The organism is Actinokineospora sp. PR83 (assembly GCF_021056305.1).
GTDB lineage: Bacteria > Actinomycetota > Actinomycetes > Mycobacteriales > Pseudonocardiaceae > Actinokineospora > Actinokineospora spheciospongiae.
In genome coordinates, this window is the sequence record NZ_JAJCXD010000024.1 from 1 (window position 1) to 226751 (window position 226751).

General features: G+C 73.3%; 211 protein-coding genes, 1 tRNA gene, 1 CRISPR repeat array and 1 riboswitch (1 of these 214 running past the window's edge). Of the genes, 120 read left to right on the forward strand and 92 right to left on the reverse strand.

The window, feature by feature from the left end:
* A partial coding sequence (locus L6E12_RS07475) for a cation-translocating P-type ATPase (protein WP_236227142.1) occupies positions 1-2370 on the forward strand: 2370 nt, incomplete at its 5' end.
* Positions 2371-2416: 46 nt separating this feature from the next.
* On the opposite strand, the gene L6E12_RS07480 is transcribed toward L6E12_RS07475, so the two are convergent.
* On the reverse strand, positions 2417-3205 hold the full coding sequence (locus tag L6E12_RS07480; protein ID WP_236227143.1) for an AraC family transcriptional regulator: 789 nt from the start codon (positions 3203-3205) through the stop codon (positions 2417-2419).
* 48 nt (positions 3206-3253) lie between these two features.
* Here L6E12_RS07480 and L6E12_RS07485 point away from each other — a divergent pair, with 48 nt between their 5' ends.
* Complete coding sequence (locus L6E12_RS07485; protein WP_236227144.1) at positions 3254-3685, forward strand: DUF2000 family protein; 432 nt, start codon at positions 3254-3256, stop codon at positions 3683-3685.
* Between the two features lie 251 nt (positions 3686-3936).
* Entirely contained in the window at positions 3937-4323 is a 387-nt protein-coding gene (locus L6E12_RS07490; RefSeq protein ID WP_236227145.1) for a bacteriophage spanin2 family protein, read from the forward strand.
* Positions 4324-4414: 91 nt separating this feature from the next.
* On the opposite strand, the gene L6E12_RS07495 is transcribed toward L6E12_RS07490, so the two are convergent.
* A complete protein-coding gene (locus L6E12_RS07495; RefSeq protein ID WP_236227146.1) occupies positions 4415-5041 on the reverse strand; it encodes a DUF6518 family protein in 627 nt (208 codons plus the stop codon).
* A gap of 169 nt (positions 5042-5210) precedes the next feature.
* The gene (locus tag L6E12_RS07500) at positions 5211-5990 is read right to left on the reverse strand and encodes a GNAT family N-acetyltransferase (RefSeq protein WP_236227147.1); all 780 of its coding nucleotides are present in this window, start codon (positions 5988-5990) and stop codon (positions 5211-5213) included.
* 204 nt (positions 5991-6194) lie between these two features.
* Between L6E12_RS07500 and shbA the strand changes: the two genes are divergently transcribed.
* The 4 genes from shbA (at position 6195) to L6E12_RS07520 (ending at position 9524) form a co-directional block, all read left to right on the forward strand.
* Positions 6195-6797: an RNA polymerase sigma factor ShbA gene (gene shbA / locus L6E12_RS07505; protein ID WP_236227148.1), complete on the forward strand. Its 603-nt coding sequence runs from the start codon at positions 6195-6197 to the stop codon at positions 6795-6797.
* Positions 6798-6953: 156 nt separating this feature from the next.
* The gene (locus L6E12_RS07510) at positions 6954-7382 is read left to right on the forward strand and encodes a hypothetical protein (RefSeq protein WP_236227149.1); all 429 of its coding nucleotides are present in this window, start codon (positions 6954-6956) and stop codon (positions 7380-7382) included.
* 111 nt (positions 7383-7493) lie between these two features.
* Complete coding sequence (locus L6E12_RS07515; protein WP_236227150.1) at positions 7494-8771, forward strand: carboxylesterase family protein; 1278 nt, start codon at positions 7494-7496, stop codon at positions 8769-8771.
* A gap of 237 nt (positions 8772-9008) precedes the next feature.
* Positions 9009-9524 carry an OsmC family protein gene (locus L6E12_RS07520; protein ID WP_236227151.1) on the forward strand — a complete coding sequence of 172 codons (516 nt, stop codon included), beginning with the start codon at positions 9009-9011 and terminating at the stop codon, positions 9522-9524.
* Positions 9525-9536: 12 nt separating this feature from the next.
* Here the strand turns inward: L6E12_RS07520 and L6E12_RS07525 are convergent, their stop codons facing one another.
* Positions 9537-10460: an SDR family oxidoreductase gene (locus tag L6E12_RS07525; RefSeq protein WP_236227152.1), complete on the reverse strand. Its 924-nt coding sequence runs from the start codon at positions 10458-10460 to the stop codon at positions 9537-9539.
* 95 nt (positions 10461-10555) lie between these two features.
* Between L6E12_RS07525 and L6E12_RS07530 the strand changes: the two genes are divergently transcribed.
* The 8 genes from L6E12_RS07530 (at position 10556) to L6E12_RS07565 (ending at position 18322) form a co-directional block, all read left to right on the forward strand.
* Entirely contained in the window at positions 10556-11227 is a 672-nt protein-coding gene (locus L6E12_RS07530; RefSeq protein ID WP_236227153.1) for a TetR/AcrR family transcriptional regulator, read from the forward strand.
* Between the two features lie 82 nt (positions 11228-11309).
* Positions 11310-12413 (forward strand): hypothetical protein, encoded by a 1104-nt coding sequence (locus tag L6E12_RS07535; RefSeq protein WP_236227154.1) that lies wholly within the window; start codon positions 11310-11312, stop codon positions 12411-12413.
* A gap of 153 nt (positions 12414-12566) precedes the next feature.
* On the forward strand, positions 12567-12806 hold the full coding sequence (locus L6E12_RS07540; protein ID WP_236227155.1) for a hypothetical protein: 240 nt from the start codon (positions 12567-12569) through the stop codon (positions 12804-12806).
* A complete protein-coding gene (locus L6E12_RS07545) occupies positions 12799-13302 on the forward strand; it encodes a hypothetical protein (protein ID WP_236227156.1) in 504 nt (167 codons plus the stop codon). Before L6E12_RS07540 ends, L6E12_RS07545 begins: the two co-directional genes overlap by 8 nt.
* A complete protein-coding gene (locus L6E12_RS07550) occupies positions 13299-13856 on the forward strand; it encodes a hypothetical protein (RefSeq protein WP_236227157.1) in 558 nt (185 codons plus the stop codon). Before L6E12_RS07545 ends, L6E12_RS07550 begins: the two co-directional genes overlap by 4 nt.
* A 91-nt stretch (positions 13857-13947) precedes the next feature.
* Positions 13948-15492: a bifunctional 3-(3-hydroxy-phenyl)propionate/3-hydroxycinnamic acid hydroxylase gene (locus tag L6E12_RS07555; RefSeq protein WP_236227158.1), complete on the forward strand. Its 1545-nt coding sequence runs from the start codon at positions 13948-13950 to the stop codon at positions 15490-15492.
* A gap of 110 nt (positions 15493-15602) precedes the next feature.
* Positions 15603-17114, forward strand: a complete 1512-nt coding sequence (locus L6E12_RS07560) for an alkaline phosphatase (protein ID WP_236227159.1) — start codon at positions 15603-15605, stop codon at positions 17112-17114.
* A complete protein-coding gene (locus tag L6E12_RS07565) occupies positions 17111-18322 on the forward strand; it encodes a hypothetical protein (RefSeq protein WP_236227160.1) in 1212 nt (403 codons plus the stop codon). The genes L6E12_RS07560 and L6E12_RS07565 overlap by 4 nt, the downstream gene beginning before the upstream one ends.
* Before the next feature lie 198 nt (positions 18323-18520).
* Here L6E12_RS07565 and L6E12_RS07570 read toward each other — a convergent pair whose 3' ends face one another.
* Positions 18521-19219 carry a GNAT family N-acetyltransferase gene (locus tag L6E12_RS07570; protein WP_236227161.1) on the reverse strand — a complete coding sequence of 233 codons (699 nt, stop codon included), beginning with the start codon at positions 19217-19219 and terminating at the stop codon, positions 18521-18523.
* A 106-nt stretch (positions 19220-19325) separates the two neighbouring features.
* The gene (locus tag L6E12_RS07575) at positions 19326-20201 is read right to left on the reverse strand and encodes an NAD-dependent protein deacetylase (protein ID WP_236227162.1); all 876 of its coding nucleotides are present in this window, start codon (positions 20199-20201) and stop codon (positions 19326-19328) included.
* A 137-nt stretch (positions 20202-20338) separates the two neighbouring features.
* On the opposite strand from L6E12_RS07575, the gene L6E12_RS07580 reads away from it, so the two are divergent.
* Positions 20339-21355, forward strand: a complete 1017-nt coding sequence (locus L6E12_RS07580) for an LLM class flavin-dependent oxidoreductase (protein WP_236227163.1) — start codon at positions 20339-20341, stop codon at positions 21353-21355.
* A 1-nt stretch (position 21356) separates the two neighbouring features.
* Here the strand turns inward: L6E12_RS07580 and L6E12_RS07585 are convergent, their stop codons facing one another.
* Entirely contained in the window at positions 21357-21998 is a 642-nt protein-coding gene (locus L6E12_RS07585) for a TetR/AcrR family transcriptional regulator (protein WP_236227164.1), read from the reverse strand.
* Between the two features lie 124 nt (positions 21999-22122).
* Here L6E12_RS07585 and L6E12_RS07590 point away from each other — a divergent pair, with 124 nt between their 5' ends.
* Positions 22123-22536 carry a DUF1707 domain-containing protein gene (locus L6E12_RS07590; RefSeq protein ID WP_236227165.1) on the forward strand — a complete coding sequence of 138 codons (414 nt, stop codon included), beginning with the start codon at positions 22123-22125 and terminating at the stop codon, positions 22534-22536.
* Positions 22537-22634: 98 nt separating this feature from the next.
* A complete protein-coding gene (locus tag L6E12_RS07595) occupies positions 22635-23810 on the forward strand; it encodes an LLM class flavin-dependent oxidoreductase (RefSeq protein WP_236227166.1) in 1176 nt (391 codons plus the stop codon).
* Positions 23811-23883: 73 nt separating this feature from the next.
* On the opposite strand, the gene L6E12_RS07600 is transcribed toward L6E12_RS07595, so the two are convergent.
* Positions 23884-24879 carry an aldo/keto reductase gene (locus L6E12_RS07600; RefSeq protein WP_236227167.1) on the reverse strand — a complete coding sequence of 332 codons (996 nt, stop codon included), beginning with the start codon at positions 24877-24879 and terminating at the stop codon, positions 23884-23886.
* A gap of 128 nt (positions 24880-25007) precedes the next feature.
* On the opposite strand from L6E12_RS07600, the gene L6E12_RS07605 reads away from it, so the two are divergent.
* Entirely contained in the window at positions 25008-25892 is an 885-nt protein-coding gene (locus tag L6E12_RS07605) for a helix-turn-helix transcriptional regulator (RefSeq protein ID WP_236227168.1), read from the forward strand.
* A gap of 45 nt (positions 25893-25937) precedes the next feature.
* On the opposite strand, the gene L6E12_RS07610 is transcribed toward L6E12_RS07605, so the two are convergent.
* Genes L6E12_RS07610 through L6E12_RS07630 form a run of 5 tightly spaced genes read right to left on the reverse strand, consistent with a single transcriptional unit; the run spans position 25938 to position 30349 of the window.
* On the reverse strand, positions 25938-26474 hold the full coding sequence (locus L6E12_RS07610) for a hypothetical protein (protein WP_236227169.1): 537 nt from the start codon (positions 26472-26474) through the stop codon (positions 25938-25940).
* Positions 26471-27508, reverse strand: coding sequence for a GNAT family N-acetyltransferase (locus L6E12_RS07615; protein WP_236227170.1), 1038 nt, complete (start codon positions 27506-27508; stop codon positions 26471-26473). The genes L6E12_RS07610 and L6E12_RS07615 overlap by 4 nt, the downstream gene beginning before the upstream one ends.
* On the reverse strand, positions 27505-28530 hold the full coding sequence (locus L6E12_RS07620; RefSeq protein WP_236227171.1) for a GNAT family N-acetyltransferase: 1026 nt from the start codon (positions 28528-28530) through the stop codon (positions 27505-27507). Before L6E12_RS07620 ends, L6E12_RS07615 begins: the two co-directional genes overlap by 4 nt.
* Positions 28527-29585 (reverse strand): hypothetical protein, encoded by a 1059-nt coding sequence (locus L6E12_RS07625; protein WP_236227172.1) that lies wholly within the window; start codon positions 29583-29585, stop codon positions 28527-28529. The genes L6E12_RS07620 and L6E12_RS07625 overlap by 4 nt, the downstream gene beginning before the upstream one ends.
* Positions 29582-30349, reverse strand: coding sequence for a hypothetical protein (locus L6E12_RS07630; RefSeq protein ID WP_236227173.1), 768 nt, complete (start codon positions 30347-30349; stop codon positions 29582-29584). Before L6E12_RS07630 ends, L6E12_RS07625 begins: the two co-directional genes overlap by 4 nt.
* 200 nt (positions 30350-30549) lie before the next feature.
* Between L6E12_RS07630 and L6E12_RS07635 the strand changes: the two genes are divergently transcribed.
* Genes L6E12_RS07635 through L6E12_RS07650 form a run of 4 tightly spaced genes read left to right on the forward strand, consistent with a single transcriptional unit; the run spans position 30550 to position 35307 of the window.
* A complete protein-coding gene (locus L6E12_RS07635; protein ID WP_236227174.1) occupies positions 30550-31557 on the forward strand; it encodes a glycosyltransferase family 2 protein in 1008 nt (335 codons plus the stop codon).
* Positions 31554-32771, forward strand: coding sequence for an ATP-grasp domain-containing protein (locus tag L6E12_RS07640; RefSeq protein ID WP_236227175.1), 1218 nt, complete (start codon positions 31554-31556; stop codon positions 32769-32771). The genes L6E12_RS07635 and L6E12_RS07640 overlap by 4 nt, the downstream gene beginning before the upstream one ends.
* Positions 32772-32797: 26 nt before the next feature.
* Positions 32798-34606: a carbamoyltransferase C-terminal domain-containing protein gene (locus L6E12_RS07645; RefSeq protein WP_236227425.1), complete on the forward strand. Its 1809-nt coding sequence runs from the start codon at positions 32798-32800 to the stop codon at positions 34604-34606.
* Entirely contained in the window at positions 34603-35307 is a 705-nt protein-coding gene (locus L6E12_RS07650) for a hypothetical protein (RefSeq protein WP_236227176.1), read from the forward strand. Before L6E12_RS07645 ends, L6E12_RS07650 begins: the two co-directional genes overlap by 4 nt.
* Here the strand turns inward: L6E12_RS07650 and L6E12_RS07655 are convergent, their stop codons facing one another.
* Complete coding sequence (locus tag L6E12_RS07655; RefSeq protein ID WP_236227177.1) at positions 35308-39009, reverse strand: M48 family metalloprotease; 3702 nt, start codon at positions 39007-39009, stop codon at positions 35308-35310.
* Positions 38990-39433, reverse strand: a complete 444-nt coding sequence (locus tag L6E12_RS07660) for a hypothetical protein (RefSeq protein ID WP_236227178.1) — start codon at positions 39431-39433, stop codon at positions 38990-38992. Before L6E12_RS07660 ends, L6E12_RS07655 begins: the two co-directional genes overlap by 20 nt.
* 188 nt (positions 39434-39621) lie before the next feature.
* Between L6E12_RS07660 and L6E12_RS07665 the strand changes: the two genes are divergently transcribed.
* Complete coding sequence (locus L6E12_RS07665; protein WP_236227179.1) at positions 39622-41100, forward strand: NAD(P)/FAD-dependent oxidoreductase; 1479 nt, start codon at positions 39622-39624, stop codon at positions 41098-41100.
* 19 nt (positions 41101-41119) lie between these two features.
* Here L6E12_RS07665 and L6E12_RS07670 read toward each other — a convergent pair whose 3' ends face one another.
* Positions 41120-41485, reverse strand: a complete 366-nt coding sequence (locus tag L6E12_RS07670; protein WP_236227180.1) for a hypothetical protein — start codon at positions 41483-41485, stop codon at positions 41120-41122.
* Positions 41457-42068, reverse strand: a complete 612-nt coding sequence (locus tag L6E12_RS35325) for a hypothetical protein (protein WP_236227181.1) — start codon at positions 42066-42068, stop codon at positions 41457-41459. Before L6E12_RS35325 ends, L6E12_RS07670 begins: the two co-directional genes overlap by 29 nt.
* Before the next feature lie 225 nt (positions 42069-42293).
* Between L6E12_RS35325 and L6E12_RS35330 the strand changes: the two genes are divergently transcribed.
* The gene (locus tag L6E12_RS35330; RefSeq protein WP_236227182.1) at positions 42294-42785 is read left to right on the forward strand and encodes a DUF4231 domain-containing protein; all 492 of its coding nucleotides are present in this window, start codon (positions 42294-42296) and stop codon (positions 42783-42785) included.
* Here the strand turns inward: L6E12_RS35330 and L6E12_RS07685 are convergent.
* Positions 42767-43513, reverse strand: a complete 747-nt coding sequence (locus L6E12_RS07685) for a glycerophosphodiester phosphodiesterase family protein (RefSeq protein ID WP_236227183.1) — start codon at positions 43511-43513, stop codon at positions 42767-42769. The genes L6E12_RS35330 and L6E12_RS07685 overlap by 19 nt on opposite strands.
* Before the next feature lie 76 nt (positions 43514-43589).
* Between L6E12_RS07685 and L6E12_RS07690 the strand changes: the two genes are divergently transcribed.
* Together L6E12_RS07690 and L6E12_RS07695 are read left to right on the forward strand one after the other, a co-directional pair.
* Positions 43590-44378 (forward strand): CoA ester lyase, encoded by a 789-nt coding sequence (locus L6E12_RS07690; protein WP_236227184.1) that lies wholly within the window; start codon positions 43590-43592, stop codon positions 44376-44378.
* 203 nt (positions 44379-44581) lie between these two features.
* The gene (locus L6E12_RS07695) at positions 44582-46183 is read left to right on the forward strand and encodes an ABC-F family ATP-binding cassette domain-containing protein (RefSeq protein ID WP_236227185.1); all 1602 of its coding nucleotides are present in this window, start codon (positions 44582-44584) and stop codon (positions 46181-46183) included.
* A gap of 78 nt (positions 46184-46261) precedes the next feature.
* Here the strand turns inward: L6E12_RS07695 and L6E12_RS07700 are convergent, their stop codons facing one another.
* The 3 genes from L6E12_RS07700 to L6E12_RS07710 all read right to left on the reverse strand — a co-directional run bounded on the left by L6E12_RS07700 (position 46262) and on the right by L6E12_RS07710 (position 48869).
* On the reverse strand, positions 46262-46579 hold the full coding sequence (locus L6E12_RS07700) for a hypothetical protein (protein WP_236227186.1): 318 nt from the start codon (positions 46577-46579) through the stop codon (positions 46262-46264).
* Between the two features lie 69 nt (positions 46580-46648).
* On the reverse strand, positions 46649-47446 hold the full coding sequence (locus tag L6E12_RS07705) for an LLM class flavin-dependent oxidoreductase (RefSeq protein ID WP_236227187.1): 798 nt from the start codon (positions 47444-47446) through the stop codon (positions 46649-46651).
* A 226-nt stretch (positions 47447-47672) separates the two neighbouring features.
* Entirely contained in the window at positions 47673-48869 is a 1197-nt protein-coding gene (locus L6E12_RS07710) for an FAD-dependent oxidoreductase (RefSeq protein WP_236227188.1), read from the reverse strand.
* A 105-nt stretch (positions 48870-48974) separates the two neighbouring features.
* Here L6E12_RS07710 and L6E12_RS07715 point away from each other — a divergent pair, with 105 nt between their 5' ends.
* Positions 48975-49526 (forward strand): hypothetical protein, encoded by a 552-nt coding sequence (locus tag L6E12_RS07715; RefSeq protein WP_236227189.1) that lies wholly within the window; start codon positions 48975-48977, stop codon positions 49524-49526.
* 9 nt (positions 49527-49535) lie between these two features.
* Here L6E12_RS07715 and L6E12_RS07720 read toward each other — a convergent pair whose 3' ends face one another.
* From L6E12_RS07720 to L6E12_RS07730, 3 genes are all read right to left on the reverse strand, one after another.
* Positions 49536-49835, reverse strand: a complete 300-nt coding sequence (locus tag L6E12_RS07720; RefSeq protein ID WP_236227190.1) for a transcriptional regulator — start codon at positions 49833-49835, stop codon at positions 49536-49538.
* Positions 49835-50395: a hypothetical protein gene (locus tag L6E12_RS07725; RefSeq protein WP_236227191.1), complete on the reverse strand. Its 561-nt coding sequence runs from the start codon at positions 50393-50395 to the stop codon at positions 49835-49837. The genes L6E12_RS07720 and L6E12_RS07725 overlap by 1 nt, the downstream gene beginning before the upstream one ends.
* A gap of 255 nt (positions 50396-50650) precedes the next feature.
* Positions 50651-51304 carry a fasciclin domain-containing protein gene (locus tag L6E12_RS07730; protein ID WP_236227192.1) on the reverse strand — a complete coding sequence of 218 codons (654 nt, stop codon included), beginning with the start codon at positions 51302-51304 and terminating at the stop codon, positions 50651-50653.
* A 372-nt stretch (positions 51305-51676) separates the two neighbouring features.
* On the opposite strand from L6E12_RS07730, the gene L6E12_RS07735 reads away from it, so the two are divergent.
* From L6E12_RS07735 to L6E12_RS07770, 8 genes are all read left to right on the forward strand, one after another.
* On the forward strand, positions 51677-53161 hold the full coding sequence (locus L6E12_RS07735; RefSeq protein WP_236227193.1) for a glycosyltransferase family 39 protein: 1485 nt from the start codon (positions 51677-51679) through the stop codon (positions 53159-53161).
* A gap of 142 nt (positions 53162-53303) precedes the next feature.
* Positions 53304-53744 (forward strand): SRPBCC family protein, encoded by a 441-nt coding sequence (locus tag L6E12_RS07740; RefSeq protein ID WP_035289198.1) that lies wholly within the window; start codon positions 53304-53306, stop codon positions 53742-53744.
* A 1-nt stretch (position 53745) separates the two neighbouring features.
* Positions 53746-54654, forward strand: coding sequence for an acyl-CoA dehydrogenase (locus tag L6E12_RS07745; protein WP_236227194.1), 909 nt, complete (start codon positions 53746-53748; stop codon positions 54652-54654).
* Positions 54651-55355, forward strand: coding sequence for a PIG-L deacetylase family protein (locus tag L6E12_RS07750; protein ID WP_236227195.1), 705 nt, complete (start codon positions 54651-54653; stop codon positions 55353-55355). The genes L6E12_RS07745 and L6E12_RS07750 overlap by 4 nt, the downstream gene beginning before the upstream one ends.
* Positions 55352-55945 (forward strand): SAM-dependent methyltransferase, encoded by a 594-nt coding sequence (locus L6E12_RS07755; protein WP_236227196.1) that lies wholly within the window; start codon positions 55352-55354, stop codon positions 55943-55945. Before L6E12_RS07750 ends, L6E12_RS07755 begins: the two co-directional genes overlap by 4 nt.
* Positions 55939-56607, forward strand: a complete 669-nt coding sequence (locus L6E12_RS07760; protein WP_236227197.1) for a glycosyltransferase family 2 protein — start codon at positions 55939-55941, stop codon at positions 56605-56607. Before L6E12_RS07755 ends, L6E12_RS07760 begins: the two co-directional genes overlap by 7 nt.
* Positions 56608-56729: 122 nt before the next feature.
* Positions 56730-57716 (forward strand): class 1 isoprenoid biosynthesis enzyme, encoded by a 987-nt coding sequence (locus L6E12_RS07765; RefSeq protein WP_236227198.1) that lies wholly within the window; start codon positions 56730-56732, stop codon positions 57714-57716.
* Positions 57717-57772: 56 nt separating this feature from the next.
* On the forward strand, positions 57773-58450 hold the full coding sequence (locus tag L6E12_RS07770) for a hypothetical protein (protein ID WP_236227199.1): 678 nt from the start codon (positions 57773-57775) through the stop codon (positions 58448-58450).
* On the opposite strand, the gene L6E12_RS07775 is transcribed toward L6E12_RS07770, so the two are convergent.
* Positions 58341-60302, reverse strand: a complete 1962-nt coding sequence (locus tag L6E12_RS07775) for an NACHT domain-containing protein (RefSeq protein ID WP_236227200.1) — start codon at positions 60300-60302, stop codon at positions 58341-58343. The genes L6E12_RS07770 and L6E12_RS07775 overlap by 110 nt on opposite strands.
* A gap of 133 nt (positions 60303-60435) precedes the next feature.
* Positions 60436-61500 (reverse strand): DUF3103 family protein, encoded by a 1065-nt coding sequence (locus tag L6E12_RS07780; RefSeq protein ID WP_236227201.1) that lies wholly within the window; start codon positions 61498-61500, stop codon positions 60436-60438.
* A 206-nt stretch (positions 61501-61706) separates the two neighbouring features.
* Between L6E12_RS07780 and L6E12_RS07785 the strand changes: the two genes are divergently transcribed.
* Together L6E12_RS07785 and tpx are read left to right on the forward strand one after the other, a co-directional pair.
* On the forward strand, positions 61707-62588 hold the full coding sequence (locus tag L6E12_RS07785; RefSeq protein WP_236227202.1) for a transglutaminase family protein: 882 nt from the start codon (positions 61707-61709) through the stop codon (positions 62586-62588).
* Positions 62589-62686: 98 nt separating this feature from the next.
* On the forward strand, positions 62687-63178 hold the full coding sequence (gene tpx / locus L6E12_RS07790; protein WP_236227203.1) for a thiol peroxidase: 492 nt from the start codon (positions 62687-62689) through the stop codon (positions 63176-63178).
* Between the two features lie 7 nt (positions 63179-63185).
* Here tpx and L6E12_RS07795 read toward each other — a convergent pair whose 3' ends face one another.
* A complete protein-coding gene (locus L6E12_RS07795) occupies positions 63186-64124 on the reverse strand; it encodes a DMT family transporter (protein WP_236227204.1) in 939 nt (312 codons plus the stop codon).
* 35 nt (positions 64125-64159) lie between these two features.
* On the opposite strand from L6E12_RS07795, the gene L6E12_RS07800 reads away from it, so the two are divergent.
* Positions 64160-64828: a TetR/AcrR family transcriptional regulator gene (locus tag L6E12_RS07800; protein ID WP_236227205.1), complete on the forward strand. Its 669-nt coding sequence runs from the start codon at positions 64160-64162 to the stop codon at positions 64826-64828.
* A 12-nt stretch (positions 64829-64840) separates the two neighbouring features.
* Here the strand turns inward: L6E12_RS07800 and L6E12_RS07805 are convergent, their stop codons facing one another.
* Positions 64841-67573, reverse strand: a complete 2733-nt coding sequence (locus L6E12_RS07805; RefSeq protein ID WP_236227206.1) for a DEAD/DEAH box helicase — start codon at positions 67571-67573, stop codon at positions 64841-64843.
* An 85-nt stretch (positions 67574-67658) separates the two neighbouring features.
* On the opposite strand from L6E12_RS07805, the gene L6E12_RS07810 reads away from it, so the two are divergent.
* Complete coding sequence (locus tag L6E12_RS07810; protein WP_236227207.1) at positions 67659-69896, forward strand: ATP-dependent RecD-like DNA helicase; 2238 nt, start codon at positions 67659-67661, stop codon at positions 69894-69896.
* A 4-nt stretch (positions 69897-69900) separates the two neighbouring features.
* On the opposite strand, the gene L6E12_RS07815 is transcribed toward L6E12_RS07810, so the two are convergent.
* Positions 69901-70545 (reverse strand): DUF6000 family protein, encoded by a 645-nt coding sequence (locus tag L6E12_RS07815; RefSeq protein WP_236227208.1) that lies wholly within the window; start codon positions 70543-70545, stop codon positions 69901-69903.
* A 377-nt stretch (positions 70546-70922) separates the two neighbouring features.
* Between L6E12_RS07815 and L6E12_RS07820 the strand changes: the two genes are divergently transcribed.
* The 4 genes from L6E12_RS07820 (at position 70923) to L6E12_RS07835 (ending at position 76700) form a co-directional block, all read left to right on the forward strand.
* On the forward strand, positions 70923-72167 hold the full coding sequence (locus L6E12_RS07820; protein ID WP_236227209.1) for an MFS transporter: 1245 nt from the start codon (positions 70923-70925) through the stop codon (positions 72165-72167).
* Between the two features lie 5 nt (positions 72168-72172).
* The gene (locus L6E12_RS07825; protein WP_236227210.1) at positions 72173-73942 is read left to right on the forward strand and encodes an alpha/beta fold hydrolase; all 1770 of its coding nucleotides are present in this window, start codon (positions 72173-72175) and stop codon (positions 73940-73942) included.
* A gap of 197 nt (positions 73943-74139) precedes the next feature.
* Entirely contained in the window at positions 74140-76038 is a 1899-nt protein-coding gene (locus tag L6E12_RS07830) for a RiPP maturation radical SAM C-methyltransferase (RefSeq protein ID WP_236227211.1), read from the forward strand.
* The gene (locus L6E12_RS07835) at positions 76035-76700 is read left to right on the forward strand and encodes a DUF5825 family protein (protein ID WP_236227212.1); all 666 of its coding nucleotides are present in this window, start codon (positions 76035-76037) and stop codon (positions 76698-76700) included. The genes L6E12_RS07830 and L6E12_RS07835 overlap by 4 nt, the downstream gene beginning before the upstream one ends.
* 66 nt (positions 76701-76766) lie before the next feature.
* Here L6E12_RS07835 and L6E12_RS07840 read toward each other — a convergent pair whose 3' ends face one another.
* Entirely contained in the window at positions 76767-77618 is an 852-nt protein-coding gene (locus L6E12_RS07840; protein ID WP_236227213.1) for an endo alpha-1,4 polygalactosaminidase, read from the reverse strand.
* 232 nt (positions 77619-77850) lie between these two features.
* On the opposite strand from L6E12_RS07840, the gene L6E12_RS07845 reads away from it, so the two are divergent.
* Entirely contained in the window at positions 77851-78216 is a 366-nt protein-coding gene (locus tag L6E12_RS07845; protein ID WP_236227214.1) for an RNA-binding S4 domain-containing protein, read from the forward strand.
* On the opposite strand, the gene L6E12_RS07850 is transcribed toward L6E12_RS07845, so the two are convergent.
* From L6E12_RS07850 to L6E12_RS07885, 8 genes are all read right to left on the reverse strand, one after another.
* Complete coding sequence (locus tag L6E12_RS07850; protein ID WP_236227215.1) at positions 78210-79124, reverse strand: polyprenol monophosphomannose synthase; 915 nt, start codon at positions 79122-79124, stop codon at positions 78210-78212. The two genes, L6E12_RS07845 and L6E12_RS07850, sit on opposite strands and share 7 nt — an antisense overlap.
* A gap of 163 nt (positions 79125-79287) precedes the next feature.
* Positions 79288-80535: an ABC transporter substrate-binding protein gene (locus L6E12_RS07855; protein WP_236227216.1), complete on the reverse strand. Its 1248-nt coding sequence runs from the start codon at positions 80533-80535 to the stop codon at positions 79288-79290.
* Positions 80532-81584 carry a hypothetical protein gene (locus L6E12_RS07860; protein WP_236227217.1) on the reverse strand — a complete coding sequence of 351 codons (1053 nt, stop codon included), beginning with the start codon at positions 81582-81584 and terminating at the stop codon, positions 80532-80534. The genes L6E12_RS07855 and L6E12_RS07860 overlap by 4 nt, the downstream gene beginning before the upstream one ends.
* Positions 81581-82999 (reverse strand): VWA domain-containing protein, encoded by a 1419-nt coding sequence (locus L6E12_RS07865; RefSeq protein ID WP_236227218.1) that lies wholly within the window; start codon positions 82997-82999, stop codon positions 81581-81583. The genes L6E12_RS07860 and L6E12_RS07865 overlap by 4 nt, the downstream gene beginning before the upstream one ends.
* Before the next feature lie 10 nt (positions 83000-83009).
* Positions 83010-85082 carry a tetratricopeptide repeat protein gene (locus L6E12_RS07870; RefSeq protein ID WP_236227219.1) on the reverse strand — a complete coding sequence of 691 codons (2073 nt, stop codon included), beginning with the start codon at positions 85080-85082 and terminating at the stop codon, positions 83010-83012.
* Positions 85079-87007 (reverse strand): trypsin-like peptidase domain-containing protein, encoded by a 1929-nt coding sequence (locus L6E12_RS07875; protein WP_236227220.1) that lies wholly within the window; start codon positions 87005-87007, stop codon positions 85079-85081. The genes L6E12_RS07870 and L6E12_RS07875 overlap by 4 nt, the downstream gene beginning before the upstream one ends.
* Before the next feature lie 584 nt (positions 87008-87591).
* The gene (locus L6E12_RS07880; protein ID WP_236227221.1) at positions 87592-88902 is read right to left on the reverse strand and encodes a hypothetical protein; all 1311 of its coding nucleotides are present in this window, start codon (positions 88900-88902) and stop codon (positions 87592-87594) included.
* A gap of 122 nt (positions 88903-89024) precedes the next feature.
* Complete coding sequence (locus L6E12_RS07885; RefSeq protein WP_236227222.1) at positions 89025-90149, reverse strand: DUF4185 domain-containing protein; 1125 nt, start codon at positions 90147-90149, stop codon at positions 89025-89027.
* Between the two features lie 333 nt (positions 90150-90482).
* On the opposite strand from L6E12_RS07885, the gene L6E12_RS07890 reads away from it, so the two are divergent.
* Complete coding sequence (locus tag L6E12_RS07890; RefSeq protein WP_236227223.1) at positions 90483-91046, forward strand: VanZ family protein; 564 nt, start codon at positions 90483-90485, stop codon at positions 91044-91046.
* Between the two features lie 43 nt (positions 91047-91089).
* Here the strand turns inward: L6E12_RS07890 and L6E12_RS07895 are convergent, their stop codons facing one another.
* Complete coding sequence (locus L6E12_RS07895) at positions 91090-92148, reverse strand: aldo/keto reductase (protein WP_236227224.1); 1059 nt, start codon at positions 92146-92148, stop codon at positions 91090-91092.
* Positions 92149-92264: 116 nt separating this feature from the next.
* On the opposite strand from L6E12_RS07895, the gene L6E12_RS07900 reads away from it, so the two are divergent.
* The 9 genes from L6E12_RS07900 to L6E12_RS07940 all read left to right on the forward strand — a co-directional run bounded on the left by L6E12_RS07900 (position 92265) and on the right by L6E12_RS07940 (position 99847).
* Positions 92265-93125, forward strand: coding sequence for a helix-turn-helix transcriptional regulator (locus L6E12_RS07900; protein ID WP_236227225.1), 861 nt, complete (start codon positions 92265-92267; stop codon positions 93123-93125).
* A 158-nt stretch (positions 93126-93283) separates the two neighbouring features.
* Complete coding sequence (locus L6E12_RS07905) at positions 93284-94471, forward strand: Bcr/CflA family efflux MFS transporter (protein ID WP_236227226.1); 1188 nt, start codon at positions 93284-93286, stop codon at positions 94469-94471.
* 65 nt (positions 94472-94536) lie between these two features.
* The gene (locus L6E12_RS07910) at positions 94537-94890 is read left to right on the forward strand and encodes a helix-turn-helix transcriptional regulator (protein WP_236227227.1); all 354 of its coding nucleotides are present in this window, start codon (positions 94537-94539) and stop codon (positions 94888-94890) included.
* On the forward strand, positions 94887-95582 hold the full coding sequence (locus tag L6E12_RS07915) for a cation transporter (protein WP_374201847.1): 696 nt from the start codon (positions 94887-94889) through the stop codon (positions 95580-95582). Before L6E12_RS07910 ends, L6E12_RS07915 begins: the two co-directional genes overlap by 4 nt.
* A gap of 101 nt (positions 95583-95683) precedes the next feature.
* Positions 95684-96187: an RNA polymerase sigma factor gene (locus L6E12_RS07920; RefSeq protein WP_236227228.1), complete on the forward strand. Its 504-nt coding sequence runs from the start codon at positions 95684-95686 to the stop codon at positions 96185-96187.
* On the forward strand, positions 96184-97095 hold the full coding sequence (locus L6E12_RS07925; protein WP_236227229.1) for a zf-HC2 domain-containing protein: 912 nt from the start codon (positions 96184-96186) through the stop codon (positions 97093-97095). The genes L6E12_RS07920 and L6E12_RS07925 overlap by 4 nt, the downstream gene beginning before the upstream one ends.
* 24 nt (positions 97096-97119) lie before the next feature.
* Positions 97120-97905, forward strand: a complete 786-nt coding sequence (locus L6E12_RS07930) for an ABC transporter ATP-binding protein (RefSeq protein ID WP_308074411.1) — start codon at positions 97120-97122, stop codon at positions 97903-97905.
* On the forward strand, positions 97902-99236 hold the full coding sequence (locus L6E12_RS07935) for a hypothetical protein (protein ID WP_236227230.1): 1335 nt from the start codon (positions 97902-97904) through the stop codon (positions 99234-99236). The genes L6E12_RS07930 and L6E12_RS07935 overlap by 4 nt, the downstream gene beginning before the upstream one ends.
* Positions 99237-99295: 59 nt before the next feature.
* The gene (locus tag L6E12_RS07940) at positions 99296-99847 is read left to right on the forward strand and encodes a hypothetical protein (RefSeq protein WP_236227231.1); all 552 of its coding nucleotides are present in this window, start codon (positions 99296-99298) and stop codon (positions 99845-99847) included.
* 5 nt (positions 99848-99852) lie between these two features.
* Here the strand turns inward: L6E12_RS07940 and L6E12_RS07945 are convergent, their stop codons facing one another.
* Entirely contained in the window at positions 99853-100572 is a 720-nt protein-coding gene (locus L6E12_RS07945; RefSeq protein ID WP_236227232.1) for an NUDIX domain-containing protein, read from the reverse strand.
* A gap of 203 nt (positions 100573-100775) precedes the next feature.
* Between L6E12_RS07945 and L6E12_RS07950 the strand changes: the two genes are divergently transcribed.
* The 6 genes from L6E12_RS07950 (at position 100776) to L6E12_RS07975 (ending at position 107286) form a co-directional block, all read left to right on the forward strand.
* On the forward strand, positions 100776-101654 hold the full coding sequence (locus L6E12_RS07950) for a 5'-methylthioadenosine/S-adenosylhomocysteine nucleosidase (RefSeq protein WP_236227233.1): 879 nt from the start codon (positions 100776-100778) through the stop codon (positions 101652-101654).
* Positions 101651-103798 (forward strand): hypothetical protein, encoded by a 2148-nt coding sequence (locus tag L6E12_RS07955; RefSeq protein ID WP_236227234.1) that lies wholly within the window; start codon positions 101651-101653, stop codon positions 103796-103798. Before L6E12_RS07950 ends, L6E12_RS07955 begins: the two co-directional genes overlap by 4 nt.
* A 114-nt stretch (positions 103799-103912) precedes the next feature.
* Positions 103913-104698, forward strand: coding sequence for a hypothetical protein (locus L6E12_RS07960; RefSeq protein WP_236227428.1), 786 nt, complete (start codon positions 103913-103915; stop codon positions 104696-104698).
* Positions 104676-106139, forward strand: a complete 1464-nt coding sequence (locus L6E12_RS07965) for a B12-binding domain-containing radical SAM protein (protein ID WP_236227235.1) — start codon at positions 104676-104678, stop codon at positions 106137-106139. The genes L6E12_RS07960 and L6E12_RS07965 overlap by 23 nt, the downstream gene beginning before the upstream one ends.
* On the forward strand, positions 106136-106777 hold the full coding sequence (gene tmk / locus L6E12_RS07970) for a dTMP kinase (RefSeq protein ID WP_236227236.1): 642 nt from the start codon (positions 106136-106138) through the stop codon (positions 106775-106777). The genes L6E12_RS07965 and tmk overlap by 4 nt, the downstream gene beginning before the upstream one ends.
* A 44-nt stretch (positions 106778-106821) precedes the next feature.
* A complete protein-coding gene (locus tag L6E12_RS07975) occupies positions 106822-107286 on the forward strand; it encodes an NUDIX domain-containing protein (RefSeq protein ID WP_236227237.1) in 465 nt (154 codons plus the stop codon).
* Positions 107287-107339: 53 nt separating this feature from the next.
* On the opposite strand, the gene L6E12_RS07980 is transcribed toward L6E12_RS07975, so the two are convergent.
* Positions 107340-107546: a DUF397 domain-containing protein gene (locus L6E12_RS07980; protein ID WP_236227238.1), complete on the reverse strand. Its 207-nt coding sequence runs from the start codon at positions 107544-107546 to the stop codon at positions 107340-107342.
* 13 nt (positions 107547-107559) lie between these two features.
* Entirely contained in the window at positions 107560-108444 is an 885-nt protein-coding gene (locus L6E12_RS07985; RefSeq protein ID WP_236227239.1) for a helix-turn-helix transcriptional regulator, read from the reverse strand.
* Positions 108445-108674: 230 nt separating this feature from the next.
* Between L6E12_RS07985 and L6E12_RS07990 the strand changes: the two genes are divergently transcribed.
* Entirely contained in the window at positions 108675-109490 is an 816-nt protein-coding gene (locus L6E12_RS07990; RefSeq protein ID WP_236227240.1) for a Scr1 family TA system antitoxin-like transcriptional regulator, read from the forward strand.
* Between the two features lie 124 nt (positions 109491-109614).
* Positions 109615-113148, forward strand: coding sequence for a DNA polymerase III subunit alpha (gene dnaE / locus L6E12_RS07995; protein ID WP_236227241.1), 3534 nt, complete (start codon positions 109615-109617; stop codon positions 113146-113148).
* 90 nt (positions 113149-113238) lie between these two features.
* Here the strand turns inward: dnaE and L6E12_RS08000 are convergent, their stop codons facing one another.
* From L6E12_RS08000 to L6E12_RS08010, 3 genes are all read right to left on the reverse strand, one after another.
* The gene (locus tag L6E12_RS08000) at positions 113239-114165 is read right to left on the reverse strand and encodes a LysR family transcriptional regulator (protein ID WP_236227242.1); all 927 of its coding nucleotides are present in this window, start codon (positions 114163-114165) and stop codon (positions 113239-113241) included.
* Positions 114166-114180: 15 nt separating this feature from the next.
* Complete coding sequence (locus L6E12_RS08005) at positions 114181-114537, reverse strand: DUF6300 family protein (protein WP_236227243.1); 357 nt, start codon at positions 114535-114537, stop codon at positions 114181-114183.
* A gap of 65 nt (positions 114538-114602) precedes the next feature.
* Positions 114603-116021: an MFS transporter gene (locus L6E12_RS08010; protein ID WP_236227429.1), complete on the reverse strand. Its 1419-nt coding sequence runs from the start codon at positions 116019-116021 to the stop codon at positions 114603-114605.
* Between the two features lie 185 nt (positions 116022-116206).
* On the opposite strand from L6E12_RS08010, the gene L6E12_RS08015 reads away from it, so the two are divergent.
* The 5 genes from L6E12_RS08015 (at position 116207) to L6E12_RS08035 (ending at position 119708) form a co-directional block, all read left to right on the forward strand.
* Positions 116207-116419, forward strand: coding sequence for a hypothetical protein (locus tag L6E12_RS08015; protein ID WP_236227439.1), 213 nt, complete (start codon positions 116207-116209; stop codon positions 116417-116419).
* 2 nt (positions 116420-116421) lie between these two features.
* Positions 116422-117063 (forward strand): TetR/AcrR family transcriptional regulator, encoded by a 642-nt coding sequence (locus L6E12_RS08020; RefSeq protein WP_236227244.1) that lies wholly within the window; start codon positions 116422-116424, stop codon positions 117061-117063.
* 44 nt (positions 117064-117107) lie between these two features.
* The gene (locus L6E12_RS08025; protein WP_236227245.1) at positions 117108-117308 is read left to right on the forward strand and encodes a ferredoxin; all 201 of its coding nucleotides are present in this window, start codon (positions 117108-117110) and stop codon (positions 117306-117308) included.
* A gap of 17 nt (positions 117309-117325) precedes the next feature.
* Entirely contained in the window at positions 117326-118498 is a 1173-nt protein-coding gene (locus tag L6E12_RS08030; RefSeq protein WP_236227430.1) for a cytochrome P450, read from the forward strand.
* Positions 118499-118631: 133 nt separating this feature from the next.
* A complete protein-coding gene (locus L6E12_RS08035; protein ID WP_236227246.1) occupies positions 118632-119708 on the forward strand; it encodes a branched-chain amino acid aminotransferase in 1077 nt (358 codons plus the stop codon).
* 23 nt (positions 119709-119731) lie between these two features.
* On the opposite strand, the gene L6E12_RS08040 is transcribed toward L6E12_RS08035, so the two are convergent.
* Entirely contained in the window at positions 119732-120205 is a 474-nt protein-coding gene (locus L6E12_RS08040) for an SUKH-3 domain-containing protein (RefSeq protein ID WP_236227247.1), read from the reverse strand.
* A 132-nt stretch (positions 120206-120337) separates the two neighbouring features.
* On the opposite strand from L6E12_RS08040, the gene L6E12_RS08045 reads away from it, so the two are divergent.
* A complete protein-coding gene (locus L6E12_RS08045) occupies positions 120338-120598 on the forward strand; it encodes a hypothetical protein (RefSeq protein WP_236227248.1) in 261 nt (86 codons plus the stop codon).
* A 139-nt stretch (positions 120599-120737) separates the two neighbouring features.
* Here L6E12_RS08045 and L6E12_RS08050 read toward each other — a convergent pair whose 3' ends face one another.
* Complete coding sequence (locus L6E12_RS08050) at positions 120738-121583, reverse strand: SGNH/GDSL hydrolase family protein (protein ID WP_236227249.1); 846 nt, start codon at positions 121581-121583, stop codon at positions 120738-120740.
* A gap of 100 nt (positions 121584-121683) precedes the next feature.
* Between L6E12_RS08050 and L6E12_RS35335 the strand changes: the two genes are divergently transcribed.
* The 3 genes from L6E12_RS35335 to L6E12_RS08065 all read left to right on the forward strand — a co-directional run bounded on the left by L6E12_RS35335 (position 121684) and on the right by L6E12_RS08065 (position 124463).
* Complete coding sequence (locus L6E12_RS35335; RefSeq protein WP_236227250.1) at positions 121684-122895, forward strand: CdaR family transcriptional regulator; 1212 nt, start codon at positions 121684-121686, stop codon at positions 122893-122895.
* 394 nt (positions 122896-123289) lie between these two features.
* Entirely contained in the window at positions 123290-123856 is a 567-nt protein-coding gene (locus L6E12_RS08060; protein WP_236227251.1) for a hypothetical protein, read from the forward strand.
* A gap of 31 nt (positions 123857-123887) precedes the next feature.
* Positions 123888-124463, forward strand: coding sequence for a hypothetical protein (locus L6E12_RS08065; RefSeq protein ID WP_236227252.1), 576 nt, complete (start codon positions 123888-123890; stop codon positions 124461-124463).
* Between the two features lie 51 nt (positions 124464-124514).
* Here the strand turns inward: L6E12_RS08065 and L6E12_RS08070 are convergent, their stop codons facing one another.
* Positions 124515-127268, reverse strand: a complete 2754-nt coding sequence (locus L6E12_RS08070; RefSeq protein WP_236227253.1) for a BTAD domain-containing putative transcriptional regulator — start codon at positions 127266-127268, stop codon at positions 124515-124517.
* Positions 127269-127435: 167 nt separating this feature from the next.
* On the opposite strand from L6E12_RS08070, the gene L6E12_RS08075 reads away from it, so the two are divergent.
* Positions 127436-128068 (forward strand): hypothetical protein, encoded by a 633-nt coding sequence (locus L6E12_RS08075; protein WP_236227254.1) that lies wholly within the window; start codon positions 127436-127438, stop codon positions 128066-128068.
* Positions 128069-128229: 161 nt separating this feature from the next.
* Here L6E12_RS08075 and L6E12_RS08080 read toward each other — a convergent pair whose 3' ends face one another.
* Together L6E12_RS08080 and L6E12_RS08085 are read right to left on the reverse strand one after the other, a co-directional pair.
* Complete coding sequence (locus tag L6E12_RS08080; protein ID WP_236227255.1) at positions 128230-129957, reverse strand: ABC transporter ATP-binding protein; 1728 nt, start codon at positions 129955-129957, stop codon at positions 128230-128232.
* Positions 129954-131675 carry an ABC transporter ATP-binding protein gene (locus L6E12_RS08085; RefSeq protein ID WP_236227256.1) on the reverse strand — a complete coding sequence of 574 codons (1722 nt, stop codon included), beginning with the start codon at positions 131673-131675 and terminating at the stop codon, positions 129954-129956. The genes L6E12_RS08080 and L6E12_RS08085 overlap by 4 nt, the downstream gene beginning before the upstream one ends.
* Before the next feature lie 321 nt (positions 131676-131996).
* Between L6E12_RS08085 and L6E12_RS08090 the strand changes: the two genes are divergently transcribed.
* On the forward strand, positions 131997-132716 hold the full coding sequence (locus L6E12_RS08090; RefSeq protein WP_236227257.1) for a class I SAM-dependent methyltransferase: 720 nt from the start codon (positions 131997-131999) through the stop codon (positions 132714-132716).
* Between the two features lie 56 nt (positions 132717-132772).
* Here the strand turns inward: L6E12_RS08090 and L6E12_RS08095 are convergent, their stop codons facing one another.
* The gene (locus tag L6E12_RS08095; RefSeq protein WP_236227258.1) at positions 132773-134362 is read right to left on the reverse strand and encodes an FAD-dependent oxidoreductase; all 1590 of its coding nucleotides are present in this window, start codon (positions 134360-134362) and stop codon (positions 132773-132775) included.
* A 558-nt stretch (positions 134363-134920) separates the two neighbouring features.
* Here L6E12_RS08095 and L6E12_RS08100 point away from each other — a divergent pair.
* The gene (locus tag L6E12_RS08100) at positions 134921-135562 is read left to right on the forward strand and encodes an LmbU family transcriptional regulator (RefSeq protein ID WP_255683102.1); all 642 of its coding nucleotides are present in this window, start codon (positions 134921-134923) and stop codon (positions 135560-135562) included.
* Positions 135562-136338, forward strand: coding sequence for an SDR family NAD(P)-dependent oxidoreductase (locus L6E12_RS08105; protein WP_236227260.1), 777 nt, complete (start codon positions 135562-135564; stop codon positions 136336-136338). Before L6E12_RS08100 ends, L6E12_RS08105 begins: the two co-directional genes overlap by 1 nt.
* Before the next feature lie 43 nt (positions 136339-136381).
* On the opposite strand, the gene L6E12_RS08110 is transcribed toward L6E12_RS08105, so the two are convergent.
* Entirely contained in the window at positions 136382-137848 is a 1467-nt protein-coding gene (locus tag L6E12_RS08110; RefSeq protein ID WP_236227261.1) for an NAD(P)/FAD-dependent oxidoreductase, read from the reverse strand.
* A gap of 352 nt (positions 137849-138200) precedes the next feature.
* On the opposite strand from L6E12_RS08110, the gene L6E12_RS08115 reads away from it, so the two are divergent.
* The 15 genes from L6E12_RS08115 to L6E12_RS08185 all read left to right on the forward strand — a co-directional run bounded on the left by L6E12_RS08115 (position 138201) and on the right by L6E12_RS08185 (position 150912).
* Positions 138201-139343, forward strand: coding sequence for a 3-deoxy-7-phosphoheptulonate synthase (locus tag L6E12_RS08115; protein ID WP_374201849.1), 1143 nt, complete (start codon positions 138201-138203; stop codon positions 139341-139343).
* A 161-nt stretch (positions 139344-139504) separates the two neighbouring features.
* The gene (locus L6E12_RS08120) at positions 139505-140851 is read left to right on the forward strand and encodes a salicylate synthase (RefSeq protein ID WP_236227262.1); all 1347 of its coding nucleotides are present in this window, start codon (positions 139505-139507) and stop codon (positions 140849-140851) included.
* The gene (locus L6E12_RS08125) at positions 140848-141885 is read left to right on the forward strand and encodes a ketoacyl-ACP synthase III family protein (RefSeq protein ID WP_236227263.1); all 1038 of its coding nucleotides are present in this window, start codon (positions 140848-140850) and stop codon (positions 141883-141885) included. The genes L6E12_RS08120 and L6E12_RS08125 overlap by 4 nt, the downstream gene beginning before the upstream one ends.
* Positions 141886-141919: 34 nt before the next feature.
* A complete protein-coding gene (locus L6E12_RS08130; protein WP_236227264.1) occupies positions 141920-143491 on the forward strand; it encodes a (2,3-dihydroxybenzoyl)adenylate synthase in 1572 nt (523 codons plus the stop codon).
* Position 143492: 1 nt separating this feature from the next.
* A complete protein-coding gene (locus L6E12_RS08135; protein ID WP_236227265.1) occupies positions 143493-143762 on the forward strand; it encodes a phosphopantetheine-binding protein in 270 nt (89 codons plus the stop codon).
* Positions 143759-144169: a cupin domain-containing protein gene (locus L6E12_RS35340; RefSeq protein ID WP_236227266.1), complete on the forward strand. Its 411-nt coding sequence runs from the start codon at positions 143759-143761 to the stop codon at positions 144167-144169. The genes L6E12_RS08135 and L6E12_RS35340 overlap by 4 nt, the downstream gene beginning before the upstream one ends.
* Complete coding sequence (locus L6E12_RS08145) at positions 144166-144492, forward strand: hypothetical protein (protein WP_236227267.1); 327 nt, start codon at positions 144166-144168, stop codon at positions 144490-144492. Before L6E12_RS35340 ends, L6E12_RS08145 begins: the two co-directional genes overlap by 4 nt.
* Positions 144489-144872 (forward strand): cupin domain-containing protein, encoded by a 384-nt coding sequence (locus tag L6E12_RS08150; RefSeq protein WP_236227268.1) that lies wholly within the window; start codon positions 144489-144491, stop codon positions 144870-144872. The genes L6E12_RS08145 and L6E12_RS08150 overlap by 4 nt, the downstream gene beginning before the upstream one ends.
* Complete coding sequence (locus tag L6E12_RS08155) at positions 144865-145572, forward strand: cupin domain-containing protein (protein WP_236227269.1); 708 nt, start codon at positions 144865-144867, stop codon at positions 145570-145572. Before L6E12_RS08150 ends, L6E12_RS08155 begins: the two co-directional genes overlap by 8 nt.
* A gap of 2 nt (positions 145573-145574) precedes the next feature.
* Positions 145575-145940, forward strand: coding sequence for a cupin domain-containing protein (locus L6E12_RS08160; protein WP_236227270.1), 366 nt, complete (start codon positions 145575-145577; stop codon positions 145938-145940).
* A gap of 22 nt (positions 145941-145962) precedes the next feature.
* Positions 145963-147465 (forward strand): GMC oxidoreductase, encoded by a 1503-nt coding sequence (locus L6E12_RS08165; RefSeq protein WP_236227271.1) that lies wholly within the window; start codon positions 145963-145965, stop codon positions 147463-147465.
* The gene (locus L6E12_RS08170; RefSeq protein WP_236227272.1) at positions 147434-148669 is read left to right on the forward strand and encodes a DegT/DnrJ/EryC1/StrS aminotransferase family protein; all 1236 of its coding nucleotides are present in this window, start codon (positions 147434-147436) and stop codon (positions 148667-148669) included. Before L6E12_RS08165 ends, L6E12_RS08170 begins: the two co-directional genes overlap by 32 nt.
* Positions 148666-149886 carry a sedoheptulose 7-phosphate cyclase gene (locus L6E12_RS08175; protein WP_236227273.1) on the forward strand — a complete coding sequence of 407 codons (1221 nt, stop codon included), beginning with the start codon at positions 148666-148668 and terminating at the stop codon, positions 149884-149886. The genes L6E12_RS08170 and L6E12_RS08175 overlap by 4 nt, the downstream gene beginning before the upstream one ends.
* The gene (locus L6E12_RS08180; protein WP_236227274.1) at positions 149883-150416 is read left to right on the forward strand and encodes a VOC family protein; all 534 of its coding nucleotides are present in this window, start codon (positions 149883-149885) and stop codon (positions 150414-150416) included. Before L6E12_RS08175 ends, L6E12_RS08180 begins: the two co-directional genes overlap by 4 nt.
* Before the next feature lie 10 nt (positions 150417-150426).
* The gene (locus L6E12_RS08185; protein ID WP_236227275.1) at positions 150427-150912 is read left to right on the forward strand and encodes a quercetin 2,3-dioxygenase; all 486 of its coding nucleotides are present in this window, start codon (positions 150427-150429) and stop codon (positions 150910-150912) included.
* Positions 150913-151080: 168 nt separating this feature from the next.
* On the opposite strand, the gene L6E12_RS08190 is transcribed toward L6E12_RS08185, so the two are convergent.
* Positions 151081-151911 carry a helix-turn-helix transcriptional regulator gene (locus L6E12_RS08190; RefSeq protein ID WP_236227276.1) on the reverse strand — a complete coding sequence of 277 codons (831 nt, stop codon included), beginning with the start codon at positions 151909-151911 and terminating at the stop codon, positions 151081-151083.
* Positions 151912-152012: 101 nt separating this feature from the next.
* Between L6E12_RS08190 and L6E12_RS08195 the strand changes: the two genes are divergently transcribed.
* On the forward strand, positions 152013-152744 hold the full coding sequence (locus tag L6E12_RS08195; RefSeq protein ID WP_236227277.1) for an SDR family oxidoreductase: 732 nt from the start codon (positions 152013-152015) through the stop codon (positions 152742-152744).
* 26 nt (positions 152745-152770) lie between these two features.
* Here the strand turns inward: L6E12_RS08195 and L6E12_RS08200 are convergent, their stop codons facing one another.
* The 9 genes from L6E12_RS08200 to L6E12_RS08240 form a co-directional block, all read right to left on the reverse strand.
* Complete coding sequence (locus L6E12_RS08200; RefSeq protein ID WP_236227278.1) at positions 152771-153964, reverse strand: hypothetical protein; 1194 nt, start codon at positions 153962-153964, stop codon at positions 152771-152773.
* Positions 153955-154956, reverse strand: a complete 1002-nt coding sequence (locus tag L6E12_RS08205) for a hypothetical protein (RefSeq protein ID WP_236227279.1) — start codon at positions 154954-154956, stop codon at positions 153955-153957. The genes L6E12_RS08200 and L6E12_RS08205 overlap by 10 nt, the downstream gene beginning before the upstream one ends.
* A 107-nt stretch (positions 154957-155063) precedes the next feature.
* Positions 155064-156254, reverse strand: a complete 1191-nt coding sequence (locus L6E12_RS08210) for a cytochrome P450 (protein ID WP_236227280.1) — start codon at positions 156252-156254, stop codon at positions 155064-155066.
* Positions 156251-157705 (reverse strand): acyl-CoA reductase, encoded by a 1455-nt coding sequence (locus tag L6E12_RS08215; protein WP_236227281.1) that lies wholly within the window; start codon positions 157703-157705, stop codon positions 156251-156253. Before L6E12_RS08215 ends, L6E12_RS08210 begins: the two co-directional genes overlap by 4 nt.
* A complete protein-coding gene (locus L6E12_RS08220; RefSeq protein ID WP_236227282.1) occupies positions 157702-159084 on the reverse strand; it encodes a hypothetical protein in 1383 nt (460 codons plus the stop codon). Before L6E12_RS08220 ends, L6E12_RS08215 begins: the two co-directional genes overlap by 4 nt.
* On the reverse strand, positions 159081-164027 hold the full coding sequence (locus tag L6E12_RS08225; RefSeq protein ID WP_236227283.1) for a type I polyketide synthase: 4947 nt from the start codon (positions 164025-164027) through the stop codon (positions 159081-159083). Before L6E12_RS08225 ends, L6E12_RS08220 begins: the two co-directional genes overlap by 4 nt.
* Positions 164028-164093: 66 nt before the next feature.
* Positions 164094-164693 (reverse strand): EF-hand domain-containing protein, encoded by a 600-nt coding sequence (locus L6E12_RS08230; protein ID WP_236227284.1) that lies wholly within the window; start codon positions 164691-164693, stop codon positions 164094-164096.
* 748 nt (positions 164694-165441) lie between these two features.
* The gene (locus tag L6E12_RS08235) at positions 165442-166125 is read right to left on the reverse strand and encodes a TetR/AcrR family transcriptional regulator (protein WP_236227285.1); all 684 of its coding nucleotides are present in this window, start codon (positions 166123-166125) and stop codon (positions 165442-165444) included.
* A gap of 26 nt (positions 166126-166151) precedes the next feature.
* A complete protein-coding gene (locus L6E12_RS08240) occupies positions 166152-166673 on the reverse strand; it encodes a TetR/AcrR family transcriptional regulator (protein WP_236227432.1) in 522 nt (173 codons plus the stop codon).
* 173 nt (positions 166674-166846) lie between these two features.
* Here L6E12_RS08240 and L6E12_RS08245 point away from each other — a divergent pair, with 173 nt between their 5' ends.
* The 8 genes from L6E12_RS08245 (at position 166847) to L6E12_RS08280 (ending at position 174050) form a co-directional block, all read left to right on the forward strand.
* Positions 166847-167692 carry a 3-hydroxybutyryl-CoA dehydrogenase gene (locus L6E12_RS08245; RefSeq protein WP_236227286.1) on the forward strand — a complete coding sequence of 282 codons (846 nt, stop codon included), beginning with the start codon at positions 166847-166849 and terminating at the stop codon, positions 167690-167692.
* 13 nt (positions 167693-167705) lie between these two features.
* Positions 167706-168860, forward strand: coding sequence for an acyl-CoA dehydrogenase family protein (locus L6E12_RS08250; RefSeq protein ID WP_236227287.1), 1155 nt, complete (start codon positions 167706-167708; stop codon positions 168858-168860).
* A 150-nt stretch (positions 168861-169010) separates the two neighbouring features.
* The gene (locus L6E12_RS08255; protein ID WP_236227288.1) at positions 169011-169628 is read left to right on the forward strand and encodes a TetR/AcrR family transcriptional regulator; all 618 of its coding nucleotides are present in this window, start codon (positions 169011-169013) and stop codon (positions 169626-169628) included.
* Between the two features lie 97 nt (positions 169629-169725).
* Positions 169726-171945 carry an MMPL family transporter gene (locus L6E12_RS08260; protein ID WP_236227289.1) on the forward strand — a complete coding sequence of 740 codons (2220 nt, stop codon included), beginning with the start codon at positions 169726-169728 and terminating at the stop codon, positions 171943-171945.
* The gene (locus L6E12_RS08265; protein ID WP_236227290.1) at positions 171942-172712 is read left to right on the forward strand and encodes an SDR family NAD(P)-dependent oxidoreductase; all 771 of its coding nucleotides are present in this window, start codon (positions 171942-171944) and stop codon (positions 172710-172712) included. Before L6E12_RS08260 ends, L6E12_RS08265 begins: the two co-directional genes overlap by 4 nt.
* 123 nt (positions 172713-172835) lie before the next feature.
* Positions 172836-173159, forward strand: coding sequence for a helix-turn-helix domain-containing protein (locus L6E12_RS08270; RefSeq protein ID WP_236227291.1), 324 nt, complete (start codon positions 172836-172838; stop codon positions 173157-173159).
* Positions 173156-173644: an SRPBCC domain-containing protein gene (locus tag L6E12_RS08275; protein ID WP_236227292.1), complete on the forward strand. Its 489-nt coding sequence runs from the start codon at positions 173156-173158 to the stop codon at positions 173642-173644. The genes L6E12_RS08270 and L6E12_RS08275 overlap by 4 nt, the downstream gene beginning before the upstream one ends.
* Before the next feature lie 73 nt (positions 173645-173717).
* Positions 173718-174050 carry an EF-hand domain-containing protein gene (locus tag L6E12_RS08280; protein ID WP_236227293.1) on the forward strand — a complete coding sequence of 111 codons (333 nt, stop codon included), beginning with the start codon at positions 173718-173720 and terminating at the stop codon, positions 174048-174050.
* Positions 174051-174103: 53 nt separating this feature from the next.
* On the opposite strand, the gene L6E12_RS08285 is transcribed toward L6E12_RS08280, so the two are convergent.
* The 3 genes from L6E12_RS08285 to L6E12_RS08295 all read right to left on the reverse strand — a co-directional run bounded on the left by L6E12_RS08285 (position 174104) and on the right by L6E12_RS08295 (position 178422).
* Complete coding sequence (locus tag L6E12_RS08285; protein ID WP_236227294.1) at positions 174104-175687, reverse strand: hypothetical protein; 1584 nt, start codon at positions 175685-175687, stop codon at positions 174104-174106.
* Positions 175684-177498 (reverse strand): NAD(P)/FAD-dependent oxidoreductase, encoded by a 1815-nt coding sequence (locus L6E12_RS08290; protein WP_236227295.1) that lies wholly within the window; start codon positions 177496-177498, stop codon positions 175684-175686. The genes L6E12_RS08285 and L6E12_RS08290 overlap by 4 nt, the downstream gene beginning before the upstream one ends.
* Positions 177499-177663: 165 nt before the next feature.
* The gene (locus L6E12_RS08295) at positions 177664-178422 is read right to left on the reverse strand and encodes a dienelactone hydrolase family protein (protein ID WP_236227296.1); all 759 of its coding nucleotides are present in this window, start codon (positions 178420-178422) and stop codon (positions 177664-177666) included.
* A gap of 52 nt (positions 178423-178474) precedes the next feature.
* Between L6E12_RS08295 and L6E12_RS08300 the strand changes: the two genes are divergently transcribed.
* A complete protein-coding gene (locus L6E12_RS08300; RefSeq protein ID WP_236227297.1) occupies positions 178475-178975 on the forward strand; it encodes a DUF1990 family protein in 501 nt (166 codons plus the stop codon).
* A 5-nt stretch (positions 178976-178980) separates the two neighbouring features.
* On the opposite strand, the gene L6E12_RS08305 is transcribed toward L6E12_RS08300, so the two are convergent.
* Entirely contained in the window at positions 178981-179871 is an 891-nt protein-coding gene (locus L6E12_RS08305) for an NUDIX domain-containing protein (RefSeq protein ID WP_236227298.1), read from the reverse strand.
* Between the two features lie 115 nt (positions 179872-179986).
* Here L6E12_RS08305 and L6E12_RS08310 point away from each other — a divergent pair, with 115 nt between their 5' ends.
* Both L6E12_RS08310 and L6E12_RS08315 read left to right on the forward strand, forming a co-directional pair.
* Positions 179987-181225 carry a D-arabinono-1,4-lactone oxidase gene (locus L6E12_RS08310; protein WP_236227299.1) on the forward strand — a complete coding sequence of 413 codons (1239 nt, stop codon included), beginning with the start codon at positions 179987-179989 and terminating at the stop codon, positions 181223-181225.
* 212 nt (positions 181226-181437) lie between these two features.
* The gene (locus L6E12_RS08315) at positions 181438-182154 is read left to right on the forward strand and encodes an ankyrin repeat domain-containing protein (RefSeq protein WP_236227300.1); all 717 of its coding nucleotides are present in this window, start codon (positions 181438-181440) and stop codon (positions 182152-182154) included.
* 86 nt (positions 182155-182240) lie between these two features.
* Here the strand turns inward: L6E12_RS08315 and L6E12_RS08320 are convergent, their stop codons facing one another.
* The 5 genes from L6E12_RS08320 to L6E12_RS08340 all read right to left on the reverse strand — a co-directional run bounded on the left by L6E12_RS08320 (position 182241) and on the right by L6E12_RS08340 (position 186737).
* Positions 182241-183524, reverse strand: coding sequence for an MFS transporter (locus tag L6E12_RS08320; protein WP_236227301.1), 1284 nt, complete (start codon positions 183522-183524; stop codon positions 182241-182243).
* A 31-nt stretch (positions 183525-183555) separates the two neighbouring features.
* Positions 183556-184392: a GNAT family N-acetyltransferase gene (locus L6E12_RS08325; RefSeq protein WP_236227302.1), complete on the reverse strand. Its 837-nt coding sequence runs from the start codon at positions 184390-184392 to the stop codon at positions 183556-183558.
* A gap of 133 nt (positions 184393-184525) precedes the next feature.
* The gene (locus tag L6E12_RS08330; protein ID WP_236227303.1) at positions 184526-185206 is read right to left on the reverse strand and encodes a DUF4166 domain-containing protein; all 681 of its coding nucleotides are present in this window, start codon (positions 185204-185206) and stop codon (positions 184526-184528) included.
* Complete coding sequence (locus L6E12_RS08335; protein ID WP_236227304.1) at positions 185203-185880, reverse strand: hypothetical protein; 678 nt, start codon at positions 185878-185880, stop codon at positions 185203-185205. The genes L6E12_RS08330 and L6E12_RS08335 overlap by 4 nt, the downstream gene beginning before the upstream one ends.
* Before the next feature lie 119 nt (positions 185881-185999).
* A complete protein-coding gene (locus L6E12_RS08340; protein WP_236227305.1) occupies positions 186000-186737 on the reverse strand; it encodes a hypothetical protein in 738 nt (245 codons plus the stop codon).
* Positions 186738-186915: 178 nt separating this feature from the next.
* Here L6E12_RS08340 and L6E12_RS08345 point away from each other — a divergent pair, with 178 nt between their 5' ends.
* Together L6E12_RS08345 and L6E12_RS08350 are read left to right on the forward strand one after the other, a co-directional pair.
* Positions 186916-187950 (forward strand): zinc-dependent alcohol dehydrogenase family protein, encoded by a 1035-nt coding sequence (locus tag L6E12_RS08345; RefSeq protein WP_236227306.1) that lies wholly within the window; start codon positions 186916-186918, stop codon positions 187948-187950.
* A gap of 98 nt (positions 187951-188048) precedes the next feature.
* Complete coding sequence (locus L6E12_RS08350) at positions 188049-188540, forward strand: maleylpyruvate isomerase family mycothiol-dependent enzyme (RefSeq protein WP_236227433.1); 492 nt, start codon at positions 188049-188051, stop codon at positions 188538-188540.
* Positions 188541-188622: 82 nt separating this feature from the next.
* Here the strand turns inward: L6E12_RS08350 and L6E12_RS08355 are convergent, their stop codons facing one another.
* Positions 188623-189297, reverse strand: coding sequence for a TetR/AcrR family transcriptional regulator (locus tag L6E12_RS08355; RefSeq protein WP_236227307.1), 675 nt, complete (start codon positions 189295-189297; stop codon positions 188623-188625).
* 171 nt (positions 189298-189468) lie between these two features.
* On the opposite strand from L6E12_RS08355, the gene L6E12_RS08360 reads away from it, so the two are divergent.
* On the forward strand, positions 189469-190665 hold the full coding sequence (locus L6E12_RS08360) for a cytochrome P450 (RefSeq protein ID WP_236227308.1): 1197 nt from the start codon (positions 189469-189471) through the stop codon (positions 190663-190665).
* Between the two features lie 153 nt (positions 190666-190818).
* Here the strand turns inward: L6E12_RS08360 and L6E12_RS08365 are convergent, their stop codons facing one another.
* Positions 190819-191835, reverse strand: coding sequence for an alpha/beta hydrolase (locus tag L6E12_RS08365; RefSeq protein WP_236227309.1), 1017 nt, complete (start codon positions 191833-191835; stop codon positions 190819-190821).
* 314 nt (positions 191836-192149) lie between these two features.
* A CRISPR array of direct repeats spans positions 192150-192769; the repeat unit is 29 nt; unit sequence GTCTTCCCCGCGCGAGCGGGGCTGTTCCC.
* A gap of 49 nt (positions 192770-192818) precedes the next feature.
* Between L6E12_RS08365 and L6E12_RS34705 the strand changes: the two genes are divergently transcribed.
* Together L6E12_RS34705 and L6E12_RS08370 are read left to right on the forward strand one after the other, a co-directional pair.
* A complete protein-coding gene (locus tag L6E12_RS34705; RefSeq protein WP_255683097.1) occupies positions 192819-192953 on the forward strand; it encodes a hypothetical protein in 135 nt (44 codons plus the stop codon).
* Positions 192929-193351: a DUF1524 domain-containing protein gene (locus tag L6E12_RS08370; protein WP_236227310.1), complete on the forward strand. Its 423-nt coding sequence runs from the start codon at positions 192929-192931 to the stop codon at positions 193349-193351. Before L6E12_RS34705 ends, L6E12_RS08370 begins: the two co-directional genes overlap by 25 nt.
* 5 nt (positions 193352-193356) lie before the next feature.
* On the opposite strand, the gene L6E12_RS08375 is transcribed toward L6E12_RS08370, so the two are convergent.
* From L6E12_RS08375 to L6E12_RS08395, 5 genes are all read right to left on the reverse strand, one after another.
* A complete protein-coding gene (locus L6E12_RS08375) occupies positions 193357-194841 on the reverse strand; it encodes an ABC transporter ATP-binding protein (protein ID WP_236227311.1) in 1485 nt (494 codons plus the stop codon).
* Entirely contained in the window at positions 194838-195620 is a 783-nt protein-coding gene (locus tag L6E12_RS08380) for an ABC transporter permease (protein ID WP_236227312.1), read from the reverse strand. Before L6E12_RS08380 ends, L6E12_RS08375 begins: the two co-directional genes overlap by 4 nt.
* Positions 195617-196558 (reverse strand): ABC transporter permease, encoded by a 942-nt coding sequence (locus tag L6E12_RS08385; RefSeq protein ID WP_236227313.1) that lies wholly within the window; start codon positions 196556-196558, stop codon positions 195617-195619. The genes L6E12_RS08380 and L6E12_RS08385 overlap by 4 nt, the downstream gene beginning before the upstream one ends.
* Before the next feature lies 1 nt (position 196559).
* The gene (locus L6E12_RS08390) at positions 196560-198077 is read right to left on the reverse strand and encodes an ABC transporter substrate-binding protein (protein ID WP_236227314.1); all 1518 of its coding nucleotides are present in this window, start codon (positions 198075-198077) and stop codon (positions 196560-196562) included.
* Between the two features lie 106 nt (positions 198078-198183).
* A riboswitch (cobalamin riboswitch) is annotated at positions 198184-198253 on the reverse strand.
* 100 nt (positions 198254-198353) lie between these two features.
* On the reverse strand, positions 198354-198905 hold the full coding sequence (locus L6E12_RS08395) for a cysteine hydrolase family protein (RefSeq protein ID WP_236227315.1): 552 nt from the start codon (positions 198903-198905) through the stop codon (positions 198354-198356).
* Positions 198906-199063: 158 nt separating this feature from the next.
* Here L6E12_RS08395 and L6E12_RS08400 point away from each other — a divergent pair, with 158 nt between their 5' ends.
* Both L6E12_RS08400 and L6E12_RS08405 read left to right on the forward strand, forming a co-directional pair.
* The gene (locus L6E12_RS08400) at positions 199064-200302 is read left to right on the forward strand and encodes a hypothetical protein (RefSeq protein ID WP_236227316.1); all 1239 of its coding nucleotides are present in this window, start codon (positions 199064-199066) and stop codon (positions 200300-200302) included.
* A complete protein-coding gene (locus L6E12_RS08405) occupies positions 200299-200970 on the forward strand; it encodes a DUF998 domain-containing protein (RefSeq protein WP_236227317.1) in 672 nt (223 codons plus the stop codon). The genes L6E12_RS08400 and L6E12_RS08405 overlap by 4 nt, the downstream gene beginning before the upstream one ends.
* A gap of 413 nt (positions 200971-201383) precedes the next feature.
* Here the strand turns inward: L6E12_RS08405 and L6E12_RS35670 are convergent, their stop codons facing one another.
* Complete coding sequence (locus tag L6E12_RS35670) at positions 201384-201641, reverse strand: transposase (protein ID WP_374201851.1); 258 nt, start codon at positions 201639-201641, stop codon at positions 201384-201386.
* A gap of 18 nt (positions 201642-201659) precedes the next feature.
* Positions 201660-202259, reverse strand: a complete 600-nt coding sequence (locus tag L6E12_RS08410; RefSeq protein ID WP_236227318.1) for a TetR/AcrR family transcriptional regulator — start codon at positions 202257-202259, stop codon at positions 201660-201662.
* A 64-nt stretch (positions 202260-202323) separates the two neighbouring features.
* On the opposite strand from L6E12_RS08410, the gene L6E12_RS08415 reads away from it, so the two are divergent.
* Entirely contained in the window at positions 202324-203778 is a 1455-nt protein-coding gene (locus L6E12_RS08415) for an FAD-dependent monooxygenase (protein WP_236227319.1), read from the forward strand.
* A gap of 84 nt (positions 203779-203862) precedes the next feature.
* On the opposite strand, the gene L6E12_RS08420 is transcribed toward L6E12_RS08415, so the two are convergent.
* From L6E12_RS08420 to L6E12_RS08430, 3 genes are all read right to left on the reverse strand, one after another.
* Positions 203863-207297 carry a DeoR/GlpR family transcriptional regulator gene (locus L6E12_RS08420; RefSeq protein WP_236227320.1) on the reverse strand — a complete coding sequence of 1145 codons (3435 nt, stop codon included), beginning with the start codon at positions 207295-207297 and terminating at the stop codon, positions 203863-203865.
* Positions 207298-207442: 145 nt separating this feature from the next.
* Complete coding sequence (locus L6E12_RS08425; RefSeq protein ID WP_236227321.1) at positions 207443-208018, reverse strand: DinB family protein; 576 nt, start codon at positions 208016-208018, stop codon at positions 207443-207445.
* Between the two features lie 33 nt (positions 208019-208051).
* Positions 208052-208783 carry a LysR family substrate-binding domain-containing protein gene (locus L6E12_RS08430; RefSeq protein ID WP_236227322.1) on the reverse strand — a complete coding sequence of 244 codons (732 nt, stop codon included), beginning with the start codon at positions 208781-208783 and terminating at the stop codon, positions 208052-208054.
* Between the two features lie 57 nt (positions 208784-208840).
* Here L6E12_RS08430 and L6E12_RS08435 point away from each other — a divergent pair, with 57 nt between their 5' ends.
* Positions 208841-209272: a DUF5997 family protein gene (locus L6E12_RS08435; RefSeq protein ID WP_236227323.1), complete on the forward strand. Its 432-nt coding sequence runs from the start codon at positions 208841-208843 to the stop codon at positions 209270-209272.
* Between the two features lie 73 nt (positions 209273-209345).
* Here L6E12_RS08435 and L6E12_RS08440 read toward each other — a convergent pair whose 3' ends face one another.
* On the reverse strand, positions 209346-212501 hold the full coding sequence (locus tag L6E12_RS08440; protein WP_236227324.1) for a discoidin domain-containing protein: 3156 nt from the start codon (positions 212499-212501) through the stop codon (positions 209346-209348).
* A 306-nt stretch (positions 212502-212807) separates the two neighbouring features.
* Positions 212808-214010 carry an alpha/beta hydrolase gene (locus tag L6E12_RS34320; RefSeq protein ID WP_236227325.1) on the reverse strand — a complete coding sequence of 401 codons (1203 nt, stop codon included), beginning with the start codon at positions 214008-214010 and terminating at the stop codon, positions 212808-212810.
* A 145-nt stretch (positions 214011-214155) separates the two neighbouring features.
* Between L6E12_RS34320 and L6E12_RS08450 the strand changes: the two genes are divergently transcribed.
* Positions 214156-214332 carry a CsbD family protein gene (locus L6E12_RS08450; RefSeq protein WP_035281581.1) on the forward strand — a complete coding sequence of 59 codons (177 nt, stop codon included), beginning with the start codon at positions 214156-214158 and terminating at the stop codon, positions 214330-214332.
* 54 nt (positions 214333-214386) lie between these two features.
* Here the strand turns inward: L6E12_RS08450 and L6E12_RS34325 are convergent, their stop codons facing one another.
* Together L6E12_RS34325 and L6E12_RS08460 are read right to left on the reverse strand one after the other, a co-directional pair.
* Positions 214387-215550, reverse strand: a complete 1164-nt coding sequence (locus L6E12_RS34325; RefSeq protein WP_236227326.1) for an alpha/beta hydrolase — start codon at positions 215548-215550, stop codon at positions 214387-214389.
* 40 nt (positions 215551-215590) lie between these two features.
* Complete coding sequence (locus L6E12_RS08460) at positions 215591-216187, reverse strand: TetR/AcrR family transcriptional regulator (protein ID WP_236227327.1); 597 nt, start codon at positions 216185-216187, stop codon at positions 215591-215593.
* A gap of 91 nt (positions 216188-216278) precedes the next feature.
* On the opposite strand from L6E12_RS08460, the gene L6E12_RS08465 reads away from it, so the two are divergent.
* Positions 216279-217292: a hypothetical protein gene (locus tag L6E12_RS08465; protein WP_236227328.1), complete on the forward strand. Its 1014-nt coding sequence runs from the start codon at positions 216279-216281 to the stop codon at positions 217290-217292.
* Positions 217293-217317: 25 nt separating this feature from the next.
* Here L6E12_RS08465 and L6E12_RS08470 read toward each other — a convergent pair whose 3' ends face one another.
* From L6E12_RS08470 to L6E12_RS08480, 3 genes are all read right to left on the reverse strand, one after another.
* Positions 217318-217734, reverse strand: coding sequence for a hypothetical protein (locus L6E12_RS08470; protein WP_236227329.1), 417 nt, complete (start codon positions 217732-217734; stop codon positions 217318-217320).
* A 107-nt stretch (positions 217735-217841) separates the two neighbouring features.
* Positions 217842-217915, reverse strand: a tRNA-Cys gene (locus tag L6E12_RS08475).
* Between the two features lie 342 nt (positions 217916-218257).
* Positions 218258-218767 carry a metallophosphoesterase family protein gene (locus tag L6E12_RS08480; protein ID WP_236227330.1) on the reverse strand — a complete coding sequence of 170 codons (510 nt, stop codon included), beginning with the start codon at positions 218765-218767 and terminating at the stop codon, positions 218258-218260.
* Between the two features lie 477 nt (positions 218768-219244).
* Here L6E12_RS08480 and L6E12_RS08485 point away from each other — a divergent pair, with 477 nt between their 5' ends.
* The 5 genes from L6E12_RS08485 to L6E12_RS08505 are packed head-to-tail and all read left to right on the forward strand — an operon-like array spanning position 219245 to position 225063.
* Positions 219245-220474 carry an MFS transporter gene (locus L6E12_RS08485; protein ID WP_236227331.1) on the forward strand — a complete coding sequence of 410 codons (1230 nt, stop codon included), beginning with the start codon at positions 219245-219247 and terminating at the stop codon, positions 220472-220474.
* Positions 220452-221849, forward strand: a complete 1398-nt coding sequence (locus L6E12_RS08490) for a glycosyltransferase (protein ID WP_236227332.1) — start codon at positions 220452-220454, stop codon at positions 221847-221849. The genes L6E12_RS08485 and L6E12_RS08490 overlap by 23 nt, the downstream gene beginning before the upstream one ends.
* Positions 221846-222589, forward strand: a complete 744-nt coding sequence (locus tag L6E12_RS08495) for a PIG-L deacetylase family protein (RefSeq protein ID WP_236227333.1) — start codon at positions 221846-221848, stop codon at positions 222587-222589. Before L6E12_RS08490 ends, L6E12_RS08495 begins: the two co-directional genes overlap by 4 nt.
* A 3-nt stretch (positions 222590-222592) precedes the next feature.
* On the forward strand, positions 222593-224386 hold the full coding sequence (gene glmS / locus L6E12_RS08500; RefSeq protein ID WP_236227334.1) for a glutamine--fructose-6-phosphate transaminase (isomerizing): 1794 nt from the start codon (positions 222593-222595) through the stop codon (positions 224384-224386).
* Entirely contained in the window at positions 224383-225063 is a 681-nt protein-coding gene (locus tag L6E12_RS08505) for an HAD family phosphatase (protein WP_236227335.1), read from the forward strand. Before glmS ends, L6E12_RS08505 begins: the two co-directional genes overlap by 4 nt.
* Before the next feature lie 2 nt (positions 225064-225065).
* On the opposite strand, the gene L6E12_RS08510 is transcribed toward L6E12_RS08505, so the two are convergent.
* Complete coding sequence (locus tag L6E12_RS08510; protein WP_236227336.1) at positions 225066-225431, reverse strand: VOC family protein; 366 nt, start codon at positions 225429-225431, stop codon at positions 225066-225068.
* An 83-nt stretch (positions 225432-225514) separates the two neighbouring features.
* On the opposite strand from L6E12_RS08510, the gene L6E12_RS08515 reads away from it, so the two are divergent.
* On the forward strand, positions 225515-225958 hold the full coding sequence (locus L6E12_RS08515; protein ID WP_236227337.1) for a MarR family winged helix-turn-helix transcriptional regulator: 444 nt from the start codon (positions 225515-225517) through the stop codon (positions 225956-225958).
* A 58-nt stretch (positions 225959-226016) separates the two neighbouring features.
* Here the strand turns inward: L6E12_RS08515 and L6E12_RS08520 are convergent, their stop codons facing one another.
* A protein-coding gene (locus tag L6E12_RS08520) for an SDR family oxidoreductase (protein WP_240012538.1) crosses the window boundary here: on the reverse strand, positions 226017-226751 show its 3' portion. 324 nt of this gene lie beyond the right edge of the window; only the last 735 of its 1059 coding nucleotides appear in the window; its start codon lies beyond the right edge, outside the window; it ends in the stop codon at positions 226017-226019.

The following is a 226751-nucleotide window of genomic DNA, read 5'->3' on the forward strand; positions in this document are numbered from 1 at the left end:
ACCCCCGTGCTCGCCGTCGGCGCGGTCGCCTCGGCGGTGCTGGGCTCCACCGTGGACGCCCTGCTGGTCGTCGGCGTCATGGGCGTCAACGCCCTGGTGGGCGGCGGTCAGCGGTTGCGCGCCGAGCGGGCGCTGGCCGCGCTGGCCGTCACCCAGCGGCAGCGGGCGCGGGTGGTCGGCGAGCGCCGGACCGAGGTGGTCGACGCGGACGGGCTGGCACCCGGGCACGTGATCGAACTCAGGGGCGGTGACGTGGTGCCCGCCGACGCCCGGTTGCTGGAGGTCGACAGCCTGGAGGTGGACGAGTCCGCGCTCACCGGGGAGTCGCTGCCGGTGGCCAAGGAGCCGACCGCCACACCCGCCGCGGCCATCGCCGACCGCCGGTGCATGGTCTTCGAGGGCACGACGGTGGTCGCCGGGTGGGCCAGGGCCGTGGTGGTCGGCACCGGCGCCGACACCGAAGCCGGGCGCGCGGTGTCGCTGGCCTCGCGGACCGCGCCGCCCGCCGGGGTGCAGGCGCGGCTGCGCGAGCTGACCGGCAAGGCGCTGCCGATGACGCTGGTCGGCGGCGCCGCGGTGACCGGGTTCGCGCTGCTGCGCGGTCGCCCGGTCCGCGAGGCCATCGGCGGCGGTGTCGCCGTCGCGGTGGCGGCGGTCCCGGAGGGACTGCCGCTGGTGGCCACCGTCGCCCAGACGGCGGCGGCGCGGCGGCTGGGCAAGCACGGCATCCTCGTCCGCACGGCCCGCACGCTGGAGGCGCTGGGCCGGGTGGACACGGTGTGCTTCGACAAGACCGGCACGCTGACCGAGAACCGGCTCCGGGTGGTCGAGGTGGCCACCGCCGACGGGGTCTTCCCGGTGGCCGCGCCCGAGGCCACCGCCGTCCTGGAGGTCGCCGCCAGGGCCTGCCCGCGGCAGCCGACCGAGACGGGCGCGCACGAGCACGCCACCGACGAGGCCGTGCTGTCGGCGCGGCCCGAGGACAGCGGCTGGGAGCAGCTTGCGGGCCTGCCCTTCGAGGCCAGCCGCGGGTACGCGGCGGCCGTCGGGCGCACCGGGGACGACACGCTGCTGGTGGTCAAGGGCGCCCCCGAGGTCGTGCTGCCGGGGTGCGCCGCGGTGCCCGCCGACACCGGCGAGCTGGTCGAGACCCTGGCCTCGGCGGGACTGCGCGTGCTCGCGGTCGCCCGCCGCCCGGTCGCCGCCGACGACGCCGACGAGGTGCTGGACAAGCCGCTGGCCGAGCTGGAGTTCCAGGGCCTGCTCGCCCTCGCCGACACCCCGCGCGACAGCGCCGAACCGCTGGTCCGGAGCCTGCGCGAGGCGGGCGTGGCCCCCGTCGTGCTCACCGGCGACCACCCGAGGACCGCGCGCGCCATCGCGGTCGGCCTCGGCTGGCCCGAGGACACCAAGGTCGTCACCGGCGGCGAACTCGCCGCCCTCGACCGCGAGGGCGGCGCCCGGCTGCTGCGCGACGCCGGGGTGGTGGCCAGGGTCGCCCCCGAGCAGAAGCTGCAGGTCGTGGAGGCGCTGCGGGCCGCGGGCCGGGTGGTGGCGATGGTCGGCGACGGCGCCAACGACGCCGCCGCCATCCGCGCCGCCGACGTGGGCATCGGCATCGCCGCCCGCGGCTCCGCCGCCGCCCGCAACGCCGCCGACCTCGTCCTCACCGACGACGACCTGGGGGCGCTGGTCGGCGCGGTGGCCGAGGGCCGCGCGCTGTGGCGCAGCGTCGCCGACGCCATCGGCATCCTGATCGGCGGCAACGCGGGCGAGGTCGGCTTCACCGTCCTGGGCACGCTGCTGTCGGGCACCTGCCCGCTGTCCACCCGCCAACTGCTCCTGGTCAACCTGCTCACCGACATGTTCCCGGCGATGGCCGTGGCGGTGACCCCGGCCAGGGACGAGGCGGGCGACGGCGAGGAGGCCCCGGTCGGCGCGGCGGTGCTCGGCGGTCCGCTGATCACCCAGATCCGGCACCGGGGCATCATCACCGGCCTCGGCGCCACCACCGGCTGGCTGATCGGCAAGTGGACCCCGGGGACCGCGCGGCGCACCAGCACGATGGCCCTGTGCGGCCTGGTCGGCTCGCAGCTCGTGCAGACCCTGTCCGGCAGGCGGCACAGCCCGCTGGTCCTGGCCACCACCCTGGGGTCGGCGGCGGCGCTGGTCGCGGTGGTGCAGACCCCGGGGGTGAGCCACTTCTTCGGCTGCACCCCGCTGGGCCCGGTCGCGTGGGCGGGCGTCGGCGCGGCGATGGGCGCCGCGGCCGTCGGCCCGGTGCTGGTGCCACCGCTGGAAGCGGTCGTGAGCCGGGCGGCCTCCCGCCTCCCGGCCGTCCGGTTCACCTCGGGAGCCGAACCGCGCTGACCCGGGTGATCAGCCGATCGCCGCGCGGGCGGACCCCGCGCGGCGATCACCCCCGGAACCGGGACGGCGGCACGCCGAGCATCCGCTTGAAGTGCCTGCCCAGGTGCGACTGGTCGTGGAACCCGGCCGCCGCGGCCACCTGCCCCGGCGCCATCCCGTCGAGCAGCAGCCGCCGCGCCAGGTCGACCCGGCGGCCGACGAGGTAGCGGTGCGGCGGCAGCCCGAACTCACCGCTGAAGGCGCGCACCAGGTGCGCCGGGTGCGCGTGCAACCGGGCCGCGGCCTCGTCGAGGGTGACGCCCTCGACGGTGTGCGCGTCGAGCAGGTCGCGCAGCCGCCGGGCCAGGCCGGGGGCGCGGGCGGCGGGGGCGGCGGTCTCACCGCCGGTCAGGTGCAGGCCGAGGCGCTCGCAGATCAGGGCCAGCCTGCTCTGCGCCTCCAGGTCCTCGTGGTGCGGGGCGAGCGCCCGGTGCAGCCGGTCCACCTGGTCGCGCAGCACCGGGTCCCGGATGCCGGGGGAGTCCACGGCGGCACCGGTCAGGCCGGGGTCGAGCAGCTCGGGGCCGAGGTAGAGGACCCGCTTGCGGAACCCGTCCGGGGTGGCGTTGCGCCCGTCGTGCGGGACGTGCGGGGGCAGCACCGTCACCTGGGAGGTCAGCGCCCCGTGCTCGTGCCGGTCCAGGTCGTACCGGACGACACCCGAGTCGATGATCAGCACGGTCCAGGCGTCGTGGGTGTGCGCGGGGTAGGCGTGCTCGGCGAACCGCGCGTGCAGCACCTCGCGGACGCCGCCCAGCGACGGCCGCCACGCGGTGACCTCGGTGCGGACCGGCACGCTAAGAACGTACAAGACGCCGGGCACCGGCACACCGAGACTGGGGCGGTGGAACACGACACCGAACCGATCCGCTTCGACACCAAGATCGCTGTCCTGCTGCGCGACGACCTGCTGGGCTGGCAGGCGCTCAACGTCACCGCCTTCCTGGTCAGCGGCCTGACCGCGGCCAACCCCGACCGGGTCGGGGAGCCGTACCTCGACGCCGACGGCACCGAGTACCTGCCGATGCTCGGTCAGCCCGTGCTGGTGCTCCAGGGCGCCAAGGAGGTCGTCACGGCCGCGCACACCCGGGCCCTCGGCCGCGGCCTGCGGCTGTCGGTCTTCACCGCCGACCTGTTCGCCACCGGCAACGACCGCGACAACCGCGCCGCCGTCCGCGCGGTGCCCCGCGACCACCTCGACCTCGTCGGGCTCGGCGTGCACGGCCCCCGCAACGCCGTCGACAAGATCCTCAAGGGCGCCCGGATGCACCCGTGACCGGTGGTCGAACAGCCGTCACCATCAACCGTCCCTGACCCGACCGCCCTTGAACCCCCAACCGCCCGTGAACCGGTGGGCGGCAGGTCACCTTGACAGGGCGCGCGCGGGTGCGGATGCTGGAGGTGCGAAGGGGAGTACCCCTCCGGCCGCAGGTCGTCAGTACGGTGGGTCAGTGCCCGCCCGGCCTCGGCGCCGCCCGGCTCGTCCGGCGGTGGGGAGACCTTCGGTCACGGACCGGAGGCACCACCATGCGCACTTCCCTCATCGCCGTCGCCGTCGCGGGCAGTCTCGCCCTGCTCACCGGGTGCAGTGGCCTCCAGGACGCCGCCGACACCGCTGCCGCGGCCAGTCAAACCCTGTCCAGCGCCCAGGTCTGCCTCGACGCCGTGGGCGCCGTCGACTTCGTCCCGGACGTGCTGAACCCGCAGAACACCGTGGAGCAGAGCCGAACCGCCGCCGAGACCCTGAACGACCTGGCGGGCAAAGCCGCCGACACCACGGTGAACGACGCCATCCGGGACCTGTCCGACACGCTCGCCGCGGTGACCCTGGACGACCTCGCCTCGCCCGTGGTCTGGGTGCAGCGCAAGACCGACCAGGCCGCTGCCCTGCTCCAGGCGTGCTCGATGCAGTGACCCCGCGCGGATCGCCCCCCGCACCGGCCCGCCGGTCGGTGCGGGCGGGGCGCACGGCGGACCCGGTGGTCGGTCCGCGACGGCGAGAGCGTCAGAGGGCGCCGGAGGACTCGATCAGGTCCAGCAACAGCACTCCGCCACCGATCCCCAGCGCGATGAGCGGCACCGCCATCCCGGCGGCCCGCAGCCGCTCCCGCGCCGTGCGCCCCAACGCGAGCAGCAGCACCACGGCGGTGACCAGGTCGACCGTCCCCCAACCGAAGTAGCCGAGCGCGCCGTAGCGGTAGAGCGCCGACCAGGCGTGGACCGACGCGATGAGCGCGATGCCCGCCTCCGAAGCGGTCGTCCCCGGCCGATTCCGCCACCACGTGCCCGCCACGCCGAAGACCGTGCCCGCGACCAGTGCCGCCGCCCCCCAGACGAGCGCCCGCGGCCCGCCTGCCGACCAGGTGAACTGCCCGATCGACCAGGTGATGCCGTACCAGGTCACGAGTCCGACCAGTTGCACCGACGCCGCGGTTGTGATCGCCCACCGGACACCGTCGACCAGCGCCCCGGCGGCGAAGGCCCACAACGCCCAGAAGGCGAGCGAATTCGCGGCCAACCCGATGGGGGTCAACTGGAGCAGGAACGTCACCGCGCCCAGCGGCACCCCCAATCCCAGGGCCACGACCAGGGGCCGGTGCCCGGGCCGGGTCGCCGTCGCCACAGTGCTCACGTTTCCTCCACCGAATTGAGTATGCACCGAGTGTACACATGGAGGGTATAGCGGGATTCCGACAACCGTCAGCGGTGTGCGGTCGGCCAACCGCGCCGCCGTCCGCGCGGTACCCCGTGCCCACCTGGGCACCACGATCCCGGGTTGGGAACACGGCAGCCCGAATCCGCTACGCCAAGCCCACCCCACCCGCAGGCACGGTGTACTCCGTGAACCGTCCACACTCGACAAACCCCAACCGCCGGTACACCGACTTCCCCTCATCCGAAGCCTGGAGCACCGCGACCGACTCCCGCGCGCACCGCAGAGCAGCCTCCGTGATCGCCCCCGCGTACCCCTTCCGCCGGTGCGCGACCAACGTCGCGACGTTGTAGATCCCGGCGACGTCGGCGTGCCGGAACACCTCAGCCGTGCACACCGGCACGCCGTCGACGTACCCCACCAGGTACGACGACGCCGAGTCGAGGGCGTGCGCCGCGGCGTCGGCGAAGAACCGCTCCACGGTCGCGGCGGGCGGTTCCCAGTTGGCGGCGAGCACGCGGGCGAAGTCCGCCAGCTCGGCGGCGGTGCCCACCACCCGGATGTCCAGCCCGGACGGCTCCCGGTCCGGCCGCGACCGGCGCAGGTCCAGCCACATCCCGGCCTCGGACTCCGCGGCGGACAGCCCGGCGTCCACCAGGAGCTGGTCGAGTTCGGGCGAGCCCGGTCCCACCCACCAGGAGAACGGCCGCCCGGTCGCGGTCACCCGGTCCACCGTCTGCCGCACCCGCCGCCGGGGCGCCCCGGACTCGAACCGCGCCCTGGCGACGATGTTGAAGGTGTCGTCGGCGATCCCGCTGTCGGCGATGAGCAGGTCGGCGCTGTCCACCACCACCGCCCCGGGCAGCCGCCGGTGCAGGTGGGCGGCGTGTTCGGCGAGGTTGCGCTCCATGCTGTCCAGTAGGTCCACCGCCCCATCGAACCGCCCCCCGCGCCGCGGGGTCCCGGCGCACCCCGTTCGACCGGGCAGCGGCGGGCCCGGCATGACAACTGCTTGACAAAGTCGCCCGGGGTGGTGACGCGCCCGGCGGGAGGGGTCAGGATCGGGGGCGTTGGTCCGAACGCGACGACCCGGGTGGCCCGGGCGGCGGGCGGGGGCGGGAGGAGGAGTCGCATGGTCGACACCGGTGCGGCGGTGTGCGAGGACGGGGAGCCCGGTGGGGACCGGACCGACCGGGTGTTGCTCGGCCTGGTCGCGCGGGTGCACGCGGGGGAGCGGGCGGCGCTGGCCGAGGTGCTCGCGGTGGTGCGGCCCCTGGTGCTGCGGTACGCGCGGAACCGGCTGCGGCCCGCCCGGGACGCGTTCGTCTCCGTCGAGGACGTGGTGCAGGAGACCTGCCTGGCCCTGGTGAAGGCGATCCCCGCCTACCGGTCGGACGGGCGGCCGTTCATGGCCTTCGTCTACGCCATCGCGTCCAAGAAGGTCGCCGACGTGTACCGGACCGGTTCGCGGGACCGGTCCAGCCCGGTGTGGGAGTTCGCCGACCGGCCCGACGGCCAGGCCGACCCGGAGCAGCGGCTCCTCGACCGCGAGCGCGGCGACCGGGCCGCGGCGCTCGTGGCCACCCTGCCGGTCGCGCAGCGGGAGGTTCTGTTCCTGCGGGTCATGGTGGGGCTCTCCGCCGCGGAGACCGCGCAGGCCCTCGGGACGACACCCGGCGCGGTGCGGGTGGCCCAGCACCGGGCGCTCACCGCGTTGCGGCGGAAGCTGCGGTAGTCCCCACGCCCCGCGCTGACAGGCACGCAGGCCGGTGGACGGGCCACCGGGCGGGCGTCCGTAGGGTACGACGATCAGGATGTGTGTCGGCCACGGAAAGGGCGTCTTGGACACGGGTGTGTGTCACTGGGCGGCTTGCCGGAAGGTGGTTGGTTGATGATCTACCCGGACTTGTCCGCCTACGAGTACGGCGACCTGGCACCGCCGTGGACCCACGCGTTCAACGTCGGCTGGCTCGGGCCCGACGACGAGGTCGGCTCCGATGTGGCGCCGGAGTTCGCCGACGCGCTGCACCGGATCGTCTACGCGTATGAGGTCAACGTGACGCGTGGCCTGCACATGTGCCCGTTCTGCGGGGACGACGACGGCTTCTGGATCCAGCCGGTGCCGGGAATCCCCGGGTCGAAGCATTTCCTCGGCCATGCCGAGGCGCACTTCGAAGGTCCCGACGGGACGGTCTACGCAGCCCCCTCCTTGATAGCGCACTACGTCGGGGAACACGGGTACCTGCCGCCGCAGCGGTTCGTCGACGCCGTGCTGTGGTTGGACGCCCGGACCGACTACACCGCCGCGGTGTCGAGGTGAGGTTCTCGCTCATCCGTCGGCACCCCGATGAGCCCGGTATGACCGCCGCCTCCGAGGTGGGGCGGCGGCTTCGGACTCGGGGCCGAGGTCCTCGGTTGTAGGGTGCCCCCCATGTCGCAGCGTCAGCTCCGGACCCGGATGGGGACCCTGCTCGTCACCGACGACGGCGCGGTGGTGCTGGCGCGCGGCGTCCGGTACGCGACGGCGGGCCGGTTCGAGCGGCCCGAGGCGGTGCGGCCCTGGTCGGGGGTCGTGGACGCCACCCGGCGCGGACCGGTCTGCCCGCAACCGCCCTCCCGGCTGGGCTTCGCCACCGGCGAGTTCACCGGCGGCATGGTCCACAGCGAGGACTGCCTGGTCGTGACCGTCGCCGCGCCCTCGGGTGCCGACGGGCTGCCGGTCATGGTGTGGATCCACGGCGGCGCCTACGTCGAGGGCACCGGGGAGTGCGCCAAGTACGACCCGGTGGCGCTGGCGGCCGAGGCCGGGGTCGTGGTGGTGAACGTCAGCTACCGCGTCGGCATCCTCGGCTACCTCGCCCCCAGCCAGGCGGGCGGCGCGGACAACCTCGGCCTGCTCGACCAGGTGCTCGCCCTGCGCTGGATGCGCGACAACATCGCCGACTTCGGCGGCGACCCGGCCGACGTCACCGCCTTCGGCCAGTCGGCGGGCGCGGACTCGGTGCTGGCCCTCCTGCTGTCGCAGGAGGCCGACGGCCTGTTCCACCGGGCGATCATGCAGAGCGCGCCGCTGAGCATCTCGCAGGAGCGGGCATCGCTGTTCGCGGCCGTGCGAGCCCGGCTCACCCACCTCGCCCGCGAGGCGAGCACGGCGGAGATCCTCGCCGCCCAGCAGGAGGCGGTCGCGGTGGCGCGCCGCTTCGGCGCGTTCGCGGGCATGCCCTACGGGCCGGTCCTGGGCAGCGACCCGCTGCCCACCGCAGCGGAGGTGCCCGCCCGCCTCGCGGACGCGGCGTCCCGGGTGGAACTCCTGATCGGCTACACCAAGCACGACGCCAGCCCGTTCGTGGTCATGTCCCCAGCGGGCCGCCGCCTCACCCGGCTGGGCAGGTCGGTGACCCGAATCGTCTCGGCGGGCGCTACGAAGCAGGTCTTCGCCGACCCGGCGAACAGACTCGCCGACACGTGGGCGTCGAACGGCGGATCGGTGGCGCGGTACCGGTTCGACCGGGCCCCCGGCTTCCTGGGCGCGGGGCACTGCGTCGAACTCCCGTACCTCCTGGGCACGCCGGACTCCTGGTCGGACTCCCCGATGATGGGCGGCAAACCCCTCGACCGCGCCCTCGCCACCAGGCTCCGCCGCACCTGGGGCGATTTCGCCCGCGGCGGTGTCGCGGCCCTGGATTCCACCAACCTGCGGTTCGGTTGACCGCCAGACCTCCGGCCCGCACCGCGACGAGATCCAGGACCCGGCTCCACATCGACCCCGCCGAGACCCGCCACCGGATCACCCGCACCCTGCCGCCCCGTCCGGGCCCCGTGTTGACACGTGGTGACGTCTTCGTGAACGCCTCGACCGCTCCCGCGATGTGGGAGTCCGCTGTGGACCGCCGAAGCGGTGGGATCGTGGAGGCACAGCACTCCCCGACGATTCCCGGAGGAACGCGTGACGACTCAGGTGCGGCTCAACCAGGTGGACATCGAGGCGGTGGGCGGCCTGGTCGCCGCCGTCCAGGCCGACAGCGCCAAGGCCAAGACCACGTGGGCGGCCCACGTGACCTGGACCGGCGGTTTCCAGTCGGAGGCCAAGGTCCGCCAGTTCCCGGCGGCCAAGTCGGACGAGCCCCCCGCCCTCGGCGGCGGCGACACCGCGGCGAACCCGGTCGAGCAGCTTCTCAGCGCCCTGGGCAACTGCCTCGCCGTGGGCTACGCCGCCAACGCCACGGTCGCGGGCATCCAGCTCGACAAGCTGACCGTCGACGTCAAGGGCGACGTGGACCTGCACGTCTTCCTGGGCCTGGCCGAGGGGCACGCGGGCTTCGACGGCATCACCGCCACCGTGCGGATCGACTCGCCCGCCGACCGCGCCGACCTGGAAGCCCTGCACACCAAGGTGATCGCCAGCTCCCCGGTGGGCCACACGCTCACCGCCGCGGTCCCGGTCGACGTCCGCCTGGCCTGACGGCGGGGCGGGTCAGACCGCCTGCGCGGACAGGGTGACGCCGGTCAGGCGCTCGGACTCGGCCCACAGGCGCGCGTTGGCCGCGGCGTCCCGCGCCCGGCGGGTGGGCCGGACGGTGGTCGTGGGGCCGACCAGCCCGAACCGGCCACCGGGCCCGTAGTAGCCGCCCGCCGTCGCGTCCGGGCTGGTGGCGGCGTGCAGCAGCGGCTCGGCGGCGGCCTCCACCCCGTGCGAGGGCATCAGGCTGACGCGGGTGAACCAGCTCTCGGTGGGCTTGTCGCGGCCGAGGCTGGCGCCCGCGGTCTGCAGGTTCGTGCGGGCAAAACCGGGGTGGGCGCCGGTGCTGAGCAGGTCCCACCCGCGCTCGGCGGCCAGGGCGGCGAGGTGCTGGGTGAACATCTGGTTCGCCAGCTTCGACCGCCCGTAGGCCGCTATCGGCCGGTAGCGGCGCTCTGAGTGCAGGTCGTCGTAGTTGATCCGGCCCGCGGCGGCCAGGCCGCTGCTCATGGTGGCCACCCGAGGAGCGTCGGCGGCGAGCAGCAGCGGCAGCAGGCGCACGGTCAGGGCGAAGTGGCCGAGGTGGTTGCCGCCGAATTGGAGCTCGAACCCGTCGGCGGTGGTCATCCGCTTCGGCGGGGCCATCACACCCGCGTTGTTGACCAGCAGGTCCAGCGGGGTGCCGTCGGCCAGCAGGCCGTCGGCGAACTCCCGCACGGAGGCCAGGTCGGCCAGGTCCACCCGGCGCACCTCCACCCGCGCCGCCGGGTGCGCGGCCAGGATCTCCGCCTTCGCCTCCTCACCCTTGGCCGGTGTGCGCACGGCCAGCACGACCCGCGCCCCCACCTCGGCCAACCTGCGCGCGGCCTCCTTGCCAAGCCCGCTGTTCGCACCGGTCACGACGACGAGCCTGCCGGTCTGATCGGGGACGACGTACATCGGAACTCCTTAAAGACTGGTGGTCTGTTACGACGCCGACGCTAACAGACCGCTGGTCTGCTGACAAGAGACCATCGGTCTTCTAGGCTGGGCGCATGACGTCCTTCAAGCGCGCCCGCAGCGAGGAGCAGCGCGCGAAGCGCAGGCGGACCATCCTCGACACCGCCGCCGCGATGCTGACCGAGATGCCGGTCGCCCAGCTCAGCCTGAACGAGCTGAGCAGGCGCGTCTGCCTGGCCAAGTCCAACGTCCTGCGCTACTTCGAGTCCCGCGAGGAAATCCTCCTCGAACTCCTCGACACCGCCACCCGCCAGTGGCTCACCGACCTCGACGCCGCCCTCACCACCCCCGCCGACGCCGCGCTGCCCGACCGCCTCGACGCGCTCACCACGACCACCGCGTCCTCGCTGGCGGCCCGCCCCACCCTGTGCGACCTGCTCGGCAACCAGGCCGCTGTGCTGGAGCACAACGTCTCCCCGCAGATCGCCGCCGACTACAAGCGCGCCACCCTCGCCCACATCGCCACCCTGGCGGGGGTGGCCCGCCGGTGCGTCCCGGAACTGGGGGGAGCCGACTCCACCAACTTCGCGGGCGCCACGGTCGTGCTGGCCGGTGCCCTGTGGGCGCACAGCCGCCCGTCCAAGGCCATGCTCGCCGCCTACGCCGCCAACCCCGACCTCGCGGCGCTCCGGCTCGACTTCACCGCCACGCTCACCGAGGCGCTGGGGGTGTTCCTGGCGGGCCTCCTGGCCCGCCGGCCCCGTTGACCGATTCTGGTTCTGCTCGCCCGGTGGCGTTTTTGTCGGTGGGCCGCGTGAAGATGGTGCCATGGGGGATGTCTGGACTGTCATGAGCGGATCTGCACACGTGTCCTACTCGCAGATCTACGTCCACAGCGGGGACGACGCGCCGGAGTTCACCGAGTGCTTGTACGGCCAGCGCAACGGGCTGTGCGGTGCGCGGATGCCCGGCGTGCTGTTCCTGACCACCGGTCTGCACACCGGGACGGTCGAGTTCGCCGTGGAGGTGCACGAGGACGAGCCGCCGGTGGGGGAGGAGTGGGAGGAGGTCGTCGAAGTCCCCTTCCGGCCTCGTGGGGAGGCCGTGCTGAGCGAGTGGGGCGGTGGCCGGGTCTGGCCGCTGCACCTGGAGGAGATCGACTACCGGGTGCGCTACTGCGGTGTGCGCATGGAGGAGGGGAACGCCAAGGACGTCCGGTTCGCGGAGGAACCGGAGGTGGACCGCTACCTCCTCCAGTTCTGGCCCGCGCCGCCCGCGCCGGACCGGGTGGTGCGGCAGACGAGCGCCTACGCCGCCTACTTCCACCGCACCGCCCGCGAAATGGCACCACCGCCCACACCCGAGCACCGAGCGGAGGTCGAGCGGGTGCGCCAAGCCGAGGCGCGGCGGACCGCCGAAGAACGAGAGGCCCGGCAAGAAGCCGAGACCTGGGGCGGGCGGGCGCCGAGCGAGCGGCTGCGGGACGTGACCGGCAACGCGGTGGCCGTGGCCAGGCTGGACCGCGACCTGGTGGACGCGGTCGTGGCGACCGACACCGACACGCAGTGGCGGCTCGCCCGCTGGGTCGCCCGCCGCGCCTTGGCGGAGGCGGGGCTGGCCGGTGTCGACTGGATCGCCGAGGCGCTGGCGGCGGTCGAGCGCGGTGATCCCCTGCCACCCGCCTTCGGCGACCCCCGGGTGGTGTGGGACCGGCTGCTCGGCGACGAGCGCGTGCCGCGCTCCACTGTGACCTCAGTGGACGGTTCCACCGAGAACTGCCTCCAGCAGGCGATGGCCTTCCCCGTGCTCCTCGCCTTCCACGAGGACGACCCCCTGCGCGTGGCCCTGGACGCGCTGGCGTCCGGGGCCGGGGCCTTCGGCTTCGGCCGGACCGCGGTGCTCTTCGCCGAAGTCCGCCGGGCGTTCCCGGAGATCGGCGGGGCCGGTCCGTGATGAGCACTCGGGTGGTGGTGATGGCGCACAACGGGAAGAACGGACCCGACCGAGGGGCGAGCCGCAAGCAGGCAGCGCTCAAGCGGGCGTCGGTAGGGTGACCGCGCACAGGACACCAGCGGTCGGCGACGGCCGGTGGAGTGGGACGGAACCATGAGCATCGGCATGGTCACCATCGGCGTCGTCCTCGACGCCACCGACCCGGCCGAGGGGGACTGGTTCTTCCGCAACCTCCGCCAAGGGCAAGATCGCCTCGCGCGTGTTCGGCCGCTCGTACTACCGGCGCTACTCGGCCAGGCTCGGCACCGCGGCGGTCTGAGCGCGGACCGGGCCGGTGTTGCGGAAAACGGCGGACGACCCCCGCCGCTGCTGGTACTACTTCCGCATGGGTGACAGAAGGCTCCCCGGGGTGGGGATCGTGCTCGCGCTGGTGCTCGACGCTCTTGCGCTGACCGTCCTGGGCGCGGATGCGGCGCGGCAGCCGGACAACCGGGCGCACGTCGACCACGCGGAGACCGCCCAGGCGCAGGCCAGGGCGGTGGCGATCGCCGAGGCGCTGTTCTCCTACTCGGGCGCGGACATGCCCGCGCAGCGCGCCGAGGCCGCCGACCTCATCACCGGCGACCTGGTCACCCAGTACGCCGAACTGCTCGGCCAGGCGGAGAAGACCGTGCGGGAACAGCAGGTGACGTCGAAGGTCACGCACTCCGGGGTCCGCCTCCTCGACCCGGGGAAGGCCGAGGTCCTGCTGTTCCTGACCCAGTCCAGCGCACGGCCGGGTGAGGCCCCGAACTCCGGGGGCACGCAGTTCGTCCTGACCCTGGTCCGCGGCGGCAGTGGTTGGCAGCAGGCCAAGGGGTCCGCCATCGACCTGCTGGGTGCCCGGTGAACGCCCACCCGGCGGCACCCGCCGCGGGCCGCAGGGCACTGGTCGTCGCCGTGGTCGCCCTCGCCCTGGTGGTGGTGGCCGTCGTGGTCGCGGTCCTGCTCGGAGGCCGGACCACCGCGGGAACCGCCGTCCCCGTGCAGTCCACCGGGTCCCCCGCCGACCGCGAGGCCGCCACCACCCGCGACGACGTGGTCCGGGTGGGCGGCGACGGCGCGCGCATCTTCAACACGCTGCGGGCCGACACCTTCGACGCCGACTACGACGCCTGGGAGGCGGTCGCCACCGGCGAACTACTCGACTCGCTGCGCACCGAGCGGACCTCGAACCGGGAGAGGTTCCTCGCGGCCGGGGCGTCCAGCACCGGCCGCGTCCTCGTCGCCGCGGCGGAACGCGTCGACGCGGACCGCGGCACCGCGACCGTCCTCGTCGCCCTCCGCGTCACGGTGGAGTCCGCCACCGCCTCGTCGGAGAAGCTGGTGCGCATGGTCGCCACCGTGACCCGCACCGCCGACGGCTGGCGCCTCTCGGGGATCACCCAGGCTCCGATCCAGTGACGCCCGTCCCGCCGCCCGGCCGGGGGAACCCCCAGTCGTTCGGAGTCGTCCACCGGCGGGTCCAGCGGTGGCATTCCGTACCGTGGCCGCCATGACCGTGCCTCCCGCCGAAGCGCTGCCGGTGGTCGTCGTCGGCGCCGGACCGACCGGGCTGACCTCGGCCATCCTGCTGGCCCGGCACGGGGTCCGCAGCGTCGTCCTGGAGCGGCACCGCGAGGTCTACCCGCTGCCGCGTGCGGTGCACCTCGACGACGAGGTGGTGCGCATCCTGCAACAGGTGGGCGTGGCGGAGGGGTTCCGCGCCATCAGCCGACCGGTGGCCGGGCTGCGCCTGGTCGACGGCGGGCTGCGCACGATCGTCGAGTTCCGCCGGGACAGCCTGGAGGGCGCGCACGGCTGGCCGCAGGCGAACCTGTTCGACCAACCCGACCTGGAGCGGCTGCTGCGCGCCGCGGCGGCCGAGCACCCCGAGATCGACCTGCGCGGCGGCCACGAGGTCGTCCGCACGGAACTCCCGGCGGGCCCCCGCGACCCGGTGCGGGTGCACGTCCGCGACCTCGCCACCGGGGCGGTCGGCCACCTCGACGCCCGCGCCCTCCTCGGTTGCGACGGCGCGAACAGCCCCACCCGGGCGGCCCTCGGCGTCGGGGTGCGCGACCTGCGCTTCGAGGAGCGGTGGCTGGTCGTCGACGTGCTCTGCCCGACGCAGTTGGACGTCTGGAACGGGGTCTACCAGGTCTGCGACCCGCACCGCGCCGCCACCTTCATGCAGGTCGGCGCCGAGCGCTACCGCTGGGAGTTCCGCCTGCGCCAGGGTGAGACCAGCGCCGACGTGGACCTCGACGCCCTCCTGCACCCGTGGACCGGCGGCGCCGAGGTCGAGGTGCTGCGCCGAGCCGAGTACACCTTCCGCGCCCAGGTCGCCGACCGCTGGCGCCGGGGCCGCACCTTCCTCCTCGGCGACGCCGCCCACCTGACACCCCCGTTCATCGGCCAGGGCCTGGGTTCCGGCCTCCGCGACGCCGCGAACCTCACCTGGAAGCTGGCCGCCGTGCTCACCGGCACCGCCGACGAGTGCCTCCTGGACACCTACGAGCCCGAACGCCGCCCCCACGCCACGACGATGATCCGCACCGCCGTGGGCGTCGGCTGGGCCATGACCGGCGGCGGCCCGCTCGGCGCCGCCCTCCGCAGGCGGGCGATCGCGGGCGCGGGCCGGATCCCCGGCTTCACCGACCTGGTCCTCAAGACCACCTCCCCCCGCCTGTCCAGGGGACCCCTGGTCCGCTCCGGCCCCCGCGACCGCCTCGCCGGAACCCTGTGCCCCCAACCGCACATCACCACCGACACCGGCCCCCGCCGCCTCGACGACGTGCTGGGCAACGCCTTCGGCATCATCCACAGAGGACCATTGGAACCCGCCCCGGCCACCACCGCCCGCAGGCTCGGCGCGGTGGTCGTGTGCGCGGACGGCTGCCCCGAACTCCTCCGCTGGCTCGGGCGCTCCCGCGCCGCCCTCGTCCGCCCGGACCGCGTCGTCGTCACCGGATTCCCGACCCGGGAAGTGCCCACCTGCGTGGAACTGTTCTCACCCGGGGGCCCGGCCGGGCACCACAGCGGGAAGACCGGGCGCTGAACAGGGCCACACCCGGCTCGCCTGCACCCCCCCGGGTTCCGGCCGCGTTCGGCCGGAGGCCACCTCGACGACCGCTGTGGATCACCTGGACCCCGTACTTGTAAACCCCCGTGACCTCATTGCGGAGACGTACTTTCATCCTCGGCGGTCTGACCGGGGTGGGGACGGTGCTCCTGGCGCCCCACGCCGCCAACGCGATCAGCTACCCGTTCACCCTGGGCGTGGCCTCGGGTGATCCGGCGGCGGACGGGTTCGTCCTGTGGACCCGGCTGGCGCCGAGCCCGCTCAACGCCGACGGCCTGGGCGGGATGCCCGACACGGCGGTGCCGGTGGAGTGGCAGGTGGCTGCGGACGAGCGGTTCACCCAGGTGGTGCGGTCCGGGACCGCCACCGCCGCGCGGACCTGGGCGCACAGCGTGCACGTCGAGGTCACCGGCCTGCAACCGGGCCGCGAGTACTGGTACCGCTTCCGCGCCTCCGGGTTCATCTCCCAGGTGGGGCGGGCCAGGACGGCTCCTGCGGTGGGCACCAGCCCGGAGCTGACCATGCTGTTCACCTCGTGCTCGCACTACGAGGCGGGCTACTTCACCGCGTACCGGCGGATGGCCGAGGAGCGCCCCGACCTGATCCTGCACCTGGGCGACTACATCTACGAGGGCGCGGCGAGCAGCACCGCCGTGCGCAAGCACGCGCCCACCGTGGAGATCGACGACTTGGCCGACTACCGCATCCGCCACGCCCAGTACAAGACCGACCCGGATCTTCAGGCCGCGCACGCGATCGCGCCCTGGGTGCCGGTCTGGGACGACCACGAGGTGGAGAACAACTACGCCGGGCTCATCCGCAACGACAGTTCGCCCGCCGGTGACTTCCGCGCCCGCCGCACCGCCGCCTACAAGGCGTACTACGAGCACATGCCGCTGCGCGCCGCGCAGGTGCCCGCCGGGGCGGACATGCAGCTCTACCGGCGCATCCGGTGGGGGAGCCTGGCCACCTTCCACATGCTCGACACCCGCCAGTACCGCGACGACCAGGCCTGCGGCGACGGCAGCAAGGTGTGCCCGGAGGCCGACGCGCCGACCCGCACGCTGACCGGGGCGGCGCAGGAGGCGTGGCTGCTGGACGGGATGCGGCAGAAGCTGGGCACCTGGGACTTCCTGGGCCAGCAGGTGTTCTTCGCGCAGAAGCTCGCCTCCGCCGACGGCGCGCGCAGCATGGACGCCTGGGACGGCTACACCGCCAACCGCGACCGGCTCCAGCGCGGGTGGGACGCCCAGGGAAACCGGGGCACCGTGGTCCTGACCGGTGACGTGCACCGCTCGTGGGCGTCGAACCTGATGCGGGACTACACCGCGCAGGACCGGGTCGTCGGCACCGAGCTGGTGACCACCTCGGTCACCTCCGGCGGTGACGGGAACGCCTCGGACAACGGGCTCTCCTCGCTGAACCCGCACGTGAAGTTCCACAAGAACCTGCGCGGCTACGTCCGCACCGTCACCAGTTCGACCCGGATGGCGGTGGACTTCCGGGCGGTCGACCGGGTCACCGTGCGCGACTACCCGGTGAAGACCGTGGGCAGCTACGTCATCGAGGCCGACAACCCCGGATTGCAGGCGCCGTGAACAAGACGATCCCCGTGCTGGCGGCGGCGCTGCTGAGCGCCGCCCTCACCACCCACACCGCCGCCGCGGCGGGCACCACCCCCGCGGACATCACCTGGACCACGGCCAATTCCGTCTCCACCGGCAACCAGCACAACGCCGCGGTCTCCGCGGTCCGCAACGGGTGGACCGCCGTGGCCTGGGAGGACGACCGCGACGCCGGGGACGCGCTGCACAGCGAGGTCTTCCTCCGCCTGTTCAAGGACGGCGTGTCCCGCTACGAGACCAAGCTGTCCGCGGGCGGCACCGGAAACTGGACCCACCTGCACCCGGACGTGGCGCTGCACGACGACGGCACCGCCGTCGTGGTGTGGGCCGCGGACGGCGACGGCAACGGCTACTACAACATCGCCGTCCGCGCGGTCCGCACCGACGGCACCGTCTCCGGTTCCGCGACCGCCAACGCCTCCTCCGACGGCCAGCAGCTCGACCCGGCCGTGGCCGCCGACCCGGACAGCCCGGGTTTCGCGGTGGTGTGGGAGGACAAGCAGGACACGACCGCGCCCACGGTCCGCGTCGCGGGCTTCGCGTCGGTGACGTCGAAGACCTACGAGGCCCAGGTCCACGCCGCGGGCGGCACCCACCAGCGCCCGGACGTGGCCGTGGGGGCGGCGGGCAACGCCGCGGTGGTGTGGGACGAGGACGGTGACGCCAACGGCTCGTTCAACGTCGGCCTCAAGGTGCTGACCCCGGCCGGTGGGGTCAAGCGGGCGCAGGTGGTCGCCAACGCGACCACCGCGGGCCAGCAGCGGCACCCGTCGGTCGCGGCGAACTTCGCCGGTGACTTCGCCGTGGCCTGGGAGACCGACCACACCGGGACCGCCGCGACCGCCGTCCGCTCCTTCACCGCCGCGGGCACCGCCGCGGCGGGCGCGGACACCGTCCTGGCGGGTGCGGACCCCCAGGTGGGCATCGACGACCAGCGCGGCGTCGCCGTCGCGTGGACCGCGGGCCAGGACGTGTTCGCCCAGGGCCTCAACGCCGACGGCACCGCCACCGGCAGGCTGCCCCGCCTCGCCGCGGTCAAGACCGCCACCGGCCGCCAGGAGCAGCCCGCCCTCGGCGTCGACGCGTGGGGTCAGCTCACCGTCGCCTACACCGACGACAACGACGGCAACGGGGCGGATCAGGTCTATCTGGGCACCGGGTTGCTGAACAGCACCTGGTGAGTCGACCGTGTCGGCGGCGCCCGCACCGGTGGTCAAGGCGGCCGAGGCACCCCAGGGTCCCGATGGCGACGCGTTCCACACCCCGTCGAACCCGCTGCCCGCCGGGGTGGCGGGGGCAGAGGTGTTCCAGGAGTCCAGCGGCGTTCGAGCAACATCACGTCGACGCCTGCTGCCCTGCCTGTTCTCTCAAGGACGAGGTCACCCCGTGCTGTGCGTGGCGGCGGGTTGGGGCACGCGGACCGAGGTGAAGGAAACCTCGCGGCGCAGGCGGAAGCCGAGTGCCTCGTAGAGGCGGATGGCGTTGGTGTTGGTTGCGGGCGTGTGCAGGAACGGGCGTTCGCCGCGTTCGCGGATGCCCGCGACGAGGGCGCGGACCAGTCGGGTTGCCAGCCCCTGGCCGCGCTGGGACTCGTCGGTGCAGACGGCGCTGATCTCGGTCCAGCCGGGTGGGTGCAGGCGTTCTCCGGCCATGGCGACCAGTTCGCCGCCTCGGCGGATGCCCAGGTAGGTGCCGAGCTCGATGGTGCGGGGCAGGAACGGGCCGGGTTGGGTGCGCTGCGCCAGGGCCAGCATCTCCGGGACGTCCGCGACCGTCAGCCGCACGGCCTCGGGGTCCGCTGCTCCCTCGACCCCGGCGTCCACCAGTTGCACACCGGGGATGGACAGCGTTGCCTCCCAGCCCTCGGGTGGGGTGTCCAGGCCGGGGAAGAAGATCTCGTTCCCCGCGCCCGCCAGTTCCGCGACCTCGTCCCACGCCGACACCCCGGGCTGCACGGCCGCGAACGGGGAGACGTCCACCGGGTAGCGGGCCACCCGGCCGTGCCGTTCGGCGAGCCGGGCGTGCGCCCCGGTCAGCGACGCCCACGTCGCGTTGTCCAGCACCTGCTCGGCCGTCATGCCCGCCCCTCCGGTCCATCCCGCTCCGACACCGGGGGTGAACCCGCGCGCGCCGGCCGGTATTCCGCGTCGCGGGTGATCCCACTGCTCGGGAGCCGGGGCGGGGTCAGCCCGCCAGCCTGTTCGACAGCTCCGTCAGCGCGTGGCCCAGGGGCAGGTCGACCCGGTGGGTGGCGTGCGGGTCGCCGCGGGTTTCGCCTCGGTTGATGATGGCGACGGGGGTGGCGGTGGTGGCGGCCCGGCGGACGAAGCGGAGGCCGGACATCACCGTCAGCGAGGAGCCCAGGACCAGCACCGAGGCCGCCGCGTCGACCAGGGTGTTGCACAGGTCCACCCGGGGGCGGGGGACGTTCTCGCCGAAGAAGACCACGTCGGGTTTGAGGACGCCGTCGCAGGTGCGGCAGGCGACCACCCGGAAGTCGGCCACCGCGGTGTCGTCGAGGTCGACGTCGCCGTCGGGGTTGATCGGGGCGGCTTCGGCGTGGAAGTCGGGGTTGGCCTCGCCGAGGCGGCGGTCCAGGTCCTCGCGCGGGGTGAGTTCGCGGCAGGACAGGCAGACGACCCGGTCCAGGCCGCCGTGCAGTTCGACCACGTCGGGGGTGCCCGCGGCCTGGTGCAGGCCGTCGACGTTCTGGGTGATGACGCCGGTCAGGTGGCCGCGGGCGTGCAGGGCGGTGACGGCGCGGTGGCCCGCGTTCGGGGCGGCGCGGGCGATGGTGCGCCAGCCGACGTGGCTGCGCGCCCAGTAGCGGCGGCGGGCGTCGGGGTCGGCGACGAACTCGCCGTAGGTCATGGGGGTGTGCTTGCGCAGGCTGCCCGCCGCGCCCCGGTAGTCCGGGATGCCCGATTCGGTGGACAGGCCCGCGCCGCTGAGCACCAGCACGCCGCCGCGGTCCACCAGTTCGACGACCTCGTCCAGGCGGGTGGTCCTGGGCAGCGGCGGTCCGCTGGCCGTCCAGCTCAGGGTCGGCCGGGTGCGCATGCGTCCATCCTACGTCCGCCCGGACAGTGCTCGCCCGCTCCGGCGGACCCGCCCACCAGGGGTTTCCCAGTCGGTGGATCGCGGGCGCCTGCGGGGGAGACTGGCGGCAGCGGACCGTGGACGGCGGAGGTGGCGTGGTGGGTGCGGAACCCTTGCGGAGGCTGGGCTTCCTGACGATCGGGCTGTTCGACCCGGACGACCCCCGGCCGGGGCACGAGTCCACGTTGGAGGTCATCGAGCTGGGGGAGCGGCTCGGGTTCGACAGCGCGTGGGTGCGCCACCGGCACCTTCAGCACGGCATCTCCTCCCCGGTGGCGCTGCTGGCCGCAGCCACCCAGCGCACCAGCCGGATCGCGCTGGGCACCGCCGTGATCCCGCTGGGCTGGGAGAACCCGATCCGGCTGGCGGAGGACCTGGCGACGGTCGACGTGCTCTCCGGCGGGCGGCTCAACCCGGGCATCAGCGTCGGCCCGCCGATGCACTACGACCGGCTCAAGGATGCGCTCTACCCGGACACCGCCGACGTCGAGGACTTCAGCTACCGCCGCGTGGAGCGGTTGCTGTCGGCGGTGCGCGGGGAGAAGGTGACCGGGTTCAGCGGCACCGAGGGCATCGAGGTGTTCTCCGACCGGGTGGAGCCGCACGCGGCGGGGCTGGCCGAGCGCCTCTGGTACGGCGGCGGCAGCCTGCGCTCGGCGCAGTGGGCCGGTGAGCAGGGGTTGAACTTCCTGACCAGCAACGTGGTCCGCGCGGGGGACACCGAACAGGACTTCGACAGCATCCAGCTCGCGCAGATCCTGCGGTTCCGCGAACACCACCCCCTGGGTGACAGGGCGCGTGTCTCCCAGGGCCTGGTGGTCATCCCGACCGACTCCGCGACCCCGGCGCAGCGGGCGAAGTACGAGGAGTACGTGGCAGGCCGCACCCCGCGCACCGCCGAACCGCAGGGCCCGGCCCGGGTGGTGTTCGCCCCCGACCTGGTCGGCACGTCCGCGCAGATCGCCGAGCGGCTGTCCGAGAACGCGGCGTTCCAGCAGGTCACGGAGGTGGCGTTCGCGCTGCCGTTCACCTTCGAGCACGAGGACTACGTGCAGATCCTCACCGACGTCGCCACCCACCTCGGACCCGCGCTGGGGTGGGAACCGACCGCGTGAGCTACCTCGACCGGGTGCCCAGCGCCCGGAGGCCGCCCATGAACAGGGCCGTGATGATGTCCACCAGCTCCGGGGTGGTGGCCGAGCGGTAGCCGAGGGTCTGGTCCACCAGCACCTCGTTGACCCCGCCGACGAGCACCATCACCCCGGTCTCCAACTGGTGCGGCGCGGGCGTCTCGGCCTCCTCGGGCACCAGGGCGGCGATGTAGCGGACGAACGCGTGCAGCACCTCGCGGCGGCGGGCCTCCAGTTCCGGGCTGACGCCGACGATCTCGATGACCATCACCCTGGCCCGGCGCCGGTCGGCGGACATGGTGTCGATCAGCGCGGTGAGCCCGGCCCGGATCCGGCTCTCGACCTGTTCGCCCGCGGCGGCCACGGCGGTCTCCACGGCCGCCCGCACCAGGGCGGCCTGCTCGTCGAAGACGGCGCGGAGCAACTGCTCGCGCTCGGTGAACGACTCGTAGAAGTAGCGCTGGGTCAGGCCCGCCTCGGCGCACACCTGCTTCACCGAGGAGGCGGCGTAGCCCTCGGTGCCGAACAGCTCCAGGCCCGCGGCCAGCAGCCGGGCCCGCCGCTCGGCCTGGCGCTGGCCCGCGTCCTGGCCGCCGTACCGACGACCGTCGGTGGTGACCCCGGTCACAGGTGTTGCCGTTGCTTGACCATGACCGGAGCTTACTGACATCGTTTCGTGTCAGATGTTGTGACACGAAGGCGTGTCAGATCAGGTGAGGGGACGTGCGGGCATGGCGCAGCAACAACGGAACATGCGGATCTCGGACGAGGACCGGCGCGGCGCGGCCGAGGAACTGCGGGCCGCGCACGCCCAGGGCAGGCTCAGCCTGGCCGAGTACGACACCAGGCTCGACGGCGTGAACCGCGCGACGACCTACGGCGAACTGGCCAAGATCTTCGCCGACCTGCCCGCGGTGTCCCACGCCCGCCCCGAGCGGCGGTCGTCGGTGCCCAAGTGGGTCCGCATCGTCTGGCTGTGGTGGACCGTCACCCTGGTGATCAACCTGGGCGTCTGGGCACTGGTCCGCTTCCAGATGGACGACGACGTCTACTTCTGGCCGGTCTGGCTGCTGATCCCCACCATCGCCATCGCCGCGGTCACCTACCGCGCCACCACCGCGCACGCCGCCAAGCAGGCCCGCCGCACCCCCGCCTGGCGGGGCTGATACCAGGTTTGTGACGACTCGTCGGCTGCCCCTAACGCGCGGCCGTCGTGCGCTGACTCCTCCTGGACACCGCCGTCCGGTGAGGAAGAGGCACGCCAGTGAAGATCGACATTTTCAACGAGATCCAGAACCCCCGCCCCTGGGGCCCGGACCAGGAACAGCGCCGGTTCCGCCAGGCCCTGGCCCAGGCCGAGCTGGCCGACGAGCTGGGCTACGGCTGCTGGTGGCAGGTCGAGCACCACGGGGCCGAGGAGTTCAGCCTGTCGTCGGCGCCGGAGATGGTGCTGGCCGCGATTTCGCAGCGCACCAGCCGGATCCGGCTCGGGCACTCCGCGGTGCTGGCGCCGAGCCGGTTCAACCACCCGATCCGGGTCGCCGAGCGGGCGGCCACGCTCGACCACCTCAGCGGCGGCCGGGTCGAGCTGGGGTTGACCCGGTCCACGGTGCCCGAGTGGCGGCTGTTCAACATCGACTCCGACGACGTGCGCCCGCAGACGCAGGCCGCGTTCGAGATGATCCCGAAGATGTGGACCAGCGACCGCTTCTCCCACGACGGCGACGGTTTCACCATCGAGGACGTGCCGATCCTGCCCAAGCCGTACCAGACCCCGCACCCCCCGCTGTGGCAGGCGGCGGCCAACCCGGCGTCGTTCGAGGAAGCGGGCAGGCGCGGGGTCGGCGTGCTCGGCACGACGATGTGGGAGTCGCTGGAGCGCGCCGAGCGGATGATCGGCCTGTACCGGGCCGCGGCCGAGGCGTGCACCGAGCCCGTTGGCGCGTTCGTCAACAACCAGGTCGGCTTCTTCACCTTCGTGCACTGCGCGGAGACCGACGAGCAGGCCATGCGCAACGGCGCCGCCGCGGCCGCCGCCTGGTACAGCACCCGCGCGCTGACCTTCTTCGAGGCGGCCACCGACTTCCGCCTCGCCATGGAGCGCAACGAGAAGCTGCTCGCCTCCCCCGACGGCGGCGGCGCCGCAGGCGAGTTCCTGCGCGCCGAGGCGGGCGACGCCCCCACCCCCGCGGCCATGCTCATCGGCCGCATCCTCGGCGGCGAGGACGTGCCGGAGGACGAGCTGTTCGAGATCCTCAGCGCGCAGAACTCGCTCATCGTCGGCAGCCCCGAGACCTGCCGCAAGAAGCTGCGCGCCTACGCCGACCTGGGCATCGACCGCCTGCTGTGCCTGCACCAGATGGGCGGCCTCGGCGACGAGGAGGTCACCACCAGCATCCGCCTCACCGGCGAGCTGATCAGCGAGTTCGACACCGACTGAGGCCCTCGGCGGCCTGTCGATCGATCCGAGCCCGGCGCCGAGGCGGGACCCGTGTCCCGCCGGGGCGCCGGGCTCAGTTCCCCACGCCGAGGCCGGACATGAACGCGGTGGGGTAGCGGTCGCCGCGGGCCGCGCCCGGCGGCACCGCCCGCTCGACCTCGGCGAGGTCGTCCGCGGTCAGGTGCAACTCCACCGCGGGCAGTGCCTCGGCCAGGCGTTCGCGGGTGCGGGCGCCGACCAGCGGCACGATGTCCGCGCCCTGGGCGGCCACCCAGGCGATGGCCAACTGCGCGACGGTGCACCCCTTCGCCTCGGCGACCCGGCGCAGCGCCTCCACGAGACCGAGGTTGTGCTCCACGTTCCCCCTGACGAACCGGGGGCCTGCGCTGCGGCTGTCGCCCGGCTCCGCGGAGCGGTCCGCGGTCCAGTGCCCGGAGATGAGACCGCGGCCGAGGACGCCGTAGGCGGTCAGGCCGATGCCGAGTTCCCGCAGCGTGGGCAGGACGTCCGCCTCCACCGCGCGGGACAGCAGCGAGTACTCGATCTGCAGGTCCGCGACCGGGTGCACGGCGTGGGCCCGGCGGATCGTGGTGGCGTCGACCTCGGAGAGGCCGAGGTGCCGCACGTGCCCGGCGTCGATCATCTCCTTGATCGCGCCCACCGTCTCCTCGATCGGCACCGCCGGGTCCAGCCGGGCCGGGCGGTAGGTGTCGACGTGGTCGGTGCCCAGCCGGGTCAGCGAGTGGGCCAGGAAGTTCTTCACCGCCTCGGGGCGGTTGTCCTGCCCGCCGAACTCGGGGCCGGGCCCGCGCAGCGCGCCGAACTTGACGCTCAGCACGTAGCTGTCCCGGTCCCGCCCGCGCAGCGCCTCGGCGAGCAGCAACTCGTTGTGCCCCATGGCGTAGAAGTCGGCGGTGTCGACCAGCGTGACGCCCGCCTCCAGCGCGGCGTGCACGGTGGCGACGGCCTCCGCGCGGTCGGCCGCGCCGTACGCGCCCGACATGGCCATCGCGCCCAGGCCCAGCGCTGAAACGGCGGGCCCGGTCCGGCCCAGGGTTCGTGTCCGCATCGCGTTCTCCTCCGTCGTCGATCTGCCGGTCCCACCCTGCGCCCGCCCGGCGACCCGCACGAGCGGAGCGTTCATCGTGGGAGAGCCGCTCCCTGGCTCGGCCCGCCACCGCGGGGGAGCATGGGGAGGTGCACCGCGACCAGCTCGCCGACTTCCTGCGCCGCCGCCGCGAGGCGATCCGCCCGGCCGAGGTCGGCATCGCCCGCGGGCCCCGCCGCCGCACCACCGGGTTGCGCCGCGAGGAGGTGGCCATGCTCGCGGGCATGTCGGTGGACTACGTGGTGCGCATCGAGCAGGGCCGCAGCAGTCAGCCCTCGCCCCAGCTCCTCGGTGCGCTGGCCCGGGCGCTGCGCCTGTCCGACGACGAACGCGACCACCTGTTCCACCTGGCGGGTCACCGGCCCCCGCCCGCCGACGGGGTGGCCCGCCAGGCCCGCGCGGGTCTGGTGCGCCTGCTCGACCTGCTCGGCGACACCCCGGCCCTGGTGCTGTCCGACCTGGGCGAGGTCCTCGCCCAGAACCGGGCCGCCGTCCTGCTCACCGGCGACCACACCGACCTGACCGGCGACCGGCGCTACGCGGTGTACCGCTGGTTCACCGAGCCCGCCGCCCGCGCGGTCAGCCCGCCCGAGGAGCGGGAGCACCACACCCGCAGGCTCGTGGCCGACCTGCGCGCGGTCGCGGGCCGCCGTTCCGGTGACCCCGTGGTCGCCGGGCTCGTCGACCGGCTGCGGGCGGCGAGCGCCGACTTCCGCGCGCTCTGGGCCGAGCACGAGGTGGCGGTCCGGCGCTCCGACCGCAAGACCCTGCTGCACCCGCGGGTGGGCCGCCTGCTGATGGACTGCGAAACCCTGGTGACCCCCGACCAGGGTCAGGAGCTTCTGGTGCTCACCCCGGCCGACACCGCGACCAGGGAGCGGCTGGACCTGCTGCGGGTGCTCGGCGTCGAGGAGTTCCCCACCGGGGCGGTCGGGCGCGGGTCACCTCCCGACCCGGCTCCGGGCAACTCCTGATCCGCCTGCGCACGCCTCGGGCGCCGTACCCCGGCCGGGTGCGCGTCAGCCCTTGGTCCACACCTCGGCCGTGGTGGCGAAGGCCGAGGAGGTCGGGCGGTCGTCGGGGCCGGTGTGGGTGACGCGGCCGGGGACCGGGGTGCCGCCGATGGTGACCGCCGCCGTGCGCATCGGGGCCAGCAGCAGGGTCAGGCCGTGCGGGACGCCGTCGAGGGGGAAGGCGTCGGTGGTGAACGGGCGGTGGTGCATCGGGTCGGACATGGTGAGGGTGACGTCGGCGGCGTGGGCGGTGACGCCGGTGGCCAGGTCGATGTGGCAGGTGACCGGGGCGGCCTCGACGGTGGGGGTGGGCCAGGGGAGGTGTTCGGTCTCCGGGAAGTGGCGGACGAAGGTGCGCTCCAGCCAGGTCCCCAGGGTCGGGGTGGTGGTCAGGACGCGCACGGCCCCCCTGTGCCACACGACGAGCGCGGTGCCCCGGCCCGCCACCGACCAGTCGACTGACCACAGGGACGCGAAGACCGTCGGTTCCCCGTCCTCGGACAGGGTGACCGCCGGGTTGGCCCCGGCCAGCAGCACGGTCACGACAGGCCCGGCAGCGCCGAGCCAAGCAACGGCACGGCGGCGGCGTACTGCTCGACGAACTCCGCGCCCATGGAGCGCTTGAGGTCGACCATCTTCTTGCCGAGGGACACCCGGGGCCTGCCCGTGTCGTGGAGCCAGCGCATGAGCTCACCGTAGAAGTGGAAGTACAGCCCCGGTCGGCCGCCCTCGTCCTCCGGCAGCGCCGACCAGTGCCGGGCCAGCGGCAGCTCCGGGTGATCAAGCAGCACGCCCAGCGCCAGCAGGGTGTCGTCGCGGGGGTCGGTGTAGGCGATGGTGGACACGTCCGGGCGCGCGAGCAGCGCGGTGAGCTGGCCGACGAACTGCGGCAGCGGGACGATCGGCACGTCCCGGTGGCTCTCCAGGTTGACCCGCAGCAGTTCCGCCGCCCGGGTCGGGTCGACCTCGCCGCCGGTGCGGACGGTGATCGTCGGGTCGTCGTCGATCGTGTCGAACAGCCTGCGCAGGTGTTGGCGGCGCTTGCGCGGCAGGGTGGCCAGCCACGCTTCGCGGTCGCCGACCGCGCGCAGGTGGGCCAGCGGTTCGGTCTTGCGCACGAGCCTGCCGCGCTTCTCCACCAGCGGCAGCGCCTCCTCCGGCACCTGCCGCAGCAGCGCCGCGCACACGCCCGCGCCGAGTTCGCGGCGGATGCCGGGCAGGAACTCCGTGAGCAGCCGGTGCACGCCGCCGTGGCCGTCGTCGGTGTCGAACCACCAGCCGGGCACGGCGCTGGTGCCCGGCGCGCGCACGTCCAGCCCACCCAGCCCACCCGCCCGGCGCGGTCCGACGAACCGGTGGCGGCGGGTGGTCGGCCCGACGAACCCCGACGCCACCACCCCGGTCGGACCGTCGGACCCGTGCAGGACCGTCACCAGTTGCGGCACCCGCGCGGCCCACGCCTGGGCGGTCAGCACCGGCCACGACCAGTCCGCGCGCAGCCCGGCGCGGGCCGTCAGCTCCGGCCAGTAGTCCGGTTCGGCGTCGAACCGGGCGTCGAGGACCTCCACCGCGCTCACCGGCACACCGGCCTGGGCGCGGCGACGGTGTGCAGCGGCCGGTAGGTGAAACCGAGCTGCGCCTTGACCTCCGCCATCCCGCGCCCGGCGGTCACCGCCGGTCGGCCGCGTTCGAGGGCGTAGCGGACCACGCGGGTGAAGCCCTCGTAGTAGAGGTGCTTGCGGCCGCCCTCCTCCGGGGGCAGCGCGGCCCAGTGCTGGTGGAACACCAGGCTCGGGCTGTCGAGTGCGGTGGCGAAGGCGAGCAGGGTGCCCGCGGTGTCGTGGTAGGTCGTGGTGGCCACGTCCGACCGGCGCACCAGTTCGTGCAGGTAAGCCCCGGAAACCCCGCCGCGCCAGTCGAAGCGGGGTTCGCCCAGCCGGGCTCGGTGCCTGCGCAGCAGGTCCGCCAAGACCTCCCCGTCGAGGTCGTCGCGCTCGCCCTCGGTGCGCGCGACGAGGTCCGGGTCGGCGGCGACCTTCTTGATCTGACCGCGCACGCTGCTGCGCCTGCTCTTGGTCAGGCCCCGCAGCCAGCCCTCGAAGTCGGGGAAGGTGTTGTCCAGCACCGAGGTCCCGAGCGTCTCCTTGGCCAGCCGCCCGCGCCCGGCGAGCAGCCCCACCCCGTCCGGTGCGACGTTGCGGTAGACCACGCCCGCGCAGAACGCGCCGAGCCGCCGGGTGATCGCGCGCTCGTAGACGCGCCGGGCGGCGAGCCGGTCGGCCGCGTCCAGCCCGTCGTCGAACACCCAGCTCGGCACGCCGGACAGCCAGGGGAACTGGGTGTCGGCGAGCGTCGGGCCGAGGCGGACCGGGCGCACGACCATGCATCCGAACGCGGCGACGAGCTCGCCCCCGCTGTGCAGCAGGGTCAGCAGGATCGGGCTGGGGGAGTGCGCCGACTCGATGCCGAGCAGGCGGTAGTCCCAGGGCGCGGGCAGGCCGTGGCGCACCCGGAACCCCTCCCACCCCGGCGGTTCCGGGTCGCGGCGGGGGTCGAGCACGGTGGCGGTCAGCGCCCTCGTCGGCGCGGTTGTCGTCATCTGCTCGGACCTCGTCTGCCCAGGAACGGTCGGGGAACGGCGACCGACACCAGCGGTCGGGTGCCGAAGCCCAGCGCGGCCTTGCGGTCGAGCAGGGTGCGGCCCGCGGTCAGCAGCGGGCGGCCCCGGTCGGCGGTGTGCCGCACGGCCCTGGCGCAGGCGTCGACCCACAGGCCGCTGCCGGGGCGGGCGGCGAAGTGCTGCAACGCGGCGCCCTCCTCGTGGTCGAGCAGCACCGAGAACGCGGCCAGCTCGTCGTCTGCGGTGCGGTAGGTGGTGGTGACGACGTCCGGGCGGCGGACCAGCGCGTCCAAGTAGGACGGTGCGATCCGGCTGCGGGTGTCCAGGTGCAGCCCGCCGACCCGCGACCGCTGCCCCTCCCGCCAGGCCCGCGCGTCCTGCCGGGCCCGGTGCTCGTTGAGCAGCGTGGCCAGTTCCCTGGCGTCGAGGTCCGCCCGCGCCGCCGCGGACTCGACCCGCAGGGAGCCCGCGCCCAGCCGGTCGCGCACCGCGTCCGGCAGCCGCCGCTCCCACGCCTCGGCGCTGTCGATGCCGGACAGCACCGCCACCGGGTCGATCTCCCGCGCGACCCGGCCGCGCCCGGACAGCACCGGACCCAGGTCGTGGTCCACCGCGCGGTAGACGACCCCGAGCAGGCCGGGGCCGAGCCGGTCGACCACGGCCCGCTCGAACGCCCGCACCGCCGCCCGCTTGCGCTCGTCGTCCACACCGGGCAGGAACACGCACGCGGAGTGGCCGCTCAGGGCGGGCAGGTAGACCTCCACCCAGCGCGGGGCCAGCCCGCGGTGCGGGGTGTCGGGCGGCGGGGCGTAGGCGCGCTCGCGCACGGTCCGGCACACCATGGCCACGAACGCGCCGACGGTCTCCTCGCCCTCGCGCGCCACGGCCAGGACCGGCGGGTTGCGCGCCAGCCACGCCTCGACGCCCAGCAGCCGGTAGTCCCACACCGGCAGCAGCCGCGCCTTCTTCTGGAACCGCCGCCACCCGGTCGGTTCCGGGTCCGACCGCGGGTCGTGCACCTCGACCGTGGTCACCCTGCGACCGTCCGGACCACCGGGGTCCCGTGCCGCGGGCACCACTCGACGCGGCCGGGCACACCACCGCCGACCAGCGCGTCGACCAGCCGGGGCGACCGCTGTCGGAGCAGGGTGAACGCCAGGCCCGCCCGGGTGCGGCGGGCGTACACGCGGGTCCAGTCCAGGTGCCACAAGCCGCAGTCGCGCAGCACGCCGAGGTAGCCCAGCACCGGGTCGTGCAGGACGCCGTACGGGCCGTTGTCGAGCCGGTCGAGCGCGCGCCGGGGCACCCGGTGGACCCGGTCGCCGCCCGGCACGCGGTCGGTGAACCCGTCGAGCGCCTTGTCCGGTCCGACGGCGACCACCGGGCGCCCGGCGCCGAGCGCCGCGCCGACCTCCGGCAGGGCCGGGTCGTCCGCCTCGGCGTCGACCAGGCAGCCGCGCCAGCCGCGCGGCAGGTCCCAGACCGGGCGGGCGCCGGGGTGCTCCAGCGCGACCAGGAGGCCGTCACCCCCGGTCGGCCGGGCCAGCGGCAGCAGCCCGCCGAGCCCGCGCACCGGGTCGAACCCGGTCGGTCCACCGGCGAGCGGGGCCAGGTCGACCGCCGCGCGCACCAGGTCCTCGGTGGACACCGCGCCCTCGGCCGACCCGCTGCCCAGCCGCGGTTCGGTGCGGCCCCCCAGCGCCCAGCGCTCCCGGTAGAACGGGACCGTGGCGAAAGCCGACCGCACCACTCGCCGGTATGCTGTACGCCAGAGCGCGTCGACACCGGTTTTGACCATGCCGCGCAAGTTATCCCGAGCGATGCCGGTTTTCAAACCCGCCCCCGGAGCAAGGCGATCGTCGTAACGCCGATGCGCTGAATGGCGGCTTTCTCCGCAAAAGCCTACCCCCGTCCAGGACTTGCGGCTTATATCCACACCGCTCCGCCAACGAGTTTCGCCCGCGTTCACCGGGGCGTCGTCCCCGTCCTAGGAACGAGATGCCTGCACCCTCGGCCGTCGCCGCCCTCAGCGTGGTCATCCCCTGTTTCAACGAAGCGGACAACGTCGACCCCTGCTACCGGGAGATCGTCGCCGAACTGGGCGAACACGACCTCGAACTGCTCTTCGTCGACGACGGCAGCACCGACGCCACGCTGGAGCGGGTGCGCGCCCTCGCCGCCGCCGACCCCCGGGTGGGCTACCTGTCGTTCACCCGCAATTTCGGGTTCGAGGCCGCCTTCTCCGCCGGTTACCGGTACGCGGGCAAGCCCTGGGTGCTGCACATCGACGCCGATCAGCAGTTCCCCGCCGCCGAGGCGCGGAAATTGATCGCGGCCGCCGAAGCGGGCAACGACGCCGTGTTCGGCGTCCGGACGAATCGGCAGGACCCGCTGGTCCGCCGCTGGGGTACCGCCCTGTTCCACTTCCTCGGCAGGCGGGTCCTGCGGATGGAACTGCCGCGGGGGGCGACCGCTTTCCGGCTGGTGCGCGCCGACCTCGCCCGCACCATCGTCGACCTCCGGCTGGGCACCCCGCACTTCTTCGCCACGGTCCCGCGGCTGACCGACCGCTACACCGTGGTCCAGGTGGAACACCGGCCGCGGGTGCGCGGGGTGTCCAAGGTGAACCTGGGCTTCCTCACCGGGCACGCCATCGAGCTGTTCGTCGGGCACACCCGCAGGCTGCTGACCATCGCGGCCACCGCGGCCGTGCTCGGCGGGATCGCCGCGGTGGCGCTGACCGTCGCCGTCCTCGCCGGTGCGGTCCCGGGTTCCGGCGCGCTGGCCGGTCTGACCGCCCTGATGGCCTGCGCGCTGCCGGTGCTCGCCCTGGTCGTGCGCTACCTCGGTGTGATCGGCGCGGCCCAGCCGCGCCCGCGCCTGTACTACGTCCGCGAGTCCAGCCTGGCGGTCGACCCCGCCGAGCTGCTCTGCGCCCCGCCCGCGGTGCCGCCCTCGACCAGGGGGGAACCGCGGTCCGACCCCGCACTGGAGGCCACCCGATGAAGTCCCTGGTGATCCTGGGCGGCGCCGACGGCGCCGTCGGCACCTACCACCGCGCCCGCGAGCTGGGCTACCGCACGATCTGCGTCGACTTCCGCGCCGCCGCGCCCGCTGTCGCCGTCGCCGACGAGTTCGTCCAGGTCAGCGTGCGCGCCCCGGAGCAGATCACGGCTGCCCTGGCCGGGCGCGAGGACATCGTGGGCGTGCTGTGCCCGGCCAGCGACGTCGGCTTGGCCACCCAGGCGGCGCTGATCGAGCACTGGGACCTGGCCCGCCGATTACCCGACGCCGCGGTGTCCGCGTCGATGGACAAGTCGGTCTTCCGCTTCCTCTGCGACTCCCTCGACCTGCCCAGCTACGCCAGCGTGGCGGGCTCCCCCGGGCCCGAACTGGCCACCGCCGCCCGCAGGCTGCGGTTCCCGGCGCTGGTCAAGCCGGTCGACTCCTCGGGCAGCCGCGGCGTCGTCGCCTGCGCCACCCCCGGTCGGCTCGCCGAGGCGTTCACCGAGGCCATCGCGTTCTCCCCGTCCGGGCGGGTGGTCGTGGAGGAGTTCCTCGACGGCACCCACCTGACCGTCGAGGCGCTGGTCGTCGACGGGGAGATCGCCTTCCACGCCGTCACCTCGCGCACCGTGACCCCGCCGCCGTTCTTCGTCACCACCGCGCACGTGATGCCCGCCGACCTGCCCGAGCACACCGACGCGCACCTGGTCGACATGCTCACCCGGATCAGCGCCGAACTCGGCTACACCCACGGCCCGCTGACCCTCGACGCCGTCCTCGGCCGCGACGGCGAGCTGTACCTGATCGAGATGGCCGCCCGCCTCGGCGGCAACGGCCTGTCCGAGCTGGTGCAGGCCGCCACCGGGGTCGACCTGGTCGGCGCGATGATCGACCTGGCCACCGGCGGCACCCCGGTGCTCACCCCGGCGCCGATCCGCCCCAGCCTGGTGCACATGCTGGCCTCCGACCGGGCGGGCCACCTCGTCCGCGTCGAGGGCGTCGCCGCCGTCGCCGAGATGCCCGAGGTCGTGCGGCTCTACCTGTTCGCCGAGGAGGGCACGCACGTGCACGCCTACGAGCAGGCCGGGTACAAGCTCGGCTACCTGGTGCTCAGCGCCGACACCCCGTGGGAGCTGTGGCAGGCCGAGGGCGCAGCGCGGGCCGGTCTGCGCTTCGTCCTCGACGCCCCCGACATGGCCGTCCCCCTTCCGTGACCCACACTTCCCGCTTGGAGCAAGGCATGTACGTCCTGGGCATCAGCCGGGTGCACGACTCGGCGGCGGCGCTCGTCCGCGACGGCGAGATCATCGCCTTCGCCGAGGAGGAGCGCTTCACCCGCGTCAAGCACGACGGCGGCTTCCCCACCGAGGCCATCCGGTTCTGCCTGGACCGCGCGGGCATCACCCTCGGCGACGTCGACCACGTCGCCTACTACTGGCAGCGCTGGAAGGAGCCCATCCACGCCGCCAAGGTCTTCGCCCGCTACTTCCCCGGCACCCTGGCCGTGTTCCGCAACGAGACCGGCGACGCGCACAAGGCCGCGAGCATGGTCGACACCCTGCGCACCGGCGGCGGCAAGGGCCCCGACGACTACCACGTGGGCGGCGCCGTCCTGGCCCACGTCAAGCGCTCCTACACCCTCGGCCGCGACGTCCGCGAGGCCCTGGGGTACACCGGCGAGACCAAGTTCAAGGTCCACCTGATCGACCACCACCGCTCGCACGCGGCCAGCGCCTACTACATCAGCCCGTTCGACGAGTCGGCCGTGCTCACCTTCGACGGCATCGGCAGCGACGGCACCAGCACCCTGTTCGCCCACGGCCGCGGCGACCGCATGGTCGACCTGCGCCGGATCAAGTTCCCGCACTCCCTCGGCGCCATGTACGCGGGCGTCACCGGCTACCTGGGCTTCTACCCGACCATGGACGAGGGCAAGGTCATGGGCCTGGCCCCCTTCGGCCGCGACACCTACGTGGAGCAGTTCAAGGACCTGGTGCACCTCGACCCCGACGGCGGGTTCGAGCTGAACCTGGAGTGGTTCCGCCACCACACCACCGGCAAGCACCTGATGTCGCAGAAGTTCACCGACACCTTCGGCCCCGCCCGCGAGCGCACCAAGGTCTCCGCGGCCAACCCGGTGCCGCAGCACTACATGGACATCGCCTACGCCCTCCAGGTCACCCTGGAGGAGGCGGGCCTGCACATCGCCCGCTGGCTGCAACGCGAAACCGGCTCCACGCGCCTGTGCGTCGCGGGCGGTGTCGCCCTCAACAGCGTCATGAACGGCCGCCTGCTGCTGGAGACCGACTTCGAGGAGTTCTTCGCCCAGCCCGCCGCCGCCGACGACGGCTGCGCGGTCGGCGCGGCCCTGGAGGTCACCGTCGGCAAGCACCGCCTGCCCCGCCCGCGCACCGGCTACACCTACACCGGCCCGGACTACACCGAGGCCGAGATGGAACAGGCCCTGCAGGACGCGGGCGTGGAGTACACCCGGGTCGACGACATCGCCGCGCACACCGCCGCCCGCATCGCCGACGGCATGATCGTCGGCTGGGTCCAGGGCCGGATGGAGTGCGGCCCGCGCGCCCTGGGCAACCGCTCCCTGGTCGCCGACCCGCGCCTGGCGGAGTCCAAGGAGCGGATGAACGAGAAGGTCAAGCACCGCGAGCCGTTCCGCCCCTTCGCCCCGAGCTGCCTGGCGGAGAAGGCGGGGGAGTGGTTCGCCAGCGGTTATCCTTCCCCGGTGATGCTGCTGGTCTTCGACGTGCTGGAGCACCAGCGCGCCGCCGTCCCGGCCATCACCCACGTGGACGGCACCGCCAGGGTGCAGACGGTCAGCGAGACCGACAACCCGCTGTACTGGCGCATGATCAGCGAGTTCGAGAAGCTCACCGGCGTCCCGATGGTCGTCAACACCTCGTTCAACGACAACAACGAACCCATCGTCGCCAGCCCCGCCGACGCCATCGCCTGCTACCTCAAGACCGATGTCGACGCGCTGGCGCTGGGCCCGTTCTGGGTGGAGAAGCAGCGCATGGAGACCGAGTGACCGCCGTCCGACCCGCAGCCCCGCCCGAGACCCGGCCCAACTGGGTGCGCGCGCTGTACGAGCGCAGGCGCTGGCTGTGGGTCGTCCCGGTGGTGCCCGCCGCCGTGGTCGCGCTGCTGGTGATGGTCGTCCTGCCGCCGGACCAGACCCTGGACAACCTGGGCGAGTTCGTGCTCAAGCTGGTCCCGTTCGGCTGCGCGGTGGCGGCGGTGGCGCTGATGCCGCGCTGGAAGGCCGCCCCCTGGCTGTTCCTGCTCGCCGTGTTCGTCTACATGGGATACCTGGACACGGAACTGGTGCTGCGCATCCAGGAGTACGGCCGCACAGCGCTGACCGACGAGGGCACCTTCGCCCCCATCTACCAGTTCGAGCTGTTCATCACCACGTTCATCGTCCTGTTCGCCCTGATGGCCTACCGGCTCGGCGGCGCCCGCACGGCGAACGTGCTCAAGACGGGCCTGGCGGCCATCCTGGTCGTCATCTCCGGCCTCAACGACCTCACCTTCTGGGCGGTCAACGACGTCTGGGCGGCGGGGGAGAAGCCCGAGGCGCTGCACTGGGCCTCGCACATGATCGTCTTCACCGGCGGCCCGCCCAGCGTGCCGACGGCGGTGGTGTTCATGGTCATCCACCTGGTCCTGGCCGGGGTGGTCGCCGCGCTGCCGCTCGGGAAGTGGGTCGACCGCAAGCTGGCCGCCTGATCAGCCGCCCAGCTTCGCCGCCATGGCCGCGACGAGGCGATCGGTGTCCGCCGCTGTGGTGGGGCGCCTGCCGTGGAACGAGACGACGGAGAGGACGTCGCCGCGCACCACGAAGACCTCGCGGGAGTACAGGGTCAGGTAGGCGCCGCCGTAGGTGACCTCAGCCGCCCACGGGGTGCCGCCGAGGACCCGGACCCCGATGTCGAGGGTGATGTCCCCGGCGGAGACCGAGTAGCGGGCGCAGCGGGCGTAGAGGTCGGCGATGGCGGCCAGCGACCGGTCGGCGGCGGCCGGGTAGCGGAAGACCCACTGGCTGATCGTGGTGTTGCCCGGGCCACCGAACTGCACCTCGGCCCGGGCGACGGGACGCTGGGGGCCGACGTCGGCGTTGTCCTGGGTGCACTCCGGCCTGGCCGTGGTCAGCTCGCTCTTCGGCGCGGGCGGCGCCGCGGTGAAGCCCGGGGGCAGGTCCGCGGCGGTGAGCAGCAGCGTCGCCAGGTCCACCGGGGGTGCCGTTGTCGTCGGGGCGGGCGGGGTGCTCGGCGTGGCGGCCCGCACCGCGGCCTCCCCGAACGGCAGGAGCCGCAGCAGCGAGAGGAACTCGGTGGTGGCGGCGGTGAACTGCTCGGTGACCGGGTTGGGGTCGCCCGAGGGTGCGGCGAAGACGCGCGTGCACTCCCGCGCACCCCGCAGGGAGGCGTCGAGCCCGGTGTCCCAGTGCTCCCGCGCCACGGGCACCGGCGGCCCGGGGAACCGCCGGGCGTCGGCGATCCGGTCGCCCAACTCCGCGCACCGCGCCACCTGGGCGGGCCGGTCACCCGCCGCCATGCCCAGGAACGCCCGCCCCTGGGCCTGCACGACGTCGTTGAGCAGGACCTGGCCACCGCCCTGCGCCCACAGGGCCATCGCGGCGACCGGGTCGAGCTGCCGGGGGGCCGGGGGCTCGGTCGGCAGCAGCGCCACCGCCGACGGCGCGGGTGGCTGCGGCACCAGCACCGCTACCGTGAGCACCACCACGGGCACCAGCGCGACCCGCGTCACCGGCCGGGCGGGCGCTCCCCGCGGCGGCACCGCCCGCCGGGCGGGCGTTCGTCGCCGCAGCAGCACTGCGAGCCGGGCAAGTACCCGCCGCATCGGTGCCTCCTGCTGGGTGTGCGCTCCCCGTGGCGGCTCAGCCTGCTGGGCAGGTGCTTCCCGCTGCGGCGGCCCTGCTGGCCGAGCGGGCGCTCCTCGCCGCAGCAGCACCGCGAGCCGGGCAAGCACCCGCCACATCGATCCCTCCTGCTGGGCGGTCGTCCCCTGCCACGGCTCAGCCTGCTGGGCGGACGTTTCCCGTCGCGGCGGCTCTGCTGGCTGGGCGGGCGTTCGTCGCCGCAGCAGCACCGCGAGCCGGGCAAGCACCCGCCGCACCGATCCCTCCTGCTGGGCGGTCGTCCCCTGCCACGGCTCAGCCTGCTGGGCGGTCACTTGCCGCCGCGGCAGCGCCGCCGCGAGCACCGCCGCGACGACGGCGGTGAACGGCAGCACGTGCCACGGCTGCCTGGCCACGACCGCGTCCACGCCACCCCCGGACCAGTGCGCCACCCAGATCGCCACGCCCCCGGCCACCCCGGTCAGCCACGCCGCCACCAGCGCCGCGACCACCCCGGCCCGCCGCGCCGCACCGGCCACCACCACCTGCACCGCCACCACGGCCACGACCTGCCACGCGGTGCGCACCAGCGCACCCTCCGGCGTCCCCAAGCCACCCAGCCCGGCGAGGACGACCGCGACCACCGCCCCGACCGCCCCGACTCCACCCGCGGTGAAGGCGGCCCGCGGCGGCCGGGCCAGCAGCGCCGGGACCAGCCACACCAGCGCCAGCGCGGCGGTCGCCGAGAACCGGTCACCGGGCCCGGTGTACGCCAGGAACACCAGCCGCACCACGACCGAATCCGCGCCGCCGCCCGCCAGCCCGTCGAGCCGGTCGAGCGCGGGGGAGAACACGGTGCTCCAGGCACCCGCGTACCCGTGCGCGGTGAGCAGCCACCCCAGGCAGCTCCAGCACACGACCAGCACGGCCGCCGCCACCCCCGCCACACCCCACCCGCCGCTCGGCCGCCCACTTCCCAGCCACCCGCCGCCCGGCCTGCCACCGCCCACTCGCCCGCCGCGCAACCGTTCGTCGAGCAGCCGGTCGCCGAGCAGCACCGCGCACCACCCGGCCCACCCGCACACCAGGGCCGCCACCACCGCGCCCACTGCCAGCAGCCCCCAGGTGATCGGGGACAACTGCGGGCCCCGCTCGTCCAGCACGACGGTCGGCACCAGCAGCGTGCCCAGCGCCAGCCCGAGCCCGAGACCAGCCCCCGGCCGCAGGAACACCCCGGACCGGCCCCCGCCCGCCCGCCGGTACGCCGCACCGCGCCACGCGGCCAGGCAGACGAGCACCGCCACCCCCACCGACCAGCACACCCGCACGACGTGCGGCCCGGCCGTGTCCGAGCGCACCCACAGCCCGGACAGGCCGAACTCGGCGGTACCCGTCAGCACCTGCCAGGTCACCGCGCCCAGGAAGAACGGCCAGAACCCCGGGCGCAGCAGCACCCGCGGATCACCGGTCGCGGCGAGCCGGGCCGCGCGGCTCGGGTGGGCGGTCAACCGCGGCGCCCGCACCTCCGGCAGCGTCCGGTACGGGTCGGCGTCCCCGGTCCAGCGCACCACCAGCGCGTCGGCGTGGAACTCGCGGGCGCGCAGCACCGAGGTCCGGGCCGCGTAGGCGAGCGCCAGCAACACCGGGAACCACAGCACCAACGTCACGGTCGACGCGACCCAGCCCAGCCCGCCGTACACCGCCCTGCCCACGCCCCACAGGTACGGCAGGACCGCCACCACCAGCACGGCCCGCCACACGGCGATGGTCGCGTAGGTCATCGGCACGTCGCGGTGCCGCAGGTGGGCGAGCTCGTGCAGCACCACCGCGTCGAACGCGGGCCGGTCCCGACCGTGCAGCAGCACCAACCCCACGTCCAGGGCCACCACCGGCCGCCGGTGGGTGCCGAACGCGACCCCACCCGCCCTCGGACTGCCCGGGTCCAGCCGGAACTCCGGCACCGCCCCCAACCCGGCCCGCCGGGTCAACTCCACCAGCGACGGCTCCACCCGCGCCCACAGCGCGGGCACCGCCCGCAACTCCACCAGCCTCCCGCGCCGAATCCGCCACCACGGCTGCACCTGGTAGATCACCCAGGAGACGAGGGCGAGCAGCACCAGGCCACCCGCCAGCCACAGCAGTTGCCCACCACGCAGGGCATTGAGGCAGTCGTAGTAGCCCTGCCACTTGCGCCCGTCCGGGTCCGGCGCCCCCGAGGTAGCGGGGTAGAGGTCGTGCAACACCAGGCACCGGGCCCTGGCCAGCCCGCGCCCCGCGAACACGGTCTCGGACAGGGAATCCGCGACGAACAGGGTGATCGCCACGGCAACGCCGATCAACGTCACGAACCGGAAGGCGGTCCCCGCGGGCACCGCACCCGCCGGGCTGCCCGCCCCCACCGCACCCGCCGGCCTGCTTGCCCGCGCCGCGCCTGCCGCACCCGGCGGTTCCGCCGGGCTGCCCACACCCGCCGCACCTGCCGAACTGACCTCGCCCGCCGCAGGCGCCGTGTCGGCGCTGACCGTGTCGGCGGGGCGGTCCGCGGGCGGGTCAGGCGGGGTCGGGGTCACGGCTCAGTTCGGCGATCACCGCGTCGGCGATTCTCGACGCTTCCTCGGGGGAGCGGCCCAGCTCCAGGGCCCGGGCCTCGACCACCCGCCGGACCGCGTCGGTCTCGTCCGCGCCTCGGCGGAAGACCTTGCGGATGAGCTTGCCGCCGCCCTTGACCAGGGATTCGCCCGCCTTGTCCAGCAGGTGCTGGTAGACCGAGGCGCCCACCGCCAAGGCCACCGGCGTCACCATGGTCACCACGGTGCCGATGCCCGATCCCAGCACGGGTGCCCGCGGCCCGTCCTCGGCCAGGACCCGTTCGGGGTTGCGCAGGAACTCCTGCCCCACGACGTCCACCACGGCCGACTCGTCCGGTGCGAGGTCGGCGACCACCGCCCTGGCGATCCCCACCACGAACTCGTCGTACTCCGCGCTGCGACCCACGGTGACCTCCCAGCTCCGAGACGGGACATCATCGCGTGTCCCCGTGCCGAGATCATCCCGCCAAAGCGGTGATCCCGGGTCCGCTTCCGGGCGGGAGCCCGGGGGCGCGCGGGTCATTGCCCCGAACGGCGCTCCGGCAGTAGCCTACCGGCCAGTAGGTTTCTGTACCTCGACGAGGAGGACGACCCATGCGCAGGTACGACGCGCTCGTCGTGGGCGCCGGGTTCGGTGGGCTGGGCGCCGCGATCGAGCTCAAGCGGCTCGGCTACGACGACATCCTGGTCGTCGACCGCGAGGACGACCTCGGGGGCACCTGGCACGTCAACCGCTACCCGGGCCTGGCCGTCGACATCGCCTCGGTGACCTACTCGTACTCCTTCGCCCCCAACCCGTACTGGTCGCACGTGTTCGCCAGGGGCGCGGAGCTCAAGCGCTACGCCGAGCACGTCGCCGACACCTACGACCTGCGCAGGCACCTGCGGTTCCGCACTTCGGTCGAGGGCGCGCGGTGGGACGACACCGCCAAGCACTGGGTGGTCCGCTTCGCGGGCGGTGAGACCGTGCACGCCCGCTACCTGCTGACCGCGACCGGGTTCCTGTCCCAGCCGAAGAAGCCCGACATCCCGGGTGTGGACGACTTCGCGGGCACCGTCCTGCACAGCGCCGCCTGGGACGACGGCGTCGACCTCACCGGCCGCCGCGTCGCCGTCATCGGCACCGGGGCGACCGCCGTGCAGCTCATCCCGCGGCTCGCCCGCGCGGCGGCGGACCTGACCGTCTACCAGCGCACCCCGATCTGGGTCACGCCCAAGGTCGACGGCCGCATCCCCGGGCCGGTGCAGCGCCTGTTCGCCCGCTTCCCGGCCACCCAGCGCGCGGTCCGGGCGATCAACTCGGCGGTCCTGGAACTGATCATGGTCGTCGGCGTGCTCAACTACCGCCGCGCCCGCCTGGCCAACAAGGGCGCCGAGTTGCTCGCCCTCGCCCACCTGCGCCGCCAGGTGCGCGACCCGAAGACCCGCGCCGCGCTCACCCCCGGCTACTCCTTCGGCTGCAAGCGCCCCACGTTCTCCAACGACTACTACCCGACGTTCAACCGCCCGAACGTCCACCTGGAGACGACCCCGATCGACCACATCGCCGCCGACGGCATCGTCACCGCCGACGGCCGCAAGACCGAGATCGACACCCTGGTCCTGGCGACCGGATTCGACCTGTGGGACGCCAACTTCCCGGCCATCGAGCTGATCGGCCGCGAGGGCCGCGACCTGGGCGCGTGGTGGCGCGAGACCCGGTTCCAGGCCTACTGCGGCGTCACCGTGCCCCGCTTCCCGAACCTGATCAGCCTCAACAGCCCGTACTCCTACAACGGCCTGTCCTACTTCTGGACCATCGAGGCCCAGATGAAGCACATGAACCGCCTGTTCACCGAGGTGCAGCGGCGCGGCGCCACGACCTTCGAGGTCACCGACGCGGCCAACGACGCCTTCCTGGACCGGATGACCGACAAGCTCCAGGACTCGGTCTTCTACGTCGGCAACTGCGCCCCCGCCCGCAGCTACTACTTCAACCACCACGGCGAAGCGGCCCTGCTGCGCCCCACCTCCACCCGCAACGGCCTGCACGAGGCCGCGAACTTCCCGCTGGAGTCCTACACCTACGCCTGATCAGTCCACTGCGGACCGATCAGGGCGCCGGGCAGTTCGACGCGGTGGGCATCGGCAGGGCGGGGTCGAACGACGCCGCCTCCACGTCGTCCGGGGTGCCGGTGGCGGTCGAGCGCTCGCTGAACGTGGGGGCGAGCACACCCCGGTCGAAGGCGGAGCAGTTGATCGAGTACGCGTACCTGTTCCACCCCTGCGCCCAGAGCCCGGTGAAGTCGGTGCTGAAGTGGGCCGCGTCGCGCACCACGCAGTCGGCGTCGACGCGCAGGACGGTGACGAGGTCCATCGGCCCGGTGATCGTCCGGGGGTCGTCCGGGGCGAACGCGTAGGCGAAGGCGTACTTCGTGTGCACCGTCAGCTCACCGAGCGCGCCCCCCGTCACGGTCATGGTCCCGCTGACCTTCGGCGGCACGTCGAGCAGGCGGTGCTCCGGGGAGAGGTTGGTGCGCAGCCCGCCGCTCACCCGCAGGTACTCGCGCCCCCTTCGGGGCGAACATCGCCATGTACCCGTCGAGACCGCGCCCGTGCGTCACCTCCCCGTCGAGGTGCGCCGCGACCACGGCCCGGTACACCAACCCGGTCGCGGCGGACACCTGCTCGGCGGTGAATCCGCCCACCGGGGCCGCCGCGGGCACCACGACCCCCGCCGCCCCGTCCACCCACCCGGCGGCGGGCGTGCCCGCGAACGGCTGTGCCAGGTCCACCCGCCGCACCTCGACCCGCGTGGTGCTCGTCGGGACCGCCACGCCCGGCGCGATCGCTCCCCGGTCGACCGAGTCCAACGCCACGCCTCCTGCCACGGCCAGCCCGAGCACAGCCACCCCGGCGACGACCTTGCGCCGGTGCGCGGCCCAGAACGCCGACCGCCACCGGGGCCGCTTGGGTGGCCGCGTCCTGCGGGCGGCCTCCCGCGCCAATCGATCCCACTCCGGACCCCGCAGGTCGGGGTGGTCGAAGATGTCGTCCGCCACGGCAGCCCTCAGGCTCGTCGTTCGCCGAACGATAACCCGTGGGGTGCAACGGTTCCCCGTCGGATTCGCTGGAATCGGCCACCATTCGGAGCGCCGGTCGGAGAATGGCGAACCGGGTCCGGGAAAACGGTGTCGGGCGGTCGGATCCCGCCCGCGCGGTCGCTGTCCGTGGCATCCTGGGTGCACCGGGCAACGGAGCCGGTGTCGGCGACAGGGGGTTCGCTCGTGCGCTTCACCTTCCACTCGATTCCCGTCGGTCCCGCCAACGTGGGCGAGGTGGGTGTGGTCGCCTCCACCGAGAAGTACGCGTTGGAGTTGCGCGAGTTCTACGACTCGCGGGCGACCTGGCACCGCAGGCTCTACCGCGTGGCGGGCATCCTGGTGATCCTCGCGGGCACCGGGCTGCCGTTGCTGGCGAACCTGGACTACCCGGCCAAGTCCCTGGTGGTCTCGCTGGCGGGCACGCTGGTCGCCGTGCTCACCGCGCTGCACGCCTTCTACCGCTGGGACCAGTCGTGGGTCCTGCTGCGCGGCACCGAGTCCGCGCTGACCAAGGCGTACTGGGAGTGGCAGGCGACGCGGCCGGGCGAGGACGACCTGAGCAGCACCCAGCACTTCCTGGACTTGCTGGCCGACCTGCGCGCCCAGGAGGCGGTCACCTACTTCAAGGACCTGCCGTTCCCCTCGGCGGTGCCGACTCAGCCCGGCTCGCGGTAGGCATCGGGCAGGTAGCCGGAGAAGAAGACGTTGTCGGCCAGTTCCGCCGCGCGGCGCTCGTCCTCGGGGGAGTGCGCGGAGTAGGCGATCACTGGCCTGCCCCGGCCCCGCCAGAAGGTCACCGCCCGGGAGGGCAGCTCGCCCAGCTCGTAGGTGATGAAGTCGGGGTGGGTCACCGCGTTGGTGAGCATCGCCCGCCCCAGCAGCCGCTTCACCGCCCCCGCCGACGGGAGCGACCCGGAGACCTGCCCGACCGCGCGGTCCGGCACCCGCGCGCGCAACCGGTGCACGGCCACCGGGTCGAACGACTGGAGCACGAACTCGCCGCCGTAGCCGCGAATTCGCTCCGCCACCGCGTTCTCCAACCGATCGTCGGCGGCGAACCCCCACCGGCGCACGTCGACCACCACCGGCACGGTCCCGTCCACCAGCGCCAGCACGTCCTCCAGCGTCGGCACCGGCAGCCCGCCGACCGCTACCCGCATCTCCCGCACCTCGCTCGCGTCCAGCTCCGCGATCGGCGCCGTGGGTCGCCCCACGACCCGCGACAGGTCCCGGTCGTGCACGACGAATGGCTGCCAGTCCCGGCTCACCTGCACGTCGAACTCGAACGGCACCCCCCGCGCCACCGCCCGCCCGAACGCGGCGAGGGAGTTCTCCGGGTTCTCGGCGTCGTAGAGGCCCCGGTGGGCGATGGGGGAGGCGGTCAACCACGGGGGAGCGCTCACCGACCCGACCCTACCCACCGGGGTACCGCGCCCGGGCCGATCGCCGCGTTCCGCGCGCCTGTGCTGGGATGGGCCGGTGACCGACATCGCCACCGCCCGCACGCTGCTGTTCGTCCCCGGTACCCGGCCCGAGCGCTTCGCCAAGGCCGCCGCCTCCGGGGCCGACGCCGTGGTGCTCGACCTGGAGGACGCGGTCGCCGCCGAGGACAAGGCCGCTGCCAGGGCCGACGTGGTGGCGTGGCTGGAGCGGGGGAACGCGGCGGTGGTGCGGGTCAACGCGGCGGGGACGCCCTGGCACGACGACGACGTCCGCGCGGTGGCCGGGCCTGCCTCGGCGGTCATGGTGGCCAAGGCCGAGCGGCCCGACGACCTGGCCGCGATCGGTGCGCCGGTGCTCCCGCTGATCGAGACGGCCACCGGCGTGCTCGACGCGCGGGCGCTGTGCGCGGTCCCCGGGGTGGTCCGGGTCGCGCTGGGGCACATCGACCTCGCCGCCGAACTGGGGGTCGCCCCGGATTCGCGGGAGGCGCTGCTGCTGAGCCGGTCGGTGCTGGTGGTCGCGTCGGCGGCTTCGGGGCGGGCGGGGCCGGTCGACGGGGTCACCACCGCCTTCGGGGACCACGACGCGCTGCGGTCGGACCTGGCGCACGCCCTGGGGCTCGGTTTCACCGGCAAGCTGTGCATCCACCCCGGTCAGATCGCGCCCGCGCACGCCGCCATGGCGCCCGGCGCGGACGAGGTGGAGTGGGCGCGCGGGGTGCTGGCGGCGGGGGCGAGCGGGTCCGTCGCCGTCTACAACGGACAGATGGTCGACCGGCCGGTCCTGCTCCGCGCCAACGGCATCCTGCGGCGCGCGGGGGGCTGACCGGCTCGGCCGCTGGTACGGTGGCGGTGAAGACCGAGCACGGGGAGTGATCCACCGATGGTGGCCGAGGACGACGTTTCCGGGTAGACCGGCCGTCTGACCAGCGGTGTCCGCACAGCGGCACCGCTACCGGTCGTGCGCTCTTTCCTCCCACCCTCCCCGGACGGCCGCTGCCGCCCGGCTTCGCGCATGAGGACTTCCGCGTGTCTTCCATCATCTGTTCCGCCCTGTCCTTCTCCTGGTCCGACGGCACCCCCGTCTTCGCGGACCTGAGCTTCACCGCCGGTCCCGGCCGCACCGGCCTGGTCGCGCCGAACGGTGCGGGCAAGAGCACCCTGCTCAAGCTGATCGCGGGGGAGTACACCCCGACCGAGGGCTCGGTGACCGTCGACGGGGTGCTCGGCTACCTGCCGCAGACCCTGCCCCTGACCGGGGAACCCACCGTGGCCGAGGTGCTCGGGATCGCCCCGGTGGTGCGTGCCCTGGCCGCCATCGAGGCCGGGGACGCGAGCGAGGAGCACTTCGCCGCGGTCGGCACCGACTGGGACGTCGAGGACCGGGCCCGGGTGCAGCTCGACCGCCTCGGCCTGGCCGGGATCGCCCTCGACCGGCGGCTGGACACCCTCAGCGGCGGCCAGGTCGTCACCCTCGGGCTGGCCGCCCAACTGCTCGCCGAACCCGACGTGCTGGTGCTCGACGAGCCGACCAACAACCTCGACCGCGACGGCCGGGCCCGGCTCGACGCCGTTGTGCGCGAGTGGAAGGGGTGCCTGCTGCTGGTCAGCCACGACCGGGCGCTGCTCGACCGGGTGGACCGCATCGCCGAGCTGGACCAGGGGCGGGTGCAGGTCCACGGCGGGAACTTCACCTCGTGGGAAGCCGCCCGCCAGGCGTCGCGGGAGGTGGCGGAGAAGAACATCCGCAACGCCGAGCAGCAGCTCAAGCGGGAGAAGCGGGAGATGCAGCAGGCCAGGGAACGGGCCGCGCGCCGGTCGGGCAACGCCGCCCGCACCAACACCGACATCCCCCGGATCATCCAGGGCGGCCTGAAGCGTCGCGCCCAGGAGTCCGCGGCCAAGGCCGACGACACCCACGGCAACCGGGTCGACGTCGCGCGCGCCCGGCTGGACGCGGCGGAGCGGTCGCTGCGCGAGGACGAGACGATGGCCCTGTCGCTACCCGACACGGAGGTCCCCGCCGGTCGCACCGTCTTCCACGGCGAGCGCCTCCGGGTCCGCGACCTGTTCGGCGACGGCATCGACCTGGTCATCCGCGGTCCCGAGCGGATCGCGCTGCTGGGGGCGAACGGCGTGGGCAAGTCGACGCTGCTGCGGGTCGTCTCGGGCGCGCTCACCCCGGACGCGGGGCTGCTGACCCGGGCCGAGGGGCGGGTGGCGTACCTGTCGCAGCGCCTCGACCTGCTCGACCCCGCGCTGAGCACGGCGGAGAGCCTGCGGGCGGTCACCCCGGGGATGCCGGAACCGGACCGGATGAACCTGCTGGCCAGGTTCCTCTTCCGCGGCCCCCGCGCCCACCTCCCGGTGGGCGCGCTGTCCGGCGGTGAGCGCCTGCGGGCGACCCTGGTGTGCGTGCTGTGCGCCGAACCCGCGCCGCACCTGCTGCTGCTCGACGAACCCACCAACAACCTCGACCTGCCCGGCGTCGACCAGCTCACGGCCGCGCTCAACGCCTACCGGGGCGCGTTCGTCCTGGTCAGCCACGACGAGCGGTTCCTGACCGACGTCGGCGTGGATCGGGCTCTGCGCTTGGCGGACGGCGGGCTCACCGAGGTGGACGTGCCCTGAACCGACGCGTGCCCTCGCGGGATCACCCCGCGAGGGCACGTGGGGGCGTGCGGCCGGGAAGAACACGCGCGCACGGGTTCAGCGGTCGGTGACGATCCCCAGGCGGTCGTCGTGCGGCTCGGGCAGGTGCAAGGACTGTTCGGGGGTCTCGACGATCTCGTCGACCACCACTGCACGCAACCGCTCCTCCGCCTCGGGTGTTCTGGCCCGGTGGCCGGTCAGCGCGAGGATCGCCTCGCGTGCCAGTGGGCTGACGGCGAACACGCTCGGCCACGCCACCACGTCACGGCACTCGTCGGCGGGGATGGTGAGCACGCGGGCATCGGTGTCCCCGTAGAAGCGGTGGGAGTGCTCGAATCCCGGCGGAGTCCACGTCACCCGGTTCGCGGGCGCCACCCAGTATCGTCGCCGGGGTTGACCGACTCGGCCTCGCACGTGGGTGATCGATGAGCGACACCGCCGCGATCAGGGCGCGAGGGCGGCGACGAGCGCTGCCGGGTCGGGTGCGGCTCCGGGCGCTTGGAACACGACGGAGGTGACGCCCGACTCGCCGTACTGGGTGAGGACCCCCGCCACGGCGTCGGCGAGGTCGGCGCGGGCCGGGTCGACCTCGACGAATGACACCACCTGCGGTGCCGGACGGCCCACGGCGGCCGCGGCCGAGTTGACGGTCTCGACGACGGCGCGGACGGCGGAGGGTTCGAGCGGCCCGGTTTCGGGGGCGTCGAGGAGTACGCCGTCGCCGAACTCACCGGCCAGAGCGATCGTCTTGGGCCCGCGCGCCCCCACGACGAGCGGGGGCACCTGGGCGGGCGGCCAGTCGAGGGCGACCGCGTCGAGGTGTACGTAGCGGCCGTCAACGGTCACGGTCTCGCCGTGCAGGAGTGCGCGGACAGCGGTGGTGTACTCGCGCAGGAGCGTCATGGGAGAGGCGGCGCGGGCGCCCACCTGGGCCATCCAGTCGAGCACTCCGTGGCCGAGGACGGGCTGGAAGCGGCCGGGGAACACCCGGGCGAGCGTGGCGATCTCCATGGCGGCCAGCGCGGGGTTGCGCAGCGGCACCGGCAGCAGGCCGACGCCGACGGTGATACGCGACGTCCAGGCCAATGCGGCGGCGGCGCTGGTGAGGCCGCCTTCGGAGAAGCAGTCCTCCCAGAGCCACAACTCGTCGATCCCGGCGGCCTCCGCGCCCAGGGCGGCGGCCCGCAACTCCTCGGGCGGCGACTGCGGCCGGAACACGACCCCCACACGTGGCTTCGTCATGTCCGCGAGTGTGCCGCAGGGACGCCGGGTGACCCCGGCAGGGGTGGGCCACCCGGTGCACCGACACCACACGCACCCGCTGCCCAGGCTGACGACACACGGCTGATCGTCGACACGCTGGCGGACAGCCGCACCGACGGCGGCGATGTCATGCCTGCGCCGAGTGGAGAGGCAGGCGAGGTGGGTGATCGGGCACCGGGCACCGGCGAACCTGCCGCGCCCGCTGTCAGACCGTGAGCCGGGGCGGGTTCGGGCCGTAGGCGTTGGCCCTGGCCGCGCGGGCGCGGACCCCGGGGATCGCGGTGACGACCCGCAGGAAGCGCGGTGGGGTGATCGGCCTGCCGCGGTCGCGGGCCCGGGCGGTGCGCTGCTCGATGCGGACCTGCTGGGCCTGCACCTGGCGGATCGCCGGTTCGCGGTCGGCCTGGATGGCCGCCAGCACGTCTTCGTCGAGGGTGTTCGCGGTCAGGGCGGGAACGAGTCGGTTCGCGGCGGCCACGGCGTCCTGGACGGCCATGAGGATGCCGTTGCCGCCCACGGGGGAGATGACGTGGGCGGCGTCGCCGAGGAGGAGGAGGCCGGGGCGGTGCCAGCGGGTGACCCGGCTGATGTCGACCGAGAGCAGGGTGGTCTGGGTGAAGTCGGTCAGGGCGGGGACCCGGTCGGCCAGCCAGGGGATCTGCCGGGCGACCGAGGCGCGGATCGGTTCCAGGCCCGCCGCCCTGGTGGCCTGGTAGCCGCCCTTGGGCAGGCTGTACCCGACCTGCCAGGTGTCGGTGCCGCCGAGCAGGCCGAGGTAGTGGTCGCGGCCGAAGTACAGGTCGACGTCGGCGTCCGGGGGGTCGGTGGGGAGCCGGGGCAGGCGGAACCACAGCAGGTCCGTGGTGGCGCCGAGGTTCGCGGCGGGCAGGTCGGCGAGCTTGCGCACCGCGGAGAACCGGCCGTCGGTGGCGACCACGAGCCGGGCCCCGACCTCGCCGCCGCGGTGCCGGACGCCGGTCACCGCGCCCGCGTCGTCGCGGAGCAGGTCGGTGACGCGGGTGTGCATCCGCAGGTCGAACTCGGGCAGTTCGGCGGCCCGCTCGGCCAGGAAGGTGAGGAACCGCGACTGCGGCATCAGCGCGACGTACGGGAACCGGCTGCGCACCTTCGCGTAGTCGGCCACGGTCAGCGGCCCGTGCGGGGTGTGGAACCGGAAGGAGCGGGCCGGGTGGTGCGCGAGGGCCAGCAGGTCGTCGGCCAGCCCGAGCTGGTCGAACAGCTCCAGCGTGTACGGGTGCAGCGAGTCGCCGCGGAACTCGCGGGCGAAGTCGCCGTGCGATTCCAGGACGGTCGTCCGCACGCCCGCCCGCGCCAGCAGGTACCCCAGCACCATGCCGCCGGGGCCACCGCCGACGACCACCACCGGTCGCGTGTCGTCCATGCCCCCATCCTCGCCACCCGCCGCCCGTCCCGCCGGGTGGACGACCCGCGCCGACGTGATGTTGATCCCCGTAACGGGTTGCCGCACCCCGCCGATCTGCGCCTTGTGACAGACGACTGGCTCCGCGCGGGCGGTCCCGAGGAGACGTTCCGGGTCGCGCCGGTCGAACGGGACGTGGCGAGCCTGCGGCGGGCCAGGGCCGAGTCGCTGCGCGCGGCCAACCTCGACACCTGGAACCGGGGTCGGGACCGGCTCGTCGAGGCGATCCGCGACACCCGGGCCGCGCTCACGGGGGCGGGTTCGCCGGGTCTGGGCACGGTCGTGCGCTTCTCGCTGCTGGTCCGCAACTGGCGCGGCTGGGTCCTGTCGGAGGGCTTCTACCTGCTCGCCAACGGTGACATGGCCACCCAGCCCGGCGACGAGGCGTTCCGCCACCGCTTCCGCCACCCCCCGGAGGACTACGCCAGGCGCGTGCTGACCACGACCTGGACCGAGTACCGCCACGGCGACGACCGCACCGGCGTCCCGCACGACCGGCTGGACGAGACGAGCCCGGCCGAGTTCGAGAAGTGGGTGGCCGACCGGGTCCGCGGCACCGCCCGCCCCCTCGCCGTCCTCCTCGTCCGCCACGGCCTCCGCGACGACGACGTCCTGTAGCCCCGAGCGTCAGCGCAGGTGGGGGTCGACCCGGGCGATGGTGTCGCGCAGGGCGGTGATGTGCTCGGTGAGGGCGCGGCGGCCGGTGCGGGTGAGGGAGATCCAGGTGGTGCGGCGGCCCGCGTGGACCCCCTTCCTGCTGCGCACGTAGTCGATCCCGGCCAGCGCCGAGACCTGTTTGGACAGGACCGAGTCGCTGACGCGCAGTTCGTCGCGGAGGGCGGCGAACTCCAGTTCGGTGACGGCGGCGAGCAGGCTGAGCAGCTTGAAGCGGAGCAGGGATTGCAGGTTGAGGTCGAACTCGGCCATCAGGCCGTCGCCAGGAGCAGGACGACACCCGCGGTGGCGAGGGTGGCGAAGGCGAGGAGCTGCCACCGCGACTGGGCGCGGGAGTGCGCCACCGGGTCGCCGCGGTAGGCGCTGAACCACCGCCATCCGCCCAGCGCGTAGCCGATCCCGCCCGCGGCGGAGCAGACGGCGGTGAGCCACCACAGGTCCAGGTGACCCGCCCACACGGCACCCGCCAGGGCGGCGGTGTAGGACAGGGACGCGGTCGTGGCCGTGCCGAGCACGGCCCGGTGGGCGAGTCCGGCGATCCACACCCCGTTCAGGTTGCGGAACCTGGCGAGCTGGGCGACCGCCACCGCGCAGAAGACGAGCAGGCCGGCGGCCAGGACCAGGTGCGACCAGGTGGTGCCGACCGCGAGGCCGACCGCGGTGGTGGCGAGCTGCGTGGCGACGGCGACGGCGATCGACCCGAAGAACAGCCCCGGGAGGCGGAGCCGGGCCGCCAGGCCCACCTGCGACCGCCGGGCGTCGCCGAGTGCGGTCGCGGCCTCGTCCGGCTGCGGGGTCCATGAACTTTCCATGTCGGAAAGTGTAGGTCGAACTTTCCGCTACGGCAAGTGCGCTGGACCCGGACGTGCCGGTGGACCTCCTCCGCGCCGGGCGGGGAAAGTCCACAGTGGAGGAAGGGCTCGACGCCCGACCCGGGTGGTGGGTCGGGCGTCGAGCTTCCGCGATCGCCGGGAAACGGAGTGAACCCGGCTACCGCAGTCCGGAGCTGTCAGCGACAGCCGGGTGGGGTTGCGTTGCGCGCTGGGCGCCGGGTCCGTCGACCGGGATCAGGAGGTCGGCATCAGAACGCTGTCGATCAGGTAGACCGTGGCGTTCGCGGTCTTGACGCCGCCGCAGATCACGTTGGCGTCGTTGACCTTGAGCGAGTCGCCCGAGCCGGTCACGGTGACCTTGCCCTTCTCGACGCTGGTCTGCTCGCCCGCGATCTTGTCCGGGGAGATCTGGCCGGGGATCACGTGGTAGGTCAGGATCTTGGTCAGCAGGGCGTCATCGGTCTTGAGCGTCTCGATGGTGGCCGCGGGGATCTTGGCGAAGGCCGAGTCGACCGGCGCGAAGACGGTGAACTCGGCGCTGTTCAGCGTCGAGACCAGGTCGACCTTCGGGTTCAGCTTGCCGGAGACGGCGGAGACCAGGGTCGTGAGCAGCGGGTTGTTGCTCGCCGCGGTGGCGACCGGGTCGGCGGCCATGCCGGAGACCGAACCCGCGCCGGAGGGGACCTGCTTGGCGTAGTCGGCACAACCCGGGCCCACCAGGGTGGAGGCGGGGTCCGCGGCAGCGCTGGCGGAGGTGGTGGTGGCGGCCGGGGCCTGGGTGGTCGTGGTCGCCGAGGAACCGGTGTCCGAGCTGCCGCAGGCCGAGGCCAGCAGGGCGGTGATCGCCAGGCCGCTGACCGTGGTGCCGACGCGAATGCTGCGCTTCATCTGTAGGTGCTCCGTTGCTTGAGGAAGGGCACCGCTTGGGCGGGAGGTCCCGCCCAGCGGATCCTCGGTGTGTCCGAGGGGGAGAACACTGGTGATTCGGCCCCGGGTGGGGGGTGGATGGGTCGGATGGGGACCGAAACCATTCCGTGACCAAATGTGTTCGTCCCGTCACCCCATCGGGTTCTCGCGTGGCACGCCCGAGTACTCCTGTGTAGGGTTCCGCGATTTTCCCGACGGGTACCGGAATTGTTGCGTCCATACTGGAATTGGCGAACCGGTCCGACGAAAGTTCCGGCGGGACCGACCTTGGTGGGGGTGGTCGTCGACCGGCGGCCGATTCGGGGGCGGGCACTCCCGCGGTCGAATGGCCGCATGATCGATACTGTTCCCGCCGCCCCGGTCGCGGCGGCCCGCCCCGGGTTCGCCCGGCTGCCGGTGTTCCTCGTCGCCGGGGTGACCGGTGCGCTGATGCTGCTGGCCAGCCGCAACTACGGGTACTTCTTCGACGAGGCGTACTTCGTGGTCGCGGGTCGCGACCACGGGGCGCTCGGCTACTTCGACCAGCCGCCGCTGATCCCGTTCCTCGCGGGCGCGTCGGACGCGCTGTTCCCCGGTTCCCTGCCTGCGTTGCGGCTGCCCGCCACCGCCGCGGCCACCGCCGGGGTGGTGCTGACCGGTTTGATCGCCAGGGAACTGGGTGGGCGCCGGGTGGCGCAGGCGGTCGCCGCCCTGGGGATGGCGCTGAGCGGGACCAGCCAGATCGCGCACTACCTGGCGACGTACTCGGTCGACCCGTTCTTCTGGACGGCGATCGTGTTCCTGCTCGTGCGCTGGACGCGGCAGCGGTGTGACGGGGTGGCCGACGACCGGCTGCTGCTCGCGGCCGGGGTGGTGACCGCGGTGTCGTTGCAGACGAAGTTCCTCGTCCCCGCGCTGTGGGTGGCGGTGCTGGTGTGCGCGCTGGTGTTCGGGCCGCGCGAGCTGCCGCGCAGGCCGCTGCTGTGGCTGGGCGCTGCGGTCGCGGCGGTGGCCACGGTGCCGACGCTGTGGTGGCAGGCGGCGAACGGGTGGCCGTACCTCCGCATGTCGGACGTTGTGGCGCGGGAGTTCCCCGGTGCCGGGCCGTACCTGTCGCAGGCGCTGCTCGGGGCGGGGCTGCCGCTCGGGGTGCTGCTGGTGGTGGCCGGGGTGGTCCGGCTGGTGGGCTTCCGGTCGCCGTTCCGGTACCTGGGGGTGGCGACGCTCGTGCTGGTCGTGGCGTTCCTGGTCGCGTCGGGGCGGCCGAACTACGTCTACGGGCTCTACGCGCTGCCGCTGGCCGCGGGCGCGGTGTGGGCGCAGGACCTGCGGTGGCCGACCGCGGCGAAGTGGGCCGGTGGTGCGGTGGTGCTGGTGTCGATCGCCCAGGCCGCGGTCGTGCTCCCCGTCTACCCGGTGTCGGTGGCCCAGCGGTTGCCCGCCGAGTTGCCGCTGGGCACCCTCACCGCGCGGGCGGTCCTGGACGGGGAACGCCTCCTCGACCCCCTCCGGGACGCCATGGCGCAGACCTACCGCGCGCTGCCGGAGGAGCAGCGCGCCCACACCGCCATCATGACCGACAGCTACGTGTTTGCCGCCGCCTTCGACCTGCGCGCAGCCGAGCAGGGCCTGCCCCGCGCGTACAGCACCCACCGCGGTTACTTCCACTTCGGCGCCCCGCCGGAATCCGCCGACAGCGTCCTGTTCTTCGGCGACGAACAGCCCGAGGTCCGCCGCGCCTTCACCGGCAGCGTGGTGCTGGTCCCCGACTTCGCCACGCTCTACACGGGTCGAACCGAATCCTGGGGCCGGTTGTGGCCGGGGATGCGGTCGCAGTGAAGGTGATTGCGCGTGTGCGCCGATTCGCCGGGGTCAAACCGGTGCGGCCTGTGACGTTGACCTTCCCCGGTCCGAGGGTTGCACCGCGCGGGGGCGGGTATTCGCTGCTCGAAGACCCCGACTTTGTGAGAGGACCGGTGTCATGGGAGCCGTTGCGCACTACATCGAGGTGGAAGCGCCCGCTCAGGCGTGCTACGACTGGTGGCGGTCGCTGACCAAGCTGCCGCAGATCATGTCCGACGTGCGCGAGGTGAAGTCGAAGGACGGAGCCGACCACCGTACCGTGTGGACGGTCGATGGCCCGCTGGGCAAGACCCTGACCTGGGAAGCCGACATCGTCGACGACGAGGCGCCGCACAAGATCGCCTGGGCGACGGTCGAGGGCTCCGACCCGGACGTGAAGAACTCCGGCGTCGTGCGCTTCGACGACAAGGGCAACAGCCGCACCGGCGTCGAGATCAGCCTGGAGTACGAGCCCCCGGCGGGCAAGCTCGGCGAGGCCGTCGCGTCGCTGTTCGCCGACCCGCAGAAGAAGGTCGAACGCGCCGCCGCCGAGTTCAAGGCGGTCATCGAGCGGCGCTGACGTGGACGCCGCCGAGCAGTTCCGCGCGTGGGTCGACGAGGGCCACGCGGACCTGCCGCTGCCCGGTGGCGGCGGCACCGCCGAGCGGTGGGCCGGGTTGACCGCGTTCGGTGCGGTCGACCTGGCCGCCGCCCGGCTCGCGGAGGGGCACGCCGACGCGGCAGCCATCCTCGCCGAGCTGACCGGCGAGCAGGTGGCGCCGGGGGAGTACTGGGGTGTGTGGGCGGCTGCGCCCCGGTCGCTCACCGCCCGGCACGACCACACCGGGTGGCGCATCAGCGGCGACCGGCCGTGGTGCTCCGGCGCGCACACGCTCACCGACGCCCTGGTCACCGCGCAGACGCCCGGTGGCCAGGCGCTGTTCCACGTCCGCACCGCCGACGCCGCGCCGCTGCCCGACACCTGGGCGGCGACCGGCATGGCGGCCAGCGACAGCGGCACCGTCCGCTTCGCCGCCACCCCGGCCCGCCCGGTCGGCGACCCCGGCGCCTACCTCGACCGACCCGGCTTCTGGCACGGCGGCATCGGCGTCGCCGCGGTGTGGCTCGGCGGTGCCCGCGGCGTGGCCCGCCCGCTGTTCGACCGGGCCGACCACGACCCGCACCAGCTCGCCCACCTGGGCGCGGTCGACGAACTGCTCAGCACCGGGGACGCCGTCCTCGCCGACGCGGCCCGCACCGTCGACGCCGCGCCCAAGGCCGACGCCGAACGGCTGGCGCTGCGGGTCCGCGCGGCGATCGAGCGGGTGGCCACCGGTGTGCTCGACCACGTCGGCCGGGCCACCGGCGCCGGACCGCTCTGCGCCGACGCCGCGCACGGCCGCCGCGTCGCCGACCTCACCGTCTACCTCCGGCAGAGCCACGCCGAACGCGACCTCGCCCGCCTCGGAGAACTGGGAACCCGACCGTGATCGAGATCGAGGGCATGGGGACCGACGAGAGCGCCTGGCGGGGCTGGCCCGTGCTCGGTGCCCTGCCCCCGCTGCCGAACCCGGAGACCCCGGTCGTGGTGGTCGCCCCGCACCCGGACGACGAGGTGCTGGGGGTCGGCGGTCTGCTCCGGCTCGCCCGCGGGGTGCGCCTGCTCGCGGTGACCGACGGCGAGGCGTCGCACCCGAACACCACCGTCTACACCCCGCCCGAACTCGCGGCCGTCCGCCGCCGGGAGACCGCCGCCGCGCTGGCCACCCTCGGCGTCGCCGCGCGGGTCGACCGGATCGGCATGCCCGACGGCGATATCGACGAGGACGCGCTCGTGCCGCTGATCGCCCGCGTGCTGCGCCCCGGCGCCCGCTGCCTGGCCACCTGGCGCGGCGACGGGCACCCCGACCACGAGGCCGTCGGCCGGGCCGCGGCCCGCGCGTGCGCCCGCACCGGGGCCCGGCTGCTGGAATACCCGGTGTGGACGTGGCACTGGTCCACCCCGGGCGACCCGCGCGTGCCCTGGTCCACCGCGCTGCGGGTGGACCTGCCGCCGGAGGTGGCCGCGGCCAAGCGGGCGGCGGTCGCCGAGTTCGCCAGCCAGGTGAACCCGCTCGGCCCGGACCCGGCGATCCTGCCGCCGCCGGTGCTGCGCAGGCTCACCCGCGACTTCGAAGTGGTGTTCGGGTGAGCCTCGGGCCGGACTACTTCTCCACCCAGTACGCAGCCGACCCGGACCCGTGGGGGTTCCGCTCCCGCTGGTACGAGCAGCGCAAGTACGCGCTCACCCTGGCCGCGCTGACCCGCCCGCGCTACCGGTCGGCGTTCGAACCCGGCTGCTCGGTCGGCGTGCTGACCGCCGCCCTGGCCCAGCGGTGCGATCGGGTCCTCGCCTGGGACCTCGACCCGACCGCCCGCGCCCAGGCCGCCGCGGGCACCCCGGACAACGTCGCGGTCGACGCCGGTCAGGTGCCCGGGGACTGGCCGCCGGGCGAACACGACCTGATCGTGCTGTCCGAGGTCGGCTACTACCTCGACCGGGAAGACCTGCGGCGCCTGGTGGACCTCGCCGTCGACTCGCTGGCTCCCGACGGCGAACTGGTCCTCGTGCACTGGCGCCACCCGGTCGCCGACTACCCCGGCGACGGCGACACCGTGCACCGGGCCTTCCTGACCGGTTCCCCGCTGCACCACCAGGCCGGGCACCTCGAACCCGACTTCCGCCTCGACGTGCTGACCAGGCAGCCGGGATCGGTCGCCGCCCAGGAGGGCCTGTGCTGACCGGGATCGAGGTCGTGGTCCCCGCCCACGACGAGCGCGACCACCTGCCGGACTGCCTGGCCGCCCTCGCCGACGCCGCGGCCCGAGCCCCGCTCCCGGTCCACGTCACCGTCGTCGCCGACTCCTGCCGCGACGACACCGCCGCCGTGGCCGAGGCCGCGGGCGCCACCGTCGTGACCGTCTCGGTCCGCAACGTCGGCGCGGCCCGGTCGGCGGGCTTCGCCCCGGTCGCCCGCCCCGGCCGCTGGCTCGCCACCACCGACGCCGACACCCGGGTCCCCCGCACCTGGTTCACCGACCAGCTCGCCCAGCACGCGGACGTCGTGGCGGGCGAGGTGGACGTCCTGGACTGGACGGCCTGGCCCTCCTGGCTGCCGCACCTCTACCGCGCCAGGTACTCCCGCGAGCGCGGCCACGTCCACGGCGCCAACCTGGCCTTCACCGCCGAGGCCTACCTCGCCGTCGGCGGCTTCCCCGCCCTGCCGGTGCACGAGGACGTCCGCCTCGTCGAGCACCTGCGCGCCGCGGGCTTCCGCGTCGTGCACCCCGACACCGCCCCGGTGGTCACCAGCGCCCGCCGCACGTCCCGCTGCACCGGCGGTTTCGCCACCCACCTGACCAACCTCGCCGAGGCCCACGACCGGTTGAGCGGCACCGGGTGATGGAACACCGTCGCTGTCCCCCGGCGGGCGGAATGGCCAAGAACTGTCAGTGACAGGGCTATGGCGGCCCGTATGCCGTACCCCTTACGCTGGATGCCTGACTTCATCGGGGGTGGCCGCCAGTGGGTCGGACAGAGGGCTCCCTCCGAGACCTGTGGTCCCTGATCCGCCACGTGGGCTGGGCCCGCCCCACGCCGGGGATCCGCCGCCGGACCGTCGAGTACCTCGCGGTGTTCGAGCGGGTTGTGGTCCCCGTCGTCTCGGCCGCTGTCGACGATCCGGTTGTGCGGCAACGGTTCGTCGACGCGCTGCGCGGACCCGGGGTGAAGCTGACGTTCCTCGCCGCCGCGTACGCCGAGACCGCCGGGCTGCCGCTGGACGTCGAACCGACCGTGCTGACCGGCGCCATCACCCGCGTCTACGACGACCTGTTCGACCACTTCGGGGGACCGGACCTCGACGACCGGCTGGATTCCCTGTTCCGCACGGGGGACTTCACCGCCGCGAACGAGGTGGAGGCCGTGTTCGCGGGGCTGTACCGGGCGGTTCGCGAGCGCGTGGCCCCGGCGGCCCTGGAATCGCTGCTCGGCGAACTCGCCGCGTTGCAGGCGTACCAGGTCAGGTCGCGGGAGCAGACCGACCCCGCGGTCGGGCTCCCCTCGGTCCTGGACATCACACGGGGCAAGGGCGGTCACGGGATGGTCGTGCTCTTCGGCGTCGCGACGGGGCCGCTGCACTGGAGGGAATCGGCCCTCGTGCACGAACTCGGTTCCGTTCTCCAACTTCTCGACGACTATGAGGACATGGAACCGGACAGGGCGGCGGGCGTTCGGACCGCGGTCACGCTCGGTGGGATCTCGCTCGACGGCATCTGCGCCCGGTTCCGGGAGGTCGCCGACGGCTTCGGTGCCCGGTTCGGCAGGCGAAGACCGATGTTCACGATCATCTACGCCGCGCTGTGGATGTCTTACCTCCGAAGACGGTTTCCCCGATCCGGTGATCGCAGCCCCGTGCCCCACCACCCGCTGTCCACCCTGCTGCTGCACCCCGTACCACTGGCATCACCCGAACTCCGGTTGTCACCGCGTTCGGCCGGGGGCAAGGTGTGACTGTGACCAGAGGGGTGCCACCGGGGTGGAGCGCGCCGCCCCGCCCTGATCTCGCCATGCCACTGGTGCGGGCGCCGGTGGTGCTGTCCCACGTCTTCGCGGGGCCGCGCAGGCCGGACTTCGGGCGGTCCCACAGGCAGAACGTCGTGCTGGCGGTGGTCGCGGCGGCGGTGTTCGTGCTGAGCCGGTTGCTCTGGTCGACACCCGTGGCGCTGGTGGCGGCGGGCGTGGTCGTCTACGCCTTCGCCAGGTTCGTCTTCCTGCTGGTCCTGGAGCGGAACCAGGACCGGTTCGGGGAGCGGTGGTTGCGCGAGTGCAGCCGGGTCCTGCGGGACAGCGAGTTCCCCGTGGTCCGGCTCAGCGCCGACGACCGCTCCTACGACCTGACCGACACCGATCGCGCCGCGCGCCTGCTCCACCTGTCGGACGAGCGCCCGGCGGCACCGGTCGAGATCGACTTCACCCATCCCCCGTCGGCGCTGGAACGGGTCGGGTTCGCGCTCGGCGAGGTCCAGTTCCGCACCGTGGCGGGCGCGGAACCGCGCGTCCGCTTCCCCGAGGCGCGCTACCGCCTGGACGACTCGGCGTTGCGCACCTTCTGGCAGCTCGGTGGCTCCGCCGTCGTCACCCTGGACGCGCCAGCTCCTTCCGGAGCAACTCGTGCCGAAACTGGTAGGTCGGACCCACCAGGCGCAGGACGGTCCGCTGGTGGGCGTGGTGGAGGAAGCGCATGAGCCGCAGCGGCGTGCGCCGGGTGAGGGCCAGCCAGATCCGGGCCGTGTCGTAGCGCCCGCAGGCGCTGGTCGAGTAGGTCGCCAGGCCGATGCCCCCGGCGCCGAGGACCAGGCCCACCGCCGCACCGAGCGCCCCGACCAGGAGCGGGTCGGTGACCGGTACGACCAGGCCCAGGTCGGCGACCCCGACGACACCGCCCAGCACCGCACCGACGGCGGTGCCCAGGGCGGCACCCAACCCCGTCGCGGTGAGCACGGCCTTCCTGTCGTCGTGCAGCGAGGAGGTGGGGGTGATGATCCCGGCGGGGTCCGTGAGCTCGGTGAACCTGCGCACCAACCCGAACAGCACGCCGAACACCAGCCCGGTCACCGCGCCGGGGAGCCCACCGAACACGAGCCCGACGGCCACGGCGCCCGCGACCGCACCGACGACGGCGAAGACCAGGTCGCGCGCGACCTCCACGCCGCGCAGCCGCCTGAACGCGAAGCGACGAGGCGGCTCGGCGGGCACGCGGGCGAGCAGCGCCCCACTGGCGGCGCCGAGCGCAAAACCCACGACGAGACCGAGGACGGGTCGCCCGAACAGGCCCAGCAGCAGCAACCCGAGCACCGCGGACACCCCACCACCCACCAGGACACCACGGGCGACGACGACCCACCGCGGCACCTTCGAGACCAGCTCCCACCACGCGATTTCGCCGTACTCGCGGGCCAGGAACGTCAACCAGTCGACCTGCCGGTCCAGGTCCCAGCCCGGCGCCCGGGAGGAGGGCTCGTGGTCGGTGGGTGATCCGGGGCGTTCGTCCAGCGCCTTGCGCGGGAAGTCCCGCAGCAGCGCCGCCCGCATGGCGTCGGCGTCGGTCAACTCCAGCAGGTCGGCGGGCTTCGAGCCGCGCTCGCTGTAGACGTCCTGCGCCAAGGTCAGCATGAAGGGGGTTTCCAGCGCCGCCCCCAACGGGGAGGGGTCGTTCTCCCGCAGTTCCTCCAGCACCGGCTCCCACCGGTCCACCGCGACCTGCGGGATCCTGGACCGGAGGTGGTCGACCACCTCCTCGGGCCGGAACGGCAGCAGCACCACCACGTCCGAGTCCGGGATCGTCCCGGCCGCGTTGGCCGCGGCGAAGTACCCGCTCTGGCACGCCAGGACGAAGGGTCGGCCGCTGTCCAGGTCGCGCTCGATGGTCCGCAGCGCGGACGTGTCCGGTTCGGCGCCCATCTGGTCGAGGTTGTCGAGCAGCAGCAACAGCCGACCGCGGCGCAGCAGTTCGAGCACCGCGGTGGGTCCGTACCGCTTCTCGCTCGCCAGGAACGGGTACTCCCCGAGCACCGCTTCGAGCACCCACTCCTGGAAGTTCTGCCTGGGGTTCCAGTCCGAGACGGAGAGGATGACCGGAACCGACCTCGACGACTGCCGCCGCAACACCGCCAGGGCGAGCAGGATCAGCAGCCCCGTCTTGCCCGCGCCGCTCTTCCCGGTGACCACCATCCGATGGGGGTCGTCGACGTACGCGCTCACCACCTCGTCGCACGTCCGCTCGGTCTCCGACCCGCCGTACAACGGCCTGCACCGCACCGGCAACCGCTTGTCCTCGACCAAGGCCCGTGCGCGCAGCTCCTTGTCCCACTGCTGCCTGACCTTGTTCGCCAGTGCGGCGGCGGCGTCGTCGACCTGCGCGTCGGTACTGGTGGTCGCGCTCGGCTTCACCACCGTGGCCAGGTAGTTGGCCACGCCTCCCGCGCCCGCCACGGCCGCGAGCACCCACGTGATCGTCGTCGCGCCCTCGCGGAAGCCGACAACCAGGAAGCCCCCGACGATCAACAGCCACAACACCAGTTGTTTACGTCCCGACACGGACACAGTTAACCGAATTCCACCGACGATCACCCACCCAACTCCGCGGCAGGCGGATAACCGCCACTGCGGTCGGCGACCACTCGTCCCGGGGGACCCGCCGCCCCCGGTCGGGCAGCCCCACCCGACCGCCTCAGAGTTCTTCGACCCAGTAGGGCCGCACGTCCATGACCCCGGTGCCGCGCGCCCCGGTGACGGTCCCCGAGGTCTGGGTGGTGAGGGTGTACCAGGACTCGACGTAGTCCGGGTCGTCCACCCACCAGCTCGCGGGCATGGCGTTCAGGATCGCCGTCACCAGCGGGGTGTACGCGCCACCGTCCACAATGGTCAGCAGCGCGGTGGCGAGGGCGTTGGCCAGCGCGGAGTAGTCGGTGTCGCCGTCGTCCTCCATCATCACCACGTCGGCGGCGTTGTACCTGTAGCGGTTCCAGTGCACCAGGAGCTGGTTGGGGTGGTAGTCGCGGTCCTCGTCGTCGAGGTAGGGCATCTGCACCGGTTCGACGGTGGCCCTGCCGTCCGGGCCGAAGCCGCCCGCCAGGGTGAAGATCTCCGAGGACCCCTTCGGCCACGGTTCCTGGTTGTCGCCGACGCGGACGCGGGTGACCTGGGTGGCCCAGTAGCCGCCCGCCGCCTTCACCTGTCCACTCTGGACAGAACGGGTGCCGGTCGCGCGCCGCAGCACGTCCAGGCCGAGGCGGGTGGCGGTGGGCACGTCGATGTCGACCACGAACACCGGCCGGGTCGGGACCTGCACCGTCGACAGCACCACCGCCCGCCCACCGGGCTCGTAGGCGGTGAACTCCCTCGCCTCGTCGTCGTTCGGCGCCGCCGCGACCAGCGGTGCCACCCCCTGGTGCAGGGCGACCGCCATGCCCGCGTCGCCCAGGCGCACCCGCAGCAGGTCGGCCGACCCGGCGGGCAGCCCCTTGGCGGCCAGCACGTCGGCGTTGGCCGCGGCCAGGGTCGGGGCCAGTCGACCGCGCCGGTCCAGCACCCGCGGGTCGGCTGCCGCCGTGCCCAGCGCGGGCCGGGCGCCGGACTCGCCGAGTTCCACCGCCACCGCGCGCGCCACCCGATCGGTGATCCGCCCGACGCCGTCCGGTCGGGCGGGCGCCGCCTGCGCCGCTCCCGCTGCGACCACCCCGGAAGCGAGGACGGCCACCGCCACCACCATCGCGCCGTGCCTGAGTTTCCCCATCGCCGCCACCCGTCCTCCGTGAAGTTTCTCCCTTCACCCTGGATGGTCGGCGATAATCTGACAAGCGCACAAACGGCGTATCCGATCACGGCATTCCACCAGTTGGGCGGCGCCGGCGTGGAATCCAGCGGGAACCGACCGGATGTCGGTGCGGGCACCTAGGGTGCTCGGAGTCCGGATCGTGCCCGGGACGACGACGAGGGGGTGTGACCGTGCTCGCCGAGGACGTGACGACCGCGCCGCTGCTGGAGCACCGCAGCCTCGACCTGGAGGCCGCTGATCGCGTGGTGTACCGGATCGAGCAGGCGTTCCGCTACGAGTACGACACCCCGGTCGAGTCGGTCCGCCAGCGCCTGGTGTTCGTCCCGCCCGCCCGGCACGGCGACCAGCGCCGCCGACACCACCGGATCGAGGTCCGCGGGGCCTTCTCCCACCACTGGGTCGGCCCGGACACCGCGGGCAACACGATCGTGAAGGTCTTCGCCCCCCGGGTCGAACGGCGGGTGGAGTTCCACCTCACCGCGGTCCTCGACCGCGCCAGGTCCCACGGCCCGACCCGCCTGCCCGCCACCGCGCTGCACGACCCCCGGCTGCTGACCCCCACCGCGCTCACCGGGACCGACCCGCGCTTGGCCGAGGCGGCGGCGGACCTGCCCGGCACCGGCCTGGACCTCGCCGACGGCGCCTGCGCGTGGGTCCACGCCGCCCTGACCTACGAGTTCGGCACCACGTCGGTGACCACCACCGCCGCCCAGGCCCTGGCCGGTGGCCGCGGCGTCTGCCAGGACTCCGCCCACCTCATGCTCGCGCTGTGCCGGGCGCGGGGCCTGCCCGCCCGCTACGTCTCCGGCCACCTGCTCGGGCAGGGCGGCACCCACGCCTGGGTGGAGGTCGTCGTGCCGAACCTCGGGGGCGCCGAGGCCGTCGCGTTCGACCCGTGCAACGGTCGCCGCGCCGACGCCGCGTACGTCACCGTCGCCACCGGCCGCGACTACGCCGACGTGGCCCCCACCTCGGGTTCCTACGTCGGCGCCCCCGGCGGCAGGCTGACCTGCGACCGGGTGGTCGGCGTCGTCGCGCTCGGGTGACCGGGCGGGATCACAGCGGACGGGCGGCGACCCCGGCCCGCGCGGGCTCTAGCATCGCGGTTGTCGGATCGAAGATCTTGGAGGACAACGTGTCAACTGTGACCCTCAGGGGGAACCAGGTCTCCGTCGGTGGCGCCTTCCCGGAGGTCGGCGCGACGGCGGCCCCCTTCAGCCTGGTGGGCAAGGGCCTCGCCGACGTCGACCTGAGCGCGTTCGACGGCAAGCGGAAGGTGCTCAACATCTTCCCCAGCGTCGACACCCCGACCTGCGCGACCTCGGTGCGCACGTTCAACGAGCGCGCGGCCGAGGCGGAGAACACCGTGGTGCTGTGCGTGTCGGCCGACCTGCCGTTCGCCCAGGCCCGCTTCTGCGCGGCGGAGGGCCTGGACAACGTGACCACGCTGTCCACCCTGCGCGGCGCCGAGTTCCTGACCGACTACGGCGTGGCGCTGCAGGACGGCCCGATGGCAGGTCTCGCCGCCCGCGCGGTGGTCGTGCTGGACGAGTCCAATGTGGTCGTGCACTCCCAGCTCGTCGGTGAGATCGCCGACGAGCCCGACTACGACTCGGCGCTCGCCGCCCTGAAGTGACACCCGGTCAACGAGAGCACCCCACCCGGTTCCGACCGGGTGGGGTGCTCTCGTCCGGTCCCGGGGCCGACGGGGTGCGCAGGAGGGCGACGGCGGTCGCGCTGATCAGCAGGCCGAGCACGGTCGTCGGCCCGATGGGCTGGCCGAACATCGGGGCCGCCCACAGCGCCGTGGCGGCGGGGGTCAGGTAGAGCAGGGTGCTGGCGCGGTCGGCGCCGTCGCGGGTGGTGGTGAGGTAGTAGAGGCCGTAGCTGCCGACACCCGCCACGACCGCCCACACCACGGCGGTCCAGAATCCCGTGGACGACGGAGGTGCCAGTTCGCCCGCGACGGCGCTGTAGGCGGTGAAGAACCCGGCGGTGACAACGGCTTGCACGGCCAGGGTCTGCATGAGCGGGGGAGCGGTTCTGGACCACCGTTGTTGCAGCAGGGTTCCGGCGGCCAGCGACAGCATCGCCGACAGCGGCAGGAGCAGTGCCGGGATGCCGACCCCGGCGTGCAGGTCTCCGGTCGTGGTCACCGCGACCCCGGTGGTTCCCAGGGCCAGTCCCACCAGGTGGCTCTTCCGCACCCGCCTGCGGGTCGGCAGGACGGTCGCGACGAGGACCAGGGCGGGTTGCAGTGAGGCGATGAGCGCGGAGGTGCCCGCGGGGACCCCCGCGGCGGCGGCCGAGACGACGCCCCCGAGGTAGAGGCACTGGCACAGCAGCGCCAGCACGGCTTGGCGTGCCCACTCCCGCCGGTCCAGGCGGGTGATGGCGCGCGGCAGCCAGGGGAGCAGGACGGCGGCGGTGGCCAGGCACCGCCAGGTCAGCACGGTGTCCGGTCCGGCGTGCCGGGTGCCGAGTTCGGCGCCGATGAAACCCGAACTCCACACCACGACCAAGGCGGCGCCGCGCAGCCGGGCGCCGGTGGGGTGGTTGGCGAGGCGAGTGTGGAGGGGCATCGACTCAGGTAACCATACCGGTCAGTATACTCGCAGTGCACCGACCGAGGAGGCGCACCGTGCTGGAGGCGATCACCACGCTGGACGGGACGACCCCCGCCCCGCTGCGCGCCGTGCTGCAACCGCTGCCGAGGTTGACCGAGGCGGGCACGCGGCTGCTGGAGGCGGCCAGTGACCTGTTCTACGACCACGGGGTGCGGGCCGTCGGCGTCGACCTGATCGCGGAGACGGCGGGCACCACCAAGAAGACCCTCTACGACCGGTTCGGCTCGAAGGACGCCCTGGTCGCGCTGTACCTGCTGCGGCGGGCCCACCTCTGGCGCGACTACCTGCTGACCCGGCTCGCCGGAACCGGCCCCGGCGCCCGCTGGGAGGACATCGCCCGCGGTGAGGACCAGGTCCTGGGGGTCTTCGAGGCGTTGGAGGCGTGGATGGGGACCCAGCGGCGCGGCTGCGCCTTCGTCAACGCCCACGCCGAGATCGGGGGCGGCGACCACCCCGCCGTGCCCGTCATCCGCGCGGAGAAGGCCTGGATGCGCGCCCTGTTCGACGCCCTCGCCGGTGACACCGACCTGGGCGCCCACCTGCACCTGCTCTACGAGGGGACCCTGGTCGTCCTCACCGCGGGCGCCGAGCCCCGGGCGGCAGCCGAGGCACGCCGGTCGGCCCGGGCCGCGATGGCCACCGCGCGCCGCGGTGGGTGAGGTGCCCGGCTGTCAGTCGCGGAGTGCGTTGTAGTGCTCGGCCAGGAAACCGGTCGCCCGGTAGTCGCCACGGCGGGTGAAGGCGGCGGCGTCGGTGGCGGCGGGGTGGTCGACGGTGGCCTGCTCGGTCACGGTCGTGTCGGCCGTTTTGTGGTCCGACCAGGCGACGAGCACGCCGCTGGTCAGGCCGGTGACCGAGGTGGCGGTGAGCGCGGCGCCGGTGGTGCGGTCGCGCAGGAGGGCGGCGTAGTCGGACTGGTCGAGGCGGCAGCCGCGCGGGGGTGTCACCTGCGGCCAGTCCGGTGCTGTGAGCCCGCGCGAGCGGGCGGCCTGCCACAGCCGGGGCACGTCCTCGTCGGTGTGCGGGGGTGGTGCCATCTGCTCGCACATCCACAGCAGCCGCCCGGCGCCGCGCGTCGGGCCGAGCCTGCGCCAGCGGACCCGCCGGGCCAGGTCGGCGGCGACCACGGCGACCCACGGGTGCACGGTGCGGGTGAAGCCCTGCGCCGCGAGCCAGGCCAGGTGGCGCGGGGCCTGGTCGAGGACCGGGAACAGGGTGCTCGCGGGCAGGCCCACGATCGTCCGCCCCGGCCTGGTGAACAGCTCGGGGGAGTGCGCGACCAGCAGCAGCGCCGCCCGGGCCAGGTCGCCGGGGGAGTGGGCGACCGACGACCCCAGGCCGGACACCGCCGTGCTGGGGCGGATGCGGTCGCGGTGGCCGCCCGCCTTGAGGACGGTGGCCACGACCGGGCGCTGCGGTTCGGCGACCGGGGCGTGGGCGAGGTCGGGGACCAGCAGGGACACCAGGTGGATCAGCAGGTCCTCGGCGGTGTCCGGGTCGGTCGGGACCTCGACCCTGGCCAGCGCCGCCCGCAGTTGCGCCCCGACCCGGGTGCCGACCATCAGCCGCGCCGTGAGCAGGCCCAGTTCCGTCACGGTCACCTTGGGACCGTCGAGCGCCAGGTAACCGTTGCGCACCAGGAAGTCGACGGCCTCGGTGACCGGTTCGCTGTCCTCGTCGCCCTGGTGGTGGCTCAGGGTGCGCAGCCACCACTGCTCGGCCTCGGGCAGCGTGGTGATGCGGCCCTGCACGACCTCGGCGAGCACGTGGTCGGGCAGGCTGTCGTGGATCTGCGAGTGCACGGTGTAGCCGTCGACCAGGGCGGCCTGCCAGTTGGCCCGCTCCAGCTCCGAGGTCACCAGGTAGGCCCAGCCCTCGCGCTCGCCCGCGCCGACCCGGCCCGCCCGGCCGAACATCTGGAGCACCGTGGCCACGTCGACGTCGTCGAGGCCGACCCGGGTGTCGCGCACGACGACCGCCCGCGCGGGCAGGTTCACCCCGGCGGCGACCGTGGTGGTGGCGACCAGCACGTCCCAGTCGCGGTCGCGGAAGCGCTGCTCGGCCTCGCGCTTGTGGTCCCAGTCCTTGTAGTGCAGCCCGACCCCGACCGACGCGCACGCCTTGTGCAGCCGGTCGGTGTCGTCGATGTGCACGCCGGAGGTGTCCGCCCCGCGCGAACCCGCGATGGCCAGGGCCGTGGTGCGGACGTTGGGCTTGGTGCCGCAGAACACCAGCACGCTGCCGCCGTCCCCGGTGACCCGCCGGGTCAGGTCGACCGCCGTGCGCATCCGCAGCAGGCCGTCGGTGGTGCGGTCGGAGGTGGCCGGGATCTGCGGGAGCTGCCAGGTGAGCCGGGTCGGCCGCCAGGTGGTCGACACCAGCGACCCCTGCAACCAGGAGGCGATCTCGGCGGCGTTGGACACCGTCGCCGACAGCCCGACGATCCGCACCGGCGAGTCCGCGCCGCGCACCCTGGCCAGCAGCGCCTCCAGCAGCGGGCCGCGCTCGGGTGCGCCGAGCAGGTGGATCTCGTCGACGACCAGGCAGCCCACCTCGGCCAGCGCGGTCTGCAACGAGTTGGCCCGGCAGATGGCCTCGAACTTCTCCGTGGTCGCCACCCACAGGTCCGCCGCGCGCACCCGCTCGATGTCGGTCAGGTACTCCCCGGACAGCCGCTCCACCCGCAGCCCCTTGCCGCGCCAGGTGGCCAGCTCGCGGTCCAGCTCGTCGGTCAGCGACCGCTGCGGCACCAGCCAGGCGGCCTTGCGCCGCTCGCCCAGGATCGCCCGCAGCGCGGCCAGCATCCCGACCACGGTCTTGCCCGCCCCGGTCGGCGCGGTGATGACCAGGTGTTCCGACGAGCCGAGGACGGCGGGGGCGGCGTGCGCCTGCGCCGGGTTCAGCGTCGGGAACGGCAGGTACTCCAGCCACCCCGCGGGCACCAGGTCGGCGGCCGGGACGTGCTCGACCTCCGGCACGTCGACCGGGCCGTGGGCGTCCCAGACGGCCTCGAACGCGTCGCGGGCGTCGTGGGCGCGCTCGTCGGCGGTCGGGCCGCCCCAGTCGCGGCGGGCGCGGGCGGTCAGGGCGGTGGTGACGGTGAGGGCGTCCACGCCGATCGTGGTGATGACCTCGTCCTCGATCCAGTGCCGCACCGAGCGGTGCGCGACCCCCGCGTCGGTGAGCCGGGCGCGCAGGGCGTCGAACGCCTCGCCGGTGGGCAGCAGGACCCGCGCGTCGGTGCCCCCGGGCAGGTCGGGCAGCCGCAGGTCCGGGTCGGTGGTCTTGCACCAGTGCAGCAGCCGCCGCTCGGCGGCGCGGACGAGGGGAACGGCGCGGGTGGGTCCCTGCCCACCGCGCCGCGACGGCGGGGGCGGCTGGACGATCGCGGAGACGGTGGTCACCGGGGTCGCCCCGCGCTGTCCGTCACCCTGGTCCGCCGCACGGCGCTACCCTACGTGATCAGCAGGAGTGCGGAGGGAGGCCGGCGTGTCCAGCGCGCCCGAGGGCAGCGACGAGGTCGTGGAAGGCGTGGTCGACCGGGTCATCCACGTCGGGCCCGACGGGCACACCGTCGCCGTGCTCAGCACGGGGGAGTCCGGCGAGCCGGTGAAGGTCGCGGGCACCGTGCTGGCGGGCCTGCGCCCCGGCGAGACGCTTCGGGTGACCGGCCGCCGACCGTCCACCGCCCGGCACGCCGACACCCTGCGCGTGCTGACCTGCGAGCGGGTGCTGCCCGCGACCGTGCACGCCATCCGCGCCTACCTGGGCTCCGGCATGATCAAGGGCATCGGCCCGACCATCGCCCAGGCCATCGTGGACCGCTTCGGCGCCGAGACGCTGACCGTCATCGACACCACCCCGGAACTGCTGCTCGGGGTGTCACTGATCGGCCGCAAGCGGCTGGCGACGATCGTCGAGGGCTGGGCGGAGCAGCGCGAGATCCGCGAGGTGATGGTCTTCCTGCAAGGGGTCGGTGTCACCCCCGGGCTGGCCGTGCGCATCCACCGGCACCTGGGCGCCGAGGCCAGGCAGATCGTCGAGCAGCACCCGTACCAGCTCATCGAGCGGGTGCACGGCATCGGCTTCCGCATCGCCGACAAGATCGCCGTCGCGGTGGGCATCCCGGAGCGCAGCGGCGCCCGGATGCGCGCGGCCCTGCTGCACGTCCTCGACGAGGCCAGGGGCAAGGGCGGGCACTGCTACCTGCCGCGCGAGGAACTGCTGGCGGCGGCGGTGGCCCTGGTCCGGCAGGACCCGGAACTGGTCCGCGACGGGCTGGACGAGCTGCGGGACATGGGCTCGGTCGTCGTGGAGCGCACACCCGCGCTGTTCGAGGACGAATTGGTGTTCCCGGCGTGGCTGCACCGCAGGGAGAGCACGCTCGCCGAGAACGTGCGGCGGCTGCTGGCGGCGCCGTCGCAGCTCCCGCGCCGGGCCGGGGCGGTCGCCGAGGAGGACCCGCCGCTGGGGCAGCGGCAGGCCGAGGCCGTCGAGATGGCGCTCACCGAGACGCTGTCGATCCTGACCGGCGGCCCCGGCAGCGGCAAGAGCCACACCGTGGCCGCGCTGGTGCGCCGGGCCAAGGCCGCCGGTGCCACCGTCGCCCTCGCCGCCCCGACCGGGCGCGCGGCCAAGCGGCTGTCGGAGCTGACCGGCCTGCGCGCCACCACCGTCCACCGCCTGGTGCACCACCGGGACAACCCGGTCGACGACGGCGGTCTGTTCGACCCCAACGACGGGCTGTCGTCGGACCTGGTCGTGGTGGACGAGGCGTCCATGCTCGACGTCCTCATCGCCGAACGCCTGCTGCGCGCCATCCCCGAGGGCAGCCACCTGCTGCTGGTCGGCGACGTCGACCAACTCCCCAGCGTCGGCCCGGGCGCGGTCCTGCACGACCTGCTGGGCGTCGCCGACATCCCCTCCACCCGCCTGGACACGATCTACCGGCAGGACGCCGACAGCGGGATCGTCAGCAACGCCAACCGGGTCGTGCACGGCAGGCCCCCGGTCAACGGCCCCCAGTTCTGGTTCCACGACCTCGACGCGGACAAGACCGCCGACGTGGCCGAATTGGTGGTCGACATCGCCACCCGCCGCCTCCCGGCCAAGCAGGGCTGCACCCCCGCCGAAGTCCAGATCCTCTGCCCCGGCAAGGCCAGGGCCACCGGCGCCACCTCCCTGAGCCGCCTCGCGCAGGACCACCGCAACCCCGCCCGCGACACCACCCCGGAACACTGGGCCGACGACCGCCCCTTCCGCGTGGGCGACAAGGTCATGCCCACCCGAAACGACCCCACCAAGGGCGACTACGGGGTCTTCAACGGCGCCACCGCCACCATCACCGCCATCAACAAAGACGACCAACAGGTCGAAATCGCCCTCGACGACGGCCAAACCGCCACCTACGACTTCGACGAACTCGAAACCCTGGCCCACGCCTACGCCATCACGGTGCACCGGTCCCAGGGCAGCGAGTACCCGTACGTCGTCATCCCCCTCACCAACGACACCCCGCACCTGCTGCTGCAACGGAACCTGCTCTACACGGCCATCACCCGTGCCAGGAAGCTCGTGGTGATCGTCGGCCACCGTGGCGCCCTCTTCCGCGCCCTCGACAACCGCCCCCGCCGCCGCAACACCCTGCTCACCCACCGCCTCTCCGCCATCGGCCCCTCCCAGGCCCCGCCCACCCGCACGGCCGACGGCCAGCAGTTCGCCTTCTGAACCGTCAGGCGGGTTCTCCGGTGCCGCGACTCGCGTGGTGGGCGTCGACGGCCTCCTGCACGAGGTAGCACAGGATGTCCACCCGCTGCTTGTAGTCGGTGGTGTCCGCCCGGTTTGCGGTGGCCCACGGCTGCCAGAGCCCTCCCGGCTGCGTGAACCGCGCGGCGCGGTGGGTGCCCAGGCGCTCGTCGATGTGCTGGAGGGCGCCGAACGCCCAGTCCTGGTCGTACCGCAGGTTCGTCTCGCGGAGGTAGTTGTCCAGGTAGGCGGTGAGGATGTCGGCGTCGTCGGCGGTGCCGAGCCTGGCGAGCGCGAAGCAGTAACCGTGCCCGGCGTAGACGAACTTGCTCTCCAGCAGTCGGGCGCCCACGGGGGCGCGGAACCGCTCGCGGCGGTCCACCCCGATCAACCAGCCCGCGACGAGCCTGCACCGCCAGTCGGCGTCGAGCAGGACCTCGAGTTCGCGGTCGGTGATCTGCTCCGCCGCCTCGGCCAGCGACCGCAGGAAAGCCATGCCGCCCGGTGCGCCCAGCCCGACTGGGTTCCCCTGCATGAGCGTCATGTAGCGCTGGCCGTCCTCGCCGTCGACGTTCACGTAGCGGTTGATGACGTCCTGCGGTTCGGGGTCGCCTGTCCCGGGGGAACTCATGACCGGAGTCTCCCAGAGGCGCGGACGTGCTCGCCCGGCGGTGAGGGCAGGCCGTGATCATCGTCGAAAGTGAGAACCGAAGCCGTGGGATCACTGGTTGGAAAAAACCAGGCGAGGTGCGCGCTCGGCTCTGAATTGCTCCACCCGGCGCATGGCGACGTCCCATTGAAACCTGTATGGAATCCCTCCGGCATTCGTTGAAGTCACTCTTTTTGTCCATTGTAGACTTTTGTTTGACATGGTCTGAATGGCCGATGTGAACGCGCGGATCGCGGCGCTATCCTCCTGGGGCGCCAATTCGGATGGGGTTCGTCGAATGTGGCGGCATTCATTTTCGCGATCAATTCCTGCATTTGGCAGAATTGGAGGAGAACCGGGTGGTGGTGATCGGGGCGGGCGTGCGGGGACACCGGGACTTCCGGCTGTTCTGGCTCGGTGGCGCGGCCACCCTGCTCGGTTCGCACGCCTCGGCGCTGGTGCTGCCGGTGCTGGTGCTCCTGCTCGGCGGCTCACCGGTGACCGCGGGGGTCCTGGGCACCGCGGTCGGGTTGTCCGAGGTGCTCCTCTCCCCGGCGGCGGGCGTCTACGCGGACCGGGTGCCGCGCCGACCGATGATGGTGGTCTCCGCCTTGGTCGCCACCTGCGCGGCGGGCGCGATCGCCCTGGTGGTGCTCACGGGCCGGGCCTCGCTGCCGGTGCTGTTCACCGCCGCGGTCGTGGAGGGCGCGGCCACCGCCTGCTACGCGGCCGCCGCGTCGGGCGCGATCCGGGCGGTCCTCCCGCCGAACGACCCGGAAGGCGCGCTCGGTGCCCTCCAGGCCAGGGAGAAGGCCGCCAAGCTCGCCGGACCGGGTGTCGGCGGCGGCCTGTACCAACTCGCCCCGTGGGCACCTTTCCTCATGCACGCGGCCTGCTACGCCGTCGCCGCCCTGTGCGCCCGTGCCCTCGGCTCGGACCTGCGGCCCGCGCGGGCGGAGACCACCAGGCCCGCCTTCGCCAGGGACTTCGCCGACGGTGTGCGGTTCCTGTGGGCCGTGCCGTTCCTGCGGTTCATGACCGTGTGGGCCGCGGGCGTCAACCTGGTGCTGGGTGCGCTGTACTTCCACGTCATCCTCGTCGCGCGCCTGCACGGCGCTTCCGCGGCCACCATCGGCCTGCTGCTCACCGCCGCGGGCGTGGCGGGCCTGTGCGGGGCGCTGTTCGCGCCCACCCTGCTGCGCCGCTTCCCGCCGATCAGGCTGGTCTTGGTCGTCTCGTGGTTGATGGCCCTCGTGGCGTTCACGTTCACGGCGACCCCACCACCGGCGGTGATGGGGGTCCTCCTGGCCGCGGTATCGGCGCTCACGCCCGCGTTGAGCATCGCGTTCCAGAGCAAGGCGATCGCCAGCACCCCGGACGGGATGCAGGGCCGGGTCGGGACCGCCCTGCGCACCCTGGGGGAGGGGACGGGCGCGGTGGCCCCGCTGGCGGCGGGCGCGCTCGTCGCCGCACTGGCACCGGGGCTCGTCGCGGCTGCGCTCGGGGTGGGCCTGACCGCGATCGCCCTCTACACCACCACGATCCTGCCGTTGCTGACCGCGGCACCCGACCAGGACCGCGTTCCCGAGCAGGCGGGGGAGTGAACGCCGTGCAGATCGACGTCCGGGTGTTCTTCCCGGAACCACCCGCCTTCGCCGAGTTCGCGCCGACCCGCGCGGTGTACGTCGGCGACGTGGACGGCCGCTGCGAGGTGTTCGCCTGGACCACCGCGGGTGCCCGGCAGGTCACCGACCGGCCGCAGGGCACCGTCACCTGCGCCATCGACCCGACCGGCGCCTGGGTGTGGTGGTTCGACGACGACCTCACCGGGGTGGGCCGCTGGCGGATCACCCCGTTCGGCGGCGGTGCCGCGGTCGACGCCGGGCTGCCGCCCGGTCGCGCGGCCGGGCTCGCCATGTCCGCGGACGGCACCGCCGCCGTCGGTGTCGGCCACGACGGCCTCTCGGTCCACCTGAGGCGCCCGGACGGCCGGGTCGACCTCATCGGCGAGTTCGACGGTTACGCCACGCTCGTCGACCTGTCCCACTCCGGCCGCCTGGCCGTGCTCGCCCGCGACCCCGAGGACCCGGTCCCCGCGGTGGTGCTGGACGTGGCCACCGGCGAACACCTGCCCCTGCGCCTGCCGGACCGCAGCCTGTGGGTGTCCGGGTTCGCGCCCGTGCCCGGCGGTGAACGGCTGCTGCTGACCACCGCGAGCGACACCGAGTACCGCCTGGCCGAGTGGACCCCGGGCGGCGGGATCCGCGAGCTGCCCTGGTTCGCCTCCGACACCGAGATCGCCCCGTCCTGGTACCCCGACGGCCGCCGGGTCCTGGTGCGCCGGGACCGGCACGCCCGCTCCGAACTGCGCGAACTCGACCTGGACCGGCGGACCGACACGCTGCTGCCGACGCAGCGGGGGACCATCCTGGCCGCCCAGGTGCAGCCCGACGGCGACCTGCACCACGTCTGGACCGACACCGCCCACCCGCCGCACCTGCGCACCGCGTCCGGGCGGCGACCGCTCGGCGGCCCCCGGACCGCGGCCGTGGCGGGCACCCCGGGCGAGGTGTGGGTGGACACCCCGGCCGGACCCGTGCACACGCTGCTCACCGTGCCGGGCTCACCCGCGCCGCACCCCACCGTGTTCCTGCTGCACGGCGGCCCGCACGCGGCGGCCCACGACGCCTACGACGCCCTGGTCTCGGTCTTCGCGGGCATCGGCTGCGCGGTGGCCAGGCCGAACTACCGCGGCTCCACCGGCTACGGCGCGGCCTGGCGCAACGACTTCTCCGACGGCCCGGGGAACACGCAGCTCCTCGACCTCGCCGCCGTGCGCGAGCACCTGGTCCGGACCGGGGTCACCGACGAGCACCGGACGGCGGTGGTGGGCACGTCCTGGGGCGGCTACCTCGCCCTGCTCGCCGCGGGCGTGCAGCCGGAACTCTGGCAGTCGGTCGCGGCCGTGAACCCGATCGCCGACTACGCCGCCGCGTACCGCGGCGCCACCCCCGCGGTGCGCGCCCTCGACCGCCGCATCTTCGGCGGGGACCCGGACCAGCGCCCCGCCGCCTACGCCGCGGCGTCCCCGATGACCCACGTCGCCGCCGTGCGCGCGCCGGTGCTCGTCCTGGCCGCCACCGACGACAACCGCTGCCCGCCGGACCAGGTGGCCGCCTACGTCGCGGCGCTGTCGGCGCGCGGTGTCGAGCACGAACTCCAGTGGACCCGGTCCGGCCACGAGGGCCACACCGGCGCGGTCCACCACCAGGTCATCAGCTCCGTGGTGCGCTTCGTGGCCACGGCGCTGGGAGGGCGGGAGCTGCCCGCCCCGACGAAGGCGGGCAGGCACCCCGCCGAGACCCCGGGAGGGAGGTGAACGCATGCGCAAGCGCGTCATCAAGAACGACCCGATCAGCGGCAACCGCGACCAGAGCCGCAGTGTCGAGGTGACCGTGTCCGTCAGCGTGGGTTTCTGACGACACCGCACCCCGATGGCAGTGGGGAGGCGGGCGCCCGCCTCCCCACCACGGCAGACCCGAGAACCACACCCGAGCACGACGAAAGCGGGCCGCAGTGCGAATCGTTCTGATCAACATGCCGTGGGCGCTGATCGACGTGCCCTCGCTGGCGCTCGGCATCCTGAGCACGGCGGTGCGCCGCGCGGTGCCCGACGCCGAGGTCGAGGTCGTGCAGGCCAACCTGGACTACGTGGACTGGATCGCCGAGCGCAGGTCCTTCACCGTCCGCGACTACTACTTCTACTCCCTCGACACCTACTTCCAGGGCGTCGGCGACTGGGTCTTCACCTCGGCGCTCTACGACGACCCGCACTGGCGCGTCGACGAGCTGGCCGAGCTGGTGCCGATGCCGGACGAGCAGCGCGCGATGGCCCTTGAGCTGCACGAGAACGCGGCCGAGTTCGTCGAGGAGACCGCCAGGCGCATCGCCGAGCGCAACCCGGACCTCGTGGGGTTCACCTCCACCTTCCAGCAGAACGTGCCCGCCCTGGCGGTGGCCAGGGCGCTCAAGCGCATCGCCCCGCACGTCCGCGTGGCGATGGGCGGGGCGAACTGCGACGGCGTGCAGGGCGAGGCGATCCACCGCAACTTCCCGTTCGTCGACCACGTGCTGCGCGGCGAGGGCGAGGTCGCCTTCCCCGCCCTGGTGCGGGCCCTGCGCGACGGCGGCGGCCTGGGCGCGGTGCCCGGCCTGTGCTGGCGGGACGGGGACGGGGCCGCGGTGGTCAACCCGATGGCGGCCACCCCGCTGGCGCCCGCGCAGATCGTGGCGCCGAACTACGACGGCTACTTCGAGCGCCTCGACGAGTCGGTGGTGCGCGACTGGGTGGACCCGAAGCTGGTCGTGGAGGGCGCCCGCGGCTGCTGGTGGGGGGAGAAGCACCACTGCACCTTCTGCGGGCTCAACGGGTCGTTCATGCAGTTCCGCAGCAAGAGCCCGGAGGTCTTCTGGGACGAGATCGTGCACCTGGTGCGCGAGCACCAGGTGCTGGACATGTTCGTCGTGGACAACATCCTGGACATGGGCTACGTGCGCACCCTGCTGCCCGCGATCATCGAGTCCGGCTACGACCTGCGGATGCAGTACGAGATCAAGTCCAACATGAACCGCGGCCAGCTCGCCACGCTCGCCGCGGCCGGGCTGGTCAACGTGCAGCCGGGGATCGAGAACCTCAACAGCCGGGTCCTCAAGATCATGGACAAGGGCGTGACCGGCTGCCACAACGCGCGGATGCTGCGCGACGCGGCGTCGGAGGGCCTGTCCATCGCCTGGAACTACCTCTACGGGTTCCCCGGCGAGGCGGAGGACGACTACGAGTCGGTGATCGAGCAGATGCCCGCCCTGCACCACCTGCCCCCGGTGGAGGGCGTCGCCCGGATCGTCATCGAGCGGTTCAGCCCGTACTTCAACCGCCCGGAACTCGGGTTCGCCGAGCTCGCCCCCGGCACCCAGTACGCGATGAACTACGACCTGCCGCGCACCGAGCTGATGGACCTGGCCTACCTGTTCACCTCCGCCATGCTCGGCGTCGGTGAGCGCACCGGGGACCGGCTGCGCGCCGCCGCCCGCCGCTGGCAGGCCGAGTTCCCCACCAGCAGGCTCACCCACACCGACCTCGGCGACCGCATCCTGCTCGTCAGCCGCCGCACGGGCTTCGACTGGACGAGCCTGCGGCTGGACGACCCGTGGGAGGTCGCCCTGTTCCGCCTGCTCGACCAACCGCACGCCCCCGCCGCGCTGTCCCGCAAGCTCGCCGCGGCCGGGCTCGCCGCGGACCCGGGTCGGGTCGCGGACACCCTGGCGCGGTGGCTGCGGCTCGGCGTGCTGTTCACCGAGTGCGACACCTACGTCCACGTGGCACCGATCTCCCGCAACCAGGACCTGATGAAGCTCCCCCGACCCGACACCGACCCGGAGCACGCCCAGCCCGACCTGGAGGAGGTGCCCGCGTGAGCGCCCCCACCCTCGACCTCCACCCCGCCCCGATCCCCCTGCTGCTCTGGCGCGACCACGACAACGCCGTCCTGGGTCTGCCGGACATGGCGATGGGCGAACAGCCCGCCTCCGGCGACCCGCAGACCGCGGCTGCAGACCTGTACGCCCGAGGAGTCCGCAAGGTCTCCGTGGGCAGCCCGCTGGACCTCACCGGCGGGATGGACGCCAGGACCCTGGTGTGGCTGATGGTCTTCCTGCGCGAGCTGACCGGTTGGAGCGTCGCCTACGACTGGACCGTGCTGTGGGGCAAGCACCGGGACGTGTGGCTGCGCTTGAACCACCTCCACCCGCCGCGCGCCATGCCGGACCACCCCGAGGCCGAGGAGGTCCTCAGGCGGTGGCGCGAGACCCACTACCTGTGCAAGTGCATCCACCGGCACGGCCCGGGCTTCCTGGAGGTCCGGGACCGCAGGGCGGGCGACCTGTCCCGCTTCGTCATCGACGATCCGCGCTACCTCACCGCCGTGGAGACCCTGATCCCCGGTGCCCCGTCCGACTCGGTGCCGCCGGACGTCCTCGCCCACCTCATCGAGGAGGGCCTGGTCGGCACCGCGGACGACCTCGCCTGGTGGCTGCCCTACCGGGTCCGCCGCTGGCCCTGGCCGTCGATGATCGTCTGACCCGCCGCCGGCCCGACCGCGGTCGGGCGGGCGCGACCGGAGGCGTCCGGGTGGTCCGGTGGTGCGTCAGCAGGTCTCGCGGAGGTGGCCGGGCTCGTCCGCGGGCAGCACGTCGCGGTCGCGGCGGACGATGCTCAGCGCATCCCCCCAGCGGGAGCACGCGGCGGTCAGGCCGCTGTCGGTGTACTCGATGACGATCACCCGGTCGTCGAACGCGGCGGTGTACTCGTCGCAGTCGCCCTGCTCGCCGCACTCCTCGGCCACGGCGAAGTCCAGGCCGTTGCGTTCGCGGTCGGGGGCGAGTTCAGAGGTGTTCTTCTGACCGATGGCCAGTCCCGTGTCGTGGGCGTGCGCGGAGAGCAGGCGGATGAAGTCCTGGGCGTCGGCGGCCGAGAGCAGTCCGCGTGATCGGGTGAAGCTGTCGAAGTTGTCCGGCTCGACCGCCTGGAAGCCCTTGGCGGCGCACTCGTCGATCCAGGCGTTCACCTTCGCCGCGACCCGGTCGCGCTTGTCCGGTGTGCGCAGGTCGAGCAGGGCCTCGCCCCAGTCCTCGTCCACGACCGCGGACCCGGTGGCATCGCGCAGCACCAGGTCACCCCACTCGGCCTCGGCGCCGGGCTGGGCCTGGAACGCGTTGACGTAGCAGATGTTGTACAGGCCCGGTTCGGGCGGGGCGGCGTGGTCGCGGATGACGATCTCCACACCGGGAGCGGGCGGGTAGCCCTGCGCCAACTGGTAGTCGACCCCGCCTCCGGCCGGTGGCGGGGCGACCGGCCGCGACTGGGGGGTGCTCGTCCCCGCAGGGGGACTCGACGACTGCGGCGGGGCGCACGCGGTGAGCGCCACCGCGGCGCAGACCAGGAGTGCGGTGCGGACCTGCATGGTGGACTCCAGACAGCTATGGACCTCGGCGCTCACCGGGCACGCCGCTGCCGGGCAGCCCTTGGCGAGCCCGACTCCACGAGTCCGGTGGCGGCGTCGGGATCTGTGGTCCGGTCTCCGGCGCGGTCGTGCGGGTGGGGCCCCGGCGGGCAGAGCGGGTGCCCCGACGACAGGAGGAGCCCATGGTCGACGACGTCCGTCCGCCCGGGGACGCGCACACCCGAAATCGCAGGCACGACGAGTACCCGGCCGAGTAGGGTCGGTCGGTGTGGAGTCCACCCGTGTCGACCGCTGGCTGTGGGCGGTCCGGCTGACCAAGACCCGACCGGACGCCGCCGCGGCCTGCCGCGGCGGTCACGTGCGCGTCAACGACCGCCCGGCCAAGCCCGCGACGGTGGTCGTGCCCGGTGACGAGATCCGCGCCCACCTCAACGGCCGGACCAGGGTGATCGAGGTGGTGCGGGTGATCCAGAAGCGGGTCGGCCCGCCGGACGCGGCGACCTGCTTCCTCGACCACACCCCCGCTCCGCCCCCGGACGCCGTCGTGCCGGTGGCCCGCCGCGATCGCGGCGCGGGCAGGCCGACCAAGCGTGAGCGCCGCATCCTCGACCAGTTCCGCGCGGGCGGCTACTGAGCCTCCGGCTTGCCGGTGCCCGAGGGCACCGCCCCGCCTGCGCGCTCGGCCTCGCCGTGGCCCTCGGCCGCGTCCGAGGGCGCTGCCCCGGGCGCCTGCCCCGCGGTGCCCGTGGGCGTGGCCTCGCCGCCGACCTCGGGCGTGCTCGCGGGTTCCGCCGTGCCGGGCTCACCCGCTCCGGGCTTGGTGAAGCGCAGCTTCCACGGCATCGCCGCCGATTCCAGTTGCACGGCGAAGCTCATCTTCGACTGGCCCTCGGTGCGCTCCTCGAACCGGATCGGGACCTCCGCGATGCGCATCCCCAGCCGCACCACGCGGTGGTTCATCTCCACTTGGAACGCGTACCCGTTGCTGCGCACCGAGGCGATGTCGATGGCGCGCAGGGCGTCCGCGCGCCACGCCTTGAACCCGGCGGTCGCGTCCTTCACCCCGAGCCGCAGGATGGTGTCCACGTAGAAGTTCGCCCACGCCGAGAGCGCCTTGCGGTGCCACGCCCACTCGCCCGCGACGGACCCGCCGTCGACGTAGCGGGAGCCGAGCACCACGGCGGCGTCGGTGGTGGCGAGGGTTTCCAGCATCACCGGCACGGCCTCGACCGGGTGCGACAGGTCGGCGTCCATCTGCACGACGACGTCCGCGCCCTCGGCCAGCGCCCTGCTCATCCCGGCGACGTAGGCGCGGCCCAGGCCGTCCTTCTCGGTGCGGTGCAGGACTCCCACCGTCCCCGGTGCCGCCGCGGCGAGCCCGTCGGCGACCTCGCCGGTGCCGTCGGGGGAGTTGTCGTCCACCACGACGATCCCGAGGTTCGGCACCCCCAGCCCGGTCAGCAGTTCGACCACCTTCGGCAGGTTCTCCCGCTCGTTGTAGGTGGGGATGACAACCGTGACCTTCGGAGTGCTCTCTGCCATGAGTGTTCGCCCTCGCGCCCTTCTCCCCGCTGTGGTGGCCCGCGCAGACCACTCCGGACACGGTATCGGATCGCTCCGAGCGCGGTCACCGACCCGGAACCGGCGCGTCGCGGCGCGGTCGTCGACTGTCCTCAAGCGACTGTCGGGGCGGGACTCGGCCGGGTCAGCCGCAGGGGACGTCGAGCCAGGTCTTCTCGCCCGCGCCGGTCCGGACGGTGTCGAGCTGGGCGAGGAGGGTGTCGAGGGTGCCCGGCTCGTCCACGAACCGCAGCACCGCCCGGTAGAACGCGGTGCGCATGGTGGCGGGCATCAGGTCCGCGCCGTCGAAGCAGAGCGCGTCGTCCGAGGTCAGGATGCCGGTCACCTCGGCGCGGGTGCCGGTGCGCCCGGCCGAGCCGGGCAGGGTGCGGCTGGCGGAGTAGGCGCCGTCCTGCGCCCAGAGCCCCTGGGCGGTGTCGGAGGCGAGGAACTCCACCAGCCGCCGGGCCTGCGGGCTGTCGCGGAAGATCGCCGCCAGGTCGGCCGACACCACCGAGGCGGGGGCGACGTCCGCCAGCGGGGGGAACCTGGTGAAGGCGTAGGAGTGGCCGTTGAGGTACTCGACGTAGGCGCCGGTGATGAAGGACGCCTGGTGGTCGAGCGAGCAGCTCGGCGGGGTGCTGAACAACCCCCGGCCCGCGTCGTCGTAGTCGGTGAGCAGGGCGGTGCCGGGTCCGCCGCTGACCGCCCCGCCGATCAGCTCGCCCCAGGTCTCCCAGGCGGCGCGCACCCGGGGGTCGGTCCAGGCGAGCGTGCCCGCCGTCCACGCCCGGTAGACCTCGGGGCCCGCCTGGTGCAGCAGGATGTCCTCGACCCAGTCCGTGCCGGGCCAGCCGGAGGCAGGCACGCCCGCCAGGCCCAGGCACCAGGCCTCCGGTCTCGACCGGCCGAACGCGCGCAGCTCGGCCGCCGTCCTCGGCGGCTTCGCCAACCGGCTCGGGTCGTACCAGAGCGCGCTCTTGAGGTCGACCTTCACCGCCACCCCGAACCGGTCCGGGGTGCCCACCTGCTCCAGTTGCGACCACTGCTCGCCCACCGCCACCACCCGGGCGGGGAACACGGCGTCCAGCGGGGTCAGCGCGCCCGCCCGCGCGTACCCGGCCAGGTCGCCGGGGCTGGGCAGGATCGCCACGTCCGGCGGGGTGCCCTTGCGCACGTCGGACTGCAACACCTGGGTGATGGCGCGGGTGCCCACGAACTCCGTGCGGATCCCGGTGTCCCGGGTGAAGGCCGCGAGCACCTTCTCGACCGTCGCCCGCTCCGGGCCGCTCGCCCACGCCGCCATCACCACCAGCGCCTTCTGGGCGCGCACCGCCGAGCACCCCGACACCACCAGGAGCACAACGGTCAGCCCTGCCGCGAATCGCCTCACCTGGCACCCCCCCGGGGGCGGAAGCGGTATTCCAGCAGGTACCTCGACAGCGCCACGGCGCCGAGCCCGAGCAGCAGCGCGAACGCGCCGCCCGCGGCCCACGCGAGCCGCCCGGTGTCGGCGGCCCGGTCGAAGTGCTCCGCCGCCGCCCTCCCGTCCGCGGTGATCGCGGCCTCCGACGTCGGGTCGGCCGGGGCGACGGGCTCGGCGGTCAGGTCGGCCACCGCCACCGCGCACCGCGGGCAGTCGGCCGGGAGCAGCGACTTGAGCGTCCGCGCGCCCTCGGCGACGTGGGTCCGGGTCCGCTGCTCCCAGGCCACGACCGTGCCGCGCAGCGTGCCGGTGCCCTCGGTCAGCGCCGTGCCCGCCGCGGTGGCCCACCCGGCGCCCAGGACGGCGAACGCCAACGCCACCGCGGTCGCCGCCAGCAGCCAGGGGTTCAGCGTCCGCCGGAACCGGGTGCCCAGCCAGACCTGGGTGCCGACGAGCGCCAGCAGCAGCGGGACCGTGCCCAGCCACCACCACAGCCCCACCCGGACCCCGGCCGAGTCGTCGAGCCGCTGCTCGGCCAGCACCCCGTCCAGTTCATCGAGCACCTGGCCGCTCAGGCGGGCGGCGTAGACCAGGTCCGCGACGACGACCCGGGTCGGTCCCCCGGCCACCCGGTGGTTCGCGTCGGCCTGCTCGACCGCCCCGATGTAGGCGATCAGCAGGCCCTCGGCCACCTGGAGCCGGTCACCGGTGGCGGTGGCGCTCGCGACCCTGGTCAGGCTCTGGCTGACCGCCGCGATCCGGTCCTGGTACCGCTCACCCGGCCCCACCAGCCCGGCCTGCCCGGAGGCGAACGCGGTCAGCGCCTCCCGGTGCGCCTCGGCCAGCGCCGACCGGGCCGCGGCCAGGTCCTGCACGGCGGGGCCGGTCCGGTCGCGCACGGTCTCGGTCGTGCTGCTCAGCCGGTCGTAGAGCCACCAGGCGGCGCCGCAGGCGGTCGTGGCGGTCAGCACCAGGGACACCAGCAGCGCCCACAGCGCCCGCCTCGTCGTGCTCACGCCCGCTCCGCCGCTCGGGTGCCGCAGCCCGCGCAGAACAGGTCGACCGGGGCCAGCGGGTCGGCGCACTCGTGGCAGGCGCGCGGGGGACCGGTGGCCGCGGGCGGTTCCGACCGCTCCGGGCGCACCCGCGGCGCCCGGACGCTGTGGTTCGACCTGACCCCCAGCCGCAGCACGTCCGCCGCCGCGATGTCCGGCCGCAGGCGCACCTCGCCGTCGACGACCTCGACCAGCCGCTCCAGCAGCCGCACCGCCCCGGTGTTCCCCAGCCCGGTCGCCAGGGCCAGCGCCTGGCCCCACTCGCGCCGGGCCGCCTCGTGGTCGCCGCGGTCGTGGGCGTCGTAGCCCGCGATCATCGCCGCGCTCAGGTCCGCCTGCCCGGTGTAGTGGCTGACCCCGGGGTCGACGTGGCTCGACCGCTGCACGTCGTCGGTCCAGCACATCAGCACCGGGCGCGCGGTCGCCCCCGGCGCCCCGGGCACCAGGTCCAGCGACGCGGCCAGCAACTGCTCCTCGACGTCGTAGCCGGTCGGGTCCAGGTCGAGCCGCAGGTGGTACTCGCGCGACTCCGCGCCCCAGGCCCCGGTCGGGTACTCCACGCCCCACCCGTCCGCCGCGGGCACGCCGACGAGGTCCGCGGTCGCGGGGTGCACCTGGCGCAGCAGGCCCACGGTGGCGAACCCGGCGGTGCGCACCCGCAGCCGCAGGTCGGGCACGGTGCGGCCGAGGGCGGTGCGCAGGGTGGCGGCGAAGTCCCCGGTCAGGTCCGCCGCGGCGCGCACCGAGTCCGCCGTGCCGTGCGTCGCCTCCGCGATGGCCCGCACGTCCTCGGGGTCCCAGTCGGTGCCGATGCCGCGCGCGTCGCAGACGAACCGGCCGCGCACCTCGGCCAGGGTGCGGGCCAGCTCGCCCGCCCGCTCGGTCTGGTTCTTCCCGTCAGTGAGCAGGATCGCGTGCCGCACCGCGTCCGGCCTGCCCGCCAGCAGCTCGTCCGCCGCGCGCAGCCAGGTGCTCATGGCCGTGCCGCCGGACGCGGTGAGGTGCCGCACCGCCGACTTGGCCGCGGCCCGGGTGTCGGGGTCCGCGCGCACCAGCTCCGGTGCGCCGGGGAAGACCACGTCCGCCCGGTGGGTGCCCGCGACCACGGCGAACCAGCTCCCGTCCGGCAGGGCGTCGATCCCCGCCGCGGTGGCCGCCCTGGCCGCGGCGATCCGGGTGGGGTCGGTCGGCCGGTCGCCGTCGCGGTCGCACATCGACCCGGAGCAGTCGATGGCGAACACCACCGCCGACTCCACCGACCCCGCCGCCGCGCCGACCGACCCGCCGCCGGTGATCCGCAGGACGGCGTGCAGCTCGGTCGCCCCGCGCGCCAGGTGCGGCCAGTGGTGCACGGCCAGCTCGAACCCCTCGGCCATCGTCGACTCCTCAGAACCAGGTGCGCGGGCGCACGGCGTGGGCGCGGTCGAGGAACAGGCCGAGGGCGCCCGCGTCCCTGGCCTGCCCCGCGAGGTCGCGGTAGCAGCGCGCCAGCGCGGTCGCCGCCGCGCGGGCCCGGCCGGTGCTCTCGTACTCGGCCTCGGCGAGCACCGCGCGCAGCCGCTGCCTGCCCGGCCCGTCCGCCTCGCCGCCGTCGAGGTAGAGCCGCCCCAGCAGTTCGGCGGCGGCGGCCAGGTCGGCCCGGCCGGGGTAGCCGCAGCTCAGGTGCCCGGTGAGGACCAGGACCGCGGCCGTGCCCGCCGCCTCGCTGTGCGGCGAGAGCCGGGGCACCCGCCGCAGCGCGGCCACCGCACCGGCCCGGTCCGCCCGCTCGCCGTGCCGCAGGCACACCCTGGCCAGCCCGAACGCCGCGCTGCCGGACGTGCCCTCGACCAGCGCCACCGCCGTGTACAGCCCGCGCGCCCGGTCCAGGTCGCCCGCCAGCTCGGCGCAGTAGGCCAGCGCCAGCTTCGGCGCGGCCTCCCCCGCCACCTCGGCGTGCACCTCGCTGAACCAGTCGTGCGCCGGTTTCCGCTCGCCCCTGGCCAGGGCGAGCAGGCCGCGGTGCCAGGCGGTCTGCCAGCCCGGCGCGTCGGGCAGCGCCGCGACCTCGCCCAGCTCCGCCTCGGCCTGCTCGTCCTCGCCCACGGCCAGCAGCGCCCGGCAGCGGGCGAAGCCCTCCTCGGCGGTGGCGGTCGGGCGGTTCAGCGCGGCCAGCAGCTTGCGCGGGTCGGCGTCGAGGGCGGTCGGGTCGGCGACCGGCACCGGCAGCAGCGCAACGGCGGCGGCGGGCGCGGGCAGGCCGGGGTCCAGCGGTTCGCGGGTGGCCCGGTCCGGGCGCGGTCGGGTCCACCGGTCCAGGCCGGGCAGCGCCCCGAGCCCGGCGTCGAGCAGACCGGTGGCCGGGCTGAACCGGGTGGAGCGGGTGACCCTGGGCTTGCCGTCGCGCAGCGCGGCGACCTGCCCGCGCACCTTGCGCAACTGCTCGGCCAGCTCGCGCGCCGAGGCGAACCGGCGATCCCGGTCGGGGTGCGCGGCGCGGGCCGCGAGCAGCTCGAACGCCTCGGTGCCCACCCGAACCCGGTCCGCGTCGTGCTCGGCGCACGCGCGCAGCAACCACTGCAGCGTCCTGCCGACGGTGTGGATGTCGGAGGCGACGGTCGCCCCGTGCTCCGCGATCTCCTCCTCCGGCACCCGGTAGCCGTCGGTGTGCACGTCGTCGCGGTCGCCGATCCGGCGCACCCCGCCCAGGTCGATCACCTTGATCCGGCTGTCGCCCGGCCCGCCGCCGCCCGGGCGCAGGATCACGTTCTCCGGCTTCAGGTCGCAGTAGACCAAGCCCCGCCCGTGCAGGTAGTCCAGCGCGGCCAGCACGCGCAACCCGAAGGTCGCCACGTGCTCGGCCCGCAGTGGCTCGTCCGGCAGCCCGCTGGCGCCGATGTCCGCGAGCGTCAGCCCGGGCACGTAGTCCATGACGATGTAGTCGTGCAGCTCCCCGGTGGCCGGGTCGCGGTGGGCGACGAAGTTGTGGATGCGCACGATGTTCTGGTGCTCGACCGTGGTCAGCATCCGCCGCTCGGTTTCGGCCAGTTCCCGGTGCGCCGGGTCGATCAGTCCTTTGAGGACGACGATGTTGTCGTCCAGGTGCCGGTCCTCGGCCAGGTAGAGCCAACCCAGGCCGCCGTGCGCGAACGGCCCCAGCACGTGGTAGCGGTCGTCCACCACCGCGTGCCTGCTCAGCGTCGGCCGGAAGGAGAACCGCGTGCCGCACCGGGTGCAGAAACCCGCCTCCCGGCGCGGCAGGCGCTCGCGGCAGGTGCGGCAGTGGTGGGTGGTGTCGGTCGCCCGCAGGTCGGGGCGGATGCGGCTGGTCGGGTCGGGGAAGGGGAAGGTGGGCAGCGCGAGCGGGTCGGCGTCCGGCCGGGGGACGGGCGGGGTCGGAGCCGCCGGGCGCCTGCCGCAGCGCAGGCAGTGGCCGGTGGCCGGGTCGATCGTCTTCGCGCAGTCGGCGCAGGGGGTCATCGGTCCCCCTCGACCGCTTCCCGCACGGCCCTGCGGTAGGCGGAGACGGCGACGCGGGACCGGGGCAGGTCGGAGTGGGCCAGGTGGTGGACGGCCTCGCGGTAGCGGGTGTCGAGGTCGACGTCCTCGGCGAGCCCGTGGTCGACCACCTGGGCCCGGGTGGCGTCGAGCAGCCCGCGCAGGTCGGCGCGCTCGCGCCGGGGATCGATCCGTTCCCGCCCGGCGCGGCGGTGGTCGGGGGGTTGGGCGGTGTCGAGTGGTCCGCGCGGGTCGGCCTGCCCGCGGTCGGGTCGCTCCCATCCGGTGCGGCGGTGGTCGGGGGGTTGAGTGGTGTCGAGCGGCCCGTGCGGGTCGGCGTGGCCGCGGTCGGGTCGCTCCCATCCGGTGCGGCGGTGGTCGGGGGCTTGGGCGCCGTTGGACGGCCCGTGCGGGTCGGCGCGTTCGTGGTGTTTGGGCCGGTGGCGTTCTCCCGCGCCGTGGTCGCGTGCCTGGGGACCGTTGTGCGGGTCGGCGTGCTCCTGGCGGTGGCGTTCCGCGGGGTGTCGGGTGTCGGGGGGCCGAGGGGAGTCGAGTGGTCCGCGCTGGTCGGTGCGTTCGCGGCCGGGGGTGAGCCGGTTGCGTTCGAGCCGCTCGCGTTCGGCGCGCACCGCGCGGTGCGCCCTGGCGATGTCCGCCGCGCAGTCGTCGAGGTCCACCTCCGCCCCGGGGGACAGGGCGGGGCGCAGGGAAGCGGCCCGGAGCCTGCCGGGCGGGGCGCCGGCCTCCCTGGCCAGCCGCAGCAGGTCGGCCTCGGCGGCGGCGAGGGCGCGCAGGTCGGCGGTGTGCTGGGCGCGGCGGGCGGCGGTCCCACCCGGCTGCCGACCCCGGGTGCGGGTGGCCAGGCCGCCGGGCTCGCGGAAGCCGATGATCAGCCGGGAACCCCGGGCCGCCAGCGGGTCCAGCACACCCGCCAGCAGCCGCTCCGGGTCGTGGGCGAGGTCGACGCCGTCCACCGCGAGGGTCATCGGCGGGGTCTCCAGCCGCACCTGCCGCACCGGGTCGCCGCCGACCCGGGCACCGGTGCGGCCCAGGACGCGGGTCGCCACCTCCACGGCGGTCCGACCGGTGGCGTCCACGGCCAGGTCGATGCTGTCCAGCGGCGGAGCACCCGGCCTGCCCGGCTGCGATTCCCGGCTCGACCCCACCACCGCCCGGCGCAGCGCGTCGACCTCGGCGCCGACGAGGACCAGCACGCTGCCGCCGGGCTTGTGCGCCAGCCAGTGGTTGAGGTCCACCCGGTCGCCGCCGTCGACCGGGCCGCTGGTGAAGGAGGCGTCGGCCGGGGGCTCGGTCTCGAACCAGCGCCTGGCCTCCGGCAGGTAGCGGCCGATGGTCTCCACGGGGATCATCCAGGCCAGCCCGGACTCGCCGGTGTGCCTGCCCACCACGATGCCCAGCACGTCGCCGTGCTCGTCGTCGAACACCGCCGACCCGCTGAACCCCGCGGTGATCCGCCGGTCGCCGAGGGTGTCGAGCTGCACCCACTCCGCCCCGGGCCCGGCCGTCCCGGCCAACCGCGCCGACGCCCACACCCCGTGCTCGGTGTCGAGCGGGAAGCCGAACGCGCACACGGTCCGCCCGCGGTACGGCGCGACCCACCGCAGCACCGCCCCGTCGGCCGCCCGGACCGCCCGGTCCAGCGGCAGCAGTGCGACGTCGCCGCGCTCGTCGGGTTGCGGCGGGACGGTCCGGCCGGGCGCCACCCGAGCCCGCGCCGACACCCCGGCGATCGGCAGCTCCACCACCACCGCGTCGACCCCCTCGACAACGTGTGCGCAGGTCAGCAGATGCGTGCCGCCCAGGACGACCCCGGCCCCGAGCACCTCCCCGGTGTCGTCGCGAACCCGCGCGCACCAGGGCTCGTCACCCGCGTCCGCGCTCGGCATGCCGTGACCATAGTCACCACCGTACGGCCCACGGACCCACTTGCCGCCGCGTCGCCCGATCGGATTAGTCGAGTTCGCGCCCCGGTGGCATTCTGTCCACAGTGGAGGGACAGGTCCGTGCGGGGTCCGGCGCTCGGGTGGGTGGATTCGCTTCGCCGGGATCGCTCCGTGTGCTGTCGGCTCAAGAGTCGGGATTTTCGGGGGCGTGCCCGGGTGGGTGGATCTGCTTGGGCGGGGCCCCTACAGCGATCATGTGCCCAGTGTGACCGAGTGGGGCTGAAGGGATGCCCCACAGCCCGGGCAGGCTTGCACATGATCGCTTCCCCCACCCAAGCACATCCACCCACCCGGGCATCTGCTTAGCCGGGCCGGCGGTTGCGAGGGTGGCTGGCTTTCGCTGCGCCCAGTGGGGTTTGGCGTGGCGGGCTACCTGGCTGGCAGTTGGTGGGGTGGTTGGCGGCTGCGCGCGGTGGGATTCGGGTGGCCGGCGGCCCGGCCCGGTTGGTGGGTGGTCGTCGGCTGCGCGTGGTGGGGTTCGGTGTGGCTGGGCGGCGGTTGACCACCCGGTGACCGCAGGTCCGGCATCACCCGGGTAGGACCCGGGTCAGGAAGTCGTCCGTCAGGTCGGCGATGAGGGTGGTCGGGCGGTCTCGGCCGAGGGTGCCGACCAGTGCGGGGAGCGGGGGCAGGTACAGCGGGGCGTCGGTGAAGGTCAGGTGGGCCGAGCCGGGGACCTCGATCCGGGTGCCGTCCGAGCTGAGGGACAGCGTCCTGGTCATCGCGGTGCCGAACTCGCCGTTCGGGTCTGTCGGGTGGTGTGCGATCAGGACCGGGGGGTACCTCGTCTCGCCTCCGGAGTACGGGTAGCCGTCCAGGTCGACCACGGCCTTGAACCTGGTGTCCCGGCCCGCCGCCATCAGTGCCGCCCCGCCGCCGAGTGAGTGGCCGGTGACGGCGGTCCGGTCGAGCGCGAGTCGACCCGCCAGGACCGGGTCGGCGACGTCGAGGGCCTCCAGTTCGTCCATGGCGAACCGCAGGTCGAGGGCGCGGGTTTCGGCGCACCGCTGCGCTGTCGCCCGGTCGGCCTCGTCGTCGCCGGTGGCGGTCACCGTCGTGTGCACCGCTCGGCCGTCCGCCAGCACCACGACGGCGGAGTCGAGGGGGTGGTCCAGGCCGATGACGACGTACCCGCGTGAGGTGAGTTCTTCCGCCCAGGCGGTGTTCTGCGCGCGGACCCCGCCCAGGCCCGGGGAGAACAGCACCAGGGGGAACCGGCCGCGTGCGGCGGGGGCGTTCGGTGCGGACGCGGTGGTGGCCCGGGGCAGTCCGTCGAGGAGGAAACCGGGCAGGCCGAACAGGGCCGCCAGCCCGTCTGCCACCACTGTGGACTCGGCGGGGGTGGCACCGAGGTACGGCGCACGCGCATCCGTGGCCGCTGCCGCCGGGTACCAGAGCTGGGCCACGACCACGCGGGTGGTGCCGTCCGGGTCGGTGCGGGTGTGGTCGGTCCACTGCCGGGTGGTCGTGCCCACGGCGTACCGGCCCGTCGGGGTCGGGAACTCGGGGACCGGCAGCGCCCAGGACGCCGCCGGGCCGAGTGCGGCCACGAACACCACCACGGCCGTCCCCGCCGCCGCGAGCCACGTGCGCACCCGCCGCCCGCGTACCGCGCCCACCAGCAGGGGTGTCGTCAGGACCATCGCGGCCAGCACCGGCACCACCTGCCACCGGACACCGTGGACCAGCAGGACGACGACCGCGACCAGACCCGATCCCGCCGCCCAGAGCGCCAAGGGCCCGCGCACGCGCTCCGGTGACCAACGCGATGACAGCATCACCAGGGCGCACCCGATGACCACCAGTTCAACCGGGTCCAAGCCCAGCCATCCGTCCATGCGGCAAGCCTGCTCGACACCGCGCCCCGCCCGCGTCACCCCCGGGACGCGGCGCCGTGTGCGACCACAGGATGACCGCTGCTCGGTTCGCAGGCGGGGCGGGAATGCCTGCGGCGCCCTGATCAGCTCGCCAGGCCGGTGATCCGGTATTGCATCACCCGGTAGTTCTGCGCGTCGTACCACTGGCTCACGGTGATGTGGAAGTCGGCGAAGGTGGAGCCGGGGACGATGAAGCCGCCGTAGGGGTGGGCGACCGCGGTGCCGGTTTCCTTGCCCGGGGCGGTGGCGGTGACCATCGTCTGCTCGGGTGTGTCGTAGAGGTTCGACGTCGGCAGGGCGAAGACCTGGGCCCTGATCGACACCGGGTCCAGGTTGAGCCACGTCAACGCGTACTTGCCGCCCATGGCGCGGAAGCAGATTTCGCCCCACCTCCGTTGCCTGGCAACGGTCGTGGGCGGGTTTCCCCAGCGCCACGCGCCGTCGGCGAAACCCCACGGCTCGTACGCGGCCGGTTCGCCGACGCGGGCGTGCGGGACCCGGTGCAGCAGCAGGCCCGAGCTGGTGTCGCGGTTGAACGCGGTGGACAGCACGTAGCAGTAGCCGTCCTGCGCCACGGCGTAGGTCTTCTGCTGGAACTGGCCCGCGTGCTGGTTCCCCGGCCACTTGCACAGGTACTCCCAGGTGTTGCCGTTGTCCCGGGAGTGCCAGAAGTCGCTGTGGTCGGTCTGGTGGATCACCCCGCGCATCAGGTGCAGGTACATGGTGTCGCCGATGGTGAACACGTCCGAGGGGATCGCCGTACTGATGCCGCCGGGGAGGGGGATGTGGCCCTCCGGCACGAGTTGCTCGGCGTGCGCGCCGCCGACGCTCCCGGTGACCAGCAGGGCGTCCGGCGCACCGCCCGGGCAGCGCAGGGCGATCGGCGCGCGCCAGTCGGCGGCGCCCACACCGCTGCCCGCGAAGGAGTCGCCGCACACCAGCAGGACCGAGCCGTCCGGGCAGCGCGCCGGGATGCCCAGGTCGGTCCACGGCGCGGCGAAGGCCCCGGTCTCCTCGGGGCCGGTCAGGTTGCGCACCTTCCGGCCGCCGACCGCCGCGGCGGCCTCCGGCGGCGTCACCTCGGTGCTGCCCGGCACGGGGGCCACCCCGGCGGCCCCGGCGGTGCCCGGCAGCGCCACCGCTCCGGCCGCCGCGAGCGCACCGCCCACCCCGATCCGCAACGCCGAGCGCCTGCTGACCTGCCGCACTGCCGCCTCCTCGGTCCTGTTGCTCCGACCTCCGGAGTGCGGCGCGCGCCTGCATCCCCTGACCCGGTGCCCGATGTGACCAATTTTTCCCAGTTGTGGCCGCTGTGTGCCAGCCATGTCACCCGGTCTCGCCGAACGGGCACGATTCCCCGTACCGCCCCGAACCCGGCGAGGACCACACCAGGCTGCGATCGCTCACCACCGTCCTCACTGCACTGCTCGGCACCGCACCCGCGGCGGTGGCCCCGTCGCCCAGCTATGAACATGGTGTATACACGGAGGGAGTAGCGGCGCGGGAGGCGCTCGCGACCGACGACGCGACGGGGTGGGGACATGCCGGACATCGACGACCTGCTGAGCACGGTGTGGGTGCTGTTGGACCGGCCGCTCGTGCTGGCGGCCCTGGTGGTCGGGGGCGTGCTGCTCGGCGCGGGGGCGTTGCTGGGCGCGCGGCGGTACGGGTGGCGGCAGGCTCCCGCGCTGCTCGCGGGCCTCGGCGCCGCCCTGGTCCTCGCGCTCACCCTGCCCCGCCATCGGCCCGACTTCGCCGCCACGCCCGGTGTGGTGTCCTACGGGGAACCGTTCTGCATCCTCGACGGCGTGTCCGTCACCGGCGGTCAGGAACTGCTCAACGTGCTGTTGTTCATGCCGTTCGCCCTCTTCGCGGTGATCGCCACCCACCGCCCGATGTCGGTGTTCGTGGTGTCGGTGGTGTCCAGCGCCGGGATCGAACTCACCCAGACCCTCACCGGCCAGGGGATCTGCGAGACCCAGGACTTCCTGCACAACGCCATCGGCATCGCCGTCGCGACCGTGCTCGGAGCCGCCGTGAACACCCTCATCGGCAGCGATCGGCGGGTCGTCCTGCCCGACCGGGAGCCGGCGCGGCACGGGTGACGGCCGGGACGGGCTCGGGGCCCGTCCCGGCCGTCCACTCGTATCAGGCGGAGCGCAGCGGGCTGCTCACCGGTGCGGTGTGCACCCGGCGGCGCAGGGAGCTGTCCGCCAGGGCGGGCGGGCTGTAGTAGCTGTCCGCCCGGTTGAGGTCGGTGCCCGGCGGCACGATCTCGTCGATCCGGTCCAGCACGTCCGCGGAGAGCACCGTGTCCGCGCCGGTCAGCAGGCTCTCCAACTGCTCCATCGTGCGCGGGCCGGTGATCACCGAGGTGACCGCGGGGTGCGCCAGCACGAACCCGACCGCCAGGTGCGGCAGTGGCAGGCCCGCCTCGGCGGCCAGCTTCGCCAGCTCGCCCACCGCGGCCAGCTTGCGCGCGTTCTCCGGCACCGACGGGTCGAACTTGTGCGCCTCCGTCGTCGCCCGCCCGCCGGTCACGTCCTCGGCCCGGGTGTAGCGGCCCGACAGCCAGCCCGCCGACAGCGGTCCCCAGGTCAGCACGCCCATGCCGTACTTCTGCGCGGTGGGCAGCACGGCCGCCTCGACGCCGCGGGCGAGGATCGAGTACGGCGGCTGCTCGGTGCGGAACCGCACGTGCCCGCGCCGCTCGGCGACCCACTGCGCCTCGACGATCTGCTCCGCCGGGAAGGTGGAGCTGCCGATGGCGCGCACCTTGCCCGCGCGGACCAGGTCGCTGAGCGCGCCCAGCGTCTCGTCGATGTCGGTGTCCGGGTCGGGGCGGTGGACCTGGTAGAGGTCGACGTGGTCGGTGCCGAGGCGGCGCAGGCTGTTCTCCAGCTCCCGCACCAGCCAGCGCCGGGAGTTGCCGCTGTGGTTGGCGTCCGGCCCCATCGAGCCGTGCCCCTTGGTGGCGAGCACCACGTCGTCGCGGCGGCCCTTGAGCGCCTTGCCGACGATCTCCTCGGACTCGCCGTCGGAGTAGATGTCGGCGGTGTCGACGAAGTTGATGCCCGCGTCCAGCGCGCGGTGGATGATCCGCACGCCCTCGTCGTGGTCGGTGTTGCCGATGGCGCCGAACATCATGGCGCCGAGCGCGTACCGGCTCACCGAGATGCCGGTTCCGCCGAGGATGCTGCGCTTCATGGGTGGTGCCCTCCAACTGCCGGTTGCTTCCCCACCACCCTGCGCCGGGTCGCGCGGGCGCACCAGGCACCGTTCAACCTGGGCCTGGCAGAACCACCCGGGGGATAATGGTCGTCATGGGTCACGTCGAGAACGAGGTCACGCCGTTCCTCAAGTCGCGCCGGGCGGCGCTGGACCCGGCCGCGCTGGGCCTGCCCGACGGCCTCGTCCGCAGGCGCGTGCGCGGCCTGCGCCGCGAGGAGGTCGCCGCCCGCGCGGGCATCAGCGTGGACTACTACACCCGCATCGAGCAGGGCCGCGCCCCGGCGATCTCCGAGGCCGTGCTCGACGCCGTGGCCCGCGCCCTGTGCCTGACCGAGACCGAGCACACCTACCTGCGCAACATCACCCACCCGGGCCGCCGCGCGGCCATCGGGGCGTGCAGGCCGGTCGACCTGCCCCCGGTCCGCCCGCAACTGCACGAACTGCTCGACGCGCTGGCCGACCACGTCCCCGCGGTGGTCTACGGCCCCGGCACCGACCTGCTGGCCTGGAACCGCCTGGCGGCCCGGCTGGCCTTCGACTACGACGCCCTGCCCCCGGCCGAGCGCAACGCCGCCCTGCTGCTGTTCCGCCACCCCGACGCCAGGGACTTCTACCCCGACTGGGAGCAGGCGGCGGCGAGCACCGTGTCCGCGCTGCGCGCCGAACTCGGCAGCCTGCCCGAGCACAGCCGGGTCAACCAGGTGGTGTGGGCCCTGCGCGAGTCCAGTCCGGACTTCCGCCGCCTCTGGGACGCCCAGGACGTCCTCGAAGGCCCGCACGGCGTCAAGCGCATCAACAACCCGGAGGTCGGCGAGCTGCTGCTGACCTTCGGCGCGTTCAACGTCCCCGCCGAACCCGGTGTGCGGCTGTGCACCTACACCGCGCCCAAGGGCTCACCGACCGAGGAGCGGCTGCGGCTGCTCGCCACCGGCCTGACCGCGGGCGCGGTGTGATCCTTTCCCCCGGTCCGCCCGATCCGGAATAACCCGGCCGACCGCGGTCGCTGTCGTGGAGGTCACCAATTCCACAGCGAAGGGTCCGCATGGAACAGGCAGCTCTGCACCCGTCCCCACCCGAGCAGTTGGCAGAGTCGCCAACCGGTGCCGCGCGCGTGCGCGTCATCTTCGTGCTGGGCGCGCTGATCGCGCTCGGCCCCCTCACCATCGACATGTACCTCCCCGCACTGCCCGCCCTCGGCGCGGACCTGTCCGCGTCGTCGTCGGCGGTGCAGCTCACCCTGACCGGCACCCTGCTCGGCCTCGGCCTCGGGCAGCTTGTCATCGGCCCGCTCTCCGACGCCTTCGGCAGGCGGCTGCCGCTGATCGTCGGCACCGCCGTGCACGTGCTGGCGTCGCTGCTGTGCCTGGTCGCGCCGAACGTCGTCGTGCTCGGCCTGCTGCGCACGCTGCAAGGCGTCGGCGCGGCGGCTGCCGCCGTCGTGGCGCTGGCCGTGGTGCGCGACCTGTTCACCGGGCGCGCGGCGGCCACCATGATGTCGCGGCTGATGCTGGTCATGGGCGCCGCACCCATCCTGGCCCCGTCGCTGGGCGCGGCGATCCTGCTGACCGGCTCGTGGCGCGGGGTGTTCGCCGCGCTGGCCGTGCTGGGCTTCGCGCTGATGCTGGTGGCGATGTTCGCGCTCAAGGAGACCCTGCCCCCGGAGCGCCGCCGCACCGGCTCGTTCGGCCCGGTCCTGCGCACCTACCGCTCGCTGGTGACCGACCGGCAGTTCGTGGTGCTGGCCCTGGTCGCCGCCCTGGGCATGTCCGCGCTGTTCTCCTACGTGTCGGGCTCCTCGTTTGTCCTCCAGGGCACCTTCCACCTCGACCAGCAGCAGTTCGGCCTGGTCTTCGCCATCGGCGCGGTCGCCCTGATCGGGGCGTCGCAGGTCAACGTGGTGCTGCTGAACCGGTGGTCGGCCGAGCGCATCGTGCTGTGGGCGCTGGCCGCCGCCACCGCCTTCGGCGCGGTCCTGGTCGCCGTCGCCGCCACCGGCCTCGGCGGGCTGATCGGCTTCCTGGTCCCGCTGCTGCTCCTGCTCGGCGCAGTCGGGTTCGTCCTGCCCAACGCCCCCGCCCTGGCCCTGTCCCGCCACGGCGAGGCGGCGGGCACGGCGGCGGCGCTGCTCGGCGCCGCCCAGTTCGGCCTCGGCGCGCTGATCGCCCCGCTGGTCGGCGTCCTGGGCAACGACGCCCCGGCCATGGCCCTGACCATGACCGCGGGCGTCCTGATCGCCTGGGCCGCCCTCGCCGCCACCCGCGCCCGCACCCGTCGTGCGGAGGTGGCGGTGGCCTCCTGACTCGCCCGAAACCCCGGATGGTTCAGCCCTGGCTGTAGTACAGCAACCGCTGTATGGTTCTGGCTGTGCTGACGTGTGAGACGCGGGAGGACGCGTTGGCCCGGCTGGGCAAGGCGCTGGCCGACCCGACCCGCTGCCGCATCCTGGTGGGTCTGTTGGACGGCGTCAGCTATCCCGCGCAGCTCGCCGACCACCTGGGGCTCACTCGCTCCAACGTGTCGAACCACCTGTCCTGCCTGCGTGGTTGCGGCCTGGTCGTCGCCACCTACGAGGGCCGCCAGGTCCGCTACGCCCTGGCCGATGCCCGTCTGGTGCGAGCGCTGGGCGAGCTGGTCGAGGTCGTGCTCGCCGTGGACACCACCGCACCGTGCCTGGACGACGGGCGGCGGGGCCCGGACGCGGCGGAGGTGATCGGGTGAGCGCCGACCCCGGGCGGATCGATCTGTCGGCCACCCCCGCCCCGGCCGGGGGCGGCTGCGCGGACGGGTGCTGCGCGGCCGAGGCCGCCGAGCTGCCGCCGTCGCGGCGGGCGGTGCTCACCCGGCGGGTCCGGTTGTTGGTCGCCGCGACCATCACCTACAACCTGGTCGAGGCGGTCGTGGCGATCACCGCCGGGGCGGTTGCCTCCTCCGCCGCGCTGATCGGGTTCGGGCTGGACTCGGTCATCGAGGTGGCGTCGGCGGCGGCGGTGGCCTGGCAGTTCTCGGGCGCGGACCCGCGGGCTCGCGAGCGGGCGGCGTTGAAGGTCATCGCGGTGTCGTTCTTCGCGCTGGCCGCCTACGTCGCCGTCGAGTCGGTGCGCTCCCTGGTGGGCGGCGGGGGTGCCGAGCACTCCACCGCGGGCATCGTGCTGGCGGCGGTGTCGCTGGTGGTCATGCCGTTCCTGTCGACCGCGCAGCGCCGCGCCGGGCGGGAGTTGGGGTCGGCCAGTGCGGTCGCCGACTCCCGGCAGACCCTGCTGTGCACCTACCTGTCCGGTGTGCTGCTGGTCGGCCTGGTGCTCAACTCCCTGTTCGGCTGGTCCTGGGCCGACCCGGCCGTGGCCCTGGTCATCGCCGCGGTCGCGGTCAAGGAGGGGCGTGACGCCTGGCGCGGTGAGCACTGCTGCTGAGTCGCGGAACGCCCACCGATCCGATGTGACGCACACCACTGCAACGGGAGAACCGTTCCGCCCCGGTGGTCGTCTTGCCGGTTGTGGACGAGGAACAGTTGGTGCGCGCGGTCGCCGGGGGTGACCGCGCGGCCTTCGAGGACCTCTACCGGCGGACGTCGCCGTGGTTGACCGTGCGGTTGCGCAGGCGGTGCTCCGACGAGCAGATCGTGGCCGAGGTCGTGCAGGAGACCTACCTGGCGGTGTGGCGGGCGGCCGGGTCGTTCGCCGGGTCCGCCGTGGACGGCACGGCAGTCGGCTGGTTGTGGACGATCGCGGCCCGCAGGCTCGTCGACGCGTTCCGGCGGCGGGCGCGGCAGGAGCGCCCGCTGCCGCCCGCCGAACCGGTGCCCGCCGCCGAGGACGAGGTCCTCGCGGGCACCTTCGACGACGCGGTGGGCGGGGCGCTGCGCGACCTCGCACCGGACCTGCGCCAGGTGTTGCAGGCGATGGTCCTCGACGGGCTGACCGTCCGGGAGACCGCCGTCCTGCTGGGTGTCCCCGAGGGCACCGTCAAGACCCGCGCCCGGCGGGCCCGGATCGCCCTGCGGGAGGCACTGTCATGACCGAACACGCCCCGGCCGACCTGATCAGCCGCTACGCCACGGGCGCCGCCCTGCCCGCCGACCGGCTGTGGGCCCTCGAAGCCCACCTGGAGACCTGCGGCACCTGCCGCCTCCGCCTGGCCGACGCGGCACCGCCCCCGGTGACCGCGCTGATCGAGTCCGTGTGGACCACCCTCGACCCGGCCACCCGCGACCCGGCAGCCGTTTCCCGGGCGTCGGGCGCCTGGGAGACGGCTGACGGCGAAAAGGCTGCCCGGGGGGCGGCTGCCGGGTGGGGTGCGGCTGCCAGGGGAGCGGCTTCCGGAGGACAGGCTGCCGGGGGAGCGGCGTGGCGCAGGCGCGTTGTCGTGCGGCGTCGGTTCTCCCGGTGGGTAGTGCCGTCGTTGGTGCCGTGGCTGGCGATGGCCGTGTTCGTGGTGTCGGGGGCGCTGCTGCTGGACCTGATCGCGCCCGGGGACTCCGCGCCGTCGCTGTTGCTGCTCGTCGCGCCGGTGGTGCCGGTGCTGGGGGTGGCGGGGGCGTGGTCGCGGTACCTGGACCCCGCGCACGACCTGGTGACCTCGACCGCCCGGGCGGGGGTGGAGATGGTGTTGCGGCGGACGTTCGCGGTGTTGCTCGCGGTGTTGCCCGCGCTGTTCGCGGGGGGTCTGGTGACCGGCGCGTCGCCCGCCTACTGGTTGCTGCCGAGTCTGGCCGTCACCGCCGTGGCGCTCGCGCTGGGGAGCGTGATCGGCGTGCGCCTGGCCGCGCGGGTGACCGTGGGGCTGTGGGTGGTGCTCGTGATCGGGCCCGCCGTTGTGGTCGGGGGTGTGCCGGTCGTCCTCGGGGTGTGGGTGGTGTGGGCGGTGGCGCTGGTGGCGGGCGTTGCAGTGGTGGCTCTTCGTTCCGCGCGTTTTGCGCAGCTCTAGGACTTCCGGATGGAGGAGGACATCGTGCGAGCGGTACCGGCGGCGGAGGTCGCCCCGACGAAGTACGCCTGGCAGGTGCGGGCGGAGGGCCTGCGGGTGCGGGCGGGCAGGCGGGTGGCGGTCGACGGGTTGGACCTGCGGCTCGGGTGCGGTGTGCACGGGCTGCTCGGTCCCAACGGCGCGGGCAAGACCACGCTCATCCGTTGCCTGGCCGGCGTCCTGCGGCCCGTGGGCGGTGAGGTGGAGGTGCTGGGGGAGTCGCTGACCGGGCGGGGTGACCTGCGGTCGATGCGGCGGCGCCTCGGGTACCTGCCGCAGGACTTCGGTTACTACAAGCGGTTCACCGTGCGGGAGTTCGTCGAGTACATGGCCTGGCTCAAGGAGGTGCCCAAGCGGGACGTCGCGGGTGCCGTGCAGCGCGCCGTGGAACGCGTGGGGCTCGCCGACCGCGCCGACGACCGCCTCAGGTCGCTCTCCGGGGGCATGGTCCGCCGCGCGGGCATCGCCCAGGCGATCGTCAACGACCCCGAGCTGCTGCTGCTCGACGAACCCACGGCGGGCCTGGACCCCGGGCAGCGGGTGCGGTTCCGCGAACTCCTGCACGAGCTGGGCACCGACACCTGCGTGGTCGTCTCCACCCACCTGGTCGAGGACGTCGCCGCCGCCTGTTCCGACGTGGTGCTCGTCGCCGCGGGCAGGCTGGTGTTCCAGGGAACCCCGGCCGAACTCGCCGCCGCGGGCGGTCCGGACGACGTCGGCGACAGCCCGATCGAGCGCGGTTACTCGGCGCTGCTCGGGGGTGCCTGGTGAGGGTCTTCGGCATCGAGCTGCGCCGGACCTCGGCGCTCGTCCTCGGCGGGTTGGTCGTCGTCCTCCTGCTGGGGTTGCTGTTCTGGTTGCCCCCGGCGGGCAAGGGCAGCACCGCGTGGACCCGGCAGTGGTGGACCATGGCCGAGTGGGTCCGCTACGCGCTGATCTTCGCCTGGCCGCTGACGGCGGGGGCCGGGGCGGTGCAGGGGTTGCGGGACCGGAGGTCCGGCGTCGAGGAGCTGTTCGCGTCCACGCCGAGGCCGCGTGCGCAGCGGGCGGCCCGCACCCTGGCCGCGTTGGCGGTCGCGCTGCTGGCGGCCTACCTGGTCGTGGTGGTCGTCGGCGGGGTCCAGGTCGCGTCGGCGACGAGTCACCTGGTGTGGGGCTGGGTTCCGGTGGCGCTGGTCGGCCTGGTGTCGCTGGTGGCCGCCGCGTGGCTGGGGATGGGTGTGGGCCGGTTGCTGCCGTCGCCGCTGACCCCGCCGTTGCTGGCGGTGGGCGCGATGGCGTTGATGGTCGTCGCGGAGGCGGCGGGGGACCGGGGGTACCCGTTCGTCCTGTTGCGACCCTCGGCGACGCGGCCCGAGAGCGTGTTCGCGCACACCGCCGAATCGGTGAGCGCGGGGCAGGCGCTGTGGTTCGGTGGGATGGCGGTGGCGGGGGTCCTGCTGTTCGCCCTGCGCCGGTGGTGGCTGGGTGTGCTGCCACTGCTCGTCGGGGCCGCGCTGGCCCTGCCCGTCCTCCCGACGACCTCGGCCGCGGCGACTGCCGCCGACCCGGCAGCCGCCGAACTCGTGTGCGCGGACGGGCTGTGCCTCACCCGGGCGCACGAACGCGAACGCGCCACCCTCGCCGGCCCGGCCCGCGAAGCCCTGGCTCTGCTGTCGAAACTCCCCGTACCACCGACGACGGTCCGCGAACTCCCCAACCCGGTCCGCCCCGAACCCCGGGGCCCGGAACCCACGGACGCGGTCTGGCTCGACCTGGACGACCTCGTCTACTTCCGCTCCACCCCACTGCCCGCGACGCGCATCACCGAACTCCTCGTCGAGGGCGCGGGCACCCGGGAGTGCAACGCCCGTGACGGTTCCCCGGACCGGGAGGTCGTCGTCCGCGCGGTGACCACCGCCTGGCTGACCGGCCACCTGACCCCGTTGCGCAACTACCTGGGCGAGGAAGACCCGGAGCTGAACCCCTTGGCGCAACAGGCGTTGTCCACCCTGAACGCCCGCCTCGCCGCCGACCAGCGCGCCCACGTCGAAGCCGCCCGCCAAGCCCTCGCCGCCTGCACCGGCACCGCGTGGACCGCCCTCACCGGAGAACCCGCGTGACCCACCCGCTCCCTCCGAGCACCCGCGCACCCGGCGGCGACCACCCCCGGGGAGCCCGCATGAGCCGCTGGCCGCTCCTGTACGCCCGTTCCCGCCGCATCCCCGCCACAGCCGTGGCAGCGGTCCTCGCGGCAGGCGCCTTCGGCCTGCTGACCGGGGACGCGGCCGATCCCCGCCTCGCCGCCCTGGCCGCCGCGCTCGGCGCCGCCGCCCTCGCCACCAGCCTCGGCAGCGCCGACCCGGCACTGGACCGCACCGCCGCCTTCGCCTGGCCTCCCCGCCGGGCGGTCCACCTGCTGCTCGGCGTTGCGCTCCTCGCCGGGCTGTTCCTGCTCGCGGCTCCCCTCGCGCCCGACCGGGTCCTGCTGCGCGACGTCGTGGGCCTGGCCGGGCTGGGCGCGCTCGGCGCCACCGCGTTCGGTGCCGACGCCGCCTGGTCGCTCCCGGTCACCTGGGCGGCGCTCACGCTGGTGGTCCCCCCGGCCGACGGCGTCGGCGCGGTGCTGACCTGGCCCGTCCAACCGGAGACCAGCACCGCCGCGACCGCCACCGCCGCCACCCTCGGCTGCGCGGGGTTGCTGGTCCACAGCGCCCTCGGCTGCCGCCGCTGACCGGTTCACCTCCCCGCGAGGCCGGACCGGGACGGCCGCAGGATGGCCGGGTGCAGTTGCGTGGCCGGGCCCGCCCGGAACAGGGACGCGGGTCGCCCGCCCTGGCCCGCCGTGCGGTTGCCGGTGTCGACCAGGAAGCCGTCGACCCCGGTGACCTTGCGGTGGAAGTTGCGCGGGTCGAGCGGTTCGCCCCAGACGATCTCGTAGACCTGCCGCAGGTCGGACACGGTGAACTCCGGGCGGCAGAAGCTGGTGCCGAGCGTGGTGTACTCCAGCTTGCCCCGGGCCCGCTCCACCGCGTCGCCGATGATCTCGCGGTGGTCGAAGGCCAGCGGGGTCGTGGATCGCAGCGCCTCCGGGACCGGGACCCAGTTCGCCGTGCTCGCGTCGCCGCCCGCCACGGGCAGGGGCAGGTCGGGCACGAGGGCGAGGTAGCAGACGCTCAGCACCCGGCGGCGGGGGTCGCGGTCGGCCCTGCCGTAGGTGCGCAACTGCTCCAGGTGCAGCCCGTCCGGTGACAGCCCGGTCTCCTCGGTCAGCTCCCGGGCCGCCGCCGCGTCGAGGTCTTCCTCCGCGGTGCCGAGGAACCCGCCGGGCAGGGCCAGCATGCCCAGGAAGGGTTCCAGGCCGCGTTCGATCAGCAGGATGTGCAGCGCTTCGTCGCGCACGGTGAGCACCGCGAGGTCGACGGCCACGGCCACCTCGGGGATCCGCCACTTCGCCATCACGATCGCACCACGCCGTTGTGTCGGTCGTCCATGGTGGACAGCCTAGCGACCAGGACGATTAATCGTCACCTTGACGAAAACTCGTTCGGATGGTTGTGTTCACCCTGTTCGACGCGGGTCGCGGGCTCTGGGCAGGACGCCCTCCGGCCGCGATCCCGCATGGGCTCCTGTGCGGCCCCCTCTTCCCCGGAGTGACACCAATGATCATCATCCTGACGGCTCTGCCCTGTGAGACCCAGGCCGTGCGGCGGCACCTGGACGGCATCGAGGTGCACCGCCACCGCGCCGGGACCGTCTTCGAGGTCGGCGGCCTGGCCCGCCGACCCGACCGGCGGATCGCGCTGGGCACGACCGGGATGGGCAACCTCTCGGCGGCGGCGCTCACCGAGCGGGCCATCACCGAGTTCAGCCCGAGCGCGGTGCTGTTCGTCGGCGTCGCGGGCGGCCTGCAACCGTGGCTGCGCCTCGGGGACGTCGTCTTCGGCACCAAGGTGCACGCCTTCCACGGCGGTCGCAGCACGCCGGACGGGTTCTTCGCCAGACCGAACACCTGGTCCGCCTCGCACGCCCTCGAACAGGAGGCGCTGCACCTGCACCGGACGGACGGGTGGCTGCCCGCCCGGGAGCGGGCGCCCGGGGTGTACTTCGCGCCGATCGCCGCCGGGGAGGTGGTGATCGACAGCCTGGGGTCACCGGAACTGGTGCGCCTCAGGCAGAACTACAACGACGCGGTGGCGATCGAGATGGAGGGCGCGGGGTGCGCCCAGGCCGGTCACCTCAACTCGACCACCCAGGTGGCCGCCATCCGGGGCATCAGCGACCACGCCGACGGCCGCAAGGACGAGGTCGACGACCGGGGCTGGCAGGAGGTCGCCGCCGCCAACGCCGCCGCCTTCGCCGTGGCGCTGGCGGCCGGTTTCCCGGCGGCGGACGAACAGGACCAGGACTCCCGGCGCACACCGCGACCGGACCCACCCGCTGTGCACCACACCAACTCGGCCACCGGGAACGCCCGGGTCGGCCAGCAGATCGGCGTCATCCACGGTGGGTTCACCGTGGAGAACAGGGGCGACAGATGAGCGAGCATTACACCCACCCGTCTGCGGCCGACCCCGGCCCGCGCGTGGAGAACGTGGCTTCGGACCACGCGCGCGTGGAGCAGCAGATCGGTGCCATCCACGGCGACCCGGTCTTCCGCAACGAGTCGACCTACAACATCAACACCGACGACCCGCCGGAGCGCAAGGAGGAGGTCGCGCTCAACTTCCTGCGCGGCGGCATCCCGAGGCAGGCCGAGCAGGTCCTGCACGGGCTCATCTACAGCGGCCAGGCGACCACCAAGCGCCTCTACCACTACGTGCTGGCCGTCCTGAGTGAACGATCGCTGGCGGAGATCGACGAGCGGGTCTTCACCAACCTCCGCGACGCGTTCCGGATCTCGGCGGACTTCCCTCCGGACACGTGGCGGACGGCGCTGGACGTGGTGGACAAGCTGGTCATCGCGGCCCAGAAGCAGGAGGACGACGTCTTCGACGTCACCGAACCCGAAGCCGTGCGCCGCTTCGACGACCTGCCCGCGGCGCGACGCGCCGAGATCAACCGGCACCTGGGCCTGATCCTGACCGGTGTCCGCGACGAGCGGCTGCGCTCGGCGACCATCCAGCGCATCTCGGCCGAGCGCCTCGGTGCCGGTCGCATCGAGCGGGCCTGGAAGTTCTTCCAGGCCGACCCCGCGCCACCGCGCCCGGCCACCGCGGGCCGCGTGCCCCTGGCCGAGGACAACCGCCAACGCCTGCTGATCGGCGGCGGTGCCGTGGTCGTCGGAGTGGCCGCCGGTCTGGCCGCTCTCGGCACCGGGAACATCGCACTGGTCGTGCTCGGGCTGTTCCTGGCGCTCAGCGGCGGGTACGCGGCCGTCCGCTTCGGCGGGGAGCGGGAGGCCGAGCGCCTGCGCATCCGGCAGCTACGGGCCCGCCACGCGCACCCGACCGTCCCGAAGCGGCCGGTGTCACCCGGCCACTGGGTCAGCACCGCGTTCGTCCAGGAGGTGCACTCCCGGGTGGAGGCGCGGTTCCAGCACGAGCGACCGCACGAGCCGGGCGACTGGCGCGGGGACACCCAGGGCTACCGGGACCACCTCAAGGACCGCCTGGTCTGGCTCTACGGCAACGCCCAGGTCAAGCCCGCGGAAATCGACTGGCTGATGCGCTGGCACGCCAAGCGCGTCCGGGACGAGTGGCGCTCGGGTGCCCTGGCCGCGAAACGCCACGGCCAGGAGTCCGCTGTCGCCTCGCCCCCGGCGCTGGCGGCCGGGATCGCCGCCGCGGTCGTCGGAGTGGCTCTGCTGGTGGCAGGCGGCGGCGCGGTGGCCGCCGTGCTGCTCGCGGGCGGCGCCTTCTACGCGGGGCGGGCCGCCTGGGAGTCCGTGGGCGCCCGGCTGCGGCAGCGCACCGAACAGGTGGAGGAGGACACCCTGTTCCGCGCCGAGCAGCGCGGTCACCAGGAGTGGATCGAGCTCATGGCCGACCGGCCCACCGACGACGAGATGGGCCGGTGGCTCGAACTCGACCGGATGTTCCTGTGGATGTGGGTCGTGGAGATGTACCGGCTCTCCCCGCACGACGTGATCGCGAACGTCATCCTCACCGAGGGCGCCCCGAAGGCGGCGCGGGCCAGGGTGTCCGGCGGCCCGCCCCGGTTCTCCCGGTACCAGGTGACGATCTTCCTGCTGACCGGCAACGGCGTCCGCCAGGTGTCGGTGGACCTGGACTTCCTCCAGGGCGGCTACGGCAACGAGCGCAGGCGTGCCTACCGCTACGACGTCCTCGGCTCGGCGGCCATCGTGGAAGCGGGGCCGCGCTCGAAGACCGACCAGAAGGGCGCGTCGGTCATGGGTGGCCGCAAGTTCACCCTGTCCCTGCTGGACCAGAACTCGGTGGAGGTGGTGGTCCGAGACTTCGACGACATCATCGACTTCGAGCGCGAGGACGGCGACCGGTTGATGCGCATGGCCCTGGAAACCTCGGGGATCGCCCACGCACTGCACGTCCTGGAAGCGGTCACCGCCGAGGGCAGCACCTGGCTCACCCGCGAGCGCGAACGCACCCGCCGCCGCTCCCGCGACTGGTTCGGCGACGACGGCGCCGCCGCCCCGGACATCACTCACCTGTTCAGTGAGAACCGAGCCGTCGAGGCCCGTCCCGCACGGCCTCAGTTCGATTGAACCGGGCATCGCTCGATGCGGTCAAGAATCGAAGCGCGCATTGACTGCTGCGGGATGATGCGGTGGGATTCCCCGCACCACTCGAAGGGATGCGATGTGTCGGCTTTGACCTTGATGACCGACCACCCGGCCTGGCTGTCGACGGACGAGCGCGCCTGGCGCGTCTGCCGCGTCGGCGAGACCGTGTGGTCGGTCATCGGTTCGCCGGGTCGTGTGGAGGTCCAACCCGTGTCGGGGAGCGGAGCCACAGCACCGATCATCGACGTCGTCGATCCCGGCACCGTCTCCGGGGCTGCCGATGCGCTCGTCGACCCCCTGCGAACCGGTGGTGCTGTTCGACGGTTGCGCAATCCCGATCTTTGGGAGGCTCTGGGGACGGCGGCTGTGCGGCAGGTGATCCGTGCGGCTCAGGCGCGGAAGTTGTACCGCGCGTTCTGCGCGCAGTACGGCGAGCGGTTCGAGACGGCCGCAGGCGCAGCATGGCTGTTCCCCCGGGCAGATGTTGTCCTCGCCATGTCCGACGACGACTTCGAGCGGCTGGGCATGAAGTTCTTCCGACGGGTCCTGCGGTCGTCGGCGGAGGTCTACCTGAAGTTCGGTGATGAGTGGGCGGAGTTGTCGGCTGATCGACTCGTCGACGAACTGAAGACGATCCCCCGGGTCGGGTCGTGGACGGCGGGGGCCGCCGTGGCGGACTACACCAACGATTTCGAGCGCTACCCGATGACGGACTTGGCGGTGCGGACGTGGGCGAAGCGACTCGCCCCCTCCGTCGACTGGCCGGAAGATGAGGGGCGATTCGGTCGCAAGTGGCGATCGATGTGCGGTGACCACGTATCCGAAATGACCATGCTCACTCTCTCCTGGGGAGTTCGCCATGCAACAGGAGTCTCCATATAGCACCATCATCGGCGCCGATCCGGAACAGGCTCTCGACATCCTGTTCGTCAATGCCCCACTCAGGGATTACTCCATCCGACCGAGGGTGAATGACTTCACCCTCCCGGTCCTCGGTATGGCCTACATCGCCACCTACGCTGCCGCCCACGGGTACAGCGTCGGTGTTCTGGACGCCGAGGCGCTTGGCTTGGGGGTCGCGCGGACCGCGGAAGTGGTGAACGACCTCGCGCCCCGCTGGGCGGGGTTCAACCTGCTCGCGCCGACGTACGAGATCAGCGCACGGATCGCAGGGGAGCTGAGTCCCGACATCAAGCTCATGCTCGGAGGTCACCAGGCGAAGGCGATGCCGGTCGACATCCTCAACGACCCGCGCATGTCCCGCTGCGCTGCCCTGGTGGTCGGTGAGGGCGAGACGCGGGTCGAGCAACTCCTCGACGACCACCGCAACCGCACGCGCCTCCCGGGGGTGATGTGGCGCGACCCCATCACCGGAGATCCGGTGACCGGGGGTGTGCCCGGCACCGCACACCACCTCGCCCCTGACATCGACGCGCTCCCCTTCGTGGACCGGCGGTTCCTCGTGCAGGACCCCCGCCTGGACCACGGCCGCTTCGAGGCCAACATGGTCGGCGCCCGTGGTTGCCCCTACGACTGCACCTTCTGCGGCGCGGCGGTCAGCGCCAATCCCGACATCACGATCCGCGTCCGGAGCCCGCGAAACATCCTCGACGAGATGGATCAGCTCCGTGGCGTCGGCGTGACCGCATTCCGGTTCGTCGACGACTTGTTCCTCGGCACCCGCAAGGTCATCCGGTCGATGATGGACGCTTTCTCCGCTGACAACGTCGGCGACTGGGCGCAGTGGGACGCCACCGGTCGCATCAACGTGCTCCACCGGGAGCCCGGTGCGGTCCTCGACACCCTGCGGTCGAACGGGCTCCGCGAGGTCGCCCTCGGCATCGAGTCCGGCAGCGAGCGGATGCTGGCCCAGATCGACAAGCGGATCACCCCCAACCTCGCTGTTGATGTCGTCCGCCGCCTCACCGAGCGGGGGATCAACGTCAAGGGGTACTTCATCCTGGGCTTCCCCGGCGAGACCCGCGAAGAGGTCGATACGACGGTCCGCTTGGTGCACGAACTGTGGGACCTCACCGACTCCTTGCCCGGTGACTTCCGCGCTTCGGCGTTCGAGTACCGCCCGTACCCGGCCACGCCTGACTGGCACAGGCTGATGCGGACCGGTCGGTACACCGTTCGGGAACTCCTCAACTACACAGCCGTCGACCTGACCGCCGGTGGAGTTGACGAGTCGATGCGTGAGCGCGACGAGTTCAACTTCTCCGTCAACATCCAACTCAGCGACGCCCCGATCACCCATGTCCGCGCCGCGCTCGTCAGGCTCGCCCGCGCGCAGCACGATCGGCGGGCGGCCGCCGCGTGAGCACCGGACACCGTGGTCTCCTGGTCACCTTCGACGGACCCGCGGGGGCGGGCAAGTCCACTGCTGTGCGGCTAACCGCGCGTTACCTCGAAGACCGGGGGCTCGCCACGCACACCACCGCGGAGCCGTCGCAACAGGTGCTCGGGACCATCGCCAGGAACAACACGGACACCTTCCGCGGGCTTTCACTGGCGTGCCTCGTCGCTGCCGACCGCTACCGCCACCTCGAAACCGAATTGCGCCCATACAAGCGCGCAGGTGGCATCGTGCTCTGCGATCGCTACGTCGCGTCCTCGTTGGTGCTCCAACGCATGGACGGGGTTCCCCTTGACTTCCTCGTGGGGCTCAACGCGCACGCGGATCTGCCCGACCTCGCGGTGTTGCTGACCGTGGAGCCGTCGGTCGCGGTGGAGCGGGTCGCGGTCCGTGGTGCGCACACCCGATTCCACCAGGGAATCGCCTCTGCGGAGCAGGAAGTCGCCTTTTACGAGGAGGCAGCCACGTGGTTGACCTCCCGAGGCGTCCCACTCCTCACGGTGGACACGACCGACGCCGCCGAATCCGAGGTCGCCGCCCACATCGGGGCGCGGATCACACGACTGGCGGCCACTGCGGGAACGCGGGCGGCGGAGGCGTAGCCTTCCCACGACTTTGTACGCAACCGCTTGAGGATGTTTTCCGGATGTCTGATCGACACACGGTCATCGACGTTCACGTGCTGCTGGTGCGCGATGACGAAGTGCTCCTGATCCGGCGTCGCGGCGAGTACGGCGGTGGCATGTGGCACCTGCCCTCGGGCAAGCTCGACGCGGGGGAGTCGCTGTTGGCGGCGGCGGTGCGTGAGGTCCGCGAGGAAGTGGGTGTGGTGGTCGACCCGGGCGACCTACGCCACGCGCACACCGTGCACGTGGCGGACTCCGGTCCGGTGCCGCGCCTGGGTGTGTTCTTCGAGGCGCGGGCTTGGGAGGGTGAGCCGATCAACCGCGAGCCCGACAAGTGCTCCGCGATCGACTGGTTCCCCCTGCGCGACCTTCCCGACGACGTGATCCCGTACCCGCTCGCCGGGATCGACGCCTACCGGGACGGTGTGGCGTTCGGTGTCCTCGGTTGGGACGAGCACACTCCTCGGGTGTCGGCCCCCGTGTGACGTGCACGGCGAGTGGCCGGGGCGGCTTGCGCCACCCCGGCCGGTGCCGGTGATCAGACCTGGTCGGCGCGCACCGTGTCGAGCAGGGCGGCGAAGCCGGTCCGGCTCAGGTGGAGGCGGAAGTCGGTGGCGGAGCCGAACGCGGTCTTGGCGTCGCGGAGTTCGACTGCGTCGGCGCGCTGGGCCACCTCGACGCAGTTCGCGTCCGGGTTGCTGTAGGACGACTTGTGGAAGTCGTTGCGGGAGAGGGGAGTGGTCATCGGCGGGGACTCCTTACGGTGTTGGGTGCTTACCGAACTCGGTGATCATCCCCCGCAGGAACTTCCGAGACTCCTCGAAGCCCAGTGCGGAGGTGGTCAACCGAGTCCAGGCTGTGTCGTAGGCGTCCAGCGCCTTCTTGTCGTCCAGGAAGCGGAACTCTCCCGGACCCTCGGTGTAGGCGACCTCCAGCGAGCCTGCCACCCCGGTCGACGGGATGCGCAGCAGGGTGAACTGGTTGCTGATCGCGGTCCGGCGGCCCACGGGTCGGTCGAACGGGAACACCTGGATCATCATGTGCTCTCGCTGGGACAACTCGATCAGGTGCTCCAACTGCGTGATCATCACCGGTCGGTCGCACCAAACCCGGCGCAGGCACGACTCCGACAGGACGAAGTGCGCGCTGGGCGGTGAGTCCTTGAGGAAGATGCTCTGGCGGTCGATCCGCGCCTGGATGCGGTCCTCCAACGTGAGGCCGTCGACGTCCGGCACGCTCATGTACAGCGCCCGGACGTAGTCCTCGCACTGCAAGAGACCGGGCATGACTTCGACCTCGAACTCGCGGATGCGGTCCGCGTGCATCTCCGTGTCGACGCGCAGTCGCAGTTCCTCGCCGTAGGCGCGGCGGTAGCCGGTGGTCCAGAAGCCCCGCTTGTGGCTGTCCTTGCGCATCTCGAACAGCGTCTCGTGGTAGCCGGTGTCGATGAACCCGAGCTGGGTGGCCAACCGCTCCAGGTCGCCCACCGACACCGTGCCCTGGCCGGACAGGATCTGGCCCATCCGGGACCGGCTGGTGCTCAGGATGGCCGCCAGGTCGGCCGGGGTCTTGCCCGCCGTCTCCATCATGTGCGCGATCTCGCGGCCGAGCATCATCTTCTTCGCGGTCCGAACCGTGGTCATGCCGATTGGCGCCCTTCTCGTGTCGACGACAGTTGACGGTCGAGCGCGCTCCCGGCAGAGCTGGTCGGCTTCCGATCCGCTTCCGCTGCTACCGAGAGTATCGCGCAAGACCACCCGATCAGCCTCGGGCTACGGGTTGCATTGCAACTAATGTAATCCCATACTCAACACATCGCAGTGTGGAATCGCAAGGTTACACACCGTACTCCGTTGAGTGAAAAGGGCCCACCATGACCACCTCCACCGCCGACCGCGCACCGAGCCGCGACGACACCGTCCGCGCCAAGACCCTGCGCGGCCTGATCCTGGCCCGCAGGCTCGACGCGGCCCGCCTGCGGTGCGGCTTCACCACCCGGCAGTTGGCCACGGCCATGTCGATGAGCCCCGCGATGATCAACCGGATCATGACCGGTCGCCGCGTGCCCACCGCCCTGGAAATCGGCGGCCTGTGCGCCCTCTTGGACATCGCACCCCAGCAACGCCAGGTCCTCTACGCCCTGCGGGCCACCGCCGAGCACATCGACTGGATCATTCGTCACCCGATCGAGGGACGCGAGGTGCTGCACGACCTGGAAGCCATGGCCGCCACCATCACCACGCACGACCCGACCCTGATCCCCGGCCCGCTGCGCACCGCCGCCTACCGGGACGCGATCGGCCTCGGCGACGTCGACCGCGCCAACGACGTCGACCGCGCCGAGGCCGTCGACCAGCGGCAGACCCACTTCTTCCTCCCCGCGCGGGTCCTGGACAACCGTGACCTGCCGCGCGAGGTCCTGCGCGAGCAGCTCCGGCACCTGATCGGTCACCGGGCGCACCTCCGCGTCCTGCCGCGCACCGTCCCGCACCCCGGCTTCCGCCTCTTCGACATCGACAACTTCTCCCCGGTCGTCCACATTGAACACCAGACGACCAGCGTGGTTCTGGAGCACCCCGCTTCCACCGTTGCCACTCGGGACCTGGTTGCGCACCTGCGCGAATTTGCCCACCCGGAGGGAAAAACCGCTGAGATCCTCACCGGCCTGCTGGACGCCATGGGCCGGTGACCGCACGCGGGGGTGACAACCGGTGGTTGTCCGCCCACGCGTGTCGTTTGTTTGACGGTCCCTCGCGGGCTCGGCTGCAATGGGCGCTCCTCGTCGAACCCCTTGCGCCGCCTGGAGATGCCGGTTGTCCTCCTTCGTCCACCTGCACGTGCACACCGAGTACTCCATGCTCGACGGGGCGGCGAAGGTCGGGCCGCTGTTCGACGAGGCGGTCCGGCTCGGGATGCCCGCCGTGGGGATGACCGACCACGGGAACCTGTACGGGGCCGACGAGTTCTACCAGTCGGCGAACCGGGTGGGTGTCAAGCCGATCATCGGGATCGAGGCGTACCTGGCACCGGAGAGCAGGCACCACAAGAAGCCGGTGTTCTGGGGCAGGCGCGGTGCCGCGCGCGGGGACGTCTCCGGTGGCGGCGCGTACACGCACATGACCATGCTCGCGGAAAACGCCACCGGCTTGCGCAACCTGTTCCGGCTGTCCTCACTCGCCAGCATGGAGGGCTATTACCGCAAACCCCGGATGGACCGGGAACTGCTCTCCGCGCACGCGGCGGGCATCCTCGCCACCACCGGCTGCCCGTCCGGCGAGGTGCAGACCCGGCTGCGGCTCGGCCAACCCGCCGAGGCACTGCGGGCCGCCGCCGACTACCGGGACATCTTCGGGCCGGACAACTTCTTCCTGGAGCTGATGGACCACGGGCTGACCATCGAACGCGAGGTGCGCGACGGGCTGCTGGACATCGGCGCCGAGCTGGGGCTGCGCCCGCTGGCCACCAACGACTCGCACTACGTGGCCAAGGAACAGGCCGAGGCGCACGCGGCGCTGCTGTGCGTGCAGGCGGGCAAGACCCTCGACGACCCGAACCGGTTCAGGTTCGACGGCGACGGCTACTACCTCAAGTCCGCCGCCGAGATGCGTGCCTACTGGGACACCGAGGTCCCCGGTGCCGCCGACAACACCCTGCTCGTCGCCGAACGGGTGCAGTCCTACGCGGAGGTGTGGGAGCACCGGGACCGGATGCCGGTGTACCCGGCGCCCGAGGGGTACGACGTGGCGTCCTGGTTCCGGGCCGAGGTGCTGCGCGGGCTGGACCGGCGGCTGCCGGGCGGGGTGCCCGCGGAGTACACCGCGCGGGCCGAGTTCGAGATTGACATCATCGTGCGCAAGGGCTTCCCCGCCTACTTCCTGATCACCGCCGACCTGATGGACCACGCCCGCGCGGTGGGCATCCGCGTCGGCCCCGGGCGCGGGTCGGCGGCGGGGTCGCTGGTGGCCTACGCCATGGGCATCACCAACCTCGACCCGCTCGCGCACGGCCTGCTGTTCGAGCGCTTCCTCAACCCCGAGCGCGTCTCCATGCCCGACATCGACATGGACTTCGACGACCGCCGCCGGGGCGAGATGGTCCGCTACGCCACCGAGCGCTACGGCGCCGACCGGGTCGCCCAGGTGATCACCTTCGGCCGGATCAAGACCAAGGCGGCGATCAAGGACGCCGCGCGGGTCCACTTCGGCCAACCCGGGTACGCCATCGCCGACCGCGTCTCCAAGGCGCTGCCGCCGCCGGTCGCGGCCAAGGACATCCCGCTCAGCGGCATCACCGACCCCGGGCACGAGCGGTACGCCGAGGCAGCCGAGGTCCGCTCGCTGCTGGAGACCGACCACGACGCGGGCACCCTGTTCCGGACCGCCCTCGGCCTGGAGGGGCTGATCCGCAACGCCGGGGTGCACGCGTGCGCGGTCATCATGTCCGCCGAACCGCTGATCGACGTGATCCCGCTGTGGCGCCGCGACGACGGCGCCGTCATCACCGGCTGGGACTACCCGTCCTGCGAGGCCATCGGCCTGCTCAAGATGGACTTCCTGGGCCTGCGCAACCTGACCGTCATCGGCGACGCCATCGACAACATCGCCGCCAACCGGGGCGAGACCATCGACCTCGACACCCTGAGCACCGACGACCCCGCCACCTACGACCTGCTGGCCAGGGGCGACAGCCTCGGGGTGTTCCAACTCGACGGTGGCGCCATGCGCGACCTGTTGCGCCGCATGGGCCCCACCGGCTTCGCCGACATCATCGCCGTCAACGCCCTCTACCGGCCGGGCCCCATGGCGATGAACACCCACAACAACTACGCCGACCGCAAGAACGGCCGCCAGGCGGTCGAACCGATCCACCGGGAACTGGCTGAGCCGCTGCACGACATCCTCGCCGAAACCCATGGCCTGGTCGTCTACCAGGAACAGATCATGCAGATGGCGCAACGGGTCGCGGGCTTCTCCATGGGCCGCGCCGACGTGCTGCGCCGGGCCATGGGCAAGAAGAAGAAAGACGTCCTGGAGGAGGAGTTCGCCGGTTTCCGCGACGGGATGCTGGCCAACGGCTTCTCCGACGAGGCCGTGCGGGCGCTGTGGGACACGATCCTGCCGTTCGCGGGCTACGCGTTCAACAAGTCGCACGCGGCTGGCTACGCGCTGGTCGGCTTCTGGACCGCGTACCTCAAGGCCAACTACCAGCCGGAGTACATGGCCGCCCTGCTCACCTCGGTCTCGGACAACAAGGACAAGTCCGCCGTCTACCTCGCCGAGTGCCGGGCGCTGGGGATCAAGGTGCTGCCGCCGGACGTCAACGAGTCCTCGCTGCGCTTCGCGGCGGTCGGGGCGGACATCCGCTTCGGGTTGGGCGCGGTCCGCAACGTGGGCGCGAACGTGGTCGAGTCGATCATCGCCACCCGGGCCGCCAAGGGGCCGTACGCCTCCTTCGCCGACTTCGTGGCCAAGTCGGAACTGGTGTGCTGCAACAAGCGGGTCGTCGAGTCGCTGATCAAGGCGGGCGCGTTCGACTCGTTCGGTCACCACCGGCGCGCGCTGTTCGACGTGCACGAGGAGGCGGTGGACGCCGTGGTCGGGCTCAAGCGGCAGCAGGCCCTGGGGCAGTTCGACCTGTTCGGCGGGGACGACGCGCCTGCGGACACGGGTGCCTCACCGCTGGCGCACCTGCGGTTCGACGCGGAGGAGTGGCCGCGCAAGCACCTGCTGGGGTTGGAGCGGGAGATGCTGGGGCTGTACGTCTCCGCGCACCCGTTGGACGGGGCTGACCGCATCCTGCGCAAGCACGCGCCCAGGTCGATCGGCGCGGTGCTGGCCAACCCGCCGCGCGAGGGGGAACTGGTGATCGCCGGGATGATCTCGGCGCTGGAACGCCGGGTGAACAAGAAGGGGGAGACCTGGGCCATCGCGGTGGTGGAGGACCTCGACGCGTCGATCGAGGTGCTGTTCTTCCCCAAGAGCTACGCCGTGCTGGCCGCTGACCTGGTGGAGGACGCTGCTGTGGTGGTCAAGGGGCGGGTGAACTGGCGCGAGGACAAGCTGTCGGTGTTCGGCTCCGACCTGGCGCCACTGGACGTCAGCAGTGCGGAGGCCGGGGTGGTCGAGGCGCCGCTCCTGTTGGAGATGACCACGGCGAAGGTCGAGCCGGACGGGGTGTCGGAACTGCGCTCGGCGCTGGCGGCCCACCGGGGGAGCACGCCGGTGCGGATCGTGCTGTGCAGTGGGAACCGGCGGATCACGCTGGCGGTGGAGGACTACCCGGTGGCGGTCACGGCCGCGCTCCTCGGCGAACTCCGCTCGCTCCCGGGAGTCCGCGTCGCCCCGTGACGGCGCCCACCGGGCCACGCGGCAGCGAGTGTGGGGGGCGGGCAGATCCGCGCTGTCTCGTGGTGGCCTCGGCGAGGCCCGAGGCGTGGATCAGGGGCGGAAGGCGGGGAGGTCCGCGTCCGGGAGCCAGACCTGGGCCGGGTCCTGCGGGCGGAACCCGGCGCGCACGTGGGCGACCAGGCCCGGCAGCGCGGCGTGCCGGTTGTGGCGGTGCCACAGCAGCGACCACGGGTACGCCGGGCGCGGCGGGTGGACCGGCAGCCGGACCACGCCGGGGTGCTCCGGCATCCGGCACTGCTCGCCGATGAAGCTGATCCGGTCGGTGCTCGCGGCGACGGCGGCCACCATGTGCTCGTAGCCGAAGTTCGGGCCGGTGGTGTCGATCCGCACGCCGAACTCGGCGCCCACCACCTCCCAGAACTCGGCCCACTCGCTGCCGCGCTCGTTGCCGGGCATCCACGCGGTCACACCCGCCAGGTCGGCCATGGTGACCGCCCCGCGCCCCGCCCACGGGTGCCCGGTGCCGACCAGCACCTCCATCGGCTCCAAGTGCACCGGCGTGCTCCGCACCCCGTCCAGCGGAACGGTGACCCGGGCGAAGGCCGCGTCCACCGTCCCGGCCTTGAGGGTCGACCGCGCGGTCCGCAGGCCGTCCGAGGTGACGACGTCGACGTCCACCCCCGTCTCGTGGTAGGCGCGCATCAGTTCCGTGGTCGCCAGCCGGGTGTCCAGCACGTCCACCCGCAGCGGCCGTTCCCGGCGCAGCGCCACCGCGGCCCGGTCCGCCGCCTCCAGCAGGTTCCGCGCGTGCGGCAGGAACCGGTCCCCGTCCCGGGACAGGCCGGTTCCGGTGCGCAGCCGGGACAGCAGCACGGTGCCGAGGTCCGCCTCCAGCTTGGCGACGCGCTTCGAGACCGCCTGCTGGGTGATCCCCAGCTCCACCGCCGCCTCACCGAAGTGCCGGTTCTCCGCGACCGCCACGAAGGCCCGCACCGCGCCCAGGTCCAGTTCCCCCACGCCCCACCTCCCGTGTCAGCGTGCCGAGTGTTCCAGCTCCCCGACCCGAGCCGGTCCGACGTCCGCCGCCCACTCGCGCAGCAGCCCGGCCAACTCCTCGACCCGGTCCGCGACGACCCGCCCGTGCGCCTGGAAGTACGCGATCACCGGCCGGGCGCTGGCCCGGCCCCGGTCGCAGTCCGGGCACAGGGCGACCAACCGGGTGCCGCCGACCTCGGTTCCGTCGGCGTGCAGGAACGAGTGCGGCACGCGCACCGCGCAGACCACCTCGCCCGTGCACCGGTGGCAGCGCAACCCCGCGACCAGGTCGACCTCCCACTCCGGTCCGCCGTGCCCCACCGCCTCGCCCCTCTCGTCGGTTCGAATGCCCATTCGAACCGACGGCGGCGACCGCTGTCCAACAAACGACACGCGGGCGGTCGACAACCAGTGGTTGTTCAGGCGGCGGCGGGAACGGGTTCGGCCGGGGGCAGGGCGGGCACCCGGCGGGGGAGGAAGGAGGCGATGAGCAGCGCGACCAGGGCCGTGCCCGCGCCGATCGCCATGACGATCCGGAAACCGCCCTGCGACGGCAGGGCCGTGTCGCCGAACGGGATCGTCAGCCGTGCCAGTACGAGGCCCGTCACGGCGCTGGACACGGAGGTGCCGATGGCGCGCATCAGTGTGTTGAGGCTGTTGGCCGCCGCCGTCTCCGAGGTGGGGACCGCGCTCATGACCAGGGCGGGCATGGCGCCGTAGGCGAAGCCGATGCCCGCGCCGATCACGCACGACACCAGCACCAGGTGCCAGGTCGCCGACATCAGCACGATGTTGACCGCGTACCCGGCGGCCACGATGCCCGCGCCGACCATCAGCGTCGTCTTCGGGCCGCGCAGGCGCGACACGCGGGCCGACAGCGGCGCGGTGGCCATCATGACCAGACCGGACGGCGCCATGACCAGGCCCACGGCCAGCATCGACTGCCCCAGGCCGTACCCGGTGGCGGTGGGCAGTTGCAGTAGCTGCGGCATCACCAGCGACATGGCGAACATGGCGAAGCCGAACACCGCCGACGCCAGGTTGGTCAGCAGCACCTGCCTGCGCGCGGTGGTCCGCAGGTCGACCAGCGGTTGCCTGGTGCGCAGCTCCCACCGCCCCCACAGCAGCAGGACCACCACGGCCGTGCCGAACAGCGACAGCGTCAGCGCGCTGCCCCAACCCCACGCCGCGCCCTTGGAGATGGCCAGCAGCAGGCAGATGAGCGCGGTCGACAGCCCCAGCGCGCCGACGACGTCGAACCGGCCGCCGGTGCGCACCTGCGACTCCGGCACCAGCGACAGCACCAGGGCCAGCGCCACGACGCCGAAGCCCGCCGACGCCCAGAACAGCACGTGCCAGTCGGTGTACTGGGCCAGCAGGGCGGCGGCGGGCAGGCCGAGGGCGCCGCCGACGCCGAGGGAGGCGCTCATCGTGGCCGTCGCCGAGCCCAGGCGTTCGACGGGCAGTTCGTCGCGCATGATGCTGATGCCCAGCGGGATGACCCCCGAGGACAGCCCCTGCAGCGTGCGGCCGACCACCATGGGCAGCAGGGTGTCGCTCAGGGCCGCGACGACCGAACCGGTGATCATCAGGCCCAGGCTGACCAGCAGCATCCGCCGCTTGCCGTACATGTCGCCGAGGCGGCCCATGGTCGGGGTGGCGACGGCGCCCGCGAGCAGGGTCGCGGTGATCGCCCAGGTGGCGTCGGCGGCGTCGGCTCGCAGCAGCCGGGGCAGCATCGGGATCAGCGGGATGATCAGCGTCTGCATCAGCGCGACGACGATGCCGGAGAAGGCCAGCACCACGACCACGGAGGTCGCCCGCGACGGCGGGATCACCGCCGCGTCGGCGGGCTGGTCGGCAGCTCCGTCGGGGACGGCGCCGTTCGGGACAGCGGCACGGGACACGGTCAGCCTCCGGCTGGGAGCGGGGAACCAGGAGTTAAGTCAGTTGCTTGACTTACCGTAGCAAGGCGCGGTTAGGTGGTGACAGACCGAGGTTGATTGTCGAGGAGGACACACCCGTGGCGCACGGCGACGACGATCACGAGTCGGAATACCCGATCCCCAGTCCGGCCGCGCTGGAACCGCCACCGGAGTGGGCCGAGCTGCGCACCCGCCGCCCGGTCACCACAGTGACCCTGCCCACCGTCGAACTCGCCGTCCCGGCCGCCGAGCTGCGCCGGGTCGAGGGGCTCGCGGTCGGCGGCCTGCGCGAACTCCCGGTCAGGTGGTGACCGTGCCCGGCCGAGTGGTGCGCACCGAGCGGGCGGTCTCCACCCGCGACCAGATCCTCGACACCGCCGAGCGGCTCTTCGCCGAGCACGGCGTCTACGCCGTGTCCAACCGCCAGGTCAGCGAGGCGGCGGGCCAGGGCAACAACGCCGCCGTCGGCTACCACTTCGGCACCAAGGCCGACCTGGTCCGGGCCATCACCCGCAGGCACTCCGAACCCACCGAGGTGCTGCGGGCGCGGATGGTGGCCGCCTGCGCGGGCTCCACCGACATCCGCGACTGGGTGGCCTGCCTGGTGCGCCCGGTGACCGACCACCTGGCCGCCGCGGTCGGCCCCACCTGGTTCGCCCGCTTCGGCGCGCAGGTCATGACCGACCCGGCGCTGCGCGGCATCATGATCGAGGAGGCGCTGGAGGCCCCGTCGCTGCGGCAGATCCTCGACGGCCTGCACCGCTGCCTGCCCGACCTGCCCACCGACGTCCGCGCCGAACGCGGCGACATGGCCCGGCAGCTCATGGTGCACATGGTCGCCGAGCGCGAGCGCGCCCTCGCCGACGGCACCCCCACCCCCAGGGCCACCTGGCACGACGCCGGGACCGGCCTGATCGACGCGATCGTCGGCCTCTGGCAGGCCCCGGTCACCTGACCGGCCTGGAACCCGAACGCACCACCACGAAGGAGCAGGCGACGATGAAGGTGACGGTGGACGAGGACCGGTGCTGCGGAGCGGGCCAGTGCGTCCTGCTCGCCCCGGACGTGTTCGACCAGCGCGAGGAGGACGGCATCGTGGTCCTGCTCGACCCCGCCCCGCGGCCGGACCTGCACGAGGCCGTGCGCGAGGCCGCCGAGGTCTGCCCGGCCGCCGCGATCGAGATCGCGGAGGGCGCGTGAGCGCGGAGCTGTTCCCCATGCAGCGCGCCCCCGGCTGCCCGTTCGACCCGCCGCCCGCCGCGCGGGCCAAGCAGGAGGAGGGGCCGCTGGTCCGGGTCGGCCTGTGGGACGGCAGCACCCCGTGGCTGGTCACCCGGCACGCCGAGCAGCGCGCGCTGATGGCCGACCCCCGGGTCAGCGCCGACATCTCCCGCCCCGGCTACCCCAGCTCCGCCCCCATCCCGCCCGGGGGCACGTCGATCAGCTTCATCCTGATGGACGACCCCGAGCACGGCAGGCTGCGCCGGATGGTGACCGCGCCGTTCGCCACCAAGCGGGTGCAGGCCCTGCGCCCGGCCGTGCAGCGCATCGTCGACGACCTGGTCGACGGGCTGCTGGCCGGGCCGAACCCGGTGGACCTGGTCGACGCGTTCGCGCTCCCGGTGCCGTCGCTGGTGATCTGCGAACTGCTCGGCGTCCCGTACGCCGACCACGACTTCTTCCAGGGCAGCAGCAAGACCGTCGTCAAGCGCGAGGCCACCACCGAGCAGCGCACCGCCGCGATGGGCACGCTGATGTCCTACCTGGACGAATTGGTCGCGACGAAGGTCGAACACCCGGCGGACGACCTGCTCTCCGGCCTGGCCACCCGCGTGCGGGCGGGCGAGCTGACCCGGTCCGAGGCGGCGCAGATGGGGGTGCTGCTGCTCATCGCCGGGCACGAGACCACCGCCAACATGATCGCCCTGGGCACCCTCGCCCTCTTCGAGAACCCCGACCAACTGGCCCTCCTGCGCGACTCCGACGACCCCGCCCTGGTCGCTTCCGCCGTCGAGGAACTGCTCAGGTACCTCAACATCACCCACAACGGCCGCCGCCGCGTCGCCACCGCCGACATCCCCATCGGCGACCAGGTCATCCGCGCGGGCGAGGGCCTGATCATGGCCAACGACATCGCCAACCGCGACGCCGACGTCTTCCCCGACCCCGACCGCCTCGACCTGCGCCGCGACGCCCGCAGGCACCTCGCCTTCGGCTTCGGCGTGCACCAGTGCCTCGGCCAGCAACTGGCCCGCCTGGAACTCCAGGTCGTCTACAGCACCCTCTACCGCCGCATCCCCACCCTGGAACTGGCCACCGACCTCGACGAGGTCCCGTTCAAGCACGACGGGGCGGTGTACGGCGTCCACGAACTCCCCGTCCGCTGGTGATCCGAGACCCCGCGTGCTCTGTGGACTACGTTCCCCACAGGACGCGGACACCGGCGCGGGTCGCGGCCACTGTGGCTCCGGTGGCCGCGACCCGCGCCGGTGGTGCTCCGCGCAACCGGACGAGGAGGCCGCCATGACCACGTTCACCCACACCCCCGCGCCCGACCCGGTGCCCGCCGAGGCCCGGCAGCGGGCGCTGCGGGACCCCGGTTTCGGCAAGGTCTTCACCGACCACATGGCCTCGGCCCGGTGGGCCCCCGAGGCGGGCTGGCACGACCTGCGCGTCCGAGCCCTGGAGAACTACAGCCTCCACCCGGCGTCGGCGGTCCTGCACTACGCCCAGGAGATCTTCGAGGGCCTCAAGGCCTTCCGCCACGCGGACGACAGCATCTGGCTGTTCCGCCCGGAGTTCAACGCCCGCCGGTTCGTCGCCTCAGCCGAACGCCTCGCCCTCCCCGCGCTGCCGCCGGAACTGTTCGTCCAGAGCGTGGTCGCACTCGTCACCGCCGACCAGGCGTGGGTGCCCACCGGCCCGGGGGAGCGCAGCCTGTACCTGCGCCCGTACATGTTCGGCTCGGAGGCATTCCTGGGCGTGCGCCCCTCGGCCCAGGTGGACTACGGGGTCATCGCCTCACCCGCGGGCGCCTACTTCACCGCGGACAGCGGCGTCGCCCTCTGGGTCAGCGAAACCTACGCCCGAGCGGGCCGGGGCGGCACCGGCGCGGCCAAGTGCGGCGGCAACTACGCCTCCAGCCTGGCCGCCCAGGTCGAAGCCCAGCGCAACGGCTGCCACCAGGTCCTCTACCTCAGCGAGGGCGACCGGGCCCTGGAGGAATCGGGCACCATGAACCTCTTCCTGGTCACCGCCGACCGCCACCTGGTCACCCCCACCCTCGGCACCATCCTCGACGGGGCCACTCGCAACAGCGTCCTGGAGTTGGCCGCCGAACACGACCTCGAGCCGGTGGAGCGCAGCGTCACCATCGACGAACTCCGCACCCAGTGCGCGGACGGCACGGTCACCGAGATGTTCGCGGCGGGCACGGCGGCGGTCATCACCCCGATCCTGGAGTTCCGCGGCCGGGGCTACACCCAGGCGGTGGGCGGCGGCACCCCCGGGGCGACCACGCTGGCCATCCGCGAACACATCGTGGGAATCCAGTTCGGCACCCGCCCCGACACCCGGGGCTGGCTCCACCGGGTCGTGTAGCCGCGCACCCCCGAAGTGACTGCTCAGGGCGACCACTCCCCGACCAGGCCGGGACGGGCACCCGCGCAGATCCGGGCCACCGCCTCGTCGAGACCGCCGGGGTGGGCGAACAGGTAGTTGTCCACCCCGGCGAACAGCGTCCCGGAACCCACCATCAGCGTCATGTGCGACCTGTCCTCCCCAACGGGGTAGAGGTCCACCCCCGCCAAGGTGCTGTATTCCCGGTACATCCTCGGCGACAGGCCCGCGACCGCGTCGACCACGCCGAAGCCGGTGTGGTCGAAGTGCCTCACCTCGCCGACGTCGACGAAGGGCGGGTGTGTGACGGTCAGGCCGTCGAACTCGCGGACGAACTCCGTCGGGCCGCCGGTCAAGCCCAGCTCCGCCCACGCCGCCGAGCACGGTGTGGTGTCGACCGCCCGGCCCGGGAACCAGCCCGCGGCACGCAGGAGGTCGTCGACCTCAGCGGGAAACCTCGCCTTCGAACCACTGGACACCAAGATCAATCGCTTCCCCTCGGGGCCACTGTACCGGTCAAAAGCCTGACACTTCACCGTTCCCACCCCCGCGCGCCGGCGGTGATCGTTAGCGTCTGCCCCCACATCGGTGCCTCAGGGACGGGAGCTGTCGTGGCGATCGAGCAGGACCGCAAGAAGCTGGCCAAGTTGCAGGCGGAGCACAAGGAGCACACCGCGAAGCTCACCGAGTTGCAGACCAAGCAGAGGGTCAAGGAAGAGGACGCCAAGCAGGCGAAGGCGGCGGCGGAGAAGTTCGGGCGGGAGGCCAAGGAGGTGCAGCGCAAGCTCACCTCGTGCACCACGCAGATGAGCCGCGTGCAGAGCAGCATCGAGAAGGCTGGGAAGGCAGCGGAGAAGCGGGCCCGCTCCTGAGCGCTGTCCCAGCGCTGGAGCGCGAGGTGACCGAGGAGCGGGTGCTCTTGGCCCCGAGCGGAACGGGTCCTCCCGGTGGCGCAGCCGCAGGGGGCCGGGCTCGACCCGCGGGTCGAGCCCGGCCCGAACGGCGGGACGCTCAGCGTGCGGCGGCGGCGACCGCGGTGCCGAAGGCCGCCATGCCCGCCGCGTTGGGGTGCAGCGGTGCGGCGGCGCTGGTGGGGATCAGCCCTTCGAGGTAGCGCTGGGCGGGTGCGGCGCACGTGTCGTGGCCCTCGCTGACCGCGGCGATGTCCACATAGGTCGCTCCGTGGGCCTCCGCTTGGGCGCGCAGGGCGGCGTTGAGGCGGTTCACCAGGCTCTGCACGAAGTCCGCGTCGCGGGCCCAGATCGGCTGGGTGGGGTGGCAGCCGCCGGGGCGGACGTAGGTGCCGTAGCCCGCGACGACGACCTCGGCGTGGGGGGAGCGGGCGTGGATGGTGTCCAGGGCGGTGCCGAGGGTGGGGGCCCAGGCGTCGATCTTGGCGGCGGTCGGGTTGCCCTTGGCGGCCTCCTGGTCGGCGCAGGAGCGGCCCAGCGGTTCCGGCAGGAGGTTGAGGCAGCCCAGGGTGAGCTGCACCAGGCTGACGTCGTTGCCGCCGATGGTGAGCGACACCAGGTCCGTGGTGGGCTTGAGGGCGTCGAACTGGGGGGACACCAGGCCGAACTGGCGTGAGGTGAAGTGGGCCGTGGTGGCGCCGGAGCAGGTGACGTCGGTCAGTCGGGCGCCGAGGATGCGGGCTGCCACGGCCGGGTAGTCGTTGTCCCGGGAGCGCAGGCACAGCAGGTTCGGGTCCACCTGCGGGATCAGCGGCCCGGCCGCCGCCGAGTCGCCCAGGGCGACGTACTCCAGCGGGTCGGCGGCGCCGGAGGTACCGGCGCCGAGGCCGACGCAGGCGAGCAGGGCGAGGACGGGGGCGGTGCTGATCAACCTGGACCGCGGCACTGGTGCTCCAAGGGGTGAGGTGTTACCGGCGCGTTTATGATCCCGCCAAACGCGGGGGTGTCCGGCTGGGACCTCTGCCAGAGTTCCGGGAGGTGGCGTTGTGACCGGTCACAACTCCGCGGCGGCCGAGTCGCTGGCCGCCCGGCTGCTCGCCGACCTGCCCGGGCTCGCGGCCACCGTCACCGGGCACCTGGCCGAGCGGCTGCCGGTCTACCGCAGGCTGCCCGCCGAGGAGATCGACGGGGACGTGCACCGGATCGTCAAGCAGATCATCGGCGGCTTCGCCCGTGGCCTGCGCACCGGGCGACCACCGGAACCGGCCCAGCTTGCGGCCATCCGGGCGTCGGCGGCCAAGCGCGCCGAGGAGGGGCTGCCGATCGACGCCGTCCTCAGCGCCTACCACCTCGGCGCCCAAGCCTGCGTCGACGCGCTGCTCCCCACCGCGGACCCGGAGGAGATGGCGGTCGTGCACCGGTCGCTGCTGGACTACCTGTGCGTGGCGGTGTCCGAGGTGGCCGCCGGGTACCTGGCGGAGCGGCAGGCACTCGTCGGCGAGGACAACACCCAGAACCAGACCATGCTCGCGGCGCTGCTCTCCGGTGCCGACCCGGAGGTCTCCGCCCGGCGCACCGGCATCCGCCTGCCCGCCGCGTACTTCGTCGTCTCCGCCGCCATCGACCCGCACCCCGACGAACTCGACCCCGGGGTGGACGCCGCCGTGGCGGGCCGCCGCAAGACCCGTCGCATCCGCGCCGAACTCGACCGCCGCTGCGCCCACCCGGCCCTGGCCCGCGTCTCCGCCGACGAGGGCCTGCTGCTGGTCCCGTACCCGGACGAACCCGACCCGTGGGCGTGGCTGGGCGTCCTCGTCGAGGCCCTGGGCAAGGCCGCGGGCGCCCCCGTCCTGGCCTGCGCCACGCACAGCGCCCCGGCCGAGGTGCCCGCCGCCGCCCGGCTCGCCGCCGAACTCCGCGAGGTCGCGGCCGCTTTCCACCGACCGCCCGGCCTCCACCGCCTCGACGACCTGCTCTTGGAGCACCAGCTGACCCGGCCCGGTCCCGCCCGCCGTCGGCTGGCCGCGCTGCTGACGCCGCTGCTCGACAAACCCGACCTGCTGCCCACCCTGCGCCTCTACCTGGCGACGAACCTCAACCGCCGCCAGACCGCGGGCAGGCTCCGGGTCCACCCGAACACCATCGACTACCGCATCCGCCGGATCGCGGAGTTGACGTCGCTCAACCCGACCCGGCACGAGGACCTGTTCAAGTTGACCGCCGCTCTCGCCGCCCACGCCGCTGAGGGCGACCACTGAGCCTGTTGTGCCCCGGGCAGGGGGTCGAGCACCGCGGATCGGGGTGGGCGAAACCGATCGCGTCGCCTACACCGGTCCCCGTGCCGTGGCGGATCGCGCACGACTGGGAGCTGTTCGCCGAACGCCTCGCGGACGCGTTCCGCGCACGAGGCGTACGGGATCACCAGCCCGGATGGGCTCCGGTACCGCGCGTGGCGCGAACCGCCAGGTGCGGGGGCCGCCGCCGCCGTGCGCTGCTGCTCCTCCGCACCCGCTGGAGGCCCCTGATACGAGCCCCGGTGACCGTCCAGTCGATGTCCAGAGGGTGACCATCCGCGGGTGGGAGGGTCGGGCATCGCCCAGATCGGGGCGTTCACGGGGTGGGCCCGGGCCCACCCCCGGACTGGAGGACTCCATGTTCGGCAAGAAGATCCGCCGGTTCGCGGTCATGGCACTGGCCACCGCCGCGGCCGTTCTGGGGACCGCGGTGCCCGCGTCGGCGTCCTGGACCGACGTGTACGGGCCCGCTTTCCCGCCCGGCGCCGTGTACTCCAACCACACCGTGTGCAACCAGGCCCGTGGCACCAACGGCTCCTGGAGCCGGTGGAAGTGCGCCCAGCAGACCGAGACCGGGTGGGACGGCAACGCCGACCCGTGGGTCTACGGCTCAGGCGGCAAGATCACCGCGCTGCGCTTCAAGCAGTGGGGGCTGCCGCTGCTGTGCGTGGACGCCCTGGTCGGCGGCCTCGGGTGGCGGGGGCAGCAATGCGGTGGCGAGGGCCAGGTGTTCGAGGTCGGCAGCCCGGACAACTCGCACTACATCCACGGGCTGAGCATCGCCAACTACCACCCCAGCGACCTCATCTCCTTCGAGGCCAAGCGGTCGGACAACTGGAACTGGCCGTCGCCGACCCTCATCGGACCCGAGTCCTGGTACCTGTTCGACCTCGGCGGCCCGATGAAGGGCTTCTGGGTCCTGTGAACCGCGCCCACCCCCTGCAGAGAGGCACGACATGATCGGCAAGAGGTTCCGCCGCGCCGCGGTCGTCGCGGCTGCGGTGCTCACCGCGGCCGTCGCGACCGCCGCGCCCGCGTCGGCGACCTGGTACGACCGCTACGGCCCCGACCGCCCCGCCGGTTCGGAGGGCCGGTCGCACGTGGTCTGCATCTCCGGTCGCGGCATCAACGGGGTGTGGACCGAGTGGCGGTGCGGCGACTACAACCCCTACGGCTACCACCCGGGTGCCAACCCGGCCATCAGCCCGTGGTACTACCAGCTCCAGGCGTTGCGCGTGAAGCAGTGGGGCCTGACCCAGCTCTGCATCGACGCCCTGGTCGGTGGCATCGGCTGGCGGGGTGCGGTGTGCGGTGGCGAGGGCCAGGTGTTCGAGGTCGGCAGTCCCGACTACCACCACGCGCTGAACGGGTTCAGCGTCGCCAACTACGACCCCACCGACACCCTGACGCACGTGGCCTACGTCGACAACGGCACCTCCGAGGGCGCCTTCGCGGGCTCGTGGACGATCCCGCCGAACTCGTGGCACCTGTTCGACCTGCACACGTCGATCTACCGCTACGGGCTCGTCTGACCGCCGGGGCCCGCCCGCCGTGCGCAGGCGGGCCCTGCCGCTCGTCCGGGGTCAGCCGCCGGTCTCGGACAACCGCAGGCGAGCGGTGTCCGCCAACGGGTTGCGCAGCCCGGTGAGGATGCCCAGGCTCTGCTCCCAGTTCGCCCGGGCGTCGGCGGTGTGGCCCAAGGCGTGCTCGTCGTCGCCCAGGCGCAGCAGGCTGTCGGCGACGCAGAACCGGTCGCCCGCTTCGCTGAACAGCTCGACCGCGCGCCGGTGGCACGCCCTGGCCCCCTCGTTGTCGCCGGTGGTGTGGCGGACGGTGCCCATCGCCAGCAGCGTGTCCGCCTCGCCGAAGCGGTATCCGAGCTGCCGCTGCAGGTGCAGGGCCCGCTCGTGGGCGGCCAGCGCCTCGACGTGCGCCCCGGTCTGCGACAGCAGGCTGCCGACCAGGCTCAGCGCCAGGGCTTGCCCGTTGTGCCCGGCCTCGACCAACAGCCCCAGGCCGGTCCTGGCGTCGTGCAGGGCCTCCTCGACGCGCCCCTGCTTGCGGCGCATCTGCGCGCCGTTGACCAGGGTCTGCCCGTAGGCGACCGGGTCGGCCGCCTCGTCGAGCAGCCGCAGCGCCGCGGCGAGGTGGTGCTCGCCGTCCGCCCAGCGCGCCAACCGCATGTGCGCGGTCACCAGCTCGCGGTGGCAGCGACCGCGCAGCCACGGGTCGCCCAGCCGGTCCGCCGCCGCCAGCGCGACCTCGCCCAGGGCGCGCATGCACTCCCACCTGCCGCGGCGGTCGAGCCAGAAGCGCTGGGCGACGGCCAGTTCGCACACGTGCCGGTCGCGACCCGCCGCTTCCGCGGTGCCGACCAGCGCCACCAGCGCCTCCTGCTCCACGGCGAACCAGGCGGTGGCCGCGGCGCGGTCGGTGAAGTCCAGCGGTTCCGACCCGGGCGCGGGGGCGGGCACCTCCCGGGTGTCGGTGTACGGGGAGAACGTGCGCGCCGCGGCGCGGGTCGAGTGCAGGTAGTGGTCCAGCAGCCGGTCCAGGGCCGCGGCGGCTGCCCGGGCGGGGAGTTCGGCTGCCCGCTCGCGGGCGTAGTCGTGCAGCAGGTCGTGCAGCCGGAACCGCCCGTGGCCGCGGTCGTCCACGAGCCTGGCGTCGGCGAGGGTGCGCAGGCAGCGGCGGGTCGCGGTCGTGGGTGTGCCCGCCAGTGCGGTGGCCGCCGCGAGGGGGAGTTCCGGGAGCGGGTGCAGGCCGAGCAGGTCGAGCAGACCCGCCGCGGGCTCCGCGACCGCCCGGTGGCTGGTCTCGAAGGCCACGCGGATGTCCGAGTGGGGCTCGCCGGTCGCGAGGGCGTCGAGGCTGCCCGCCTCGTCCAGGTCCGCGACCACGTCGCCCAGCGGTGTGGTCGTCGCCCGTGCCGCGGCCACCGCCAGCGCCAGCGGCAGCCCCGCGCAGGCGGCGATCACCCGTTCCGTGGCCTCGGGTTCGGCGGCCACGCGGGTGCTGCCCAGCCGCCCGGCGAGCATCTCGCGCGCCTCCGCCGGGGCGAGCAGGTCCACCGCGACTGCCCGCGCCCCGCCCACCAGCAGACCGGGCAGCCGGGACCGGCTGGTCACCACCGCGGCGCAGCCCGCCGTCCCGGGCAGCAGCGGGCGCACCTGGTCGGCGTCGCGGGCGTTGTCCAGCACCACCAGGACCCGCTTGCCCGCCAGCAGGCTGCGGAACAACCCCGTGCGGGCAGCCAGGTCCGACGAGGCCCCGGCGGGAACCCCCAGCACCTCGGTGAACCCGGCCAGCACGTCGGCGGGGTCCAGCGGCGCCCCCGGCCCGAACCCGCGCAGGTCCACGAACAGTTGCCCGTCCGGGAAGCGGTCCGCGACCCCGTGCGCCCAGTGCACCACCACCGTCGTCTTGCCCACGCCCGCCGTCCCGTCGACCACCGCGACCGGCACCCCGCGGTCGCCGTCGGCCACCACCGCGTCCAGCTCCGCGAGCACTTCGTCCCGGAGGACGAAGGACCCGCAGGCGGGTGGCAACTGCTTTGGCACCACGGCAACAACCCTGGCCGCGGCCGCGGGCCTGCCTGCGAGGACTTCGCTGTACGCGGCGGTCAGTTCCGGGCCGGGGTCCAGTCCCAGTTCCGCCGCCAGACCCTTGCGCACCCGGTGGAAGGCCGCGGCCGCCGCCGAGCGGTCGCCCGTGGCGTGGTGGGCGCGGATGAGCAGCGCGTGCAACGACTCGTCCAACGGGGCCTCGGCGGTGGCCCGCGACAGCAGCGGCACGGCGACCGCCGGTTCTCCCGCCGCGAGCGCGGCCTCACCGTGCGCCAGCACCGCTGACAACCACTCGCGGACCGCCGCCGTCACGGCGGGGTTGCCCGCCAGCGCGGCGAGCCCGCCGCCGGGTGGACCGGCCCAGAGCTCCAGCGCGCTGGTCAACCGGGCGGTTGCGGCGCGGTGCTCCCCTGCCCGGCACAGCGCCGCGCCGGAGGCGGCCAACCGCCGGAACTGTGCCAGGTCAAGGGCTTCGTCGGGCAGTCGCAGGGCGTACCCGTCGCCGCAGCGCACCAGGACCCGCGCGGGGGAACCCGGTTGCCGCGCGGGTTCGAGCACCCGGCGCAGGTGCTTGACGTGGGTGTGCACCACGTTCACCGCGCTGCGCGGGGACCGCTCACCCCACAGCGCCCCGATCAGCCCGTCCATCCCCAGGGGGCGCCCGTCGGCCAGGGCCAGCAACGTCAGCAGGGCCCGCCTGCCGGGTGACCCGATGTTCACCTCATCGGTACCGGACCACGCCCGCACCGCCCCCAGCACCTGAACGCGCACTGCGCCTCCGCTCCGCGAGGTCCCCCCGGTGTCTACCACACCGGGTGCGCGGGCTGGTTGTCCTCGCCACCGCGTCCAGAGAGCGTCCAGTGGTTGACCACCGCCGGTTGCGACGGTCGTCGACGGCCCGGCAGCGAGGGCGCCGGGGCGAGAGCGGAGGAAAGCTCATGGAACCACGCAGAAGCGGCTCGCGCCGCCTGATCACCACGCTGGTGGCCGTCGCGCTGGGGGTGATCGCGCTCGCCGCCCCTGCCTCGGCGACCGCCGAACCGAGCACGGCCCAGTTGTCCGCGGCCATCGACCGGGTGTGGCACGAGCGGGCCACCGACGCCGACCGGGCGCTGCTGGCCCGGGTGCCCGAGGTCGCCAAGCGGGTCGTCGACCCGGCGAAGACCACCGTGCAGTTCGAGCGGGGGTCCGGCAACCGGCCCACGGGCGAGCTGGGCACGCAGACCGCGCAGGACGAGTACAACTGGGCGTACGTCCGGGTGAACTACTACTCGACCCTGGGCTTCACGGTCTACAGCTACCGCCAGTACGTCGAGTGGTACTACAACTACAACGTCGTCACGGCCTGGAAGAACCGCTACGACATCGTCGACTACAACGACGGCACCGCGAACTTCGGCGCCTACCTGCAGAACTTCGCCAACCCGCCGGGCGGCACCGTCACCAGCTCGGTCATGCAGCGCCAGGTCCACCACTGCCTGGCAACCTACGGCTGCCCCGGCTGGAGCTACCCGTACACCCAGATCAACGTCTTCAGCAACGGCAACGCCACCTACTCCTCGTACGTCTGATCAGGACGGGCCGCACCCGCGCGCGGGGGCGGCCCGTTCCCTGAAGCAGATCCACGCCCCGCCCGCCGCGGCTGCCGTTCTCCCACCGGCCGTGCCTCCTTCCGCGACAGGATGACCCGCCCGGTCCTCTCGACCGCCCTCGGGTTGGGCGCGGCACCCGCTCAGCCGTGCCAGGAGCGCCACAGGGCGCCGTAGGCGCCGCCCGCGGCGACCAGTTCGTCGTGGGTGCCGATCTCGATGAGCCTGCCCGCGTCCATGACCGCGACGCGGTCGGCGTCGTGGGCGGTTTGCAGGCGGTGGGCGATGGCGATGACGGTCCGGCCGCGCAGGACCGCTGCCAGGGAGCGTTCGGTGGTGCGGGCGGTGGTGGGGTCGAGCAGGGCCGTCGCCTCGTCCAAGATGAGGGTGTGGGGGTCGGCGAGGACCACGCGGGCCAGGGAGAGCTGTTGGGCTTGGGCGCCGTCGAGGTGGGTGTCGGTGCCGATCACCGTGTCCAGGTCGTCCGGGAGGTCGGTGAGCCAGGTGGCGCCCACCGCCTTGAGGGCGGCGCGCAGGTCGTCGTCGTGGGCTCCGGGTTTGACCATCAGCAGGTTGTCGCGCACCGATTCGCGGAACACGTGGTGGTCCTGGGTGACCAGGACGACCTGTTCGCGCAGGGCGTCCGGGGGCAGGTCGACGATCGGGACGCCGCCGACGGTGACCGAGCCGGAGCGCGGTCTGTCCACTCCGGCCAGCAGCCTGCCCAAAGTGGACTTCCCGGCCCCGGAGGCGCCGACGACGGCGAGCCGTTCGCCCGGGTTCACCGAGAAGTCCACGTCGGTGAGGACGTCGCGTTCGCCGTCGTAGGCGTAGTGGACGGCGCGGACCTCGATCCGGTCGTCGGCCGGGGTCGGGGTGTCGCCGCGGGCGGTGCGGGGGATCTCCGCGAGACCCTCGACCCTGGCGTAGGAGGCCACCGCGCCCTGGAGCTGTTCGACCCAGACCATCAGCGTGTCCAGGGGTGACCCGAGCTGGCGCAGGTACACCGTGGCCGCGATGACCGTGCCCAGGCTGACCGCGCCCCCGACGTGCAGGGCGCCGCCGACCAGCAGCACGGCGACCAGCGGCAGCCGGTGGGACACGTCGAACGCCGGGAACAGGACGCTGCGCAGCCACAGCGTGCGCAACCGCGCCCGCCGCGCGTCGTCGATCGCGGCCTCCGCCGCCCGCTCCCGCTGCCGCCGCAGGCCCAGCGCCTCGATCGTGCGCGCCCCCTCGGCGGTGCTCGCCACCACGTCGGCCAGCCGGGCGCCGGTCGCGGCCTCGGCCAGGTACGCGGTCCGCGCGCGCCGCAAGTACCAGTTCAGGGCGCCGCCGATGCCGACCACGCTCAGCAGCCCGCAGGCGCCCAGCAGCGGGTCGAGCACCAGCACCGCCGCGATCAGGAACACCGCGTACACCAGGGCGACGAGGACCTCCGGCAGCGCTTGGCGCAGCACCGAGGCGACGGTGGCGGAGTCCGTGCTGCCCCTGGCGATCAGGTCGCCGGTCGCCACCCGCTCCACGGCCGAGGCGGGCAGGTCCAGCGTGCGCGCCAGGAACCGCTCGCGGATGCGCCCGGCGGTCCGCTCGCCGAACCGGTAGCTCAACGACAGGGCGGCCCGCGACAGCACCGTCTGCGCCACGGTGAACACCAGGATGACCAGGGCGAGCCGGTCCACGGTCCCGAGCACGTCCGAACCCGACCGCACCGCGTCGACGATCCGCCCCAGCAACCACGGCCCCACCAGCCCGGCCGCCGCCGCCAGGCTGTTGAGCACCAGCACACCGGCGACGGTCCGGCGGTCGGCGACGATCTCGCCCCACACCGCCGCCCGCACCCGGGCCCCACCCGCGATGGGCAGCGTCATGCTTCCCCGTCCTCGATCAGGCCCGTCTGCCGGGTCACCAGGTCGCGGTAGGCGGGGTGCTCGCGCATCAGCTCGTCGTGGGTGCCGGTCGCGGTGGCGTGGCCGTCGGTCAGGAATACGACCTCGTCGGCCTGGGCGAGGACCAGGGGAGAGGTCGTCGTGACCAGGGTGGTGCGGCCGTGTCGCGCCGTCCGCAGCCGGGTGGCCATCATCGCCTCGGTGTGGGCGTCGACGGCGGAGGTCGGTTCCACCGCCAGCAGCACGTCCGGTTCGGCGTAGACCGCCCGGGCCAGGCGCAGCCGTTGCCGTTGGCCGCCGGACAGGGTGCCCGCCCCGGGGGCCACCTCGGCGTCCAGCCCGGCGGGCAGGGCGTCCACGATGTCGTCGGCCACCGCCGCGCGCACCGCCGCCCGCACCCGCGCGTCGTCGGGTTCGCACCGGCCCGCGACCGCCTCGCGGATCGTCCCGGCGAAGAAGTCGGCGTCGTTGTCGGCCACCACCAGCCGTTCCCGCAGGCGGTCGGGTGCGATCGCGTCGATCCGGGTCCCGGACCAGGTGGCGTCCGTGTCGGTGAACCGGCCCAGCCGCTCCACCACCGCGACCGCCTCCGCCGGGCGGGCGCTGACCAGGGCGGTCATCCGCCCCGCGCGCAGCACCACCCCGGACGCCGGGTCGACGAGGGGACCGCAGCCCACGGGCGGCTCGACCGCGCCCGGGGTGGCGCGGTTGTCGGGCTCCAAGGCCAGCAACCGGATGATGCGCCGCGCGGCGACCACGGCCCTGGCCAGGTCCCCGCTGCCGTCGATGAAGAACGCCACCGGCACGACCAGCACCGCCACGTACCCGTACACCGCGACCAGGTCGCCGACGGAGATCGCGCCCCGCGCCGCCATCCGCGCGGCCAGCCACACCACCACCGCCAGGAACAGCGCGGGCAGCCCGTTCGCCAGCGCGCTCACCCAACTCGCCGGACCGCCGACCCGGTACCCCGACTCGGTCAGCCGCCGCGACCGCTCGTCGTACCGGTCGGCGTGCGCCTGCTTCCCGCCGAGCCCGTTGAGCACCCGCAACCCGCCCAGCACGTCCACCAACCGGCCGGTCAACTGTCCCTGCAATTCCCGGTAGCCCGCCCCGGTGCGCTCGATCCGCCGCAGCAGCGGCCCGATGACCAGCGCCAACAGCGGGACCCCGCCCAGCACCACCAGCGCCAGCAGCGGCGAGATGCCGAACATCACCACCGCCACCGCGGCGTAGGCCACGACCGCCCCGAACCCCGGCCCGGCGACGGTCAACGACTGGGCGACCACCGTGACGTCCGCGATCCCGATCGCCACCACCTCCCCGGCCCCCACCCGCCGCGACAGCGTGGCCCCCAGCCGGGCGCACTGGCGCACCGTCGCCCGCACCGTCCGGAACGAGGCGTCCATCCGGACCCGGGTCATCGTCCGGTGCCGGTAGACCGCCAGCACCGCGCTGAGCAGCCCCACCCCCAGCAACACCGCCGCCCAGCCCACCAGCGCCCCCGTGTCCCGGGGCACCAGCCCGTCGTCGACGGCCCGCGAGAGCACGTACGGCGGCACGGCCAGGCTGACCATCCACGCGCTGCTCAGCGCCATCGCCACCGCGATCCGCCCCGGCTGCGACCGCACCAGCCACCACAGGAACCGCCCCGGCCCGCTGATGTCCCCCGCCGTCGGCGGTGTGTGCTCCCCCGGCATGGCCCCACCCTACGCGGCGGCCGGGGAGCCGATCACGGCATCGGGCCACCGAAAGGCATGTCCACAGAGGAGCGTCACGGCTCGAAAGGGTGTGGATGACCCGGCTCGTCACCACGGCGCCGACTGTGGGCAGCGCGGGTCGACGTACCGGGGTGCGCCTGCGTTCGCGGCCTTCGTCGGTGTCCTCACCTGCGCGCTGATCCGGGTGGGCGAGGACGGCTGGACCACGCCGCGAACACGGCCTGGCAGCTCGGGTACGCGCCGGGCGCGGCGGTGTCAACCCCGGTGCGGACCTGAGCCCCGTCCGGCAGGGTGGTCCCCATGCCGGACACAGCCTTCACCCACCCCCGACTGGCCCGGGTCTACGACGCGGTCAACGGTGAGCGCGACGACCTCGACGCCTACCTCCGCATCGCCACCGAGGTCGAGGCCCGCCACGTCCTCGACCTCGGTTGCGGAACGGGCGCCCTCCCCCTCCTGCTGGCCGCCACCGGCCGCCGGGTCACCGCCGTGGACCCCGCCGAGGCGTCCCTGGGCGTGGCGCGGGCCAAACCCGCCCCCGGCCCGATCACCTGGCTGCACGGCGACGCCACCACCCTCCCGCCGCTGGCGGCCGACCTGGCCACCATGACCGGCAACACCGCCCAGGTCTTCCTCACCGACGACGCCTGGGCGGCCACGCTGCGCGGCGTCCACGGCGCCCTGCGCGCGGGCGGCCACCTGGCGTTCGAGACGCGGCGGCCGGAATATCGGGCGTGGGAGGAGTGGGACGGTCGCCGCGTCGTGGACGTCCCCGGGGTCGGCGCGGTCGAGGAGCGCAGGGAGGTGACGGAGGTGGCACTGCCCCTGGTGTCCTTCCGGACCACCTACACCTTCGCCTCGGACGGGCTGACCCTCCGCTCGGACTCCACACTCAGGTTCCGCGACCGGCCGGAGGTCGAGGAAACCCTGTCCGCCAACGGCTTCACCGTCCGGGACGTGCGGGACGCGCCGGACCGGCCCGGCCGGGAGTACCTGTTCCTGGCGCAGAAGACCGCCTGAGCCCGCATCCCCTGGTTGCTGGTGGGCGCCAAGGACACCCACCAGCAACACCGCGCTCAGGGCAGCCGCACCGACTGCCCGTGCCGGAACACGTTGGTCGGGTCCCACTTCGCCTTCACGAGCTGCAACCGCTGGTAGTTCCCCTTGTAGTACAGGGTGCTCCACGGCACGCCCGACTTGTTGTACGCCGGGTCCGACAGGTCGGTGTCCGGGTAGTTGACGTACGCGCCGTCGGTCCGGTCGTTGGGGACCGGGACGCCACCGGTGTCCGAGTAGACGTCGGCGTAGGAGTTCCTGACCCAGGCCAGGTTGGTGGCGTCCTCGGCGGGGGTGGACCAGAAGCTCTGGTAGAGGGCCTGGAAGGCCGCTGAGCGGTGCGCGGCGGCGGTGGCCTCCGAGGTGACCGCGTTGACCTGACCTCCGTAGGGGAGCAGGAGGACCATCGCGTTGGGGTTGGCGATGTCCGGCGTGGTGAGGTGGTCGTAGATCTTGGCCGCCTCCTCGTCGGTGAAGCCCTTGCGGTGGTAGGCCGACTTGTGGTCGGCGCGCAGGGTCGGGTTGGTCAGCACCGGCGAGTTCGTCGCCAGGTAGCGGACCGCGTGGAACCACGGCAGGCGCTGGGCGTTGACCAGTTGCGGCATCGGGCCGTACTCACCCGCGGTGCTGGTGATGGGCAGGACCTGGGTCGTCACCCCCGCCTGGAGTTCGGTGAGGAAGTCCGACAGCAAGCCGTCGGCGCCCGGGGCGTCGCCCTCCACCTGGACGAAGACCGACACGCTGCCGTTGGACCTGTGGTTGAGCGCCAGCGAGGCGGACAGGGCGACCGAGGGGGTCCCCGGGGCGCTGTTGCGCTCGTGCCAGGAGCCGAAGTTCCGCACGAGCCTGGTGAACCTCTCCAGGCTCAGGTCGGCCCACGGGAACGCCACGCCCTTGAGCAGCACCGTCGGCGGCGGCTTGGGCAGCGCGCGAGTCGGATCGGCGCCGTCGACACCGGGGGAGCGCAGCCAGTAGCGGGTGATGACGCCGAAGTTGCCACCCCCGCCACCGGTGTGCGCCCACCACAGCTCGCGGTTGGGGTCGTCGGGCTCGCGGGTGGCGACGACGGCGCGCGCCTTGCCCGCGCGGTCGACGGTCACCACCTCCACCGCGTACAGGTGGTCGACAGTCAGACCGTGCCTGCGCGACAGCGGGCCGTCGCCACCGCCGCAGATGTGGCCCCCCGCGCCGACCGAGTAGCACCGACCGCCGGGCAACGTGACGCCGAACCGCTTGTACAGGGTCTCGTAGAGGTCCAGCAGCTTGACGCCCGGTTGCACAGCGAACGCTCGCATGGCCGGGTCGTAACCCGCATCGTCCAATTCGGACAGGTCGATCACGACGCGCACGTCCGGGTTGCTGACGAAGTCCTCGTAGCAGTGCCCGCCGCTGCGCACCGCGACGCGGCGCCCCGACAGGACCGCGGCCTGCACCGCGTCGACCACCTGCGCGGTCGTGCGCGCCAGGACGATGTAGTCGGGCGACCCGACCCAGCGCTGGTTGTCCCCGGTGACCAGTTCGTCGTACCGGGGGTCGCCCGGCTTGATCGTCACCGGCGGAAAGTCCCCGCCGGTGTGCTCCGCCGCGTTCTCGGCGACCTCTAGGTCCATTGTCCTCTCCCCACTTGGTACCGCTGAACACGCCCGCGGGCACGGTGGAAGAGCGGTGCTGCGGGTGCGTTCGGACGCGCAACAGAAGCCGTTCACCCACAACGGTGAACTTTGTACCTTCCCGCAAAATCCCCCGGGTCGGCGTCCCCATCCGCGCCGACGTGTTCGCTTGTGCGCCCGCGAGGTTACACAAAAACGCTCGGGGGGTTTCGGGGATTGATCCGTCGCGTGGTGCGGGTTTCGGACACGCCGCGCCAGTGATCGCCGACACCTGAGATCGCGGTGAGGGTCGCTCGGCATGCGATATAGTCGATCGCACTGGGGTTCGACTTCGCGCGTCCGTGTGCGGACGGCTGGTTCAGCCCTGGAAATGGCCTGCGGACTGGGGGGAACGCGGTACGGGGGTGTCGGCGTCGGTCGTCCCGGCTGAACCCCGCATCAGAACCCCACCGCACGCATGGCGAGGCCTGAGGGGGAGTCGTGTCACGAGCGGGACGAGGCGGGCGCGCGCAGGAAATCGCGCAGAGCAGGCGGGGAGAACGAGATGACCGGGTCATGATGTCCCGCGTCGGCTTGCGCTTCCCGCCCGGTTTGACCTACGAAACCTGGGAACGCGCCGGTGTCCAGCTCGCGGGTGTCCTCGACTCCTCCGCGTGGTGCTTGGGCGACTGGCTGGTCTGCGGCCAAGAGAACTACGCTGACCGCTACACCCGCGCGATCGAGGTCGCCGGGCTCGACTACCAGACACTGCGCAACTACGCCTGGGTCACCCGCCGGTTCCCGTTCGACCGGCGGCGCGCGGAGCTGAGCTTCCAGCACCACGCCGAGGTCGCGTCGCTGGACGTCGAGGACCAGGACGAGTGGTTGCGTCGCGCCGAGGACGGCGGGTGGTCGCGCAACGAACTGCGCCGCAGGCTGCGCACGACACGTGAGGAAGCGAAGGCGGTGGCTGCGTCGACCCTGATGCCCAGGGTCCCGGTCGCGCGCGAGCGCATGGAGCGGTGGCGGGCAGCCGCGCTGCGCTCCGAGGAGCACTTGGAGCGCTGGATGGTGCTCATGCTCGACCGCGCCGCCGAGGACGCGCTGGGCACCGAACCGCCCGGGCGCGACCAGCACCGAGCCGCGGGGGCCGACGGGGGGCGCGGTCGCCCGGTGGTTCCCGTCCAACAAAAACCGAAACCTGGTGGAGGACAGAGCTGATGACGACAAGCACACCCCGCGTGGCCGTGGTGACCGGGGCCGGTCGGGGGATCGGGCTCGCGGTCGTGCGCGCGCTCGTAGAGGACGGCTGGACCGTCGTCGCGGGCAGCCGCACGGTCACGGAGGCGCTTGATGAGCTGGCCGCCGACGCGGTCGAGGTCGACCTGGGCCTGCCGGAGGAGCCCGCGCGCCTCATCCGGCACGCCATCGACCGGCACGGTGGGGTGGACCTGCTGGTGAACAACGTGGCGGGCACCTCGACCCCGCCCGGCGGGTTCCTCCAGCTCGACGACGAGGCGTGGCTGCACACGGTCAACCTCACCCTGCTCTCGAACATCCGCGCCACCCGCGCGGCGCTGCCCAGCCTGCTCGATCGGCGCGGCGCGATCATCAACATCAGCTCGGTCAACGGCAAGGTCCCGCAGCCGAGGCTGGTGGCGCAGTCGGCGGTCAAGGCGGCGGTGTCGAACCTGGGCAAGGCGCTCGCCGAGGAGTTCGGCGGTCAGGGCCTGCGGGTCAACACGATCTCCCCGGGGCCGACCTGGACCGACCTGTGGTCCTCGCCGCACGGTCCCGGCGCGCAGTTGGCCCAGCGCGCGGGTTCGACGCTGGAGGAGTTCAAGGACAAGATCCCGGCCGCGATCGGGCTCAGCACCGGCGAGTTCGCCGCACCGGAGGAGATCGCCGCGCTGGTGGTGTTCCTGGCCTCGCGCAAGGTGCCCAACATGAGCGGCGCGGACATCGTCGTCGACGGCGGCATGACCAAGACGTTCTGACGCGGGACCGCCCGCCCCGGGGGACCGGGGCGGGCGGTGCGCCTCACCCGTAGACGGCCAGGCCCAGCCGCGGCTCGGTCACCACGTAGAGGCCCTTGGCGCCCTCGGGTGCGGGCCCGGCCGTGCGCTGCAACGCGGTGTCGAAGAACTGCGCCCGCGCGCCCGCCGTCTCCGGGTCGTCGGCTGTCGGCTCGTTCGGGTCCGCCTTGCCCCACCGCTCCCCGGACGAGGAACGCCAGTTCCAGCCCTCCCACTCCGACATCGCCCTGCCGGTGGTTTCCACCGCCAGGTCCAGCGCGGCCTGCGAGTCCCGCAGGTCCTCGATGCCGGACACGATCTCCACGAACGACTGCTTGAGCTCCTCGGCGCTGCAATCGCGCAGCGTCAACCGCTGCGCCTCCCAGAAGTAAGAGTCCTTGCCCTTGTTCTGCTGGTACAGGTTGGACACGACCACCAGCAGCCGCAGGTAGGCCTGCCGGTAGGACCGCTCGTAGAGGGCTTGGGCCTCAGCCTCGGCGAACTCGCCGCGGGTCACGCTGGCCAGGCTGGCCGCGGCCAGCATCGCGCTGTACATGGCCAGGTGCACGCCGGTCGACAGCAGCGGGTCCAGGAAGCAGGCGGCGTCGCCGACGAGGAAGTAGCCCGGCCCGGCGAAGCGCTCCGAGGTGTAGGAGTAGTCCTTCTCGGTGCGCAGGTCGGTCACCAGTTCCGCCGTGGCCAACAGGTCGCCGAGCAGCCCGCTCTCGGCGATGGCGGCGTGGTAGAGCTCCTCGGAGGTCGCGCCCGCCTGCCGCTTCTCGTTGAACACGTCCCGGTGGGTGACCAGCCCGACGCTGAACCTCCCGCCTGCCAGCGGGATGCCCCACAGCCAGCCGTCCTCGACCGAGCCGATCGCGATCGCCCCGTCCGGGCCCTGCGCGAGCGGCTTTGCGCGCTCCCAGTAGCCCCACACGGCGATGTTCCGGAACACGTCGTGGTAGCGCCTGCCGCGCAGGTGCCGGGTGTTGAGCAGACCCGCCCGGCCGGAGGCGTCGATGACGTGGTCGAAGTGGGTGACCTGCTCCTCGGTCGACCCGTCGAGCGTCCACACCGCCGAGGTGGGCCGCTCACCGTCGAAGCCGAGCCGCTTGACCTCGGCGCCCTCGACAACCCGTACGCCGAGTTCGCGGGCGTGGTCGAGCAGCAGCTTGTCGAAGGTCGAGCGGTCCACCTGGAACGAGTAGCGCCGCTCCTCGGCCGAGGCTCCGAAGGTGACGTCCCAGTTCTCGCCGCCCCAGTCGAAGTAGGCGCCCCACTTCTCCTGGAAGCCGTGCGCGTCGACCTTTTCGCGCACCCCGAGCAGCTCCAGGATCGGCAGGCAGGACGGCAGCAGCGACTCGCCGATGTGGTAGCGCGGGAAGTGCTGCTTCTCCAACAGCGTCACCGAGAGGCCCTCGCGGGCCAGCAGGCCCGCCGCGGTGGCGCCCCCGGGGCCGCCGCCGATCACCAGCACCTGGGTGGGATTTGCCACGATTCACTCCATTCCGGGGCCGCGCGCCGGCCACCGATGGGGATTGTGCCGCTGACGAATGCGGAAATGGCTGGGCGGCAGGCGGGTCGCCCGGCACCCCAGCACCCCGGTACTTTATGGGTGATCAGCTCTGAGTTCAACGAAATCGGCTTCGGTCGGACGCTTTGTCCCGCCGGCGGGACAGTCGAGCGGAAAAGCCTGGGCGCTGTCGGCCGGTTCTGCTAGCGTTCCCGTCGAATCCCCAGCGACCTTTTCGCAGCCCGGACGTGAAATGTCCCCAATGGCTGCGCGCGCGACGTCGGGCGGAACGCGATCACCACCGGAGGCCCTGGTGCGCACAGAAATGCCGGTCTTGCCCGCACAGGCAACCGACCAACAACCCGTGTGGCCCGACGCCGGGCGCGCGCTGCTGGTGCGGCGCGAGCTGGCGGCCAAGCCGCCACTGGTGCGGGCCGACGACGTTCGCGCGCTGCGGTCCCTGCTCGCGGACGTGGCCGCGGGCGAGGCGCACGTGCTGCAGGCGGGCGACTGCGCCGAGGACCCGGCCGACCGCGGCCCGGCCGCCGTCGCCGGGAAGGTGGTGCTGCTCGACCTGCTGGCGGGCGAGCTGGAGCGCACCACGGGCACCCCCGTGGTGCGCGTCGGCCGGATCGCGGGGCAGTACGCCAAGCCGCGCTCGCGGGCCACCGAGTCGGTCGGCGGGGTGGAGCTGCCGGTCTACCGGGGGCACCTGGTGAACGGCCCCGAGCCCGACCCGGCGAGCCGCAGACCCGACCCGCGACGCCTGCTGAGCTGCTACGACGCCGCGAGCACCGTGCTGGGCCTGCTGCGCGGCACCGGCGTCTGGTCCAGCCACGAGGCCCTGCTGCTCGACTACGAGGAGCCGCTGCTGCGCCGCGACGGGCCGGAGCGGGTCCTCACCTCCACGCACTGGCCGTGGATCGGCAACCGCACCAACCGGGCGGGCGGCAGGCACGCCGGGATGCTCGCCGGGGTGGCGAACCCGGTGGCGGCCAAGGTGGGTCCCGGCGTCGCCGTGGCCGATCTGCTCGCGCTGTGCGCGCGGCTCGACCCCCACCGCGAACCGGGCAGGCTGACCTTCGTCGCGCGGATGGGCGCGGACGCGGTCGCCGCGCGGCTGCCGCCGCTGGTGACCGCCGTCCGCGCGGCCGGGCACCCGGTCATCTGGCTCACCGACCCGCTGCACGGCAACACCGTCGCCACCCCCGACGGGCGCAAGACCCGGGTGCTGACGACCGTCGTCCGGGAGGTCGTCGCTTTCCAGGAGGCAGTCGCCGCGGGCGGCGGGGTGGCGGGCGGGCTGCACCTGGAGACCACCCCGGACCCGGTCACCGAATGCGCCGCCGACGAGTCCGGGATCGATTCTCGCGGCGACGGGTACACGAGTTTGTGCGACCCCCGGTTGAACCCTGAGCAGGCGATCGAGGTGGTTTCCGCGTGGCGGGCCTTGCCGGGCACCGCGAAGAGCCCCTAGGATCGGGTGGCGGGCATTGGAAATGCCGTCGCCCGGGTCGCCCGATCGGAGAGACCCGATTGATCTTCCTTTCTCCTGACATGCAGTGTTGCGCGCAAGGAATTCAACGCCGCATTTCATCTCCTCCCTGTCGCCGTTTCCCGGAATCGAGGTCGCTGGGCATGGGCAGTACAGACGCACCGCGCTACGCGGAGCTGGACGTCGGGTTCACGGGCGACCCGCTGGCGCTCGTCGCCCGGCTGGCCGGGTCCGGGCCGCACGAGGACTTCGTCGTCTACGAGGACGGCGGGACCTGGAGCTACGCGGGCGGCGCGCTCGCCGAGGTCCGGCTCGACCGGCACGGGGCCACCCTCGACGGAGCCGCCACCGCGCGGCTGCCCTGGGACGGCGACCCGCTGGGCCAGGTTCGCGCGTTGCTGGCGCGGGTGCCGGTGCCGGGATGGCGGGCCTACGGCACCGCCGCGTTCGAGCTGTCCTACGCCAAGGGCGGCGACCGCGCGCACCTGGACGACGAGACCCTGCTGCACCTCGTCGTCCCGGTCAGCGAGGTGCGGCTGTCAGCGGGGCGCGCGCACGTGCGCTGCGCCGACCAGACCGCCCTGGCCGCGCTGCTGGACCTGCTCGCCGCCCCCGACGCCCCCCGGGTTCAGGACCCGGTGGCGCTGGACGTGCGGCAGGTCGGCCGGGAGCGGTACTGCGCGTCGGTCGCCGCCGCGGTCGGCGAGATCGCCGAGGACCGGTTGCAGAAGGTCATCCTGTCCCGGCTGGTCGAGGTCGACCGGGGCGTTGACCTGGTCGGCACCTACGTGCTCGGCAGGCGCGGAAACACCCCCGCGCGCTCGTTCCTGCTGCGGCTGGGCGCGCTGGAGGCCGCCGGGTTCAGCCCGGAGATCGTCGTCAGCGTCACCGCCGACGGCGTGGTCGCCAGCCAGCCGCTGGCGGGCACCCGCGCGCTCACCCCGGACCCGGCCGCCAACCAGCGGCTGGGGGAGGAACTGCTGGCCTCGCAGAAGGAGGTCTACGAGCACGCCATCTCGGTCAAGGTCGGCAACGACGAGTTGCTCACCGTGTGCGAGCCCGGCTCGGTCACCGTCCGCGGCCTGATGAGCCTGGAGCAGCGCGGCAGCGTGCAGCACCTGGCCTCCCGGGTCACCGGCAGACTGGTGTCCGGTGCCGACGCCTGGGACGCCTTCGCCGCGGTCTTCCCCGCGGTGACTGCCTCCGGCGTGCCCAAGGAGGCCGCCTACGACGCCATCCGCAGGCACGAGCCAGAACCGCGCGGCCTCTACGGCGGGGCGGTGCTCACCGTCGACGAGTCCGGTGCGCTCGACGCCGCGCTCGTGCTGCGCACCGTCTACCGCGCCCGCGGGCGCACCTGGCTGCGCGCAGGCGCGGGCATAGTCGGTCAATCCGAGCCCGCCCGCGAGTTCGAGGAGACCTGTGAGAAGCTCGACAGCGTCGCGCGGTTCCTGGTGCCTGCGCAGGTCCCGGTACGGGTGCGCGCATGAGGACCGATGGCATCCACCTCGCGGGCCTGGGCACTGTTGTGCCTGAGCGGGTCAGCACCGAGCACGCGGTCGAGCGCGGCTGGTACGACGCGGCGGCGCGCGAGGCCTCGGGAATCCTCTCGGTCTCGGTGGCGGGCAACCGGCCCGCGCCGGACATGGCGGTGGAGGCGGTCGGGACCGCGTTGCGCGGCTGCGCGCACCACACCGACGACTTCGGCGTGCTGCTGCACAGCCACGCCCACCACCAGGGCCCGGACGCGTGGTCTCCCGCGCATTACATCCTCAACAACACCCTCGACCGGCCGGTGCCCGCGATCGAGGTGCGCCAGGGCTGCCTGGGCGGGCTGGCCGCGCTGGAGCTGGCCGTGACCCGGCTGGTGGCCAACCCGAGCCACCCGGCCGCGCTGGTCACCGCCGCCGACAACTTCTCCGTCCCGCTCGTCGACCGCTGGCGCACGTCCTCGGCGTTCCTGCTGGCCGACTCGGCCGCGGCGGTGGCCGTGTCGCGCACCGGTGGGTTCGCCCGGCTGCTGGCCATCGGCTCGGTGTCCGACGCCAGGATGGAGGTGCTCGACCGGGGCGGCGACCCGCTGTTCCCGCCCGGGGTGACCCTGGGGGTCCCGCTGGACTTCGACCGGCGCCGCGAGCACGTGCGCCGGTTGTGGGCGCGCGGCGTGGCCCCGCCCATCGGCTACTTCGGCGACAAGATCACCGAGGTGGTGGACGCCGTGCTGGAGGACGCAGGCATCACCCTCGACGAGGTCGCCAGGGTGGCCCACCCCGGCTTCGGCTGGGAATCGCTGGACGCGATGTTCCTGGCGCCGCTGGGCATCGACGCCGACCGCGGCGTGTGGGAGCACATTCGGCGCATCGGCCACGCCGGGGTCACCGAGGTGTTCCTCGGCCTGGACCACCTGTGGCGTTCCGGCCAGGTCGGCCCCGGTGACCACGTGCTGCTGGTGTCCTCCGGTGCGGGCGCGTCGATGGGCGCCGCCGTCGTGCGGATCCTCACCGCGCCCCCCGAGGTGGTCTGACGTGCTGGACGGCTGGACACCTTGGCCGGATGACGTGGCGCGCGGCTACCGGGAGGCCGGGCTGTGGCGCGGTGAGGCGCTCGGCGCGCTGCTGCGCGACTCCGCGCGGCGCTTCGGGCCGTCCACCGCCCTGGTCCACCGCGACCGGCGGCTGACCTACGCCGAGTTGGACCACTGGGTGGACCGGGTGGCCGCGGGTTTCGCCGGGCGGGGGATCGCCCCGGGCGACCGGGTGCTGGTGCAACTGCCCAACGTGCCGGAGTTCGTCGCCGTCTGTCTCGCGCTGGCCCGGCTCGGCGCCAAGCCCGTGTTCGCGCTGACCGCGCACCGCTCCCAGGAGATCGGGCACCTCTGCGCGATCACCGGAGCGGTCGCTTACGTGTTCCCCGGGAAGCACCGCGGCTTCGACCACCACGGGCTGGCCAGGGAGGTCCTGGCGGGCGCGCCCGCGCTGCGGTGGCTGTTCAGCCTCACCGGCGGCCACGGGATCGCCGCGCTGGCCGAGGTGGATGCCGAGCCGGTCGAGCTGCCCGCGCAGGACCCGTCGGACGTGGCGTTCTTCCTGCTCTCCGGCGGGACGACCGCGTTGCCCAAGGTCATCCCGCGCACCCACGACGACTACACCTACCAGGCACGTGCCGCCGCCGCGCTGCTCGGTGTGTCCACATCGGACGTCTACCTCGCGGTGCTGCCGCTGGAGTTCAACTTCACCTGGGGCTGCCCCGGTGTGCTCGGTACGCTCGCCCGTGGCGGCACGGTCGTCCTCGCCGACGACCCGACGGCCGAGGACTGCCTGCGCGCGGTCGAGCGGGAGCGGGTCACCGTGACCGCGGTCGTGCCCAGCGTCGCCCAGCTGTGGCTGGAGGCGGTGGAGTGGACCGACGCCGACCTGTCGAGCCTGCGCGTGGTGCAGATCGGCGGCGCGGTGTTGCAGCGCTCGGTCGCCGAGCGGGTCGGCCCGGCGTTCGGGTGCGGGCTGCAACAGGTGTTCGGCATGGCCGAGGGCCTGCTCACGCTCACCCGCTCCGACGACCCCCCGGAGGTGGTGCTGGGCACCCAGGGCCGCCCGCTCTCGCCCGCCGACGAGATCCGCGTCGTCGGCCCGGACGACCGCGAGGTGCCGCCCGGGGAGGTGGGTGAACTGCTCGTGCGCGGCCCCTACACGCCGCGCGGCTACTACCGCGCCCCCGAACACAACGCGGTGGCGTTCACCGCCGACGGCTACTACCGCAGCGGCGACCTGGTCCGGGTGACCGACCGCGGCGACCTCGTCGTGGTCGGGCGGATCAAGGACGTGGTGATCCGCGGCGGCGACAAGGTCTCGGCCGAGGAGGTGGAGGGCCACCTGCTGGCCCACCCCGGCGTCGTGCGGGCCGCGGTGGTCGGTGTGCCGGACGAGCTGCTCGGCGAGCGGACGTGCGCCTACCTGGTGGTCACCGGGCAGCACCCGACCCGCCAGGAGGTGGCCGCCGCGCTGCGGGCGCGCGGGCTCGCCGACTTCAAGCTGCCCGACCAGGTCGAGGTCGTCGACGAGCTGCCGCTGACCCCACTGGGCAAGGTCGACAAGAAGGCGTTGCACCGGCTCGCCCCGAACCAGGGAGGATGACATGGAAGCCGAGAACCCGACTGGCCCGCCACCCCCGGACGAGCGCGAGCTGCGCGAGCTGGTCGCCCCGCTGGTGGGCATCGCGCCCGAGGACATCCCCGGTGGGGCCAACCTGATCCTGCTGGGGCTCAGCTCGCTCGACATGATGCGGCTGGTGGGCCGCTGGCGCCGGGACCGGCTGCCGGTGGTGTTCGAGGAGCTGGCCGCCGCGCCCACCCTCGACGGCTGGCTGGCGCACTTGGGCACCCTGCGGTCCGGGGGTGGCGCGTGAGCCCGGTGGTGGCCGATGTCGTCGACCCGTCCACCGTGCACGGTGTGCACGGTGCCGACGGTGTGTCCTGGTGGAAGTGCCTGGCCCGGCGCAACGACCTGTTCGGCTCGTGGGAGGCCGTGGAGTGGGCGGCGCTGCCGCCTGGCGGGCTCAGCGGCGAGCACGTGCACACCCGCACCGAGGAGCTGTACTTCATCCTCACCGGGTCCGGAGTGATGCTGCTCGACGGCCGCGAGCACCCGGTGCGCGCGGGCGACCTGGTCGTCAACGGCCTGGGCACCCGGCACGGGCTGCTCAACACCGGTGCCGAGCGGCTGACCTGGCTCGTGATCGAGGTCGTCGGGCCGCTGACGGCGACCGTCTACTCAGAACACCAAGAGCACGTCGAGAACGGGGGACCGCGATGAGCAACGCCGTGGTGATCAACCTGCGCGAGGTGGGAGAGGTCGACGCGCGCGCCTTCCTGACCGGTCCGCTGGGCCGAGTCCGGCTGCCGCGGCTCGAACCGGGCCAGCGGGAGGAACTGGTGGCCGACGACCACGAGCACACCCTGTTCACCGTCGCGGGCGGCGGGCGCGCGGTGAGCGGCGCGACGACCGTCGAGCTGCGTCCCGGCGTCGCGGTGACCCTGCCACTGGGCAGCAGCGTCACCGCAGAGGCGGGCGAGGAGGGCCTGGAGCTGTTCATCGCCAGCCTGGCCACGCCGGGAGCGGCGGGGGAGCGGTCGTGATCACCACCCGTACCGCCCGGCCCAGCCGCTCGGCCGACGGCGCCGCGTGGCGCTGCCTGGCCCGGCGCGGGATGTTGCACAGCGAGTGCGAGGCGGTCGACCACCTGGTGCTGGCGCCGGGCGCCGAGCGCGATGGGCGCGGGCGCGCCGGGGTCGAGGCGGCCTGGTTCGTCGTGCGCGGCGAGGGCCGCTTCCACGACGCGCCCGACCACTGGGTGCCGCTGCGCCCCGGTGACCTCGTGCTCTGGCGCGGTGGCGCGGGCGGGTCGCTGCGCGCGGACTCGGAGCTGGAACTGGTCGCGCTCGCCGTGCTGCCCGCGGGCGTCACCGACCGGTTGCCCGCCCGCGTGCCCGTCTTCGAGGGGGCGGGCCGTGGCTGACCACCTCGTCGTCACGACTCTCGATGAGCCGTCGCACGTCTACGAGATGCACGGCGGTGAGAAGGTCGCGCAGTGGAAGTGCCTGGTTCGGCGCAATAACCTGGCGGGCCCGTGGGAGGCGGTCGAGTGCTCGTGGCTGCCGCCCGGCGGGGCCAGCGGCGTACACCTGCACAGCCGTACCGAGCAGTTCGACTTCGTCGTCTCCGGCACCGGCGTGATGACCATCGACGGCGTCGACCACCAGGTCACCGCGGGTGACCTGGTCACCACGTGCCTGGGCACCCGGCACGGCATCCGCAACACCGGGCCGGACGACCTGGTCTGGCTGGTGGTGGAGGTGACCGGGCCGGGCATGGCGCCCGGTGTCACCGGGCGCCCCGGGCCGGTGCGCGCCGAGGTGGTGCCGTTGCGCGAGGTCCGCGAGGTCGCCGCGTTGGACTACCTGGCCGGGCCGCTGCGCCGGGCCCGGGTCATCCACACCGGACCGGACGAGGTGGTGGAACTGGTGGCCGACGAGCAGGAGCACGTGCTGTTCGCGTTGGCGGGCACGGGGACCGCGACGGCGGGGACCACCGATGTCCCGCTGCGCCGCGGCGTGTCGGTCGGGGTACCGCACCGGGGCCGCGCGCGGCTGCGCGGCGGTCCGGGGGGCTTGGAGTTCTTCGTCGTCAGCCTGGCCGTCCCGGGCGGTGCGCGGTGATCGTGTCCAACACGCACGACGGGCTCACCCGCACCACCGACGGCACGGCGTGGCGGTGCCTGGGTAGACGCGGGATGTTGTTCAGCGAGTGCGAGTCCTTCGACTTCGTCCGCCTCGCCCCGGGCGCCACCCTGGAAGGGTCGGGCAGCGGCGATGTCGAGGAGGTGTGGTTCGTGCTGCGCGGCGCGGGCGAGTTCACCGGGCCCGGCGGCCGGGTGACCGTCCGCCAGGGCGAGGTGCTGCTGCTGCCCCGCGCCGCGGGCGGCAGTTGGCGCGGCGCCGGAGAGGAGTCGGTGGAACTGCTGCTGCTCGAACTGATGCCCGCCGAGCTGAGCGGCCCGTTGCCGCCGCGCACCCCCGCCGACTGAGCCCCAGAGGAGGGAGAAACCGATGACCCACCGGCAGATCGAGACCGACGTCCTCATCGTCGGGTCCGGCCCGGTCGGGGCTGCGTTCGCGCGCACCTTGGTCGAGGGCGGGCGGGAGGTGCTGATGGTCGACGCCGGGCCGCAACTGTCGCGCCGCCCCGGCGCGCACCTGAAGAACGGCTTCGCCTACCAGCGCAACCACGAGCGGTTCGGCGCGCTGGTGCGCGCACACCTGCACCCGTTGGCGCCCGCCGCCCCCGGCCCGGCCGAGGCAGACGCGATGATCAGCCTGGAAGCGGGGGTGGCCACCTACGCCGTGGGCGGAATGGCTACGCACTGGACCGGTGTCACGCCCCGCCACCATCCCCGGGTCGAACGCGCCGACACGCTGCCCGCCGAGGAGTGGGACGCCCTCTACACCGACGCGGAGGTGCTGCTCGGCACCCGCGCCGACCTGAGCGAGGGCGCCGCGTCGCACCGGGCCGTGCTCGCCGCCTTGCGCGCCGAGTACACCGAACTGCCCGACCCGTACCGGGTCCAGCACCTGCCGATGGCCGCGCGCCGCGACCCCGACCACCCCGCGCTGGTGCACTGGAGCGGTGCCGACACCGTCCTCGGCCCACTCGCCGACGGCCACCCGCGCTTCACCCTGCGCGAACAGCACCTGTGCAGGCGGCTGGTGCGCGAGGGCCCCCGGATCGCCTGGGCCGAGGTCGAGGACCTGATGACCGGGCAGCCGCTGGGGGTGGCGGCCGACACGGTCGTCGTCGCCTGCGGGGCCGTGCTGACCCCGCAGCTGCTGCACGCCTCCGGGTTGCGCCCGCCCGCGCTCGGCCGCTACCTCACCGAGCAGCCGGTGGGCTTCTGCCAGGTCGTGCTGCGCGACGAGGTGGTCGGCCCGGCGCCGTTCCCGGACGGCGACGGCGATCCCAACGTGTGGATTCCGGTCTCGCAGGAGCGGCCGTGGCACTGCCAGGTGCACCGCGACCTGCCCTACGACGGCGCGCTGCCGCACCCGGAGGTGGACGACCGGCTGGTGGTCGACCTGCGCTGGTTCGGCCTGGTCGACCCGGTCCGGGACAACCGGGTGCGCTTCGATGACCACGCCCGCGACGCCTTCGGCCTGCCCGCGCCGCGGTTCGAGTTCACGCTCAGTGCGGCCGACCGCGAGCGCCAGCGGCGGATGGTGCGGGACCTGCGCCGCGCCGCAGGCGCGCTGGGCCCGTACCTGCCCGGCTCCGAGCCGCGGTTCGTCCTGCCCACCCTGCCCCTGCACATCGCGGGCACGGTGCGGATGGGCCACGACGAGCGCACCAGCGTGGTCGACCGGGACAGCCGGGTCTGGGGCGTGGACAACCTCGTCCTCGGCGGCAACGGCCTCATCCCGACCGGCAACGCCAGCAACCCCACATTGACCAGCGTGGCCACAGCGCTGCGCGCGGCCCGCCGCCTGCTCGGCGCGGCCGACCACACCACCGGAGGGAGGCGCGCTGATGAGCGGACCCGGCTACCTGTTCCTCGGTGACGAGGAGAGGGCACTCGTCCAGCGGGCGCTGGACGAGTGGCAGATCAACCGCTACCGCTCCGACGACTCGCCGGAGCCGTCGATGGTGCGCGCGCTCGAGCTGGAGTTCGCCGCGCGCACCGGCTCGCCGCACGTGCTGGCCGTCAACAGCTGCACGTCGGCGCTGCTCACCGCGCTGGCCGCGCTGGGGGTGGGGCCGGGTGACGAGGTGATCGTGCCCGGGTACACGTTCATCGCGACCATCGCCGCGGTCGTGCACCGCGGCGCGGTGCCGGTCCTGGCCGAGGTGGACGACACGTTGACGCTCGACCCGGTCGACGTGCGCGCCCGGATCACCCCGGCCACCAGGGCGGTCATCGCGGTGCACATGCTCGGCGCGCCCGCCGCCCTGGACGAGCTGCGGGCCGTCGCCGACGAATACGGCCTGCTGCTCATCGAGGACGTGGCGCAGGCCGCGGGCGGCACGCACCGGGGCCGGGCGCTGGGCACGGTCGGTGACGCGGGCGCGTTCTCGCTCAACCTGTTCAAGGTGATCACCAGCGGCGACGGCGGCCTGCTCACCCTGGCCGACGACACCGCCTACGAGCGCGCCTTCGCCTTCCACGACCACGGCATGCGCCCGCTGCGCCAGGGCATCGCCGAGGCCGACTCGCTGTTCGGGCTCAACCTGCGCATGCACGAACTCAGCGCCGCGGTCGCCCTCGGCCAGCTCCGCAAGATCGACCACATCCTGGGTGCGCTGCGCGCGCAGAAGACCGCGCTGTCGGAGGCCATCGGCGAGCTACCCGGGGTGGCGCCCGCCAGGGTCACCGATCCCGACGGCGATTGCGCCACGTTCCTGGTGCTGCGCTTCGACTCCGCCGTGGCCGCCCGCGACGTCGCGGTCCGGCTGGGCACCAGCACGCTCATCGACTCCGGCCGCCACTACTACGGCAACATGCCCCAGCTCACCGGCCGCCGGACCCCCGCGCCGTCGGACCACCCCTTCGGGTGCCCGGCGCACCCCACCGAGCACAGCTACGCCCCCCGTTCCCTGCCCCGCACCGACGACCTGCTGGCCCGATCGGTCGGGCTGTCGGTCGGGGTGTCCGACGCCTACATCGGCGGCGGGTTCGGCATCACGCCGTTCTCGCCCCGCACCGAGATCGAGGCCGTGGCGGGCGCTGTGCGCTCCGCCGTCGAAGAAGTGGTTGCGAGGACATGACGACACCAGCCGTCCAACCGGGACTGGCGCAGACGGGCACCCCGCCGCACCACTGGCGGGTCCGGGCGCAGCAGTCGGTGACCTACGAAGTGCGGACCGTGGACGGGGTCCTCGACCCGGACAACCCGGCGCTGATCGAGGCGGGCGCGACCGGGCGCGGCTCCGGACCGCGCCGCTTCGTCGTCGTGGACGCCAAGGTCCACGCCCTCTACGGCGACGACATCCGCCACTACCTCGACCACCACGGCTGCGAGCACGCGCTGTGCGTGCTGCCCGCCTCCGAGGAGTCCAAGACGATGGATGCGGTGATCGAGGTCGTCAGCGGCCTCGACGCCTTCGGCATCGCCCGCAGGCACGAGCCGGTCATCGGCATCGGTGGGGGCGTGGTGCTCGACATCGTCGGCCTGGCCAGCAGCCTCTACCGCCGCAGCACCCCCTACATCCGGGTGCCGACGTCGCTGCTCGGCCTGGTCGACGCGGGCGTCGGGGTCAAGACCGGTGTCAACTTCGGCTGCCACAAGAACCGCCTGGGTTCCTACTTCGCCTCCACGGTGGCACTGCTCGACCGCGGCTTCCTGGCCACGCTCGACGACCGCAACGTCAGCAACGGCTTGGCCGAGGTGCTCAAGATGGCGCTGGTCGCCGATGTTCGGCTGTTCGAGCTGCTGGAGGAGTACGCCGAGCTGCTGCTGGCCGAGCGGCTCACCGGGCGCACGCTGACCGGCGAGGTCGTCGCCAAGGACGTGGTCGGCCGCGCCGTCGACGGCATGCTGGCCGAGTTGCAGCCGAACCTGTGGGAGCGGCAACTGGAGCGGGTGGTCGACTACGGGCACTCGTTCAGCCCGACCCTGGAGATGCGCGCCCTGCCCGCCCTGCTGCACGGCGAGGCCGTCACCGTCGACATGGCGCTGACCACCGTGCTGGCCGAGGGGCGCGGTCTGGTGTCGCGGCGCGATCGCGAGCGGGTCCTGGACCTGATGCGCAGGCTGCGCCTGCCGGTGTGGCACCCGCTGCTCGCACCGGACCTGCTCGAGCACGCCCTGCGCGAGACCACCCGCCACCGCGACGGTAGGCAGCGCATGCCGCTGCCGGTCGGCATCGGCCGCGCCTGCTTCGTCGACGACCTGACCGTGGCGGAGCTGGCAGGCGCGTCGGAGACCCTGCGCGGCCTCGCGGCGCCCGCGGTGGACGCGTCGACCGCGGGAGGGGCGTCGTGACCCTGCCCGGGGCTGTGGCCGTGCACCACGTCGCCTACACCGTGCCCGACCTGGACCAAGCGGTGCGCTTCTTCGTCGACGTCTTGGGCGCCCGCGAGGTCTACACGATCGACCGCGTCGCGGGCGAGGGCGACTGGATGACCCGCAAGCTCGACGTCCACCCCCGGGCCACGGCCCGCATCGCCATGCTCCGCCTGGGTCCGGTCACCAACCTGGAGCTGTTCGAGTACACCTCGCCCGACCAGCGCCGAGTCCTGCCCCGCAACAGCGACTGGGGCGGGCACCACCTGGCCATCCACGTCGAGGACGTCGACGCCGCCGCGGCCCACCTGCGCACCCGGCCCGGCGTCGTGGTCATGGGGGAGCCGGAGACCATCACCGAGGGCCCGATCACCGGTGACCGCTGGGTGTACTTCCGGACCCCGTGGGGGATGCAGCTCGAACTCATCAACCTGCCGCCCGGCGCCCCGTACGAGCAGCGGACCGCCCACCGCCTGTACCGACCGACCGGTCCCTGGTCGACCGAGTGAGGAGGACCCCGTGACCGAACCCCTGCACGTCCCCGCGGGCCAGGGCACCACCACCTGGTTCGACGGCAGCGCCTACACGGTGAAGGCGGACACCTCGACCACCGCGGGCGCCCTGTCGGTGCTGGAGTCCTCCATCCCGCCCGGCAGCGGCCCCCCGTTGCACATCCACACCCGCGAGGATGAGGCCTTCTACGTCCTGTCCGGCGAACTCGAGTTCCACGTCCGCGACGACGTCTTCACCGGCTGCGCGGGCGACTTCGTCTTCGTCCCCCGCGGCACCCCGCACCGCTTCCGCAACACCAGCGCGCACGTCGCCCGCACAGTGTTCCTCTACACCCCGGCGGGCTTCGAGGAACTCTTCCTCCGAGCGGGCGACCTGGCCGTGCCCGGCCAACCCATCCCGCGCTGGGGCCCGGACCGCTTCGAGCGCGCCACCCGACTGGCCGCCGACCTGGGTTGGGAGGGCCCCCGCACCGAGACCGAGGCGGGCCGCTGACCACCCACCGAGGCGTCCGCCACCCCGGAGACCACGCGGAGCGCCGCGCCGGGGTGCGGCGGGGTCGTGCTGCTCAACCGTGACGGGCCCCCGGGCGCGGGGGCCCGGTCGGCCCGGGAACTACACCGTTGCCTGCGCCACCGCCCCGCTCGAGTTCACCGCCTGACGCTACCGGCGGCCGTCGTCGGCGGTGGTCGCGGCGAGGGTGCCGAGCAGGGCCAGGGCGTCGGCGCTCGGCGATCCCGGTTCGGCCTGGTAGACGATGAGTTCCTGCCCCGGCGCGGAGCGCACGTCGAAGGACAGCATCCGCAGGGTGAGGGCGCCGACCTCGGGGTGGACCAACCGCTTGGTCTCGATCCGCTTGCCCCTGGCCCGGTGCTGCGCCCACATCCGGGCGAACTCCGGGCTGCGGCCGAGCAGGTCGTCGACCACCGCGCGGACGCGCGGGTGTTGCGGCGCGGCGCCTTCGAGCAACCGGAAGCCCGCGACGGTGTTCGCCGCGACCGCGTCCCAGTCCGCGTAGAACGACCGGGAGTGGGGGTCGAGGAAGACCTTCTCCACCAGGTTGCGGGTCGTGGGGAAGCCGGAGAACAGCGCCTCGCCGAGGCGGTTGGCCACCAGCACGTCGTACGCGCGGCCCAGGACCAGCGCGGGGTGGTGCGGCCAAGCGTCCATGAGCTGCGCCAGCGCCGGGTCGACGCGCTCGGAACCGCCGGAGCCGTCGCCGCGCGGGCTGAGCCCGGCGAGCCGGTACAGGTGCTGCCGCCCGTCCTCGTCCAGGCGCAGCGCCGCGCACAGGGCGTCGAGGATCTGCCCGGACGGGCTGGTCTCGCGGCCCTGTTCCAGGCGGGTGTAGTAGTCGACGCTCATGCCCGCGAGCATCGCCACCTCCTCCCGGCGCAGCCCGGGCACGCGCCTGCGGCCGGTGTCGGGCAGACCCGCGTCGGCGGGGGTGGTGGCCGAACGCCGGGCGCGGAGGTGGTCACCGAGGGCGCTCATGGCACCAGGGTAGGTCGGCGCGGGCGGGTGAGGGTGGGTGCGGTGCTCCCAGGTTCGCGGCGGCCTTCTCCGGGGCGGATCGCCTCGGCAGGCTCGATGGCATGAACACGAACAAGGTCGTCCTCATCACCGGTGCCAGCAGCGGGATCGGCGCCGCCACCGCCACGGCCCTCGCCGGGGCCGGGCACCACGTCGTCCTCGCCGCCCGCCGCACCGACCTGCTCACCGGGGTGGCCGACGCCATCACCGCCTCCGGCGGCTCCGCGTCGACCCACGCCCTCGACGTGACCGACGCCGCCGCCGTCCGCGCCGCCGTCGACGCGGTCGTCGCCGACCACGGCAGGCTCGACGTGATCGTCAACAACGCTGGCGTGATGCCGCTGTCCCGGATGGACGCGCTGCTGGTCGAGGAGTGGGACCGCATGGTCGACGTCAACGTCAAGGGCCTGCTGCACGGCATCGCCGCCGCGCTCCCGCACTTCCGCACCCAGGGCTCCGGCCACTTCGTCACGGTCGCCTCGGTCGGCGCCCACGAGGTCGTCCCCACCTCGGCGGTCTACTCCGCGACCAAGTTCGCCGCGTGGGCCATCACCGAGGGGCTCCGCCAGGAACTCGACCCGTCCATCCGGGTCACCACCATCTCGCCCGGGGTCGTGGAGAGCGAACTCGCCGACCACATCACCGACCCCACGGCCCGGGAGGCGATGCGCACCTACCGCAGGAACACCGTCCCCGCCGACACGATCGCCAGGGCCATCGCCTACGCCGTCGGTGAACCGGCCGGTGTCGACGTCAACGAGATCATCGTCCGCCCCACCGCCCAGCGCCCCTGACGGGTTCCTGCTGACCAGGCTCGACGTCAGGCGCTCGTCCAGATCCTCAGCGGACCGCCGTCCGAGGCGTCGCCCGCGAGGAGGGCGGTGGTGTTGTTGGTGAAGGCGCTGAGGCTGCCCGCGGTGCCGAAGCCGTTCTGCTTGACCGGCACCCGTTCCCAGCGGGCGGCGTCCGAGGACAGCCACACGCCACCGCCGCCGGAGGAGGAGCCGGTCGCGATGAGCCAGCCCCGCCAGGCGGTCACCTGGCGGATGCGTTGCGCTTCGGGTTTGTCGACGTTGGCGTCGGGCAGCACGCCCACGGTCACGTCGTGGGAGGCGGTCCAGTCGCCGGTTCCGCGGCGCCAGGCCGTCGGCCCGAGGTCGCCGTCGGTTGTGGTCGGGTCGGTGAACAGGACCGTGAGGTCGTCCTTCCTGGTCAGGGAGAGGACCCTGCCGCGCACGGGGCCGGGGTCGTCGGTGGTCCACTCGGTCCCGTCGGCCGAGGAGAGCATGGTGGTGCCGCTGTCGGGGTCGCCGGTCACGCCGAAGACCGTGAACCCGTCTGCGGTGGCGGTCACGTCCGGCAGGTAACCGGAGCGCAGGCCGGGGGCGTCGATCGCGTCCGGCCCGGTGAAGGTCTTCCCGTCGGTCGAGTGCCAGACGCGCAGGCCGTCGTGGTCGCGGTTGTCGATGCGGTCGGTGTCCAGGACGGCCATGGGGCGGTCGAAGCCGACCACGACCACGCCGCGCGGTCCGGCGGCCACCGCCGAGAGCGCCTCGCCCGGCTCGCTGCCCGCCAGGGGGAGCGCGGACCACGAGACGCCGTCCTCGGACCGCCAGACCGCCGCCCCGCTCGTGGTGGCGCCCAGGACGTAGGCGGTGCCCCGGTGACCCGCCACCGGCGTCTGGTGTCCGAGCTGCCGGATGCCGTCCAGCGCCGCCGGGGCCCACGTCCCGCCGTCGGGGGAGGTGTAGACGTCGCTGACCAGGTCGTTCACCTGGCCCCGGCTGTTCGGTGCGGCCGGGACGAGGTGGTGCCCGGCCAGGACGAACCCCCGGTCCCACCCGGCGCCGCCTTCCAGGCTGGTGAGCCGGTCCGGCGGGATCCCGGGGGAGGCGGCGACCCAGCGGGGGGCCGGTGCGGCGGGCGTGGTCGGCGGGGGAGGAGCGGCGTCGGTCCCGCAGGCGGCGGCCAGCGCGATCGTCAGGACAGCCACCGGCAGTCGGATCAGGCGCACGACGGGCTCCCGTCCGGTTCGGTCCAGGTGGTGGAGTCCTTCGTGCACCACTTCCGCGCCGCCGTGGCCGCGGTCGTCCGGAACGGCTTGCCGCCGTCGTCGATCCGCAGGTCACCCTGCGCGCTGCCGGAACTCCACCGCACGTGCAGGTACCACTCCACGTACCCGCTCGACGCGGTGGGCACGACGATCACCTTCTCCACGTCGTCCTTCGCCACCTTGAAGCTGAACTCCTGGGCGGGGACGACCTGGCCACCCTGCTCACCCGGCACCGGGACGACCCGGGGTCGCGGTGCGCCCAGGTCGGTGGCGTAGTGGTGCGGTGTCACGTCGCTGCCGCACGTGCCCGGCAGGTAGATCCCGCCCAGCGGCGCGGACCGGGACACCACCTCGACCGAGATCGAGTGCAGCACGGTCGCCGTGTCGCTCGCCCCCTGGAACGTGACCTCGACGTGCCCACCCGAGCTGAGCGCGGCCCCGTCCGGCGGCCCCTCCCGCGGCACCGGGATCGACGACTGCCCCCGGTCGGGCACCACCCACCCGGTCTCGCACTGGTCCGGCCCCATCGACACGGCCCAGTTCGGCGCCCCACCGGCCGCCGAATCCGCCGTGGCGGGCTCGGACCGCTGCAACAGCCACGCCCCCGCCACCATCCCGGCGAGCGTCGCCACGACGACCAGCACACCGACGGTGAGCCCCGCGGTGCCGGACCGCGACTTGACCGTGATCCGCTCACTGGAGCCGCCCACGTTCACCTGCACGCCCTGCCTGCCGTGGTTCGCCTGGCTCACGGCCCCCGGCGCGGGCGCCTCCTGCCCACCGGCGGGCACCCGCGACCTCGCGCGCTTCTCCGCCCCGAACCCGACCGCCGCCCCCGCGACCACCAGGACCACGACCGCGAGCCACGCCCACACGCTGCTCTTGAGGTCGGTCGCGACGTTGATGACGATGCCCAGGGCGGCCGTCACGGTGCTCCCGGTGAGGGCCTTCACCCACCCTGCTCGCTGGCTGTCGATCGGTGTCTCCCGGGCGCCGGTGCTGAGTCGTCCTGACGACGCCAGAGGTTATCGGGTCCGCCCGGCCGCGTGGGCCGGTGCGCTCAGACTCCCCCTCGGTCGAACTCCACCGGGAGTCGGTCGACGCAGATGTGCCTGCCGTTCTCGAAGTAGCGGGTCGGTTCGGCGGTGAGCCGGTAGTTGCCGTGCTCGGCCAGTTCGTCGAGGACGGCGAGGAACTCGGTCCTGGCGTGGTGGGCGCCGAGGCAGAAGTGCACGCCCTGGCCGAAGGTCAGGTGCCGGTTGCTCGGGCGGTCGAGGCGGAACTCGTCCGGGTCGTCGAAGACCGCCGGGTCGCGGTTGGCGGCTCCGGTCAGCAGGACCACGCGGGCGCCCGCGGGGATGACCGTGCCGCCCACCTCCACCTCGCGGGTGGTGAACCGGGTGCCGTGGTCGACCGGCGCCCACAGCCGCAGGGTCTCCTCGACCGCGCGTGGTCGCAGGTCGGGGTGTTCGCGCAGCAGGTCTTGCAGGTCGGGGCGGCGGGCGAGGACCCAGCACAGGTGTCCGATGGTGTTCATCGTGGTCTCGTGGCCCGCGATCGCGTAGGCGACCAGCATGACGTGCAGGTCGTCCTCGGTGAGCAGTTCGCCGTCGACCCGGGTGCGGACCAGGGTGGAGAGGTGGTCGTCGCCGGGGTGTTCGCGGGCGCGGCGGATCTCGGCGCGGAACAGCTCGGCGAACGGGGGCCAGAAGCCACCGGAGTCGGCGTCCTTGGGCATGCCCTTCCAGGTGTTGCTGGTCAGTTCGCGGATGCGCGCGCGGGCTTCGGGGGAGAAGCCGACCGCCGCGCCCACCACCGCCAGCGGCAGCGGGGTGGCGAGTTCGGCCACCAGGTCGCCGTGGCCGCGTTCGACGACGGGGCGCACCAGTTCCGCCACCAGCCCGGTGATCGCCGCGGCGGACTCCTTGGCGCGTGCCGGGGTGAACGGCGGGCGCATCAGCGCGCGGTAGCGGGTCTGCTCCGGCGGGTCGTACTCCAGCGGGGCGAACCGGGGTGTGCCCGCCGCCCTGGGGAAGAACACGCCGTGGCCGGAGGCGAAGGTCTCGTGGTCGCGCAGGGCGGCGTCGACGTCGGCGTGGTGCGACAGGACCCACATCCCGCCGTGCGCCGACGAGTGCGCCACCCTCCCCTGCTCCCGCACCGCGCGGTGCACCCGCCGGGCCAGGTCGGGGGTGAACTCGGGGTCGTGGTGGTCGAAGTCGGCGGTGAGGCGGTCGACCGGGCAGCTCATCGGACCTCCCCGGCCCAGACGGGCGCGTCCGGCGCCATGTGCGCGAAGGGGTGCGTCGACGCCGGGTCGTAGCTCTCGTCGGTGATCCACTTGATCATGCGGCGGGTCGGCTCCATCCCGTCCTGGGGGACCTCGGGGCGGAAGTGGGTGGCGTAGCCCAGCGACACCAGCCGCTGCACGCCGTAGAGCGGTGCGGTGTCGCGCAGGGCCCGCTTGAGCGAGTCCGGGTAGACGCCGACGGTCTGGGTGTAGCTGTTCATCGCCCGCACCGCCTCGGCCGGGTCGTCGATCGGGACGACGTTGGCGACCCGCCCGGACAGCGCGTCGCGGAAGTCGACCGGTTCCGCCGACAGCGACACCACCACCGCGCCCTCGCCGTCGCGGCCGCCGACGACCCGGTACCAGTCCGGGGCGGCGGAGAGCCCGCGCAGGTTTTCCCGCAGCTCGGGGTCGAACCGGCGGGCGGGGGTGCTCAGCGCGGCGGGCAGCCGCTGCACCTCCTCGTGCAGCAGCGCGCCCCAGCGCAGCGCGGTGGCCAGCCCGGCCTCGTCGGTGCCGGTGGCGGCGTAGATGACCCGGGCGTTGAAGCAGCCCTCCTGGTTGAGCACGCCGACGTCGGCGGCGGCCAGCCTGGCCGTCTCGCGCAGCGCCGCCTCGGAGGCGAACGCCTCGGGGCCGATGACGGTGGCCGAGAGCTTCGGGTCCAGTGCGATCAGCTCCAGCCCCGGCCGCAGGTACTGCGTCACGTGCTGGACCGAGCCGAACCCGCCCCACGCCACCACCTTCTCGACCTGCGCCGGGTGGTAGAGGCCGCGCTCGAACCCGGTGTCGCCGCCCTTCCAGTACAGCACCGACAGGTGCCGGGTCAGCGGGTGCTCCGGCGCCAGCTCGACGAGGGTGCGGAGGATGGCGGGCGCGGTCACCGGGTCGTTCGCGGGTGCCTTGATGATCGCGTCGCCGCGGGTGACGGCGCTGCGGACCACGGTGATGCCCGCGATGATCGGGTTGTTGCCCGCGATCACGTGCACCGCTCGCGCCCCGAACGCCCGCACGGCCGCGCCGCCGGAGGACACCCAGCCATCGAGGAATTCCGCCCCGATCGCCCGCTCGGCCAGCGCCCACACCGCTTCCGGGGCGAACAGGCCCGGCAGTTGCCGGTACGTCGAGCGCAGCACGTCGGCGGTGAGGTCGGAGAACTCCGGCAGCACGGACAGCGCCTCTTGCAGGAAGCCGTTGCGCGACAGCACAAGCCGTTCACCCAGCTCCGCGAGCAGGTCCACGATCTCGGCGAACGGCTCCGATTGCAGGTCCGACAGCGCCACCGGGTCGCGCAGCGGCAGCACCGGCAGCAGACCGACCGGGTCCGGGCCGCGGAACCCCGCCGGGAACTCGACCGGGTCGGCCTCGTGCACCCGCCCGCGCACGACCGCGGGTACGAAGACGGCGCTCACACCAGTGCCCCGTTCAGGAACTCCAGCGTCTCGGTGAGCGCGCTCGCCGTCGCCGCGCAGGTGATCTTGTCGTCGCCGCCCGCCCCGCCGAAGCGGCCGACGGTGCCGTGGTGCAGCCGGGGGGTGGTGCGCCCGCACGGGCACGGCTCCCAGGTCACGGTGACCTTGTCGCCGGAGACGAACCCGCCCCAGAACAGGTCGGCGGACAGGTCGAGGAACGCGGCGCGGCCGGTGACCGTGCCCCGCCGGGGCAGGACCCTCCCGGTGTCGGGGTCGAGCAGGTACAGCACCAGCCACGGCTCCACGTGGTAGGCGTTGTCCTGGCAGAGCATGTTGAGCGCGATCACCTCGACCATCGCGTAGACGTAGGCCAGCCGGTCGACGCCCGCGAAGGCCATGACACCGCGGTCCCAGTCCTCGGGCAGCGCCCCGGCCTTGGACCCGCCGCCGGGCAGCAGCACCGAGTCGGGGGAGAACACGCCCCGCAGACCGCGTCCCGCACCGGCCTCGGCCATGCCGTGGAAGACGTCCCAGGTGCTCAGGGACGCGATCCGCCGCCCGCCGAGGGTGTCGGCGAGCCGCTGCACGAACTCGCCCATGCCGCGGCCGGTGGCGTCGAGCGCGTCCTCGAACTCCGCCCGGCGCTCGGCCAGGTTCGCGGGCACCCGGACCCGGTCCAGCTCACCGCGGGCCGCGGCGGCGCGCAGGCGCCCGGCCAGGTGCATCACGTCGGCGCTGAGGTGCCCGTCGTGCAGGGTGTGGAACCGGTCGGGGCTGCCGCCGAGCTGCTTCCCCATGGCGGTGGCGTGCCTGGCGATGCCGCTGCGCCCGGTGCGGAAGCTGGGCCACACCACGTCCACGTCGGCGTCCGGGTTCACGTCGAGCCGGACCATCTCGTAGAGGCGGTCGTACTGCACGGCGGTGTGCGGCAGGAACGACATGGTGCCCGTGGTGCCGGAGGAGTGCGCCAGCCGCAGCGGGGTCCGCTCGTCCACCAGGTCGAGCCAGGCGTCGATCGAACCAAGGCCACGAGCATCCACTTCGGACAGGTCGACGGTGGTGAGCCGGGCCAGCCACCGGGTGAGCCGGTCGAACCGGTTGTCGGTCAGCAGCGAGGCCGGGTAGGACTTGTAGACCGTGTGCGGGAACAGCAGCGGCGCGGCGTCGTCGAGCCCGCCGAGTTCGGTGATGCCCTGCTCCTCGGCCATGGTCGTCAGCACCGGGACCCGGTCGCGCAGCGCGGCGAAGCGCAGGCGCGCCGCCTCCAGTTGCAGGCGTTCGAGTTCCCCGCGCGGCAGCGTGTGCATGGCCAGTCGGGAGCCACTGAAGTACTCCACGGGGTTGCCCGCGAAGGTGAGCAGGTCGTGTTCGCCGGTCATGCGGTCTTCCTCTCCGGCTCGGGCCGCGGGGCGGAGGCGTCCCGGGCGAGGTGGTGGGCGATGGCGGTGACGGTCGGGTGGTGCCAGAGCAGGGTCGCGGCGACGGTGACCCCGAGGCGCGCGCCCAGCTCCCGGCGCAGCGCCACCGCCAGCAGCGAGTCCAGGCCCAGTTCGGGCAGCGGCCTGCGCGGGTCCACCCGGTCGGGCGCGGCCCCCAGCACCTCGGCGGCGGCGGCGCGGACCTCGGCCACCAGGAACTCGACCCTGGCCTCCCCGGTCAGCGACACCCAGGGGACCGGGGCCCGCTGGGCCGGTCCGCGCTCGACGAGGTCGCGCAGCAGCGGGACGTCGAGCGGGTCGGGTGCATCGCGCAGCACCCGCAGCACCGCCAGGTTGCCCGCCATGCCGCTGTCCACCCTCGACCAGGCGCGCAGCGCCTCCTCGGCGCTGACGGCGTCGGTGCCGCGTGCGGCCAGCTCGGCGTCCACCGCGGTCGCCGAGGCGGCCATGCCCAGCCCGCGCCAGCTCGTCCAGGCCAGGGCAACCGCGTCGCGGTCGCCGAGCGAGCGCCGGTGCCGGGCCAGCCCGTCGAGGAAGGCGTTCGCCGCCGAGTACGCGGCCTGCCCCGGCAGCCGCAGCAGTTGCCCGGCGGAGGAGAACAGCACCAGGAAGTCCAGGGTGCCCGGCGGGAACAGCCGGTGCAGCACCAGCGACCCGGCCACCTTGGGGGCGAGCACGGAGTCCAACTCGGCGCGGGTCAGGTCGGCCGCCGCGCCCGACAACACCGTCCCGGCAGCGTGCACGACGCCGCGCACCGGCGGGAACCCGACCTCGGCCAGCGCTGCCCTGGTCGCGGTCTCGTCGGCGACGTCGGCGGCGAGCCCGCGCACCGTCGCACCCGCGGCTTCGAGGTCGGCGCGCAATCCCCGGTCGACCCGGCCGGAGCGGCTGAGCAGCAGCAACCTGCGGGCCCCGCGCTCCACCAGCCACCGGGCGACCCGGCCGCCCAGTGCCCCGGACCCGCCGGTGACCAGGTACGTGCCGTCCGGCCTGCACCGCGGGCCGCCGTCGAGCCCACCGGGCACGGCCGCGCGCAGCCGGGCCGCCGTCGCCCGGCCGCCCGCGATCGCCACGACGTCCTCGTCGACCCCCGAGCCCACCAGCCGCGCCACCGCGGCCAGGTCCTCGGCGGTGGGGTCGGCGACCAGGTCGAGCACCCCGCCCCACTGCTGCGGGTACTCCGCGGCGAGCCCGCGGGCCATGCCCCACAGCGCGGCCTGCGCCAGCGCCTCCCGCGCCCGCGCCGTCCGCACACCCCGGGTGACACACACGACCCGCCGCCCGGGGTGGGCGAGCACCACCTCGCGCAGCCGCCACACCAGGTCCGACACCGCAGCGGCCGGGTCGTCCCCGGTCCGCTCCGGGGCGAACACCAGCACCTCGGCCCGGTCGGCGGGCACCAGCCGCGAACCCAGGGCGGCCACCAGGTCCGGGGCCGCGCCGAGGACGGCCGCGGTCGCGCCCGGCTCGCGCTCGGGCACGGTCACCGGCTGCCAGGTCAGCTCGTGCAGCAGACCCGCCGCGGAGGCCCCGTCCGCGTCCGGCGTGCCGAACCGCAACCCGCGCAGCATCCCGGCGGGCACGCCGTCCGCGGACGCGATGTCCACGTCGACGGTGTCCCCGGTGCGCACGCGCACGCTGAACACCGCGTCGGTCGGGGCCCGCTGCGCCAGCGACAGGCGGTCGACGGCCGCGGGCATCCGCAGCCGCGCCGGTCCGGGGAACGCCACCGACGCCGTCGACAGGACCGCGTCGAGCAGTTCGGCCCAGGTGCCGGGCACCTCGACCCGCGCGCTGAGCAGGCGGTGGCCCCGGCGCAGCTCGGTCACCGTCCACTCCAGCCCCATCGACAGCACCCCGAGCCGGGCGAGGCGGGTCACCACCGAGGTCGGCGGGATGCGCGTGCCGACCAGCCGCACGGACGCCCGGGCCGGTGCTCCGGCGGTGCCCGCGGTGGCGGTGGTGTGGGTCAGCCAGTCGCCGTCCACCCGCGAGGACAGCCGCAGCGCGCCGTCCTGGGCGCTGACCTGGACCTCCCTGGCGGGCGAGGTGGCCACCGGGACGCGCAGCCGCACGTCGCGCAGCGCCGTGGTCCCCGCGGCCCGCAGGAACGTGTTGAGCAGGACGGCGGCGGGCACGATCTCGCTGCCCGCGACCGGGTGGTCCCCGGGGTAGGGGCGGGAGTCGTGGTCGAGCCGGGTGTGCCACACCGTCACCGGCACCGGCCCGCGCACGGTGACGGCATCCGCGCCGAGCAGGTTCTGCTCGGCCGGGTCGTGCCCGCGACCGCCCGCGGGCCTGGGCTGCTCGCGGGCCCAGTGCTCGCGCCGCTGCCAGGCGGTGGTGGGCAGGTCGGCCAGCCCGGCGCGCGGGACCAGGGCGGTCCAGTCGACCCGCCCGCCCGCGGCGTGCAGCGCGGCGGCGTTCTCCAGCAGGGTGCGCCGCTCGGGCCGGTGGCGGCGCAGCGTGTGCGCGACGGCGACCTCCGGCGCGGTCTCGCCGATCGAGTGCGCGACCACGGGGTGGGTGGACACCTCCAGGAAGACCCGGTGCCCGTCGGCCACGGCTGCGGTCACCGCACCGGCGAAGCGCACCGGGTTGCGCAGGTTCGCCACCCAGTACCCGGCGTCGCGGTCCGCCGGGTCGCGCGGGTCCGGCAGCGCGGTGCTGTAGAGCGGGACCGTCGGCTGCGCCGCGACGAGCGACGCGACCGCCTCGGCCAGCCCGGCGCACAGCGGGCGCATCTGCGGGCCGTGGAAGGCGACGTCGGAGTCCACGCGGCGCACCGGCGCACCCAGCTCGGCGAACCGCGCGCTGACCCGTTCGACGGCGTCCGGTGACCCGGAGACCACCGTGGTGCCCGGTGAGGACTCGATGGCCGCGGTGACGTGCGGGTCCCCGTCGAGGCGCGCGGCCACCTCGGCGAAGGGCAGCGCCACCATGACCATCGCGCCGCGGCCCGCCACCTGCCGCAGCAGCACCGCCCGCCTGCACGCCAGCCGGGCGGCGTCGGCGCGGCCGAGCACCCCGGCCGCCGCGGCGGCGGCGATCTCGCCCACCGAGTGCCCGATGACGGCGGCGGGCCGGACACCCCGGTCGCGCCAGACGTCGGTCAGCGCGAGCTGGATCGCCACGATGGCCGCCTGGACCAGGTCGGTGCCCAGCGGGTGGGCACCGGTGATGACGTCGCGGGCGCTGAGCCCCAACTCCGCTGTGTAGACGGGGTCCAGCTCGCTGATGGCGCGGGCGAAGACCGGTTCCTCCGCGAGCAGTTCGCGGCCCATCCCGGCCCACTGGGCGCCGTGACCCGAGAACACGAACACCGGGTCGACCTCGGTGCGCGTGACCGTCGACCCGCGCAGGTCGCCCAGCCCGGCGACCAGGTCGTCCCGGTCCTCCGCGACGACGACCGCGCGGCAGGCCAGGTGCGAACGGCGGGTCGCCAACGTGTCCGACACGGCGGACAGGTCCGCCTCCGGGTGGTTCCGCAACCAGTCGGTGAGGCGCAAACCGTTGTCCCGTAATGCTTCCGGCGAATCCCCGGACACGGGGAAGAGGACTGGGTGGGAGTGTGGCTGCGGCACGGGGGCGGCAGGCGGGGCCTGCTCGACGACGAGGTGGGCGATGGTGCCGCCGTAACCGTAGCCCGCGACTCCGGCCCGGCGGACCTCGCCGGGGAAGGGGGTCGGTTCGGTCACCAGGCGCAACCCGTTGCGCTCCCAGGGGATGCCCGGGTGCGGACCGGCGGTGGACACGGTCGGCGGGATCGTGCCGGACGCCACCGCCAGCACGGCCTTCACCAGGCCGATCGCGCCCGCGCCCGCCTCCAGGTGCCCGACGTTGCCCTTCACCGAACCGATCAGGCACGGCTGCTCGGCGGGCCTGCCCGCGCCGAGGACGGCGGCCAGCGCGCCTGCCTCGACCGGGTCGCCCGCGCGGGTCCCGGTGCCGTGGGCCTCGACGTAGCCGACCGAGGCCGGGTCCACCCCGGACGCCGCGTAGGCCGCGCGCAGCAGGTGCTCCTGGGCGGGCCCGCTGGGCGCCATGATCCCGTCGGTGCGCCCGTCCTGGCGCACGGCACCACCGCGCAGGACCGCCAGCACCCGGTCCCCGTCGCGCTGGGCGTCGGTGAGGCGCTTGAGCACCAGCAGCGCACCGCCCTCACCCCGGCCGTAGCCGTCGGCGGCGGCGTCGAACGGCTTGGACCGCCCGTCCGGCGCGGTGGCCCCGGCCCGGTCGAGCACCACCGACAGCCCTGGCGCCGACATGACCATCACCCCGCCCGCCAGCGCCAGCGGGACCTCGCCGAGCCGCAGCGCCTGCACCGCCTGGTGCACGGCGACCAGGGACGAGGAGCAGGCGGTGTCCACCGCGACGCTGGGGCCGCGCAGGTCGAGCGCGTACGAGACGCGGTTGGGCGCCCCGCACTGCGAGGAGCCGATCCCCGTCCAGGGCTCGACGGTCGGCAGGTCCTCCAGCAGCCTGCGCCCGTAGTCCTCCGAGCCGATGCCGACCCACACCCCGGTGTCGGTGCCCGCAGGCGAGCGGGCCGGGACGCCCGCGTGTTCGAGCGCTTCCCAGGCCAGTTCCATGGCGAGCCGGTGTTGCGGGTCGACCAAGCGCGCCTCGCGCGCGGTCATCCCGAAGAACTCCGCGTCGAAACCGGAAACATCCGCCAGGAACGAACCCCGGGAAACGCGCCCGCGAATGGCGCGTGCGAACTCCCACCCGCGTTCGGCATACGATTTCCACCGGTTGTCCGGTATTCTTCCAACAGCATCCGAGCCGGTCATGAGAAAATCCCACAAGGCGGCTGGTGAATCAATTCCCCCGGCGCACCGGCACGACACCCCGATGACCGCGACCGGCTCGTCCAACGCCACTGCCCACTCCCTCCCCTGCGTGCCGGAAAAGGTGGCCGGGGCCGTCGGGCCCCGGCCACCGGTGCGTCAGAGGAGGACGCGGTCGCCGTCCCAGACGGTCGCGCCGAAGATGTCGCCGTAGAGCCAGTTGCCCCGGGCCTCGGGGTCGGTGGAGGTGTAGTACTCCTTCCACGCCTGCACCAGCTCGTCGACCGTCAGGTACCCGTCGCCGTTGCGGTCGAGCTTCTCGAACGCGATGCGCACGTTCGCCGACGAGGTGCCGAACGCCCGGTGGTACGCGGCGAACTCGCCCGGCTGCACCTTGCCGTCCCCGGACTTGTCGCACAGGTCGAACAGGGCCTGGGCCAGCGGTCGGAAGCCCTCCTCGAAGTTGCCGCCATCGCCGGAGAACGCCCGCTTGAGGCCGGTCCGCCACTCCAGCGGGGTCACCTTGCCGTCGTTGTTGGAGTCCAGCTCCCTGGACAGGTGCTGCCAGAACGTGTCGAACGCGCTGAACAGCGCGATCGCCTTGGGCGAGCCGAAGGGCTCGCCGAGTGCGGCGACCGTGCGGGCGGCCAGGGCCAGGGCGTCGGCGGGCTCCAGCACGCCGTTGCCGTTCTGGTCACCGTGCCCGAAGCAGATGTCGAGCTTGCGGTCGAGCAGGTTCGCCACGTCGGAAGGGCTCACGGAACAAACACCACCTAAGGCGTCGGATGAAAAGGGGAATGTTAAAGGTGAAGACCGGGCCGAAGAAGGCCGTGGCGCCGGGCGGGAAATCCCGGGCGGTGGCGCCGCAGCGCCTTCGTCAAAGTAGCGACGGGGGCGACACCTGCGCAAGTGCTCTCACCCGGAAAGGAAGTGTGCGAACGGCTCGGAACGAGAATCACCCACACAGTGGTCGTCAATGCCACTCGCCATCACCCGCTTGGCCGGTAGTGGCGTTACCCCAACTCCGGTATTCGCGGGTACCGGGGTGCCCTCCGGCATCCGGAACGATTCGGGGAGCGCCCGTTCGGCCCGCGCAGACGGGTGTTCGCCCGGTGGACGTGGAGCGATCGCGCGTTCGGGTGACAGCGGGGGCGGGGTAGTGACGGCGCGGACCGATCCGGGCACACTTGTCGGTGCACGTGCATCCGCGTGTGCGGCCGGACCGGGTGTCGGTCGCGCCGGGGGAGGGGGTGTGTCGAGGACTGGACCGCTCCGCACCGCGGAGGACGGACTTCGTGGACTGGGTTGTCCACAGTGGTCACTGCTCGATACCCAAATGGACTGTCCATTTGCGCCGCTTGTCCGGCCTGACCGGGCGGCATCCCTCGCGGTCATCGCTTGGTGGGAGCGGAAAGCCCGCGCCGGAGCGGGGAGAGGAGGGCTCGGCCGTTGTTCGCGCTGGTCCAGTCGGGCTTGATGCGAGGACGACCGTCCACCCCGGCCGTTCTCAGCCGTCGCGCGGTGTGTCGGCGGGCTCGCTGAGGAGGTGGCGGAGGCCGGGGAGGACCGTGTCGAGGTCCTTGGTGGTGCGGAAGACCACGATGCCGCCCTCCGGTCCGGGGGACTGGCGGGCGGTGAACAGGTCGACCGTGGTGGCCATGGCGGCGTCGAACTCGGGTTCGGGGTGGTCGGTCTGGCCGCGCAGCCAGCGGCGCAGGACGTGGTTGTGGGCGGTGACCACGGCGGCGGCCATGAGTTCGGCCTTCAGCGCGCTCTCCCGGCCGCCGCCCATCCAGGTGTGGATGAACTCGCGGAAGATGCGGTGGTACTGCTGCCCACCCGCGATCTCGCGGGCCCGGAGGGCGGGGACGCTGCGGGTCAGCCGGTAGCGGGCGCGGGCGAGGTCGCCCTCGGCGAGGTAGTGGCGCAGTGCCAGGCGGGATGCCTCGGTGACCGCGACCAGCGCCGTCTCGTGGGTGGAGCCGTCGAGGCGGGCCTCGATGGCCCGGCGCAGGACGTCGTGGTCGGGGAAGATCACGTCTTCCTTGGAGCGGAACGTGCGGAAGAACGTGGTGCGGCCCACGCCCGCGCGGTCGGTGATGTCGTCCACGGTGGTCTGCTCGTAGCCGCGCTCCTCGAACAGCGCGAACGCGGCGTCGATCAGGCGGGCCCTGGTCGGCGTCACTGGCATCGGGGACTCCTCGGCTCGGTTCGGCCTCACCCTAGCCCGCACCTTTCGCAGGGGTGGTGGCCTGGCTTGTGGCGGTCCCCGGCAGCTCGGCCGCGGACCGGTCGGAGGCCGTCCATGAGGAGATCCAGCAAGCGGCCCGCTGTGGCTTCGTGCTCCGGCCGGGGGGCCACGGTGAAGATGCCGATCAGGGATGCGGCGATGTCGTCGGCGGTGACATCGGAGCGCAGGTCGCCTGCCGCGCGGCCTGCGTCGAGGATGGTGGTGATGGCCGCCGGCAGCTCGGTGCGAGTCTGCGCGTGGGCGATCTCGCCCGCCTCGACCATCGTGAGCAACGTGTCGATCATGCCGTTCCTGGTCGCGACCCAGTCCCCGAACAGGTCCATCCAGCGCCGCATCGCGGTGGGCGCGGGCAGTTGTTCGAGCAGTTCGCCCCCGCCGGTCGTCAGTCGCCCGACCTGATCCCGGTAGACCGCGTCCACCAGCGACTCGCGGCGAGCTTCCCCGTCGAGCGGATCCGCCGCGCGACCGAACTCCAAGCAGGCCGACACGTGCACGGGAAGCTCGTCATCGACCTCTGGACGTGATGCCCGACCGGGTGACCCGGTTTCCTTGAGCGCAGCCGTTCCGCGAATCCGTGGGTGCCGGGCGGGCGCGACTTCCTCTACCCTCGGGTACTGAGTACCGTTGGTCGGGTATTCAGTACCAGGGAGAGGGCGTCACCATGGAGAAGGTCGGGGTCGTCGGGTGCGGCCTGATGGGGTCGGGGATCGCCGAGGTGTCGGCCCGGGCGGGGCTGGACGTGGTGGTGGTCGAGACCGGGCAGGCCGCGATCGACGCCGGGCGCGAGCGGCTGACCGCCTCGCTGGAGCGGGCCGAGCGCAAGGGGAAGGTCTCCAGTGCCGCCGAGGTGCTCGACCGGATCACCCTCACCGGCTCGCTGGAGGACCTGGCCGACCGCGACCTGGTGATCGAGGCCATCGTGGAGGACGAGGCGGCCAAGGTGGCGCTGTTCCGGCGGCTCGACGCCGTCGTGGTCTCACCGGAGGCGCTGCTGGCCTCCAACACCTCGTCCATCCCGATCATGAAGATCGCCACCGCGACCAAGCGGCCCACCCACGTGCTGGGCATCCACTTCTTCAACCCCGTCCCGGTGCTGCCGCTGGTCGAGCTGGTGCCGAGCCTGCTCACCCTGGACGAGACCACCGGCCGCGCCGCCGAGTTCGTCGGGACCGCGCTGGGCAAGCACGCGATCCGCAGCAAGGACCGGGCCGGGTTCGTGGTCAACGCGCTGCTGATCCCGTTCATCCTCGCCGCGATCCGGATGCTGGAGTCCGGCTTCGCCGAGCGCGACGACATCGACGAGGGCTTGGTGCGCGGCGCCGCGCACCCGCAGGGCCCGCTGGCGCTGGCCGACCTGATCGGGCTCGACACCACCAGGGCGGTCGCCGAGTCGCTGTACGAGGAGTTCAAGGAACCGCTCTACGCCCCGCCGCCGCTGCTGAACCGGATGGTCGACGCGGGCCTGCTCGGCCGCAAGACCGGCCGCGGCTTCTACACCTACGCCTGAAGGGGGCCGCGCCATGACCGGGTTCGACCTGTTCCGCACCACCGACGACCACGAGGCCCTGCGCGCGGTCGTGCGCGAGCTGGCCGAGGAGCGCATCGCCCCGCACGCCGCGGAGGTCGACGAGCGCGCCGAGTTCCCCAAGCACGCCTACGACGCCCTGGTGGCCTCGGACTTCCACGCCCCGCACGTGCCCGAGTCCTACGGCGGGGCCGGGGCCGACGCGCTGGCCACCTGCATCGTGATCGAGGAGGTGGCGCGGGTCTGCGCGTCGTCCTCGCTGATCCCGGCGGTGAACAAGCTGGGCAGCCTGCCGCTGGTGCTCGCGGGCAGTGAGGAGGTCAAGCAGCGCTACCTCCCGCCGCTGGCGTCCGGGCAGGCCGCGTTCTCCTACGCCCTGTCCGAACGCGACGCGGGCTCCGACACCGCCTCCATGCGCTGCCGCGCCACCCCCGACGGCGACGACTGGGTGCTCGACGGGCAGAAGTCCTGGATCAGCAACGCCGGGTTCTCCGAGTACTACACCGTCCTCGCCGTCACCGACCCCGACGGCCCGCGCGGCTCCAACATCAGCGCGTTCGTCGTGGAGAAGTCCGACCCCGGCTTCTCCTTCGGCGCCAAGGAGAAGAAGCTCGGCATCAAGGGCTCACCGACCCGCGAGCTGCTGTTCGACCGGGTCCGCATCCCCGGCGACCGCATCGTCGGCAGGCCCGGTGAGGGGCTCAAGATCGCCCTGCGCACCCTGGACCACACCCGGGTCACCATCGCCGCCCAGGCCGTCGGCATCGCCCAGGGCGCGCTGGACCACGCCCTGGCCTACGTGCGCGAGCGTCGCCAGTTCGGCAAGCGCGTCGCCGACTTCCAGGGCATCCAGTTCATGCTGGCCGACATGGCGATGGCCGTGGAGACCGCTCGGCAGATGGTCTACGCCGCCGCGGCGAAGTCCGAGCGCGCCGACGCGGACCTGTCCTTCTTCGGCGCCGCCGCCAAGTGCCACGCCTCCGACGTCGCCATGCGCGTCACCACCGACGCCGTGCAACTCCTCGGCGGCTACGGCTACACCCAGGACTTCCCGCTGGAGCGCATGATGCGCGACGCGAAGATCACCCAGATCTACGAGGGCACCAACCAGATCCAGCGCGTGGTGATGGCCCGCCACCTGTTGAAGTGACCACTCGGAACTGAGTCGTTCCACCCAGACGCCGCCGTTCCCGGACAGCCGGGGGCGGCGGCGTCGCCCGTGCCGGGCCTGTGACCAACTGCACTTCGTTTCACTTTTGGAAAAGTTGCACGGATGGAAACGAACGGCCACTGTGGTGGCATGACCGCGGAGCCGGGCCTGCGCGCCCGCAAGAAGGCCGCCACCAGGGTGGCCCTGAGCCACGCCGCGTGGTCGCTGATGCTGGAGCGCGGTCTGGACGCGGTCACCCCGGAGTCCGTCGCCGAGGTGGTCGGGGTGTCCTCGCGGACGTTCCGCAACTACTTCGGCAGCCGGGAGGAGGCGATCGTCGACGAGTGGTCGCGGCGGCACGCCTCGCTCGCCGACGCCGTCCGCGCCCGGCCCGCCGACGAACCGGTGTGGGACTCGCTGCTGGCGGTCCTGCCGCGGGCGCTCACCGAGATCGTGGGGGAGCGGGCTGACTTCGCCGTGCTGCTGCGGGTGATCAGCGAGAGCCCGGCGATGCTGGCGCAGAACCTGCTCGCCCTCGACCGCACCGGTCGGCTGCTGGCGGAGGTGATCGCCGAGCGCACCGGCGCCGACGCCGACCGCGACCTGGCGCCGCGGCTGCTGGCGGGCGCGGTGCTCGCCGCGGTCAGCACTGCGGCGACCTTCTGGGCCACCGGCGGCGCGCGGACCGACCTGCCCGACCTGCTCCGCGAGTGCCTGGACCACCTGCGCGCGGGCCTGCCGACCACCGACCCCGCACCCACTGCCTGATTCCACTGCCTGATTCCACTGCCCGACCCCAGGTCCCGCCCCGCACCCGGTCCCCGCCGCGGGCGCGCACGCACGCCTCGAACAGGAGAAACACCCGATGGCCACGTTCCTGTACCGGCTCGGCCGGTCCGCCTTCCGCCGCCGCTGGCTGGTGACGGTGGCCTGGTTCGGCGTGCTGGCCGCGACCGTCCTCGCCGCGGTGGCCCTGGCCAAGCCCGCCTCCGGCACGTTCGAGATCCCCGGAACCCCGGCGCAGCGGGCGATCGACCTGCTCGGCGAGCGGTTCCCCGGGGTCTCCGCGGGCGGTGCGGGCGCGCGGGTCGTGTTCGCCGCACCGGAGGGGCGCACCCTCGCCGAACCGGAGTACCGGGCGGCGGTCGAACGCGCGGTCGCCGACATCGGCGGGGCCCCGCAGGTCGCCTCGGTCACCGACCCGTTCCGGACCGGCGCGGTGGACCCGAGGACCGGCGCCATCGGCTACGCGCAGGCCACCTACTCGGTGTCCGCCGCGCTGGTCACCGACGAGGCCAGGGACGCGCTGATGGCCGCCGTCGAGCGGGCCCGCGCGTCCGGCCTCACCGTCGAGGCGGGCGGGGACGCGTTGCAGGCGCCGGTGGAGACCGGGGTGGCCGAGGTGCTGGGCATCGCCGTCGCCGCGGTCGTGCTCGTGGTGACCTTCGGGTCGCTGGTCGCGGCCGGGCTGCCGCTGCTGACCGCGCTGCTGGGCATCGGCATCGGCGTCGGGCTGGTCACCGCCGCGGGCCACTTCTTCGACCTGTCCTCCTACACCCCGGTCCTGGCGCTGATGCTGGGGCTGGCGGTGGCCATCGACTACGCGCTGTTCATCGTCTCCCGATACCGGCACGAGGTCGCGCTCGGCCGCGCCCCGGAGGAGGCCGCGGGCCGCGCGGTCGGCACCGCGGGCTCCGCCGTCGTGTTCGCCGGGCTGACCGTGGTGATCGCACTCGCCGGGCTGGCGGTCATCGGCATCCCGTTCCTGAGCCAGATGGGGCTCGCCGCGGCGGGCACGGTCGCGATCTCCGTCCTCCTCGCGCTGACCCTGCTGCCCGCGCTGCTCGGCTTCGCGGGGAACCGCCTCCTGGGCCGCCGCGCCCGCACCGCGCAGGCCGAGCAGACCGCCGGGGCCGAACCGGCGGGCGAGCGGGCCAAGGCGCCGATGGGGGAGCGCTGGGTCGCGGCGATCGCGCGCAGGCCGGTGACCGTGCTGCTGACGTGCCTGGTCGCCCTCGGCGTCATCGCCATCCCCGCGCTCGACCTGCGGCTGGGGATGCCCAGCGAGGCGGTGGCCAGCCCGGACAGCACCCAGCGCAAGGCCTACGACCTGCTCGCGGGCGGATTCGGCCCCGGCGTCAACGGCCCGCTGACCGTCGTCGTCGACACCGGGGGCGGACCGGTCACCGCGGCGTCCGAGCAGGCGGTGCAGCGCATCGGCGGCCTTCCCGACGTGCTGGCGGTCGTCCCGGTCGCCACCAACCCGGCGGGCGACACCTCGATCCTCACCGTCGTCCCGGCCAGCGCCCCCAACGCCGCCGAGACCCAGGACCTGGTGCGCGCCATCCGCGCCCTGGACGGCACGATCGCGGGCGCGGGCATCGGCGTCACCGGCCTGACCGCGGTCAACATCGACATCTCCGCCAAGCTCGACGACGCCCTGGTGCCCTACGTCGCGGTGGTCGTCGGGCTGGCGTTCATCCTGCTGATGCTGGTGTTCCGCTCGCTGCTGGTGCCGCTCAAGGCCACCGCGGGCTTCCTGCTGAGCATCGCGGCCACCCTGGGCGCGGTCGTGGCCGTCTTCCAGTGGGGGTGGCTGGCGAACCTGTTCGGGGTGGAGCAGCCCGCCCCGATCATCAGCTTCCTGCCGATCTTCCTGGTCGGCATCGTGTTCGGCCTGGCCATGGACTACCAGGTCTTCCTGGTGACCAGGATGCGCGAGGAGTACGTGCACGGCCGCGACGCCCGGACGGCGGTCACCGCCGGGTTCGCCCACGGCGCCAGGGTGGTGACCGCGGCGGCGCTGATCATGATCAGCGTGTTCGCCGGGTTCGTCTTCTCCCCGGAGTCGTTCATCAAGTCCATCGGCTTCGGCCTGGCCATCGCGGTGTTCTTCGACGCGATCGTGGTCCGGATGGTCGTGGTGCCCGCGCTGATGACGCTGTTCGGCCGCGTCGCCTGGTGGCTGCCGCGGTGGCTCGACCGCGTGCTGCCCGATGTGGACGTCGAGGGGGAGAAGCTGGTGCGGCACCTGGACCACGGCGACGCGGAGCCCGCTCCCCGGGCCGAGAGCGCGGTGCGGTGAGCACGGGCGGCGAGCGCCTCGTCCCCGGCCGGTTCGACGGCCGGACCGTCGTGGTGACCGGTGCCGCCTCCGGCATCGGCCGCGCCACGGCCGCCCGCGTCGCCCGGGAGGGCGGCCGGGTCGTGGCGGTCGACATCGCCGCCGCGGGCCTCGACGCGCTCGCCGCCGAGCTGCCGGGCGCGGACCTGGTCACCGTCGCGGCCGACATCACCGAGCAGGCCGACGTCGAGCGCATCACCGCCGCGGCCGGGCCGCGCGTCGACGGCCTGGCCAACGTCGCCGGGGTGATGGACGACTTCGCCCCGGTGCACGAGGTGACCGACGAGGCATGGCGGCGCGTGTTCGCGGTCAACGTCGACGGGATGTTCCGGCTCACCCGGGCGGTCGTCCCGTCGATGCTGGCCGCCGGGCGCGGTTCGGTGGTCAACGTCGCCTCGGAGGCGGCGCTGCGCGGTTCCGCCGCCGGGGCCGCCTACACCGCGTCCAAGCACGCCGTCCTCGGCATCACCCGCAGTTGCGCGTTCATGTACGCCCCGAGCGGCATCCGGGTCAACGCGGTGGCGCCGGGCGGGGTGGCCACCGGCATCGCCATGAGCGCCACCCCCTCGGAGTTCGGGCTGGGGCGGATGGGCGCCTTCCTGGGCCTCGTCCCGCCGATCGCCACCGCGGCGCAGGTCGCCGCGTCGATCACCTTCCTGCTCAGCGACGACAGCCCCAACGTCACCGGCGCCGTCCTCCCGTCCGATGGCGGCTGGTCCGTCCAGTAGGGAGTGGGACCGCCCCCTTGCGCTGTCCGCAGGCACGGACTAACGTACAACCATGTGGTTGTAGATCAGCTCGGAACCGACGGGCTCGGAATCGGTGGCCTCAGTGCCGACGAGGTGGACCGCGTGTTCCACGCCCTCGCCGACAGCACCCGCCGGGACATCATCGGCCGGGTGCTGCGCGAGGAGCAGTCGGTCTCGGAGCTGGCCCGGCGCTACGAGATGAGCTTCGCCGCGGTGCAGAAGCACGTCGCGGTGCTCGAACGGGCCGCGCTCGTGCACAAGCAGCGGCGGGGGAGGGAGCAGATCGTGCACGGCAACGCCGACACCCTGCGCAAGGCCGCCCGCCTGCTCGACCGGTACGAGCAGCTCTGGCGCCACCGCGCCCAGGCCATTTCGGACATCCTGTCCGAGGACAGCGGCAAGAGCGAGAAGAGGACAGACAAGTGACTGTGACCAGCGTCCACAAGGACCCCGAGGCGTTGAGCATGACGTTCACCGCCGAGTTCCCCGCCCCCGTCGAGCGGGTGTGGCAGATCTGGGAGGACCCGCGCCTGCTCGAGCGCTGGTGGGGCCCGCCGACCTGGCCCGCCACCTTCGACGAGCACGACGTCACCGTGGGCGGCGGCTCCGCCTACTACATGACCGGCCCCGAGGGTGAGAAGGCCCGCGGCTGGTGGCGGTTCACCCTGGTCGACGCCCCCAACCGCCTGGAGTTCGACGACGGCTTCGCGGGCGACGACGGCAAGCCGCTGCCCGAGCCCGCCCCGGTGCACTGCGTGGTCACCCTGGAGGCGACCGCCGAGGGAACCCGGATGGTCACCGCCAGCACCTTCTCCAGCGCCGAACACCTGGAGCAGATGGTGAACATGGGCATGGAAGAGGGGATGCGCGAGGCCATGGGCCAGATCGACGCCATCCTCGCCGCGGGCTGAACAAGTCCACTGTGGAGGAGTGCGGAACAGCATTTCTCCACAGTGGGCGATCTTTTCAAGCTGGCATTCCGTGGTGTCGACCGGATGGCCGGCAGTGGCGCGGGAGTTCGGGCCGGCCGAGAATTCGCCGGGCGCCCGGGGCCTGGCGGGCGGGTACGGGGAGATCTGGGAGTACGTCCGCGGCGCGGACCTCGACGTGGACGGCGTGGTCGACGCGGCGGAGTTCCGCGAGGCCCACACCTCGGGCCGGGTGACGACCGAGGTGCCGGCCGAGAAGTGGATCGCGGCGATGGACGCCGACGAGAACGGCCGCGTCGACTGGGCCGAGCTGTCGGCGAACGTGCGGGGCCTGTTCACGGCGACCGACGGGTCGGCCAAGGGCGCCCGCGTGGTCAGCGGGAACTGAGCCGAACCCGCCGGTGGTGCGGGGGCGGCGTTCCCCGCGCCACCGGCGGGTTCTCAGGACAGGCGCAGCACGCTGCCCTCGCCGTTGGCCGACAGGTAGAGCGAACCGTCCGGCCCGACCGCGAGACCGGCGAACTGCCTCGGCGCACCGGGCATCCCGTGGCAGAACAGCGCCGGGTCCTCCCGCGTGACCCCACCCGGCAGGCCGACCGCCAGGTCCTCCGCGTCCACCCGGGTTTCCCCGGTCGCCAACGAGATCGCGGTCAGCCGCCGGTGCTCGACCTCCACCACGAACACCTCGTCGCCGCGCACCGCCAAGCCCTGCGGCGCACCGAGGCCCTCCGCGACGAGGACCGCCTGCCCGTCGTCGATCCGGAAGACCGCGCCGCGCCGCTCATCGCTGACGTAGCAGCGTTCCCCGCCGTCCAGGGCGACGTCCACCGGCTGTTCCAGCCCCTCCGCGAGCACGGTCACCGCGTCGTCGCCGTCGATGAGCAGGACCCGGCCCGCGCCGGACTCGGCGACCACCAGCCCGCCGTCCGCGCGGACCGCGATCCCCATCGGGCGGGCCAGCCGCTCCGCGCGCGCCCGCGTGGTCTTCGCCACCGGGTCGAAGGTCCGCACGTCGCCGTACTGCGACGTCAGGTGCACCAGGCCCGCGCTGTCGGTGGTGATGCCGTGGGCGAAGATCAGCAGTTCCCGCGTGGTCACCCCGTCCGGCTCCGGGGTCGCCAGCCGGTAGTGGTCGGCGGCCAGCACGTTGCCACCGAAGTCGACCGTCACGCCGAACGGGCCGTCGAGGCCCTGCGGCACGATCGGCCTGGTGCGGCCGTCGGGGTGCAGCTCGGCGACCCCGCCGCTGGCGAAGCTGGAGACGAACATCCGGTTCTCCGCGTCGAACGCCGCGTTGTCCAGCCCCACGATCCCGCTGGTGACCAGAGTCCGCTCCCCGCTGCCGAGGTCGATGCGGGTCACGATGCCCGCCACCCCCCGGGAGAGCACGACCAGGTTCCCGTCGAGGTCGAAGCGCACCGCGACGGGCTCGTGCACGTCCTCGGCGACCAGCTCGGCCGGGCCGCCGTCGGGGTGGGTGCGGAACACCTCGCCGGTCAGCATGTGCGGGTAGTACAGGTGCCCGTCCGGGCCGCGCTGCATCGCGTTGCCCATGGCCAGGCCCTCGGCGAGGACGACCGGGTCGCCGCCGCCGGGGAACAGCTCCAGCACGCGGCCGTCGAACTTCATCTCGTTGACGAACAGCCGGTCGCCGACGCAGGTGATGCCGTTGGGCACCTGGACCTCATCGGAGACCAGCGCGTACTCGCCCGCCGGGCTGCGCCGCCACACCCGGCCGGGGACCAGGTCGGTGACGTACATCGACCCGTCCGCGCCGAAGGCCAGGTCGTCCGGCGCCTGCACCGGCCCGTCCACCGGCACCACGACCTCCACGTCCCCGGAGGCGAGGTCGACCGCGCTGATCTGCCCGGCGAGGAACTGCGCCACGTACAGCCGCCCGTCCGGGCCGAACGCCACCCCGTTCGACCCCCACAGCGTGCTCGGCGGGGTCAGCCGCCGCAGGTCCCAGCGGCTGCTCCTCGGGTGCTCGCGCCCGGTGCCGTCGAACCGGTTGGGCCGCGTCACCTCGCCTCCACCAGCACGTCGTCCAGGCCGCCCTCGTCGCGCCAGCGCCGCAGTTCCGCGTGGAAGGCCACCGGCCCGTCGCCGTAGGACTCGCTGCGCGCCCTCGGCTGCCCCTCGTTGTTGTAGTAGCCGGGGGTGCACTCGGCCTGGAACCGGTGCTGGTCCGCCGCCTTCTCCCGGATCGTGGCCACCCAGGCGGCCTCCGCCTCGACGCTGGGCTCGACGCGGCGGGCCCGGCGCTGCTCGGCCGCGGCGATCACCGCGGCCACGTGCGTCGCCTGCTCGTCGAGGATGTGCACGTAGTTCACCGAGCTGGCGTTCTGCACGGGGATGAGGTTGAACAGGTTCGGGAAGCCGTGGCTGCTGAACCCGTGCAGCGTCTTCGGCCCGGTGGCCCAGTGCTCGAACAGCGACACCCCGCCCCGGCCGTGCACCGGCAGCAACCCGGACAGGACGCCGGAGCGGCCCACCTCGAACCCGGTGGCGAAGATGATGCAGTCGACCGGGTACTCCACCCCGCCCACCACCACGGCCTCCTCCGTGACGCGCTCGACGCCCCCGTGGTCGGCGGTGTCGACCAGCGTGACGTCGGGCCGGTTGAACGCCTCCAGGTAGGAGTCGCTGAACGTCGGCCGCTTGCACATGTAGCGGTACCAGGGTTTGAGCACCTCCGCCGTCTCCGGGTCCTCGACGGTGGAGTCGACCCGCGAGCGGATCTCGTTCATCTTCCGGAAGTCGGCGATCTCGTCGACGTGCTCGCGCTCCTCCGGGGACAGGTCGGAGTGGGCGTTGTTGGGGGTGAGGTTCCGCAACAGGCGGGCGCTGCCGGTCCACGCGTCGGCCACCAGGTCCCGCTCCACCTGTTCACCGCTCACGATGGCGAGGAAGTTCTCCATCCGCTCCCGCTGCCACCCCGGCGCCAGCGACGCGGCCCACTCCGGGTCGGTCCGCCGGTTGCCCCGCACGTCCACCGTCGACGGCGTGCGCTGGAACACGTACAGGTGCTCGGCGTCGCGCGCCAGGTGCGGCACCACCTGGATCGCGGTCGCCCCCGTGCCGATCAACGCGACCCGCTTGTCCGCCAACCTCTCCAGCCCGCCGTCGGCGCTGCCGCCGGTGTAGTCGTAGTCCCAGCGGCTGGTGTGGAACGTGTGGCCCCGGAACGACTCGATACCGGGGATGCCGGGCAGCTTCGGCCTGCTCAGCGTTCCGGTCGACGTCACCACGTAGCGCGCCCGCACCCGGTCGCCCCGGTCGGTCTCCACCACCCACTCCGAGGTGTCGTCGTCCCAGCGCAGCGCGGTCACCTTCGTCTGGAAGCAGACGTCGCGGTAGAGGTCGAAGTGCCTGCCGATCGCGCGGGCGTGCTGCCGGATCTCCTTGCCCGGGGAGTACTTCCACTCCGGGACGTAGCCGATCTCCTCCAGCAGCGGCAGGTAGACGTAGGACTCGATGTCGCAGTGGATGCCGGGGTAGCGGTTCCAGTACCAGGTTCCGCCGAAGTCGCTGCCCTCCTCGACCACCCGGATGCCCGCCACCCCGGCCTGCCGCAGCCTCGCCCCCGCGAGCAGCCCGCCGAAGCCGCCGCCGACGAGCACCACCTCCACCCGGTCGCTCAGCGGTCCCCGGTCGCGCTCGGTCTCCGCGTAGGGGTCGTCGGCGTAGTAGCCGAAGTCGCCGTCGGCGGAGCGGTACTGCGCGTTGCCCTCGGGCCGGATCCGGCGGTCCCGCTCCGCCCGGTACCGCGCGCGCAGCTCGTCGGGGTCGAAGCCCAGGTCGTCCGGCGTCAGGTGCTCAGGGGGCGTGGGCATGCGGGCCTCTCTGCCGTGGGGACGGGGTGTTCGCGGGCACGCCGCGCGCGAACACCGGGTGTCCGCGCGGACGCGCTCCGCAACCAGTCAAGCGGCACCGAACTACGTAAGTCAAGTGACTGAATTAAGTTGTATGGTTCCCGCGAACACCCCGCCCCCGCGCGCTCAGTGCAGGTGCGCCCGGAAGTACCCCTCGATCCGGGCCCACGCGTCGGCCGCCGAAGCCGGGTGCGGACCGATGCCCGCGACGCGCCACAGGGGGCGCAACCAGCCCGGACCGACCGCCTCGTCGTTGAGGAAGGCGTGGTTGGCCTCCGGGTACTCCTTGACGTCGTGCTCGACGCCGAGGGTGCTCAGGGCGGTGTCGAGCTGGGCCGCCGCGCCGCGCAGGGTGAGGTCGCGACCGCCGTAGCTGCCGACGATCGGGCAGGAGCCCGCCAGGGTCGTCAGGGGTTCGGCGGGCAGGTGGGCGTAGTTGACGGCGGCGACCGCGTAGTCGCCGGAGGAGGCGGTCATCAGCGCGAAGCCGCCGCCCAGGCAGAAGCCGATGATGCCGGTCTTGCCGGTGCAGTCGGGCAGGGCCAGCAGGTGGTCGCGGGCGGCGGCGATGTCGGCGTAGGCGCGTCCCTTCCCGGTCATCGACGCCCGCATGGTCGCCACCAGGCAGCGGGCGGCACCACCCTGGCTGAACAGGTCGACGGCGAGGGCCAGGTACCCCATGTCGGCGAGCCGGTCGGCCTGCCTGCGCACCACGTCGTTCATCCCGAACACCTCGTGCAGCACCACGATCCCCGGCCACGGCCCCTCACCCGAGGGGGTGGCGAGGTAGCCGCGCAGCGGCTGCGAACCCGCCCTGGCGGCGGCGGGGGAACTCAGGTCGACCTCGGGCACGGCGTCCTCCACGATCTCGGCAGTGGTCGGCACCGTAGACCGAACCGGGCCGCGAAGTCGTCTGATCGCACCTACGATGGCGCCTGTGCGCCGACTCGACCCCCGTGGTGTTCCGGACACCCCGACCTACCCCGAGGTGGGGGCGACGGCGGGGGAGTTGCCTGCCGGGTACCGGGTGGTCGAGGTGAGCAGGCAGTTACCCGCCGGGGCGGACTTCTCGGCGGCCGTCGAAGACCTGGTGCGGTGGCGCGTGCACGAACGCGCGGGTTTTCGGGTCGCCGCGTCCACGGAGTCGGCTGTCGCCGGTTCGGTGGTGGTGTTGCGGTTGGGGCTGGTGCTGCGGATTCCCTGTCGGGTGATCTACACCGTGGACGAGCCGGATCGGCGGGGGTTCGCGTACGGGACGTTGCGGGGCAACCCGGTGAGCGGCGAGGAGGTGTTCCTCCTGCACCGCGGGGCCGACGGTCGGGTGACTTTCCGGATCACGGCATTTTCGCGGCCCGCCTCGCTGCTGTCGCGTGCTTCCGGGCCGGTGGGGCGCGGGTTCCAGGACTTCATGACCCGGCGGTACCTCCAGGGGGTGTGACCGCGTCAGAGGAGTTGGGCGAGGTCGAGCAGTTCGCCGTACCAGTCGGCGGAAGGGGTCAGGAGGGCGGCGGCCTCCGCCGGTGGGCAGGCGCGGACCTCGACCACCTGCTCCCCGTCGGACGGGTTGGTCGGGGTGGAGTCGGGGACCACGTCGGCGACGCACCAGAGCCAGGCGGACTCCGGGTGCGGCTGGTGGGGACGGTAGGGGCGTGGGCGGTCGGTCACCGCGTAGTGGGCGCCGAGCGCGCGCAACGGGCCGACGATGCGGGCGCCCGCTTCCTCCAGCACCTCCCGGGCGGCGCAGTCCTCGATGGACTCGCCCGGTTCGCGGGTGCCGCCGGGGAGGAACCAGTGGTCGGCCCCGTCGCGGCAGATCACGACCCGGTCGCCGACCCGGCCCACCAGGTGCACGTTCGTCACCGTGCCGGGGTCGGGCGGGACGGTGCTGAACCGGGCGTCGATGCCGCCCCAGTCCCAGCGCTGCGGGGCGAACAGCCTGGGCAGCGCCGCCGCCCAGTCGCTGACCACGATCGGTTCCCGGTGGTGGTCCCGGTCGGCCGGGCACTCCCACAGCGCGTTCCCGCCCACCAGCCGGGCCGACAGCGGGTGCTGGTGCCCGGGGCACGCTGGCAACGCGGCCCCGAACAGTTCCGCCACGTGCTCGACGGCCCGGTCCTGGAGCTGATCGGCCATCTGCACCGTCCCCCCGGCCCGGCCGATGCCCAGCGGGAAGAAGACCGACATGGGGGTCTCGCCACCGAACCCCACGACCAACCCATCCGAGTCGTACGGCCGCACGTCCAAGACCCGCCACGCGGGGCCGAGGAGACCGAGCCGAGCCAGCACCTGCTCGGCCACGGACCGCACGTAGTCGACATCTCCGGGATCAGCCACGCGCCCACTATCCCGCAAGGGCACTCCCGGGCGCCGGTGGTTATCGTGGACCGACTGGTGACCAGCGCTTTCCCCGGAAAACCCCACCTCCGGCGCCGACCCGATGGGAGCACGCATGTCGACCACCCCGGTGCGCAACTGGGCGGGCAACGTCACCTACGGCGCCACCCGGCTGCACCGCCCGCAGAGCCTCGACGAGCTGCGCTCCCTCGTCGCGGGCGCCGACCGCATCCGGGCCGTGGGCAGCGGGCACTCGTTCAACGGCGTCGCCGACACCACCGGCGAACTGGTCTCCCTCGACCGGCTGCCCGCCACCTTCGAGGTCGGCGCCGGAACGGTGACCGTGGCCGCGGGCATGACCTACGGCGAGGTCGTCACCGCCCTGCACGACGCGGGCCTGGCCCTGGGCACCCTGGCGTCGCTGCCGCACATCTCCGTCGCCGGGTCCTGCGCCACCGGCACCCACGGCTCCGGCGACACCGAGCGCTGCCTGGCCGCCGCGGTCCGCGCCCTGCGCCTGGTCGGCCCGGACGGCGACGTGGTCGACCTCGACGGCGACACCCTGCCCGGGGCGGTCGTCGCCCTCGGGGGTCTCGGCGTGGTCACCCACCTCACCCTGGAGGTGGAGCCCGCGTACGACATGCGCCAGTCCGTCCGGCTGGAGGTGCCCCTGGACGAGGTGGCGGGCGCGGTGGACGAGGTGTTCGGCGCGGGCCACAGCGTCAGCGTCTTCACCACCTGGCGCTCCGGCACCGGCTCGGTCTTCCTCAAGCAGCGCGTGGACCGGGAGGCGAGCGGCTGGGCGGGCGGCAGGCCCGCCACGGAGCTGGTCCACCCCGTCCCCGGCATGTCGACCGACTCCAGCACCGCCCAGCTCGGTGTGGTCGGCCCCTGGTTCGAGCGGCTGCCCCACTTCCGCGCGGACCGGCTCCCGAGCAGCGCGGGCAACGAGTTGCAGTCGGAGCTGTACCTGCCCAGGTCCCAGGCCCCGGCGGCCTTCGCCGCCCTGCGCGAGCTGGGCGAGCTGATGGCCCCGGTCCTCCAGGTCGCCGAGGTCCGCACCGTCGCCGCCGACGACCTGTGGCTCAGCCCCGCCTACCACCGCGACTCGGTGACGATCCACTTCACCTGGGTCCTGGACCCCGCCGCGGCCCTGCCCGTCATCGCCGCCGTCGAACAGCGCCTCCACCCCCTGGGTGCCCGCCCGCACTGGGGCAAGCTGACCACCCTGCCCCCGGCTGAGGTCGCCGCCGCCTACGACCGCGCACCCGACTTCACCCGCCTGCGGTCCACTTTGGACCCCGAGGGCAAGTTCACCAACGCCCTCCTCGACGCCCACTTCCCCACCCGCTGACACACGGAGCTCCCGATGCCCCCCACCCTGTCCGACATCCACCACTGACTCTCGACCGGAAGAATGCGCCGTCGCGCAGCAGCTCGGTGTGGTCGTCGGGGGTGCGCCCACGACCCGCACGTCCGGGACGGGCATCGGAGCGGACGGGTCGTCGATCCGGGTGTGGGCAGCAGGGGGCGATACTGGTCGCTCGACGTCCAAGGGGGCCCGACGTGACCGCATCACCGAGCGACGGACCTACCGGCGAGGTCATCACCGCGATCCACTCGGGCGACCTGACCACGTTGCGCCGCCTGCTCGCAGACCACCCCGACCTCGCGAGAACCCGCCTGATCCGCCACGGCGGTCGCACCCTGCTGCACGTCGCCACCGACTGGCCCGGTCACCACCCCGACGTCGCCGCCACCATCGCATCACTCGTGGCAGCCGGGGCCGACCCGAACGCACCCTGCTCCGCAGAGCACCCCGAGACACCGTTGCACTGGGCAGCCAGCAGCGGTGACCTCGACGCCATCGATGCACTGCTCGACGCGGGCGCTGACATCAACGCCCCCGGCGCGGTGATCGCCGGGGGCACCCCGATGGCCGACGCCACCGCCTTCGGGAACTGGGCCGCCGCCCGCCGCCTGCTCGACCGCGGTGCCGACACCACCCTGTTCGAGGCCGCCGCCCTCGGCCTCGTCGACCGCGTCCACCACCACCTCGACACCCGCCGACCCGACCCCACGACCATCACCAGCGGTTTCTGGGGAGCTTGCCACGGCGGCCACATCGCCACCGCCACCGTCCTGCTCGACCACGGAGCCGACATCAACTGGGTCGGCTACGACGACCTCACCCCACTCGACGCCGCCCGGCGCTCCGAAGCAACTGATCTCGCGGCATGGCTCGAAGACCACGGGGCGACATCAGCGGCTCAAACCCGCTGAGCGCGCTCGTGGCGGTCATCCTGGCCACCGACACCCTGGTGGATCGGTTGCGGGCACGCCTCCCACCCGACAGCACGCAGGTGGTCTCAGGCGCCGGTGTCGCGGCGGGGTAGCAGGAACGGCGTGCCGAGGATCAGGACACCGGCGACGGCGATCGCGGTCCGGGGGCCGGTGATGCCCGCCAGCAGGCCCCACAGCGCGGTCGTGGCCGCCGTGGTGGCCTTGCTGGTGACCGACCACGCCGTCAGGGTGCGCACGACCCGGTCCGCCGCGGTGTGGTGCAGCCGGTACGTGGCGAACACCGGGTTGAACACGCCGAAGCAGGTGATCATCCCCAGTTCCACGGCCACGACCAGCAGCAGGCCGGTGGGGCCGGGGTGGACGAAGGCGAGCCCGAGCAGCCAGCACGGGCGCAGCGCCCCGACGGTCAGCATGACCCGGTGCCGCCCGAAGCGGGTGACCAGGCCGCGGGACAGGCGGGCGCCCAGGAGGCCGCCGACGCAGGGGGCGCCGAAGGCCAGGCCGTACTGCCACGGGGTGAACCCCAGGTCGGCGAGCATGAGGACGGCGAGCGGGGGTGCGGTTGCCATGATCAGGCTGTTGACCAGGACCGTGTTCAGGAACAGCGGGCGCAGGGTGGGGTGGGTCAGGATGTGCCGCCACCCCTCGACCACGTCGTGCAGGCGCGGTCGGTGCGTGCCGGTGCGCTCGGGTGGTTCCTCGGTGCCGCCGATCGCGCGGAGGCCCGCCGCCGAGAGGAGGTAGCTGATCGCGTTGACGACCACCGTCGTGACCGGGCCGAAGAGGCCGATCAGGACGCCGCCGAGCGGTGGTCCGAGTGCGGTGGTGGTCCAGGCCGTGGACTCGAACCGCCCGTTGGCGACGAGCAGGTTGTCGGGCGCCACCAGCGCTTTCAGGTAGGCGCCGCTCGCCGCGGTGAAGGTGATGTCGGCCGTGGCGACGACGGCGGAGACGGCCAGCAGTTGCGCGAAGGTCAGCCACCCGGCGGCGAAGGCGGCCGGGACGCTGAGCACCGCGGCGCACCGGACCAGGTCCATGGCCACCATCACCGGCCGCTTGCGGCGGAACTCCACCCACGGCCCGAGCGGCACCGCGACCACCGCCCCCGCCGCGAGCCCCACCGCCGCCAGCATCGACACCGCGGTCGGCCCCGCGTCCAGCACGCGGATGGCGATCAGGGCGAACGCGTCGAAGGCGAGCCACGTGCCGACCGCGCTGGTCGCGTACGCCGCCCACAACCACTGGAACTGCCTGCCCAGCACCACCCCCTCGGCCCGGCGGGGTCGGGAAGGTCCGCGCCGGGCGGGCGACGGGTGCCGGTCGGTGCGTGTCGGTCGGGGCGGGGGCATCGTGGGGCTGCTTCCGGGGGTCGGGTGGTGGTCAGCCGAGGGCGAGCATGACCGGGGTGATGCTGCGGGCCGGGTCGGCCGGGAAGTCCGGGCCCAGGACCATGATCGCGGTGGTGAACCGGTGCGCGAGGCCGTGCTCCTCCACCCACTCCAGCACCCGGGGCTGCCGGTGGTCGACGTCCACCCGCACCGGGCCGGGCGCGGCGGCGGCCAGGTCGCACAGCAGGGCGATGCCGGTGTCGGCATCGGGGGCGGTGACCGGGCCGAGGACCGTGGTGTCGGTGTTGGGCCACGCGCCGCCGAACGCGGTGATCCCGCCGGGGGAGTCGACCACGCGCAACGCGCTGGTGAACCCGGGCAGCGCCGCCACCAGCCCGGTCCTGGGCGCACCGAAGACCTCGGTGTCCAGGTCGGTCACCGCGGGGAGGTCGGCGGCGGTGAACGGCCGGGACACCCCGCTGGGCTCCACACCGGTCAGGGTGCCGCCGTAGGTCGCGCACTGGCCCACCGTGCGGAACCCCATCGCCTCGTACAGCGGCTTGCCCATCGGGGTGGCGGTCAGCAGCGCGCTCGCGGTCCCGGTGCGCTCCAGCGCCTCGCCCAGCACCCGCCTGCCGAGTCCGCGCCGCTCGTGCTCGCGCGCCACCAGCATCATGCTGATCGCGGTGACCGAATCCCCGTAGGGCGTGCCGACCACCACCGCCGCCAGCCCGCCCCGCGGGTCGTCGATCCCGTACACCTGCCCGACCGCGAACAGCAGCCGCCACTTGTGCTCCTCGCGCGGCCAGTCCCGGTCCGCCCCCAGCTCCAGGCACGCCTCCAGGTCGGCCGGGCCCAGCCTGCGGACCGGGGCGGTGGCGGTGGTCAAGGATGTCCTCCCGGGGCGGCTCGGCGGAGGCGCCAGCCTAGTGGGTGGCAGGAACTGCGATCGCCCCCTTTTCGCCCCCGGGTCCGTCACCACCCCCAGCGGTGGCGGACCCGGCCCGCCCGGAACCCGGGCGTCACCCCCTCGGCTCCTCCCGCAGCGGCTTCACCGAGGCCGGGACGGGCGAGGTCGTCGTGTCCACATAGGTCACCTCGAACGTGCCGGAGTAGGCCAGCACCAGCCCGCGCAGCGGGTTGGTGATCCGGACCGCGATCCGGAACCGGCCCAGTTCGTCGTCGAAGCTCTCCCGCACGTCGGCCGCGCCGGTCAGGGCGGCGGGGCAGCGGAACCCGAGCCGCAGGCCGCGCACCCGCTGCTCGCCGGAGCGGATGCGCAGTTCACCGCACGCACCCACCTCGGGCCGCAGGTCGACGGCGACGTGCTGGTGGGTGCCCAGGTAGTCCACTACGCAGCCGCGCTCGTCGTCGTAGACCATGGTGGCGTCGAAGCGCCTGCGCCGGTGCGGGAACTCGAAGGTGCGCACGAAGGTCAGCGTGTCCCGCCCGTACCGGTCCAGGTAGGCGTGGTTCTCGATGGTGAAGGGGATGTCGGTGCCCCGCTCCGGGAACAGGATGTTCCTGCTCGCGCCGAGCGCCAGCAACGGCCGCACGACCCCCGCCCGCGGCCAGATCCGCCGCATGACCCCGGTGCCGACGCAGCCGCGCCCGTCGCCCGCGGCGAAGCCGAACCGCTCGCGCAGCCGCGGGTGCAGGCGGTCGAAGTCCCCGCCCAGGGCGCGCTGGAAGATCGAGGTCATCGCTGTTCCAGGCGGGCGAGGGTGGCGGGGGCGGTCGCGGAGAACCGGTCCGGTGGCACCCGCAGGCACCGCCGCGCCGCGGGCGTGCCCGGCGACGGCGGGACCAGCGCGACCACCACCCCGGCGACGAGCGCCGCGGGCGGGCTGAACCCGGCGACCGCCGCGGTGACGGCCAGGCGCCAGGCCACGTCCAGGGCGGCGGTGCGCAGCGACGCCTCCGGGGTGGTGCCGCGCTCGGCCCAGAGCCGGAGCCGGTCGAACGACCACGCCGTGCCCCACCCCATCAGCGGCCGGAACACCCGGTCGACCAGCCGGTGCCGGGGCGTGTAGTCGTAGCCGGTCAGGAACCGCATACGCCCGGCCGACGGCACGTACCGCCAGTAGCCCGACCCCGCCACGATCGGCGACAGCGGGTGTTCCGACGAGAACCGCAGCGCCGACGTGCGCGTGCCGTCCGGCCTGGCCCGCTCGCCCGTCGTGGTGCCGGAGCCGCCGATCCGCAGCCCCGGCAGCACGCGCGTGGTGTACCGGAACCGTTGCGGCTCGGTGTCGGGAACGGGGTCGATGGTGGTGAACCGCAGGTCCCACCGCTGGTGCAGCCGGGGGTCCCGGGTCAGCTCCCACACCCGGTCCAGGTCGGCTTCGACCTGCGTCTCCACGTACAAGCCCCGCATGGCGCCCCCCCATGTTTGAGCAGTCGCTCAACAACTCGGGCACGACCATAGCCCATCGTTGAGCAACTGCTCAAGAGCGGTGTGCCACAGCGCTCAGCGCTGGCTCTCCAGCATCCAGGTCAGGTGTTCCTGGGTTCCGGGTAGCCGAAGCCACGAGGAAGACCCCGCTGCTCCCACTGGTACCCGGCCCAACTGGGGTAGATCCAGGGACTCTGCTCTCCGCGCTCCAAGTGGTCGCGGGCTACCAGCGCGTCCCGGGCCGTCTTGCACCCCGGGTGCGCCTCGGCGAACCGCTCGACCCGGCCCATCGCCCGGCTGGTCCACTCGCGCACCAACGCCTCCGGGTCGTCGGGGTACCACCAGTCGAACCAGCTCTCTTCGCCCCACAGCAAGTCCACCGCCCAGTGGAAGGCCAACCGGACAACACCGCCCGCCGCGGCGGCTCCGGGCGCGGCGTCGATCCGCGCGAGCCACGGTGCGAGGTCGTCGTCCGTCGACGCCAGCCCGCCGAGCAACTCCACGAGCGCCCCGGACGGCCAGTGCGCCAGCGCGTCCAGCAGCAGCGCGGTCAAGGCGTCCTCGATGGCGCGGCGTTCGTCGTCGGGCCAGGTCCGCAGGTTGCCGTAGAGCGGTCCGAGGCTGCGGAGCACGAGCCCCGGGTCGGCCGCCCGGTCGGCCACCAGGGCGATGAGGCGGGGTGCGAACTGCCGCCACAGCGCCGCCCACTGGTGCGGGGCCCAGTGGTCGTACGGGTCGTGGGCGACGGAGATCAGCAGGTCGTCGGGTGCGGCGTCGGTCGAGAGGAGGCGCAGGTCCAGCTCGCTGTGGCACAGCGTGCAACCGTCGGAGAAGTCCACGGCCGGATGGTGCCAGGGGCGGCGCACGGGCGGAGGTGGTTTTCCGGCCGACGGTCCTCCCGCGACCACCACCCGGAGAGGTGACGCCCCCCGGGGCCGTCGCGGGCGAGGTTTCACCGGCCGCGACCGAGGGGAACCACTTCCAGTCCCGGGTGGACCTGACGGCGAGAGGAACCAGATGCGGGCGACCTTGATCTACGGAGCCGGTGACGTGCGGGTGGAGGACGTGCCGGACCCGCGGTTGCACGAGCCCACCGACGCGGTGGTGCGGGTGCTGCGGTCGTGCGTCTGCGGCAGCGACCTGTGGCCCTACGGCGCCAAGGAGCACGCGGCCGAGGGCGACCGCATCGGCCACGAGTTCCTCGGCGTGGTCGAGGAGGTCGGCTCGGAGGTCTCCGGGCTGGGCAGGGGCGATGTGGTCGTCGCACCGTTCGTCTGGGCGGACAACACCTGCGACTTCTGCACCGAGGGGTTGCAGACCTCGTGCAGGCACGGCGGCCAGTGGGGCGCCCCCGGGGTCGACGGCGGGCAGGGCGAGGCGGTGCGGGTGCCGCAGGCGCAGGGCACGCTGGTCAAGCTCCCCGTCGGCGAGGACTCGGCGCTGCTGCCGTCGCTGTTGACGCTGTCGGACGTGTTCCCGACCGGGCACCACTGCGCGGTGACCGCCGGGGTGGGGCCGCGCACCACCGTGACCGTGGTCGGTGACGGCGCGGTCGGGCTGTCGGCGGTGCTGGCGGCCAAGCGACTCGGCGCCGAGCGGATCATCCTCATGGGCAGGCACACCGACCGCACCGACCTCGGCCGCGAGTTCGGGGCCACCGACGTCGTGGCCGAACGCGGCGCGGAGGGCGTCGAGAAGGTCAAGGAGCTGACCGGCGGCGACGGCACCCACGCCGTGCTGGAGTGCGTCGGCCTCAAGCCCGCCCTGGAGACCGCGTTCGGCGTGGTGCGCGACGGCGGCGTGGTCAGCCGGGTCGGGGCGCCGCAGTACTCCGACGTGCCGATGGACGGGGGCCTGTTCATGCGCAACATCACCCTGACCGGCGGCGTCGCCCCCGCCCGCGCCTACATCGAGGAACTGCTGCCCGACATCCTCGACGGCAAGGTCGAGCCGGGCCGCGTCTTCGACCGCGCGGTGGGCCTGGACGAGGTGCCGGACGGCTACCAGGCGATGGCCGACCGCAAGGCGCTCAAGGTGCTGATCCGCCCCTGATCGCGGCTGGTTCCGGCCGGGCCGATGATTCGCGGCCGGTGGGGGAGTCCCACCCGGGAGATGTTCCACGCCCGGAGGAGGAGACACCTGTGATCGACATGCACGAGACGTGCGCTGAGGTGGCCGCGCTGGTGGAGGGGGTGCGCGACGATCAGCGCGCTGCGCCGACCCCGTGCGCGGAGTACACCGTCGCCGACCTGCTCGACCATTTGGACGGGGTGGCGGTGGGGTTCACCGTCGCTGCGGATCGGGTTGGGGTGGCTGACCGGCTTCGCGGTCTGGCTGACGCCTGGGGTGTTCCGGCTGCTTGGGAGGGGGAGACCGAGGGGCCTGTCGGTCTCGTTCTGCCCAACGCGGTGTGGGGGCGGATTGTGCTGACCGAGGTGGTCGTGCACGGGTGGGATCTGGCTACGGCCACTGGCAACGGGCTTGCTCTGCCCGAGGACGCCTTGCGCCACTGCTATGAGCACGTGGTTCGGTTCGTTCCCGAGGCTCCGCTGCCTGAGCTGTGGGGGCCGCCTGTGGCTGTTCCGCCGGACGCGCCGTTGCTGGACCGCATTCTGGGCATCACCGGGCGCACCCCGGTGTAGCGGGCTGCTGTTTGGCAGCCGGTCTCCTTGTGGGATGCCCACCCGGGCGTTCGCGTAGCCGGGCCTGCGGTTTTCGGGGCGGTCAGCGGGGTGTTCGCGGGGCCAGGAGCAGGCCGGTGACGGCGTCGGTAAGGGCCGCGCCGACCAGGGGCCAGTCGGCGGGGGTGTCGGTGTCGGCGGCGGTACGTTCCTGCTCGGCGCAGGTGTGGATGACCGCGAGCCGGGCGGTCTGCCTGCGCAGTGCCGCCTCCGCTGCCGGGAGGTCGGGGACGTGTGCCCACACCGCCGCGTCGCCCTCTTGGAGGAAGGAGGTCAGCAGGGGGTCGTCGTGCAGCCCTGCCGTGGCGCCCGGGTCGGTGTGGACCTGGGCGGTGAAGCGGGCGTACCAGCTCGGGTTGCCCAGTTCCGCGAGGTGCTCGGTGTAGGGCAGGACCAGGCTGGCGACGTGGTCCCGGGGCCGGGTGGACCCGCGTGCCAGCTCGACCAGCTCCCGGGTCCGGTGGGCGATGGGCTCCGCGTGCGCGCGGGTGATCGCCCTGAGCAGGTCGGTGCGGGTGCCGATGTGGTAGCTCAGCGCGGAGTTGTTGGCCTGGCCCGCCGCCTCGACGATGCGGCGGTTGGAGACCCGGGCGAGGCCGTGCTCGGCGAAGAGGCGTTCGGCGGTGCGCAGCAGCGACCCGCGGGTAGCCTCGGCCTGCTGCCGCCGCGAAACCGGTCTCGGGAGCGCGGGTTCGCGCGATGACGTCTCGGTGTCCATGCGGCCATCCTCGCCCACCGCCGCCGTGGTGACGCATCGCCCACTCGCTTGCTTGTCGGTGATCCTTTCTCAGACAAGCGTCTGACTTAATCGCTAAGGTGGAGTCGGACGGCTGTCCGAGCAACCGGCTCCCGGCGTTGCCCGCCGCGGGGCCAGTGAGGAGTCGAACGCATGACCACCGCGCAACCCCGCTCGTTCCCCTTCAGCCCGCCGCACGAACTGGAACCCGAACCGCTGTTCGCCGAGCTGCGCAGGCAGGAACCGCTGACCAGGGTGGTGCTCCCGTACGGCGAGCCCGCGTGGCTGGCGACCCGCTACGAGGACGTCAAGGTCGTGCTCGGCGACCCCCGGTTCAGCCGGGCCGCGGGGGCGGGCCGCGACGAACCGAGGATGCGCCCGCACCCGGCGCCCCCGGGCAACATCCTGAGCATGGACCCGCCGGAGCACAGCAGGCTGCGCCGCCTGGTCACCAAGGCGTTCACCGTGCGCCGGGTCGAGCAGTTGCGCCCGCGCACCCAGCAGATCGCCGACGACCTGGTCGACACCATGCTGGCCCAGGGACCGCCCGCCGACCTGGTCGATGCCTTCGCCCTGCCGCTGCCGATCACCGTCATCTGCGAACTGCTCGGCGTGCCCTTCGCCGACCGCGACGACTTCCGGTACTGGTCGGACGCGTTCCTGTCCACGTCGAAGTACAGCCCCGACGAGGTCCTGGAGTGCATGGGCAAGCTGCGCGAGTACATGGCGGGCCTGATCGCCGAACGCCGCGCCCACGCCACCGACGACCTGCTCGGCGCCCTGGTCATCGCCCGCGACGACGAGGACCGGCTCTCCGAGGACGAGATGCTGTCGCTGGCGGAGGGGCTGCTCGTCGCCGGGCACGAGACCACCGCCTCGCAGATCCCCAACTTCGTCCACGTGCTGCTGAGCCACCCCGGGCAGTTGGCGGCGCTGCGCGCGGACCTCGACCTGGTCCCGCAGGCGGTCGAGGAGCTGATGCGCTTCGTCCCCCTCGGCACGGGCGCGGGCATCGCCCGCTACGCCACCGAGGACGTCGAACTGGGCGGCGTCCTCGTCCGCGCGGGCGAACCGGTCCTCCCGGTCATGGCCTCGGCCAACCGCGACGAGTCGGTCTACCACGACCCCGACCACCTCGACCTCCTGCGCCAGGAGGTCTCCCACGTCGGCTTCGGCCACGGCCCGCACCACTGCCTCGGCGCCCCGCTCGCCCGCATGGAACTCCGAGTCGCCCTGGACACCCTCCTGCGGCGGCTGCCCGGACTGCGCTTCGCCGGTGAGGGCATCGAGTGGAAGGACGGCCTGTCCACCCGCGGCCCGGCCCGCCTGCCGGTCACCTGGGATAGCTGACCCACACCCGCGGTGGGCGGCCCGTCGTCGCCCACCGCGGGTGGTCGGCTCATCGGCGCACCGCAGCGAGTCGTCCCGGTGGACCGGTCGCCTGCTGCTCAGCCCGCCCGGTTCCGCGGCCCCAACAGCCTGCCGACCGGGATCCGCTGGTCGTCACCGGTCCAAGGCGGTCCGCAGGGCGTCGACCAGGCGTTCGCGGAACGCGGCCATCGACGGGACCTCCTCGGCGACCTGCCCGTCGGCACCGTGGTACATGCCCGGTTCGACGTGCAGGGCGCACGGCACGCCCGCGGCCCGCAGGCGGTGGGCGTAGTCGACGTCCTCGTCGTGGAACAGGTCCAGGTCGCCGACACCGATCCACGCCGGGGGCAGACCGGTGAGGTCGGTGCGGCGGGCGGGCGCGGCGTACGGGCGGTTGTCGTCGACGCGCGGTGGGTGCCCCAGGTAGGCGGTCCAACCGAAGCGGTTGGCGGCGGGCGTCCAGACGAAGGTGCCGCGGTTGCCGTGGTCGGTGCGCAGAACCGTGCGGTCGTCGAGCATCGGGTAGACCAGCGCCTGGAACCGAACGGGCACCCCGGTGTCGTGCGCGCGCTGGGCCACCGCGGCAGCCAGCCCCCCGCCCGCGCTCTTCCCGCTGACAGCCACCCGTTCCGGGTCGACACCGAGTTCGGCGGCATTGTCGTGCACCCACCGCAACGCCCGGTAGCAGTCGTCCAGCGCGGCGGGGTACGGGTGTTCCGGTGCCAGGCGGTAGTCCACATTCACCACCAGTACGTCCAGCTCGTCGGCCAAGCGCGCACACCACGCGTCGCTGGCCGCCGCGCTCCCCAACACCATCCCACCGCCGTGGATCCACACCACCGCGCCACTGGGGCGCCGACCGCCCTCCTTGCGGTGCACCGAAACCCCGACGGCGGGAACACCGTCACCGGCGGGGACCACCCGCTGCTCGGTCCGCACACCGGGGTGTGGTCGAGGCGGCGGCACCGACTGCTTCCGGAAGACGGCCAGGGTGACCGAGTTCAGGCGGAGCGGCAAGTACAGCATCCGCTGCCGCAATTCCGGCGCCACGTCCGCCACCGCGCGGTGGCGGGCCAGCAGGCCCTTGGCGGCGAACCCGGCGCCGACCGCGGCCAGCCCGGCGAGCACCCGCCTCGGTGTTGCGCTCACGGTGTCGTGCCTCCTCCATCGAACCCGCCCGCGCTCGGTCGGGCGGTTCAGCGGTGCCGCTCCTGGTCGTACTCGGTGAAAGCGCCCATGCCTCGAAGAACACAGGCGCTGTCCTCACGGAAGCCTGCCAGGACGTCCGCTTGCCGTGGGCTCGGGTGCCGACAGCGCTCTGCCACACCCTGACCGCCTCGCCACCCCCGAGCGCTGAAGATCGTGGATAACAGAGAGTGAACATGCGACTACGCTTGTCCGGTTCAGGGCAAAAAGTGATGCTAAAATCCACCTCGAGCGCCTAAAACTACAGGTCAAGAAGTGTCTTCCCCGCGCGAGCGGGGCTGTTCCCGCTGCTGGGCGGTGCTGGCCTGGCCGTAGTCGGTCTTCCCCGCGCGAGCGGGGCTGTTCCGTCGCTCAAGCGGGCGCTGCACAGCCTCGCCGTGTCTTCCCCGCGCGAGCGGGGCTGTTCCCCGGCGAGATCGTCGATGCCTGCAAGGCCGGCCGTCTTCCCCGCGCGAGCGGGGCTGTTCCCGGCGCCGCCTCGGCCGCGCCGGTGCCCGCACCGTCTTCCCCGCGCGAGCGGGGCTGTTCCCCGGGGGCCTCCGCTGGGGGGCGGGCACCACCGGTCTTCCCCGCGCGAGCGGGGCTGTTCCCCGGACCGGCGCCAGCGTCGGAATCTCGGGCACGTCTTCCCCGCGCGAGCGGGGCTGTTCCCAGCGGCAACAACGGGCGATCACCTCATGATCGGTCTTCCCCGCGCGAGCGGGGCTGTTCCCACGGGGACGCGGAAGTTGCCCTCTTCCCCGCGGGTCTTCCCCGCGCGAGCGGGGCTGTTCCCCTGTCGGGCTGGCTCGGCGACCTGCCGAGCCAGTCTTCCCCGCGCGAGCGGGGCTGTTCCCGGGCCGCAGGGCAACGCCATCAGCCGAGACCTGTCTCCCCCGCGCGAGTGGGGCTGTTCCTACGTCAAGCACCTGCGAGTCCCGGCGGCGTTGGCCGAGGCGGCCACCCTGCCCGCCGACACCCTGCTCGACAGTCAGCGCAACCCGCTGCTGACTTCGCTGATGTTCCTGGACCGGCTCGGCGAGCTGTCCGAGGCCGAGTGCACGAACGCGGGCTCGACCTGACCCACTTCGACATCCTGAAGTCCGAGGTCATCAGCACGATCCCCGACGGGGACCGGGAAACTTGCGCCAGGAAGTGGGAAGAGGAGGAGAGCGCCCTCGGGCGCCTCGGCTTCAGTGCGGCGGGCAGCCGGCGGAACCGCGACTTCACCCCGGACGAGCGACCGCACTGGCGGCACAGGTTGGCCAACCTGTCCCTGCTCAACCGCCGGAAGAACACGGCCGCGGCCAACTACGACTTCGACGTCAAGAAGGCGAAGTACTTCACCAGCGTCAACGGTGTTTCCTCCTTCGCGTTGACCACGCAGGTGCTCACCGTCGACGAGTGGACCCCGTCGGTGCTCGAGGAACGCCAACAGCAGCTCCTCGACACCCTGGCCGCGGTGTGGTCACTGCGCTGACGACCTCAGCGCGGGCCGTGCTTCCACTGGGTCTGCGCGGAGCCGGGTGACTCGGTCACCCGGCCGCCGTCGACCGTGATGGTGCGGTCGGTGATGGTTGTCAGGGCTTGGTGGTCGTGGCCGATCAGCAGCAGGGCCATGCCGGTGCGGGTGGACGCGTTGTCCAGGGTTCGCAGGGTGGTGGCCCGGGTGGTGGCGTCCAGGCCGCTGGTGACCTCGTCGCAGATCAGGAGGCGGGGGTGGGCGAGGAGGGCTCGGGCCAGGGCGCAGCGCTTGAGTTGGCCGCCGGAGAGTTGGTGGGGGTGGCGGGTGCCGATGGAGAGGCCGAAGGCGTCGAGCAGGGCGGTGGCTTCCGCGCGGGCCTCGGGTTCGGGGAGGCCGCGCAGTCGGGTCGCGGTGGCGGCGACCTGACCGAGTACGTCGCGGAACTCGTCGAAGGAGGCGTGGGCGTCCTGGTGCACGTATTGGACCGCCCGCAACTGTTCCCGTGAGCGTTCGCGGACGTGGGCGGGGAGGGGTAGGCCGTCGAGCGTGATGGAGCCCCCGGAAGGCGGCTGGAGACCAGCGATCGCGCGGGCCAGTGTGGTCTTGCCTGCTCCGGACGGGCCGATCACCGCGGTTCGGCTCGCCTCGGTCAGGGTCAGGTCCGTCGGTCGCAACAGGACCGTGTGTCCCGCTCGCACGGTGAGGCCCGCCGCGACGACCACGGGTGGTGTGCTCGCCGCCGGGCCCGGCGGGAGCGGGGTGTCCCCGGTCAGGAGGGCGGCGGTGCCGGGGTGTCGGGGAGCGGTGAGCACCGCGTCGGCGGGGCCGGTTTCGACCAGGGCGCCGTGTTCGAGGACGGCGATGTCGTCGGCGGTGGCGCGGACCAGGTCCAGGTCGTGTGTGAGGAGCAGGAGAGCCATCCCGGCTGCGGACAGCGCTCGCAGACGTTCAGCGAGGCGTTCGCGGGCTCGGGGGTCGAGGCCGGTGGAGGGTTCGTCGAGCACCAGCAGGTTCGGGGCGGTCACCAGGGTGGTGGCCAGCGCCATCCGTTGCTGCTGGCCGCCGGATAGCTGGTGCGGGAACCGGTGCCAGTGCCCGGGATCGAGCCCGGCCGCGTGCAGGGCGCGTTCGGCGGCGGCGATCCGGGCGGCTCGGCCGCGGTGGCCGACCGCGGCCAGTTCGACCAGGACGGGACCGCACCGCCGCACCGGGTCCAGCACGGCGCCCGGGTGCTGCGGCAGGTGCCCCACGGCCCCCGCCCGCGCCCGCCGCCGCTCGCGGGGACCGAGACCCAGCAACTCGACGCCCCCGAGTCGCACGGTCCCGCCCAACCGCACACCGCGCCGGGATTCGCCGAGCGCGGCCAGGCCGAGCGTGGTCTTGCCCGCACCGGAACCGCCCAGCACCGCGAGCACCCGCCCTGCTCCCAGCCGCAGGGAGACGTCGTCGAGCAGCGCGTGGCCGTCCGCGTCCGCGCGGAGCCCGTCGAGCCGCAGCAGGGTCATCCGCTCCTCCGCCCGCGCCCCAGGACCGAGTCCGCGACCAGGTTGGCGCCCACGCACAACCCCACCAGCAGCGCCGCGGGCACCAGCACCACCGCGGGCTGCGCGTACAGGGCGTCGCTGTTGCGGTCGATGACCACGGCCCAGTCCACCGACCCCGACGGCAGCCCCAGGCCCAGGAAGTTCGCCGACGCCACCAGCCCCAGTACCAGCGCGACCCGCGTTCCCGCGTCGGTGGCCACCGGTCCCAGCGTGGACCGGGCGACGTACCCGACGTGGATCCGCCACCACGACTGCCCCTGCAGGTACAGCGCCTCCACCGCCACCCGGCACCCCGGTGCCAGCGCCGCCGCCCGCACGACCCGGACCACCGCGGGCACCTGCACCGCGGCCGCGGTGAACACCAGCACCACCGCCCCGCGGTGCCCGGTCGCCGCGAGCACCATCAGCACCAGCAGCGACGGGAACGCCAGCACCAGGTCCAGCCCGCGCATCAGCACCTCGTCGACCACCCGCCGCTGTCCGGCCGCCACCAACCCGACCGGCACGCCGACGCCGTAGGCCAGCACCAGCGCCGCCGCGGTGAACCCCACCACCGACAGGCCGCCGGAGAGCACCACCGCCAGCACGTCGCGCCCCAGCACGTCGGTTCCCAGCGGGTGCCCGGCCCCCGGTGGCGCCGACGGCGCACCGACCGGTTCGACCGACCCGGCCACCAGCGGCCCGCCCAGGGCCACCAGCAGCGGGACCACCAGCAACACCCACCCCAGCGCCCGGCTCACCGCAGCACCAGCTCCCGGCGCGGGGTCAGCCGGTGGGCGACCAGGTCCGCCGCCAGGTTGCCCAGCACCACCACCCCGGCGAAGACCAGCACGTACCCCTGGACCTGCGGGACGTCGCGGTTCTGCACCGCCTCCACGAACCCCGTCCCCAGCCCCGTCACCGCGAACAGCGACTCCACCACCACCGCGCCCGTGAGCAACCCCTCCACCGTCCGCGCCAACTGCTGCACCACCGGCGCCGAGGCCCCCGGCAGCACGTGGCGCAGCACGACCGCGTGCTCCGGGAGGCCGAGCAGCCGCAGGTGCCCGGCCACCTCGCCCGCGCTCTGCTCCGCCACGCCGATGCGGACCTGCCGCGCCAGGTCGCACAGCTGCCGCGCCACCAGCACGGTCACCGGCAGCACCAGCACCTCCGGCCGGGCGAGCAGGTCCACCCCGGCCGCGGTCGCCGGGAACAGGCCGCCGTGCACGGCCAGGGCCGCCACCAGCAGCAGGCCGAGGACGAACTCCGGCACCGCGTGCAGCAGCACCGCGACCGACGTCAGCACCCGGTCCACCCGGGAGCCCCCCCGCAGCCCGCTCACCACCCCGACCAGCAGGGCCAGCGGCAGCAGCACGAGCAGCGTGACCCCCGCGAGCAGCGCCGTGGCGGCCAACCGGCGGCCGATTTCCTCCGTGACCGGCAGACCGGTCACCAGGGATTCGCCCAGGTCGCCGGTGAACAGGCCGGAGATCCAGTGTCCGAAGCGGACGGTCAGCGGCTGGTCCAGGCCCAGACGGGCGCGGACGACCGCGACGTCCTCCGGTGCGGCGTGTTCGGTCAGCACCACCGAGGACGCGTCGCCGGGCAGCAGGGCGGTCATGCCGAACGTGGCCACCAGGACGACCAGCGCCTGCACCGCGGACAGCCCCAGGCGCCTGGCCGGGTAGCCCGGCACCTCAGGACAGGGTGACGCGGTCGAACCTGGCCCAGTCGGCGGTGTTCGGCGGGGAGCCCACCACACCGGACACCCGCTTCGACGTGGCGACCGCCCAGTTGCTGAACCCCCAGGCGAGCAGTCCGGCCCGGTCGTGGGTGATCCGCTGGGCCTCGGTGAGCAGGGCCAGCCGCTGCTGCTCGTCGGCGGTGGCGACGGCGCGGTCCAGCAGGTCGTCGAAGGCGGGGGAGGTGAAGCCGTTGGTGTTGCTGGAGCCCCGGGTGCGGAAGCGCTGCTTGAGGAAGGTGGGTACGGGCAGGGTGGCGGTGCGGGTGTGCGCGGCGACGCCCTTGGTCTTGATCTCGGTGAAGTAGGTGCTCGACGCGCGGGTGTTGGGGGTGACGACCAGGCCGATCTCCGAGAGCTGGCGGGAGATGAGCGTCGCCGCCGTCTCGAAGCAGGGGTCGATGTCGCTGGTCTCCAGCGGGAACGCCAGGCCCTCGGCACCGGCCTCGCGGACCAGCGCGCGGGCCGCGTCAACGTCCCGGGTGCGCTGGGGTAGGTCGGCGGCGTACCCGCGCAGGCCCTTGCCGAACAGGTCGTTGCCCACCTCGCCGCGCCCGGACAGGGCGATCCGGTTCAGCTCGTCGCGGTCCACGCCCAGCAGCACGGCCCGCACCAGCCGGAGGTCGGAGAACGGCGGCTCGGTGAGCCGCAGGGCCACGCCCTGCATGGTCGTCAGCCTCGTCTCCAGCAGCGAGACCCCGGACTCGCCGGTGAGCCGGGCCGCGGTGCCCGTCGCCAGGTCGTGGGCGTAGTCGACCTGGCCGGACAGCAGGGCGTTGACCCGCGCCGCCTCCTCGTTGACCGGGACGAACTCCAGTTCCGCCAGGGTCGGTCGACCCTCCCAGTGGCCCTCCCAGGCGCGGAACACGGCCGGGCCGCCGGGGGTGAAGGACGCGAAGCGGAACGGCCCCGAACCGACCGGGGCGGTGAAGTCCGTGGTCCCCGCGGGCACGATCTCGGTCCCGGGGGCGCCCAGCCCCGCGGCGAACTCGAAGTCCGGCGCGGCCAGCACGAACTCCACCTCGGTGGGGGACAGCGCCCGGCTCGCGCCGAAGTCCACCGTGGCGAAGTACTGCCGCGACGACGACGCCACCGCCGGGTCGGCCACCCGCCGCAGGCTGTGGAGCACGTCCTCGGCGGTCACCGGCTTGTTGTCGTGGAACGCGGCTTTCCGCAGCTTGACCCGCCACCGCCGCCCGGTGGGGTCGCTCTCCCAGGACTCGGCCAGCCGGGGCCGCAGCGACATGTCCGCGTTGTAGGCGACGAGGGTGTCGAACAGGGCCTTCGCCCGCGCCTGGTCGACGAACAGCGACACCAGCGCCGGGTCCAGCGTCTCCTTCGACCCGCCCGCGGCGAACGCGACCCGCAGCCGCCCGGACGCGGCGGGACCGGTGCCCGCGCAGGCGGTCAGGGGACCGAGGGCGGCGGCCCCGAGGACACCGCCCAGCAGCGCGCGGCGGGAGAACTGGACCATGGTGGCGACCTCCGGGACGGCGAGTGCTGTCCCGGGCGTCCGCGCGGTGCGGAACGGGGACCCGTTCCGCACTCCGCGACAGACAGGGTTGTTCGTGTCCCGGGGCGGGCATTCCGACTCGTGGCGCGCGGCCACTCACGGTTGCGGGTCAGCGCCGGATTCGCACCGGCTTCCCCCGCCGGGGGACTGTTCGGTTGTGCGAGGACCGTAGCCCACGGCCCGCGCCCGGTGGCACGGGACTCCGGGCACGGGGCCCGGTGCGCCGTCCGCTGCGGTTCAGCCGAAGGTGACGGCCTCGGTCTTGATCGTCCCCGCCCGGCGCCCGGGGGCGGTGTGGTGGTCCCAGCAGAGGTTCGTGTGGTCGATCACCTTGTCCGGAGTCGGTGCACCCCACTCGGAGAGGTCCTCGGTGGTGTGCGCGTCGGCCACGAGCGTCGCGTCGTAACCCCGGGCGATCGCCCCGTGCAGGGTGCCCCGGATGCACGCGTCGGTCTGCGCGCCGCTGACGACGAGGCTGCCCACCCGGTGCTCGGCGAGCACGGCCTCCAGGTCGGTGTCGTCGAAGGAGTCGGCGTAGGCCTTGTGCACCACCGGCTCCGACTCGGCCGGGACCAGTTCGGGGACGTACTGCCACTTCTCGCTGCCCCGGGGGAACTCGTCCGAGTGGTGCTGCACCCACACCACGGTCGTGCCCGCCGCCCGGGCCCGGTCGACCAGGGTGGCGACGTTGGCGATGACACCCTCCCGGTTGTGCGTCCCCGCCATGACCCCGTTCTGGACGTCGACGACGAGCAGCGCGGTGTTCGGGCGGTCGGTCAGGGTGGTCATGGCACTCCTCGGTGTCGGTGTGGGACCACGATAGGACCGAGGCCCGACAGGATCGGGTTTTCGCGGCGGAACGGCCTGTGGATACGAGGAGTGCGGATCCGATCACCCGCCGGTACCCTTGGCGGCTCGTGGTCGGGTGCGAGTCGGGGGAACTGCTGGTGAACGCGAAGGTGTGGGCGCGAATCGCCCTGGTCGTGCTGTTGTCGTTGACGGGGCTCGGCGGTGTGGCCTCGGCCGCCCCGGTCCGGCGGGCGCCGGTGGTGCTGTTCCCGGCCTTTCACCTGAGCAAGCTGGAAGTCGTGGTGGCGGGCCAGACGGCGGCGCCGGAGTGCCCGAGGACCGGCCGCTTCCAGGACTGGTACCGCAACGACCGGCCGAGCGCGGACTTCAGCCAGGTGTGCCAGGACAAGCTGCTCACCCTGCGGTACCGGGCCGACCGGTCGGTGCCCGTGGCCGCGCGCTTCTCCGAGCAACCCGGGGTGCGCGTGCGCCTGGTCGACTTCGGACGGACCTCCAGCGCCCCCTTCTACGAGCCGATGTACCGCAGGCTGGAATCGGTGGGCTACGTCCGCGACAAGGACATCCGGGTGGCCGGGTACGACTCGCGCCTGACCCCCGACATGGGTGGCTTCCTGCCCCGGACCGTGCGCCTCATCGAGGACACCGTGCGCGCCAACGGCGGCCGGAAGGTCCAGCTCGTCGGCCACTCCAACGGCCCGCTGTACGCCCACCACCTCCTGACCCACACCACCCGCGAGTGGCGCGAACGGCACATCCACGGCTTCACCCCGATCGCGGGCAACTTCCCCGGCCAGGGCCTGCTGTACCCGACCTTGTTCACCGGCCTGAACGTCCAGGACTTCGGCTACCCGAGCACGGTCGAGAACGCCGAGAGCAGCGCCCGCATGTACCAGGCCGCCCCCTCCACCTACATGAGCGCCGCCGACCCCGAGGTCTTCGGGGACCGGGAGGTCGTCCTCACCGACCAGTCGACCGGCCGCTCCTACACGCCCCGCGACCACCCCCGCCTCCTCGCCGACGCGAACCTCCCCGTCGCGGCCGAGATCGCCCGCCACTACGTGGGGTTCGTGGAGTTCACCGGCCCCCGGTGGTTCCCGAACGTCGACGTCCACGCGGAGAAGGGCTCCGGCCTGCCGACGGTGGTGGGCGCCACCCTGCCCGACCTCCGCACCGGCCAACTCCTCACCCCGCCCCAGTTCCTCACCCGGGACGGCGACGGCAACCAGGAAGACCTCACCAACGACGCCGTCCGCGTCTGGAGCACCATGCGCCACCACCACTTCTCCCTGACCGACAACCCCGGCGTGGACCACTTCGCCCTCCCCAACGACCCCCAGGTCCTGAACCGCCTGGTCACCACCCTCCAGACCCCGTGAGCACCGCGAAGCCGGCCTCCCGCGCCCTGCTGACCGGCGCGGCGGCCTGCTGGGTCCTGGCGGTGGCGGTGTACCTGATCGCCGAGGCGATCGCCGCATCGGCGTTCCCCGGCTACTCCTACGCGACGAACTACATCAGCGACCTCGGCGTCCCGGAGGTCGCAACGGTCGACGGACGCGCCATCGATTCGCCGCTGCACGCGGTCATGAACGCGGGTTTCATCGCCCACGGCGTCCTGTTCGTCGTCGCCGCGCTCCTCGTCACCCGCGCGGCACGCGTGCGGCACCACCGCTGGTTCGTCGCGCTCGCGGTCGTCCACGGCGTCGGCATCACCCTGGTCGGCATCTTCTCCGGCAGCCAGGAAGCGCTGGAGAGCGGGCTCGCCGCCTTCCACGTCATCGGCGCGGCCATGGCCATCATCGGCGGCAACCTCACCGCGATCGTCGCCAGCCGCACAGCACGCCGCGGCGCCGCGGCCCTGAGCCTCGCCCTCGGGGTCGTGGGCATCGTGGGCTTGGTGATGCTCGTGGTCGACCCCGGGACGACCGCGATCGACCTCCTGCCGGACGGCGTCTGGGAGCGCCTGTCGGTCTACACGATCCAAGCGTGGGAACTCGTCGCCGCCACGGCAGCGCTCGCCTGGCTCCGGAGTGCCCCGAAGACCTAGGCCGTGTCCTGCAAGGGGCATCGGAACCAGAGGATGATTGCGGCGATGGCCAGTTCTGCCTGGTGGTAGGCGGATCGTTTCGCGTATCGGTGGCGAGATCCCGGAATTGCTTGAGCCGGTCAAAGCACCGCTCGACCACGTTGCGCCGCGTGCAGGTGTCCGGGTCGAAGGTCGGTGGGCACGCACCCTGTGCGCCCTTGGCGGCTCGGTGGGCGGTCTGGTCGGCGCGTTCAGGTCAGGTGAACCTGATGCGCCGCTCCCGCAGCGCTTGTCGGGTGCAGGGGTGGGAGCCTCGTCCGCGATGACCGTGTCCGGTCGTGTCCGGGGACGCCCCGGCCCGGACCTGGCCACGCGGATGCCGTTGAGCAGCGGCAACAGTTGTAGGTTGTCCCCGGCCTGGCCCGCGGTGAGGATCACCCGCAACGGCAACCCGCGCCCGCCGCAGCCCCCCTTTTTTTCCGGGCCCCCGCCGCATGCCGGTGGGCCCGGACCACGGTGGAGTCGACACCGATGACCCATTCCAGAGAACCCACCGAGTCGTCTTTGACCACCACATGGGCAAGGATCCGGTCCCAGGTGTCGTCCCTGGTCCACAACCGCAGCCGCTCATGCGCGGTCTTCCACAACCCATACCGCTCGGGCAGGTCACGCCACGGGGCACCGGTTCGCAGTTTCGTGGGGAAGAGCGGCTACTTCGGCGGCTTCGCCGACTGTCGGCCCGCTGCGGGCGCGAAGCCGGGCTCGATGAGGTCGAAGATTTCCTCCACTGCGGCCTGCGGGTTCTCAGCGTCCCGGGCCAGGGAGTAGGCGTCCAGGGTGAAGCGGGCGAGCGCACGACAGGCGGTGGTGGACGTGGGTGCCTCGGGGTCCGAGGCGATGGCGGAGGCGAGGGCCTGCTCGTGCCGCGCCCGCATGTGGGAGGCGTAGCCGCGCAGCGCGGCCGAGCTTTCGACGAGGGTCCAGAACGAGGTGGATTTCGGTGTGGAGAACCACCGGGCGGCGTTGAGCGCCTCGGCGCGCAGCGCGGTGAGCAGTGACTGATCGCGGCTCCGGTTCGCCACGGCGCCGACCAGGCGTTCCTCGTGGTGTTCGTCCTGGTCGAAGACCAGTGCCTCCTTGGCGGCGAAGTGTGCGAACACGGTGGTCACGGCGACGTCCGCTTCCTTCGCCACGTCGCGCATGCCCACCTCGTCGTAGCCGTGTTCCACGAAGAGGCGCAGCGCGACCTCCGCGATGTGGTTGCGCGTCGCCGCCTTCTTGCGCTCCCGGCGCCCCTCCTTCGCATCCATCGGAACAGGGTAGCAAATCCTACCGAGTTATGAAGTCATAACGTGTTAGCGTTAGAGTACGCGTATGACTGCCACTGAAGTTCTCGTCGTGGGAGCAGGACCGACCGGCCTGATCACGGCTGCGACCTTGGCCCGCAAGGGGGTGGAGGTGCGCATCGTCGACGCTCAACCCGGGCCGCAGATCGGGAGTCGGGGCAAGGGCGTCCAGCCGCGCACGCTCGAACTCCTGGACGGCTTCGGTGTGGCAGGCCGCTTGCTCGCCGCCGGACGGACACGCCTGGTGATCCGGTACGCAAACCCCGACGGCAGCGTGCACGAGCACGACATGACCAAGGGTGTCGAGCCGACACCGACCACACCGTTCGCCCGCCCGCTGGTGCTGCCGCAGTGGCGACTGGAAGAAACCCTGCGTGACCTGCTCGCCGGGTACGGCGCCAGGGTCGAGTTCGGCACGAGCCTGGTCGACATGCGGTCCGGCGACGACGACGTCACCGTCGAACTCTCCTCGGGCGAGCGCTTGCACGCCGGGTGGCTGGTCGGCGCGGACGGCGGGTCCAGCACCGTCCGCAAGCTCGCGGGCGTGTCGTTCCTCGGGGTGACCCGCGAAGAGCAGCAGATGCTGCTCGGGGACTTCCGCCTCGACGGCATCGACCGCGACTGGTGGCACGCCCGCCGCCGATCCGGTGGTCAGCGCCTGTCACTGGTGCCGCTGCCCGCGACTGATTCGTTCGTGCTCCAGGCCGAGATCAACGAGAGCGACGGCGACATCGAGCCGACACCCGCCACCTACCAGGCTCTCGTCGACGACGCCTACGGACGCGGAGTCGTCACGCTCCGCGAAGCCCTGTGGACCTCGCGCTGGCGCTACAACGAGCGGATGGTCGACCGCTACCGCATCGGGCGCATCCTGCTCGCCGGAGACGCCGCCCACGTCCACGCACCCGCGGGCGCCCAGGGCATGAACACCGGCATCCACGACGGGATCAACCTCGGGTGGAAACTGGCCTCGGTCCTCAACGGCGCGCCCGAGCCGCTGCTGGACACCTACGAGCAAGAACGGCTGCCGATGGCCGCAGCCGTGCTGGGCCTCTCCAAGGAGCTGCTGACGCGCTTCGCGCGGTTCGAGGACTCCGACCTCGATGCGATGTCCGGCCTGGGGATCACCTACCGCGGCGGTCCGCTCAGCCCGCCCTGGGACGGCGCAGGCCCGCACCCGGGCGACCGCAGCCCCGACGCGCTCTGCTCCTGGCCCGACGGGCGCCCGGTGCGCCTGTTCGAGCTGCAACGCGGCGGCGACTGGACGCTCTACCGGTTCGGCGTCGGCCCGCTGCCCGACGTCGCCGGGGTCAATGCCCACTCGATCGGCTCCGACCTGCTCGACCCGCACGCCACGGCGAGGTCGGCGTACCAGGCCCACGACGACGAACTCATCCTGATCCGCCCGGACGGACACGTCGGACTGCGCACCCGGGACGCAGCCGCCGTCACCGCGTACCTGGCCGCCGTGACGGCGAGCTGAGCGGGAACTCGGTCACTTCACGCAATCTCCCCGACCCATCAACTGTGATCACTCACAGCCTGAACTCCACTTTCGACACACGGCTCAGCAGCTCTTGCCGACGTTGTTCTCGTACTCGTACGCGCACCTCGGCAGGGCGTTGTCGTCGCCCACGTTGTCCACGGTCAGGATGCCCACCGGCCGGGTCGTGCCCGTCGCGGAGGTGGTGAAGTCGATGGTGCCGGTGGCGCCCTGGTAGTCCTTGAACCCGCGCATCTCGTGCGCGATGGCGCCCCGGTTGGGCGAGTACGGCGGCTGGGTGGTCGACGGGGGGTCGAGCGGGTTCGGTACGCGGCGCCGCTGCTGGTTGAGTTCGACGGCGTGGACGAACAGGCCCGCCGCGTCGTAGGCCAGGCCGACGCGTTCGCCCGGCCACGGCCTGCGGGGCCGCTTGTCCTCGGGCAGCTTGCTGTAGCCCTCGCAGAACGCGGTCAGCGCCTGGTCGTCCGCTTCACCCGTTCCGCCGGGGCGGCACTTGCCCTCGGCGAGCACGACCCTCGGGGCCAGGGACACGAAGGAGGCGGGCCGGCCCGCGAGGTTGATGTCCTGGCGCACGCTCTGCTGGGCCATGAACCGGGACACGGTGTCGTCCCCGACGACAACCGGCTGTTCCTGGCCGGGTTTGCCGCAGGTGGTGACGACCTTGATCAGGAAGTTGCGGAAGTCGTTCTCCCGGCCGGCGTAGAACAGCATGGTGTCCGCGCCGCAGGCGGGCACGATCTCGCCGACCTGGGCGCCCCAACTGCTCGGCGTGGAGAAGATCCCCTTCTCCCGCAACGCGTTCGCGCTCTCCTCGACCAGTGTGCGCAGGTAGTTGTCGCTCAGGTCCGGGTGGTACACCATGACCCGCCGGACGCCCAGGGTCGCGGCGTACCCGGCGACGGCGCGGGCCTGCGTGCCGTTGGGCGGCACGAGCTGGAAGTACAGCGGCGACAGCGACGGCAGGATCGTGCCGGTGAGCGTGGTCGCCACGACCGGCACCCCGTGGTCGCCCAGCGCCCCCAGCGCGCTCTCGGTGGCGTCGGTGGTGAGACCCAGGTTGACCACGCCGAGCACCGACGGGTCGTCGTCGATCATCGGCAGCAGCAGGTCGTCGACCACCGTGCGGGCGGTCCGCATCCCCTCGCCGCCGTTGGCCACCACGATCCGCAGCAGCGGGCGGTCGTAGTTCTCCACGTTCAGCGCCCGCTGCTGGATGTGCAGCCCCTCCAGTTCCTCGGCGATGGACGCGTCGGTGCCCGGGGACTCCTCCGCGTGCGTCAGGTCGCCGAAGTAGACCAGGCTGACCAGCGGTCGCCCGCTCGCCTCGTGCAGGTCCTCGGCGACGCGGTTGGAGGCGAAGACATCGCGCTGCGCCTGCTTCAGCCGCTCGTCGGTGCCGAAGACCTGGCTGGTGTCGTCGCTGTAGCCGACGCACTCGTCCAGGTCGTCCATCCAGCGCACCGAGACCCCGTCGCCGAGGGTCAGCGGCAGGCAGCCGTTGCCGTAGCGCTGGGCGGCGGGCAGGCCGACGGTGCTCACCAGCGCGGCCACCACCAGCGCGAAGGTCAGCACCAGCGCCCACGGCCGGGCCAGCACGGGCGGCTTGGGCGACTGGTGGCCGTCCCAGGTCCGCCAGGCCGCGTCGTCGGCGTCGCTGGGGCCGTCGCCGCCGGGGTCGGGGACGGACAGGAACAGGAAGCGGGCGTCGGCGCTGAGCTTCTGCCTGCCCACCGGGAGCCCGTTCTCCCACGCCTCCAGCGCGGCCCCGGCCTCCTGCGCGCGCCACGGCGCCTCACCGGGGCGCAGGTCGTCGGGCTTGCGCTGCGCGGTCGCCACCACCAGCAGCGGGTCGTGCTCGGTGGACTCGTTGCGCACGTCGTTGATCAGGCGCAGCAGCTTCCAGCCGCCGTTGCCCTGGGTGATGCCCTCCAGCAGCACCACCACGTAGGAGGTGTGCCGCCACCGGCGCGGTCGCAGCCGCCTCGGCCGGAACTCGGCGCGCAGGTCCTGCAGGAACGCGTGCACCAGCAGCTTCTCGACCTGGTCGGCGCTCTCCCGGCCGCGCCGGTTGTCGGCGAGCCGGTCGGCGAAGTCGACGAACCGGGTGGAGTGGCCGGGCATCATGAACGGCTGCCGCATCAGCCACCGGGGCTCGCCGAAGGTCCGCCACAGGCCGAACCGGGCCAGCCGCAGCAGGTCCGGCACCAGCGTCAGCAGCCGCAGCCAGAGCGAGTCGCCCCCGGTCTCGGGGGACAGCGCCGATGGTCTGCCCCTGGTGTGCCACTCGCGCAGGGCCTGCACCGTAGGGAACGTCTCGTCGCGCTGCACCGCCTTGCCCGCTGAGCGCCGCGTCAGCCAGTCGACGAGGTGGTAGTGGCGGAAGCGGGCCCGCCGCGTGGAACCGTAGACCGGCAGGCGCAGGCCCTGGCGCAGTTGCTCCAGCAGCGGCAGCACCGGCTGCCGGTCGTCCGGCTGCTCCGAGCCCTTCTCCGCGACCACCCTGGCGAACGGTGGTTTGCGGGTCCGGCTGGCCAAGCCCTCGGCCAGCCCGTCGAGCACCTCCGCGCCGGACTGGCCGACCAGGCACACCAGCGGCAGCGGCCGGTCGCCGCGCAGGTCGCTGTACTTCGGCCCCCACCACCTCGGGCGCTCCACCAAGCCGATGAGCAGCCCGACCAGGTTCGACAGCCCCCGAAACCGTCGGCGGGCGGGTACCCGGGGTGCCGCGTCCGTCGTCATCCGGACATTATGTGACACCGCCCGCGTCAGGGTGAGGCTTTGACAACTTGTGTCCAGCCCGCGCGGCGTGGTGTGTCGGACCCGGTGGCCGGAGCTGTCGGCGACCACGGTGTCGACGCCCGCCGCCAGGAAGGGCTCCGGGTCGGCGGTGTCGTCGGTGACGAGCGTGCAGCCCCGGGGCAGCCGGGCCCAGGCGTGGAACGGGCTGCGCCCGAGCTTCGCCGCGTGCGCCAGCACGTACACCCGCTCGGCGCGGGCGGCCATGAGCTCCTTGAGCCGGGTCTGGTCCAGTTCCGCCTCGCAGATGCCGCCGTCGGCGGTGACGCCGTCCGCGCCGAGGAAGGCGCGGTCGAAGGTCATCCGGTCCAGGGCGGCCTCGGTCAGCGGCCCAACGAAGCCCTGCGACACGTGCCGCAGGGTGCCGCCGAGGCACTGCACGTGGATCTGCTCGACGTCGGCGAGGGCCTGCAACGCGGTGAGGCCCGTGGTGGCGACCGTCAGCGGGAACGTGGTGCGCAGCTCCAGCGCCAAGGCGCCGGTGGTGGAGCCCGCGTCGAGCACCGCGTTCTCCCCGGGGCGGACCTGGGCGGCGGCCCAGCGGGCGATGGCCTGCTTCTGCGCGTAGGCGTCGCCGATGCGCTGGCGCAGGGTGGTCTCCGGGTGCGGGTCCAGTGCGATCGCCCCTCCGCGGGCGAGGACGCCGTCCGCCGCCTGGCCGAGGGCTACACCTTCGCCACGGTCGCCTCCGACCTCACCCACCTGGAGCAGATCGCCGCCGCCCACCTGGCGGCGGCCCGCGCCTGAGAGCTTCCTCCGCGCGCATCCCGCGTGGACCGGTCGTGGTGGGACGGAGTGCCCGGCGATCGTGCCGGGCACTCCGGGGATCGGGCGGTGCCTCCGGGGATCAGGCGGGGACGCCGGACTTCGCCCGCCACCCGGGCGGCGGGTCCTCGCCCGTCCGGCCGTCCACGGCCTCGCGGAGGAGGTCGGCGTGCCCGGTGTGGCGGCCGTACTCCTCGATCAGGTCGCACACGAGCCTGCGCAGGGTGGCGTGCTGCCCGTCCGGTCCGCTGATGTGCACGCGCTGGTCGAGCCCGCCGTCGGCCAGCGCCGCCGCCAACCGCTCGCGCGACCGCGCCACCGCGTCGTCCCAGAGCGCGTACAGCTCCGCGGGCGTGTCCCGCGCGGCGGAGGTGAACGGCCACTCGAACTCGTCGTCCCACTCCGCGGGCCGCCACGGTCCGCCGATCGGCGTGCCCGCGAACTTGACGGTGAACGTGTAGTCCTCCACCACCGCCAGGTGCTTGAGCAGCCCACCGATGGTCAACGAGGACGCGCCGACGCGGGTCCGCAACCCGGCGGCGTCGAGGTCGTCGGCCTTCCAGCGGAAGGTGGCGCGCAAGCGGTCGAGCGCACCGATCAGGTGCTCGGACTCCGTGCCCGCGAGGGGCGGTTCCCAGGGGGTGTCACCTTCGGTCATCGGGCCACCGTAGACCCGTCCACCGACACGTCCCTACGACCGCTTGCGGGGCTTCCCGCGCTTGCCCGCCTGGTTGCCGCCGCGGTGCTTGGCCGTGCCGGTGGGCTTGGGCTTGGCGGGTTTGCGGGGGGTGCTGTCCGGGCGCTTGGGCTCCGGGGGTGTCTGGGCGCGGCCCCGGGTGCTGTTGCCGGTGCGACCGCGGATGATGCCGATGAACTCCTCCACCGCGTCGGTCGTCTCGTCCTCCGGCCAGGACAGGGCGACCCGGGATTCCGGGGCGTCGGTCAGCGGGCGGTAGGTGAGGTCCTTGCGGTGGTGCAGCCGGGCCAGGGACTGGGGGACGACGAGCAGGCCCACGCCCGCCGCGACCAGTTCGATCGCGTCGCCGGTGGTGGCCGGGCGCTCGACGGCTTCTTCGCCCGGGGGGCGGTCCCAGTCGAGGGTGTCGTCCAGGGGGTGCAGGACGATGCTGTCGGTCAGGTCCTCGGTGGACACCTCGTCCGCCGCGGCCAGGAGGTGGTCCTTGGGGAACACCACGACCGTGGTCTCCGTGTAGAGGGGGATGGCGTGCAGGCCGGTGCGGTCGACCGGCAGCCGCAGCAGGGCCGCGTCGGCGGCGCGGTCGCGGATCAGGGCCTCGGCGTCGGCGGCGGGGACCTGGACCAGGGTGAGCGGCGCCTCGGGGAAGCGGTCGTTCCAGGTCCGCACCCACTTGCTCGGGATCACACCGGGGACGTAGCCGAGCCGGAACGGGGGCGCTGTCACCCGGCCAGATTACCGGGCGTGATCGGGGGTGCCGCACACGCCCGATACCCTGGACCCATGACGTCGCCCAAGACCCCCCAGACCATGAAGCCCGCGACCGCGGCGAAGAAGCTGGGCGTCTACCTCGAAGCCACCCCCGCGCAGTTCCAGGAGGGGGTCGTCTCGCGCGACGAGCTGAACGCGCTGCAGGCCGACCCGCCGGAGTGGCTGCGCGACCTGCGCCGCGACGGTCCGCACCCGCGGCCGGTCATCGCGGCGAAGCTGGGGATCTCGATCGGTGGGCTCGCTCGTGGGGGGATCGTGGACCCGCTGACCACCGAGCAGGTCGAGGCGTTGAAGGCCGAGGGGCCGGAGTGGTTGGCGCAGGAGCGGGCTGTCCAGGCCGAGGTGCGGAAGGAAACCGCGCGGTTGAAGGCGGAGAAGGCCGAGAAGGCGGCGGAGGCTGCCAAGCCGGTCAAGCGCAAGGGGCAGCCGCACCGGCCGCGTTGACAGGGCTGAACTCACAGCACGCGTGTCCGCCGTGCGGGGTGTTCCCGCACGGCGGACACGCGTTGTGCCCCCCTCACTGTCCGATGCGGATCTCCTTGGCGACGCTGGGCACGCCGTTGGCGTCCAGGGCGAACAGCAGGTAGCTGCCCGGCAGGGCGACACCGGGATCGGCGGGGACCGTGATCTGGTGCGAGGTGGGGCTCAGAGGGGTTGGGGTGAGGGGGATGCGGCGCTGGTCGGTGTCCACCGTGTGGGTGGTCGAGCCGACGCGCATCAGGGCGAAGCCGGTGACCGCGCGGTCGGTGCCGATGGTGAGGACCGCGCCGTTGGCGGCTGTGGTGGGGGCCGAGGTGATGGTGGGGCGGGGTTTGGGCGTGCCGTCGGGGTTGAGGAGGTAGGGCGGGGTGAGGATCTGGCCGTCGGGGTGGTTGGTGGCGCAGGTGCCGCACAGGCCGCCGCCACCGGAGAAGACCCGGCCGTCGGGGAGGAGGTTGGCGACGCTGTGGTACGTCCTCGGCACTGCCATCGGGGCCAGGCGGGTGAAGGTGCCCGTGACCGGGTTCCACAGTTCCGGGGTGAGCACCGCCGTCTGGTCGCTGAACGGGACCGGGTAGCCCTGGCCGCCGATCACGACCACCGTGCCGTTGGGCAGCACCACGCTGTTGGCGAACGCCCGAGCGTAGGCCATGTCGCCGACCCGTTGCACCACGGGTGAACCGGTGGAGATGTCCACTGTGTACGCGCGGGCGGTGGCGTCGGCGTTCTGGTAGGCGGGGGCGCCGCCCACCGTGAGGATCTTGCCGACGTCGTACATGACCGCGTTGCCGTTCATCGCATCCGCGCTGTCGCCGCGCAGGCCCGCGTCGGTGACTGAGCCCGTACCTGTTGTGGAGACCCAGTTCATCCGCCTGCTCGGGCCCGCGTGGAAGACCCGGCCGCCGCCGACGGCGAACAGCCAGGTGTGGTTGTCCGCGCGGTAGACGCCTTGCGGGTCGACGGTGAGGAACGGTTCCGGGCGCACACCGGACAGGGTGCGCCACGAGTTGCTCGCGGGGGAGTAGACCTCGCCCACCTTGTTGCCCTCGCCGCCGCTCCACGAGCCGCCGACGGTGAACGCCTCGCCCGTCGACAGGGTGGTCTGCGACTGGTAGCCGCGGGCGGTGTTCAGCTCGCCGGAGGCCGACCAGGTGTCGGTGGCCGGGTTGTAGATGCTGGCCTTCTTGGCGTCGCTGCCGCCCGCGACCAGGACCCGGCCGTCGGCGAGCATGGAGATGCCGGGGCAGAACATGTCGTGGCCGGTGTTGTCGACGCGGCGCTGGGTGACCTGGCCGGTGGTCAGGTCCATGATGGCGGTCTGGGTGTAGCCGTTGCTGCCGCCGAAGTTGTCCGCCGCGTAGGCCGACCAGGTCAGCAGCTTGTTGTTCGGCAGCAGCGCCGAGGCCACCGGCACGATCGGGAAGCCGACCGTCGCGCCCCACAACCCGGTGACGCTGGCGTCCGGGGCGGCGGAGGCGGCGAGCACGTCGATCTCGGCGGCCGAGGACCACGGGCCGCGGTTGCCCGCCTCGGTCAGGGCGGTCAGCCGGACGTAGCGGGCCTGCGCCTCCGGGAAGCGGACCGTGCGCACCGCGGAGCCGTCCGGCCACGTGCCGGTGGCCACCGGGGTGCCGAAGGTGACGCCGTCGGCGCTCAGCTCGATCCGGTACTGCCCGATGTTGCCGTTGCCGTTGTCCCCACGCGGTCGCACCTGGAGACCGGCCACGGTTTGCGCTGTGCGCATGTCCAGGGTGATCCAGTGCGGCAGCGGGGCCGCCGTGCCGGACCACCGGGAGTGCCAGATCGTGGCGTCGCTGCCGTCGAGGACGTTGGCCGCGCGGCCGTCCTCGGAGGCGGTCTCCTGGTCGGAGGCGGTCGCCACCCAGCCGTCGCGGTTCAGCGGGCCGACCGCGATCGGTTGCGCGGGTGGGCCGTAGGCGTGGAACTCGGCCGCGGCGGCCACGGTCTGCGTCGTGCTCACCCGCACGTAGCGGGCGGTCGGGGTCCCGGTCAGGGCGACCGCCTTGGGGGTGGCGTCGGTGGCCCAGGTGCCGGTGGCCACGGCCGGGCCGAACGTGGTGCCGTCGGTGCTGACCGCCACCGAGAACGCGCCGAGCCGCCCCTCGGTCGAGTCGCCGCGCGGGGTGACCACGACCGACGACAGCGGTTGTTCGCGCTGGAGGTCGACGGTGAACGACAGGCCGCTGCCGGTCGTGCGCCAGTAGGTGGCCGGGTCGTTGTCCACCAGCGCGGCCGACGTCGCCGTCCACCCCGCCCGGGACAGCGGCAGGTGCGTGCCCGGGAGCGGGCCGAGCAGGTTGATCTCGGCCGCCGAGGACCACGGGCCGCGGTTGCCCGCCTCGGTCAGCGCGGTCAGCCGCACGTACCGGGCGGTGGCCACCCGGGAGAACCGCGCGTCCTGCACGACGTCGGTGTCCGGCCAGGCCCCGGAGGACACGTCGGTGAACGCGGTGCCGTCGGTGCTCACCGCCACCCGGTACTCGCCGATCCGCCCGTTCGCCCCGCTCGCCCGCGGCCGGTAGAGCAGGCCGCCCACCGCAGTGGGCTGCTTGAGGTCGAGGGTGATGCTGTGCGGCAGCGGGGTGGCGACCACGTACCGGGAGTGCCAGTGCGTGGCGGCGTTCCCGTCGAGCACGTTCGCGGCGGCGCCGTTCTCCCGCAGGGTCTCCTGGTCGCTCGCGGCGGCGGTCCAGCCGGTGCGAGCCAGGGGGGTCATGGGGACCGGGGCGCCGGGGTCGCCGAGCAGGTCGACCTCGGCCGCGGCGATGCGCGGGGCGCGGTTGCCCGCCTCGGTGAGCGCGGTGAGCCGGACGAACCGGGTGCCGGTGACGGCGAAGCTGAACGCCTTGGCGGTCGCGTCGTCGGCCGCCGTGCCCGCGGCCACGGGGGCGCCCCAGGTGGTGCCGTCGAGGCTGAGGCGGATCTCGTACTGGCCCAGGACGCCGATCCCGCCGGTGGTGCGCGGGGTGTAGACGAGGCCGGAGACGGGCTGGGTGCGCCGCGTGTCGATGGTGATGGACTGGGGCAAGGGGCCCGCCGCGGCGGTTTCCCACACCGTGGCGGGGTTGCCGTCGAGCACGGCGGCGGCGGTTCCGGTGGTGGCGGTCGCCGTCCAACCGGCCCGGGGGAGCTTGGTCGCCGTCGGCACCAGGGCGGCGGCGGTGGCCACCACGTGTCGACTGTTGTGATCCTGGTCACTATGAGTTTGATCGAACAGGAATGGGGTAACTAAAACACCCGCCAGAACCACTGTGAGGAACCGGATTGCTCTGATCGGTCGTACCCGTTGGGCCACCCGGTCACCCCTTGGTTCGGCTGCTCGATCGGCGGCTCTGCCTGAGCGCCGACCGGGCATCGCCCAGTCCGGTTCGGGTGTTTCACGCCAGGTGGCGGGTGTGGCGCGTCAGGGGGTCGGGTGTGGTCCCACTGGCGGATCGCATGCAGCCGCTCGTCCAGGGGGCAGACCGACGGCGCAAGTTCAGCGGAGGTGTCGGCGCAGCCAGTTCTCGGTGATGGTGAGGCGGGCCTGGTTGCCGAGGCTGCCGGTGGCGCCGGTGTCGTAGGCGTGGTTGGCGAACGGCAACCGCACCAGGGTGACGTCGATGCCCGCTTCCCCGGCCCGGTCGGCGAAGGCGCGCACGCCGTTCGGCGGCACGACCGAGTCGTCGTCGGGGGAGATGACGAGCGTGGGCGGCGCGTTCGCGGGGAGGACGGTGGTCCCGGTGATGCTGCGGTAGCGGTCGGGGACCTCGGCGGGGGTGCCGCCGGTGTAGGCGCGGCCGAGGAAGCGGGTGTCGAGCTTCGGGTCGTCGCCGATGGAGAAGCCGTTGTCGTAGGCGCCCACCGGGTCGACGGCGGGGTACTGCACGGCGAGTGCGGTGACCCGGGGCACGGTGCCGCCGCAGGAGGACTGCGCGGTGCCGTCGGCGGCGCGGTAGGCCAGGGTGGTGGCGAGCTGCCCGCCCGCGGAGTCGCCGAGCAGCGCGATCCGGGTCGGGTCGCCGCCCCAGGCGGGAGCGCGTTCGGCCGCCCAGCCCAGTGCGCACGCCAACTGCGGGCCCGCGGTGTCCCAGGTGTGCACGGTTTCGGAGGCCAGCGTGTACTCCACGCTCACCACCAGCCAGCCCCGGTCGGCGAACCAGCGCATGTCGCGGTCCCGGTCCAATTCGGACCCTTCGACCCAGCCGCCGCCGTGGGCGTAGACCATCAGCGGGGCGTTCGCGGTGGCCGGGCGGTAGACCGCGGCGTGCAGGTCCTGGCCCGACGCGGTCCGGCTGTACACCGGGTGCTCGTCGGGTCCGTCGCCGAACGGTGAGGTGGGCACCAGTGCGCGGAACGGGTTGATCGTCGCCCCGGCCGCCGCGGCGGCGATCCAGAAGCCCACGACGACGACCAGCGCCATCGCCGTGCCCACGCCCCCGGCGACGCCGAGCACCGTCCCGGTCCGCCGGAACCGCCTGCGCACCAGCAGCGCCCCGCCGACCGCCGGCAACCCGATGACCACCGACGGCGCGGCCGTCGTCGCCGCGACCGCGGTCCCGGCGGCGCCGAGCAGGCCGAGCCCGGGCAGCAGTGCGCCCAGCCCGAGCAGCACCAGCACGAGCGCGACGACCGCCACCACGACGGCCCCCACCACCCCGAGCACCCTCGACCCGGTGCCGTCCCCCCGTGTCCGCGCCACCACCACTCCTTCTGCCGTGTTCCCCCATCCTCGGGGAGGCGATCACCGCACGCACCCCGATGTGACGCGTACGTCCGCCGAGGGCGAAAGAGGTTTGACGCGCGCCGCGCCGGGCACCCCATGAGCACACGACGAAGGGATCGACATGAGCGACGCCGACAAGATCGACGCCAAGAGCGACCAGCTCAAGGGCAAGGTCAAGGAGACAGCGGGCAAGCTCACCGACGACAACGAGATGGAAGCCGAAGGCCAGGGCGACCAGACCAAGGGCCACCTCAAGCAGGCGGGCGAGAAGATCAAGGACGTCTTCAAGAAGGACTGATGGCCTGGGTTGTGGTGGGCGGGTGATCCGGCGATCACCCGCCCACACGCCTGTTCAGCGGTCGCGCAACCACCGCGCGGTGGTGGTGAGCGTGGCCTGGGAGCCGAGGCTGCCGCCGGTGAGGTCGAAAGCGTGCTGGGCGAACGGGATGCTCACCAGCGTGACGTCGACCCCGCCCGTGCGCGCCTTGTCGGCGAGTTCGCGGTTTCCTTGCGCGGGGATGAAGTTGTCGCGTTCGGGTTGGATGATGAGGGTTGCCGGGGCGGCATCGGAGATGTGGGTTTCGGGGGAGATGGCGGCCACGCGGTCCGGGTGGGCCATTGGGGTGCCGCCGAGGTACCAGTCGGTGAAATCGCGGGGACCCAGGCCGTGTGCTGGGTTTCCGTGGTCGTAGGCGTGGAGCGGGTTGGCGACCGGGTAGACCGCGACCACCGCTTTCGGCACGGGGACGGGACCCAGTTCCGGGCAGGTTGACGCCGCTGTGCCCGTTGCCGCTGCCCAGGCGAGGTTCAGGGCGAGGTTGCCGCCCGCTGAGTCACCGGAAACGGAGAGCCGAGCGGTGTCGGCACCCGCCTCCCGGGCTCGTCGGGCTGTCCAGGTGAGTGCGCAGGCGACGTCGGCGGGAGCTTCGTCCCAGGTCGGACTGTCCGGTGTGGCCAGTCGGTAGTCCACGCTCACCACGTACCAGCCGTGGTCGGCGAACCAACGGGGGTGCGTTCCGGAATCCTTCGCGGCGCCGGTGAACCAACCGCCACCGTGGATGTGCATCAGCACGGGAGCGCCTTCGATCGTCCCGGGTTCGTACACCAGTGCCCGCAACGGTTCGCCGTCCACCACGGCGTAGGCGGTCGTCCGATCGGGTTCCGGCGACTCGGTGGTGAGGGCGAGCGCGGCGAACGGGTTCACCGAACCGCCCGCCTCGACCACCGCGACGACGATGGAGCCGGTGACAGCCCCCGAGGTGACCAGGGCAGCGACCGACACGGCCGCCGCGACACCGCTGGGCCACCCCCGTGGCCGCCGCACCGCGACCGGGACCGCCACGGCCGCCGCGACCAGGCTCACCAGGACCAGGTGCGGCCCGTGGACGGCCCACGTCAGCACGCCGACCAGCGGGAGGCTCACCGAGCCCGGCCGCAGCAGGTCGGCCACGGCGACGAGCAGCACGCCCGTGCCCAGTGCGGCGGCGACACCGGCCGCCACAGCCTTCCAAGCCACAGTGCCTCACTCGGGGTAGGTGCCGCGATTGCGGCACGCGTCAGCCGGTTCGGCGGACCAGGGGCAGGTAGACCTCGTCGACGATCTCGACGAGGACGCTGTCGGGCACGGTGGTCAGGCCGCGGGTCAGGTACTCGTTGCGCAGCAGCACGAGCGCGACGGTGGCGACGCGGGGGTGCACGGTCCCGGTGGCGACCTCGCCCCGGGCGGCGGCTCGGTCGAGGATGGCCAGCCAGGGCCCGGTTCCGCCGTCGGCGACCTGCTCGTGCAGTTGCGCCAGCAGTTCCGGGTCGTCGTTGGCGCTCGCCAGGAGGCTGCGCAGGACCTCGGCGCGCGGTGTGGCCAGGTCGCAGTTGACGCCCCGCAGCAGTTCCAGGGCGTCGCCGCGCAGGTCGCCGGTGTCGGGCGTCGGGGTCTGCTCGGTGACGAGCTGCCGGTAGGCGGCGACACCGAGGGCGGCGCGGTGCGGCCAGCGGCGGTAGATGGCGTTCTTGTTGGTGCCCGCGCGCCTGGCCACCCTGTCCATGGTCAGCCCGGCGTACCCGGACTCGGCGAGTTCGGCCACGGCCGCGCGCAGGATCGCCCGCTCCAGCTCGGCGCCGCGCCGCCGGGTCGCCACCTGTGCTCCCACCCCCATGCCGACCTCCTCCGGCGACGAGCGTACTGCACCGCCACGCCGATATAGAGTACGGTACGTACCGTACCTTAATTGACCAGGAAGGTCCCCCATGCGAGCCAAGGGCATCGGCTACGACACCGGCCTGAGCCTCGACGGCAAGACCCGTCGACCGTTCGACCCCGACGTCGTCCGCCGCGAACTCCAGATCATCCGCGACGACCTGCACTGCACCGCCGTGCGGCTGTGGGGCGACGACATGGAGCGGTTGGAGTTCGCCGCGGACCACGCGGCCACCCTGGGCCTGGAGGTCTGGTTCTCCCCGTTCACCCACCAGTTCGGCCCGGAGGAGATGCTCGCCCTGCTCGCCGACGGCGCCGAGCGCGCCGAGCGGGTCCGCCGCCGGGGAGCGGAGGTCGTGTTCGTGACCGGGGCCGAGCTGAGCCTGTTCAACCGCGGCTTCCTGCCCGGCGACAGCGTCCGGGAGCGCACGGCGACCCTGCTCGAACGGCGGTCCGAACTGGGCACGCTGCTCGCGGACCTGCCCGCGCGGATCAACGACTTCCTCGGCGAGGCCGTCGCCGTCGTCCGCGAGCGGTTCGGCGGCAAGGTCACCTACGCCTCGGTCCCGCTGGAACGCGTCGACTGGGCACCGTTCGACATCGTGTCGGTGGACGCCCACCGCTCCCAGGAGGTCGCCCACGTCTACCAGGACGGCATCCGCGCGCTGGTGGCCCAGGGAAAACCGGTCGCCATCACCGAGTTCGGCTGCACGCCCCACCGCGGCGCGGCCGACCACGGCGCCCTGAGCGGGGAGATCGTCGAGTACTCCGACGGCGTCCCCGTGCGGCTCGACGGCGACTACACCCGGGACGAGGAGGAACAGGCGGGTTACCTGCGCGAACTGCTGGACATCTTCGTCGCCGAAGGGGTGGATGCCGCGTTCGTGTGCACGTTCATCTGCCACGGCCTGTACCACCGCGCCGATCCCCGCGAGGACCTGGACATGGCGAGCTGGGGCGTGGTCAAGGTCCTGGAACACGGCACCGGCGACACCTACCCGGACCTGCCGTGGGAACCGAAGGCCGCCTTCGCCGCCGTGGCCGACCACTACCGGACCGGGTGACGCCCCCGCCTCTTCGGGGTTGCGGTCAGGCGTCGTGCGCGCGCAGCTCGGCGCTGCCCTGCACCGCGCTCAGGAACCGCTCCGCGAGCGCGTCCACCGCCGGGTTGGCGTGCTCGTGGTCCAGGCTCAGCGACAGGACCGTGCCCCCGCGCTCACCCACCACGGCGGGTGAGACCCGCAGTGCCCCCGCCACCGGCGCCAGGTCCCCGCTGACCACGAAGGCCACCAGGAACGACCCGGCCCCGCGCACGGCCGAGGTGAACCGCACCTCCAGGCGCCGGGAACCGATGCCGGGCAGCTCCGCGGTCAGGTGGTGCACCTCGTCGACCACCGCCAACCGGGAGATGTCCGGCCAGAACTCGACGATCCGGTGCGCTCGGAGCAGCAGGACCACACCGTGCGGGTCGGCCTCGATGTGGCGGCTGAGCAGGACAACGGGCATCAGGACATCCGGGTGCGCTGGGGGACGGTGTCCTCCGCAGGCTAGAGGGTTCCGGCGCGGCGCGCGCCGGAACCCCGCCCGCTGCCCCCCTTCGTGGGGGCGGTGAGTGGAGACCCACCCGGGAGTCGAACCCGGAATCAACGGTGTTGCAGACCGTCGCACGACCGTCGTGACGTGGGCCGGGATGTGGAGCCAGAGGATTCCGCTCTTGGAGCAGAATGGCGAAAGAATGGAAAAAAGGGCAGCGCGAAGAAAAGAGCCGCCGGATCGTCAAGCGATCCGGCGGCTCTCGCGTCCACGACGTCCTACGTCATGACGGAGAGCCTGACCAGCGCGAACAGCGGGGTCGAGCGCTCGGCGAACAGCACGGGGCACCCGAGGAAGTCCGGCACGACTGCCGCGTCCTCTGCTGGTTGCCCGCCATGACCTGCTCCTTTGTCGACCTGTGTTGCATTCACTATCCAGGGCCGCTCAGGCCCTGTCAACGTCCATTTCAGGGCGTCCGCGAAATGGCGGCGCCGGGTCACTTCGGGGCGCGGGGTCCGGTGACGGCCACGATGTCGGCGGTGACCACCTCGCCGTCCTCCAGGTGCAGCAGGCCGATCGTGCCCACCGGCTGGCGCCTGCGGTCGGTGGGGGAGCCGGGGTTGAACACCCGCACGCCGTCCACTGTGGAGTCCCAGGGGATGTGGGAGTGGCCGAAGACGACCAGCCGGGCGGCGGGGAACAGGCGCCGCATCCGGGCTTCGCGGCCCTTGGCCTGGCCGCTGTCGTGGACCATGGCCACCGGGACGCCCGCCAACGACAGCTCCAGGGTCTCCGGTGCTCCCCATTCGGCCACGTCGGGGCCGTCGTTGTTGCCCAGCACCGCGTGCACCGGGGCGTAGGATTCCAGCTCCCGCAGGACGGGGGCGACGCACACGTCACCCGCGTGCAGGATGACGTCGGCGGCCCGCAGGTGCGGGAACAGCGCCTGTGGGCAGGACTTCCAGTACCGGGGCGCGTGGGTGTCCGACAGGACGAGGACTCGCACCCGCCGATCGTGCCACAGGCCCGGGGGTCCGGCGCGCGGCGGGAACCGGTTCCGGTTGCGGCAGCCGCTATCGGTATTCGAGAAAAATTGTCGCCATCTTTACCCTGTTTGCCGAGTCTTGGTATTTGTGGTGAATTCCGATTACTCTTCACCCCGTGTGGTTCGGCGGCGGGTGGCGTGGCGCACTTTCGTTCACCCGTCGTTCACCCGAGATGTGAAGACCTTTGTGGATGTCCGTTGTGAACGAGGCGTTTGGTTGGAGGTCAGTAGGAGTTCGGGTGTGTTGTCCGCGTTCTGCGGGCCTTCTTTCCGGCGGTGAGTGGGTGATTTCACTTCGCCGGGTCCGTCCTTGCGCGGCGCCGGTGGACGTGTTGTGATGGGAGCAGGAAAAGCGTCCCGGAATGCCGGGGTGCAGCGGTTCCTGTACCGTCCGGGGACCGTCGAACATTCCCGTCAGGGCGGCCGCGAGGCTGACCCATGGTGCGCACCCGACATTCGAACCACCCCGTCGCCGGTCTGTGGCTGGTGTTCTTCCTCAACGGCGCCGTCCTGGCGAGTTGGGCGCCGCGCATCCCCGAGGTGAAATCGGATCTGGGGTTGTCCGACGCCGCGCTCGGCGTGGCCCTGTTCGGTGTGGCCGCCGGTTCCGTTCCCGCGCTGCTGGGCACCGGGTGGCTGTTGCGGTTCACCAGCGCCCGGCTGTTGTGCGTCCTTTCCGGCGCGTTGTTCGCCGGTTTCCTGCCGCTGATCGCGGCGGCCAGGGGCGTGCTGGGCCTGGCCCTGGTGCTCGTGCTGCTCGGTGCCGCCAGCGGGTGCCTGGACGTGGCGATGAACACCGCGGGGATCGAGTTCCAGCAGCGCTCGCCCGACCGGTCGTCGGTGATCTCGCGGCTGCACGGCGGCTACAGCCTCGGTGTCCTCTTCGGAGCCGCCGGGGGTGCGCTCGCCACCGGTTCGGGGGTGGGCGTGTTCGCCCACTTCACCGCGGTGGCCGTGGTCCTGCTCGTGCTCCTGGCCGTCGCCGCGCCCGCGTTGCCGCACACCCCGGTCGACGTGCCCGCTCGGGAGGCGGCGCCCGCCGTGTCGCCGCTGCGGGGGATCGCCGCGATCCCGCTGGCGATCGCCGCGATCGCGGTCAGCGGGCTGCTGGTGGAGGGCATGGTCACCGACTGGTCGGCGCTGCTGGTCGCCAGGGACTTCGCCGGTGGGGTGTCCCTGGGGTCCACCGCGGTCGTGGCGTTCAGCGTGGCCATGTTCGTGTCCAGGTCGGTCGGGGACGCGCTGGTGGTGCGGTTCGGGCGGCGGGCCGTGCTGGGCTGGTCGGCGGGCACGATCGCGGTCGTCCTGGTGGTGGGGCTCGTGCAGCCGAGCGCGGTGGGGGCCTTCGCCGCCGTGGCCGTCGTCGGCCTCGCCCTGGGGCCGGTGTTCCCGCTGTCGATGACCGCCGCCGCCGACCGGATGCCGCACTCGGTGGCCACCGCCGCCGCGGGCGTCAGCGCCGTCGGCTACCTCGCCTACCTCGCCGGGCCGCCGCTCATCGGCGTGGTCGCCGAGGCCGTGGGCTTGGTGCCCACCGTCGCCGTCATCGGGCTGGCGGCCTCGCTCACCACCGCGGTGGCCGCCAGCCGCCTCGACCGCAACCCGCGCCGCCTCGCGGTCGCACCGACAACCAAGGAGGACGGCGATGACGTCGGCACGCCTGCGTGAAGTGCCGGTCGGCCGGTACCCGCTCAACGGGCTGCGCGGGTGCCTGACCGCCGCGCGCTGGGACCGGCTGGCCGCCGCGGCGACCAGGTGGGCGGCCACCCTGCCCACCGTGTGGCACGTCAACTCCACCGACAACGGCGGCGGGGTCGCCGAGATGCTGCGGCCGGTCCTCGGCTACGGGCACGCCCTGGGCCTCGACCTGCGCTGGCTGGTCATCGAGGCCGACACCGACTTCTTCACCACGACCAAGCGCGTCGACAACGGCATCTCCGGCGTGCCGGGCGACGGGGGACCGCTCGGCCCCGAGCAGGCCGAGGGGTTCCGGCGGGTCAGCCGCGAGGCCGCCGCCGACCTGGGCCGGTACCTGCGACCCGGTGACGTGGTGGTCCTGCACGACCCGCAGACGGCGGGCCTGTGCGAGCACGTCGCCGACCGCGGCGCCATCCCGGTGTGGCGGGCGCACAACGGCGCCGACCGGCCGAACGCGCACACCGCCCGGTCCAGCGCGTTCCTCACCCCGTTCCTGCGGCGGGCGCGGGGCCTGATCACGACCCGCCCGCACTTCCGCGACGTGGTGCTCGACTCCAGGATGGGGGTGCCCAGCGCGTCGATCACCCCGTTCATCGACCCCATGTCCGCCAAGAACACCGACCTGACCGCCGACGCGGCGCGGTCGCTGCTGGTGCGCTCGGGGGTGCTGGCCGCGCCGGGCGCCGGGCACCCCGTCGTGCGGGTCGGCGCGGCGCCGGGGGCCGACGTGCCGATGGTCGCGCAGGTGTCCCGGTGGGACTCGGTCAAGGACATGATCGGGGTGATGGACAGCTTCGCCCGGACCGTCGCCCCGCGCACGGACGCGCACCTGAGCCTCATCGGCCCCCAGGTCGACGGCGTGGCCGACGACCCGGAGGCGGCGGAGTACTTCCGGCTGTGCGCGGCGCACTGGGAGCGGCTGCCGCGGGCCGTGCGGTCGCGGGTCCAGCTTTGCTGCCTGCCCACGGCGGACCCGGTGGAGAACGCCCGCGTGGTCAACGCCGTGCAGCGGCACGCCGCCGTCATCACCCAGAAGAGCCGGTCGGAGGGGTTCGGGCTGACCGTGGCCGAGGCGATGTGGAAGGGCACCCCGGTCGTGGCGACCCGGGTCGGCGGCATCACCGCCCAGATCCCGGACGCGCGGCACGGGCGGGCGGTCGCCCTGCCCGACCCGGACGACCTGTTCGGCCGCGCCATCACCGAACTGCTCGCCGACCCCGCCACCGGCGCCGCGGTCGGCCACGCCGCCCGGGAGCGGATCAGGGACCGCTTCCTGCCGGACTCGCACCTGCACGACGAGCTGAGCTTCCTCGGCAGCCTGGTCGGGTCCGAGGTCGCGGCGTGAACGTCCTGGCGGTCGGCGCCCACCCCGACGACGTGGAGATCCTGTGCGCGGGCACGCTCATCCGCTACCGGCGGGCGGGCCACTCGGTCGGGATCTGCGTGCTGACCAATGGCGACCTCGGCGCCCCGGACGGCGACAAGGCCACCATCGCGGCCGTCCGGGAGCGGGAGGCGCGGCGCTCCGCCGAGGTCATCGGCGCCCGGTTGTTCCTCCTGGGCGAACCGGACGGGTTCCTGTTCGACAGCCCGGGCACGCGGATCGCCTTCGCCGAGGTGCTGCGGGAGTTCCGGCCGGACGTCCTGTTCGCGCCCGACCCGAACGACTACCACCCCGACCACCGGGCGGCGTCGGCCATCGCGCTCAACAGCCTGGTGCTGGCGGCGTCACCGTTGCAGCGGACGGGGTCGCCCGCCATCGACGCGCTCCCGGCCGTCTACCACATGGACACGCTGGCGCTCGTCGGCGCGGCGCCGCAGCGCTGGGTCGACATCTCCGACGCGCTGGAGACCAAGCTCGACATGCTCGGCGCGCACCGCAGCCAGAACGACTGGCTGCGCTGCACCGACGGCGTGGACTACCTCGACTACGCCACCAAGCAGGCGCGGCTGCGGGGGTTGCAGTGCGGCACGGCCGCCGCGGAAGCCTTCCGCGCCCCCGAGTTCTTCCCGATCCACCGCGCCGGTTCGACACTGCCCGGGCTCGACCAGGAGCCCGGACTCGACGACCAGGGGGACGACTGAGACATGTGCGGAATAGCAGGGATCACGGGAACCGACGACGCCGGGCGGGCGCTGATCGACGCCCTCGAACGCCTGGAGTACCGCGGGTACGACTCGGCGGGGATCGCCACCCACGCCCCGGACGGCATCGAGGTCCGCAAATCCGTGGGCTCGGTGGCCGCGCTGGCGGCACTGGGCTCCCCCGGGGGCGACCGCCGCTCGGGCATCGCGCACACCCGGTGGGCCACCCACGGCGCACCCTCCACCCGCAACGCCCACCCGCACCTGAGCCACGACGGGACCACCGCCCTCGTCCACAACGGAACGGTCCGCAACGTCGCGCGGCTGCGCGGTGAACTCACCGACCGCGGCATCACCACCACCTCCGACACCGACAGCGAAGTCCTGGTCCACCTCATCGCCTGGCACCGCGCCCAGGGGGTCGACGCGCTGGAGGCGGTCCGGCTGACCCTCGCCCGCGTCGACGGCGACTACGCGGTGCTGGTGATCACCGCCGACCGCCCCGGCACGCTGATCGCGGCGGCCTCCGGCAGCCCGCTGCTGATCGGCACCGACGGCCGGGCGGTCCACGTCGCCTCCGACCGGGCGGCGCTGAGCAGCGGGTGCACGCACTGCTCCCCGGTCCTCGACGGCGAGGTCGTGGCCGTCACCGCCGCCGTCCCGGCGGGCCGGACCTGGGAGGTGCTGACCCCGGGCACCACCTGGACGGACAAGGGGTCGTACCCGAACTTCCTGCTCAAGGAGATCAACGAGCAGCCGCAGACCAGCCGGGCCGCCATCGGGGCGCTGTTCTCCCCGGTGGCGGAGGGTTCGGCGGCGGACTGGGGCAGCACCCTGGACCGGTCGGCGATCAAGCGGGTGTGCTTCCTCGGCTGCGGGTCGTCGTACTACGCGGGCCAGGTCGCCGCCTCGTTCGTGGAGAACCTGGCCCGCATCCCCGCGACCGCCGAACCGGCCGCGGAGTTCACCCAGCGCGACCCGGTCGTCGAACCGGACTGCCTGTACGTGCTCATCAGCCAGTCCGGGGAAACGCTGGACACCCTGCACGCCCACCGGTACCTGCGTCGGCACCCGGTGCAGACGCTGTCGATCGTGAACGTGCGCGGGTCGAGCCTGGACCGGGAGAGCGACGCCTCGATCCCGCTGTGCGCGGGCGCGGAGGTGTCGGTGGCCTCCACCAAGGTGGTCACCAACATGCAGATCGCCGGGCTGGCCCTGGCGTCGTGGCTCGCCCGCGCCGACTACGGCTCGAAGTCGGCGGCCCTGCTGGAACTGGACCTGGCGCTGCCCATCCTGCCGACGATCCTGGCCGACCTGCTGGCGGGCCAGGACGCCGAGATCCGCGCGCTCGCCGAGTCCGTGCACGCCTTCCGGAGCATGTACTACCTCGGCCGCGGCCCGTCGTGGCCGGTGGCCCGCGAGGGCGCGCAGAAGATCAAGGAGATCTCCTACATCCACGCCGAGGCATACCAAGCCTCCGAACTCAAGCACGGCCCGCTGGCGCTGGTCGACCCCGACCACGTCTCCGTGGTGGTGGCCGCCAACGACGCGGGCGGGCAGCAGAGCGCCACCCTCATCGGCCAGATCCAGGCCAGGGGCGGGGCGGTGGTGGTGTTCTCCCAGCACCAGGACTACGAGTTCGACGCCCCCACCGTCCGGCTGCCCGCCGTGCACCCCCTGCTCGACCACATCGTGATGGGCGTGGCCCTCCAGGTCTTCGCCTACCACACCGCGACCATCCTCGACCGCGACGTCGACCGCCCCCGAAACCTGGCGAAGAGCGTGACAGTGGAATGAACGGCGACCTGCGAACCCCTGACCTGGCCACCACCATCCGCCTCGACATCGGCGCGCTCACGCTGGAATGTCGAGCCGTCTGCTTCGACCTCGACGGCGTCCTCGCCGACTCCCACGACCACATCACCCGCGCCATCACCCGCTGGGCGCGGGACCGCCAAGTCGACCTGCGCGACCTGGCGGAAGCATCCCGCTCCCTGACCGACGTGGAGTTCGTCCGCATCGCCGCCCCGCACCTCGACGCCGAGGCCGAGGCCCGCGAAATCCAGCGCATCGAGTACGAGCTGGCCGCCGAGACCCCACCGATGCCCGGGGCGCTGGAGCTGTACCGCAGCATCCCCCGGCACGCGACGGCTGTGGTCACGTCCGGAGGGCGCGCGGTCGTGACCCGCCGCCTGCACTCGTTGGGAGTCGGGGACCCGAACATCCTGGTGAGCGCGGACGACGTCACGGCGGGCAAACCGGACCCGGAGCCCTACCGCACCGCCCTGCGCCACCTCGGCGCCCACCCCACTGACGCGGTCGCCGTGGAGGACACGGTCGTCGGCGCCCGATCGGCCAAGGCGGCGGGGATGCGGGTGATCGGGGTGGGGGAGCACCTGACCGGTGACTGGCTCAGCACGCTGTTCGAGACGTGCGTGCCCAGTTTGAACCACATCGGCACTCGACTGGCTTGAGTTCAGCCGCCGTGCGCGGTGATGGCGTAACCCTCGGGACCGGTGAAGGTGAACATCCGGCCGAACGGGCTGTCCGAGGGTTCGGCGACGATGCCGATCCCTGCGGCGGCGAGCCGGTCGTGCAACTGCTGGGCGTCGCTGGTGCCGAACCACAGGGCGACCCCGAGGCCGGGGCGGTCAACGGTGTCGAGGTCCACCCCGGGGAGGGGTGTGCGCACGGCGAACGGAACCGGCTCGGTGGCGAACACCACCGCTCCCGGCGGTGACGCCGGAGCCCGGTGCAGGCCGAGGTGCTCCTCGAAGAAGCGGGCCGCCGCCTCCACGTCGCGCACCTGCAGGGCGATGAAATCGGGTCCGGTGACGGTCATGAGTTCTCCTCGGTGATTGGCATGTCAGGACTTTGACATGGCGAACGGTAGACCCGGCCGTCCCGCTATGTCAAACTCCTGACATGCCGGATCTACCGCCCGCCCCTGACGTCACCGAGCGCCTGGGTTACCGCCTCAAACAGGCCGCCGCCGCGTTGCGGGGTGCCATGGACCGGGGGTTGCGCGCGCACGGCCTCACCGTGCCGCAGTACGCCTGCCTGGAACTGCTCGACCAGCAACCCGGGCTGTCCAACGCCGAACTGGCCCGGGGCACCTTCGTCACCCGGCAGTCCATGAACGTGGTGCTGCGCGGCCTGCAAGAAGGCGGCCTCATCACTCGGCCCGCCACCACCGAGCACGGCCGCGCGCTGCCCGCGCACCTGACCGAGGAAGGGCGCCGACGCCTCGCGGCTGCCCGGGGTGTTGTCTACGCCATCGACCAGCGCTTGGCGGATGCCGTTCCGGCGGAACGCCTCCCCGGCCTGCTCGCCGACCTCGATCGCCTGTCGGCCGCGTTCGAGGGGTGAACTCTCCATCCACGCCGAGATGGCAACCGCGTGTCGGGCGCCGTGTCGTGCTCGGTGCTCATCGCGGTGGGATGATCTTGCGTGCCCGCATCTCGTCGAAGATGCGCGGGAACATCTCGGCCGTGTCGACGTGGTGGTGGAAGCCGTGGCGGCGGGCCTTGGACCCGTCGGCGATGAAGTCGTAGTCCCAGGAGAAGACGGCGTCGCCGAACGCCCAGGACGACACGTTCCGGTACGGCGTGGGCGCCAGGTCGTGCTCGGCGATGACCTCCCGCCACACCTGCTCCTTGTCGGCCATGACGGTGGCGAGGTCGATCGGCAGACCGGGCGCAACCGGGAGGTCGAAGTAGTCGGCGATCCGGGGCCACATCTCCTCCCAGCGGAACAGGTCGCCGTTGTTGATGTTGTACGCCTGGTTGGCGGCGGCCGGGTCGGTGGCCGCCCACACCATCGCTTCCGCGAGCAGCCCGGCGTCGGTCATCTCGATCAGCGAGTGGTAAGCGCCCGGCTTGCCGGGAAAGCGCAGCGGAACGCCGAGGTGCGCGGAGATGGTGGCGTAGACGGCGATGACCATCGCCAGGTTCATCGGGATGCCGAGCGCGAAGCCGCACACCACCGACGGCCGCAGCGCCGACCAGGTCCAGCCCTTGTCCTGCTGGACCCGCTCGACGAACGCCTGCTGCTCGACGTTGAACTCGGGCGGCATGTGCGGCGGGTCGTCCTCGCGGGCCGGGGTCTTGAACGGCCCCAGGTGCGCGCCGTAGACCTTGTAGCCCTGCACCAACTGCACGTG

What these genes read in the sequence shown, in the direction of transcription:
- L6E12_RS08065 (WP_236227252.1), top strand. Translation starts at nt 123,888, where the DNA reads ATGATCGGCAAGAGGTTCCGCCGCGCCGCGGTCGTCGCGGCTGCGGTG.
- L6E12_RS08175 (WP_236227273.1), top strand. Translation starts at nt 148,666, where the DNA reads ATGACGACACCAGCCGTCCAACCGGGACTGGCGCAGACGGGCACCCCG.
- L6E12_RS08350 (WP_236227433.1), top strand. Translation starts at nt 188,049, where the DNA reads ATGCACGAGACGTGCGCTGAGGTGGCCGCGCTGGTGGAGGGGGTGCGC.
- L6E12_RS08450 (WP_035281581.1), top strand. Translation starts at nt 214,156, where the DNA reads ATGAGCGACGCCGACAAGATCGACGCCAAGAGCGACCAGCTCAAGGGC.
- L6E12_RS08170 (WP_236227272.1), top strand. Translation starts at nt 147,434, where the DNA reads ATGAGCGGACCCGGCTACCTGTTCCTCGGTGACGAGGAGAGGGCACTC.
- L6E12_RS08235 (WP_236227285.1), bottom strand. Translation starts at nt 166,125, where the DNA reads ATGCCAGTGACGCCGACCAGGGCCCGCCTGATCGACGCCGCGTTCGCG.
- L6E12_RS08035 (WP_236227246.1), top strand. Translation starts at nt 118,632, where the DNA reads ATGACCACGTTCACCCACACCCCCGCGCCCGACCCGGTGCCCGCCGAG.
- L6E12_RS08195 (WP_236227277.1), top strand. Translation starts at nt 152,013, where the DNA reads ATGAACACGAACAAGGTCGTCCTCATCACCGGTGCCAGCAGCGGGATC.
- L6E12_RS08105 (WP_236227260.1), top strand. Translation starts at nt 135,562, where the DNA reads ATGACGACAAGCACACCCCGCGTGGCCGTGGTGACCGGGGCCGGTCGG.
- L6E12_RS07535 (WP_236227154.1), top strand. Translation starts at nt 11,310, where the DNA reads ATGAGCGGATCTGCACACGTGTCCTACTCGCAGATCTACGTCCACAGC.
- L6E12_RS08210 (WP_236227280.1), bottom strand. Translation starts at nt 156,254, where the DNA reads ATGAGCTGCCCGGTCGACCGCCTCACCGCCGACTTCGACCACCACGAC.
- L6E12_RS07555 (WP_236227158.1), top strand. Translation starts at nt 13,948, where the DNA reads ATGACCGTGCCTCCCGCCGAAGCGCTGCCGGTGGTCGTCGTCGGCGCC.
- L6E12_RS07795 (WP_236227204.1), bottom strand. Translation starts at nt 64,124, where the DNA reads ATGCCCCTCCACACTCGCCTCGCCAACCACCCCACCGGCGCCCGGCTG.
- L6E12_RS08060 (WP_236227251.1), top strand. Translation starts at nt 123,290, where the DNA reads ATGTTCGGCAAGAAGATCCGCCGGTTCGCGGTCATGGCACTGGCCACC.
- L6E12_RS07875 (WP_236227220.1), bottom strand. Translation starts at nt 87,007, where the DNA reads ATGCCGAGCGCGGACGCGGGTGACGAGCCCTGGTGCGCGCGGGTTCGC.
- L6E12_RS07735 (WP_236227193.1), top strand. Translation starts at nt 51,677, where the DNA reads ATGATCGATACTGTTCCCGCCGCCCCGGTCGCGGCGGCCCGCCCCGGG.
- L6E12_RS08025 (WP_236227245.1), top strand. Translation starts at nt 117,108, where the DNA reads ATGAAGGTGACGGTGGACGAGGACCGGTGCTGCGGAGCGGGCCAGTGC.
- L6E12_RS08085 (WP_236227256.1), bottom strand. Translation starts at nt 131,675, where the DNA reads ATGCCGGGGGAGCACACACCGCCGACGGCGGGGGACATCAGCGGGCCG.
- L6E12_RS08220 (WP_236227282.1), bottom strand. Translation starts at nt 159,084, where the DNA reads ATGACCGGCGAACACGACCTGCTCACCTTCGCGGGCAACCCCGTGGAG.
- L6E12_RS07900 (WP_236227225.1), top strand. Translation starts at nt 92,265, where the DNA reads ATGGGTCACGTCGAGAACGAGGTCACGCCGTTCCTCAAGTCGCGCCGG.
- L6E12_RS07950 (WP_236227233.1), top strand. Translation starts at nt 100,776, where the DNA reads ATGATCATCATCCTGACGGCTCTGCCCTGTGAGACCCAGGCCGTGCGG.
- L6E12_RS07670 (WP_236227180.1), bottom strand. Translation starts at nt 41,485, where the DNA reads ATGACCGTGACGGGGGGCGCGCTCGGTGAGCTGACGGTGCACACGAAG.
- L6E12_RS08435 (WP_236227323.1), top strand. Translation starts at nt 208,841, where the DNA reads ATGACGTCGCCCAAGACCCCCCAGACCATGAAGCCCGCGACCGCGGCG.
- L6E12_RS08345 (WP_236227306.1), top strand. Translation starts at nt 186,916, where the DNA reads ATGCGGGCGACCTTGATCTACGGAGCCGGTGACGTGCGGGTGGAGGAC.
- L6E12_RS07510 (WP_236227149.1), top strand. Translation starts at nt 6,954, where the DNA reads ATGATCTACCCGGACTTGTCCGCCTACGAGTACGGCGACCTGGCACCG.
- L6E12_RS08515 (WP_236227337.1), top strand. Translation starts at nt 225,515, where the DNA reads ATGCCGGATCTACCGCCCGCCCCTGACGTCACCGAGCGCCTGGGTTAC.
- L6E12_RS07730 (WP_236227192.1), bottom strand. Translation starts at nt 51,304, where the DNA reads ATGAAGCGCAGCATTCGCGTCGGCACCACGGTCAGCGGCCTGGCGATC.
- shbA (WP_236227148.1), top strand. Translation starts at nt 6,195, where the DNA reads ATGGTCGACACCGGTGCGGCGGTGTGCGAGGACGGGGAGCCCGGTGGG.
- L6E12_RS08165 (WP_236227271.1), top strand. Translation starts at nt 145,963, where the DNA reads ATGACCCACCGGCAGATCGAGACCGACGTCCTCATCGTCGGGTCCGGC.
- L6E12_RS08120 (WP_236227262.1), top strand. Translation starts at nt 139,505, where the DNA reads ATGGGCAGTACAGACGCACCGCGCTACGCGGAGCTGGACGTCGGGTTC.
- L6E12_RS08125 (WP_236227263.1), top strand. Translation starts at nt 140,848, where the DNA reads ATGAGGACCGATGGCATCCACCTCGCGGGCCTGGGCACTGTTGTGCCT.
- L6E12_RS08135 (WP_236227265.1), top strand. Translation starts at nt 143,493, where the DNA reads ATGGAAGCCGAGAACCCGACTGGCCCGCCACCCCCGGACGAGCGCGAG.
- L6E12_RS07640 (WP_236227175.1), top strand. Translation starts at nt 31,554, where the DNA reads ATGAAGTCCCTGGTGATCCTGGGCGGCGCCGACGGCGCCGTCGGCACC.
- L6E12_RS08510 (WP_236227336.1), bottom strand. Translation starts at nt 225,431, where the DNA reads ATGACCGTCACCGGACCCGATTTCATCGCCCTGCAGGTGCGCGACGTG.
- L6E12_RS08100 (WP_255683102.1), top strand. Translation starts at nt 134,921, where the DNA reads ATGTCCCGCGTCGGCTTGCGCTTCCCGCCCGGTTTGACCTACGAAACC.
- L6E12_RS07720 (WP_236227190.1), bottom strand. Translation starts at nt 49,835, where the DNA reads ATGGCCGAGTTCGACCTCAACCTGCAATCCCTGCTCCGCTTCAAGCTG.
- L6E12_RS08360 (WP_236227308.1), top strand. Translation starts at nt 189,469, where the DNA reads ATGACCACCGCGCAACCCCGCTCGTTCCCCTTCAGCCCGCCGCACGAA.
- L6E12_RS08390 (WP_236227314.1), bottom strand. Translation starts at nt 198,077, where the DNA reads ATGGTCCAGTTCTCCCGCCGCGCGCTGCTGGGCGGTGTCCTCGGGGCC.
- L6E12_RS08470 (WP_236227329.1), bottom strand. Translation starts at nt 217,734, where the DNA reads ATGCCCGTTGTCCTGCTCAGCCGCCACATCGAGGCCGACCCGCACGGT.
- L6E12_RS07540 (WP_236227155.1), top strand. Translation starts at nt 12,567, where the DNA reads ATGAGCATCGGCATGGTCACCATCGGCGTCGTCCTCGACGCCACCGAC.
- L6E12_RS07705 (WP_236227187.1), bottom strand. Translation starts at nt 47,446, where the DNA reads ATGACGAAGCCACGTGTGGGGGTCGTGTTCCGGCCGCAGTCGCCGCCC.
- L6E12_RS08005 (WP_236227243.1), bottom strand. Translation starts at nt 114,537, where the DNA reads ATGGGCATTCGAACCGACGAGAGGGGCGAGGCGGTGGGGCACGGCGGA.
- L6E12_RS08490 (WP_236227332.1), top strand. Translation starts at nt 220,452, where the DNA reads ATGACGTCGGCACGCCTGCGTGAAGTGCCGGTCGGCCGGTACCCGCTC.
- L6E12_RS08425 (WP_236227321.1), bottom strand. Translation starts at nt 208,018, where the DNA reads ATGACCGAAGGTGACACCCCCTGGGAACCGCCCCTCGCGGGCACGGAG.
- L6E12_RS07880 (WP_236227221.1), bottom strand. Translation starts at nt 88,902, where the DNA reads ATGGACGGATGGCTGGGCTTGGACCCGGTTGAACTGGTGGTCATCGGG.
- L6E12_RS07665 (WP_236227179.1), top strand. Translation starts at nt 39,622, where the DNA reads ATGCGCAGGTACGACGCGCTCGTCGTGGGCGCCGGGTTCGGTGGGCTG.
- L6E12_RS07780 (WP_236227201.1), bottom strand. Translation starts at nt 61,500, where the DNA reads ATGGGGAAACTCAGGCACGGCGCGATGGTGGTGGCGGTGGCCGTCCTC.
- L6E12_RS07850 (WP_236227215.1), bottom strand. Translation starts at nt 79,124, where the DNA reads ATGGCAGAGAGCACTCCGAAGGTCACGGTTGTCATCCCCACCTACAAC.
- L6E12_RS07965 (WP_236227235.1), top strand. Translation starts at nt 104,676, where the DNA reads ATGCAACAGGAGTCTCCATATAGCACCATCATCGGCGCCGATCCGGAA.
- glmS (WP_236227334.1), top strand. Translation starts at nt 222,593, where the DNA reads ATGTGCGGAATAGCAGGGATCACGGGAACCGACGACGCCGGGCGGGCG.
- L6E12_RS08190 (WP_236227276.1), bottom strand. Translation starts at nt 151,911, where the DNA reads ATGAGCGCCCTCGGTGACCACCTCCGCGCCCGGCGTTCGGCCACCACC.
- L6E12_RS08260 (WP_236227289.1), top strand. Translation starts at nt 169,726, where the DNA reads ATGGCCACGTTCCTGTACCGGCTCGGCCGGTCCGCCTTCCGCCGCCGC.
- L6E12_RS08330 (WP_236227303.1), bottom strand. Translation starts at nt 185,206, where the DNA reads ATGACCTCGATCTTCCAGCGCGCCCTGGGCGGGGACTTCGACCGCCTG.
- L6E12_RS08030 (WP_236227430.1), top strand. Translation starts at nt 117,326, where the DNA reads ATGCAGCGCGCCCCCGGCTGCCCGTTCGACCCGCCGCCCGCCGCGCGG.
- L6E12_RS08310 (WP_236227299.1), top strand. Translation starts at nt 179,987, where the DNA reads ATGTCGACCACCCCGGTGCGCAACTGGGCGGGCAACGTCACCTACGGC.
- L6E12_RS07490 (WP_236227145.1), top strand. Translation starts at nt 3,937, where the DNA reads ATGCGCACTTCCCTCATCGCCGTCGCCGTCGCGGGCAGTCTCGCCCTG.
- L6E12_RS08250 (WP_236227287.1), top strand. Translation starts at nt 167,706, where the DNA reads ATGACCGGGTTCGACCTGTTCCGCACCACCGACGACCACGAGGCCCTG.
- L6E12_RS08080 (WP_236227255.1), bottom strand. Translation starts at nt 129,957, where the DNA reads ATGACGCTGCCCATCGCGGGTGGGGCCCGGGTGCGGGCGGCGGTGTGG.
- L6E12_RS07645 (WP_236227425.1), top strand. Translation starts at nt 32,798, where the DNA reads ATGTACGTCCTGGGCATCAGCCGGGTGCACGACTCGGCGGCGGCGCTC.
- L6E12_RS07940 (WP_236227231.1), top strand. Translation starts at nt 99,296, where the DNA reads ATGAGCCGCTGGCCGCTCCTGTACGCCCGTTCCCGCCGCATCCCCGCC.
- L6E12_RS08335 (WP_236227304.1), bottom strand. Translation starts at nt 185,880, where the DNA reads ATGCGGGGCTTGTACGTGGAGACGCAGGTCGAAGCCGACCTGGACCGG.
- L6E12_RS08465 (WP_236227328.1), top strand. Translation starts at nt 216,279, where the DNA reads ATGCGAGCCAAGGGCATCGGCTACGACACCGGCCTGAGCCTCGACGGC.
- L6E12_RS08505 (WP_236227335.1), top strand. Translation starts at nt 224,383, where the DNA reads ATGAACGGCGACCTGCGAACCCCTGACCTGGCCACCACCATCCGCCTC.
- L6E12_RS07925 (WP_236227229.1), top strand. Translation starts at nt 96,184, where the DNA reads ATGACCGAACACGCCCCGGCCGACCTGATCAGCCGCTACGCCACGGGC.
- L6E12_RS08375 (WP_236227311.1), bottom strand. Translation starts at nt 194,841, where the DNA reads ATGACCCTGCTGCGGCTCGACGGGCTCCGCGCGGACGCGGACGGCCAC.
- L6E12_RS08145 (WP_236227267.1), top strand. Translation starts at nt 144,166, where the DNA reads ATGAGCAACGCCGTGGTGATCAACCTGCGCGAGGTGGGAGAGGTCGAC.
- L6E12_RS08075 (WP_236227254.1), top strand. Translation starts at nt 127,436, where the DNA reads ATGGAACCACGCAGAAGCGGCTCGCGCCGCCTGATCACCACGCTGGTG.
- L6E12_RS07955 (WP_236227234.1), top strand. Translation starts at nt 101,651, where the DNA reads ATGAGCGAGCATTACACCCACCCGTCTGCGGCCGACCCCGGCCCGCGC.
- L6E12_RS07990 (WP_236227240.1), top strand. Translation starts at nt 108,675, where the DNA reads ATGACCACCTCCACCGCCGACCGCGCACCGAGCCGCGACGACACCGTC.
- L6E12_RS07740 (WP_035289198.1), top strand. Translation starts at nt 53,304, where the DNA reads ATGGGAGCCGTTGCGCACTACATCGAGGTGGAAGCGCCCGCTCAGGCG.
- L6E12_RS08460 (WP_236227327.1), bottom strand. Translation starts at nt 216,187, where the DNA reads ATGGGGGTGGGAGCACAGGTGGCGACCCGGCGGCGCGGCGCCGAGCTG.
- L6E12_RS07575 (WP_236227162.1), bottom strand. Translation starts at nt 20,201, where the DNA reads ATGCGCACCCGGCCGACCCTGAGCTGGACGGCCAGCGGACCGCCGCTG.
- L6E12_RS07945 (WP_236227232.1), bottom strand. Translation starts at nt 100,572, where the DNA reads ATGGCGAAGTGGCGGATCCCCGAGGTGGCCGTGGCCGTCGACCTCGCG.
- L6E12_RS08485 (WP_236227331.1), top strand. Translation starts at nt 219,245, where the DNA reads ATGGTGCGCACCCGACATTCGAACCACCCCGTCGCCGGTCTGTGGCTG.
- L6E12_RS08395 (WP_236227315.1), bottom strand. Translation starts at nt 198,905, where the DNA reads ATGACCACCCTGACCGACCGCCCGAACACCGCGCTGCTCGTCGTCGAC.
- L6E12_RS07600 (WP_236227167.1), bottom strand. Translation starts at nt 24,879, where the DNA reads ATGCGGACACGAACCCTGGGCCGGACCGGGCCCGCCGTTTCAGCGCTG.
- L6E12_RS07960 (WP_236227428.1), top strand. Translation starts at nt 103,913, where the DNA reads ATGACCGACCACCCGGCCTGGCTGTCGACGGACGAGCGCGCCTGGCGC.
- L6E12_RS08255 (WP_236227288.1), top strand. Translation starts at nt 169,011, where the DNA reads ATGACCGCGGAGCCGGGCCTGCGCGCCCGCAAGAAGGCCGCCACCAGG.
- L6E12_RS08415 (WP_236227319.1), top strand. Translation starts at nt 202,324, where the DNA reads ATGACTGCCACTGAAGTTCTCGTCGTGGGAGCAGGACCGACCGGCCTG.
- L6E12_RS08095 (WP_236227258.1), bottom strand. Translation starts at nt 134,362, where the DNA reads ATGGACCTAGAGGTCGCCGAGAACGCGGCGGAGCACACCGGCGGGGAC.
- L6E12_RS07630 (WP_236227173.1), bottom strand. Translation starts at nt 30,349, where the DNA reads ATGGTCAAAACCGGTGTCGACGCGCTCTGGCGTACAGCATACCGGCGA.
- L6E12_RS07890 (WP_236227223.1), top strand. Translation starts at nt 90,483, where the DNA reads ATGCCGGACATCGACGACCTGCTGAGCACGGTGTGGGTGCTGTTGGAC.
- L6E12_RS07530 (WP_236227153.1), top strand. Translation starts at nt 10,556, where the DNA reads ATGACGTCCTTCAAGCGCGCCCGCAGCGAGGAGCAGCGCGCGAAGCGC.
- L6E12_RS08410 (WP_236227318.1), bottom strand. Translation starts at nt 202,259, where the DNA reads ATGGATGCGAAGGAGGGGCGCCGGGAGCGCAAGAAGGCGGCGACGCGC.
- L6E12_RS07980 (WP_236227238.1), bottom strand. Translation starts at nt 107,546, where the DNA reads ATGACCACTCCCCTCTCCCGCAACGACTTCCACAAGTCGTCCTACAGC.
- L6E12_RS07725 (WP_236227191.1), bottom strand. Translation starts at nt 50,395, where the DNA reads ATGGAAAGTTCATGGACCCCGCAGCCGGACGAGGCCGCGACCGCACTC.
- L6E12_RS08090 (WP_236227257.1), top strand. Translation starts at nt 131,997, where the DNA reads ATGCCGGACACAGCCTTCACCCACCCCCGACTGGCCCGGGTCTACGAC.
- L6E12_RS07590 (WP_236227165.1), top strand. Translation starts at nt 22,123, where the DNA reads ATGCGGATCTCGGACGAGGACCGGCGCGGCGCGGCCGAGGAACTGCGG.
- L6E12_RS08355 (WP_236227307.1), bottom strand. Translation starts at nt 189,297, where the DNA reads ATGGACACCGAGACGTCATCGCGCGAACCCGCGCTCCCGAGACCGGTT.
- L6E12_RS07710 (WP_236227188.1), bottom strand. Translation starts at nt 48,869, where the DNA reads ATGGACGACACGCGACCGGTGGTGGTCGTCGGCGGTGGCCCCGGCGGC.
- L6E12_RS08245 (WP_236227286.1), top strand. Translation starts at nt 166,847, where the DNA reads ATGGAGAAGGTCGGGGTCGTCGGGTGCGGCCTGATGGGGTCGGGGATC.
- L6E12_RS07870 (WP_236227219.1), bottom strand. Translation starts at nt 85,082, where the DNA reads ATGACCCCCTGCGCCGACTGCGCGAAGACGATCGACCCGGCCACCGGC.
- L6E12_RS08290 (WP_236227295.1), bottom strand. Translation starts at nt 177,498, where the DNA reads ATGCCCACGCCCCCTGAGCACCTGACGCCGGACGACCTGGGCTTCGAC.
- L6E12_RS07635 (WP_236227174.1), top strand. Translation starts at nt 30,550, where the DNA reads ATGCCTGCACCCTCGGCCGTCGCCGCCCTCAGCGTGGTCATCCCCTGT.
- L6E12_RS07895 (WP_236227224.1), bottom strand. Translation starts at nt 92,148, where the DNA reads ATGAAGCGCAGCATCCTCGGCGGAACCGGCATCTCGGTGAGCCGGTAC.
- L6E12_RS07815 (WP_236227208.1), bottom strand. Translation starts at nt 70,545, where the DNA reads ATGAGTTCCCCCGGGACAGGCGACCCCGAACCGCAGGACGTCATCAAC.
- L6E12_RS08320 (WP_236227301.1), bottom strand. Translation starts at nt 183,524, where the DNA reads ATGCCCCCGCCCCGACCGACACGCACCGACCGGCACCCGTCGCCCGCC.
- L6E12_RS07570 (WP_236227161.1), bottom strand. Translation starts at nt 19,219, where the DNA reads ATGACGGCCGAGCAGGTGCTGGACAACGCGACGTGGGCGTCGCTGACC.
- L6E12_RS07515 (WP_236227150.1), top strand. Translation starts at nt 7,494, where the DNA reads ATGTCGCAGCGTCAGCTCCGGACCCGGATGGGGACCCTGCTCGTCACC.
- L6E12_RS07985 (WP_236227239.1), bottom strand. Translation starts at nt 108,444, where the DNA reads ATGACCACGGTTCGGACCGCGAAGAAGATGATGCTCGGCCGCGAGATC.
- L6E12_RS07525 (WP_236227152.1), bottom strand. Translation starts at nt 10,460, where the DNA reads ATGTACGTCGTCCCCGATCAGACCGGCAGGCTCGTCGTCGTGACCGGT.
- L6E12_RS07865 (WP_236227218.1), bottom strand. Translation starts at nt 82,999, where the DNA reads ATGGCCGAGGGGTTCGAGCTGGCCGTGCACCACTGGCCGCACCTGGCG.
- L6E12_RS07770 (WP_236227199.1), top strand. Translation starts at nt 57,773, where the DNA reads ATGCCACTGGTGCGGGCGCCGGTGGTGCTGTCCCACGTCTTCGCGGGG.
- L6E12_RS07975 (WP_236227237.1), top strand. Translation starts at nt 106,822, where the DNA reads ATGTCTGATCGACACACGGTCATCGACGTTCACGTGCTGCTGGTGCGC.
- L6E12_RS07620 (WP_236227171.1), bottom strand. Translation starts at nt 28,530, where the DNA reads ATGACGACAACCGCGCCGACGAGGGCGCTGACCGCCACCGTGCTCGAC.
- L6E12_RS07545 (WP_236227156.1), top strand. Translation starts at nt 12,799, where the DNA reads ATGGGTGACAGAAGGCTCCCCGGGGTGGGGATCGTGCTCGCGCTGGTG.